Source organism: Allobosea sp. R86505, assembly GCF_042466375.1.
Lineage (GTDB): Bacteria > Pseudomonadota > Alphaproteobacteria > Rhizobiales > Beijerinckiaceae > Allobosea.
The window spans coordinates 2,289,451-2,513,674 of sequence record NZ_JAXHPY010000001.1 but is presented as its reverse complement, the minus strand read 5'-3'; the positions used below and the strand labels follow the sequence as shown (position 1 = coordinate 2,513,674).

Sequence of the window (224,224 nt, the reverse complement as noted above, 5' to 3'; positions counted from 1 at the left end):
CAGCCTGCTGCATGAGGGACTGCCCAATCCGGAAACCGGCGAGAGCGACACCCTGCAGGGCGCGACCTCGATGTTCCGGGCGGCCCAGCTCGTCGGTCGCGCCATCCGCCATGTCAGGGCCGAGGACGGCCCGGCGCTGAAGGAAGCCGGCGTGAAGTTCGACGTCTCGATGCTGTTCGGCGGGCAGATCCGGGGCCAGCCGATGCGTCTGTTCATGATCTATGGCGCCGGCAATTTCATCGAATGCGGCATGGACGCGCCCTTCCTGCAGATCGGCGAGCACAAATACGGCAAACCGATCCTCAACCGTGCCATCACCTTCAAGACCCATCTCTACGATGCGCTCAAGGTCGGGCTGATCTCGATGGACTCGACGATGCGCTCCAATCTCGGCGTCGGGCTGCCCATCGATCTGCTCGTGATGCGCCGCGACGCCGACGAACCGGAACTGACCCGCCGCATCGAGGCGGGAGAACCCTACTTCCATGATCTGCGCGAACGCTGGTCGGCGGCGCTTCGCGCGGCCCATACGGCGATCCCCAGACCGCCCTACGAGCCCGCGAAGGATTGAGAAAGACCCGCCGAGATAGCTCGACGATGCTCAGATGCGTCAACGGGATATCAAGACATCCCTGCGATGGTTCGGCTCAACTTGGCCGCTCCAGGACCTCTGATGTCGTCGCCTTCCGTCGGAAAATTGACCAACGCCGACGCATCCGCCCGGATGCTGAGGAGTTCGGTCGCGACATTGGGCTGCGCTTTCATCATGGTGATGGCGGCGGCCGTCGCCGTCGTCCTCGCGATCACCAGTGACGCAAACCGCCTCGAGGCCGAGCGGCAGCGCGACCGCATCGACGCCGCGATCGAGAGCCAGGTCCGCCTGCGCGAACTCCGCTTCCAGAGCCTGACAGCCGCAGGCGATCTGCAGGTGCCCTTTGCCGGCCATGATCCGCTGGGCGCGCTGCAGGCGACGCTGGGGCGCCTCGGCAGCCGCTTTCTGGAATTCGACGGCGCCTATGTCGTCGGCGCCTCTGGCATCGTCTTCGCCGGGATCGAGGGGGACAGTCCCTCGGGGCAGACCGGCTATGAGGGACTGAGACATTTCAGCCCGGCGCTTCCCGGAGGCTCGAAGATCGAGCCGGCGCTGCGCAAGCTGCCCGACCTGCGCGGCGGGCCGGGCATGACGTCCTGGTCTCTGACCCATGACGGCTTCGACACCATCAGCGTGATGATGATGGAGGTGCCCGCGCGTCCGGGTTCGCTTGCGCACCTGCTGGGCCCCATCCGGATCGTCGGCTATCGCCGGGTCACCAGCACCATGCTGGCCGAGCTGTCGCATCGCTATCGGGTTGCCAATATTCGCATCGTCAGCGAGATGCCGGCCGATCCTCTGTCCCGGCGCGCGATTCCGGCCCCCGATGGCGGCGTGCGGGCCTGGCTCAGCTGGACTCCCGAGCGGCCGGGCGACGCGATGCTGCGCCAGTTCGTCTGGGCTCTTTCGGGCGTCGGCATTCTCTTCGCCGGCATCTTCGCCTTCGTCGTGCAGAGGCTGCGCGGCGCGGCGCAGCAGATCGCCATCCGCGAAAGCCAGATCCAGCGCCTCGCCGGCCAGGACGAGCTGTCGCTCCTGCCCAACCGCCGCACCTTCGACCTCCGCCTGGACCAGGAACTCGCGCACAGCGCCCGCAGCGGCAAGGGCCTGGCGGTCATGCTGATCGACCTCGATCGCTTCAAGGCGGTGAACGACACTTATGGCCACACCGCCGGCGACGAGTTGATCCGGCAGGTCGCCCAGCGGCTCTCCCGGCTGGTCCGGAGCGGCGACACGGTCGCGCGCATCGGCGGCGACGAATTCGGCATCATCCAGACCCATGCCAACTTCCCCGCCGGCTGCGCCGCGCTCGGGGAGCGCATCCTGGAGGCCCTCACCGAGCCCTTCGTGATCATGGGCGTGGCGACGACGATCGGCTGCTCGATCGGCATCGCGCTCGCCCCCGAGGATGCGACGGATCGCGAGGTCCTGCTGCGGCTGGCCGACACCGCGCTCTACCAATCGAAGAACGGCGGCCGCAACCGCTACTCCTTCTTCGAGGCGCAGATGAACCGCACGCTGGCCCTCAAGCGCATGGTCGAGGAGGATCTGCGCCGCGCCATCGAGAACGACGAATTGCTGCTGCATTACCAGCCGCAGGTCTCCGTCGACGGCGCCACCATCGTCGGCGTCGAGGCGCTGGTGCGCTGGAACCATCCCGAGCACGGCATGGTGCCGCCCTCCGAGTTCATCGGCATCGCCGAGGAGCGGGGCCTGATCGTGCCGCTGAGCGAATGGGTGCTGCGCCAGGCCTGCAAGGAGGCGAAGCGCTGGGAGGGCATCCGCCTCGCCGTCAACGTCTCGCCGATCCAGTTCCGCCACAAGGACTTCGTCGCCAACGTCATCCGCGTCCTCGACGAGACGGGCTTCGATCCGAGCCGGCTCGAGCTCGAACTGACCGAAGGCGTGGTCGTCGACGATGCCGACGCCGCCGAGGCCGCGATGATGGATCTGCGCGCGCACGGAGTCTGCCTGGCGCTGGACGATTTCGGCACCGGCTATTCGAGCCTGATCTATCTGCGGCGCTTCGCCTTCGACAAGATCAAGATCGACCGCTCCTTCCTGGAATACATGGAGACGACGGGCGAATCCGCGATCCTCGTCCACTCGATCGCCCATCTCGGCCGCGCGCTCGGCCTGCGGGTCTGCGCCGAGGGCGTCGAGACCGCCGAGCAGCACCGCTTCCTGCAGGCCATCGGCTGCCACGAGCTGCAGGGCTTCCTGTTCTCGAAGGGCGTCCCGGCCGAGGAGATCGACGCCCTGCTTTCGCGCGAAAAGCCCTTCGCCACCGTTCTGGCCGCCGCCTGAGAACGACACCCGGCCCAGGCGCGACCGGGTTCAGAACAACAGCCCGTGGATCCCGCTGAAGATCGCATAGGCGAAGCCGGCACTCAGCACGAGCCCGACGGCACCGAACGCCGCACCCGCGATGATCAGCAGGCCGTCGCGCTCGACCAGGCCGAGCCCGACGAGGCAGACCGCGAGGCCGAGCGGGATCTGCCCGATGAAGGGGGCGGCGACGACGAGCCCGAGCGCCAGCACCAGGATCAGGAGCCCGATCACGGGGATGGCATAGCGGCTGCCGAGCACGGTCAGCCTCGGCCGCGAGATCCGCTCCAGCCGGACCAGCAGCGGCACCGCCCGGTCCACCGCCCGCGTCAGCACCGGCTTGCCGATGCTGCGTGACAGCAGCGCGGGCGGCAGCCAGGGAATGACGCGGCCCGTCAGCATCTGAATGGCGACGAAGATCAGGACGAGGCCGCAGACCAGCGGGATCGGCGGCGGCATCGGCAGACAGTTCGGCAGGCCGAGCAGCACGACGAGCAGAGCATAGGCGCGGTCCTTCAGCGCGGCGACGATCGAACCGATCGCGATGCGGTCCCCCGGCAGCGCCGCCAGCGCCGTCAGAATCCCGGAGGTGCGTAGGGGTGATGACAAGAGACCGGGCCGGGCCGTGGCAGGACCAGCGGCCTAGCACGCGGCGCGCGCCGTCAACAAGCGGGGCCGACGCGGGAGCTCAATGCAGGGTCAGCACGCCGTCGATGTTGACGATCTCGGCCGGGCGGATCAGCCGCGAATGTGCGACCGTCACCGAATGCAGCGGCCCCTCCAGTTCGCGTTCCCAGAAATCGAGGAAGTCGCGCAGCACCGGAAAGCGCGGCGCCAGATCGTAGTTCTGCCAGATATAACTCTGCAGCACATGGCGGTGATCCGGCATCCGGTACAGGATCGTCGCGGTCGTCAGACCATATCCCGCCAATTGGCGCATGAAGTCCGTCGTGATCATCTGCCTCTCCCCTCGTCGGTGAACGCTGAAAGCTGAGCCGGATCCGATCCCCAGGCTGCGCCCGCTTGGTTAATAAAAACTTGCAAGTCCAGGTTGCAGCTGTTGCAATCATCCCGGCGCCGCCTGGCGGGCCGCGCCCGTCCGGGATGTGCGTGCGTGGCGTATGCAGGGTCGATCGCGGGGAGCGCGATGCTGGCCGCCGTCCTGACGGCGGGGCTGGCCGGAGGCGCTGTCGCGCAGGAGGCCGAAACCGAGGGCGAGGCGGAGGAGCGCGCGGCTCTCTCCACCGTCCTGTTCGGCTCCCTCGAGGCCGGCCCGGCCAAGACCTTCGTTTCGCTCGGCATGAAGAAGGCGCTGACCGGCGCCCTCGCCGGCAGCGGTTTCCGCATGCTGCTCAAGGTCGGCGGCGCACAGGAGCAGGCGCAGCGGCAGCGCCCGCACGGCCTGGCCTACAAGAGCGAGTCGCAGGCGCTGATCGGCTATGAATGGCGCATCGGCGACAGCTTCCTGTCGCTCTATGCCGGCTCCGACTACGAGGGTGAGCAGCGTGAGGAGCCACGTGCCACCGTCACCACCCACCGTTATGGCGCGCGACTGCAGGGCGACCTCTGGATGACGCCGGTGCCGGGCATGATGCTGCACGCCAGCGCCTATGCCTCGACGCTCGACGGAAGGCTCTGGGGCCGCGCCGCGCCCGGCTGGCTGTTGCCGCGGGGATGGCTGTCGCAGGATGTCTATGCCGGACCGGAGGTCGAGGCCTACCGTGCCCGCGACTACACCAAGCTGAGACTCGGCCTGCACCTGACGGGCCTGCGCCTGTTCGGCGTCGTCTGGCGCCTCTCGGGTGGCTGGCAACGCACGAGCGACCGCCCGTCCGAAGCCTATGCCACGCTGGGCGTCCACTGGCTGCGCTGAAGCGCGCCCGCCCTACCCCTTTGTGCGCAGCGACGAGCGCCCGCCATCGACCCCGACGATCTGGCCGGTGATCCAGGAGGCCTCGTCGCTCACGAGCAGCGCGGCGAGCGGCGCGATATCCGCCGGCTCGCCCAGGCGCTGCAGCGGGTGCAGATCGGCGATCGCCTTCGCCATCGCCTCGTTGCCGGTGAGCGCGGCGGCGAGCGGCGTGCGGGTCAGCGAGGGCGCGATGCAGTTCACCCGGATGCGCGGCGCGAGTTCGGCCGCGAGCGCCAGCGTCAGCCCCTCGATCGCACCCTTCGCCATCGCGACCGAGGCATGGGCCGCGAAGCCCTGCGCGACCGCCACCGTCGAGAACAGCACGATGCCGGCCGTCCCCTCCGCCTGCTTCAGATGCGGCAGCGCCGCCTGAATCGCTTTCACAGCGCCGAGCGCGTTGACACTGAAATCCTTGAGGAAATCGGCTTCGGTCAGGCGCGCGACCGGCTTCAGGTTGATGGTGCCGACGGCATAGACCAGCCCCTTCAGCGCGCCGCCGCCGGAGGCTTCCTGAGTGGCCCGGGCAAAGGTCTCGGGTTCACCGACATCGCCCGCGGTGAAGCCCCCGCCGAGTTCCCCGGCCAGCGCCTCGAGCCGGGCGGCATCGCGCCCGACCAGATGCACGCCGAGCCCCTTGGCCCGGATAGCGCGCGCCACGGCGGAGCCGATGCCGCCGCTGCCGCCATAGATCAGGATCGTGTCGCTCATGCCGCTGCTCCAGAAAAGCCTGTCGACCGTATACGTCCGCACAGTCCCCTCTGGACCAGCGCAGCCGGAGCATCCCCACATGCCCAAGCCGATCCGCAAGGGCGACCTGCCCCAAAAGCCCTGTCAGGGCTGCGGCCGCCCCTTTGCCTGGCGCAAGAAATGGGCGCGGGTCTGGGACGAGGTGAAATACTGCTCCGAGCGCTGCCGACGGGAGCGGAGGCCGCAGCCGCGTCAGGACGCGATGGCTGGCGCGATGTCGGTGCGGCTGAAGTCATTTCCGACAAACAGCAGCGGACAATCATAGCGCTTGGCAACGGCGTAGGCGAAACAGTCCCCAAAGTTCAGATTGGCGGCATCACGGTCTCTTCCCCATCGCGCATGGGCTTGGGCGACGCGTCTGGCCTCGGCCGCGTCGACCGGGATGACCTCGAGATCAAGCTCCGTCAGCAGGTGATCCATGGCCTCGCCAAGACCGCGATGCTGGGCAACCAGCAAGGCTTCTGACAGCGTCCCGGCGGAAATGAGAACGCGGCCACCGGTTTCGAGGCACTCCTGGCAGCGATCGGAAGCCGCCTCCCCCAACAGGATCGCGAGCAAGGCTGAGGTGTCGATGACGATCAATGCGGCAGCCCATCCTCGCCATAGAGGAAGTCCTGGCTGCGGGCAGCGTCGGGACCGGGCAGTGCCGTCCGGCTCGCCATCGCTCGCGCTTCCTCGATGATCCGCCTTCGCTGCGCCGGCGCCAGAGTTTGGCGAATGGCGACAAGCCTGACCGCGGGCTGCCCGTGGCGGGTCAGAACCACATCCTCGCCCGCCTCGGCCCGCCTGACCAGTTCGGTCAGTTGCCCCTTCGCTTCGCTCACCGCGACATTGGTGGACATGACCCGACCTCCCTGAAGCATCCGCTACAAATTAGACCATCTATTGGTCCAATTCAAGCTGTCACTGCCCGATCGCCGCCAGCGCCTCGGGCGTGTCGATGTCGAGCGCGATAGCGGGGTCGTCCAGCGGCACCTCGACGATCTGCTCACCCGCCGCGTCGAGCAGGCGACGCGCTCCCTGGTCGCCGGTGAGCTGTGCCACCTCCGCAAACAAGGCACGCGCCAGCAGCACCGGGTTGCCGCGCTGGCCGAGTAGCGTCGGCACCACGGCCTTCGCCTCGCCTTGTTCGGCGAAAACCTGCGCCAGCCGGTCGATCACCTGCGGTGTCACGTTGGGCATGTCGCCGAGCGAGACCACGACGCCCGCCGCCGCCTCCGGCAGCGCAGCGAGACCGACGCGGACGGAGCTGGAGAGCCCGCTGGCGAAATCGGGATTGTGGACGAGCGTGACATCGAGCCCGGCGAGCGCGGCCGCGACCTCCTCCCGCTGATGCCCGGTGACGACGATCACCGGGCTGGCGACCGAAAGGAGCTGCGCCTCGACGGCGTGGCGCAGCATCGGCTGGCCGCGCACCGGCTCCAGCAGCTTGTTGCGCGCGCCCATCCGCGTCGAACGGCCCGCGGCCAGCACCAGTCCGGCGACCGGCGCGGCCTCCAGCAGGGCCGGCGCCCGCGGCTGCGGCCGCGAGACGATCTCCATCAGGAGGCCACCAACCCCCATGCGCTGGATGTCGGCGCGGCCGACGGGGATGCCGGCGAGGCAGCGCTGCAGCACCCAGTCGAAGCCGTTCTCCTTCGGCGAGCGCGCACAGCCCGGCGCGCCGATCACCGGCTTGCCGCCGATCTCGCCGATCAGCAGCAGATTACCGGGATCGACCGGCATGCCCAAATGCTCGATCCGGCCCCCCGCCGCCAGCAGGGCCTGCGGAATCACGTCGCGCCGGTCGGTGATCGCGGACGCCCCAAACACGACGACGAGGTCCGAGTCTTGCGCCTGCGCCGCGATCTCCTGCGCCAGCGGCGCCTCCAGATGCGGCACGCGCCGGTCGGCTGCGATCGTCGCCTGCGCGGGGGCGAGCCGCTCGGCCATCACCCGCAGCGTCTTGTCGACGACGGAGGGCTTCAGCCCCGGCAGCAGCGTCGAGATCACCGCCACGCGCAGCTTCTTGTAGGGCGCGACCGCCAGTGGCTTCAGACCCTCCAGCGCGGCGAGCGCCTGCTCGACCTGCACGGCGGGCAGGCCATAGGGAATGATCTTGACCGTTCCGACCATCTCGCCCGCGACGACCGCCTTCATCGCGGGGAGCGTCGCCAGCGTGATGGCCTCGTCGATCCGGTTGAGCCCGTCGATCGCAGCGGTATCGATGGTGAGCACGCCCGCCGCCGCGGCGAAGAGGTTGACCCGGCCGGTAAAGGCGGCCTCGGTCACGATGCCGCGTCCGGCGAGTGCGGTCGCCAGCCGCGTCGCGGCCTCGTTCTCGCCGATGTCGCCGGCCTCAAGCCGCACCGCGACGAGCTCGCCGAGCCCCGCCTCGGCAAGCCGGGCGACATCCTCAGCCGTCAGCGTCGCCCCCTTCCTCACGACGAGGCCGCCCGCGCGCACCGTGTGGGCAGCGATGCAGCCTTCCGCATCAGTGACGCGAACGGGGCCGAACTTCATGCCGACGCCCGGCGCGGTCCGCGCAGCGTCGAAACAATCTCGCCGAGGATGGCGAGCGCGATCTCGGCCGGCGAGACGGCCCCGATGTCGAGCCCGATCGGCGCATGGATGCGCTGCGTTGCGGCCGCGTCGAAACCCGCCGCCGCGAGGCGTTCGAGCCGGCGCCCATGCGTCTTCCGGCTTCCGAGCGCGCCGATATAGAAGCAGTCCGAGCGCAGCGCCGCCTCCAGCGCCGGGTCGTCGATCTTGGGATCATGCGTCAGCGCGACGAAGGCGGTGTAGCCGTCTAGCCCCAAGCTCGCCAGTGCCTCATCCGGCCAGTCGGTCAGCAGCCGCACGCCGGGGAAGCGCTCCGGCGTGGCGAAGGCCGTGCGCGGATCGACGATGACGAGGTCGAGATCGAGCAGCTGCGCCATCGGCGCCATCGCCTGCGAAATGTGGACCGCGCCGGTGACGATGACGCGCGGAGGCGGCGCCTGCACGGTGAGGAAGAACGACCTCCCCTCCGCCTCGATCATGGCGCTCTTGGCCATGCGCAGTTGCTTGTCGAGGGCCTCTGCAAGCCGATCGCCGGAGATGTCGGCAGCCTTGACCAGCCGCTGAGCCCCGGTGGCGACATCGGTAACCAGGATGGTCGCGCGCCGCGCCGCGCGCTCGGCGTTCAGCGTCGAAAGGGTCGCCAGATCCATCGCCTCAGCCCTTGTCCGTCGCGAGCTTCACGCCGAGCCCGATCATCAGCGAACCGCCGATCCAGCGGCCAAAGGCGAAACCGGCCTTGGTCTGCTTCATTCGCCTGACGACGGCGGACGCGCCCAGCACGGTGACGAAATCGGCCGAGGAGAAGGCGAAATTGACGATGGTGCCCAGGATCAGGAACTGCACCCAGACCGGGAAGGATGCGGCGGGATCGACGAATTGCGGCAGGAGCGCGATGAAGAACAGCGCGACCTTGGGGTTCAGCACCTCGACGATCAGCGAATCGATCAGGGCGCGCTTGACCGTCTTGGGCGGGACGACGGGCGCGTCGGCGGCCGCAAGCCGTGAGCGGATCATGCCGATGCCGAGCCAGACGAGATAGAAGGCGCCGGCCATCTTCACCGCGAAATAGAGCTCCGGCACGTGCTTGAACACGGCCGAGAGGCCGAAGGCGGCGGCGAAGACATGCAGGTAGCAGCCGAGATGGATGCCCAGCATCGCCATGAAGCCGGCCTTGCGGCCATGCGAGATCGTCTGCGCCGCCGTGTAGAGCAGCGCCGGTCCGGGGAAATAGGCGACGAGGATTGTCAGCGTCGCGAAGGCCAGCAGCGTATCCCAGGAGGCCATCAGTTCACCTTTTCGACATAGACCCGGATGCGCCCGCCACAGGAAAGCCCGACCTTCCAGGCCGTCTCGTCGGCGACACCGAATTCCAGCGTGCGCGGCTGGCCCTGCGCGATGACGTCGACCGCCTCATCGACCACGGCTCCCTCGACGCAGCCGCCGGAGACCGAGCCGAGGAAATTGCCCTCCCCGTCGATGACGAGATGCGAGCCGACCGGCCGCGGCGCCGAGCCCCAGGTCTCGATCACGGTGGCGAGCGCGACGGAGCGGCCGTCGCGCGCCCAGGCCTCGGCAGTGGCGAGGATGTCGGTGTCGGTGCTGATCATGGTTCTTGATCCCCATTCGGACATGGCGGTGAACAGCCGGACCGCGCCCTGTCTCATCCTAGCCGAAGCGGCCGCCGCAGGCGCGTCAACTTAAGCATGGCCGCCGCCGCTTGCGAGCCTGCGCCGCGCATGGCACCCGGGCCGTCTCAACCGCGCCACGCGCTCCCGCTATCCCTCAGACAGGGGGACAGACAAACGGCATGGACGGCATCATCTTTCTGCACGGCATCGCGCGCAGCGCCAGCTCTCTGGCGGTTCTCGAAAAGACGCTTCGCGCCGACGGCTATGCGACGCTCAACCTCGACTATCCGGCCCGCAGCCGCTGTATCGCCGACATCGTCGAGGCCATCCAGGCGGAGATTGCGCGCTTCGCGGAGAGCTGCCCCGGCCGGCTCCATTTCGTCACCCATTCGATGGGTGGCCTCGTCGCCCGTGCCTTCATCGCCCGCCATCGCCCGCAGCGGCTCGGCCATGTCGTGATGCTGGCCCCGCCCAATGAGGGCAGCGAGATCGCCGATCTGCTCGGCGGCAACCTGCTCTATCGCGCCTTCTTCGGCCCGGCCGGCGCGGAGCTGGTGACGAAGCGGTCGGAGGCGCTCTGCGAGGTCCTGGGCCGCGTCGATTATCCGCTCGGCGTCATCGCCGGCGACCGCTCGCTCGATCCGGTGGGCTGGCTGCTGCTGCCCGGCGCCAATGACGGGCGGGTCTCGGTCGAACGCACCCGCGTCGCCGGCATGGCCGACCACATCGTCATCCACGGCACCCATACGCTGATCATGAACAACCCCGAGGCGATCGCGCAGGTCCGGCATTTCCTGAAGCACGGGCGCTTCGCGCGTGCAGAGGGGGAATCCAAAGCAATTCGCAGTCAGGCCGAACATCGATCATCGGACCCGGCAACCGCGACCGATACCCCTCCCCCTTGTGGGGAGGGGAAGGGGTGGGGGTCGAAAAGCCAGGGCGATCCCTGAAACACAGGGCCCTATCGCGACTGCCGGGTCGGCTTTTCCATCCCCCGCTCGCCAAGCGGCAAGACCCCCACCCCTGCCCCTCCCCACAAGGGGGAGGGGTTTTCGTGGCGGCTCTCGCGCGTCCAGCTGAATCGGAAAAGCCCTTACCCTGCCTTCTTCAGCCACAACCGCGGATCGCTCGCCCGGTCCGCCTCCGGTGACAAGGCTGCGCAGAGATCGGCCATGGCCGCGAGATTGTGGATCGGCCGGAAGGAATCGACATGCGGCAGCATCGCCCGGATGCCGCTGGCGCGCGCCTCGAACCCGTCGAAGCGCAGGAGCGGGTTGAGCCAGACCAGTTGCCGGCAGGAGCGGTGCAGCCGGTCCATCTCGAAGGGCAGTTCGCCGTCGAGATGGCGCTCCAGCCCGTCGGTGAAGAGCAGGACGATCGCCCCGCCCCCGAGCACGCGGCGCGACCAGACCCGGTTGAAGGCGTGCAGCGCCGTCGAGATGCGCGTGCCGCCCTCCCAGTCCGGCGCGGCCTTCCCCGCCAGCGCCAGCGCCTCGTCGGGGTCGCGGGCGCGCAGCGAGCGGGTGATGTTGGTCAGCCGCGTGCCGAAGACGAAGGAATGCACGCGCCGTCGCTTCTCCGTCACCGCATGCAGGAAATGCAGGAAGATGCGCGAGTACTCCGCCATCGAACCGGAGATGTCGACCAGCGCCACGATCGGCGGATGCACCTGCGCCCGCTCCCGGAAGGCGAGCTCGATGCTGCCACCGCCGCCGCGCAGCGAGCGCCGGAAGGTCCGGCGCGGGTCGATCCGCGCCCCTCGCGCCGCCGGCTCGAACCGCCGCGTCGCGACGAGATCATCCGGCAGCCGCAGATCGGCGATCAGCTTCTTGGCGCGGGCGATCTCGGCCGCGCTCATCTGGGCGAAGTCGCGCGATTTCAGCGTCTCGCGGTCGGAGACCGTCAGCCGCGCCGTCAACTCGGTCAGCTCAACCGGTGCCTCCTCCTCCTCGCGCTTGGGCGGGGCGAAGGCCTCGGCCGCACGCAGCGCGCCCGCCTCCTCCTTCTGCGGCGCCGAGTCGGCACCGGGCGAGACCGGCGACATCTGCGCCATGATCTTCTCGATCAGGTTGCGCCGCCGCCAGAACAGCCGGAAGGCCTGGTCGTAGACGGCGCTGTCCTCGTGACGCTTCACGAAGATCGCATGCAGCGCCCAGTAGACGTCCTCGCGCCCGCCCAGCGCCCCCGCGCCCAGGGCCTCGACCGCCTCCACCACCGCGCCGGGCCCCACACGCAACCCCGCAATCCGCAGCGCGCGGGCGAAATAGGCGACGTTTTCCGGGAGTTTGCCGGTCATGGCTGGCGCGTTACCTCCCTCCAGACCTCATTCTGAGGAGCGGGCGAAAGCCCGCGTCTCGAAGGATGGTTCAGGAGGCTCGCGAACCATCTGGAGCATCCTTCGAGACGCCGCGTGCCGCGGCTCCTCAGGATGAGGGCCGGGATGACCCTCAAGGCCCCATCTCGGTCATGAACACCTTCTGGACGATCTGCCACTTGCTATCGACCTTCAGGAAGGAGAGCAGGTCGGTGAAATAGCGCGGCGGCATCTGGCATTTCACCTTCACCAGCGCCAGCGTCGGCCCGACGAGGTCGATTGTCAGGATATGGTCACCGCGCACCATGCCGGCCGCCTTGGGCGAGGGCCGCTCGCGCACGGCCTTCAGCCACTCGTCGCGCGGCACGATCTTGATCGTGCCGTCCTCCTGCGCCGTGGTCAGCGCCGAGGTCGGGTGGAAGGCATGCTCCAGCTTGGCGACGTCGCCCTCGTAGAGACCGTTCAGATAGGTCCAGGTGACGGCTTCGATCGCCCTGAGATCATTGTACATGGTCGCTCCTCCGGCTGCCGTATGGGACACTCGTTGTCTAGTCGCGCCGCCTTGCGCGATCCTTGATCTGCCGCAGGCGCAAGGCGCTCAGCCGCGGGCCTCGCTCTTGGCCTGGTCCAGCAGCTCCTTGACCTTAGAGCCCTGCATCGCCTGGATGTCGTCCTGATATTTGAGCAGGGCCCCGAGCGTGTCGGACACCAGAGCCGGGTCGAGCGCCACCGCATCGAGTTCGACGAGCGCGGTCGCCCAATCCAGCGTCTCGGCGACGCCGGGCGCCTTGAACAACTCCTCCTTGCGGATCGCCTGCACGAAGCTCACCACCTGCTTGGCGAGCTTCGCCGGGGCCTGGGGCGCGCGCGCCTTGAGGATGGCGAGTTCGCGGGCGGCGTCGGGATAGCCGACCCAGTGGTAGAGACAGCGGCGCTTGAGCGCGTCATGGATCTCGCGCGTGCGGTTGGACGTCAGGATCACGATCGGCGGCTCGGCCGCCTTCACGGTCCCGAGCTCGGGAATCGTCACCTGCGAATCCGCGAGCACCTCGAGCAGGAAGGCCTCGAAGGCCTCGTCGGTGCGATCCAATTCGTCGATCAGCAGGATCGGCGCGCCGCCCTCTTGCGGCTCCAGCGCCTGCAGCAGCGGCCGCTTGATCAGGTAACGCTCCGAGAAGATGTCGCCTTCAAGCCGCTCGCGGTCGCCACTCGCGCCGCCGGCTTCCGCGAGCCGGATCGCCATCATCTGGCCGGCATAGTTCCACTCATAGACGGCTGACGCCAGATCAAGCCCCTCATAGCATTGCAGCCGGATCAGCTTGCGCCCGAGCGCGGCCGAGAGAACCTTGGCGATCTCGGTCTTGCCGGTGCCGGCTTCGCCCTCCAGCAGCAGCGGGCGCTTCATCCGCAGCGCCAGGAACAGCACGGTCGCCAGCGCCCGGTCGGCGACATAGCCGCCGCCCTGCAGCAGCGCGAGGGTCTCGTCGATGGAGGTCGGGAGCGAGGCAGTCCGGCGATCGTTCATGTCAAATCCTGGCGCGCATCTCTGTCATCACCGCGCCGTGGCGGCCGATCCATTGTGGACCGACCCTATACCCCAAACCCGACAGGGAGACGATCGATGACGAACGCAGAAGCCATCACCGCCTTCGCCGACCTGCTCAAGCGCGGCGAGCATGAGGCCGCCGCCGAGCGTTTCAACGCCGCCGACATCGTCAGCATCGAGGCGATGGACGGCCCCATGGCGCGGGTCGAGGGCCGCGCTGCCGTCAAGGCCAAGAGCGACTGGTGGTATTCCGCTCACGAAGTCCATGCGGCCGAGGCCTTCGGCCCCTATCGCAACGGCGACCAGTTCGTCATGCGCTTTTCCATCGACGTGACGGTGAAGGAGACCGGCGAGCGCGTCCGGATGGACGAGGCCGGTCTCTATACGATGCGCGACGGGCTGATCGTCGAGGAGCGGTTCTTCTACTGAACCGCTCTCACTTGCCCGTCGCCTGCGCGACCGCCTGCTTCGCCATCACCCCGATCAGATGGGCGCGATAATCGGCGTCAGCATGCATGTCGGCATTGATGCCCTCGGCGGAGGCCTTCAGCCCGTCGAGGGACTTCGGCGCGAAGCGGGCCCCGAGCACCGCTTCCGCCTCCGGCCAGCGAAAGACGCCCCCCTCGCCAGCGCCCGTCACCGCGACGCGGATCTCGCTGCCGCGCTTGGCGACGAAGACGCCGACCAGCGCATAGCGCGAGGCCGGGTTGCGGAACTTGGCGTAGCCCGCCTTGGAGACGACCGGGAACACCACCTTGGTGATGATCTCGCCCTCTTCCAGCGCCGTCTCGTAGAGGCCGGTGAAGAAGTCGTCGGCCTCGATCTTGCGCTTGTTGGTCACGATCGTCGCGCCCAGCGCCAGGCAGGCGGCCGGGTAATCGGCGGCGGGATCATTGTTGGCGACGGAGCCGCCGATCGTGCCGCGATGGCGCACATGCGGATCACCGATATGCGAGGCGAGATAGGCCAGCCCCGGGATCGCCTCCTGCACGATGGCAGAAGCCGCGACCTCGGCATGGGTCGACATCGCGCCGACATGGAGCGTGCGGCCCTTGCGGACGATGCCCTTGAGGTCGCCGCAGCCGCCGAGATCGACGAGCGCGGCGGGTGAGGCCAGCCGCTGCTTCATCGTCGGCAGCAGCGTATGCCCGCCGGCGAGGATCTTGGCGTCCTCCTTCTTGGCGAGCAGGCCGGCGGCCTGACGGGCCGAGCCGGGGCGGTGATAGGTGAAGGCGTACATGGGTATGATCCCTTGCTGAAATCCGCGGGCGTCGTCCCGGCCGCATTGCTGCGGAGGACCGGGACGACGAAGATCGGTTACTCGGCTGCCATGCGCGTGATGCTCTTTTGCGCCGCGCGCCAGACCGCCTGGGGCGTCGCCGGCATGGCGATGTCCTCATGGCCGAGCGCGTCGGTGATGGCGTTGATGACGGCGGGCGGAGCGGCGATGGCGCCGGCCTCGCCGCAGCCCTTGATTCCCAGCGGGTTGGACGGGCAGGCCGTCACTGTCATGCCGACCTCGAAGGAGGGCAGATCGTCGGCGCGCGGCATGCAGTAGTCCATGAAGCTCGCGGTCACGAGCTGGCCGTCGCTGTTGTATTTCGCGCCTTCGAGCAGCGCCTGGCCGACGCCCTGGGCGATGCCGCCATGGACCTGGCCCTCGACGATCATCGGGTTGATGACGTTGCCGAAATCATCCACCGCCGCCCAGCGCTCGATCTTCGTGACGCCGGTCTGCGGGTCGATCTCGACCTCGCAGATATGGACGCCCGCCGGGAAGGTGAAGTTGGTCGGGTCGTAGAACGCCCCCTCCTTCAGCCCGGGCTCGAGATCCTGCCCGTTGAACTTGTGGGCGATATAGGCCTGCAGCGCGCAGGAGCCGAAATCGAGCTTGCGGTCGGTGCCCTTCACCGAGAAATGCCCGTCCGCGAAGTCGATATCGGCCTCGTCGGCCTCCAGCACATAGGCCGCGACCTTCTTGCCCTTGGCGATGACCTTGTCGACCGCCTTGAAGATCGCGGACATGCCGACCGCACCCGAGCGCGAGCCATAGGTGCCCATGCCCATCTGCACCTTGTCGGTGTCGCCATGGATGATCGAGACGTTCTCGATCGGGATGCCGAGCTTGCCGGAGACGAGCTGGGCGAAGGTCGTCTCATGACCCTGGCCATGGCTGTGCGAACCGGTCAGCACCTCGACGGTGCCGACGGGGTTGACCCGAACCTCCGCCGATTCCCACAGGCCAACGCCGGCGCCGAGCGAACCGACCGCCGCCGAGGGCGCGATGCCGCAGGCCTCGATATAGGAGGAGAAGCCGATGCCGCGCAGCTTGCCGTTGCGGGCGGATTCGCGCTTGCGCCTGCCGATGCCCTTGTAGTCGATGATCTCCAGCGCCTTCTTCAGCGCCGCGCCGTAATTGCCGGCGTCGTACATCATGATGACCGGCGTCTGGTGCGGGAACTTCTTGATGTAGTTCTGCATCCGGAACTTCGCCGGGTCCTTGCCGAGCTCGCGGGCCGCGACCTCGACCAGCCGCTCGACCACGAAGGTCGCCTCCGGCCGCCCCGCCCCGCGATAGGCGTCGACGGGTGCGGTATTGGTGTAGACGGCGTCGACCTCGGCATAGATCGCCGGGATGTCGTAGGAGCCCGAGAGCAGCGGCGCATAGAGATAGGTCGGCACCGAGGAGGAGAAGGTCGAGAGATAGGCGCCGAGATTGGCCGTGGTCTTGACCCGCAGCGCCGTGATCTTCCCGTCGGCATCGGTGGCGAGTTCGGCATGGGTGACGTGGTCGCGGCCATGCGCGTCCGAGAGGAAGGCTTCCGTGCGGTCGGAGTTCCACTTCACCGGCCGGCCGACCTTCTTCGCCGCCCAGACACAGACCGTCTCCTCGGCATAGATGAAGATCTTCGAGCCGAAGCCGCCGCCGACATCGGGAGCGACGACGCGCAGCTTGTTCTCCGGCGCGATGCCGATGAAGGCCGAGAGCACGAGCCGCGCCACATGCGGGTTCTGGCTGGTGGTGTAGAGGGTGAAGATGCCCTCTCCGTCATCGTAATCGCCGACGGCCGCACGCGGCTCCATCGGGTTCGGCACGAGCCGGTTGTTGACGATGTCGAGCTTCGTGACATGCTTGGCCGCGCGGAAGGCGGCCTCCGTCTCGTCCTTGTTGCCGAGATGCCAGTTGAACACGGTGTTGTCGGGTGCTTCCGCATGGACGACCGTTTGCGCCCCCGCCGCGCTGGCGGTGTCGACCACGGCTGGAAGCACCTCGTAATCGACCAGGATCGCCTCGGAGGCGTCGCGCGCCTGAGCCAGCGTCTCGGCAACGATCACGCAGACATGGTCGCCGACATAGCGGACCTTGCCCTGCGCGAGCGCGGGATGGGCGCCGGCGCGCATCGGCGAGCCGTCCTTGTTGTGGATCATCCAGCCACAGATCAGCCCGCCGACCTTGTCGGCGGCGAGATCGTCCCCGGTGAAGATGCCGAGCACGCCCGGCATTGCGGCCGCCGCCTTCGTGTCGACCGACTTGATCGTGGCATGGGCGTGCGGGGAGCGCAGGAAATAGGCATGGGCCTGGCCCGGCCGGTTGATGTCGTCGGTATAGCGGCCCTGGCCGGTGATGAAGCGGTGGTCTTCCTTGCGCCGCACCGAGGCGCCGATTCCGGTAGCCGTCATGGTGTTGTCCCTCCTCAGCGCGCCTCTGACGGGCACGTCTCGATCTCAGATGAAGGCCCGCGCGGAATGGCGCGAGCCCCGTCCTCTCACGCGTGATCCTTCACTCGGCGGCCTGGCGCGGCGGCTCCTTCTTGTCCATCCCCTGCCCGGCCATGGCCTCGGCGCCGGCCGCGACGGCCTTGACGATGTTGTGGTAGCCCGTGCAGCGGCAGATGTTGCCGTCGAGATCCTCGCGGATCGTCTTCTCGTCGAGTTCGTGGCCGCGGCGGTTCACGATGTCGACCGCGGACATGATCATGCCCGGCGTGCAGAACCCGCATTGCAGGCCATGATGCTCGCGGAAGGCCTCCTGCATCGGGTGCAGCCCGCCCTCGCCGGCCAGCCCCTCGATGGTGGTGATGCTGGCGCCCTCGAGCGAGACGGCGAGCACGGTGCAGGCCTTGGCCGCCTTGCCGTCGATATGGACGACGCAGGCGCCGCACTGGCTGGTGTCGCAGCCGACATGGGTGCCGGTCAGCCGCAGGTTCTCGCGCAGAAACTGCACCAGCAGCGTGCGCGGATCGATCGTCCCGGTGACCGGTTTCCCGTTCACCGTCATGGATACGCTCGCCATCGTCTTCCTCCTTCGCCCGGGTCTGGCGCCCGGCTGGTGATGTCAGCCGTTGCTGTCCGCAATGCAGCGCCCCGCACCAGCGAGGGCTTTTCCTTGGAACAGCTATAAACCGAGTGTGGACCCGGGTTTTTGCGCGGTCAAGCCGAAGCGCTCGTCGCAGGTGCCCGCGATTCGGATCGAAATCCCGCCGATTTGCCGGCTCACGCAACGGCAGCACGCACGACCACACCGCCGGGTGGCAGACCGTGCGAATTACGCGTTTTTTAATGATGGGCGACTAGCGTTTCAAAAAACAAGAGGAAACGCGCCGGTGCCGACAGCGTCCCCGCTCTCCACGGCCGATCAGATTCACAGCCGCCTGCGCGCCATCGGCTATGGCAAGCCGGAGCGGGCGCGCCTCGCGCGCTACACGGCGGCCGTGGAAAGGCTCGCGGGCCCAATCGTCGAGCAGGATTTCGACCGCGCTCTGGTCATTCGCCCGGATGTGGCGAAGACGCTGGGTCCCGTCGATGCGCAACTGCGCAAGCGAGAGAAGCACCATCTGCGGCTGCTCTTCGAGGGACGTTTCGACGAGGACTATGTCGCCTCGGCGGAGGCTCTCTGCCGCCTCGAGATCGAGGCCGGGATCGGCCCCAAGCCGCGGGTCTCGATCGGCATGGCGCTGCTGCAGCAGCTCGGCCGGATGCACCGATATCGCCAATTGTTCAGGTCGCGGCTGTTCGCGCAGGACCTGTTCGTGGTCGAGCGCGTGCTCGTCTTCGACATCACCACCGCCATCACCATCGGCGACGAGATCCGCGCCGGCGAGGCCAGCCTCCGGGCCGTGGCCCTCGACGAGGCCGCCGAGACGCTGCGGCACCGCATGGGCGGGCTCGAGGCCAGCATCGGCGGCGCCGTCGAGCAGTTCGTCGCCACCGCCAGCGAGACCGCTCGCGCGACCGGCTTCATCAAGGATGTGCTGGGCGACGTCGCCGGCGCCTCGATCCTCGTGCGCGAGAAATCGCTGCAGACCGCCGCCGCGACCGAGGAAATGTCCGCCAATATCGCCGAGATCGGCCAGCGCGCCCATACCAGCCTCGTCGTCGCCCAACGCGCCGTCTCCGATGCCGGGCAGATGAACGCGGCGGTGGCCCGGCTGCAGGAAGTGACCGCGAGCATCGGCACCGTGGTCGGGCTGATCGCCGACATCGCGGCGCAGACGAACCTGCTCGCCCTCAACGCCACCATCGAGGCGGCCCGCGCCGGCGAGGCCGGCCGCGGCTTCGCCGTCGTCGCCTCCGAGGTGAAATCGCTGGCGACGCAGACGGCCAACGCCACCGGCGACATCGCCGGCCAGATCGCCGAACTGGCCGCGAGCGCCGAAGCCTGCAGCACTCATGCGCTCTCGATCGCCGGGACCATCGGCGAGATCAGGCTGGATTCGCAGGCGATTTCCGAAGCGGTCTCGCAGCAGAGCGCGGTCACGGCTGCGATCGCACAGGATGCCGCGGCCGTGGCGCAGAGTTCGGACAACGCCATCGAGCGGGCCAACGCCGTCAGCCGGAGCCTGGACGAGACCGCCCGCGCGCTGGACCGGGCCAATGCCGCGGCGGCGGACATCGCGATGCAGGTCGGCGCGGCGGAGGCCACCGTCGGCGCCGCGCTCGTCTACCTGCGCAAGGTCTCCTGAGCGCAAGCCGCCCTTGCCGGCGCGGGCGCCGACGCGCGCTCAGCCCTCGCTGACCGCCTTGGCGAAATTGGCGAAGAACTCGTCGGCGAGCTTCTTGGAGACCGAATCGATCAGCCGCGAGCCGAGCTGCATCAGCTTGCCGCCGACCTGCGCCTCGACATCGTAGCGCAGCACGGTCTGGCCGCCCTCGGCGTCGCTCAGCGCGACCTTCGCCCCACCCTTGGCGAAGCCCGCGATGCCGCCCTCGCCCTCGCCCTGGATGCGGTAGCCGTTGGGCGGGTCGAGATCGACGAGCTCAACCTTGCCCTTGAAGCTCGCCTTCACCGGCCCGAGCTTGACCTTCACCACCGCCGAGAAGTGCGTGTCGTCATCCTTGTTGAGCTGCTCGCAGCCGGGAATGCAGGCCTTCAGCACCTCGGGATCGTTGAGTTTGGCCCAGACCACGTCCTTGCCGGCGGGCAACGTGACCTCGCCATTCATCGTCATCGCCATGGCGTTTCTCCCCCGGATCGTGCCGCGCTCTCTGCCGGCGGCTGTTGCAGCCTGGCATGCCCCAAGTCTACCCTGCCCCGCAATCGATCCAGGGCCGGCGCGCCTATCCATGAGCGAAAAGCGCCGGCCGGCACAAGGGCGACCTGTACGAGGGGATGACGTGTGACCACCGGACCCGACCGCTGCATGGCGCGCGCTTCACCATGACCGGCAGCCCCTCGGGCCTCTTCGGCGAACTCTTCGTCGATGGCGAGATGGCTTCGGCGATGAGCGATCGGGCGCTCCTGCATGGCATGCTTGGCTTCGAGGCCATGCTCGCGAGCGCGTTGGAAGCCGAATCGATCGCGCCGCCAGGCACGGCGGATCTCGTCACCGCGCAATGCGACCCCGACCTCTACGACATCGCCGAGATCGGGCGGGCCGCGACGCTGGCCGGCAATCCCGCGATCCCGTTGGTGAAGGCGCTGACCGCACGCGTTGCCGCGGTCGCCCCGGAACAGGCCAAATGGGTTCATTTCGGCGCGACCAGCCAGGATGTGATCGATTCCGGCCATGTCCACGTCCTCGGCTGCGGGTTGAGGCTCATCGATCTGCGGCTTGGTCGCTTGGTTCAGGCGATGCGGGCCTTGGCGGAGGCGCATCGCGCGACGCCCATGATCGGCCGCACCTTCCTGCAACAGGCGGTCCCGATCACCTTCGGCGTCAAGACCGCGCTGTGGCTGGACCCGTTGCTGGAGAGCCGGCACGTGCTGCACGACATGCTGGCCGCGCCGATCGTCCAGTTGGCCGGCGCCGCCGGCACACTGGCCGCGCTCGGCGACGACGGTGACCGCGTTCACGCGCGGTTTGTCGCGCTGACGCGCGGCGCAGAACCCTCGCTCACCCCCTGGCATGCGCAACGTCACCGCATCGCCCGCCTGGCGGCCGAACTGGGCATCCTCACCGGCAATCTCGGCAAGATCGCCCGCGATGTCGGATTGATGGCGCAGACCGAGATCGGCGAAGTCGCCGAGCCCGAAGCGCCCGGCAAGGGCGGCTCCTCCGCCATGCCGCACAAACGCAATCCGGTGCTCTGCACCCTGATCCTCGCAGCGGCCCAGCGCGCGCCCGGCCTCGTCGCCACCATGCTGTCGGCGCTGCCGCACGAGCATGAGCGCGCGCTCGGCGGCTGGCATGTCGAGTGGCCGACGCTTCCCGAGCTCTTCAAGGTCGCGGGGTCCGCGCTGGCCCGGACGATCACGTTGATCGAGGGACTTCAGGTCTTCCCGGAGCGCATGCGCGCCCATATCGACCTGACCCAGGGTCTCGTGATGTCGGAGCGGGTCTCGCTGGCGCTGGCCGCGACGCTGGGCAAGGCGCAGGCGCACCACCTCCTGGACGAGGCGAGCCGGGCCTGTGTCGCGCAGAATCGGCATCTGCGCGATGTGCTGGCCGCCATGCCGGCCGTCACCGAGCATCTGACCGCCGAGGCACTGGCCGCTCTGTTCGATCCCACGACCTATCGCGGCGCCAGCGACGCGATCATTGACCGCATCCTCGATCGTTACGAACGCGAGCACGAATTCATGGCCACCCATGCTTGAACTGACCCCGCAGCAGCGCGCCATCGCGGCCGGCACGGACGGCGCCGCCATGGCGCTGCGCATTGTCGCGGAGGCCGCCCGGCTGATGGGCGCGCCGCGGCTCATCCCGGTGGCGTCGGCCCATATCGACGGGGCGCTCTATCACGGCGATTCCGGCACGCTCTTCGCCGAGCGCCTGGTCGAGGGCGGCGCCCGGGTCGCCATCCGCGCGACCCTGAATGTCGGTGCGCTGGCACCCGCCGGCTGCGCCGCGATCCGGCTGCCGCCGCATGAGCGCGACATGGCCGCCCGCATGATGCGCGCCTATGAGGCGATGGGCTGCGAGCCGTCCTGGACCTGCGCGCCCTACCAGGCCGGCCACCGCCCGGCCAAGGGCACGGACGTCGCCTGGGGCGAGTCCAACGCGGTGGTCTTCTGCAACTCCGTGCTCGGCGCCCGCACCAACCGCTATGGCGATTTCCTCGACATCGCCTGCGCCATCGCCGGCGTCGCCCCCGATTACGGGCTGCACCGCCCAGAGAACCGCATCGCGACGCTGCTGATCGACGCCACCGGCCTGAGCCACGAATTACGCGCCTCGGATGTGTTCTACCCCGTGCTCGGCACCCTGCTCGGCCGCACCGCCGGCACCGCGATCGCCGTCATCGACGGCCTGCAGGGCTGCACCACGGAAGACCGGCTCAAGGCGCTCGGCGCAGCCTCCGCCTCGGCCGGCGGCGTCGGGCTGTTCCATGTCGCGGGCGTGACGCCGGAGGCGCCCGACGCCGCGACCGCGCTCGGCGGGCTGCCGCCGCGCGAGACGCTCGTCCTGACGCCCGCGATCGTGCAGAAGGCGCTGGCGGGCCTCTCGACGGCCGGCCAGACCGAGCGCATCGACGCGGTGGCGGTCGGTTCGCCGCATCTGTCGCTGCCGGAGATCGACGAGATCGAGCACAGGCTCGCCGGCCGAAGGCTCGCCGCCCCCCTCTACGCCAACACCGGCCGCCATGTGCTGAAGCCGCTGGAGGCGCAAGGCCGCCGCGCCGCGCTGGAGCAGGCCGGTGTGGTCTTCGTCGTCGACACCTGCGTCGTCGTCACGCCGATCCTGCCCGAGATCGACGGCGCCGTGCTGATGACGAATTCCGGCAAATTCGCCCATTACGCCCCGGGCACCACCGGCTATGCCGTCACCTATGGTTCGCTCGGCGAATGCGTCGAGAGCGCGGTGGCCGGCCGCCTCGTCAGGGAGGAACGGGCATGGGCCTGACCACGCAGATCCTGCTGCCGGGCCAGGCCACCGCCGGCCCCTGCCTCGCTCTGACCGCCCCGATCAGCTTCTGGGGCGGCGTCGATCCGCGCTCGGGCACGATCATCGACCAGCGCCATCCCCAGTGCGGGCTGAGCGTCGCGGGCACGATCCTGGCCCTGCCGGGCACGATCGGCTCCTCCTCCGCCTCGGCCGTGCTGCTCGAACTGGTCCATGCCGGCAAGGCGCCCGCCGCGATCCTGATGGACGCGCCTGACGCCATCCTGCTGCTCGGGCTCGTGGTCGCGCGCGAGATGGGCTGGACGACGCCGCCGGCCCTGCGCCTGGCCGCACCCGATCAGGTGCCACTCGCCGGCCGCAGCGTCGCCATCGCCGCCGACGGCACCATCTCCGTTCAGTAACCCCGCTCACGAGACCAGGGACACCATTCCGATGCCGATCGAAACCCTAGCGGGCGAACCCTTCAACATCCGCTTCGACGGGCCGGCCGACGCGCCCGTGCTGATGCTGTCGAATTCGCTCGGCACCAATCTCTCGATGTGGGACCCGCAGATTCCCGAGTGGTCGAAGCGCTTCCGCGTGCTGCGCTACGATTCGCGCGGGCATGGCCTTTCCGTCGCAACCGACACGTCCTTCGGGATCGACCGGCTGGGCCGCGACGCGCTTGCGATCCTCGACCATTTCGGCATCGAGCGGGCGCATTGGTGCGGCGTCTCGAAGGGCGGCATGGTCGGCCAATGGCTCGCGACGAATGCCCGCGAGCGGATGGGCCGCCTCGTGCTCGCCAACACCGCCGCCCATATGGGCCCGTCCTCGCTCTGGGACGACCGGATCGCGACAGCGCGCGGCCAGGGGATGGAGGCCCTGGTCGAGGGCGTGCTCGCACGCTGGTTCAGCCCGCGCTTCCGCGAGACCGAGGCCGCGACCGTCGCGCGGGTCGGCACGATGCTGACCACGACGCCGGCGATCGGCTACGCCACCTGCTGCGCCGCGATCCGCGACATGGACCAGCGCGAGACGATCCGAAGCGTCACCAATCCCGTCCTCGTCGTCATCGGCACGGTCGACCCGGCGACACCGCCGGCGGCCGGCCACCTGATCGCGCAGGCCATCCCCGGTGCCCGCACGGTTGAGCTCGACGCCGCGCATCTCTCCAATCTCGAACAGCCGGAAGCGTTCACAAAGGCCGTGCAGGATTTCCTGACGGGCTGACGCCCCCCTCAACGTTGTCAAAGGCGCACATCATCTGCGCCGTCATTCCGGAGCTCCGCTTCGCTCCGTCCGGAATGACGGCGCAGGATCGCAACCATCCTCGAACCCTGCCTCAAGGAGCCGCCCATGGACGACGAGACCCGCTACGCCGAGGGCATGACCACGCGCCGCGCCGTGCTCGGCGCGGCTTACGTCGACAAGGCCAGTTCCGGCCTGACCGACTTCAACGGCGAATGGCAGGAGTTCATCACCCGCACCGCTTGGAACGACATCTGGAACCGGCCGGGCCTGCCCCGGCGCGAGCGCTCGATCATCGTGCTGGCGATCGCCGCCTCGCTCGGCGCCTGGGGCGAGTTCCGCATCCATGTCCGCGGCGCGCTGAACAATGGGCTCACCCGTGACGACATCAAGGAGGTGCTGATGCAGACGGCGATCTATGCCGGCGTGCCGGCCGCCAACCACGCCTTCAAGGAAGCCGCAAGCGTCTTCGCCGAGATCGAGGCGGAGGCCGCGAAGGGGTGAGCGGCAGAGGCCACGGAGCCCCATCGTCATTGCGAGCGCAGCGAAGCAGTCCAGAGCCCCCGTGCTCGACGACCCCTGGATTGCTTCGCTGCGCTCGCAATGACGGGAAACAGACCCCAGAACTCTCGCGGCAGCGTTTCCCTCGGCGCTAGACCGCCTGAAAGCTGCGCTGCCGATAGATCAGGCTGCTGCCGGGCGCCGCCGCCGCGCCGCCCAAGCCCACCACCTCCCCGATCAGGATCCGATGCGTCGCGACATCCTGGATCGCGGTGAGCCGGCAGTCGAAGGCCGCCACCGCATCCGACAGGACCGGTGCACCGGTGACGAGCGCCCGCCAGTCGCGGCTGGCGAAGCGCGCCTCGCCCTCGATCCCGCGCCGGCTGGCGAAGATCTCGGCCAGGTCGAGCGCATCGCCCGGCAGGGTGTTGATGCAGAACAGTCCAGCGGCCTCGATCACGGCCAGCGTCCGGCTCGGCCGCGCGATGCAGACCAGCACCGTCGGCGGCGAATCCGAGACGGAGGCGACGGCGGTCGCGGTCAGCCCGGCACGGCCCTCCGGCCCCCGGGTCGTGACGACGTGGACGGCGCTGGCGACACGCGACATCGCATCGCGGAAAGATACGGCCTCGGGGATCGCCCGCGGCAAGGGATGGAGCGCTTCGGTCATCGGAATCCGGCAGGCCCTACACGGGCGGAACGCTCGACATGTAGAGCCTCGCGCCCGGGATTGCCAGTTTGGGCGGCCCGCGACGCGGGCGCGCAGGCGCGGCGGGCCGGCAGCGAAACATATATCAAGGGGTCTGCTGCGCCTTCGCTGGCTTTCAGTCGCGCTCGAGCGTCGCCAGCAGCCCGCTGCGCAGATGAGCCATCAGCGCGTCGCTCGCGACCATCGCCGCCGCCGGATCGGCCGTCGCCAGGGCCTGCGCGAAGGCGACATGGTGGCCCGCCGCCGGCAGCAGGTCGTCGCGCCGCTCGAAATGATACCACGCCCGCCGGATCAGGGCCTGCAGCGGCTCCACTGCGCGCGTCGCATAGGGGCTGCGGGCCGCGGCGGCAACCTCCGCGTCGAGCTCCTTGTCGAGCCGCATATAGGCGTTGGCGTCGCCCTCGAGCGCGGCGGCACGCATCGCCCTCGCCTTCTCGACGATGGCGATGCGCTCGCGGGGGCTGGCCCGCCGCGCCGCATCGCCGGCGATCAGACGCTCCAGCACCTCGCGCGCATCGAGCGCCGCCATGATGTCGATGGCGTTGATGCCGGCCACGACGACGCCCTTGCGCGGCAGGACCTCGACCAGCCCCTGCTGCGCCAGGCGGATCAGGGCCTCGCGCACCGGTGTGCGCCCGACGCCGACCATGTCGATCAGTTGCGCTTCGGTCAGGACCGCACCCGGCCGCAGGGAGAGGGTCACGATCGCCTCCTCCAGCCGCCGATAGGCGATCTCGGTCAGGCTGAGGGCCGGCTGGGGCGCGGCCACGTGATCGTCATAGGCATCGGCTTCCAAGACGGATCTCAGGCTCATCCGGCCTCTCCCAGCGCACCCATCCGGATTGACGCACCGCGAACCCTTGATATATCAATTGAGTCGCCGCGCATCAGTGCCACCATGCAATCTGCAGGCGAAACAGGCTCTCGCGCAAGTCGCATTCTGCCGAAAGGCGCCCCGCGGGCAAGGCGGCGCGCAAAGGCCCTCGACCTGCGCTGAAGACCGATGCAGAACGGAACCGTCAAGGGCGTGGCCGCGCCCGTCGAGGCCCCGGCCGCAGCGGAGAGTGTGATGGCCTTCACCTGCACGATTCCCGCCTCCCCGACGGTCCAGCAGGACGACGAGACCCTTCGCATCACCCGCTGGGATTTCGAGCCCGGCGCCGTCACCGGCTGGCACAGCCATGGCTGGCCGTATTTCGTCGTGATGCTGGTCGCCGGCACGCTGCGCATCCATGACGGCACCAAGACCACCGACGTTCCCCTCGCCGAAGGCCAGGCCTATATGCGCCCCGCCGGGATCGAACACGACGTCATGAATGCCTCGGACCACCCGATCGCCTTCGTCGAGATCGAGGTGAAGCGGCCGGGCGCGCTCGCGGAACTGTCGCTGCCATGACGAGCCAGCCATGAAGATCGCCATCGTCGGAGCCGGCATCGTCGGCTGCGCCATCGCCCACGCCCTACTGGATGAAGGGCATGAGGTCCTGATTCTCGACAAGGAGGGGGCGGGCTTCGGTCCCTCGCGCGGCAATGCCGGCTGGATGGCCCATACCGACATCCTGCCGATCGCCAGCCCCAGGATTCTGAGGCAGGTGCCCAAATTCCTGCTCGATCCGCTGGGGCCACTGGCGATCCGCCCCGCCTATTTCCCCAAGCTCCTGCCCTGGCTGCTGCGCTTCGTGCTCGCAGCGCGGCCGGAGGCCTATGAGAAGTCGATCCAGGGCATCGGCGCGCTGCAGCAGCGCGCGCTTCCGGCCTGGACGGCGCGGGCGAAACGGGCCGGGCTCGAGCCGCATATCCACCACAAGGGCGGTCTCTACGCCTTCACCGACCGAGGCGCTTTCGAGGAGGCGGCGGGAGTCGCCCGGCGCCAGGCGGAGTTCGGCATCCGGGTCGAGATGGTCGGCCCCGAGGAGCTGCGCCAGTTCGAGCCGGCCCTGAAGGACGCCTTCGTCGGTGCCGCTTTCCACCCCGACACCGCCCATATCAGAGATCCCCTCGCCCTGACGCTGGCGCTGTTCGAGACGGCCCTTGCGCGCGGCGCCACCTTCGAGAAGGCGCAGATCACCACCATCTCGACCGGCGAACGCCCCGCCCTGATCGGCGCCGACGGCTTCCAGCGCGTCGTCGACCGGGCGATCGTCGCCGCCGGGGCCTGGTCGAAGCCGCTGGCGACGGCGCTCGGCGACAAGGTGCCGCTCGACACCGAACGCGGCTACAATGTCAGCTTCCCGGGCGTGACCGGGCTGACGACGCGTCCGATCGGCTTCGAGGGCCACGGCTTCGTCATGACGCCGCTGGAGAGCGGCCTGCGCATCGGCGGCGCGGTCGAGTTCGGCGGGCTGGAGGCGGCCCCCAACCACGCGCGCACGAAAATCCTCTACGACAAGGCGAGCCGTTTCGTGGACGGCCTCCCGGCCTTCGAGACCGGCACGCTCTGGATGGGTTTCAGGCCCTCCATGCCCAACTCGCTGCCGGTGATCGGCGCCGCCAGCCGCAACCCGCATGTCGTCTATGCCTTCGGCCACGGCCATTACGGCATGACGCAGGCCACCGTCACCGCCGACTGCGTCGCCGCGCTGGTCGCAGGTCGCCAGACACCGCTCAACCTCGCCCCCTTCAGCCCGCGGCGCTTCTGAATCCATCCGCCAACCGACCGAGCCAAGCCGATGAGCACCCACACTTTTTTCTGTGTCGACGGCCACACCTGCGGCAACCCGGTGCGCATGGTCGCGGGCGGCGCCCCGCCGCTCAAGGGCGCCAACATGGTCGAGAAGCGGGCGCATTTCCTGGCGGAGTATGACTGGATCCGCACCGGCCTGATGTTCGAGCCGCGCGGCCACGACGTCATGTCGGGCTCGATCCTCTATCCGCCGACGCGCGACGACGCCGACATCGCCTTCCTCTTCATCGAGACCTCGGGCTGCCTGCCGATGTGCGGCCACGGCACCATCGGCACGGTGACGATGGCGCTGGAACGCGGGCTCGTCACACCACGCGAGGAGGGCGTGCTGAAGATCGACACCCCGGCCGGGCTGGTGACGGCGCGCTACACCCGCAATGGCGACTATGTCGACAATGTCCGCATCACCAACATCGCCTCCTATCTCCACGCCACCGGGCTCTCGGCCGAGATCGAGGAACTCGGCGAGGTCACGGTCGATGTCGCCTATGGCGGCAATTTCTACGCGATCATCGATCCGCAGGACGCCTTCCGCGACATTGCCGACATCAACCCGTCCGACATCCAGCGCTGGAGCCCGAAGCTGCGCGCCGCGCTGAACGCGAAGTACGAATTCGTCCACCCCGAGAACCCGGCGATCAACGGGCTCTCCCACATCCTCTGGACCGGCGCGCCGACCAAGCCCGAGGCCCATGCCCGCAACGCCGTGTTCTACGGCGACAAGGCGATCGACCGCTCGCCCTGCGGCACCGGCACCTCATCGCGCATGGCGCAATGGGCGGCGCAGGGAAAGCTCCAGGTCGGCGACGACTTCGTCCATGAGAGCATCATCGGCACGATGTTCCGCGGGCGGGTCGAAGCCACCGCGCAGGTCGGCCCCTTCGAGGGCATCATCCCCTCGATCGAGGGCTGGGCCCGCATGACCGGCTACAACACGATCTTCATCGACGATCGCGACCCGCTCGCCCACGGATTCCTGGTGACGGATCGCGCCTGACACGGCCGGGCGGCGCCTTTTGCCGCCCGCTTTTGATCCCGCGGCACGGGTCTCGGCGCCGGCTCAACGGCCGACGCCCGCACCACGGCGTTGCCCCAGACACAATCATCTTGCGTGAAATCCCCGCGCCGCCGCACAGGCTGCTGCCCAATTGCGAGGCATTCGGCCGCAGATTGCTTTTGACAGTTTTATGGCCGGGCGCGATTGTCCAAACTGCAAGGCGTTGGTAGCTCTGCATGGTGATCGCATCCCGCATGCGTCGGTGTCATGCCGACCCAAGAGAACGGGAGCGGATTCGAGGGGTATGCGTCGCCGATGGAAGTGTTCCTTCAGCAGCTCATCAATGGGCTGACCCTGGGGTCGATCTACGGCCTCATCGCCATCGGCTACACGATGGTCTTCGGTATCATCGGCATGGTGAACTTCGCCCATGGCGACATCTTCATGCTCTCGGCCTTCATCGCGCTGATCTTCTTCATGCTGATCGCCTCCTGGTTCGGGGCCGGACTGATCGTGGTCGCGCTGATCGTCGTGCTGGTGCTGGCGATGTTCTTCACCTCGCTCTGGAACTGGGCGATCGAGCGTGTCGCCTACCGCCCCTTGCGCGGCTCCTTCCGCCTCGCCCCGCTGATCTCGGCGATCGGCATGTCGATCTTCCTGATGAACTTCGTCCAGGTCGTGCAGGGCCCGCGCAACAAGTCGACGCCGCCGATGCTCAACAAGTCGATCACGCTGATCGAGAGCGCGACCTATTCGGTCCAGATCTCCTACAAGCAGATCGTCATCATCGTGACGACCGCGCTGCTGCTCGCCGCCTTCTGGTACATCGTGCAGAAGACGCCGCTCGGCCGCGCCCAGCGCGCCTGCGAGCAGGACCGCAAGATGGCCGCGCTGCTCGGCATCGACGTCGACCGCACGATCTCGATCACCTTCATCATGGGCGCGGCGCTCGCAGCCGTCGCAGGCGTGATGTATCTCGTCCTCTACGGCGTGGTCAGCTTCAATGACGGCTTCATCCCCGGGGTGAAGGCCTTCACCGCGGCCGTGCTCGGCGGCATCGGCTCCCTGCCGGGCGCCGTCATCGGCGGCCTGCTGATCGGGCTGATCGAGGTGATGTGGTCGGCCTATTTCACCATCGACTACAAGGACGTCGCCGCCTTCTGCATCCTGGCGATCGTGCTGGTCTTCATGCCCTCGGGCCTGCTCGGCCGTCCCGAAGTCGAGAAGGTCTGAAGCCATGGCCACGCCCGCGACCAAACCCGCAGCCCCCGCCGCGTCGCAGCGCGACTGGCACGCCGCCTTCAAGGAGGCCGGCTTCGCCGCCCTCGTCACCTTCGGACTGTGCATCCCGATCATCGCCTGGGGCACCCGCCAGAACATGGACAACGTCCTGGTTCTGGACCCGCGCTGGGACGCGGTCGCCTGGGCGGTCGCCATCGTCTTCGTCGGCCGCTTCGTCATCGCGCTGCGCCAGCAGACCAAGGCGAGCCGCCAGTCGCTGGTGCGCTTCCTGCCGCAGGGGACCGCCGCCTTCTTCCAGCGCCATTCGCGCAAGTTCTCGCTCTTCGGCCTGGGCTTCCTCGTCACCTTCCCGATCATCGCGATCAACCTGGCGGGCTGGGGCGGCGCGCTGAAGTGGATCGACAATTTCGGCATCCAGATCCTGATCTACGTCATGCTCGGCTGGGGGCTGAACATCGTCGTCGGCCTCGCCGGCCTGCTCGATCTCGGCTACGTCGCCTTCTATGCCGTCGGCGCCTATTCCTACGCCCTGCTGGCAAAGAATTTCGGCCTGTCCTTCTGGATCCTACTGCCGCTGTCGGGCATCCTTGCCGCCTTCTGGGGCATGCTGCTCGGCTTCCCCGTGCTGCGCCTGCGCGGCGACTATCTGGCGATCGTGACGCTCGCCTTCGGCGAGATCATCCGCCTCGTCCTCATCAACTGGGTCGATTTCTCCGGCGGCTATGCCGGCATCTCCGGCATCCCGCGTCCGACCTTCTTCGGCATCCCCTTCAACGCCAATGACGACGGCTTCGCCGCCGTGTTCGGGCTCGAATTCACCCCGCTCTACCGCACGATCTTCCTCTACTATCTGATCCTGGCGCTCGCTCTGCTGACCGCCTTCGTGACGCTGCGCCTGCGCCGCCTGCCGGTCGGCCGCGCCTGGGAGGCGCTGCGCGAGGACGAGATCGCCTGCCGTTCGCTCGGCATCAACACGACCTCGACCAAGCTCACCGCCTTCTCGATCGGCGCCATGTTCGGCGGCTTCGCCGGCGCCTTCTTCTCGGCTCGTCAGGGGTTCATCTCGCCGGAATCCTTCGTCTTCATGGAATCGGCGATCATCCTGGCGATCGTGGTGCTCGGCGGCATGGGCTCGCTCTGGGGCTGCGCCATCGCCGCGATCGCCATGATCGGCGGCACCGAACTGCTGCGCGAGCTGGACTGGCTGAAGGCGGTGTTCGGCAATGATTTCGACCCGACCAAGTACCGCATGCTGATCTTCGGCCTCGCCATGGTGCTGATCATGATCTGGAAGCCGCGCGGCCTGATCTCGACGCGCGAACCCACCGCCTTCCTGAAGGAGAAGAAGGCGATCTCCTCCGACATGGTCCAGGAGGGGCACGGCTGATGGCGACCGCTCCCGCCCCGACCGCGGCCCACGGCCGCCCGCTGCTCCAGGTCGAGCACGTCACCATGCGCTTCGGCGGCCTCACCGCCGTCAACGACCTCTCCTTCGAGGCGCGCAAGGGCGACATCACGGCACTGATCGGCCCCAACGGCGCCGGCAAGACCACCGTCTTCAACTGCATCACAGGCTTCTACAAGCCAACCGAAGGCATGATGACGCTCACCCAGGACTCCGGCGCGAGTTACCTGCTCGAGCGCATGCCGGACTTCCAGATCAGCTGGAAGGCCAAGGTCGCCCGCACCTTCCAGAACATCCGCCTCTTTGGCGGCATGACCGTGCTCGAGAACCTGCTGGTGGCGCAGCACAACCCCCTGATGATTGCCTCGGGCTATACCTTCCTCGGCGTGCTCGGCATCGGCGGCTACAAGGCCCGCGAGAACGAGGCGATCGAGAAGGCCAAGTTCTGGCTGGAGAAGATCAACCTGATCGACCGCGCCGACGACCCCGCCGCCGACCTGCCCTATGGCGACCAGCGCCGCCTCGAGATCGCGCGCGCCATGTGCACCGACCCGGTCCTGCTCTGCCTCGACGAGCCGGCGGCCGGCCTCAACCCGCGCGAGAGCCATGACCTCAACACGCTGCTGCTCTCGATCCGCCAGGACATCGGCACCGCGCTCCTGCTCATCGAACACGACATGTCGGTGGTGATGGAGATCTCGGACCATGTCGTGGTGCTCGACTACGGCACCAAGATCGCCGACGGCACCCCGACGGAGGTCCAGGCCGATCCAAAGGTGATCGCAGCCTATCTCGGCGTCGACGACGACGAGGTCGAGGCCGCCGAAGCGGAGGTCGGAATCGCGTGACCGAAGCCATCCTGCAGACCGAGAACCCCGCCGCTTTGGCTACGCAGCCACAAGGCCAGCCGCTGCTCAGCGTGCGCGGCGTGAAGACCTATTACGGCAAGATCATCGCCCTCAAGGGCGTGGACATGGACGTCCACCAGGGCGAGATCGTCACGCTGATCGGCGCCAACGGCGCCGGCAAGTCGACGCTGATGATGACGATCTTCGGCAACCCGCAGGCCCGCGAGGGCACGATCACCTATGAAGGCCGCGACATCACGAAGATGCCGAGCCATCTGATCGCGCGCCTGGGTATCGCTCAATCTCCCGAGGGAAGACGCATCTTCCCGCGCATGACCGTGTTCGAGAACCTCCAGATGGGGGCGGCACTGCGCGACCTCTCGCATTTCGATGAGGATCTGGAAAAGATCTGCACCCTCTTCCCGCGCATCCGCGAGCGCCTGCAGCAGCGCGGCGGCACGCTGTCGGGCGGCGAGCAGCAGATGGTGGCGATCGCCCGCGCCCTGATGGCCCGCCCGAAGCTGCTGCTGCTGGACGAGCCCTCGCTCGGCCTCGCCCCGCTGATCGTCAAGCAGATCTTCGAGGCGATCCGCGAACTCAACCGGACGCAGGGGCTGACCGTCTTCCTCGTCGAGCAGAATGCCTTCCACGCGCTCAAGCTCGCCCATCGCGGCTATGTCATGGTCAACGGCGTCGTCACCATGAGCGGTTCCGGCAAGGACCTGCTCGCCGATCCGCAGGTTCGCGCCGCCTATCTCGAAGGCGGGAGGCACTGACATGCAGGGCATCCTCTATGAAGAACCGACGGTCTGGCTCTTCCTGCTGGTCACGGTGGTCATGGGCGGCTGGCTCGCCTGGATGACCGGCCGCGCCCTGGCGCTGACCTGGAAGCCGACCTACCAGCTGGTGCTCTACGTCCTCGTGCTTGGACTGGTCGTGCGCTTCATCCACTTCGCCCTGTTCGAGGCGACGCTGCTGACGCTGCACTACTACTTCGTGGACACCGTCATCCTGATGGGCTTCGCGTTCGCCGGCTGGCGCTACCACCGCGCCAGGCAGATGACGACGCAGTATCGCTGGCTCTTCGAGCGCACCGGCCCCTTCGGCTGGAAGCCTCGGCCCGGCGTTGAAAACAAAGGCGAAATGGCCTGAAAAGGCGGCGAGCTTGACGCGTGACAGACCGTGGAAAACGCGCAAGACTGCGTGCCACGGTGACATCCGCGCCGAGACGGGCGAGCAATGACCGCCCGTTCATGACGACAATACAGGGGAGTCTCATCTCATGAAGAAACTGCTGTTGAGCAGCATCGCGCTCGGCGCGGTCCTCGCCTTCTCCGGCGTGGCAAACGCCCAGATCAAGCTCGGCGTCGCCGGCCCGATCACCGGCCCCAACGCCGCCTTCGGCGCCCAGCTCAAGAACGGGACGGAGCAGGCCGTCGAGGACATCAACGCCGCCGGCGGCATCCTCGGCCAGAAGCTCGTGCTCTCGGTCGGCGACGACGTCTCCGATCCCAAGCAGGGCGTCTCGGTCGCCAACAAGTTCGTCGGCGACGGCGTCAAATGGGTCGTCGGCCACTTCAACTCCGGCGTCGTCATGCCGGCGTCGGAAGTCTATGCCGAGAACGGCATCCTGATGATCTCGCCTTCGGCCACCAACCCGAAGATCACCGAGCGCGGCCTCTGGAACGTCTTCCGCACCTGCGGCCGCGACGACCAGCAGGGCGAGGTCGCGGCGGCCTACATCGCCAAGAACTTCAAGGACAAGAAGATCGCCGTCATCCACGACAAGACCACCTATGGCCAGGGCCTCGCCGACGAGACCCGCAAGGGCCTGACCAAGGCCGGCATCAAGGACGTGCTCTATGAAGGCGTGAACGCCGGTGAGAAGGACTTCTCGGCGCTGATCTCGAAGATCAAGTCGGTCGGCGCCGACTTCGTCTACTGGGGCGGCCTGCACACCGAAGGCGGCCTGATCGTGCGCCAGATGCGCGACCAGGGCGTCAAGGCGGTCATGATCTCCGGCGACGGCATCACCACCGACGAGTTCGCCACGATCGGCGGCCCCGGCGTCGAAGGCACGCTGATGACCTTCCCGCCCGATCCGCAGAAGCGCCCGGAAGCCGCCGCGGTGATCAAGAAGTTCGCGGCCAAGAACTTCAAGCCCGAGGCCTACACCCTGTACAGCTACGCCGCCGTGCAGATCATGGCCGAAGGCGCCAAGCGCGCGAACTCGGTCGATCCCAAGAAGGTCGCCGCGGCCCTGCGCGGCAGCGCCCCGGTCAAGACCGTCATCGGCGACATCGCCTTCGACAAGAAGGGCGACATCACCCGCCCCGACTACACCATGTACACCTGGAAGAAGGGCGCCGACGGCAAGATCACCTATGTCGAGAATTGATCTCGACGGCTGATCGCCCGACGGGCTGAAACGAGACCGCCCCGGTGAGAGCCGGGGCGGTTTTGTTTTGGGGGAAGGCCGCATCAAATCTCGGAAACACACCGTCATCCTGGACGGGCGGCGCAGCCGCGCAGATCCGGGATCCATCATAGGGCAACGACCAGCCCTGTGATGGATCCCGGTCTCCGCTTCGCTCCGCCCAGGATGACGGAGCGAACTTGGCAGCCCCTACCCCTGAATCGGTTTCTGCGGAACCGCCGTCAAGCTCCTGAGAAAGCCCGCGAAACGCAGCAGGCCGTCTGGCCAGGGGCCATGCCCGGAGTCGGTGTTGAGATGCCCGCTCTCGCCGGCATCGACGAACTCCGCGCCCCAGGCGTCAGCCAGTTCGCGCGCCTCCTCCGGCGTGCAATAGGGGTCGTTGCTGCTGGCGATCAGCACGCTGCGGAAGGGCAGCAGGGCGCGGCGGTGCGCGGCGAAGGCCGGCGTCATGCCCGGCAGCTCGCGCTTGGCGCGCTCGGCCGCGGGCGCCACCAGGAAGGCCCCGGTCACCTCGCCTGCGTGCAGATGTTCGGCCGCATGCGCGATCGCGCTGACGCCGCAGGAATGCCCGACCAGCACGACCGGCCGTGTCGCCGCCCGCACCGCCTGAACGATGCGCTCCGCCCAGAGCCGCGACGGCGCATCCCAGTCCTCCTGCTCGACCACCCGCGCGGTCGAGAGCTTGGCGACCCAGCGGCTCTGCCAGTGATCGGGCCCGGAGCCGGACCAGCCGGGGACGATGAGGATGTCGGTGTCGGAGGTTTTCATGTGTTTAGACGGCCCGGCCCGTCTCCGGCTCAGGGTGCTTCGCTGAAACTGACACAGGGGTCCGCTCTGGCACGAAGGTCGCGACAATTTTGCCGCGTCGCGACACGGCCATGGTCTCGCCGCGCTCCACCCGGTCGAGCAGTTCGCGCCAGCGCCTGCGTGCCTCCGTTACGGTCATTTGCATGGTCACAACTGTAAGGACCGCGCGCTCGGGACTCAATCAACCCTCCCCGAACACCCGGGCGAAGATCGTGTCGACATGCTTGAAATGGTAGCCCTCGTCGAACATCGCCTCGAGCTCGGCGGCTGACAGCCGGGCCGTGACCTCGGCGTCCTTCTTGAGGTTGGTGAGGAAATCCTCGCCGTGCTCCCAGGTCCGCATCGCGTTGCGCTGGACGAGCGAATAGCTCTCCTCGCGGCTGGCGCCGGCCTGCGTCAGCGCGAGCAGCACGCGCTGCGAATTGTGCAGGCCGCCGAGCTTGTCGAGGTTCTTGCGCATGTTCTGCGGATAGATCAGCAGCTTGTCGATCACACCGGTCAGCCGCGCCAGCGCGAAATCCAGCGTCACGGTGGCGTCGGGACCGATCATGCGCTCGACGCTAGAATGCGAGATGTCGCGCTCATGCCAGAGCGCGACGTTCTCCAGCGCGGGGACGACCATGCCGCGCACGAGACGGGCAAGGCCCGTCAGGTTCTCGGTCAGCACAGGGTTGCGCTTGTGCGGCATCGCCGAGGAACCCTTCTGCCCAGCTGAGAAGAACTCCTCCGCCTCATAGACCTCGGTGCGCTGCAGATGCCGGATCTCGGTCGCCAGCCGCTCGACGCTGGACGCGACGACGCCCAGCGTGGCGAAATACATCGCGTGCCGGTCGCGCGGGATCACCTGCGTCGAGACCGGCTCGACGGTGAGCCCCATCTTGTCGGCGACATAGGCTTCCACGCTCGGGTCGATATTGGCAAACGTGCCGACGGCCCCCGAAATCGCGCAGGTCGCGATCTCCGCACGCGCCGCCACGAGCCGGGCGCGGCAGCGGTCGAACTCGGCATAGGCTTGGGCGAGCTTGAGCCCGAAGGTCACCGGCTCGGCATGGATGCCGTGCGAGCGGCCGATCGTCGGAGTGAACTTGTGCTCGAAGGCGCGGCGCTTGATGGCGGCCAGCAGCGCATCGACATCGGCAATGAGGATGTCGGTGGCGCGCGCGAGCTGCACCGAGAGCGTCGTGTCGAGGATGTCCGAGGAGGTCATGCCCTGGTGGACGAAGCGCGCCTCGGGGCCGACGATCTCGGCCAGATGCGTCAGGAAGGCGATGACGTCATGCTTGGTGACGCGCTCGATCTCGTCGATGCGGGCGACGTCGAAGGTGGCGTCCTTGGCCTTGGCCCAGATCGTCGCGGCGGCCTCCTTCGGCACGACGCCGAGCTCGGCCAGCTTGTCGGTGGCATGCGCCTCGATCTCGAACCAGATCTTGAACCGGGTCTGCGGCTCCCAGATGGCGACCATCTCGGGGCGGGAATAGCGCGGGATCATCGTCTCGTCCTTGTCATCACACGAGCCCTCATCCTGAGGAGCGCTCAGCAGGAGCGCGTCTCGAAGGATGCTCCAGAAGGCGCCCCCTGGAGCATCCTTCGAGACGCCGCTGCGCGGCTCCTCAGGATGAGGGCAGACCTACAATCTCAAACCCACTCCCCGCGCGCAGCTTCGGCCGCCTTGCGGATCGCGGCGATATTGCCGGCATAGGCGGCCGGACCGCCCTTGAACACGGCCGAGCCCGCCACGAAGACGTCGGCCCCGGCCTTCGCCGCCAGCGGCGCGGTCTCGACCGTCGCCCCACCGTCGATCTCCAGCGAAATCGGCCGCTCGCCAATCAGCGCCCGGACCTGCGCGATCTTCGGCAGCACGGAATGGATGAAGCTCTGCCCACCGAAGCCGGGATTGACCGTCATCAGCAGGATCAGGTTGAGATCGTCCAGCAGCGGCTCGACCATGGCGGCCGGCGTGCCGGGATTGAGCACGATGCCCGCCTGCTTGCCCTGCGCCTTGATCGCCTGCAGCGTGCGGTGCGGATGCGGGCCGGCCTCAACATGAAACGAGATCAGGTCGGCGCCGGCCTTAGCGAAGGCTTCGACATAAGGATCGACCGGCGCGATCATCAGATGCACGTCGAAGAACTTGGTCGTGTGCGGGCGGATCGCCTTCAGCACATCGGGCCCGAAGGTGATGTTGGGCACGAAATGCCCGTCCATCACGTCGCAATGGATCCAGTCGGCGCCGGCAGCATCGATCGCACGCACCTCCTCGCCGAGCTTGGCGAAGTCGGCCGAGAGGATCGAGGGGGCGATGCGGATGGGGGCGCTCATGCCGCGCGGTTTAAAGCATGGACCCGGCGAAGGGAATTGCGGATTCGAGGCCCCGGCCCCGCGACGGCGGAAAGCTCAGCGCTGCGCGACGGGCACCGACAGCCGCCGATCGGCTTCCGCGATCTCGTCTGCCACCTGCGCGAAGGCCGGTCGCTCGCGCAGCCTCGAGAACCAGCCCGACAGGCCGGGATGCCCGGCGAAGGACGGCCCGCCCAGCCGCCGGCCGAAGAGCAGCCCCATGAACAGGGCGATGTCGGCGGCACAGAGCCTGGGCCCGAAGAACGCCCGCCCCGCCAGCCGCTCCTCCAGCCGCGCGTGATGACCGGCGAGCGTCTCTTCCGCGATCAGCGCATCCGCCTCCTGCGCCGCCCGCAGCGCCGGGTCGGCTGGGCGCGGGCCGGTGCGGTGCATCAGGGGCTTTAGCGCCTGCAGCAGGATCTCGTCGGCGAAGAGTTCGTCGAGCCGGCAGCGGGCGCGCTCGGCCGGGCTGCGCGGGTAGAGCGGGATCTCGGGATAGGCCTCGTCGAGATATTCGAGGATCACGGTCGAATCGTAGAGTACGAGCCCGGCATCGTTCAACACCGGCACCTGCCCCTTGGGATTGAGCGCCAGCACCTCCGGATGCTTCGGGTCATATCCGGTCGCCTGGTTGAAGGGGACCATCACCCGCTCGAAGGGCAGCCCCTTTTCGCGCAGCGCGATCTCGACCTTGCGGGCGAACAGGCTGAGCGGGCCGCTGTAGAGGGTGATCATGGGGCAACTCCGATGGAACGGAGAAACCCTCGCAAGGTCGCCCGTCAGGCCCCGTCAGCAGCCGCCTCCTCCCGGCGGATGCGCCCCGCGAAGCCGCTCAGCAGCCAGGGCATCAGATAGATCGGGAACTGCGCCAGCGCGAAGAACAGGAAGGTTGAGGGCGGCACGCCGGCCCCGAGCGCGGCGACGATCATGCCCATGTTGCGCTGGCCTGCGCCATAGCCGACCATGAAACGTTCCGAGCGGCGCAGGAAGCGCAAGGCGAGATAGCTGACGACCAGCCCGATGATCGAGACGGCGAAGGCGCAGGCGAGGAAGAAGCCGACGCGCGCCGGGTCATCGAAGGCCGCCTGCGTGACGCCGTCCATCGCCGCGATGGCGAAGGTGAAATACATCAGCACGCCGAAGCCATCGAGATTGGCCTTCATCGCCTTGATGCGGACCATGCCGAGCGCCCATCGCAGGATCGCGGCCGCCGCCATGCCGCCGCCGACGAAGAGCAGCAGCCGCAGCATCAGCGCCCAGCGGTTGAGCGGCACGGCGGCGCCCGCCAGCAGTTCCACCAGCATCGGCGCGACGACGGGGCTCGCCACCGTGGTGATGATGACGCCGGCGATGATCAGCGACGGCTCGAACCCGTAGATCAGTGCGACCGCGGGAGAGGACATGATCGGCGGCGCGGCGGCCAGGATGGCGAGCCCCAGCAGCAGGCCGGGGTCGATGGCGTCTCGCCCCACGATCAGGAAGGCCCCGCCGATGACAACGACGGGCGCCGCCACCATCCACAGGCAGGTCAGGGTGAGCTTGCCCGGGCTGCGCAGCAGCCCCGCGATGATCGCCACATCCGCGCGCATGAAGACGATGGTGGTGAAGCAGAAGATCGTCACCGGCAGCAGCGGGCGCGCGGCCGCCGAGAATTGCGGCAGCGCCAGCCCGAGAAAGATCGACAGTGCGAACCCTTGCGTGCCGTAGCGCCCGAGCCAGGCGAGGCCGGCGGCCAGTGAAGCGGCGGTGCGCATGAGCATGAGAGGCTTGAGACTCGAGAACGGCCGGAAGGACGCCGACACTGGCCGATCGAGGCGCCCGCGTCACCCGCCGCCGCGACAGCCCCGCCCTGCGCCGGCAGAAAATTGCGCCGCCGACCCACTTTGCCGGCTTTGGCCGGGACAGATGCAGGCGATGGCGCAAATCTTGCGAAACTTGCGGCGCAACCGCGCAAAAACCCACCGCGACGCTGACACCGCGTCACAAACGGCTATTTTCAAGCGGGTTGTGCGGTCAGGAGCGGGTCATGGCGACGGATACGATCGTTCTCGGGGCAGGCATCGTCGGGATTTCGGTGGCGCTGCACCTGCAGAAAGCGGGCCGCTCGGTCCTGCTCGTCGACAAGCGCGCGCCGGGCGAGGAAACGAGCTACGGCAATGCCGGCCTGATCCAGCGCGAGGGCGTCTACCCCTACGGCTTCCCGCATGATTTCGGCGCGCTGATCCGCTACGCGATGAACAACACCATCGACGCGCATTACCACTGGAGCGCCATCCCCAAGCTCGCGCCCTTCCTCTGGTCCTACTGGATGCACTCGCGCGCTTCCCAGCACGAGGCGATCGCGCAGAAATACGCCACCCTGATCGAGCATTGCGTCAGCGAGCACGACGCCCTCGCCCAGGAGGCTGGCGCGACCGGCCTGCTGCGCCGCAATGGCTGGATGAAGGTGTTCCGCACCACGGCCCAGCAGGATGAGCGCCTGGCCGAGGCGGCGCGCTGGAAGCGCGATTTCGGGTTGAACTACAGGCCGCTCGACATGGCGACGCTGAAAGCCGAGGAGCCCCATCTCGATCATGACAGCCTCATCGGCGGCCTGCACTGGACCGACCCGGTCACGGTGATCGACCCGCTCGGCCTGTCCAAGGCCTATGTCGCGCGCTTCGAGGCACTGGGCGGCAGGCTCGCGCTCGGCGATGCCGGCACGCTCGCCCAGGACGGCGCGGAGTGGACGGTGAAGCTGGCAGACGGCACCACGGCCAAGGCCCGCGACGTCGTCGTGGCGCTCGGCCCCTGGGCCGACGTGCTGTCGCGCAAGCTCGGCTACAACCTGCCGCTGGCGGTCAAGCGCGGCTACCACATGCACTACAAGCCGCAAGGCAACGCGGTGCTCAATCACCCGGTGCTCGACACCGAGCGCGGCTATTTCCTGGCGCCGATGCAGCAGGGCATCCGCCTGACGACCGGCGCCGAATTTGCCGACCGCGATGCCGCCCCGACCCCGGTCCAGCTCGCCCGCGCCGAGCCGATCGCCCGCACCCTGTTCCCACTGGGCGAGCGGATCGATCCCGAGCCCTGGCTCGGCCGCCGCCCCTGCACGCCCGACATGATGCCGATCATCGGCCCGGCGCCGAAGCACAAGGGCCTCTGGTTCTCCTTCGGCCATGCCCATCACGGCCTGACGCTGGCCGCCGTCACCGGCCGCATGATCGCGGAGATGGTCACGGGCCAGAAGGTCTTCGTCGATCCGACGCCGTTTGCTCCGGCGCGCTTCGCCTGAAGCGGGACGTCAGCTGACGAGCGGCATCGGCTCGATCAGCACCTCCGCGAGCCCGCGGCCGGCCAGCGCGATCCGCAGCGGGCCGGTGATGCCCGCGCCTGCGGTGAAGACCGCGACCGCCTCATGCCCGCCCGCCCGCTCGGCGGCGGCATCGGCCCCGAGCAACTGCCCGACGCGCCGCGCGATCGCCGGCGCCGGGTCGATCCACTCGACCGGCCAGGGCGCGACGCGCCGCATCGGCTCCAGCAGCAGCGGGTAATGCGTGCAGGACAGCGTCACCACATCGGTGCGGCGCCCGCCCCGCTCGACGAAGCAGGGCGCGATCTCGGCAGCGATGGCGTCGTCCGCCACCCGCTCGCCCTTCAAGGCGGCCTCAGCCAGCGCGGCGAGCCCCGTCGCGCCGACCAGCGTCACGTCGCAGCCGCCGGCATAGGTCGAAACCAGCCCGCGCGTGTAGTCACGCGCAACCGTGCCGGGCGTCGCCAGCACCGAGATCAGGCCCGAGCGCGTCGCGGCGGCGGCCGGCTTGATCGCCGGCACGGTGCCGACGAAGGGAATGGCGAAACGCGCCCGCAATGCCGGCAGCACCAGCGTCGAGGCCGTGTTGCAGGCGATCACCACGAGATCGGGGTGGTGCCGGTCGACCAGCCGCTCCATCACGGCCAGCACGCGGGCAACCAGCGCCCCCTCCTCCAGCCGGCCATAGGGAAAGCCGGCATCGTCGGCGGCATAGACGATGTCGGCGCCGCGGCAGGCCTCGGTCACGCGCGCCAGCACGGTCAGCCCGCCCAGCCCGGAATCGAAGACGAGGATGGTCGGCACCGGCCGCGCCAGCACGGCGGGACGATGCGTGGTTCCGGCCAGAAGATCGACCTGCATGCGCGAGCGGCCCGGGAGCGTGACGAAGGCGGCGATTCCGCCAGAGCCCGGTTAAGGGACCGTCAAGAAACCGGAAACGGCGCCCGACCAATTTAGTTGACTCAGTCCATCATCCTGAGCGTGATGGAGAGCGGAGGGCTGCCATGTCCGATCTCGCCCACGCCGTCTCGGCGCTGCGCCGCTTCAACCGCTTCCACACCCGCCTCGTCGGCGCGCTCGGCGGCAGCTTGCTCGGCTCGGGCTTCACCCTGACCGAAGCGCGCGTGCTCTATGAAATCGCCACGCGCGACGGCTGGCGCGCGGGCGACCTGGCGAAGGAACTCGGGCTCGACCCCGCCTATCTCTCCCGCATCCTGAAGCGTTTCGCGGCGGAAGGCTGGCTGCTGCGCGCGCGCTCGGCCTCGGACGGTCGCGCCCTGAGCTTGCACCTGAGCGCGGCCGGGCGCGCCGTCTTCGCACCCCTCGACGAGGCCTCGCAGGCCGAAGCCGCCGGGCGGCTGCGCGCGCTCGACGAAACGCAGCGCGCCCGTCTGGTGGCGGCGCTGACCGAGGCCGAGACGCTTCTCTCGGGCGCCTCGGCAGCGCAGGACCCGGCGCCCGTCATCCGCCCTCACCGCCCCGGCGACATCGGCTGGGTGATCGGCGCCCATGGCCGGATCTATGCGGAGGATTATGGCTGGGACATCCAATTCGAGGCCTTCGTCGCCGAGATCGCGGCGCGCTTCCTGCGCGAATTCCGCCCCGGCCTGGAACAGGGGCTGATCGCCGAGCGCGACGGGCAGATCCTCGGCTCGGCCTTCGTGATGCGCGAGAGCGACGAGACCGCGAAGCTGCGCATGGTCATCGTCGACCGGCCGGGGCGCGGCCTCGGCCTCGGCAAGGCGCTGGTGCGCGAGGCGATTCGCTTCGCACGGGCGGCCGGCTACCGGCGCATGCAGCTCTGGACCAACGACATCCTGCATGCGGCCCGCGCGATTTATGTCGCGGAAGGCTTCAAGCTGATCGCCGAAGAGAAGCATCACTCCTTCGGCCAGGACCTCGTCGGGCAGAACTGGGAGCTGGTGCTGTAATTCGCGGTTCACGGCCGTCACGCCCCGGCGTCATTGCGAGCGCAGCGAAGCAATCCAGAACCGTCTCGCTCGACGTCGCCCCTGGATTGCTTCGCTGCGCTCGCAATGACGGTGAGGATTGCCCCGCCTCAGGCCTTGATCCGCGCGACGGCCGCAGCGGCCGCGCGCCCCGCCAACGTCGCGCCACCGACGGTCATGGCACCGCCGCCGGCCGTGGCCTCGCCGGCAATGAAGAGGCGCCCGCCAATCGGCTCGGCCAGATGCTCGCGCGCTGCCTCCCGGCCCGGCAGGCAGACCGAATAGGAGCCGTGTGAGAACGGGTCGGTCCACCAGGCCGGGAAGGAGATGCCCGTCACCGCCTTGCGGATATCGGAGCCGATCATCGACGAGAGCAGCGTCGTCAGATGGTCGCGCGCTGCGGCGGGCCCCGCGGCGGAGAGTTCGCGCGCATGGTCGCCTCCGCAGAAGGCGACGATCAGATCCTTGCCTTCGGGAAACAGGTCGAAATTGATCAGCCGCTTCGGCGAGCCGGCCTCGAGAAAGCTTGTGCCCGGGGTTATGCCGAAGCGCTCGCCCTCGACCTTCAGCGCGATCTTGGTCAGCGCCCCCATGCCGATCCCGTCGAGCGCGTCGCGGGTGCGGGCCGGCAGTTCGGGCGTGAAGCGGATCGCGCCGGCCTTGAGCACGCCGACCGGCACAGTCACGATGCAGGCCTGCGCGCGCAGCGTGCCCGACGGCGTCGTCACGCTCACGCCCGGCCCGTCCCAGCGGATTTCGCTCACGGGCTGGTTCAGGCGGATATCCAGTCCGGCGCCATGTCGCGCGACGAGGTTGCCATAGCCCGAGGGCACGACGAGGTCCTCGCCCGCCCAGAGGCGCTGATAGTCACGCGCCGAGATGCGCTCCGATTCCTCGCCGATCGAGAGCAGTAGCCCCGACGAGGCGATCGGCGCCAGATCGGGGCCGAGATCGCCGAGCAGGTCGCGGATCGAGACGTCGCGTTTCGCGAGATCGACCGTCTCCAGCCGCCGGTCGATCTGGCCGAAGGCACCGCGCCGCCTCTGCCGGTCGGCATCGCCCATCGGCTGCCCGCCGGAAAAGACGCGAAATCCGCCGCCCCAGGATTCGCTGGGTGTTTCGACGCCGAGATCGCGGGCGATCTGGACCCAGGGGTTGCGCTCGGCCCAGTGGATGAACATGGCGCCGGCGTCATAGGCCGGCCCGAGCGAGGCGTCGGTGAAGGCCCGTCCGCCGACGCGGTCCCGCGCCTCGAGCACGATCGCCCGGCGGCCGGCCGCCTTGAGCTGATGCGCCGCCGCAATGCCGGCAGCCCCGGCCCCGATGACGATCACATCGGCCTCGGCCGCGTGGCCGCTCCCCAGCGGCAGCGCCAGCGACGCCGCCATCGCAGCAGATCCTGTCAACATGGTCCGGCGGTCGAGCATGGTGGGAGAGCGTTCCGGTTCAGGCGCTCATGTTGGGACCCTGCCGCTGCGTTGCAACAGGAACATGTCGGCTCCGGCCTCCGGAGTGTTCACGAGATCGGGAGCCCGCTGCGCGCCCCGCCGCCGGCACGCATCGCTTCTTTAGAACAATGTAAAAAGAAGGTTTCATTGGAGTGATTGCACGAATGTGTCTTCGCCGCATCGGGTTATGTTCTTTGCATGGCGAATGATTGACAGTCTTCGACTCCGTAAATAACCGATGAGAGCCTTATCGAGCGTATAAGGCCTTGTTTATATTCATTTTAAACTCTGTGACGCGGCGGCCTTCGGCCGTTTGCGGCAGCAAGGGCGGGTCAAGGCGATGGGGATGCATTCAGGCGGGCTGCGCGAGGGCGTGGCGCTGGGAACTCTGGTGGTGATGCTGCTGGCGACGCCGGCGCTGGCGCAGCAGCAAGCGCGCAGCCGCACCGCGCCGGTCGCCCCGACGGCGGAAGCGCCGGTCGTGCTCGACCAGATCACCGTCGAGGGCGCCGCGCCGGGCCAGACGCTCGTCGCCGGCCCGACCACGACGCGCACGACGCGTGAGCAGCTCGACCGCCAGCAGGTCCAGAGCCTGAGCGAACTCGCAACCCGCGTCGAGGCGGGCATCACCTTCAACCGACAGAACAACAGCCTCAACATCCGCGGCCTCGACGGGGCGCGCGTGCTGACGACGGTGGACGGCATCCGCCAACCCTTCCTGATCGACACGCGCCTGAACCGCGGCGGCACCACCGCCTTCGACTTCGACTCGCTCTCGACGCTCGATCTGCTGCGCGGCCCCAGCGGCGGCAGCACGATCGGCGCCGGCTCGCTCGGCGGCGTGCTGGCGGTGCGCACGCTCGATCCAGAGGACATCATCCGCAACGGCCGCAACGTCGGCGCGCTGGCCAAGACCGGGTTCGACAGCACCGACCGGGCCGTCTTCGGCAGCGCGGCGGGGGCCGCGCGCTGGAACAACACCTGGGCCCTGATCCAGGGCGGCTTCCGCAATGGTCACGAGACCGACAATGGCGGCAGCGTCAAGACGATCGGCGCCGCCCGCACCGAGCCCAATCCGCGCGATTTCGACCAGTACAGCTTCCTCGCCAAGATCTATCAGTATTCCAACGACCAGGCGCACCGCTTCGGCCTGACCGCCGAGACCTTCAAGCGCTCGGACCGGATTTCCAACCGCGACAACTCGGTCTCGCTCACCGGCAATTACCGCCCCGGCGCCTATCGCACCGGCGAGGACGTCCAGCGCGACCGCGTCTCGCTGAGCTACGACTACAAGCTGCCGGGCTCCTTCTTCGACGAGGCCCATGCCCTCGCCTACTGGCAGCGGCTGAAGCGCAACGACCTCACCACCGCTTATCGCTACACCAGCATCGTCGGCCCCTATGGCCGCAACAACGAGAACGAAGAGAACGCCTACGGCTTCAACGGCCACGTTATCAAGAGCTTCAAAACCGGCATGCTCTCGCACAAGGTGATCGCCGGCACCGAGCTGCGGATGTCGAGCCTGGAGCAGTACAGCGCCGGCTACGACGCCTGCCCGGCCCGTCCGGCGACCGGCCGCTACACGGGCGCCTTCACCACCTGCAACAACATCCCCACCAACCAGTCCGAACAGCCCAAGGTCGATGGGCGGCTCGCCGGCTTCTACATTCAGGACGAGATCGGCCTGCTCGACAACCGCCTGCGCATCACCCCCGGCCTGCGCTACGACTGGTACGAGGAGAAGCCGCAAGACACGCCGGCCTATACCAACAGCGCCTCGCGCCCGACCGGCCTGCCCGCCGCCTCGAGCAACTCGGCCTGGTCGCCGCGCATCCGGCTCGAATACGAGGTGCTGAAGAATACGCCCTGGTTCAAGGACGTCACCGTCTTCGCGCAATGGGCCAAGACCTTCCGCGCGCCGACCGCCAACGAGCTCTATGGCCGCTTCGGCTCGCCGACGACCTATCTGCGGACCGGCAACCCGAATCTGCGGCCCGAGATCGGCAACGGCATCGATGTCGGCCTGCGCTTCGGCGACAAGGCCTTCGGCGGCTCGCTGACCTATTTCCACACCAACTACCGCAACTTCATCGACACCTATCAGGTCCAGGCGGCCGGCGTCGGTGGGCTCTATTTCCAGGGCGGCATCACCGGTTACCGCAATGTCACGCGGGCCGAGATCCAGGGCGTCGAGGCCAACCTGCAATACGCCTTCGCGCCGAACTGGCTGGTGCGCGGCTCCTTCGCCTACACCCGCGGCCAGAACAAGGACGACAACACCTTCCTGAACTCGATCCCGCCGATGCAGGGCATCATTGCCGTTGCCTATGGAACCGACCGCTGGGGCGCCGAGGTCTCGACCAAGCTCGCCAGCAAGCGCGACGACGTGTCCACCTCGGGCACGGATACGGGCTTCAAGGCGCCGGGCTATGCGATCTTCAACGCGACCGCCTGGTGGAAGCCGCTGCCGCAGGTCGCCGACCTCGAGCTGCAGGTCGGCGTCTACAACATCTTCGACCGCAAGTACTGGGACGCGGTGAACGTGCCGCTCTCGCGGCCCCAGGCGCGCGACTACTACTCCGAGCCCGGCCGCACGGTGAAGGCGACGATGAAGTACCAGTTCTGACGCGCCTGCGGATTCGAGACCCCGGACACGTCGCCGGCCGGCCCTTCGGGGCCGGCCGTTGTCGTTTGGGGCTGCAAGATCGGCGGCTTACTCCCCCTCGCCCGGCTTCGGCGCACGCAGCCTTCGCGGCCCCTCGGTCAGCGACTTGAACACGCCGCGCAGCGTCCGCGCCTCCTGCTCGGTCATCGCCAGCCGATGCAGGATGTCGCGCAGATTGGCGGTCATGATCTGCTTCTTGCCGGGCGGGAAGAAGCCGCAGAGGTTGAGTTCGCCTTCGAGATAGTCGAACATCGACAAAACCGTCGCACGCGTCGCCGGCGGCGAGGCATTGCTCTCGCGGAAGGGCGGCTCGCCGCCGGTCGCCTTGAACCACTCATAGCCGACGAGCAGCACCGCCTGGGCGAGGTTGAGCGAGGCGAAGGCCGGGTTGACCGGAAAGGTCAGGATCGCGTCGGCAAAGGAGATCTCCTCATTCGTCAGCCCGATCCGCTCGCGCCCGAACAGGATGCCGACGCGCTCGTCCTGCGCGATCCGCCCTGCGATCGGCGGCATCGCCTCGGCCGGCGTCAGCACGCGCTTCATCTGGCCGCGCTCGCGCGCTGTCGTCGCCAGCACGAAGTTGAGATCGGCGATCGCCTCCGCCGCGGTCGGGAAGAGCCGGGCGTTCTCCAGGATATGCGTCGCGCCGGACGCCGCCGAGGTCGCGCCCTTCTTCAGGCCGCCGCCGCTCGGCCAGCCGTCGCGCGGCGCCACCAGCCGCATCTCGGAGAGGCCGAAATTCGCCATGGCGCGCGCGCACATGCCGATATTCTCGGCCATCTGCGGCTCGACCAGGATGATGACCGGGGCCGGAGCCGTGGCAGGGGGGCGCGTGCGGTCGGTGCCGGAACCGGTCATGCTCTGTCTCGTCGTCGCCCGCGGGGTGCAGGCCTTGACCGCGGCCATCGCGCCAAGCGGGCGCGCGGTCAAGCTCTGCCCGTCATGGTCGGGCTCGCACGAGCTCCCTCCCCCCGCTTGCGGTGGGGAGGGCCGGGGTGGGGGGCAGTGCCGCTCGGCGCGACGATCGAGGATAGAGGCCCGGCTTTGCGCCCCCCCATCCCTCACCCTTCCCCACCGCAAGCGGGGGGAAGGGGACGCGCCTTCCTGTTTATGGACGGGTTGCCGACGCAGCCCTCAGCCCGCCGCCGCCTCGACCGCCCGCAGCACTCGCAGCGTGTTGCCGCCGGCGAGCTTTTCGAGATCGGCTTCAGACCAGCCGCGCCGGATCAGCTCCGCCACCAGCGCCGGGAAGACGCTGGTATCCTCCAGCCCGTCGGGGTTGATCCAGCCGAAGAAATCCGAACCGATGCCGACATGGTCGTGGCCGATGCGCTGGCTAAGATAGTCGAGATGGTCGCAATATTGCGCCAGCGTCGCCTTCGGCTTGGGCCCCGCCTTGGCGGCGAGATCGGCCTCGACCTTGTTGTGGTCGACCCCTTCCGGCGACTTGCCGTACTGGTCCTTGGCGGGCTTGTGCCAGTCGCGCGAGGCCTGGCTGATGAAGTCCGGCACGAAGGTCGCCATCACCACCCCGCCATTGCCGGCGACCCGGTTGAGCACGTCGTCAGGCACGTTGCGGGGATGGTCGCAGAGCGAGAACGCGTTGGAATGCGACCAGACGACGGGCGCCCGCGTCACGTCGAGCGTGTCATGCATCACCTTGGGCGAGACATGGGCGAGGTCGACGACCATGCCGAGTGTGTTCATCCGGCCGATCACCTGCTTGCCGAAGGCGCTGAGCCCGTTGTTGCGGGGCGCGTCGGTGGCGGAATCGCACCAGTCATGGCTGTCATTGTGGCACAGCGTCATCAGCCGCACGCCGAGGTCGAAATAAGCGTCGAGCGCGTCGATCTCGCCGTCGAGCGCCGTGCCGTTCTCGATCGTCATGAACAGCGCGATCCGACCCTCCGCCTTGGCGGCGAGCACATCGGCGGCGCTGAGACCGGGGCGGAAGGCGTCGGCATGACGCTTGAGGATGTCGCGCATCAGCGCGATCTGCGCGAGCGCGAAGCCGGCCGGGTTGCGCTGCTTGGGCGGGACATAGGCCGCGAAGAACTGTGCCGCGAGCTTGCCCGCCTGCATGCGCGGGATGTCGGTGTCGCCCTTCTCATGGACCTTGGTCAGATCGTAGAGGCCGACATCGCCCTTCGCCGTGCGGTCGATCCGGATGACATAGGGCAGGTCGTTATGCCCGTCGATCAGCGGCGCGCGGTCGAGCAGCGCGAGCGCCGCGGCATAGGCATTGTCCTGGACGGGCGGTTTGGCGAGGGCCATGGCGGTACCTTCAGTCGGAATCGAACGGGCGCGATCGTGGCAGGTCGCAAGCCCCCGCGCGAGGCCGCCGCGCGCAGGGGCGTTATGTATGAGGATACGCGAGGCTGACACCACCCTCCCCGTCATCCTGGACTTCGCGCAGCGAAGGCCGGGATCCATCGAAGGGCGCCGAGGCCTCCGATGGATCCCGGTCGACCTGCGGTCGCCCAGGATGACGCGCGAGGGAGGCTGGGGGTGGCGGGAGGACAGCACCGCCCGCCCCTCCCGGTTTGACAAACGCCGCCGCAAATGGTTCTAAGCCGGCGTCGCGCGGGCCCAAAAGGCCCGCGTGGCTTTTTCCGCACCCGTGATCCGCTTTCTTCGGAAGCCGGATCTGTCGCTCCCGCCCCATGCGGGAGAGCAGGAGGGCGCGGTCCTCAACTCGCGAACTCACGAGGACACGCGATATGTCGAAGCGCCATGAGGCGAAATACAAGATTGACCGTCGCCTCGGTCAGAACATCTGGGGCCGCCCGAAGTCCCCGGTCAACCGTCGTGAATACGGCCCCGGCCAGCACGGCCAGCGCCGCAAGGGCAAGCCGTCCGACTTCGGCACGCAGCTGCGCGCCAAGCAGAAGCTGAAGGGCTATTACGGCTCGATCTCCGAGAAGCAGTTCCGCCGCTACTACGCCGAGGCGATCCGCCTGAAGGGCGACTCGGGCGAGAACCTGATCGGCCTGCTCGAGCGCCGCCTGGACGCCGTGATCTATCGCGCCAAGTTCGTCCCGACGGTCTTCGCCGCTCGTCAGTTCGTCAACCACGGCCACATCACGGTCAACGGCAAGCGCGTCAACATCGCTTCCTACCAGGTCAAGCCGGGTGACGTCGTCGCGGTCAAGGAGAGCTCCCGCCAGCTCGCCATCGTGCTCGAATTGGCCCAGCTCGCCGAGCGCGACGTGCCGGATTATCTCGACGTCGACCACGGCAAGTCGACCGCCACCTACACCCGCACGCCGACGCTGACGGACGTGCCCTATGCGGTGCAGATGGAACCGAACCTGGTCATCGAGTTCTACTCGCGCTGATCGAACGGAGGCGGGCCGCAGGGCCCGTTTGCCGGAGCATTTGGGGGGATGGCGAGCAATCGCCGTCCCCTTTTGCTTTTGCAGGCGGGCCTTCGGCACACTTTCGGCTTGGCTGCTGAGCCTTTGCTCCGGCCGTCATACGCTCCCGATGCACAGCTCTCGAAACTGCGTAGGCTACTGATCTCTAATCAGATGGCCTTGCCGTCCAATCGCTGGCGTTGGACGTGAGCGAGATGATTTTGATCATCGAAGCCTTGAAGCAGTTTGAGGCAGTAGAAGCGAAGCTCGCCAAATTCGACAACGATCTCGCCCCCCATTTTCCTGTCGTACCCTGTTGGTGAACCCGCACGACCGAGGTGTCGATCATTTGGTGGGTTCATCCTTCTTCGCTTTCTGGACACTCCCTGCAATTACTTCTGGAGAAACGGGAATGGTCAGTGGGAGACCTGCGATGTTATGGGCAACTCTCACTGCAATCTCTTCTTGGATGAGGTTGAGCATTTCGGGCGGTATCGGATCGTCTCCCGCAAAACCATAGCGAGCGCAAACGCGGTCTACGATCCGGCCAACAGCGCGCGCTCCTATGATGCGATAGTATGACTCCATCATCGCGACGGAGCGGCGACGGTATTCGTCGGTCTCGAAGCTCGGCACTGCCAGCCAATCCGCGTCCAGAAGACTTCCAACTTCATCTGGCTTGTCGGACCAGATTTTCGGATCAAGCGGATTGTTGGCGAGACTGACGGCTTTACAGGGGTGCGCCCTACCTTCCGCAAGCACGACCTGAAACCCAAGGAGGTTGTAGACGGTAAAGTGCCCTACGACCTTGCCACGCGCGTCGCTGGTTACACCGACGAAGTTAAACAGCGGACCGTACGCTTTTTCGACCTCGTCCGCGCGGGTTAACGGGCGGCTATCTAAAAAGGTTCTCGCACTCAGAAAATCCGCGCTTCCATTGCGGATGAAACTACGGACCTCATCATACTCCGGTTTCTGCGCCTCCTCATTCCCGAGCTTTCTTCCCCACAGCAGCAAGCAGGCTTTCGCAACCGCCCGCATGGCACCCTCGCCGCCCAATGAGTATTTGTGACTGATTATGCCGGGCCGATCCTGAGTATCGGTGAACTGAGCCCCGGCAAGTTGCTCGCGCAGTCTATCCTCCGCGATCCCCGTCTTTGCCACGATATGTGGGATGACTGCTTCTAGGTCGTGTGGACAAACGGGATTCCAAAATCAGCTGATGTCTGATTCAACGCTGCTCTTTGAGGAGGGCAGCGGTGCTTCGCGGGTTGATGAGCGACGCGGAATGGGCGTTCTTCGCGCCTTTCCTGATTGAGAACCGGACGCAGGGCGGGCGGCGGCCGCTGGACCATCGGCGGGTGCTCGACGGCGTATTATATGTGACGCGCACGGGTGTGCCATGGCGTGACTTGCCGCCCGAGTTCGGCAACTGGAACTCGGTCCACCGGCAGTATCGACGCTGGACCGAGGCTGGCGTCTGGGACGTGATGCTGGCGGCGCTATCCGACAGCGAAGCCTCTGACAACACGCTGCAAATGATCGATTCCACCATTGTCCGGGTGCATCAGCACGGCGCCGGCGGAAGGGGGGGATTCAGAGAAACTGTATTGGCCGTTCGCGCGGTGGGCTCACGACCAAGGTTCATACCAGAGCGAATGCGGAAGGGTTGGCGGTCGGCTTCCACGTGACGCCCGGCCAGGCCTCCGACATGACGGCCTACGACGATCTCATGGCGGAGGACGCGCCACTGCCAGAGGCGATGCTCGGCGACAAGGGCTATGACAGCGACGCTATCAGATCCGATCTCGAACGACGCGGCATCGACCCGGTGATCCCGACCAAGTCGAACCGAAGGGTGCAGCGGACGATCGACAAGGCGGCCTACGCCATGCGCAATCGCATCGAGCGCTTCTTCAACAAGATCAAGCACTCACGCCGCGTGGCGACCCGCTACGACAAGCTCGCGTCCAGCTTCCTCGGGTTCGTGCAACTCGCAACAATCCGATGCTGGATCAGGTTTGTCCACACGACCTAGTTCATCCAAGCTCTGGACGTTAATCGCCACACGGAACTGCCCCCCACCCAACTCCTCAACGGTGAATGGCCTTCCCGCCAACGTGACCCTGCCGTTGCCTAGCAGGTTGATCTTTCGGTTTCCTGCTTGGACTTTGTAGAGGGATGGGGCATCTCGGCCGTCTCCTGAGACCATCTCAAATAGGTTGCGGACTAAAGTGAACTGCTCGGCTAGTTCCCGGTCAATCGTGCCGCCAAGCTGATTGTTGCACGTCGCGCAGGACAGCGTTTTAGTCTTCGCTTTCCCGCCAAAGGCATTGAGCAGAATATGCTCCCAACTCTCCCGGCCCTGAAGGGGCTCTCGGCAGAAAATGCAGTGCAGGCTGTTTCTCACTAACGCCCCCTGCCAAGGAACATAAAAAGAACATTAGACCGGGCTGGAGTCAATACAGGTGACGGTGTCGATCACCGAGCGCAACTGTGTCCCGTATCAGCTCGCGGGGGGGGCAGGCCTGTTCAGCTCTTGAGGCTGCCCAACGACCTTCTGACGCTCCTCTGCCGCTGGACCTGCTACTAGCGGATCTGAAGAATCCGCGAGTGCTACTGACGCCCCATCCCTGTTGCAGCCCCCACCCCGCCAGTCCATGGTTGGAACAACTCCAACCTGAGGCGGTCCCCGCATGCTCCTGCTGATTCTCGGCCTCGTCCTGTTCCTCGGCATGCACGCCGTCACGATGAAGCGCGATCTCCGCGCGCGGCTGATCGAGCGGTTTGGCGCCGGCGGCTACAAGGGGCTGTATTCGGCCGTCTCGATCATCGGCTTTGGGCTGCTGATCTATGGCTACGGGCTGCAGCGTGCGGCCGGCTATACGGTCGTCTGGGAGCCGCCGGTCTGGACGCGGCATCTGGCGCTCCTGCTCAACCTGCCGATCTTCATCCTGCTCGCCATCGGCAAGCGGCCCTCCTGGCTGCTGTCGCGCGTCAAGCATCCGATGCTGCTGGCGGTGAAGATCTGGGCCACCGCGCATCTCCTCGCCAATGGCGATCTCGGCAGCATGCTGCTGTTCGGCGGCTTCCTCGCCTGGGCGGTGATGGCGCGCATCTCGGTCAAGCGTCGGCCGGAGGAGATCGCGCGCTTGGCGGCGATAGGCACGGTCGCCTTCGGCCGCCGCGACGTCATCGCGATCGCCGCGGGGCTCGTGCTCTATGTCGTCTTCGCGCTCTGGCTCCACCCGCTGCTGATCGGCGTGTCGGTCACCGGCCGCTGAGGCCAAAGGCCGCCGGGCACGGGCGCGGGCGCAGCCCGTGCCTCACAGATGCGAGCCGACCTCGTCGCGGAAATAATAGCAGCCGAGCCCCAGGCAGCCGATCAGGATCGACAGCGCATAGGGGCCGAAGAGGCTCGCGACGAAGACGAGGCCGATGAAGCCCCGCATTCCCCAGATCAACCATGGTGTCTTCATGGCCCAACCCTTGTTTCCGGATCACTGCCAAAACGTAAACGGAAACACATGAATCCAAGTTGAATGGATAGGGTAAATCGCCGTTTTGGCTTTGTTCCCAGCGCGTTAGGGGTTGAGGCGGATTTGCGGCGGGGCCCCAGAAAAGCCGCTTGCGGCCGTCTGCCGCAGGGGTAACCCTAGGCGTCCCACCCACGGGAATCAGCGACGATGACGAAGACCCTTCTGGCCGCTCTGGCCCTCATTTCCATGACCAGCTTCGCCCAGGCCCAGAGCTGCGCCGTCCAGGCCGGCGACAAGAAACTGGCCGGCGCCGCCAAGACCAGCTTCCTGACCAAATGCGAGAAGGACGCCACCGCCGCCTGCGACAAGCAGGCCGCCGACCGGAAGCTCGCCGGCGCGGCCAAGACGAGCTTCACCAAGAAATGCGTCACCGATTCGGTCGGCAGCTGAGCCCGGCGCCGGCCCATGAAAAAGGGGCGGCTCTCGCGAGCCGCCCCGGTTCTCTGCATCGCCGACCGGATCAGCCGCGGCGGTCACCGTGATCGCCACGCTCCCAGCGCGGCCCGCGCTCGCCGTCATGATGGCCGCGGCCACCGCGATGGCCCTCCATCCGGTCGTCCATGCCGCCATGCATGCGCTCATGCATCGCCCGCATCATGCCGCGGCCCTCGGCCATGGCCTCGCGCACGGCGCGGCGCGCCACGGTCTTCTGCTCGTCGCTGAGCGTCACCCAGAGCGGGCGCACGGCGTCGGCCAGTTCCTTGGAGCGGGTGGCGCGCTCGCCGGCGCGGCCGGACATCATGTCGAGCTTCTCCATCATGTCGGCATGGCGGAAGGTTTCGCGCTGCTCGCGCATCGCCGACCAGCCGGAGCGGCGCTCCTCGGCGCGCTTCTTGATCACGCCCTCGACCGTGTCGAACAGCGCGACCTGCTCGGGCTTGAGCTTCATGTCGGTGCGCAGCTTGGCCAAGCGCTCGTTCAGGCGCTCCTGCATCCGCTCGGCGCGCTGCTCGCGCCACTCGGCGCGGCGCTGCTCGCGGCTCTCATAGCGGTCGCTGCGCTCATGGCGCTCGCTGCGTTCCTGGCGCGGGCCGTCGCGCTCGCCGCCGGCGGGCGGAACCGGCTGCGGCTGGGCGACGGCAAGGCCCGCTGCCAGGGCCGCGATGGAGGAGGCTGCGATCAGGGCGAAAGGTTTCATGCGGTATCTCCCGAGTCGTGGGCGAAGGGAACAGTCGCTGAGCGGGTCTCGAAGCCGTGTCGCGATGAGGGTGACCATGGGCCGCTCGCGCTGTCCTTGCGATGGCGCAATCATGAACTCTCGGTAATGTAACGCTGCGGCCCCGCCGTCGTTCCCCGCTCCCGCCACCCTGCCGTCCGAGCCGCCGCCCATGCGCAATCTGATCACCGATGTCCGCGGCCTCCTCGTCGGCCAGGCGCATGATCCCGGCGCAGCCACCGGCGTCACGGTTGCTCTGTTCGAGCGACCGACGGTGGCCTCCGTCGCGATTCTCGGCGGGGCGCCGGGCGTCCGCGACACCGCTTTGCTCGAGCCGGAGATGACCGTCGAGCATGTCGACGCGATCGTGCTCTCGGGCGGCTCGGCCTGGGGGCTGGCGGCGGCCGACGGCGTGATGGCCCATCTCGCGAGCCAGGGCCGCGGTTTTCCCGTGGGAGCTTTGCGCGTGCCGATCGTGCCGCAGGCGATCCTGTTCGACCTCGCCAATGGCGGCGCGAAGCCCTGGGCGGCGGGCGACGGCGAGGCACCCTATCGCGAGCTTGGCCGGCGTGCGGCCGCCGATGCCGGCCTTGACATCGCGCTCGGCACCGCCGGTGCCGGCTTCGGCGCCACGACCAAGACGCTCAAGGGCGGGCTCGGTTCGGCCAGTGCGCGCGCGGCCACCGGCCATGTCGTCGGCGCGTTGGTCGCGGTCAATGCGGTCGGCTCGGCGACGATCGGCGACGGCCCCCATTTCTGGGCCGCGCCCTATGAGCAAGACGGCGAGTTCGGCGGGCTCGGCTTTCCGGCCGCGATCACGCCTGACGATCTGGTGCTGCGCTACAAGGGCGGCGCCGGGCGCAACACCACCATCGCGCTGGTCGCCACCGATGCCGTGCTGACAAAGGCCCAGTGCAAGCGGCTGGCGCTCGCCGCCCATGACGGGCTTGCCCGCGCCCTGCGGCCGAGCCATGGCGCGCTCGACGGCGACATCGTCTTCGCCGCAGCGACCGGCCACAGCGGCGCCCCCTCCGACGCCTTCGCCCTGACCGAGCTCTGCACGACGGCCGCCGACGTGCTGGCCCGCGCCGTGGCGCGCGGCGTCCATGCCGCCACCGCCCTGCCCTTTCAAGCGGCGAAACCCGCCTGGCGCGACCGTTTCAGCGGCTGACCGCGCCGGCAAGCCGTGCTAGAGCGCGGCCCATGTCGACCGATGATTTCCTCGCCCGCTTCGGCGCTGCCGGCCAGCGCCAGCCCGATCCCGTCGCCGCCGCCCAGAAGGCGATGCGCAACGCCCTGCCGAGCCGCTTCTACGAGCACGCCGCCGTGCTCGAGCGCGACGGGCTGTTCCATGTCGCGCTCGACGGCCGCACCGCCCGCACCCCGGCCCGCAACCCGCTGGCGGTGGCCTCCCGTCCCGTCGCGGACGCGCTCGCCGCCGAATGGGACGCACCGAGCGACAGGATCGATCCCGCCCGCATGCCGCTGACGCGGCTGGTCAATTCGGCGCTGGACGGTGTCGCCGACCAGCACGAGGCCGTGCGCGCCGAGATCGTCCGCTATGCCGGCTCCGACGCGCTCTGCTACCGTGCCGGCGAACCGCAGGAACTCGTCGCGCTGCAGGACAAGATCTGGGAGCCGATCCGCCACGCGGTGGAGGCGAAGATCGGCGCGCGCTTCATCCTGGCGCAGGGGATCGTCTTCGCAGAGCAGCCGCCGACCACGCTCGAGGCGGTGGCCCGCCATGTCGCCGCCATCCCCGCCCCCGTCGCGCTGGCGGGCGCCCACAACGTCATGACGCTGACCGGCTCGACCCTGCTGATGCTGGCGCTCCATTTCGGCCTGCGCGACGCCGACGCGATCTGGGCCGCCGCCCATTGCGACGAGGACTACCAGATCGGCATCTGGGGCCAGGACGAGGACGCCGCCGAGCGCCGCGCCATCCGGCGGACGGAGTATGACGCAGCGGTGCTGCTGCTGCGGCACGGCTGACCAAGCCATGCCGGACGCGGCCTTGGCGTGAAGCTTGCTCGCCCTGCGCGGCCGGACGAACCGGCGCGCCGGAGACCCTCGCCATGCTGCCAGTCCACCACATGATCGCGGGTGGTCCCCGTCCGGTCGCGCCCTTCTCCCATGCCGTCGAGGCCGATGGCTGGGTCTTCGTCACCGGGCAGATGCCGACCGATCCGGCCGCCCCCGACGCGGCCCTGCCCGAGGGCATTGCGGCGCAGACCCGCCGCGTGATGGACAATCTGGTCATCGTGCTGGAAGGGCTCGGCCTGGGTCTCGCCAATGTCACCATGGCGCGCGTCTACCTGACCGAGTTCCACCGCGATTATGCACAGATGAATGCAGCCTATGCCGCGTATTTCCCCGAAGACCAGCGCCCGGCCCGCACCTGCATCGGCGTCTCCGGGCTCGCCCTGCATGCACTCGTCGAGATCGATCTCGTCGCGCGGCGGCCCTGAGGCCGGCCCGCCGCCTTGGCCGAAAGCCGCAACCCGCCCTGATGGACTCGCGGGGCGCCGGCGCTTAATTCCTTGAGCACGACATCGTTCGTCGGCTGCGGGACGCATATCGCCATGAAAGACATTCTCGAACAGCTCGAAGACCGTCGCGAGGGTGCCCGCCACGGCGGCGGCGCCAAGCGCGTCGCGGCCCAGCACGGCAAGGGCAAGCTGACCGCCCGCGAGCGCATCGAGCTCCTGCTCGACAAGGACTCCTTCGAGGAGTTCGACATGTTCGTGCAGCATCGCTGCGTCGATTTCGGCATGGAGAAGGCCGAGAAGATCCCCGGCGACGGCGTCGTCACCGGCTGGGGCACGGTCAATGGCCGCACCGTCTTCGTCTTCTCCAAGGACTTCACCGTCTTCGGCGGCTCGCTCTCGGAGACCCACGCCCAGAAGATCGTCAAGATCCAGGACATGGCGCTGAAAATGCGCGCGCCCATCGTCGGACTGTTCGACGCCGGCGGCGCCCGCATCCAGGAGGGCGTGGCGGCGCTCGGCGGCTATGGCGAGGTCTTCAAGCGCAATGTCGCGGCATCCGGCGTCATCCCGCAGATCTCGGTGATCATGGGTCCCTGCGCCGGCGGCGACGTCTATTCCCCGGCGATGACCGACTTCATCTTCATGGTCCGCGACACCTCCTACATGTTCGTCACCGGCCCCGACGTGGTGAAGACCGTCACCAACGAGACCGTGACCTCCGAGGAACTCGGCGGCGCCAAGGTCCACACCTCGAAATCCTCGGTCGCCGACGGCGCCTTCGAGAACGATGTCGAGGCGCTGCTGCAGGTGCGCCGCCTGCTCGATTTCCTCCCCGCCAACAACACCGTCGGCGTGCCGGAATGGCCGAGCTTCGACGTGCCCGACCGGGTCGACATGAGCCTCGACACGCTGGTGCCGGACAACCCCAACAAGCCCTACGACATCAAGGAGCTGATCCTGAAGACGCTCGACGAGGGCGATTTCTTCGAGATCCAGGCGGCCTATGCCGGCAACATCGTCACCGGCTTCGGCCGCATCGAGGGCCGTACCGTCGGCGTCGTCGCCAATCAGCCGATGGTGCTGGCCGGCGTGCTCGATTCAGACGCCTCGCGCAAGGCCGCCCGCTTCGTGCGCTATTGCGATGCCTTCGAGATCCCGATCGTCACCTTCGTCGATGTGCCCGGCTTCCTGCCGGGCACCGCGCAGGAATATGGCGGCCTGATCAAGCACGGCGCCAAGCTGCTCTACGCCTACAGCGAATGCACCGTGCCGCTGGTCACCGTGATCACCCGCAAGGCGTTCGGCGGCGCCTATGACGTGATGGCATCCAAGCATATCGGCGCCGACGTCAACTACGCCTGGCCGACCGCCCAGATCGCCGTCATGGGCGCCAAGGGCGCCGTCGAGATCATCTTCCGCGGCATGGACGCGGATGGCATCGCCGCCAAGACGAAAGAGTATGAGGACCGCTTCATGTCCCCCTTCGTCGCGGCCGAGCGCGGCTATGTCGACGAAGTCATCCTGCCGCATTCGACGCGGCGGCGAATCGCGCGGGCGCTCGCCATGCTCAGGACGAAGAGCGTCGAGCGGCCCTGGCGGAAGCACGACAATATTCCGTTGTAGGAGGTTGGTCGGGGCCTCGTCAGCACCATGGCGCGGCTTCCCGCGCATGGTCGCGCCATCGACGGCGTATTGACGTTGTAGTTACACCCACTTAAACTGAAGAGATGTCGAAAGCCCGATCCAGTGCCGATGAGGCGGTCGATGTCGTGGTCGCGGACAGGGGTTCGCACCCTGATCCGAAGGGGAGCATCAATCTCCGGATCGAAGCGAAGACCCGCCAGTTGATCGACGACGCCGCGGCTGTCCTGGGCAAGACCCGGACGGAATTCATGATCGAGAGCGCGCGTCAGCAAGCGATCGACGTCCTCCTCGACCAGCGGCTGTTTCTGCTCGATGCGGAGCGTTACGCCGCTTTCATGGACGTGCTGGACAATCCGCCCGCACCGGGTCCGAAGCTGCGGTCCCTGCTGCGACGCGTGCCGGCATGGCGCAGCTAGACGACGCCGAGGGCCCGGCCGAGCCATCCCTGTCGGCGCCAGTCCCGCTGACCCGCGAGCATGACCTGTCCGATTTCGATTGCGGCGACCCTGCCCTCGACGACTGGCTGCAGCGTCGTGCTTTGCAGAACGAAAGCCGGTTCTCGCGCACCTACGTCGTCTGCGACGGCAACACAGTCGTCGCCTATGTCTGCATTTCGGCCGGAGCCGTCGAACGCGCCGCCGCTCCCGGCAAGGTCAGACGCAATGCGCCCGACACGATTCCGGTGTCGCTGATCGGCCGGCTGGCTGTCAGCCGCGCTTATGCCGGGAAAGGCCTCGGCGCAGATTTGCTTTCGGACGCACTGCGTCGGATCGCCATCGCGTCGCAAAGCATCGGGATCGGCGCCGTGATGGTCCATGCGAAGGATGATGCGGCCAAGGCATTCTATCTGCGCTGTGCGGAATTTCTCGCATATCCGGAAGACAGCCGGACGCTGTTCCTTCCGATCGAAACCGTGGTCGCGGCCTTTCCATCGGAACAGCCCCGGACATGACAGCCCCTTCATAATCGGTTAACCGGGCGCGTCCCTCCTTGCGCCCGGCCCGATGCTCTTCAATTCCTTCGCCTTCCTCCTCGCCTTCCTGCCGCTGGCGCTCGGCCTGCACTGGCTGGTCGAGCGTTTTGCGCCGGTTGGGCGGCTGCCGCTGCTGCTGGTGCTGTCGCTGGCCTTCTACGCCTATTGGGACTGGCGCTTCCTGCCGCTGCTGATGGCCTCGATCCTGGTCAACTGGCTGGTGGCGGAGGGCTTCCAGAAGACGCGCTCGGGCGCGCTGATCACGGCTGCCATCGTCGCCAACCTGCTCGTGCTGGCGCTGTTCAAATACTTCAACTTCTTCGGCGATCTCGCTGCGCTGATCCCGGGTCTGCCGGCGCCGAAGCTCGATCTGGCGCTGCCGCTGGGCATCTCCTTCTTCACCTTCCACCACGTCATGTACCTGACCGATCTGCGCCGCGGCCAGGCGCCGCGCTATGATCTCGTCCGCTACGGGCTCTACATCGCCTTCTTCCCGCAGGTGCTGGCGGGGCCGCTGGTGCGCTGGCGCGAGATCATGCACCAGTTCGACGAGCGCCCCTATCAGCGTCCCGACGCCGCCGAGCGCTTCGGCCGCGGGCTTTTGCTGCTCACCGCCGGCCTCGCCAAGAAGGTGCTGATCGGCGATCCGCTGGCCGAGTACGCCAATCCGGTCTTCGCCGCGGCGGCCGCCGGCAAGGTGGTCTCGGTGGTGGAGGCCTGGCAGGCGACGCTGGCCTTCACCTTCCAGATCTATTTCGACTTCTCCGGCTACACCGACATGGCGCTCGGCCTGGCCCTGCTGCTCGGCATCGTGCTCCCGCAGAATTTCGAGACGCCCTACCGCTCGACCAGCATCCAGGATTTCTGGCGGCGCTGGCACATGACGCTGTCGCGCTTCCTGCGCGACTATCTCTACATCGCGCTCGGCGGCTCGCGGCACGGCCTGCCCCGGCAGGTCTGGGCGCTGTTTGCGACGATGGCGCTGGGCGGGCTCTGGCACGGCGCCGGCCTGACCTTCGTCGCCTGGGGCGCCGCCCATGGGCTGGCGCTGACCGTCGCGCTGTTCTGGCGCCGCGCCGGCTGGCCGATGCCACCGCTGCTCGGCTGGCTGTTGACCTTCCTGTTCGTCGCACTCTGCTGGGTGCTGTTCCGCGCGACCAGCTTCGAGGCGGCGATGACGATCTACAAGGGGCTCTTCGGCTTCGCCCCGCTCGGCACCGGCTTCAAATGGCGGGCGCTGCTGCCGGCCGCCGCCTTTGCGATCATCGGGCCGACCGCCTGGGCGCTGGTCCACCGGCTCGCCCCGTCGCGCTGGCTTGCCGTGGCGGCGGGCGTGCTGTTCGTCCTCATCCTCTTCAAGATCGGCGAAGACGCCAATTATGAGTTCATCTACTTCCAGTTCTGAGCCGGCCGGCCGGACGGACGGCACGCAGGCCGCGAGCGAAGCCCGCTGGGCAGGTTTCGCGCGCGCCTTCGCCGTCACGGCGCTGGCGGCGCTGCTCGGCACACTGACGCTGGCGTGGATGCTAGACCCCTACGACACCGGCAACACGCCGCTCTCGCTGCGCGACGGCGTGCGCCCGCAAGGCCCCCGCACCGCCGCCGCCAGCCGCGGCCGCGATCCTGCCTTTCAGGGCGCGATCTTCGGCAATTCCCATGTCCAGCTGCTCTCGCCCGAGCGGCTTCAGGCGGCGACCGGCATCCCCTTCGTCTCGCTCATCGCACCGGCCTCGGGCCCCAAGGAGGGGCTGGTCCTGATCGACTGGTATCTGCGCCACCGCCGCGAGCCGGCGCGCGCCGTCATCGTCGGCATCGACGATCTCTGGTGCACGGCCGACCCGGCGATGCCCAACGCCAAGCCCTTCCCCTTCTGGCTCTACAGCCGCGACCGTGCCGAATATCTCGTCGGCCTGTTGCGCTTCGACGTGCTGGAGGAGTTCCAGCGCCGCATCGTCTATCTTGTCACCGGCCGCGGCGAGCGCGCCCGGCCGGACGGCTACTGGGACTACGAGCCCAATATTGGCATGGGCTACGACCGCGACCCGGCCAAGCGGATGGAACTGGAGCAGCCGGGTCCGAGCGGCGGCGGCAATGCGAGCGGCCCCTTTCCCGCCGTGCAGGCTCTGGAGGCCCTGATGCAGGCGGCGGCCGACACGCCGCTGATCCTCCTGCGCCCTCCGGTCTATCGCAGCCTGCTGCCGGTGCCCGGCAGCGCAGAGGCCGCCGCTGAGGCCGGCTGCCGCGGCGCCTTCGCTGCGCTCGCCGCGCGCAGGCCCCTCACCACGCTGATCGACTGGCGCCGCGACCGGCCGGAACTGCACGATCCGAATCAGTTCTTCGACCGCAGCCATTACCGCCAGCCGATCGCGCGTCTGATCGAGGTCGACATCGCCGCCGCCTTGAAGGCGATGCGCTGACGAGAGCGCCCCGCCAGCGGCTTCCGGCTCTCCGCAACGGCCGAAACCGCCCGGCCGGACCGCCAAAACCCGCCCCGCTGAAGAACGCGCGAGCGGCTCCCAATCCGATTGTGAGCGCCACCCGGCATCGCTATAAGGGCGCCAAATCGGCGGCCCTCCCACGGCAATGTCGGTGGGCGCCGGGGAACGACAACCAGAGAGTGCGCCTATGTCGAAGCAGATCATCCTCGACGCGGACTACAAGCCCAGCGACGACGAACCGTTCATGAACGACCGGCAGCGCGAGTATTTCCGGGGTAAGCTGCTCGCCTGGAAGGACGAGATCCTGAAGGAGGCGCGAGAGACCCTGGTGACGCTGCAGAGCGAGAGCGAGAACCACCCGGACATCGCCGACAGGGCCTCCTCGGAAACCGATCGCGCCATCGAGCTGCGCGCCCGTGACCGCCAGCGCAAGCTGATCGCCAAGATTGAAGCTGCGATCGCCCGCATCGACGACAACACCTATGGCTATTGTGAGGAGACCGGCGAGCCGATCTCGCTCAAGCGGCTCGAGGCCCGGCCGATCGCGACGCTCTCGCTGGAAGCCCAGGAGCGCCACGAGCGCAACGAGCGCGTCTTCCGCGACGATTGACGCGGCCGCTGCGCGACACCCGCGACCGAGCCCCGCCCGTCAGGAACGGGGCTTTTTCATGGATCGCACCGCGCCGGGACCGGGACCGGCTATCCTCGCCGCCCCGGCCCGGTCTATGATGCCTTTGGGGAAACGGCAGACGCAGCGATGCGTCGTTCCGGCGGCGGGGGATGAGCGTCATGTTGCGTCGATTCGTACGGTCAGGCCTGGCCGCAGTTCTGGCCGTCGGCCTCGGCGCCTGCGCCGGCGATGTCCGTGGCGTGCTCGTGCCGGTGACCAACCCCTCCGCCGATTCCAGCCGCGTCACCATGCTGGTCGCCACCACCCGCGCGCCAGACCCCGATGCCGGGCTGCTGTTCTCCGGCGAGCGCGGCACGCCGACCTTCGCCGAGATCACCGTCTCCCTGCCCGCCGAGGGGCGCCGCAAGGTCGGCGAGGTGCAGTGGCCAAAGGCCCTGCCCGGCAACCCGGAGACCGATTTCGTCACGCTCAAGGTCGAGAAGCTCAACCAGAAGGGCGCCGTCTCCCGCTTCAACAAGGCGGTGCAGAAAGTGCCCAAGCGCCGCGTCATGGTCTTCATCCACGGCTTCAACAACCGCTTCGAGGACGCCGTCTACCGCTTCGCCCAGATCGTCCACGACTCCAAGGCCCAGGTCGTCCCGATCCTGTTCACCTGGCCCTCGCGCGGCTCCGTCTTCGCCTATGGCTATGACCGCGAGAGCGGCAACTACTCCCGCCGCGCGCTGGAGAACCTGTTCCAGGCGCTGGCGCGCGATCCCGCCGTCGGCGAGGTCTCGGTGCTCGCCCATTCGATGGGCAACTGGGTGACGATGGAGGCCCTGCGCGAGATGTCGATCCGCAACGGCACGATCTCGCCCAAGATCGCCAATGTCATGCTCGCGGCGCCTGATGTCGATGTCGACGTCTTCCGCACCCAGATCGCCGACATGGAAGGCCGCCGCCCGAAATTCACCCTCTTCGTCTCGCAGGACGACCGGGCGCTGGCCGTCTCGCGCCGGGTCTGGGGCAGCACGGCGCGCCTGGGCGCGATCGATCCCGAAGCCGAGCCTTGGCGCTCGCAGCTCGAAAAGGCCGGTATGACCGTGCTGAACCTGACCTCGCTGCGTTCCGGCGACCGGCTCAACCACGGCAAGTTCGCCGAAAGCCCCGAGGTGGTGAAGCTCATCGGCACGCGGCTGATCGAAGGCCAGCCGATCACCGACACCCGCGTCGGGCTCGGCGAGAAGGTGATGCAGGTCACAGCCGGCACCGCCCATGCGGTCGGCTCCGTCGCCGGGCTGGCGATCTCGGCCCCGGTCGCGATCGTCGATCCCCACACCCGCCGCAACTTCGCCGACAAGACCGACGCCGTCGGCCAGGCCCTGCGCGACGTCGGCGAGCATGTGGCGAGCGAGTGAGGCTCAGCCGGCCGGCACCTCGCCGGAGCGGGGCTCGTGGATCGGGCAGCCATTCTGGCGCGACCGCAGATCCTTCGACATCGCATAGGTCTGCCGGCGCGCGCGGTTGATGCCGCCGAGCGGCTCATGCGCCGCCAGTGCGTGCCAGACCGAGAAGGACATCCCGTCGTCGATCGCCGCCGAACGCGCCTCGCTCCAGGAGTCCTGCGGCTCGACCGCGACCCGCGCGACGGTGACGAAGGGGCTCACCTCCTCCGGCCAGACCACCGAGGCATCCTCGATCGGCATGGTGTCGGCATCGGTGCGCAGCTGCACCCGTAACTCCCAGACGCCGCCCTGCGCATGGAAATGATCGATCAGGCTGTCGCGGATGCCGTTGGGGCGGCCGGTCACGTCGAGCGCGGCATCGGTCAGCCGCGCGAGTTCGTCAGAAGCCGGCGCCAGCGAGAACTTCGCGACATGGTCGCCAAAGCGGAAGGGCGTCTGCGCGTAATAGGTCTCGCCCAGCGGGTTCGTCATCGGATGCCCGCCCATCGACTTCAGCGTCGCGCTCTCGCCACCGACGGCTTCGATCACCTTCTCAATTCCGCGCGCCGCCGCCGAAAAGGTCTTCTTCAGCGCCGGCACGCGATCGGTGGTCTTGGCGAGCAGCGACAGGCTCCTGGCGAAGCTGGCCGGGTCCGGAGCCAGGAAGGCGGGGCCGTTGACCATGACGAAGTCCTGCGTCGGCGCCTCCTCGGGCGCCAGATGCGCGCCCTCGACCCCGATCACCTTCAGTGCCAGCCCGCGCGGCACCGTCACGCTGTCGTCGAGAATGTCGCCGGGATTGGTGGACAGGCGCAGGATCGCCTCATGGCGGCCGGGCGTCGCGAAGAGCCCCTGGGCATAGGGCCCGGGCAGCCCGTCCAGGACCGTGAACGTCCCGACCAGCAGCGCATGGCTCTTGGCGTGGACGGTCCGCAGGCCGTGGCCGCCATGGGCGAAGGTGGTCTCGCCGATCATCCGCAGCGACGCTTCGAGATCGCGGATTGTCTGCGCCTCGTCGGGCGCCGGCTGTTCCAGCTCGGGATGATAGGGAAGCGGTGCGAGGATCGGCTTCATCGGGCACTCCGAAAGGGCGGTGGTTCCTCAACCGCCTTTCGGGACGGCTTGTTCCCGCAGCCCCTCTCCGCCGGGGCCGCCGACACAGGGCTCGGCTCATGCAAACGGCCCCGCCCGGAGGGGCGGGGCCGCGAGAGCCGTGGACGGGGATTACGGCTTGGCCGGCGCGTTGGCCGCGCCACCGGCCGGCACGCGGTTGGACGGCGCGCCGACCTTGGTGCCATCGGCATTCGTCATCGCGCCCGGCTGGGTTGACGGGGGCACGGTCGCGCCGCCCGCCTTGGGCACGGGCGCAGGATTGCGGGTCCCGGTGTTGCTGGGGTTGTTCACCGGCGGCTGCGTCGACTGGGCGGCGACGACCATCGGAGCCAGGGCGAGAGCGCTGGCAAGCGTCAAGGTCTTGAGAATCATGGGCTTCATCTCCTTCTCTGCGGTTGTTGGGTGTCCCTTACCCAACCGCTGTCGGTCCGGAGAGTTCCCACAATTCCCGCCTGCCCCTGCGACCGTCTGACCCGCAGCGCGCCTGAGCGGCCCGCACCGCACGCCAAATCCCCGCTTGCGCAGGCACGCAGGCGCCATCAACGAGGGGCAGCGGAGCGCCGCGAGGCGCGTAACCTGAAATCCGCATCCGTTGAGCCAGGATGCGGCGCGGATGGATTGAGCCACCATCCGCACGCCCCGTGGCGCTCCGCTTGTCGGCGATTTCGGACCTCGGGCCGCGCTTATCGGGTCGAAGGCCAGCCTCTGCCGCGAGCCCTCGGGCGCCAGTTCCCCTCATCGGGTTGTCGCGCCGTCCGGCATGGGACGAAGGCGTGATGCCCAAGACCGTTCCAGCGAGTTCCTCGCACAGGGGCCGTAGTACCCCCAGGGCGGTGCCCCGAAGCCTCCCGAGTGCGGGGTGCAAACCCGCCCGCAGGCGCCGCGCTCCTCCCCACCAACGGCACACCTCCGGATGGCTGCCCCTCAGGGATGAGGTGGTGGCAGAGTAAGGGCGGTGTAGGAGACGGGGATAAGTTCGCTGGGAGCCGTGCCCCCGGTCGCGTTCATGTTGGGCACCCAAGTCGTCAACTTTCGCCCATTGCTGACATCAAGGACTTCCGCTTTCGGGCACGCACGACCTTTGGTTCAATCCATTGCGGCATTCGATGGCGAGGAACCTTGCAATTTACGGAGGGAGTCTAACGGAAATCGCGGAACTGCGCAGTCAGAAGGCGTACAGAGCGCCAAATGCTATGCTCGTCATTCCGAGCCATGTGGGTCATATGCATCAACGATATTGCTCATGTTCTTTTTTTGTTCTAGGATAAGCATAATGGCAGATACCTCTTCAATTGAATGGACGGACGCGACGTGGAACCCGATCTCGGGTTGCACGAAGATTACGGCCGGCTGCGATCTTTGCTACGCGGAACGCTTCGCGGAGCGTTTTCGCGGCGTGCCCGGGCATCCGTTTGAAAACGGCTTCGATTTGACGCTGAAGCCCGAACGCCTGCTGCAACCCTTCCAGTGGCGGCGTCCACGACGCATCTTTGTGAATTCGATGAGCGATCTCTTCCACAAGGAGATCCCGACCGCCTTCATCGACGCGGTGTTCGACACCATGGAGAAGGCGAACTGGCACACCTACCAAGTGCTGACGAAGCGCAGTTCGCTTCTCGTTCGCTATCTGCGCCTTCGCTACGGAGCTGGGAAGGCCCCTTCGCATATCTGGCTCGGTGTATCGGTCGAGGATGCGCAGAACACGGTGCGTCTGAAACACCTCAAAGCCGCACAAGCGAGCATCAAGTTCGTATCGTTCGAGCCCTTGCTAGCGTCGGTCGGTCTGGTGGACCTCACCGGCATCGATTGGGCGATCGTCGGCGGAGAAAGCGGACCGAAGGCGCGCCCCATGGACGAGGAATGGGCGCTTGAGATTCGCGACCAATGCCTTCGAGACGGAGTCGCGTTCTTCTTCAAACAATGGGGTGGCGTCCACTCGAAGGCGGGCGGGCGGCTACTGAAAGGGCGCGAGTGGAGCCAGTATCCTAAGGTTCCGACGCCCGTGCAGATCGAGGCGTGATCGATGACGGAGCCCGCGAATCCCTACCTCGATCGGGAGCAAACACGGGCCAAGCACTTTATCCTGAGACGCTATCTGCAAGCGCTCGCCCACAAGGTGCTGCACTTCTCGGACATCGCCTATATCGACGGCTTCTCCGGTCCCTGGCAGTCGGAAACGGCGGACTTCTCCGACACCTCCTTCATGATCGCGATCGATGTCCTCAAGGATGCCCAGCGGCGCGTCGAGGAAAACACGGGCCAGCGGCGAACGATCCGGTGCTACTTTTCCGAGACGGACCGCACGGCATTCTCAAAACTCCAGGCGGCGGTCGCGCCCCATCACAACCCGTCTCAGGGCTTTGAAATCCGGACCTTCCACGGCCCTTTCGAGGACGCGGTTAGCGACATCCGCGGCTTTATTGGTTCAGCTCTGCCGCTGGTGTTTATCGATCCGACCGGATGGACGGGATATCCCTTCGACAAGATCGCACCACTCTTCGACCGCCGGAAATGCGAGGTGGTCATCAATTTCATGTACAGCTTCGTGAGCCGGTTCATCGAACATCCCGATGAACGGATCATCGCCTCACTCGACCCTATCCGTGGCGGCCCCGGCTGGAAAGAGAGGCTCGATCCGACCTTGCTCAAGGGGCTCGCCGTCGAGAAGCTTTTTCGCGAGACGTTGCGCAGGATAGGGTCATTCGCCCATGTCGTCTCGACCTGCATCGACAAGAGCACGGAGGATCGGCCGCATTTCTTCTTGGCTTATGGGACCAAGGACCCAGCCGGCTTGAAGGTGTTCCGTGAGATCGAATGGCAGGCTTTGCGCGAGCATGCTCGGAACCGCGCTGCGGCGAAGGATCGCAAACGTGAGCTGAAGTCCGGCACGGCTGACTTGTTTGGCGATCATGATGCGGATGTCAGCGAGGCCAGCGTCGACGATCTGGTCAAGCTGCAGAAACTGCGCGCCAAAGAGCGCTTGATCGAGCTCCTCCGACTCAAAGGCCCCCAGCGCTTCGAGCAGCTCCTCGGTGTGCTTCTAGAAGAGTTTATGATTCGCGAGACAGATCTGAAGAACATCTGCTTGGATTTGGAAAAGGCCGGCCACATTGATCGTACTTGGGGTCCGGGCAATCGCAAGCCTGACGTGGGAACAGAGATCCGATTAAATCTAGCATAAGCACCATGCGGTCATGGCCTTATTACATCGAAAAGCCCTGATCGGCCATCGTGGCTTTTATCGCGAAGGCCTGCTGCCGGCTGCTCCTTAAGGGGCCGCCGCTGGCGCACTGAAGCCTCCCCCCCCCGCAAAAAACCCCGCCTCGGGAGAAGGCGGGGTTTTCTGTCGGCCGCTCGCCCTGAATGCCGGGGAGCGTGGCGGGACGGCCGGTGGGGTGGCGGCTCGGGAGAGACCGCCTGCCGGCGGGCGCGGGAAGATGCGGGGAGCGTTCCGCGCCGGCCGGGATGGGGAAACGGGTCGGTGAGATCCTTCGTGAGGGGCTTGGGACCGTCATCCCGGGCTTGCCCCGGGATCGGCGCTGCTTCGCAGCTTGTCCGGGATGACGGCGCGGTTTCGTTTCCAGGCGGCAGGCGCCCTAGAACGGCAGCAGGATGTCCATCACCTGCTGGCCGTAGCGCGGCTGCTGGACGTCGGTGATCTGGCCGCGGCCGCCATAGGCGATGCGGGCCTGAGCGATCTTGGTCGATTCGATCGTGTTGTCGCTCTCGATGTCCTCGGGCCGGATCACCCCGGCGACGATCAGCTCGCGCACCTCGAAATTCACCCTGATCTCCTGCTTGCCCTCGATCACCAGGTTGCCGTTGGGCAGCGTCTGCGTGACGACCGCGGCGACGTTGGTCGCCAGCGTCTCGGAGCGGTTGACCGAGCCCGCGCCCTCGCTCGAGGCGGCGGAATCGAGCTTGAGCAGCGAGCCGGCGCTGGCGCCGTCCGGCAGGAACTTGTCGAGCTTGTTCTCGAAGCCGAAGGCGTTGTCGGCGCCGACATCCTCGCCGTTCTTGCGGCTGCGCTTGGTCGTGTTGTTGAGCTGCGCCTTGTCGGTGACCTTGACCTTGACGGTGACGAGATCGCCGACGAGCCTCGCCCGCTGGTCCTTGAAGAAGGCGCGGGAACCCGTGCGCCAGAGCGAGTTCGGCGCGAAGGAGGCGTGCTCCATCGCCGGCATCGGCATCTGCACGGGCTTGTAGCCCTTCGTCGCCGTCGGGTCCTCGATCGGCGAGAGCGCGGGCGCGGCGCCGACATTGGCGAGCCGGTCGGCGGCGCCGCAGGCGCTGAGCGAGACGCCCAGCAGCAGCAGGCCGGCGAGGCGGGCCCCCGTGCGGAGTTTGGTGCGGGGGGTGGGGTTCGACAGGATGGTCATGGCACTCGTCCGGTTTCCGGAGAACATCAGGGGGCGCTGGCGACGCGGCCGGCGGAGGCGGCCTGGATCGAGATCCGGCCGGGCCCGCTCACCGTGCCGTGCAGCACGCGCTTGGACTGGGGGTTGGTGACGCTGACGACGTCGCCCATCGCGCCGGCCTCTCCGGCCCGGCCGCGCATGGTGATGGTCAGCCCGCGGGATTCGTAGACCAGCGTGACGAGATCGCCCTTGGCGACGATCTCCTCGCGGCGCAGATCGCCGCCCCGCAGCGGCGCGCCGGCCATCAGCGCCCGGGTCGCGACCTTGTCGATGGCGACGCGCGGGTCGCCGATCAGGTCGTTCATCTGGCCTTCGCGCGGGCGGCGCTCGACCAGGACATCGGCCTTGTCCAGCGTCTCGCCGCGGGCAATCGCGCGTCGCGGCACCACGACCTCGATGGTCTCGACGAGCTGGCCGGCAATGCGGATCGGCTTCAGGCGCAGCGCCATGCTGCCGGGGACTGAGACCCGCGCCTGAAGGCGCCGGGTGCGGGCATCATAGGCGAGATCGGTCACCACGGCCTCGCCCGTCAGTTCGGGCTCGACCGAAATCGACGGCGCGCCGCCGTCGATGGTCAGGGCAAAGGCGCGGGCATCGACGCCGTAGCGCTCCTGCAGCCCGGTCTTCACGGCCTCCTCGATGTCCGACGCCATGATCCGCCGCGCCGCGCGGGTGACGACGACCTGCGCCTGGCCGGCGCTCTCGAGCTCGGCGACGGAGGCGATGATGCCGGCCCCGCGCGCCGCCTCGACGATGCGCGCGACCTGAATCGTGCCGGTCTCGCCCAGCGCAGGCGCCCGGAAGGCGGGAATCGCGGCCGCCTCGGGGGGAAGCCCGGCGATCAGGTCGCCGAAGGAAACGAGATCACGCGACAAGGTGAGGTCGGAGCGCAGCTGCAGGCGGCGCGGCTGGACCGGCACCGCCGCGACGGGTGCCGGGCCGGAGCCGGTCGCCAGCGCGGCGACCGCGATTCCCGGACGGGCCGGAGACGGAGCCTGCGCGGCGGCGGACTGGGCGCCGATGAGCAGCGCGGCGGCGAGCGAGAGGTGGAGGGTGGTGCGGGTCATGAGCGTCAGCCTCCCGATCAGCCGCGGAACATCGAAGTCGTCGCCGACATCATCTGGTCGGCGGCGGTGATGACTTTGGAGTTCATCTCGTAGGCGCGCTGCGCCGCGATCAGCGAGGACAGTTCGGTGACCGCCTGGACGTTGCCCTCTTCGAGATAGTTCTGCTGCAGCGTGCCGAAGCCCTCGCCGCCGCCGAAGCCGTCGATCGGCTGGCCCGAGGCCGCCGTCTCGATGAACAGGTTGTCGCCGATCGATTCCAGGCCGACCTTGTTGACGAAGCGCACGAGCTGGATCTGGCCGATCTGCTGCGGCGCCGCCTGGCCCGGCAGCGACACCTCGACCGTGCCCTGCGCGTTGATGCTGACGCTGGTGGCGTTGTTGGGGACCGTGATGCCCGGCTCGACCTGGTAGCCGTCGCGGGTGACGAGCTGGCCCTGGGAATCGAGGTCGAAGGAGCCGTCGCGGGTGTAGGTCGTGCGGCCGTCGGGCATGCGGACGCGGAAGAAGCCCTCACCCCGGATGGCGAGATCGTACTGCTTCTCGGTCGAGGACAGGTTGCCCTGCGTCATCACGCGGCCGGTCGAGACCGTCTTGACGCCGGAGCCGACGAAGGTGCCGGCGGGAACCTGCGTGTTCTGGTCCGAGGTCGCCGTGCCGGCGCGCCGGAAGTTCTCGTAGAGCAGGTCCTGGAAATGGACGCGCTGGCGCTTGTAGCCGGTGGTGCGGACGTTGGCGATGTTGTTGGAGATGACCTGGACGTTGAGTTCCTGGGCCATCATGCCGGTGGCGGCGGTCTGAAGGGCGCGCATGGCTTAAGGTTCCTGTCCCTGATCAGGCCTGCTGGTCGGCCAGGCGCGAGATCGCCTTGCTGCGCAGCTCGTCGGCCTTCGACAGCATGTTGGCGACGTTCTGATAGGAGCGCTGGACCTCCATCAGGCGGGTCATCTCGATCACGGCCTTGACGTTCGAGCGCTCGACCGCGCCGGGCTCGAGCCGGGCCTCGGGCCCCGCCGGCAGCGGCGGCGTGGCCGAAGCGAACAGGTTGGCCCCTTCGCTGCTGAGCAGGCGGGCATCGGCGAAGCGCACCATGCGCAGCTTGCCGCTCTGGCCCTGGTCGGTGGAGACCGTGCCGTCGGGCGCGATCCGCGGGTTGCTGTCGGACGCGCCGAAGCTGATCGGCCCGCCATCGCCCAGGACCGGCTGGCCCGATTGCGTCACGAGCTGGCCCTGGGCGTTGATGTCGAGCGAGCCGGCGCGGGTGTAGCGGTCTCCGCCCGGCGTCTGCACGACCAGGAAGACATCGCCGCGCAGCGCCACGTCGAGCGGGTTGCCCGTGCGCTCGACCGCACCCTGCGACAGGTCGATCGGCGTGCCCTTGTCGACGACGAAGGACAAAGGCTTGTCGGCCGGCTTGAAGCTGTCGGCGCTGGCCTTGGGCATGACGAATTCGTTGAAACGCGCCGAGCGCGCCTTGAAGCCGTTCGTGCTGACATTCGCCATGTTGTTGGCGATGACATCCAGCTCTCGCCTCAGAGCCATCTGACGCGACAGGCCGACGAGAAGCGCGTTCTCCACGGCATGATCTCCCGATACTCGTTCCGCGGCCGTTTCGACGCTCCCCAGCGCAGCGGCCACACCATTGGTCCGCAAGCGCCATGCCAGCGTGGTTAATGGTGATAAAGCACTGTTTTTGCTGGCCATTCATGATGTCCGGCATCGCGTCCTACCGTGCAGACAGCGTCCGGCCGGCAAGATCGACCCGGCAGATTCTGCCCTCCTTAACGACGCGTTAACCGTGACTGTTCAGGGTGTTCCCTGAGGTCCGCACAGGCGTGCGGCCGTCGCGAATCCGGGGCAGGCAGGCGATGGCGAAGAAGCCCAAGACCGACGAGGACGGCGCGCCCGCCGAGGGCGCGGCCGAAGGCGGCGGCGGCAAGAGCAAGAAGAAGCTGATCATCATCGTCGCCGGCGTCTTGCTGCTGGCGGGCGCCGGTGGCGGCGGCTGGTTCTTCTTTCTGAAGAAGCCCTCGGCCGAGCAGATCGCCGCGGCCGAGGCGGCGAAGAACGCCAAGAAGCCGGTCGCCTTCATCGAGATGAAGGACATGATCATCGGCATCACCGGCGGCCCCCAGCAGGAGCGCCAGCCGATGATCAAGATCAAGGTCGTGCTCGAGACCGCAGACGCCAAGATCTCCGACGAGATCAAGCCGCTGCTGCCGCGGGTCGAGGACGCCTTCCAGGTCTTCATGCGCGAGTTGCGGCCCTCCGACCTCGAAGGCTCGGCCGGCATGTACCGCCTGAAGGAAGAACTGCTGCGCCGCGTCAACGTCACGGTCTTCCCGGCCAAGATCGACGCGGTGCTGTTCAAGGAACTGCTGATCCAGTGACCCGGCCGAGCCGGAGTCCAATGACGGAAGCGACGACAGTCCCATGAGCACGAGCGATCGCGACAACGCCGGCGCGCCCCCCAAGGACGAGCCCCTGAGCCCGGAGAGCATGGCGGCCGAATGGGCCACCATGCCCGAGCCGGTCGAGGAGGAAGGCGAGCCGGAAGGCGGTACCGACCGCCTGATGAGCCAAGAAGAAATCGACACGATGCTCGGTTTCTCGCTCGGCGACGACAAGAACGAGCGCAACGGCATTCAGGCGATCGTCGATTCCGGCTCGGTCTCCTATGAACGCCTGCCGATGCTCGAAATCATCTTCGAGCGTCTCGTCCGCCTGCTCACCACCAGCCTGCGCAACTTCTTCACGGACAACGTCGAGGTCACGCTGGAGAGCATCCGCTCGGTGCGCTTCGGCGACTATGTCAACTCGATCTCCCAGCCGGCGATGCTCTCGGTCTTCAAGGCCGAGGAATGGGACAATTTCGGTCTGGTCACGATCGAATCGGCCCTGATGTACTCGATCATGGACACGATGTTCGGCGGCAAGCGCGGCCAGCCGGCGCCGCGTGTCGACGGGCGGCCCTTCACCTCGATCGAGATCCGGCTGATCCGCCGCGTCATATCGCTGGTTCTCGGCGATGCCGAGGCGGCCTTCAAGCCGCTCTCGCCGGTGACCTTCACCATCGACCGCATCGAGTCGAACCCCCGCTTCGTCTCGATCTCGCGCCCCGCCAACGCCGCGATCCGCGTCGAGCTGAAGTTCGACATGGAAGGCCGCGGCGGCGCCCTCCACATCATCCTGCCCTATGCCACGATCGAGCCGATCCGCGATCTGCTGCTCGAAAGCTTCATGGGTGAGAAGCTCGGGCGCGATCCGATCTGGGAGAACCACCTCGCGACCGAGGTCTGGCAGACCGAGGTTCCGGTGACCTGCGTGCTGCACGAGGCGCAGATGCCGCTGAAGCGGATGATGAAGCTCGAGATCGGCGACACGCTGATGTTCGATGCCCGCCCCGATTCCTTCGTCTCGCTGCGTTGCGGCGACTTCGTCGTGACCGACGGTCGCATCGGCCGGGTCGACGACAAGATCGCGGTCCAGGTCGTCACCCCGCTGCGGCGCTCCAAGACGACCATCGCCGCCTTCGACTCCAACCAGCACGGCCAGAACTCCTGATAGGCGTATTCAGATGACGATCACCCTCATCGCCGACGTGCTGGTCGCCAGCCTTCTCGTCGCCACCATCATCACCTGCTACGTGCTGACAAAGCGCATCGAGCGCCTGAAGGCCGACGAAGCCGGCATGCGCCAGACGGTGGGCGCCCTGATCGCCGCCACCGACACCGCCGAACGCGCCATCGCCGGGCTCAAGAACACGCTCGGCGACTGCGACCGCACCCTGGCCGAGCGGCTGCAGACCGCCGAGCGCTATGCGGCCGATCTCGCCGCCCAGATCGAGGCAGGGCAGGACGTGATGGACCGCATCGGCCAGATCGTCAGCGCCGCGGCGCTGGTCGCGCCGAAGGCGCCCGAGGCCCCCGCCCCCGTCGAGCCGGCTCCGGTCGCGCGGCTGGCGAGCGCCGCCCAGTCCGCCGCCGCCATCCGCGCCCGCGCCGCGCGCCGGCTCGAGGGCCACGCCGCGTGATCGAACGGCCCCGCCTGCTTCCGGCCGTCATCCTCGGCGCCATGGGTCTCCTGGCGCTGAAGCTGCTTGCCTGGACGTCGGAGCCCTACCCCGGAAAGATCCCGGCCAGTTCCCCGTTTCTCGCCTCCGACACCACGGCCAAGCCCCCCGCCAAGCCTGCGGAGCGCGCCAAGCCCGAGGAGCCGGCCAAACCGGACAAGGAGGTCTGGGCCCTGGCCAAAGTCATCGCCCACGCCCATTCGCCCGACCTCCCCCTGCTCGACCCCGAGACGACGGGCTCGGTCGACAAGCCCGATGCCAAGAAGGACGCGGAAAAGGCCGAGGCCGAGGCCAAGGAGGAGGCCGCCCGCGCTGCCAACCCGCTGAACAAGGCCGGCATCATCAACGGCGTGGCAGCCCCGACCTCGCCGGCCGAGAAGGCATTGCTGGAGCGACTGGGCGCGCGCCGCGAGGAGATCGAGTCCCGCATGCGCGAGCTCGAGATGCGCGAGCGGCTGCTCGACACCGCCGAGAAGAAGCTCGACAGCCGTGTCGGCGATCTCAAGGACCTCGAGACCAAGGCCGGCCTCGGCGGAGCCCCCAAGCCCGCGGGCGAAGAGGCCAAGGCGATCAAGAACCTCGTGATCATGTACGAGGCGATGAAACCCAAGGATGCCGCCCGCGTCTTCGATCGTCTCGGTCTGGACGTGCTGGTGCCGGTCGTCCAGCAGATGAACCCGCGCAAGATGTCCGAGGTCCTGGCCGCGATGGCGCCCGACCGGGCCGAAAAGCTGACGGTGGCGCTCGCGACGATGGCCCGCACACCGGTCGCGGCCGGCCCGTCGCTGGACGCCGCCGCCCTCCCCGGCACCGAACTGCCGGCGATCGCTCCCGCTCCGCGGCGGCGCTGATCCGCCGCACCGGGCGCGCGCGCCTTTAACCCCGCATTATCCTTGACACGCTAGCGTCCGGCGATCGGGGCGGGCTGTCCGGCCGGCTCCGACCATGTCGTGTTGCGTGAGTGTCCGGCTTTGCGTCTCCCGCGTTCCCTCGCCTTCGGCATCGGCCTTACGGCCCTCGCCGCCGCCGCCGGCCTCGGCGCGCCGGCGCTCGCGGCGAACGCGACCCTGCGCGGCGACGTCATGCAGCCTGGCTTCGGCCGCCTGTCGCTGACCTTCGATGAACCGACGCCGACGCGCATTCGCGTTTCCAACGGCGTGCTGGTGGTGGCCTTCGGCACGAGCGTCAAAGTCGATGTAGCCCGGATCGCGCGCGAACTGCCGGCCTATGTCTCCATAGCCCGGGTCGATCCGGACGGGCGCGGCCTGCGGCTCGCCCTGACCCGGCCCTATCGCGCCAATCTGATCGAGGCGGGCGAGCGCGCCTTCATCGATCTGCTGCCCGAGAACTGGCAGGGCCTGATGCCCGGCCCGCCGCCCGAGGTCCTCGCGGAGATCAGCGAGCGGCTCCGCGTCGCCGAGGCCAAGGCCCGCGAGGCTGCCCGTGCCGCCCTGCAGTCGCGCAAGGCGCTCGGCCTGAGCAGCGCCAGCCTGCCGACGCTGGAGCGCCTGATCTTCGACGTGACGCCGGAGACGACTCTCAAGCCGGAGCTGGCCGACGGCGAGCTGAAGCTGACCTTCGACCGGCCGATGACGGTCGATCCTGCCGCCATCCGCAACGCCCTCCCCGACGGCGTCGGCCTGCGCAACCACGAGACGACCGCCGACGCCACGAAGCTCGCCCTGAAGGTGCCGAAGGACTGGAAGGTCCGCAGCTTCCGCGACGAGGACGGGCTGCTGCTCGATCTGCTGAAGCCCGCCCCGCCCCCGGCTGCGACGCTGGCCCAGCCTGCCGGCCCTGACCCCGAGCCGGCGCCGACGCCGACGCCGGCCGCGGCGGCTCCCGCACCGGTCGAGAATGCCCCTGCTCCGGCGCAGGCGGCTCCGGCTGCCCCCGCACCCGCCGCTGTCGTCGCGCCGCTGGTCGATCCCGAGCCTCAGCCGGTCAAGATCGTGGCCAACGGCACGAAGCTCGATTTCCGCTTCCCCCGCCGGACCGGTGCGGCCGGCTTCGTCGAGGGAGGCCTGGCGACACTGGCCTTCGACACGCGCGACACCATCGACCCCGCGGATCTGAAAGGCCTGCTGCCGCAGATCATCGAGGATGCGACGGTCACCCGCGAGGGCCGTGTCGTGCTGGTGCGGCTGCGCCTTGCCGGACAGCCCCTGACCCGGCTCTTCGACGACGCCACGACCTGGTCGCTCGCCTTCGGCGAACAGGGCGGCAAGCCGGCGGAGCCGCTGGCGCCGGCCCGGACGATTGACGACCAGGGCCACACCGTCGTCGCGGTGCCCCTGCGCGGCATGACCGGCGTCCACTGGCTGGAAGCCGGTCCCTCCGGGCTCCCGATGGCCGTGGCGACGGCGACCGGTCCTGTCCGGGTCACCGCGAAGCCCTACCAGTTCGTCGAGTTCGGCCTGGCGCCGACCGTTCACGGTGTCGTCGTCATCCCCCGGGCCGACGACGTTCTCGTGCGGGCCGGCACGGAGCAGGTTCGCATCGGGCGCAGCGGCGGCCTGACCGTCTCGCTGGACGTGGCCGCCCCAGACACCACCGCCGAGGCGAAGGCCGCGGAAGCTCGCACTCCTCTGCTCGACCCGGAGCAGTGGAACAAGCTGGTCGTCGGCACGGTGCGCGAGCAGGAGCGCGAGCTGATGCGCGAGATCGCGGGCGCGTCGCGCGCCCGCAAATCGGAAACGCGCCTGACACTGGCCCGCTTCTACGCCGCCAACGGCCTCCTGCCGGAAGCCAAGGGCCCGCTCCTCGCCGGCATGGCGGACGATCCCGCGCTGCGGACCAACCGCGAGGCCCTGTTCCTCAAGGGTCTCATCGCCGCCCGCATGCACCGCCATAAGGACGCCCTCGCCGCCTTCGACGCACCGGCGATCAAGGACGACCCCGAGACCGGGCTCTGGCGCGCGTTGGTCGATCAGAGGCGCGGTCTCCATGCTCCGGCCCTGGCCGGCTTCCGTCGCGGCGATGCGATACTCAATGACTATCCCGTCGACCTCCAGGCCGAGTTGCGGCTCGCCAAGGCGCGTTCCGCCCTGGCGTTGCAGGACATGGCCGTCGCCGAACGCGAGATCGGGCTCCTCGGGGCGTTGCCGCACGACGCGGTCGACCAGGAGGAACTCGCCCTGCTGCGGGCCATGCTGGACGATGCCGCGGGCCGGCCCGACAACGCGCTCGCCGGCTACAAGCCGCTCTTCGAGGCGCGCAGCCGGCCCGTCGCGGCGGAGGCGCAGCTTCGCGCGGTCAAGCTCGTCCAGGCGGAAAAGCGCGCCGATATCGGGCCCGACGAGATCCTGGCGCGGCTGGAGACGGTGTCGATCATCTGGCGGGGCGGCGAGCTCGAGATCGAATCCCTCGCCGAGCTCAGCCGGCTCTATGCCGATGGGCAGCGCTGGCGCGACGCGTTCCAGGTGGCACGGCGCGCGAGCGAAACCTTCCCGGATCATCCGCTCACGCGGCGCATGCAGGACGAGACGGCCCAGCGCTTCGCCGAGCTGTTCACCGGCTCCGGCCTCGACAAGCTGCCACGCATCGAGGCGCTGGCGCTGTTCTACGACTTCAAGGAGTTCCTGCCGATCGGCCGGCGCGGCGACGAGATCACGCGGCTTCTCGCCGACCGCCTGATCGGCCTCGACCTGCTCGACCAGGCCAGCGAGATCCTGCGCTACCAGATCGAGCGGCGCCTCAGCGGCGCGGCCCGCTCGACCGTCGCGGCGCGTCTGGCCATGGTCAGCCTGATGAACGGCAAGCCCGCCGACGCGATCCGCGCCATCAGCACGACACGCCTCGTCGAGCTGCCCGCCGACGTCAAGCGCGCCCGCCTCCTGCTCGAGGCCAAGGCCCTGTCGGATCTCTCGCGCACCGACCAGGCGCTCGATCTGCTGGAGGTCGAGCAGGGCCCAGAGATCGACCGTCTGCGCGCCGACATCTACTGGACCGGGCGGCGCTGGCGCGAGGCCGGTGAATCGCATGAGCGCATCCTCAGCGAGAGCTGGCGCGGCGAGACACCTCTGACCGACAGCCAGCGGGCCGATGTGATGCGGGCCGCCATCTCCTATGTCATGGCCGAAGAGGGACTTTCCCTCGACCGGCTGCGCAGCAAGTTCGCGACCAAGATGGCGCAGAGCACCGATGCGCGGACCTTCGCCTTCGTCACCGGGGCCAACCGCACCAAATCGGCCGACATTCGCGAAATGGCCCGCGCCGCCGCAGCCGCCGGCGCCGACACCCTGTCGGACTTCATGCAGGCCTATCGCGAGCGCTACCCGGCCTATTCCGCAGCGCCGCGCCAGAAGAAGCCGGAAGCCGCGGCCGAGCCGCCGGCGCCCGAGGCGCCGCCCGCGCCGACACCGGCTGCAGCGGGCGCGCCGCCCGCCGGAACGCCGCCGGCTCCCGGGCGGAGCTGAGACGGAGTCCGCCCCTCAGCCGCCGTAACTCTTCACGAGCGAGCCTGCGACCAGCCCCCAGCCGTCGACGAGCACGAAGAAGATCAGCTTGAACGGCAGCGCCACCGTCACCGGCGGCAGCATCATCATGCCCACCGACATCAGGATCGAGGCCACCACGAGGTCGATGATCAGGAAGGGTACGAACAGCAGGAAGCCGATCTCGAAGGCGCGCCGCAGCTCCGAGATCATGAAGGCCGGCACCAGCACGTGGATCTGCACCTCCTCCGGCGTCGCCGGCGGCGGTTCGCGCGACATCTCCATGAACAGCGCCAGATCCTTCTCGCGGACATGGCGCAGCATGAAGGTCTTGAAGGGGATGACGCCGCGGTTATAGGCCTCGGCCGGCTGGATCTGGCCCGCCACCAGCGGCGCCACCGCGGTGCTGTAGGCTTCACGCAGCGTCGGCGCCATGACGAAGCCGGTAAGGAACACCGCCAGCCCGATGATCACGGCGTTGGGTGGCGCCGTCTGCGTGCCCAGCGCCGAGCGCAGCAGCGACAGCACCACGACGATGCGCGTGAACGACGTCACCATGATCAGGATCGACGGCGCCAGCGAGAGCACCGTGATGACCGCGATGAGCTGCAGCGCGCGCTCGGCCACGCCCCCGCCCTGGCCGAGATCGAGCGAGAGTGTCTGCGCCAGCGCCGGCCCTGCGGGGACGGCCAGCAGCATCGCCCACAGGACGAGCCTGCCGGTCACGGCGCGCGGGCTCCGCACGCAGCGGCGCCATCTCGCAGAGAAGCAGATCATGGTCCCGCACACGGCCGTGGTTGCGCCCGAATCAACCCGTCGGGCTGCGCCACGCTAGAGCCGGCCTCGCCGCGCCAGCAACGGGCGCGGCGGCGTCAGAGTGCCGCGTGCGCGCGAAACCTGTTGATCGCGAGGCTCAGGACTTCGCCTTGGGATCGCGGCCCAGCAGCCGCGCGAACTCGGCCTCGATCGCATCGACCGAGAAGGGGTCGATCGTCTTGGGCTCGGCCTCGGGCGCCGGCTGGGACTCGGGCTGCGGCTTGGGCTCGGCCTCGGCAGCCGGCTCGGGCCTGGCCGGTGGCGCGACGGGCGCGCTCGCCTCGGCCCGCTCCTCGGGCGTCTCCGGCTCGTGCAGGTCGATCTCGGGGGCAGCCGCCGACGCGGGCTCGGGGGCCGGCGGGAGCGGACTGGCGGCGGGGGAGGCCGGCGGCGGTTTCGGCGGTTCGGCCGCCTTGGCGGGCTCGACGGGCTTGGGAGGCTCGACCGGCTTCGGGGCCTCGACCGGCTTCTGGGGCTCTGCCGCCTTGGGCGGCTCGGGCGGGGCGACCGCAGCGGCGGGCTTCGGCACGAGGCGCTCGGGCTTCAGGCCCAGCGCCATCTCCAGTTCCGCCTCGACATCGAGCGGCACAATCCGCGTCGACATCGGCGCGGATACGGGCTCCGGAGCCGGCACGACCACCGGCGGGGCCTCGCTCCTGACCGGTGCGGGCGCCGGCTCGGCCGGCTTCACCACGGGCTCCGGCGCGGGTGGCGAGATCGGAGGGGCGACCATGCTGGGTGATGGCCCCGGCCGCACCGCCGAGAACGGACGCTTCAGCGCCTCGTCGAGCTGGCGGGCCATGTCGTCGAGCTCGACCGCGCTGGCGACGGGGGCCGGCGCATGGTCGCGCGCGAAATTCGGCGGCTGCACCGAGGGTGCGGCCGCCATGGGCGCAGGGGCCGGAGGTTCAGACGCTCGCGGTTCGGACGAAGGCGCGGAGGACGTCGCCGCCTGCGCCAGCGCGGCCGCGCCGAGCACCGCGGCACCGCCCGCTGCGGCCGCGACCGCGGCTTCCGCCGCCGTCGGCGACAGGCGCGAGGGCACGCGCGGCGGCGGGTCAGGGAAGGCGGGCGCCTGCGCCACCGGGGCCGGCGGCGCAGCACGGCGCGGGTCCTCGGCCGGCTCGCGCGGCTCGGGCGGGATCAGCGTGTCGAAGGGCAGCGGCCGGTCGGGCAGGCCGAGATCCGGCTGGACCGGCATCGCCGCCCGGCCGCCGCTGCGCACGATGTTGGTTTCGACGACCACGTCGGAGGCGCCGCCGATCATCACCAGATGCTCGACATTGTCGCGGCGGATCAGCACGAGCTGGCGCTGGCGGTCGAGGTCGTGGATGTCGACCACGCCGAGCCGCGGCTGCCGGGCGCGTCCCCCGCCCTGCCCCTTGATGCGCAGCCGGCCGTCCTTGATCTGCCGCGCGAACAGGCCCAGCAGCACCAGCAGGACGAGAATGACGCCGAAGGCGATGACCCACTTCTGCGCGGTCGGGAGATCGAAGCCAAACAAGCTCTGCAAGGTCTGCCTCATAAGCGACGGCGGGGCCGGGTCCCGGTTGCCGGAATCCACCCGATGTTGAACACGCTGGCTATAGCATAGCGCCCGCGCTTTCAGGAAACATGGTGAATCCGTGGTTAACCGGTTGCTCGAAACCCGGGGTCTTTAACCGCTCGTTAACCATGCGCCCGGCAAGATTTACCCAGTGCAGCGGCCTCGTGCCGGCAATGGGAGGGCGACGGTCATGGCGAATTCGGCCCTGGGCACAGGCGGAAACCTGATGCAGGCGCTCAAGACGCGCATGCATTTCCACCAGTCGCGCCAGAAGGTGCTGGCCGAGAACGTCGCCAATGCCGACAGCCCCGGCTTCCGGCCGATGGACGTGAAGGCGCCGGTGATCAGCGCGGGTGGCGCCGGCGGCGTCTCCGGCGTCTCGCTGGCGCGCACCAGCGAGGGGCATATGGGGATCGGCGGCCGCAGCGACGGCTTCGACAGCGCCCGCGCCCGCCGCTTCGAGACGACGCCCAGCGGCAACGCGGTCAATCTCGAGGACGAAATGATGAAGGTCGCCCAGAACCAGTCGGACTACCAGTTCGCCGCCTCGCTCTACAGCAAGGGCCTCGGGCTGATGAAGATCGCGATCGGCAAGGGGCGCTGACGCCGTCGGGTCCCGCAAGGGCGCCCGCGTCGTGGACCAGGGAGAACGGACGACATGGATCTTCTCAAGAGCATCGCGGTGGCGACGTCGGGGCTGCGCAGCCAGTCCGGCCGCATGCGCGTCATCGCCGAGAACGTCGCCAACGCCGATTCCGGACCGGAGCGCGCCGGGGCCGACCCCTATCGCCGCAAGATCCCGACCTTCCAGCGCCGCTTCGATCGCGAACTCGAGGCGCAGGTGGTCGATATGGGTCGCGTCCAGCGCGACCAGAGCGCCTTTCGGGTCAAGTACGAGCCGGGCAACCCGACGGCCGACGCCGCCGGCAATGTCCGCATGCCCAACGTCAACTCGCTGATCGAGACGATGGACATGCGCGAGGCCCAGCGCAGCTACGAGGCCAACCTCAACCTGATCTCGTCGACGCGCCGGATGATCCAGCGCACCATCGACATCCTGCGCGCCTGAAGGAAAAGACCGTCATGGCCACGCCCAGTTTCGCCGCCGGTGCCTATGCCTCGATCCAGGGGATGGGCGCGGGCAATCTGCTCCGCAAGCCGCAGACCGCCTCGGGCTCCGAGAGCGGCAGCGCCGATTTCGCCTCCATGATCGGCAAGGCGCTCGAGGCCACCGCCGATGCCGGCCGGCGCTCGGACGCGCAGGCGGCCTCCGTCGCCGCCGGCCGCGCCGACGTGGTCGACGTCGTCACCGCCGTCGCCGAGAGCGAGGCCGCGATCGAGACGCTGGTCGCCGTGCGCGACCGCGTCATCGCGGCCTATGAAGAAATCATGCGGATGCCGGTCTGAGCCGGGCGATCAGGACGACATCAATGACATCCGGAGCCATTCTCGACGTCGCCCGCGACGGCATCATGGTCTTTCTCAAGGCCGGGGGACCGCTGATGATGGTGGCCCTCATCGTCGGCCTCGCCGTCTCGCTCATCCAGGCCCTGACGCAGATCCAGGAGCAGACGCTCGTCTACGTCCCGAAGATCCTGGCCGTCTTTGCCGCGCTGATGCTGTTTCTGCCGTTCATGGGCGACGCGCTGGCGGGTTATATGGGGCGGGTTGCCGTCCGAATCGCCACGGGCGAATGAGCCTGCCGCTGCCGTGCCTCGCCCTCCCCGGCGGCCCGGCCCCGCGGCGCCCCGACTGGCGACGAGGGCGAGGCGGCACGATGCAGATCGCGATCCTGCCCGAGATCAGCGCCGTCTTCGTGCTCGTCTTCGCGCGGGTGGGCACGCTGGTGATGCTGATGCCGGGCATCGGCGAGCGCTTCATCTTCTCGCGCGCGCGGCTCTCGCTGGCCTTCTTCATTGCCCTGATGATGGTGCCGATGGCCCGCCCTCAGCTCAACCTGCCGCCCGACATGCCCGGTGTCTTCGGCCTCCTGGTCGGCGAGATCCTGATCGGGCTCGTCATCGGCGTCTGCGCCCGCCTCGTCATGGCCGCCCTTCAGACGGCCGGCACGCTGGTGGCGCAGACCATGGGGCTGGGCTTCGCGATGACGGTCGATCCCACCGGCGGCACCCAGAACCCCTCGATCGGCAACCTGCTCACCATGCTCGGCATCACGCTGATCCTGACAAGCGACCTGCATCACCTCGCTATCGTCGCGATCCATGAGAGCTATCGCGTGTTGCCGCCGGGGGCCCTGCCGCCGGTCGACGACGTGATGACCCTGGCCGTGCGCGCTGCCGCGCAGGGCTTCGCGCTGGCGGTGCAGATCTCGGCGCCCTTCATCGTCTTCGGCCTGCTGTTCAATCTCGGGCTCGGCGTGCTCGCCCGCATGATGCCGCAGCTCCAGGTCTTCTTCCTCGCGGTCCCAGCCTCGATTCTCGGCGGCATGCTCGTCTTCTTCGCCGTGATCGGCGTGATGATGAGCGTCTTCCTGGGCGAACTCGGCGGCTTCCTGCGCCAGTTCACCGGGAGTTGAGCGCCGATGTCCGAGGAGGCCGACAAGGAAGACAGGACAGAGGAGCCGACCCAGCGAAAGCTGGAGCAGGCGGCCGAGAAGGGCGACATTCCCCGATCGCAGGAGATCGGCACCTTCTTCGTGCTCTGCGGCTTCACCCTGGCGCTGCTGGTCGGCGCCGGCTGGGCCGCCCAAGACAGCGCGCTCTCGCTGCGCGCCTTCCTGATGAACGCCCATCAGGTACCCTCCGACGGCTCGGCCTTCGCCAATGTGGCCAAGCAGGGCGTGATGACCGGCTTCGCCGCGCTCGGCCTGCCCTTCGCCTTCATCCTCGTCGCGGCGCTGGTGGGCGCGCTGGTCCAGCACAAGCCGCTTTGGACCCTCGACCCGCTGATGCCGAAATTCAGCCGGATCTCGCCCATGGCCGGCGCCAAGCGCATGTTCGGCAAGGAGGCCTGGGTCAATTTCGCCAAGGGCCTGGCCAAGACCGGGCTGGTCGGCGCCGTGCTCTGGATCACGCTCTGGAACGAGCACGACCGGCTCGAGGGTTTCGCGCAGATGAACGTCGCGGCGCTGCTGCCGGCAACGCTCGTGCTGGCGATCAAGCTGATGGCGGCGGCACTCGCGCTCTTCGCCGTCGTCGCGCTCGGCGACTTCGTCTGGCAGCGCTTCTCCTGGCACCAGCGCCAGAGGATGACCCGGCAGGAGCTCAAGGACGAATACAAGAACTCGGAAGGCAATCCCGAGGTCAAGGCCAAGCTGCGCCAGATCCGGATGCAGCGCGTCCGCAAGCGCATGATGGCGCAGGTGCCCAAGGCGACCGTGATCATCACCAACCCGACCCACTACGCCGTCGCGCTGCAATACGAGCCCGGCATGGCCGCCCCGCTCTGTCTCGCCAAGGGCGTCGATGCGCTGGCGCTGAAGATCCGCGAGGTCGCCGGCGAGCACGAGGTCCCGATCGTCGAGAACGTGCCCCTGGCGCGCGCGCTTTACGCCAGCGTCGACATCGACGAAGAAATTCCTGTCGAACACTACCAGGCGGTGGCGGAAGTCATCGGATACGTCTTGCGCCTGAAGCGCCGCCGCGCCTAACTCGCCGGGAAGCCTCGACGGTCGCCATCGGGCCGGCGCGTCGCCAAAGGGACGGACCACACCGCAATGGGCGGCACCACGACTGCGATCGATCGCTCCGACAAGCCGGGCCATATCGGCATCATCCTGCTGGTGGCGGGGCTGCTCGTCGGCTCGGCGATCGCGCTCGGCTTCATCGCCAACGAATGGGCGCAGCCGCTCATACTGGGGCTGCTCGCCTTGCTCTCGGTCGTCGGCGTCTTCGGCCTCTTCGCCTTCGCCATCGGGCTCGTGCAGTTCTCAGGCCGCGCCGCCCGCAACGACCTCACCAAGGCGATCGTCGACCGGGCCGACGAGGGCGTCGTCGTCACAGAGGGCGAGACGGCGATCGTCTACGCCAACGAGGCCTATCTGGCGCTGGCCGGCGCGCGCGGCGCCAGCGATCTGCGCCCGGTCGGCAGCCTCTTCACCGGGCGCGCCGAGGTCTCGGAGGCGATCTACCGCCTCGCCACCGCCGCGCGCGAGAGCCGCAAGCTCGTCGAGGAAGTCCGGCTCGAGCCGGCGCTGGGCGGCCGCGGCGCCGTCGGCTGGTACCGCATCAAGGTCTCGCCGCTGCGCCGCGACGGGCGGCCCGCCACGCTCTGGTCGGTCGCCGACGTCACGCCCGAGCGCGAGCGCCAGGAGAACGCCTTCCAGGAACTCCAGCACGCGATCGACTATCTCGACCATGCGCCGGCCGGCTTCGTCTCGATCGATGCCGACGGCGAGGTCTCCTATCTCAATGCGACGCTCTCCGGCTGGCTCGATTTCGACCTCGCCCGCTTCGGCTCGGGGGGCTTGCATCTCGACGACATCGCGACGCCGGCCGCCGCCGCGCTCGTCCAGGCCATCCGCGGCCATGCCGGCGACGTGCGCGTCGAGGTGCTCGACGTCGATCTCAAGCGCCGCAACGGCGCCCCCCTCCCCGTGCGCCTGCACCACCAGGTCGCCTTCGGCAGCGACGGTCGCGCCGGCCCCTCGCGCACGCTCGTCCTCAACCGCGCCCCGGGCGAGGCCGGCACCGACGGTGGCAGCGAGGCCGAGATCCGCTTCGCCCGCTTCTTCCACTCGACGCCGATGGCGATCGCCACCGTCGACCGCAACGGCGCGATCCTGCGCGCCAACGCCGCCTTCGCCCGCCTGACCCCGACCGGGCCGCAGCCCGCCACGATCCTCGATCTCGTCGCGCCGGGCGGCGGGCTCGACCGGGCGCTGACCGAGGCGATGGAGGGCCGTTCCGAAATCACCCCGCTCGACCTGACGCTCGCCGCCGACGAGACCCGCTCGGCGCGGCTCTATCTCTCCCCCGTCGCCGCGACCGAGGACGGTGACGGCGAGCGCGCCATCATCTACGCGCTGGAGACCACTGCCGAGCGCAAGCTCAAGGACAACATCGACCAGGCCCAGAAGATGCAGGCCGTCGGCCAGCTCGCCGGCGGCATCGCGCACGATTTCAACAACGTGCTGCAGGTCATCATCAACGCCTCGGAGTTCCTGCTGGCGAGCCACCGCCCGACGGACCCCTCCTTCCCCGACATCATGCAGATCAAGCAGAACGCCTACCGCGCCGCGGCGCTGGTGCGGCAGCTGCTCGCCTTCTCGCGCCGCCAGACGCTGCGCCCGCAGGTGCTGGAGCTCGGCGACGTGCTCTCCGACCTCTCGCTGATGCTGAAGCGCGTCGTCGCCGACAAGGTCACGCTCGATGTCCGCCAGGGCCGCGACCTCTGGCCGGTCAAGGCAGATCTCGGCCAGCTCGAGCAGGTCATCGTCAACCTCGCCGTCAACGCCCGCGACGCCATGGCCGATGGCGGCAAGCTCACCGTGCGCACCCGCAATGTCGAGCGCGCCGACTGCGCGACCTTCGCCCATGCCGCCCTGCCCGCGGACGACTACGTCCTGCTCGAGGTCGAGGACACCGGCACCGGCATCGCGCCCGAGCATCTCGACAAGATCTTCGAGCCCTTCTTCACCACCAAGGAGGTCGGCAAGGGCACGGGCCTGGGCCTCTCCATGGTCTATGGCATCGTCAAGCAGACCGGCGGCTTCGTCTTCTGCGACTCGGTCGTCGGGCGCGGCACGATCTTCCGCATCTTCCTGCCCCGTCATGTTCCCAGCGAGGAGGAGATCGCCGCCGAGGCCGCGGTCAAGGAGGCGCCCAAGAAGGTCGCCGCCGACCACACCGGCGCCGGCGTCATCCTGCTGGTCGAGGACGAGGACGCGGTCCGCGCGCTCAACGCCCGCATGCTGGTCTCGCGCGGCTACACCGTCCACGAGGCCGCCTCGGGCGTCGAGGCGCTCGACATCTTCCTCGCCCATGACGGCCAGATCGACCTCGTCGTCTCCGACGTGGTGATGCCCGAGATGGACGGCCCGACGCTGCTCGGCGAGCTGCGCCAGCGCAACCCCAACACCAAGGTCGTCTTCGTCTCCGGCTATGCCGAGGAAGCCTTCCGCAAGAACCTGCCCGAGGGCGAGGATTTCCAGTTCCTGCCGAAACCCTTCACGATGAAGCAGCTCGTGGAGACGGTGAAGGCGGCGATGGGCTAGCGCTCAGCCGAGCGCATCCGCCAGTGAGGGCCGGCTGTTGCCGTCCCGCCCGATGATCGCCGGCGCCGCCAGCATCGCGTTCAGCACCGCCTCCTGCGTCGCCTCGGCCGCGGCACGGAACGGTCCGTCGATCCGGCTTTCGTTGAGCATCGCCATCGGCAGGATGTCCGCCGCCTCGTGATGGGCGATGCGTCCCGCCGTGCTGAAGGCCACCGCGATGTCGCCGCTGCCATGGCCCCAGAAGGCGCCGAGCCGCGCCAGACCCGCGCCGCAGCGGCGCGCCACCCGGGTCAGCTGCCGTGACTCCAGCGGCAGGTCGGTCGCCAGCACGATGATGACCGAGCCGCGCTCGGGCGTGGAAGGCGTCGGCACCGGCGGCACGGGCCGGCGCCCGTCCGGCAGAACGAGATCGCCGGCCACGCCGAAATTCGCCAGCACGAGCACGCCCAGGGTAAAATCCCGGCCATCCAGCCGCATCAGGCGTGACGCCGTGCCGATGCCGCCCTTGAACCCGAAGGCGCTCATGCCCGAGCCGGCGCCGACCGACCCTTCGGCCACCGGCCCGCCCGCCCCGGCCTCGAGCGCCGCAAACGCATCGGCCTCGGTCAGGGCCCGCGCGCGGATATCCGACAGGAACCCGTCATTGCACTCCAGCACCAGCGGATTGACCGTGCCGGTCTCGCGTCCGATCTCGGGATTGGCGGCCAGCGCCCGGCTGACCAGCGCGTCGAGCCCGACACCGACCGAAAAGGTGTTGCCGAGCAGGATCGGCGTCTCGATCTGGCCGAGCTCGGCGAGCTGCACCAGCCCGGCGCTCTTGCCGAAGCCGTTGATGACGTCGCAGCCCGCGCGCAGCTTGTCGCGGAAGAGATCGCCCTCATGCGGCAGCACCGCCGTGAAGCCTGTGAGAACGTTTCCTTCGCGCAGGCTGCAATGGCCGACGCGCACGCCGGCGACATCGGTGATCGCGTTCAGCGGCCCCGGCGGCAGCGTGCCGCAGATCAGCCCGAAATCGCGTGCGCGCCTGCCCATGCCGACATTCCTCCGTCCTCGGAACCGCTGCCATCCGCGCCCCGCCGTCGCCAGCCATAACCCTTCCTGCCACCTCCTGTCAGCAGGCCCGTAATGAGAACAGAAAAAGAACTTGCGAACCAGAACAAACCATGACCATCCTACGCCATCGGCGCGGATTGAGATGTCCCCGCGCCCCTGCCATAAGGAGCGCGAGTCGTGAGTTCAGGCGAATCTGAAACTGGTGGAAGGGTCCTCGATGGACAAGGCCAAGGCGCTGGATGCGGCGCTCTCGCAGATCGAGCGCGCCTTCGGCAAGGGCTCGATCATGCGCCTGGGCAAGAACCAGCAGGCGATCGAGATCGAGACGATTTCGACCGGCTCGCTCGGGCTGGACATCGCGCTCGGCGTCGGCGGCCTGCCGCGCGGCCGCGTCATCGAGATCTACGGCCCGGAATCCTCCGGCAAGACCACGCTCGCTCTGCACACCATCGCCGAAGCCCAGAAGAAGGGCGGCGTCTGCGCCTTCGTCGACGCCGAGCACGCGCTCGATCCGGTCTATGCCCGCAAGCTCGGCGTCAATCTCGACGACCTGCTGATCTCCCAGCCCGACACCGGCGAGCAGGCGCTCGAGATCACCGACACCCTCGTCCGCTCCGGCGCGATCGACGTGCTGGTCGTCGATTCGGTCGCAGCCCTCACCCCGCGCGCCGAGATCGAGGGCGAGATGGGCGATGTCCAGCCCGGCCTGCAGGCCCGCCTGATGAGCCAGGCGCTGCGCAAGCTCACCGCGTCGATCTCGCGCTCGAACTGCATGGTCATCTTCATCAACCAGATCCGGATGAAGATCGGCGTGATGTACGGCTCCCCGGAGACGACGACCGGCGGCAACGCGCTGAAGTTCTACGCCTCCGTGCGCCTCGACATCCGCCGCGTCTCGACGCTGAAGGAGCGTGACGAGGCCACCGGCAACCAGGTCCGCGTCAAGGTCGTCAAGAACAAGGTCGCGCCGCCCTTCAAGCAGGTCGAGTTCGACATCATGTTCGGCGAGGGCATCTCCAAGGTCGGCGAACTCGTCGATCTCGGCGTCAAGGCCGGCATGGTCGAGAAGTCCGGCGCCTGGTTCTCCTTCGACAGCCAGCGCCTCGGCCAGGGCCGCGAGAACGCCAAGACCTTCCTCAAGGCCAATCCCGAGATGGCTGCCAAGATCGAGGCGACGATCCGCCAGAACTCCGGCCTCGTCGCCGAGCGTATCCTCGACCAAGCGACCCCGACGGCCGACGATCTCGACGAGGGCGAGGCCTGAGCGGACACTCTCACCAAGCGTCATGCTCGGGCTTGACCCGGGCATCTCCTGCCAAGAGATTCTCGGGTCAAGCCCGAGAATGACGGCGCAGGACAACGGGCGGCCCTCGGGCCGCCCGTTGTCGTTTGGGCTCAACGCCTTGCGCTCTTCACTCTCTCGACAGCGGCAAGCCGCCTCACTAGAACGCTTGAAACCGCCGGCCCTGCCCGGAGGGCAGCCCGATAGCCAAGAGTTCGAACAGCGATGAGCGGCGTCAACGAAATCCGGTCCACCTTCCTCGACTATTTCAAGGGCCAGGGCCATGAGGTGGTGGCGTCGAGCCCGCTCGTGCCGCGCAACGACCCGACGCTGATGTTCGCCAATTCGGGCATGGTGCAGTTCAAGAACGTCTTCACCGGCCAGGAGAAGCGTCCTTACGTTCGTGCCACCACCGCGCAGAAATGTGTCCGCGCCGGCGGCAAGCACAACGACCTCGACAATGTCGGCTACACGGCCCGCCACCACACCTTCTTCGAGATGCTGGGGAACTTCTCCTTCGGCGACTATTTCAAGGAACAGGCGATCGAACACGCCTGGACCCTGGTCACGCGCGAATACGGCCTGCCCAAGGAGAAGCTGACCGTCACGGTCTATTCCGAGGACGACGAGGCCCATGGCCTCTGGAAGAAGATCGCGGGCCTCTCCGACTCAAAGATCATCCGCATCCCGACCTCGGACAATTTCTGGCGCATGGGCGACACCGGCCCCTGCGGCCCCTGCTCCGAGATCTTCTACGATCATGGCGACCACATCCCCGGCGGCCCGCCCGGCTCGCCCGACGAGGACGGCGACCGCTTCATCGAGATCTGGAACCTCGTCTTCATGCAGTATGAGGAGGCGGCGGGCGGCGTCCGCACCGACCTGCCCCGACCCTCGATCGACACCGGCATGGGGCTGGAGCGCATCGCCGCCGTGCTCCAGGGCACGCATGACAACTATGCCATCGACCTCTTCGCGGCGCTGATCTCCGCCATCGCCGACCTCACCAACGTGCCCTCCGACGGGCCGATGAAGGCGAGCCACCGCGTCATTGCCGACCATCTGCGCTGCTCGGCCTTCCTGATCGCCGATGGCGTGCTGCCCTCGAACGAGGGCCGCGGCTATGTGCTGCGCCGGATCATGCGCCGAGGCATGCGCCATGCGCAGCTGCTCGGCGCGCGGGACCCGCTGCTGCACAAGCTCGTGCCGGTTCTGATACGCGAGATGGGCCGCGCCTATCCCGAATTGCTGCGCGCCGAGGCCCTGATCTCCGAGACGCTGCAGCTCGAGGAAACCCGCTTCCGCACCACGCTCGCCCGCGGCCTGACCCTGCTCGACGACGCCGCCAAGGACCTGACCGCCGGCCAGAGCCTGAAGGGCGAGGTCGCCTTCACGCTCTACGACACCTATGGCTTCCCGCTCGACCTGACGCAGGATGCGCTGCGGGCCCGCGGCGTCACCGTCGATACGGAGGGCTTCGACGCCGCCATGCAGCAGCAGAAGGCCAAGGCGCGCGCCGCCTGGGCCGGCACCGGCGAGGCCGCGACCGAGAAGCTCTGGTTCCCCCTGCGCGACAAGCTCGGCGCCACCGAATTCCTCGGCTACGACACCGAGACCGCCGAAGGCGTGATCACCGCGCTGATCCGGGACAATACCGAGGTCGAGACGCTCGCCGCCGGCGAGACCGGGCTGATGATCGTCAACCAGACCCCGTTCTATGCTGAATCCGGCGGCCAGGTCGGCGATGCCGGTACGGTCCGCGGCGCGGGCTTCCTCGCCACCGTCGGCGATGTCCAGAAAAAGCTCGGCGACGTCTTCGCCCATGCGGTGACCGTCAAGGATGGCGTGCTGAAGCGCGGCGCCGCCGTCGAGCTGACGGTCGACCATGCCCGCCGCACCGCGATCCGCGCCAATCACTCCGCCACCCATCTGCTGCACGAGGCGCTGCGTCTCGTGCTGGGCGATCATGTCGCGCAGAAGGGCTCGCTGGTCTCGCCCGATCGGCTGCGCTTCGATTTCTCGCATCCCAAGCCGATCTCGGATGAGGAACTGCGCGAGGTTGAGGAGATCGCCAACGCCATCGTGCTCAGGAACGAGCCGGTCTCGACGAGGCTGATGAGCGTCGACGAGGCCATCGCCTCGGGCGCCCGCGCGCTGTTCGGCGAGAAATACGGCGACGAGGTCCGCGTCGTCTCGATGGGCACCAACGCCACCGGCCGCGCCTATTCGGTCGAGCTCTGCGGCGGCACCCATGCCGGTCGCACCGGCGATATCGGCCTCGTCAGCGTGGTCGGCGAGAGCGCGGTCGCCGCCGGCGTGCGCCGTCTCGAGGCGATGACCGGCAACGGCGCCCGCCTGCGGCTCAACACCGAGTCGCGCCTGCTCGACGGGCTCGCCAGCCTGCTCAAGGTGCCCGCGCACGAGGCCGGGAACCGTCTCACCGCGTTGATCGAGGAGCGCCGCAAGCTCGAGCGCGAGCTGTCGGAGGCCCGCAAGAAGCTCGCCATGGGCGGCGGCGGCGAAGCGCAGGACCCGGTCCAGGAGATCGCCGGCACGAAGCTCTTGGCGCGCGCCATCAGCGGCGTCGAGATGAAGGATCTGAAGAGCCTCGCCGACGAGGCCAAGACCCGCATCGGCTCCGGCGTCGTCGCCATCGTCGGCGTCGCCGAGGACGGCAAGGCCGGCGTCGTCGTCGGCGTGACGCCGGACCTGACCGAGCGGTTCGACGCGGTCGCACTGGTGCGCGCGGCCTCCGAGGCGCTCGGCGGCAAGGGCGGCGGCGGACGCCGCGACATGGCCCAGGCCGGCGGCCCCGATGGCGACAAGGCGCAGGCCGCGCTCGACGCCGTCGCCGGCGCGATGGGCTGAAGCCGCCATGGACGCCGCCGCCTCTGCGATGGGATGGCGGCGCCGGGTGCATCTCTGGTTCGACCATGGCGCGGGGGACGACCCTGTCGCCACCGCGATCCATCGCGGGCTCATCCTGCTGATCTGCGCGAACGTCGCGGCGATCGTGCTGGAATCGGTCCCCGACATCGCGGCGCGCTTCGGCCCGGCTTTCGCGGCGCTGGAAGCGGTCTCGCTCGTCCTGTTCACGCTGGAATATGTCGCACGCCTCTGGGTCGCCCCCGAGCATATGCGCTACCGGACGCTGCCCGCGGCGAAGGCCCGGCTGGCCTATGCCCTGTCGCCGCCTGCGATCATAGACCTGCTGGCGACATTGCCGCTTCTCTTCGCGGTCTTCGGCTTCAGCCATCTGCGGGTCCTGCTGCTGCTGCGGCTGCTGCGCTTCTTCAAGCTCGGCCGCTATTCGCCGGGCATGGCCTCGCTCGCCGCCGCGCTCCACGCCGAGCGCAAGGCGCTCTTCGCCTGCTTCGTCGTGCTGATGGGCGTGATGCTGATGACGGCGAGCCTGATGCATCTCGTCGAGCACGAGGCCCAGCCCGACAAGCTCGGCACCATCCCCGACGCGATGTGGTGGGCGATCATCACGCTGACCACGGTGGGCTATGGCGACGTCTCGCCGATCACGGCGGCGGGCAAGGCGGTGGCCGCCGTCACGGCCGTGCTCGGCCTGGTCATGCTGGCGCTGCCGGTCGGCATCGTCGCCACCGCCTTCGCGCAGGAGATCCACCGCCGCGAATTCGTGGTGACCTGGAGCATGATCGCGCGCGTGCCATTATTCGGCCAACTCGATGCGGTCGAGATCGCGGAGGTGATGCAGTTCCTGCGCGCCCGCACCGTGCGCAACGGCGTCGTCGTCGCGCATGAGGGCGATCCGCTGCAGGCGCTCTATTTCGTCGCCAGCGGCGAGGTCGAGCTCGCCTTGCCGGAGGGAAAGACGATTCTGGACGAAGGCCATTTCTTCGGCGCGCTGACGCTGGACGACGTCGCGATCACCAGCCATGCCTCGGGCGTCAATGCCGCGGTCGCCACTGCGCCGACCAAGCTCCTCGTGCTCGACCAGATCGACTTCAAGGCGCTGACCGCGCGCAGCCCGAAACTCGCCGCCCATATCCGCAAGCTGGCGCGCGGCACATGAGCCCGCGCCGTCTCGTCCTGCTGGCGGCAGTCCTCCTGCCGCTGGCAGCCCTGTCGTCGGCCAGCGCCCAGTCGCAGGCCTCCCGCAAGCCGCCGCAACCCACCGGGCCCACCCTGTCCGCCTCGCAGCGGGTGATGGCCGGCTCACCGCTGACTGTCCTGACCACCCGTGCACCGGAGGGGTCGCGGCTCGCCATCGCCCGCCCGACCGACCCGCCCGCGACCGCCATCGTCGTGGTGCCGCTGCGCGCCCGCCCCTCGGCCAGCCTGCCCACGCCGGGCGAGGCCGGCGCCTATGAGCTGCGCCTGACCCGCGACCAGGATGGCGCCCCCGTCATCCTGCTGCGCCAGCCGCTCGTCACCACGCCGCCCGAGGCGACGCTGGCCGCACCGGCCCGCATCGGCCGCGGCCAGGCCCTGCCGGTGCGCGGCATCGGCCCCAATGGCGAGCGCGACCGCGTCGTGCTGGTCCCCGTCGGCGCCGCCCCCGCGGTGGAAGGCCCATCCTTCTTCCCGCAGGAAAACGTCGAGGCGACGCTGGACGGTCCCGACCAGCCCGGCACCTATGAGCTGCGCTATGTGATGGACGCCCCCGTCAGCGGCCTGCGCGTGTTGGCGACGCGGGCGGTCAGCGTGGAGTGAGGGCGGGGGCAGTCGCCCGTCATTGTCACCGCGCGAACCACCGCTTGTCATTCCGGGGCTTCGCGCCAGCGAAGAGCCCGGAACCCATGACCACCGCGCTTGACGATGAGCAGCGCGGTGTCGGCACCCGACCCATTGACCAGCGCTATCGCCGCGGGTGGCGGAGTCGGGACCTGACAGTCATATCAATGGCCCTCAATCCTGACCGACATGGAACCATTCGCGCATCCCGATGTGTGTGATGGTCGTGGGCTGTGCAACGATACGGGTCTAAGGCGTCGTGTGCGGGCGGCAAGGATGGGGCGGGCGCGGGACGAAAGATCTGTTCACACTAGTCTTATCTGTCGCGATGTTAATGCTGTCGGCCGCACGGATCTCCGCTCAGCCGTGGCCGACCTTGCCGGATGGAAGCCTGGTTCTGACCATCCAGGGCGATCGCGTGATCCTCCCTGCGCCGATGTTGCAGCATCCGAACCGTGTGACTTTCCACAAAATTCCAACCATCGCATTCAGCGCCGGAGGCACGAATCTGGCAACTGTGATCGCCAATCCCGATCGCTTCCGTCCCTTGCTCGATAACAACATCGGCGGAGTAAGCGTCAGTTTCAACATTGGGCAGTTGTGGGGGCGCGACCCGGATCAGGAAGCCGATGCCGACCTCATTCGTCAGCAGCTTTGGCTCGGCGCATTCGAGATTGGGACACAGTACGACACGCACGGTATGAGCCGGGAGATGTGGCAAAACCGGCGATGCGCGCGATCTTCGATTTGGGAGGGGTGGTACGAATTCCGAAACTTCTCACATGTTCTGCCAGAAGGCGCCCGCACCGGCAATGAACGGCGTATTTTCCAAATTTGTGCCGGTCAATTTATCATTTCCTACACTGTTCCAGTGCGCTGGTTTCCCCGCGAGCGCCTGCCGGAGCTGCATGATCGTCTCGTCGCCTTCTTCGCGGCGATGCTTCCAGATTCTCGGCTTGAGGTTTTCCCATGAGCGTCATTATCACAGACGCCGGCTGATAGTGCCGGCAACTGGCAGGCGCTGCGTCGGGAGATGGGCTGAGCATCCGCTAATGGTGGAACAGCTTCGAAGTGGGCGAACAAATGAGCGCGAGCAGGATCGGCGCATGCAGCACCTTGTGGAATGGCGGCTGACGCCGCCGGTCAGACGCACAGCGCGCCCGATCGATTGATCAGGGGCCGCTTTCGACCTCCAAGCTTCGAGCGGGCATAACCTCGCTCCCTTATCCCCGCAACACCGCCCACCCCTATCCTCCCCGCGCTGCACCCGACCAAGGGGGCTGTCGCGAGGCGTCGTGCGGCCGGGTGTGGTGGCGGGTTTCGGGAGGCGTCGCCGTCGCGGGCGGGGGCTCCCGGAGGTTGAGCGGCAGTAAGTCCCCTCGTCAGGGACGATCGGCCGTGACGCCCAAAATCCCCGCGCGCGGAGCCGGGCGGCGCGAGATCGGCGCTGCATCGACCTCGACATCGACATTCGACATCGGCACGCGGCTCTGGTCCGCGCGCCACCCGACTCCGCGCATCCCCTTTCGGGGGAATTGGTGCGAAACCCCGCGGCTTTCGGCCGGTCGGGGGGTTTGGTGCGCAGCGTCGATGATATTCCCCGGAACCACCCCCGTCGTACCCCTACGAGCTCGGCCGTCTTGAGGATTGATGCTTGGGGGTGAGAATGTGTCTGTATGGACGTCTATACAGGCACACCGATCAGTCGGCTTGAGATCGTTGAGCGGGGCGGTCGGCGGCGCTTCAGCGATGAAGCGAAACTGCGGATCGTTGAGGAGAGCTATTCGGGTCGGCGACTGGGCTCGGCGACGGCGCGCAAGTACGCGATCACGCGCTCGCAGTTGAACGATTGGCGCGATGCCGCACGTGCCGGTCGGCTTGGTCCCGCTTCAAGCGCTGGGTTCATTCCGGCTGTGATCGTGCCGGAGGTGACGGCGACGACCAGCCCGCTGCCGGTGGATGGCAGCCGGATCGAGATCGTGACGTCGAACGGGCGGCGTGTCGTCGTCGACGGAAGGGTTGATGTTGATACGCTGCTTCGTATCATACGCGGCCTGGAGACGCTGCGATGATCCCGGTCCCGCCGGGGGTGAGGGTCTGGCTTGCGACGGGTTACACCGACATGCGCCGTGGCTTTCCGGGCCTGTCGCTGCAGGTTCAGGAAGTGCTTAGCCGTGATCCGCTGAGCGGGCATCTGTTCTGTTTCCGAGGGCGCCGCGGCGATCTTTTGAAGGTGATCTGGCATGATGGCCAAGGGGCCTGCCTGTTCACCAAACGGCTGGAGCGGGGACGCTTTTTGTGGCCGAGTCCGGCGGATGGGGCAGTGACGATCTCTACGGCTCAGCTCGGCTATCTTTTGTCGGGAATCGATTGGCGTAGCCCCCAGGAAACTTGGCGTCCGACGCGGGTCGGCTAGGATTTGCCTTTGAAATCGCAGGCTAAATCTGATTCACTGGCTTCGTGATGGTGAAGCCGGACGATCTTCCTTCGGACCTCGCGAGTGCCTTGGCGGCGCTGCGGGCCGAACGCGAGGCGCGGTTGCAGGCCGAGGCGGTGGCCGCCAGCGCGCAGGCGAAACTCTCGGACACCGAGGCGTTGATCGCGCATCTGCAGCTGATGATCGAGAAGCTGAAGCGCGAGAAATACGGCCAGCGTTCCGAACGCACGGCACGGCTGATCGAGCAGATGGAGCTTCAGCTCGACGAACTCGTGACCGCGGCGAGCGAGGACGAGCTTATCGCCGCCGCCGCGGCGACGAAGAGCGGGACCGTGCGCGCCTTCACGCGCAAGCGGCCGGTGCGCAAACCTTGGCCCGAGGACATCGAGCGCGAGCGGATCATCATCGATCCACCCTCTGCCTGCGCCTGCTGCGGGGGATCGCGGCTGTCGAAGCTGGGCGAGGACGTGACGCAGACGCTGGAAGAAATCCCGCGCCGCTTCAAACTGATCGAGACGGTGCGCGAGAAGTTCAGCTGCCGGGATTGCGGGAAGGTCAGCCAGCCGCCGGCGCCGTTCCATGCGACGCCGCGCGGCTTCATCGGCCCGCAACTGCTGGCGACGATCCTCTTCGACAAGTTCGGCATGCACGCTCCGCTCAACCGTCAGAGCACGCGCTTCAAGGCCGAGGGGATCGACCTGCCGCTGTCGACGCTGGCCGACCAGGTCGGCCACGGCACCTTCGCCCTGAAGCCGGTCTTCGATCTGATCGAGGCCCATGTGCTGGCGGCCGAGCGCCTTCATGGCGACGACACGACGGTCCCGATCCTGGCGAAGGGCAAATGCGCGACCGGGCGGATCTGGACTTATGTCCGCGATGATGGCCCCTTCGCCGGACCTGCGCCGCCGGCGGCGGTGTATTACGCCTCAAGCGATCGCCGCGGCGAGCACCCTCAAAAGCATCTGGCCGGGTTCGCCGGCATCCTTCAGTGCGACTGTTACAATGGCTTCGAGCCGCTGTTCGACCCGCAGCGGAAGGAACAGCCGATCACGCCGGCCTTTTGCTTCGCCCATGCCCGGCGCGGCTTCTTCGAGCTGGCCGACATCGCGAAAAAGGCCCGCGATGGCGTGAAGGGAAAGCCGGTCTCCCCGGTCGCCCTGGCGGCGGTGAAACGCCTCGACGCGCTGTTCGAGATCGAGCGCGCGATCAACGGGCGCAGTGCCGAGGAGCGGCGGGCAGTGCGGCAGGAGAAGAGCAAGCCGCTTCTCGACGAGATGCATGCCTGGCTGCTGCATGAGCGAGAGACACTCTCGCGCTCCGCCGAGGTCCTGAAGCCGATCAACTACATGCTCAAGCGCTGGGCCGACTTCGCCCGCTTCCTCGACGACGGCAGGATCTGCCTCAGCAACAACGCGGCCGAAAGAGCGCTACGAGGCATCGCTCTGGGGCGGCGCAACTGGACCTTCGCCGGCAGCCAGCGCGGCGCCGACCGCGCCGCCGTCATGCTCACGCTCATCGCCACGGCTCGCCTCAACGACGTCGATCCGAAAGCCTGGCTCGCCGACGTCCTGGCGCGCATCGCCGATCTGCCCGTCTCATGTCTGCACGAACTGCTGCCGTGGCAGTGGCGCCTCCTGCGCGAAGCCGAAAAGCCCGCAGATCAGAAGGCCGCCTGAACTTCACGTGCCGCCATCATAGCCCCCGTGGCCCTCGCGCGAAGGCTTCCGTCATGCGGCCCTCCTCGTATGCGTACCCCCCGTCATCCTGGGCGGCCGCAGGCCGACCGGGATCCATCATAGGGCGCTGTCCAGCACTAGGATGGATCCCGGCCTGCGCCGCGTGCCGCGGCTTGGCCAGGATGACGGCGTGGAGGAAATGGGGTTATCCGCCCCAAGCGCGACATCGTCCCGGGCGCAGCGCAGCGGAGACCCGGGACCCATTCCGGAACCTCGATCGGAAAGGCTCCGGAATGGATCCCGGATCGGCGCGGCTACGCCGCTTGTCCGGGATGACACGCATGAGAGGGACACAGCCACCCCACAAAAAAGCCCGCCCGTCACCGGCCGGGCTCCTGTCGTCGCGAATGGCTCGCCCGCTCAGGCGGCCATGGCCTTCTTCATGTTCTCGCTGACCTTCTCGAGGAAGCCGGTGGTCGAGAGCCACTTCTGCTCGGCGCCGACCAGCAGGGCCAGATCCTTGGTCATGTCGCCGGCCTCGACCGTGTCGACGGTCACCTTCTCCAGCAGCGTCGCGAACTTCGCCAGCTCGGCATTGCCGTCGAGCTTGGCGCGGTGGGCGAGCCCGCGGGTCCAGGCGAAGATCGAGGCAATCGAGTTCGTCGAGGTCTCCTTGCCCTTCTGATGCTCGCGATAGTGGCGCGTCACCGTGCCATGCGCGGCCTCGGCCTCGACGGTCTTGCCGTCCGGCGTCATCAGCACCGAGGTCATCAGGCCGAGCGAGCCGAAGCCCTGCGCCACCGTGTCGGACTGCACGTCGCCATCATAGTTCTTGCAGGCCCAGACATAGCCGCCCGACCACTTCATCGCCGAGGCGACCATGTCGTCGATCAGGCGGTGCTCATAGGTGATGCCGGCAGCGTCGAACTGCGCCTTGAACTCGGCCTGGTAGATCTCCTCGAAGATGTCCTTGAAGCGCCCGTCATAGGTCTTGAGGATGGTGTTCTTGGTCGAGAGATAGACCGGGTATTTGCGGATCAGGCCGTAGTTCAGCGACGCCCGGGCAAAATCGCGGATCGACTCGTCGAGATTGTACATCGCCATGGCGACGCCGGCGTCCGGGGCCTTGAAGACCTCCTTCTCGATCACCGCGCCGTCCTCGCCGACGAACTTGATCGACAGCGTGCCCTTGCCGGGGAACTTGAAGTCGGTGGCGCGGTACTGGTCGCCATAGGCGTGACGGCCGATCACGATCGGCTGGGTCCAGCCGGGAACGAGGCGCGGCACGTTCTTGCAGATGATCGGCTCGCGGAAGATCACGCCGCCGAGGATGTTGCGGATCGTGCCGTTGGGGCTCTTCCACATCGACTTGAGGTTGAATTCCTTCACGCGGCCTTCATCGGGCGTGATCGTCGCGCATTTCACGGCGACGCCGTGCTTCTTGGTGGCGTTGGCGGCGTCGATCGTCACCTGGTCGTCGGTGGCGTCGCGGTTCTCGACCGAGAGGTCGTAATAGTCGAGCTCGAGGTCGAGATAGGGGAAGATCAGCGTGTCCTTGATCTTCTGCCAGATGATGCGGGTCATCTCGTCGCCGTCCATGTCGACGACCGGGTTGGCGACCTTGATCTTGCTCATGTGAAACGACCCCTGCTGCTGGCCAGACGTGAAGCTCTCCAGACTGCGGCATGGGCGCCGCAGGCGGTTGGCCGCTTCCTAGAACATCGGCCCGCAAAGGGAAATGCGGTTTTCGGCTAAGCCGGCGCAAAAGCGCGCCACTCCGGGCGGCGCCCATGTGGCAAGCGCGGCTTTCGCGCAACGCCGGGCAGCCGATCGCGAACCGCCCCATCCTCGCCGCAAAATCGTCCGGATCGGCCCCGAGCCTCGCGCGCTCGCCACCCCCGGAATCCGGAAGACCGCCTTGCCCATGCCTTCGCTCCCGTCACAGTCTGCTCTCGCCTCGCCCCCGCGCCCCCTCGCGCTGGCCGCGCTCCTGCTGCTGGCCACTTCGCCCGCAGCCCGGGCGCAGGCTCCCGCCGAGGAACCGGCGCAGATGCTGGACGCCGCCTTCGGAGAGGAGGCTGAGACGAGCCTGTTTGCGCCGATCCCGCGCTGGGAGGCGACGGCGCCGGAGCCTGCGCCGGAGGTCCCGGGCTATCTGACGCCCGGCTCGCCCCGCCGCAGCGCGGGCCGCAACCCGCTCGCCCGGCCGGAGATCGCCGCGACGCCGATCCGCCGCGGGCTGGCGCCGGGCGCAGGCCCGCTGCCGGCCGCGACCGAGCGCGCCGTCGGCATGAAGCTCGGCGCCGACCAGCTCTCGCTCTCGACCGAGATCGTCACCGGCCAGGGCGGCTGGCAGCGCCACGACACGCGGCTGGGTTGGAACGTGACCCGGGGGGCCGATGCCGACAGCGACATCGTCTGGAGCGCAGCCGCAGGCGGCAACCTGCCCGCGGCCGGCACCGTCGAGCAGACCGGCGAGGCCGTGCTCGGCTACCGTTTGCGCCCGCACGACATCGTCACGCTGACGACCGAGATCGCGCTCGCCGGCCGCTATACCTTCGCCGCGCAGAACGGCCTCGCCGGCAGCCTGACGCCGCGGGTGAAGGTCGTCGCCGACCTGACGCAGCCGTTGGCGACGCCCTGGCGCACCACGCTCAACCTCAGCCTCGGCCGGCAGGTACCGATGGTCGGCCGCGACCTGCAGACCAACGGCACCGCCCTGCTCAGGCTGGAACTGCCGACGCCCTGAAATGCAGGGCGGGCGCCCTTCCCGTCCAGCCGGCGCCCCGGTAGTCTCGGGCCCATGACAACCGACGCGCCTTCTTCCACACCCCGCTTCGCCCTCGTCACCGGCGGCACCCGCGGCATCGGCCAGGGTGCCGCGCTCGCGCTGGCGGCGGCCGGCTACGAGATCCTCGCCACCGGCCTGACCGAGGACGAGGTCGCGGCCGCACCGCCCCACCCCGCGATCCGCCATGCCCGGCTCGACGTCACCAGGGACGACGAGGTCGCCGCCCTCGTGGCCGCCTGCCCGCGGCTCGACGCGCTGGTGAATTGCGCCGGCATGATCCAGCGCGGCGGCAAGGAATTCGAGATCGAGGCCTTCCGCCTGACGGTCGAGGTCAACCTCACCGGCACGATGCGGATGTGCCTCGCGGCGAAGGACAAGCTCGCCGCGAGCCGCGGCGCGATCGTCAACATCGCCTCGATGCTGACCTTCCATGGCTCGGCCTATGCCCCGGGCTACTCGGCGTCCAAGGGCGCGATCGGCCAGCTCACCAAGTCGCTGGCCGCCGCTTGGGCGGGCGACGGCATCCGCGTCAACGCGGTCGCGCCGGGCTGGATCGCGACCGAGCTGACGCGGCCGCTGGTCGAGGACGCGGCCCGCTCGGCGCCGATCCTGGCGCGCACGCCGATGAACCGCTGGGGCCAGCCCGGCGATGTCGGCGGCGCCATCGCCTTCCTGCTCTCGGATGCGGCCGCCTTCATCACCGGCACGATCCTGCCGGTCGACGGCGGCTATCTGGCGGTCTGAACGGCGGCCAAAAAACGCAACCGGCACAAGACGATGCCGGGCACATCTGAATCGGTTCGGCAACGACGGTTCAGCCACCATCCAACGGGAGAAACGCGATGAACAAGGTCAGCCCCATTCCGGTCGCCGCCAGCGACGCCGAGCGCTGGACGCCCTATCGCCATCCGCAGCCGAAGGATTCCCCGCCCGAGCTGATCGTGCCCAACGTCATCCCGGAGGATGAGCGCGTCTGGGTGCCGGTCGACGACAATGTCTGGTTCCGACCCCTCTGCCTCAGCGTGACCCGCGGCTACTGGATGAACCTGCTGCGTGTGCGCCGCTCCGGCGTGCTCTCGCGCCACCGCCACCCCCAGCCGGTCCATGGCTATGTGCTGAAGGGCAAATGGCGCTACCTTGAGCATGACTGGGTCGCGACCGAAGGGTCTTACGTCTACGAGGCGCCGGGCGAAACGCATACGCTGGTGGTCGATCCCGACACCGAGGAGATGATCACCATGTTCCAGGTCAATGGCGCGATGATCTATGTCGACCCCGACGGCAAATGCCTCGGCTATGACGATGTCTTCACGCGGCTCGACAAATGCCGCGCGCATTACGCCAGCAACGGGCTCGGCGCGGAGTATGCGGATCAGTTCATAAGGTAGGCATCGCTCGCACGTCATTCTCGGGCGAAGCGAAGCGCAGACCCGAGAATCTCAGGACAAGAGGGCTCTGGTTTCCGAGATGGTCGGGGCAAGCCCGACCATGACGCCCTCGCCTACCGCCCGAGCTTGGCCAGTTCCACCGCGGCTCGCAATTCGATATGCGCCAGCACATCGTCGAGGCGCGGGTCGTCGGTCGCCTCGCGGCGTTGGGCGAGATTGGCCCGGATCTGCTCGAGTTCGGAGAGGTTGACGCGGCCTGAGAGCAGCGCCGCCTTGAGCCGGTCGAGCCCGTCGAGCAGGTCGTGGCCGCGTTTGGCCTGGCGCTTCTTGCGCTCCTGCGGCTCCTCATAGGCCTGGACCGCCAGCAGCGTGTCGAGCGGGCCCGACGCGGCGATCCCGGCGCTGCGGGCGCTGGCTGCGCCCTCCTTGGTCGGCAATGTGAAGGCGGCGCCGCCCGAGCGCCGCGCCGTCCCGGCCGGGCCGACATTGGAGATGGGTGCGCGCTGGTCGATCCGGATCATGGTCGCCTCGCGATATCGGTCATGCCAAAACCCTCGCGCCGGCATGGTTAACAACCGGTAAACCACCCGGCAGAAACTGCCGCCCCGGCAGGATCGGCCGGCATCCGTAGCGTGGCCTCACCCTGCGCCGAATTCCCAAACAACTGATAAATCAGTGTTTTCAATTTGTCGCGGTCTGGCATGGGGATCGCAGGGTCGAAGGCGACCGCTTTTCTCCAGCCGGTGAGACCATGTTTCGCAAAGCCGCCCTGACCTCCCTGGTGACGCCGCTCGCCGCGCTGCTGGCGCTCGGCCTCGCCATGGCCGCCAGCCCGGCCCACGCGCTCTCCCGGATCAAGGACCTCGCCTCGGTCGAGGGTGTCCGCTCCAACCAGATTCTCGGCTACGGCATCGTCGTCGGCCTCAACGGCACCGGCGACACGCTCAACAACGCCCCCTTCACCAAGCAGTCGCTGACGGCCATGCTGGAGCGGCTGGGCGTCAACACGCGCGGCGCCAACATGCGCACTGCCAACGTCGCCGCGGTGATGGTAACCGCCAACCTGCCGCCCTTCGCCACCCAGGGCACGCGCATCGACGTCACCGTCTCGGCGCTGGGCGACGCCAAGTCGCTGCAGGGCGGCACGCTGCTGGTGACGCCGCTGCTGGGCGCCGACGGCGAAGTCTATGCGGTCTCGCAGGGGCCGGTCGCGATCGCCGGCTTCTCGGCCGAGGGCGACGCCAGCAAGATCACCCGCGGCGTGCCCACTGTCGGCCGCATCGCCAATGGCGGCGTGGTCGAGCGCGAGATCGACTTCGCGCTGAACAAGCTCAAGACGCTGCGGCTGTCGCTGCGCAACCCCGACTTCACCACCGCGCGCCGCATGGCCGCCGCGATCAACGACTTCCTCGGCGGCGACGCAGCCGAGCCGACCGACCCCTCGACCGTGGTGCTGCAGATCCCGCCGCGCTTCCAGGGCAACATGATCCGGATGCTCACCGACATCGAGCAGCTGCGCATCGAGCCCGACCAGCTCGCCCGCATCGTGATCGACGAGCGCTCCGGCATCATCGTCATGGGCCGGGACGTGCGGGTGTCGACTGTGGCGGTGGCGCAGGGGAACCTGACCGTCACCATCACCGAACAGCCCCAGGTCAGCCAGCCCGGGCCTCTGGCCAATGGCGAGACGGTGGTCACGCCGCGCACCAATGTGAAGGTCGACACCGGCGGCGGCAACAAGCTCGCCCTCGTCCGCGAGAGCGTGACGCTGGCCGAGCTCGTCGACGGGCTGAACGCGCTCGGCATCGGGCCGCGCGACCTGATCTCCATTCTCCAGGCCATCAAGGCGTCCGGCGCCCTCCAGGCCGAAATCGAGGTGATGTGATGAGCCCGACCCTTGCCCTGCCTGCCGCCAAGCTCGGCCTCAACCTCGCCGGAAGCCTGGTCAACGGGCTTTCCAACGCCCTCGACCCGGCCAAGGCGAAGGCGAAGAAGCAGGCCGACGATTTCGAGACGATGTTCCTCGAGCAGGTGACGCAGCAGCTCACCGCAGCCCCATCCGGCAGCGAGGGCCCGCTCGGCGAGAACGGCATCGGCGGCGACGTCTACAAGTCGCAGCTCACCCAGGAATACGCCAAGCAGATCCAGAAGGCCGGCGGCATCGGCCTCTCCGACAGCATCCTGCGCGATCTCCTGCGCGTGCAGGAGCAATCCGGCGCGGCTCAGTCCTTCGGAGCCTGACGAATGTCGTTCGCCAGACGCGTTCTCGACGAACGGCCACGCATCGCGACGGCGCTGGAAGCCAGGGCGCTGGTCGAGAGCGTGCTCGAGGCGCTGGCGGCCCTGTCGCATCTGGTCGGCGAGGAAACCGAACTGGTCCGCGCCGGGCGGCTGCCCGAGGCGCTGACACGCGAGCCGCGCAAGACCGAACTGGCCGGCATCTACATGCGTGGCGTCGAGCAGGTGAAGCTCAATGCGGTGGCGCTGGCGCGTTTCGTGCCCGACCAGGTCCAGCGCCTCAAGGCGTCGCACGGCGCCTTCCAGACGCTGATCGAGACCAACCAGATCGTGCTCGCCACCGCGCGCGCCGTCTCGGAATCGATCATCCGCGACCTCGCCGCCGATGCGAACCGCCCGAACCGCGCGGCCGGCTATGGCCCCACCGCCACCGTCGGGGCCGGCGCCTTCGCGCGGCCCAATGCCGGGCCACTGATGGTCTCGCGCCGCCTCTGAGGCGGCTGCAACGGGACCTCTCAATATTTACCTAATTTCTTGACGTCGGATTCAAGTTTATCTGCCAGCGTGGGCAGGTTCGGACAGCTCTATGCGGTCCGGGCGAACGGTCGATGGCGGTCTGCGCCGCCACACCGCGACTCCAGAAGGAGTGGGCCATGGATTTCGGCAATGCGCCCCGCACGGCGCCCATCGGAGGCCTTCCCGTCGTCCCTCGCAACGAGGTGGTCGCGACGCAAGGCAGCGTCTCGGTCGATCTGCCGCCCGAGCGGACGGTCCAGTCCGCCCAGGCGGGCGAGGCCGTCAAGCTCGATCTGCGCGCCCAGGAGCAGAGCGCCCAGGACCGTGCCAGCCTGGCCCGCGACCAACAGACCCGCGCCGCCTTCGAGCGGCGCAGTGCCGACGGACAGCAGCGGGAACGCCAGGCCGAGCGGGATCTGGACACCGCCGTCGAGCGGCGCATCGTGATCGAGCCGCGCACCCGCGCCATCGTGATGCAGCAGCGCGACCGCGAGACCGGCGAAACGATCTCGCAGCTGCCCGACGAAACCATGCTGAAGCTGCGCATCTATTCCCGCGAGCTCGCCGACCGCGCCCGCGATACGGAGGAACAACCGGCGACCCCACAGGTCGAGCGCATCGCCTGACGGGGCCGGCTTCGGCCGCCCTCCCCGCCATCCTGACCAGACAGCAAAACGCCCGCCTCGCGCGGGCGTCTTGCTGTCTGGAGCCTGCCGGCGGCCGGCGCACGACCGGTAACGCCTCGTTCACCATGTTTTCGGGCCCGCCGCCGATACGCGGCATTGGACCGCCGAAATTTACCTCCTGTTACGGGGTGCCGCCCGATGGTCCACCCGTCGCGGCCAGAATGATCGCGACTGCCAGAAGGCACCAAACCAGAAGGGTTTATCACCATGGCCACTGCCATTTCGAACGGCGTTCGTTCCTCGCTCGCCTCGCTCCAGACCATCACCAGCCAGGCCGCCGCCGTTCAGAACCGTCTCGCCACCGGCAAGAAGGTCAACACGGCCGTCGACAATCCGGTCAACTTCTTCACCGCCCAGTCGCTGAACAACCGTTCGGACCAGCTCAAGGGTCTGCTCGACGGCATCTCCAACGGCATCCAGACGGTGCAGGCGGCGTCCAAGGGCATCGACGGCATCACCAAGCTGGTCGGTTCGCTTCAGTCCACCGTCAAGCAGGCGCAGGCCGACGCGGCTCAGAACCGCCCGACCGTCGTCGGCACGGGCACGACCCTGGCCACCGCCGGCGAAGCCGCGCTGACCAGCAAGAGCCTGAAGGATATCGCTCTCGACAAGCGCGTCGGCAGCGCCGGCGACACCACCGTCGCCACCGCCACCGCCAGCTCCGCGGGTGACCTCGGCGTCGACACCACCGCGACCCCGGCCCTGAACATCCAGATCGTCACCAACCCGGCCGCGGCGACCTCCACGACCAACATCTCGGTCGCCCTGACCGCCAACACGACCGTCCGTGACGTCGTGAACGCGATCAACACCTCGGGTGTCGCCACCGCCTTCGTCGACGAGAAGGGCCTGCTCAACGTCAAGGGCAACGGCTCGGAGCAGCTCGGCGTCGGTATCGGCGTCGGCGCTGACGCCGCTACGGCCACCACGGCCTCGGCGACCGGCACGTCGAACACCGCCTTCGGCCTCGCCGCCACCGACCGCACGACCGGTGTCGCCTCCTCCGGCATCACCTCGTCCACGCGTTCGAACCTGATCGAGCAGTACAACACGCTGCGCACGCAGATCGACTCGCTGGCCAAGGATGCGGGCTTCAACGGCGTCAACCTGCTGCAGGGCGACAAGGTCTCGATCGCCTTCAACGAAAAGGGCGGCGCCAACCAGACCAAGCTCGACATCCAGGGCACCAGCCTGACCGCCGACAACATCGGCATCCAGCAGGCCGGCAACGCCCAGGTCGCCGGGACGATCAACTTCCAGAACGACTCCGATCTGGAAAAGGCCACCACGGCCCTGACGAGCGCCCTCACCTCGCTGAAGTCGCTCTCCTCGACCTTCGGTGCCAACCTGTCGGTCGCCCAGACCCGCCAGGACTTCACCAAGGACCTGGCCGACGTCCTCTCAACCGGTGCCGCCAACCTGGTGAACGCCGACGCCAACGAGGAAGCCGCGAACCTGCTCTCGCTGCAGACCCGCCAGCAGCTGTCCCAGACCGCTCTGTCGCTGTCCTCGCAGTCCGACCAGGCCGTCCTGCGTCTGTTCTGATCCTTCGTCCGCAGAATGCGGGCAGCCCACAGGATGTGGGCCGAAGACAAGAAGGCGGCGGAGCCCAGGCTCCGCCGCCTTTTTCCGTTCGTGAACGTCGTCGGCGCCGCATTAACGGTTTGTTATCCTTAACGGGGAATTATCGGCCATCACCGCACGAGCGCAGAATCGCGCTTCAGGGGACCGAAGATGGCGAACACGATTCTTTCCAGTGGCGTGCGCAACAACCTGCTCACGCTCCAGAAGACGACGAGCGAACAGGCCGTCCTGCAGAACCGCCTCGCGACGGGCCGCAAGGTCAATTCGGCCATCGACAACCCGGTCAACTTCTTCACGGCCCAGTCGCTCAACGACCGCGGCAGCCAGCTGAGCGGCCTGCTCGACGGCATCTCGAACGGCATCCAGACGATTCAGGCAGCCTCCAAGGGCATCGACGGGATCACCAAGCTGGTCCAGTCGCTGCAGTCGACGGTCAAGCAGGCCCAGGCCGACGCGGCCCAGAACCGCCCGACGGTCATCGGCACCGGCACGGCGCTCGCCGGCCCGGCCGAAACCCAGGCGACCAACAAGAGCCTGAAGGACATCGCGCTCGACAAGCGCATCGGCAGCGCCGGCGACACCACGGTGACGGCGGCCACCGCCGGCGCGGCGGGCGACCTCGGCATCGACGTCACCGCGACGCCGGCCCTGAACATCCAGATCACCACCGGCCCGGTCGGCGCGCCGACCTCGACCACCAATATCGGCGTCACCCTGACCGCCAACACCACGGTCCGCGACGTCGTCAACGCGATCAACGCGTCGGGCGTCGCCACCGCCTTCGTCGACGAGAAGGGCCTGCTCAACGTCAAGGGCATCGGTTCCGAGACGCTCGGCGTCGGCATCGGCGCGGGCGCCGACGCGGCTGCGGCGACCACCGCCTCCTCCACCGGTGCCCAGAGCGCCGCCTTCGGCCTGAACGCCACCGACCGCACGACCGGCATCGCCTCCTCCGGCGTCACCTCGGCGGTGCGCTCGAACCTGATTCAGCAGTTCAACGATCTGCGCACGCAGATCGATCAGCTCGCCAAGGATTCGAGCTTCAACGGCATCAATCTCCTGGCCGGCGACCGTCTCTCGATTGCCTTCAACGAGAAGGCCGGCACGAACCAGACCAAGCTCGACATTCAGGGCACCAACCTGACCGCCGAGAATCTCGGCATCCCGCAGGCGATCAACACGCAGCTCGCCGGCTTCTTCAACTTCCAGAACGACCTCGACCTCGAAAAGGCCACCGGCTCGCTCTCGAATGCGCTGACCTCGCTGCGCTCGCTGGCCTCGACCTTCGGCTCGAACCTCTCGGTCGCGCAGACCCGGCAGGACTTCACCAAGGAGATGGTCAACACCCTGACCACCGGCGCTGACAACCTCGTGCTCGCCGACTCCAACGAGGAAGGCGCCAAGCTGCTCGCCCTCAACACCCGCCAGCAGCTCTCGCAGACCGCGCTCTCGCTCGCCTCGCAGGCCGACCAGAGCGTGCTGCGGCTCTTCAGCTAACCGTCCGGGGGCGAAAGCCCCCTCCTCTCCAGCCAGAAGGCAGGATCGTCATGGCCCTCAAGGTCGAACTCAAGCCCCGCGAGCGCATCATCATCGGCCAGGTGGTGATCCGCAACGACGAGCAGCGGACCCGCTTCTTCATCGAGGGCGACGCGCCGATCCTGCGCGAGAAGGACATTCTCACCCCCGCCACCGCCGACAGCCCGGCGAAGAAGATCTATCTCGCCATCCAGCTCATGTATCTGGCGCAGGACCCGATGTACCAGCACCAGGTCTATTTCGAGCTGGTGCGCGACTTCGTCCAGGCCGCGCCGAGCTCTCTGCCGCATATTCACGAGATCAATAACCGCATCTTAAGCAGCGACCTCTACAAAGCTCTCAAGGCAGCCAAGAAGCTGATCGCTTACGAAGCGGAACTCATTGAGAATGCAACACGGGTTTAGCGCTTACGCCTCCGCCTCGCGGGCCAACCAGGCCGTCGTTTCCCCTCGCGAACTCGAAGCCTCGCTCCTGATCAAGGCCGCCGTCCGCCTCCAGGCGATCCATGACGACTGGACGCTCGCCGACCGCGATCTCGATGACGCGCTCAACTACAATCGCAAGCTCTGGACGCTGCTGGTCTCGGCCGTCATCGCCGAGGACAACCCCCTGCCCGTCGGCATCAAGACCAACATCCTGAGCCTCGCGAACTTCATCTTCAACCAGACCTTCAAGGTCGCGGCGAACCCGACCCGCGAGGGCCTGCCCGTCCTGGTCAGCATCAACCGCGACATCGCCGCCGGGCTGCGCGGCCGCTGAGGCGCCGCTCCCGCAAGCCCCGAAACGCCGAAGGGCGCCACCGCGCAAAGGTGGCGCCCTTTCTCGTGTGGCGGCCGGTCAGAGATAGTTGGTCAGGGTCAGCTTGGAGAGGATCGCGGTCGTCTCGTAGCTCGCCTGGAGCTGCGTCTGCAGCGACAGGATCTGCACCGCCACCTCCTCCCGGGAGACCGTCTCGACGCTCGACAGCGTCGTGCCGAGATAGTTCTTGGTGCTTTCGTGGCGCTCTTTCGCCCGCGCCAGGGCGGTCTGGGCCGAGCCGAACTCGGTGATGATTTCCGCCGGCTTCTGGGCGCCGTTGCCGAAGGCCAGGCGGTCGCTGACGCGCGCCGTCATCGCCTCGTAGCGCGCCTGCGAGTTGGCGTCGGTGGCCGGGAAGCTCTCCACCGCCATGATCGCGAACTGCGCCAGCCCAATGCGGAAGGCCTCCTCATTGGCGCGCGCGCCGGTACCGACGATCTGGCCCTTGTCGACCTGCACCGAGGCGGTGCTGCGGGCCGGGTCGGTGCCGTCGTCGCCCTTGTACCAGATCACCGTATTGGTCGCGGTGCCGGCGGCAGGCGCGACCGTCGCCGTGTCGTAGGGCGGACCCGGCACCCGCAGCGGCGGGTTGGTCGCGGTGCCCGCGAAGAAATTGCGCGCCGCCACCTGCGAAGAGGCGGCCGAAAGCGTCGTCGCGGCCTCCTTGCCCAGCGCGGCGGTGATCGAGGCGCGCAGATTGGCGGCCGTCGCATTGACGTCGGCGCCGATCTCGAAGCCGTCGCTGGCCGGGCCGGTCGTGCCGGTGGCCCGCGCGGTCAGCACGATCTCCTCCGTCGTGCCGTCGGGCAGGGTGAGCTGGACGCGCAGCGTGTCGCCCGCTGTCGGCTGACTCGCGACGGTGACGGTGAGGTCGGCCGGCGGCCCCGCGGTGAAGGCCGGCGTCAGCGCGGCCGAGGAGCTGGTGGCCCCGGCCAGTTTGAAGCCGTAGCCATGGACCGGCGCCTCGTCGGCGATCGTCGCCGTCGCGGCGGCCCCGCCGGTGGTCAGGCGTCCGAGCCCGGCGACGCCGAGATCGGCCTGGCGGCGCTCGTCGATCAGCTGGCGCAGGCCCGCGCGGCCGGCGCCATCGCCCTCGATGATCTCGGTGTAGCCCAGCGTCGGCTCGACATCGGAGGTCTTGCCGGAGAACAGGTAGCGGCCATTGACCTGGGTGTTGAGCAGGTCGAGCGTCTGCTTGAACTTCTCCTCGGCCAGCACCTGCGGGGCCGAGCGGCCCGTCGAGCTCGGAATATAGGTGTTGGAGCGCGTGTCGTTGAGCGTCTCGTTGGTCAGCTTGGCGTAGTTCTCGACCGCCTTCGAGGAGAGCTGGAGGTTGACGTCGCTGCGCGTGATCCCTTCCAGCCAGGAATCGAGGGTGGTGATCTTGGCGTTGAGGTCGAGGCTGGTGCGCCGGTCCATGCCGAGATCGCCATAGCTCTCGGCGCGCTGCTGCGTTGCGAGCTGGCGCTCGAGATCGGTGAGTTCGGTGCGGGTCGAGACCAGGCGGTTCGGCGTCGCCGCGCGATAGGCCCCGGAGCCGTAGCTGGTGATGGTCATGGCGCGCTCACACTCTCATCAGCACGTCCATCATCTCCTTGACCGTGGAGATGATGCGGGCATTGGCGGCATAGGCGTTCTGCAGCTCGATCAGCGTCGCCATTTCCTGGTCGACGCTGACCTGCGCGGTCTCCTGGAAGCGGCTCTGCACGGCGGCGAGCGCGATCTGCTGCCCCTCGTCGAGGCGTTTGGAGGTTTCGACCGCCTGGCCCTGGGTCGAGACGACGCGCTGGACGAGGCCGGAGACGGTGACGCTCGTCGTCGCGGTCGAGCCGTCGATGCCGAGCCGGTTGGTGACGGCCCGCTGGCTGCTCGTGAGCCGGTCGAGCAGCAGCTTGGGCCGCGTCGTGTCGCCCTGGGCGGTCGTCGGCTCATAGGCGACGAGCCTGGAGCGGTCGGCCACCAGCGCCTGGTTGAGCTGGATGCGCCCGGCGAAGCCCAGCGTCTGCGAGCCGCTGTCATAGGAGCCGGTGAAGACGCCGCCACTGGCGCCGCTATCGACGAAGAAGGGCAGTTCCGCGCTGCCGCCGACGGAGGACAGCGTCGTGGCGGTCGGTCGGGCGGTCAGCGCCTTGACGTCGCGCGTTCCGGCTGCCCCGTCATCGACGATGCGCAGCACCGAGCCGGTGTTGGAGACGGTGAAGCCGCCGCCGAGCGCCGCCTGCATCTGCGCGGCGACGGACGCCGGACCGCCCGAATAGTCGATGCCGATCACGCGGTTGTTGGCATCGCCGCCGGCGGAAGCCGGCAGCGGCAGCGACGCCGCCGAGTCGACGCGCACGAAGGTGAAGCGCTGCGTCGCGCCACCCGGCGTCACCGCATAGTCGAGCGTCACCTTGTTGCCGGCCTGCAGCCCGGTGAGATCGACCTCGAAGCCGGTGGCGGCGCCGGCGGTGACGGCGGTGCCGGCGATCTCGCGGTCCGACAGCGCGCTGGCGAGCTGCGCGGCGATCTCGTCGAGCTGGGTCTGAGCCTGCACCAGCGTCGTGTCGCGCATCTCGATCAGCGCGGCGATCTCGCCGGAGCGGAAGGTCTTGTTGGCGATCGCGTCGAGCGAGCCGCCCGTCGTGTTCGACATGGTGATCGTGCCGACGCCGCGCAGCGCCGGATCGCTGCTCCACTGGTCGTCGGGCGTGAGCCCCGAACGGGCGTCGAAGCTGAACACGACGGAGGGGCGCCCGTCGAAGATCTGCGTGCCGCCGCTGGTGACGATGCTCGTCGACCCGCGGGCGTCCTCGCTCGTCTTGATGTCCATGTACTGCGACAGATCCGAGAGGATCAGGTCGCGCTGGTCCTTGAGATTGGCGAGCGCGGGGTCGTTCGGCGACCCGACGATCCGCGCGTTGACCGTCGTCAGCGCGCCGAGCAGGTCATTGATCTTGTTGACGCCGGCGGCGATGCCGCTCTCGGCCTGCGAGCGCAGGCTCTGCACGCCGTTGGACAGGGTGTTCAGCCGGCTGGCGAGCTGCGTCGCCGAATCCAGCACCGAGGTCCGCAGGCTGTAGGACGACGGGTCGTTCTGCAGGGCCTGCAGCGCCGAGGTGAAGCCGTTGTAGATCGTGTCGAGCGCCGTCGAACTGCCGGGCGCGCCATAGAGCTTGTCGACGCTGGCGAGCATGTCGGCGCGCGTCGAGGTGTAGGCGGCCCCCGCCGATTCCTGCCAGAGCTGGTGCTGGACGATCTTGTCGAGCAGCCGCTGGACCTGCGTGCTCTGGGTGCCGACGGTCTGGCCGCTCAGGCTGTCCGAGGTCGAGACGACGCGGCGCACATAGCCGGCCGTGCCCGCATTGGCGACGTTCTGCGAGACGACGCCGATGCCGACCTGGGTGGCGTTCAGCCCCGAGATCGCCGTGTTGAGGGAGGTGCTCAGACCCATCGTCGGCTCCTGTCGTGCCGCGCGGCCCTCCTGGACCGCGCCTCATCCGTCCCGAAAGCCGTCAGCGGATGATGCTGAAGACGTCGCGCAGCATCTCCTGCGCGGTGGTGATCACCTTGGTGTTGGCCGAATAGGCCTGCTGGGTGACGATCATCTTCGAGAATTCGTCGGCGATGTCGGTGTTCGACTGCTCGATATTGCCGCCGATGAGCTGCGAGGTACCCAGCCCGATGATCGGCGGGCCGGATTCGATCGTCTCCTCGAAGGCGCCGCCGTCGAGCCGCTTCAGCGCGTTGTCGGCGTTGAAGCGGGCGACCGAGAGCTGCGCCAGCGCCACGACCTGGCCGTTGCTGAAGGTGCCGATCACCTGCCCGTCGGCCGAGACCGAGGTGCGGTCGAGCGTGCCGGCGGTATAGCCGTCCTGCCGGATCGAGCGGGCGTCGATCTGGCCGCTGACGTCGCCATTCTGGGTCAGGCCGTTGCCGCCGGTGGTGACCTGGACGCCGGTGATCGTCGTCCCCGCGATCGTCATCGTCGGCAGGGTGATGTTGCCGGTCGCCGGCGCGGTGAGCTGGCCGGTCGGGCCGAAGGTGACGCTGATATTGGCGTTGCGATAGGCCGTCGCGCCACCCGTCGCGCCGGTGTTCTCGGCGACGAACAGATTCCAGGTGTCGACCGTCGGCGTGGTGGAGGCATTGATGGTCTTGGCCCAGCGCAGCTCGACGCTCGTCGCCTTGCCGAGCGAGTCGTAGACGGTGACGGAGCCGCCCGGGATCGACTGGTTGAGGAAGCTCGTGATCTCGCTGCCGATGACGATGCCGGTGCCGCCTTCGGTCGTCGACAGCGGGTTGCTGGTGAAGCCCGCAGGGTTCAGGAGCTCCGAGCCCGCCACCGTGGGGTTGGAATTGGCGTTGTTCGTGCCGGGTTTCGCGGGAATGTTCGCGCGATACTCGATCGAGGTCGTCGCCTTGGCCGGGAACTGCTCCTTGGTGATGCGCAGCACCTCCGGCTGGGTGCCGATGAGCTGACCGGTGACCGTGTCGATCTTCAGGCCCTTGAGATAGTAGCCGGCTCCGTTGACGAGATAGCCATTGGCGTCGAAATCGAAATCGCCACGGCGCGTATAGAGGTTGCTGTTGGAGAACTGGGTGTTGCTGCCGAGCCCGCTCAGGCGCTGGTCGACGACGAAGAAGCCGTCGCCGTTGATCGCGGCGTTGGTGTCGATGCGGGTCGCCGTCAGGTCGCCCTGGATCGAGTTCGTCGCCTGGCTGTAGGCCGTCACCGAGCCGGAGAGTTGGCGGTTCAGCGCCGAATCCGGCACCAGATCGGAGAAGGTCGTATCGACCCGCTTGAAGCCGGCGGTGCGGGAATTCGCAATGTTGCCGGAGATGTTCTCGAGCGCATAGGACTGCGCCTGCATCCCCGAAACCGCGGTCGTCAACGCACTGAAAACACCCATGGAACCCTCACCTCGACCGGCGCCCTCATCGGGCGGCCCTCAACTGTCGGGGCGATCACTGCACGCCATGTGCCACGGCGCGGGGCCTGATTTCTCAGGGACTTGGATGGTTTCGGGAGTGTTTCCGAGCGTTTTCAGCCGGGTCAAATCGGCCCTCGCCCGGCAGATTCTGCCGAGGCGAGCCGGCCGCGGTTGCCGCTCACGGCCTGCCCGGTTCCGCGGTGCCGCCCCAGGATCCGAGATCGCCGGCGACGTCGCCCAGCGTCGGCGGCGCGGCTTCCACGAAGGGCAGCGGCCGGCACACCGCCAGCGCGGCGAGACCGATGCGCGCCGTCAGCAAGCCGTTCAGGACGCCCTCGCCGAGCTTGGCCGAAAGCCGCGCCGCCAGCCCCTGCCCCACCACCTGCTGGATCACGGCGTCGCCCGCCGCGATGCCGCCGGTGACGACGAGATGGCCGAGCACCTGCCGGGCGAGCCGCAGCAGCCCGAGCGTGCCGGGCCGTCCGGCATAGATGCCGGCGATCGTCCGCAGCAGCCGCGCGCAGGCGACGAGCACGAAGACGATGTCGATCAGCGCGCGCGGGCTCACCGCCGTGACGAGCGAGACGCGCCGCGCCGCCTGGGCGATCTGCGCCTGTGCCAGCGCGTCGAGCGGCACCATCAGGCTGCGCTCGGCGACCGTCAGCACGTCGCGGGCGGCAAAGAGCTGCGGCAGGCTGTCGGCGAGCTGTGCGCGACCCTTGGCCGTCTCCGCCCGTGACCCGTAGAGCGCCGTGAGCTCGGCCGCAACGGCCCGGGCTTCGTCGACGTTGGCCTCCGTCAGCGCCGCGGTCGCCCGCAGCCGCAGCGCCTCGACCTTGCGCTCGCGCAGGATGTCGCGGATCACGCGCCCGAGCATGACGGCGAGCGCCAGCGCGGCCAGGCCGGCGCAGGCCAGCGCCGCATAGCCCAGCACCGGGCTCTGGCTCATCAGCCAGGCGATGGTCTGCTCGGCCCAGACCCCGAAGGCGAGCGCGAGAAAACCCGACAGCCCGGCGACGAAGAGCCCGCCCCAGGACCAGCGCCGCTTCACGGGCGCGACGGCAGCCGGCTCGACGACGTCGATCGGCTCGCTCTCGGGCAGGATGGCGACGTCGCCCCGGCTCACGACCGGGTCGAGGCCCCCTTCCGGTCTGGCAGGATCGAGACGGATCGCGCGGGGCGCCTTGCTCATGCCAGCCTGTCTCCGATCAGGAACTCCAGGGCGCGGTCGAGCCGGATCTGCGGCGGCGGCTTGGTGCGTCCGCCCGCATCGGGCGCGACCAGAGGCGGCCGGAAGCGCGGCGCCCGGATCTGCCAGCTCGCGGCGGGATCGAACACGGCCTCGGGCCGCTCCGGCAATTCGCCCGGAAAAATCGCCGCCTCGCTCAGGCCGTCGAAGACCTCGCCATCGACGCTCTCGCCCGCCTCCGGCACGCCGGCGATGGCCGGCAACTCCTCGCGCCCCTGCTTGATGCGGACCTCGCGCGTCGCCCGCACGGCGGCCAGCGCCATCGACTCGACCCGCGCGCCCGCGCCCTGGGCGCGCGAGGCCGCCCGCGCGACGAGATGGGACATCACCGCCGCCAGCCGGTCATGACTGCCGTGATGGACATGATCGGCCTTGGTCGCGGCAAAGAGCACGCGCTCGATGCGCGGCGCAAACAGGCTCGACAGCCAGGAATTGCGCCCGACCTGGAAGGCGGCGAGCGCCTGGCCGAGCGCGGTTTCGAGATCGGCCAGGGCCGGCGCCCCGGCATCGAGCGCGGCGAGCACGTCGACCAGCACGATCTGCCGGTCGAGCCTCGCGAAATGGTCGCGGAAGAACGGCGCCACGACGACGCGCTTATAGGCCTCGAACCGCTCCGCCATCAGTCCGGCCAGCGTGCCGGGTTGAGGCTCCGTGTCGGCGCCGAGATCGAGCGGCGCGAAGGTCAGGGCCGGCGAGCCCTCGAGGTCGCCCGGCATCAGGAAGCGCCCCGGCGGCGTCACCGCCACGGCCTCGGGATCGGCCCGCAGCCGCGCCAGATAGGCCTTGAACAGGTCGCTCGCGGCCTCCGCCGCCATCTCGTCGGGCGCACCCGACGGATCACGCCCCGGCAAATCGGCGAGCCAGGCCGCCGCCGCCTCGCGGCGATGCGCCTTGCGGGCGTCGCCCACGGCCTGGCGCGACCAGCTCTTGTAGTCCTGCCCGATCAGGGCGAGGTCGAGCAGCCATTCGCCGGGATAGTCGACGATGTCGAGCGTGAGCGTCGCCGGCCCCTTGAACCAGCCGGCGGCGCGCTCATAGTCGATCTCGACGCGCAGCTCCGAAATCCGCCGCGTCGAGTCCGGCCAGCGCCGCTCCGGCCCCGTAAGCGAGGCCCGGTGGGCCTCATAGGGGAAGCGCGGCACCTCCGGATCGGGCTGCGGCACCAGCCGCACGCGGGCGATGCGCCCCTCGCTCGCCGCCTTCAGCACCGGCAGAGCGGCGCCCTCGATCAGGTTCTGGATCAGCGCGGTGGTGAAGACGGTCTTGCCCGAGCGCGACAGCCCGGTGACGCCGAGCCGCAACCGCGGCTTCGCCATGCCGAGAAGGGAATCGCCGAAGGCCAGCGCCGCGTTGCGCGCCTCGTCGAGATAGGAGCGCTCGCTCACGATGCGGACCGGCTCACTCGTCCGGACCTTCGCCCAGCGAGGCCGGCGTCACGAAACGGTCGAGCCGTCCGCCGCGTGCCGCGACGTCGCGCCAGTCATCGACCGCGAAGTCGAGCACGGCGAGCCCGCAGGTCGGGTATTTCTGGCTCATGCGCGAAGCCGCATAGCGGTCGCCATGCCCGGTCAGCAGCGCCGCCAGTTCCTCGAAGCCGGGATTGTGGCCGATCATCAGCAGCGTCCGCACCACCGGCTCGGTTTCCTGCACCACCTCGAGCAGGCGCTGCGTCTCGGCCTCGTAGATGCGCGGCTCGTGCTGCACCGCCGGCTTCTCCGGCAGCATCGGCGCGACGAGCTGCCAGGTCTCCTGCGTCCGGCGCGCCGGCGAAACCAGCACGAGGTCCGGCAGCAGCAGCTCCTCGGCGAGATAGCGCCCCATCACGGGTGCGGCCTCGCGCCCCCGCGTGGCGAGCGGCCGCTCGCGATCGGCCACGCCTTCGGGCCAGTTGGACTTCGCATGGCGGAGGAGCATCAGGCGGCGCATGTCCGCCATCTAACCATCGTGGCCGCGATTTGCGAGAGCCGCGTCGGGCGCCAGCGCCGCGCCGAGCAGGCGCATCAGGCGCTGCGAGAACAGGTCGAGCATCGCCTCGCCCCCGTCCTCGCACACGAGAAAATCGAACTGGCCGTCGATCAGCAGCGTCGTGAAACCATGGGTCACCGACCAGGCCAGCAGGATTTCGGCGAAATCCGCCGCCTTGGCGGTCTCCGACGGCAGCGGGCCCGGCGGCGGCGCGGCCAGCCCGGCGCGATGGGCGCGCGTCTCCGCGACCAGGATGCCGAAGGCCCGCGCCCCGGCGCGCTGCATCTCGGGATCCTCCTTGTCGAGCTCCCGGCGCCCGAACACGACGCGGAAACGGCCCGGCCGGGCGAGCGCGGTCTCCAGATAGGCCCGGCAGATCGCCGCGAGCCGGCTGCCGCCCGCGGCGCTCGCCCGCGCCGCGGCTGCGTCCATCGCATCGGAGAGATCGTCGAAGCCGAGCGTCGCGACCGCCGTCAGGAGCCCGGCGAGATTGCCGAAATGATGCGCCGGCGCCGCCGCCGAGACACCCGCCCGCCGCGCGCATTCGCGCAGCGTGAAGCCGCCGACGCCCCGCTCGGCGAGCACGGCCTCGGCCGCGTCGATCATCGCCTGGCGCAGATCGCCATGGTGATAGCCGTCGCGCCCCGCCCCCCGCTTTTCCGCCATGCCGTCGGCCTCCTGCGGCCGCAGCCGCTTATCTTGACAGCATCAAGATACCGCCTTACGCCAGAGGAGCAACTTGACACTGTATAGATAGGAGATGGTGATGGGCCCGCTCGACCTCGATGCCGCCTTCTCCGCAGCCGGCGCGCTGGCGATGATGGGCTGGGCGAGCCTGATCCTGCTGCCGCGCTGGCGCGGCCTTTCCGTCCGGCTGGCCGGCCTCGTCATCCCCGCCATCCTGTCGCTCGGCTATGCCGTCCTCATCCTCATGCATTGGCAGGGGGCCAGCGGCGGCTTCGGCTCGCTCGATCAGGTCGCTGCGCTTTTCGGCTCCCGCCCCCTGCTGCTGGCCGGCTGGGTCCACTACCTCGCCTTCGACCTCCTCGTCGGGACCTGGGTGCTGCGGCGCTCGCAGGAGCAGGCCATCGCGCATGGCCTGATCGTGCCGGTCCTGCTGCTGACCTTCCTGTTCGGCCCGCTCGGCTGGCTCGCCTATCTCTGGCTGGAGGCGAGCATCCGCAGCGGCCGCGAGGACCGGATCGCACGGCTGCAGGCGCGCCTGCCGGCCTGGCTGCGGGCGCTGGAGATCGAGCCGCGCCTGGCCGCCGCCGCCTTCGCCATGCTCCTCCTGGCGCTGCCGCTGGCGCTGGCCTGGGCGCTCAACCCGCGCCTGTTCGAGGGCGTCAGCACCTGGATCAAGCCGCTCAAATTCGCGCTCTCGGCGGCGCTGTTCCTGCTGACGCTGGCACTGTTTTCGCCCCTCGCCGGCGAGCGCTTTCGCGCCAGCCTGGCCGGGCGCTACCTGATCTGGCCGGTGATCGTGCCGCTGATCGGCGAGGTGCTCTACATCGCCTGGCGGGCCTCGCGGGTCGAGGCCTCGCATTACAACACCGACAGCGCGCTCGGCGCCGCGCTCTACAGCCTGATGGCGGTGGGCGCGGTCATGTTCACGGCGGCGCCCGCCGTGCTGGCCTATGGGCTCGCCCGCCGCGACGCGGTGGCGATGCCCGAGGTGCTGCGCTGGTCGCTGGTCGGCGGGTTGGTGCTGACGGCGGTGCTCGGCATCGTCAGCGGCTTTGCCATGGGCGGCAGCCCCAGCGGGCATTATGTCGGGGCCGTGCCGCCGGACCATGCCACGCTTCCGTTCCTGGGCTGGTCGCTCGAGGTCGGCGATCTGCGCCTGCCGCATTTCCTCGGCCTGCACGCGCTGCAGTTCGTCCCGCTCTTCGGGCTGCTGGTCTGGCGACTGACGCCGGCGGCGCGACCCGGCCTGCTCGCCGTCGCAGCCTTCACGACCGTCTATGCGGCGGTGACGCTCACAGCGCTGGCCGCCGCGCTCGGCGGGCGGCCCCTTCTGGGCTGGGCCTGAAGCCTGCGCCCGAGCCTGCGACGGCTGCAGGCGCGAGGATCAGTCCTGCTTGAGGCTGCCGCGCAGGCCGCGGCTCTCCGGCATGAGCGAGGCGAAGCGCAGATCGAGCGCCTCTGGGCTGGCCGACGCCGTCTTCCGGGTCAGGCCGAGATCCATCGGCCGGCCGGGCGGCAGCGGCGCGGTCACGAGCACATTCGCCGCCAGGACAACCGGCTCGACGGCGGCCGGCGCCGGCACGAAGGCCAGCGGCGCGGCGGCAAACGAAGTCGGCACGGACGAAGCGCTCGTGGTGAGCGGCGTGGACACGGAGGCGAGCTGGTAGGTCGGCTCCTCGCTGCGGCGACGCTCGGGCCGCTCGCCCTTCACATAGAAGGCGTTGCCGCCGGCCACCGTGACGTAATGCATGTTGGCATAGGAGAAGCGCAGGCCGGCCATGTGGAAATGCTTGGCGTTCCCTACCGCCTCGTTGCGCTGGCCGGCGAGGATCGCCTCGGCGGCGGCCTCGACCCGCGGCAGGTCGCGGGCAGCCATGGAGCGGCTCAGCACGCCCGGCGCGAATTGCCGCGGGGCACCGACGACGCTGCAGATGGTGTCCGGATAGCGCGGCGACTCGACCCGGTTGAGAACGACGGTGCCGACGCCGAGCAGACCGCTGTCGCTCGAGCGGTTCGATTCGAAATACATCGCGCGGACGAGGCAGTCCCTCTCGCGCGGATCGGCCTTGGCCAGTTCGATCGCCTGCTTGCGCTTCTCGTGAGGCTTGGTGGCGGTCGTAGTCGGCTTCGTCGCGGCGGTTTCGACCGGCGAAACGCTGCAGGCGCCGAGCGCCGGGGCGGCCAGGACCATCAGCAGCGGGATCGCCTTGTGGCGGTAGCAGCGGAGAGAGCCCGCGGAGCGGACGGCTTCGGCAGCGATCATCTCGGCAGCAGTTTTGGCGCGCATCGAGCAGCGGCCTCCTGATTTCGGGCAACGGGCCACCGCAGCCGGCAGCCCCTCGTCACCGGCAAGGAACGCCCAACGTCTTAACAGAAAGTGAAGGACGGGAGGAAGAGGCAAGGGCGCGAGGCAGCGGACGGCGGTTCCATCGCGCCATCAACCGGCGTCGTCGACCTCGTCGGGTTCTTCGCCCGGCTCATAGCGAAGCAGGTCTCCCGGCTGGCATTGCAGCACGGAGCAGATGCGCGAGAGCGTGTCGAAACGCATGCCGCGCACCTTCCCAGACTTGAGCTGCGACACCTGCTGCTCGGTCAGCCCGATGCGCTGGGCGAGTTCCTTCGACCGCATCTTGCGGCGCGCGAGCATGATATCGAGTTCGACGATGACGGGCATCGGGCCGACTTACACGAAACTCTGATTCTCGTCCGACAGGCGGATCGCCTCCCGCAGCACATGGCCGAAGGCGATCAGCGCCGCGCCCGCGGCCATGGCGGCGAAGACACAGGGATCGAGCGTGATCGCCAGATGCTTCTGCCCCGGCGGGTTGTCGATGGTCATGGCGATGCTCTGCAGGGCCCGCACCACGGGGGTGGCGGCGCCGCAGGCCACCAGGAGCCAGCCTACGCGCAGCAGCGAAGCCGCATTCTCGTCGACGAGGACCCTGCCCTCGCCGAAGGCGCGAAACAGCGTCCCCAGCCGCAGCATCGCCAGAACGAAGAGCAGCGCGGGAATCCAGGCGAGACCGAACGCGGCCCAGTAGCCCCTCGGCGAAGGCGCGATCAGGGCGTCCCGTAGCCCGATCGTGCTGCGGGCATGCTGGAAGAGCGCATCGGCATCGGTCCAGAGCCAGATCAGGCCGAAGACCATCAGCGCCCCGGCGGCATAGCTGAAACCACGGGCCCAGAGACTGACCTTGCGCAGGCGCATGGCGGCATCGGGGGGAAACGTCGCAGCGGATTGAAACGGCATCGCCATAATGATTTCCTCGATTGACAAAATTAAAGTAAGAGGCGAATTATTTCTCGTCAATCACAAATCTGAAGAGCCCCCTTCGATGCGTCTCGCTCCTCTCGCCGGCCTCCTGCTCGCCAGCCTCGTAGCCGGCTGCGGCCATGTTCCACTGGCATCCCTGCCGAAGCTCTCGAAGATCGACATTCGCACGACGGAGTTGTCGCAGTTGCGCGCCGGGATCAGCCTGCCGGCCGACGTCCGCCCCCTGCCCGGCGGCGTCACCATGACCATCATCGCCATGTCCAAGGATGGTGGGCGCCATGAGCGCAAGGCCGTGCTGGAGGAGGTGCGCGACGCGGCGGAACTCGCATCCCTGCCGGTTCTCGTGAAGCCGGGACGACGCTTCACGCTGTTCAAGCTCAGCGCAGCCGATGTCGGCCGGCTGGGCGCGTTCCGTGAGGAGATGTTCGCCGGGCCGCACAATAACGGCAACCGCGGCAGCCTCTCGCTCGGCGCGGACAAGGCCTGCCGAACCGGAGACCTCTCCACCAGACCGATCACCATGACCGGCTATCTCAGAACGTCAGAAACGCAGGACTATGTCCTGCTGATGCGCGATTTCGACCTGACTGCGGCGGCCCGCGCGATCGATCCCAAGATCGACCTCGCGACCGCGATCCCGCCCTGCGAAGCTCTGCCGACCGGCGCCGTCACCGTCCCTCGCGCCGGGTCATGAAGGCCAGTTTCTCGAACAGGGAGACATCCTGCTCGTTCTTCAGCAGCGCGCCGTGCAGCGGCGGGATCAGCTTGCGGTGATCGCGCTCGCGCAGCATTTCCGGCGTCATCTCGTCGGCCACGAGGAGCTTCAGCCAGTCGAGCAGCTCCGAGGTCGAGGGCTTCTTCTTCAGGCCGGGCACCTCGCGCACCTCGAAGAACAGCTTCAGCGCCTCCTCCATCAGCCGCTTCTTGATGCCGGGGAAATGCACCTCGACGATGGCCTGCATCGTCTGCGCGTCGGGAAAGCGGATATAATGGAAGAAGCAGCGGCGCAGAAAGGCGTCGGGCAGCTCCTTCTCGTTGTTGGAGGTGATGATGATCACCGGCCGCTGCTCTGCCCGCACCGTTTCGCCGGTCTCGTAGACATGGAACTCCATGCGGTCGAGTTCGAGCAGGAGGTCGTTGGGGAACTCGATATCGGCCTTGTCGATCTCGTCGATCAGCAGCACCGGCCGCACCGGGGCGACGAAGGCCTCCCAGAGCTTGCCGCGCCGGATGTAGTGGGAGATGTCCGAGACGCGGGGGTCGCCGAGCTGGCTGTCGCGCAGGCGGCTGACCGCGTCGTACTCGTAGAGGCCCTGCTGCGCCTTGGTCGTCGACTTGACGTGCCAGGTGATCAGCGGCGCGCCGAGCGCAGCCGCGATCTCCTCGGCCAGCACGGTCTTGCCCGTGCCGGGCTCGCCCTTCACCAGAAGCGGCCGCTCCAGCCGGATCGCGGCATTGACGGCGACCGTCAGGTCCTCCGTGGCAACATAGTTCTCGGTGCCGGTGAAACGCATGGGCAGGCCTTCTTCAGCGGGGGCGCCGGACGCTAGCCCGGAAGCGCCCGGCAGGAAACCGCCTCGCATCGGCCCCGGGCAAGCCGGCCCTGCTAAGGTTCCAGCCGCAAAAGCAAATTGCGCCTCCATGCTGCGCCGCAGCGGTTGTGTCGGCGGAGCCGAAACCGCACAGTCCGCTCGTCCTCATTCCTCCCGCGAATCGCAAGGCGTTCCCCTTGGCCGCGACCGTCGACCCTTCCGTCTACAAGGACGCTGCCGTGGTGCTCGCGACGGCGGGCGTCATCGTGCCCTTCGCCAAGAGCTTCAAGATCAACTCGGTCGTCGCCTTCATGGCCTGCGGCGCGCTGCTCGGACCCTTCGGCCTCGGCGGCCTGGTCTCCTCGATCCCGCTGCTCAGCACGATCACCGTCTCGAGCCCGGAGGCGCTCGCCGGACCGGCCGAACTCGGCGTCGCCTTCCTCCTGTTCGTGATCGGGCTCGAGCTCTCCTTCGAACGCCTCAAGACCATGCGGCGCCTCGTCTTCGGGCTCGGCCTCGGACAGATCGCCCTCTCGGCGGCGGCGATCGGGGGCGTCGCCTTCGCGCTGGGACAGCCGACTACGGCGGCACTGATCATCGGCTTCGGCCTCGCCTTGTCCTCGACCGCTATGGTCGTGGAACTGCTCTCGTCCAAGAAGCGGATGACCTCCTCGGCCGGCCGCGCCAGCTTCGCCGTGCTGATCTGCCAGGACATCGCGGTCGTGCCCCTGCTCTTCCTGGTCAGCGTGCTCGGCGCGCAGGAGGGCGGCGGCTCGCTGCTGGCCGGCCTCGCCCAGGCGCTGATCCAGGCCTTCGCCGCCATCGCCGCGATCGTGCTCGTCGGTGGCCGCGCGTTGCGGCCGCTCTTCCGCCTGGTTGCCTCGACCGATTCCTCCGAAAGCTTCATGGCGGCGACGCTGCTGATCGCGCTCGGCACCGGGATGATCGCCGCCGCCGCCGGGCTCTCGATGGGGCTGGGTGCCTTCATCGCCGGCCTGCTGCTGGCGGAGACCGAGTACCGCCGCGCCATCGAGGTCACGATCGAGCCGTTCAAATCGCTGCTGATCGGCGTCTTTTTCCTCACCGTCGGCATGGGCGTGAACCCGGCCGAACTCGCCGCCCAACCCTTTGCCATCCTCGGCATCGCGGTGGGCCTCTTCGCTGCGAAGTCGCTGCTCGTCTTCGGCCTCGCCCGCTTCCTGAAGCTGTCGAAAGCGACCGCGCTCGAAACCGCGATCATGCTCGGGCCGGGTGGCGAATTCGCCTTCGTCCTGCTCAACGGCGCGGTCGCGGCGAAGCTGCTGGATCAGGCGCCCGCGAGTCTCGTTCTCGCCGGGGTCTCCCTGACCATGATCGCCCTGCCGCTGCTCGCCCGCCTGGCCCGCAGCCTGGCGCGGACGCTTGCCGTTCCGGTGGCCCTGCCGGACGAGGCCCAGATCCTGCCGCCCGATGACCATTCGGCCCGCGCCATCGTCGTCGGCGGCGGGCGCGTCGGCCAGCTCGTCGGCAGCATGCTGGAGGAGCACGGCAAGCCCTATATCGTCATCGATGCGGACCCGGGCCTGATCGCCGCGCAGCGCCGTGCCGGGCGGCCGGCCTTCTATGGCGACGCGACCCGGGCGGATTTCCTGCGCCTGTGCGGCATCGACGAGGCGACGGCGCTGATCGTCACGATCGACAATCCCCGCGCCGTCGACGCCACCGTCCTGGCGGCGCGCGAGCTGCGGCCGGACCTCGTCATCGTCGCGCGGGCCCGCGACGCCGATCATGCCCGCCATCTCTACAAGATCGGCGTCAACGACGCGGTGCCGGAGACGATCGAGGCCAGCCTCCAGCTCTCGGAAGCCGCCCTCGTCGGGATCGGCGTGCCCGTGGGGTTCGTGATCGCCTCGATCCACGAGCGGCGCGACGGCTTCCGCGCCCAGCTCAAGCCGTCAGACGGCGCGGCTCCCGGCCTTCCAAGGCACAAGCGTTCGCGAAGGCTTTGAGGTCGGGGGCGCCCTGAGGCCGCGCGACCCGGCGGATATGGCCGTAGAACTGCGCCGCACTCGCCTGCCAGCCATGGCGCGCCGCGAGATCGAGGCAGGTCTCGCGCGGGATGCGCAGCGCCTGCAGCGCCGCCGCCCGCAGATCCTCGTTGAGTACCGCCGCGCCGCTGCCGGCGAAAACGTCCATCGGCCCCTGCACGGGAAAGGCCGCGACCGGCAGGCCGCTGGCGACAGCCTCCAGCAGCACGATGCCGAACGTGTCGGTGAGGCTCGGGAACACGAACACGTCCGACGAGGCGTAGATCGCGGCCAGATCCTCGCCCTCGCGCGTGCCCAGGAAGGTCGCATCCGGATAGGCCCGCTGCAGATCCGCCCGTGCCGGCCCGTCGCCGACCACAACCTTGCTGCCCGGCAGCCGCAGCGACAGGAAGGCGTCGAGATTCTTCTCGACCGCGACCCGGCCGACGCTGAGGAAGATCGGACGCGGCAGATCGAGCACGCTCTGCGGCCGGGGATGGAACAGCGAAAGATCGACGCCGCGCCCCCAACGCACGATGTTCTCAAACCCATGCTGGCGCAGTTCGGCCTCGACCGTCGCTGTGGAGACCATCACCGCCGCGGCCGGGCCATGAAACCGCCGCAGGAAGCCGTAGCTCCAGCTTTCGGGGATCGGCCAGCGCGCCGCGACATATTGCGGGAAGCGCGTGTGATAGCTCGTGGTGAACTGCCGCTTCTGGGCCAGGCACACCGCCCGGGTCAGCCAGCCGATCGGCCCCTCGGTGGCGATGTGGATATGGTCGGGGCCGAAATCGGCGATGCGCTCGGCGATCGCCCGCTGCGTCGCCAGCGCGATGCGGATGTCGGGATAGCTCGGCAGGCCGATCTGGCGGAAGCCCTCCGGGGTCAGCATCCGCGCCGTCACGCCGAAATCGGGCGCCGCCTCCGCCATCCGCTCCAGCGAGCGGACCACGCCATTGATCTGCGGGCGCCAGGCGTCCGTCGCGATCATGACGCGCATCATCAGGCTGCCTCGACCAGCGCCGGTACGGTCTGCGGACGCGCCGGGACGACGACCGGGACGGCGGCCTGCCCCTTGAGGCGCCCCTGCGGCCAGCGGATCATCTCGAAGCGCCCGTCATGATGCTCGACCACCGCCGTGCAGCTTTCGACCCAGTCGCCCGTGTTGATGTAGGTCAGCCCCTCGATCTCGCGGAAGGCGGCGTGGTGGATATGCCCGCAGACCACGCCGTCGGCCTGGTGCCGGCGCGCCTCGGCGGCCAGGCAGACCTCGAACTCGCCGATGTAGTTGACCGCGTTCTTGACCTTGTTCTTGGCCCAGGCGGAGAGCGACCAGTGCGGCAGGTTGAGCAGCCGCCGCACCCGGTTGACCACCGCGTTCGAGGCCAGCGCCAGCGTGTAGGCCCAGTCCCCCAGCAGGGCGAGCCATTTGGCGTTGCGCACCACGAGGTCGAACAGGTCGCCATGGATGACGAGCAGGCGCTTGCCGTCGGCCGTCTCGTGGATGACCTCGTCGACCAGCGTGATGCCGCCGAACTGCAGCCCGGTGAAGTCACGCAGGAAGTCGTCATGGTTGCCCGTGACGTAGGTCAGCTTCGAGCCCTTGCGCACCTTGCGCAGCAGCTTCTGGATGACGTCGTTATGCGACTGCGGGAAATACCAGCCGCTCTTCAGCCGCCAGCCGTCGATGATGTCGCCCACCAGATAGATATGCGGCGCGTCATAAGCGCGGAGAAATTCGAGAACCAGATCTGCCTGCGCCCCGCGGGTGCCCAGGTGGAGATCCGAGATGAAGATGCTGCGAACCTGCTTCGCGTCGTCCTCGTCGCCCATGCCACCCGGCCCGTTCTGTTGCGATGCGTCCGGCATGTGTCTGATTTGCGTTGCGCTTTGATGACGGGCCCTCCGATCCGTGGTCTGTCTGCCGCTCGATGACAAAAGCCTCCGGAGGAATGCGATGGATCTGGGAATTTCGGGCCGTACGGCCATTGTCTGTGCCTCCAGCAAAGGGCTCGGCCGCGGCTGCGCCCAGGCGCTGGCCGAGGCCGGCTGCACCGTCGTCATCAATGGACGCGACGGCTCGACGCTCGAGGCGACGGCGAGCCAGATCCGCTCCAGCACCGGCGCGACCGTGATTCCCGTCGTCGCCGACGTCTCGACCCGCGCCGGGCAGGACGCACTGCTCGCCGCCGCCCCCGAACCCGACATTCTGATCAACAACAATGGCGGCCCTCCGCCGAAACCGTTTCGCGATGTGTCGCGCGAGGCGCTTCTCGAAGGCGTCGTCCAGAACATGGCGACGCCGCTCGAACTGGTGCAGCGCGTCGTCGATGGCATGATCGCCCGGCGTTTCGGCCGCATCGTCAACATCACCTCGGCGAGCGTTCTGACTCCGCTGCCGGGGCTCGACGTCTCCTCGGCGGCCCGCGCCGGGCTCACCGCCTTCCTCTCGGGCGTGGCGCGCGAGGTCGCTCATGCCAATGTCACGATCAACAACGTACTCCCGGGAATGTTCGACACCGACCGGCTGAAGGGCGGGCTGACCAAGATGGCGGCGATGAAGGGGGTCAGCATCGAGGAGATGGCGCAGGCCCGCCGCGCCGACGTGCCGGCCGGTCGGTTCGGCGAGGCCGACGAGTTCGGCCGGCTCTGCGCCTTCCTCGCCAGCGCCCATGCCGGCTACATCACCGGCCAGAACATCCTGATCGACGGCGGGGCGTTCCGGGGGAGCTTCTGAGGTCGGCGGCCTCAACCCTCAGCCCTCACCCTGAGGAGCCGCGAAGCGGCGTCTCGAAGGAAGCTCCAGTGGGCACCTCCTGAAACATCCTTCGAGACGCGCTCCTATGGAGCGCTCCTCATGATGAGGGCTGAGGGGAACCGAGGCAGAGGGGGCGGGAACACCCGCCCTCCCATGAACAGCCTGACGGGGTTGCAGGCTCGGCGCTTTGAAGCCCGGTCTGGACGTGGTCTAAACAGACGACTCGCGGCACCGCCGCCGCCACTTCTCCTCCCACCGCGCCGGTCCCTTGTCCCCGCTTCTCGGCATCAGCCTGAAACTGCTCTCGGCGCTGGCCTTCACGCTGATGTCGGCCGCCATCAAGCACATGTCGTCGCGCTACCCGACCGGGGAACTGGTCTTCTTCCGCTCCTTCTTCGCGCTGATTCCGCTGCTGATCTGGCTCGCCTGGCGCTCCGAACTGCCGGGTGCGCTGAAGACGCGCAATCTGCGCGGCCATCTCAAGCGCGGCGTCATCGGCTCGACCGGCATGTTCTGCGGCTTCGCGGCGCTGCAGTTCCTGCCGCTCTCGGATGCGGTCGCGCTCGGCTATGCCGCGCCGCTCGGCGTCGTCGTGCTGGCGGCGCTGGTGCTGAAGGAGCGCGTCCGGATCTATCGCTGGAGTGCAGTGACCGTTGGCTTCGTCGGCGTCCTGATCATGCTCTCGCCCCATCTCTCGGCCGGCGCGCTGAGCCAGGGCTTCCAGGCCGGCCCGGCGCTCGGCGCGGCGCTCGGCCTGGCCGGCGCGTTCTGCTCGGCCTTCGCCTCGATCGAGGTGCGCCTGCTGACCAAGACGGAAAGCACCGGCGCGATCGTCTTCTATTTCATGCTGCTGACCAGCGCGCTCGGCCTGATCACGCTCGCCTTCGGCTGGCGCATGCCGGACCTGACGGAAGCCGCCATGCTGGTGGCGATCGGCGTCCTCGGCGGCTTCGGCCAGATTCTCCTGGTCCAGGCCTATCGCTTCGGCGACGCCTCGCTGATCGCGCCCTTCGAATACTCGACCATGATCTGGGCCGTGCTGATCGGCTGGTTCGTCTTCGGCGAATGGCCGGTCTGGACCATCCTGGTCGGGGCGACGATCGTCATCGCCTCGGGAATCTACGTCATCCTGCGCGAGCAGCGGCTGGGCGTGCTCAAGCGCGAGCAGCGCGAGATCAGCTCAAGCCGCCCCACCTGAGCCGCGCGCCGGTTTCGCACCGCAGCAGCGGCTTGCCCCGCACGACCGCAGCGGGCATTGTCCGGTCAGACAAACATTTTCGTTCGATCGTGCAAACGATCCGACAGACAAGGCAGGCCGATCCTCATGGGTATCGAGACGAAAGAGCGTGGCGGACGCGAGTTCGAATCCGGGGCTCACGTCGTCTCGGGGCAACTCGGCAAGACGATCCAGCGCCTGCGCAAGGCCTATAACTTCTCGCTGTCGGAGCTCGCCGAGCAGTCCGGCGTCGCCAAGTCGATCATCAGCCAGATCGAACGCAATGAGACCAACCCGACGCTGGCGACGATCTGGCGGCTGTCCCAGGCGCTCGACATCTCGATCGAGCGCGTGCTTTCCAGCGGCGAGGAAGAGCCCTTCATCGAGAAGACCGCCCGCGCCGACACGCCGATCCTGGTCTCCGAGGACGGCAAGCTGAAGCTCGCCATCGTCGGCTGGATCAAGACCGTCGAATGGCTGCAATGGTACGATGTCCAGTCCGAGCCCGGCGGCGAACTCGATTCCGAAGGGCACCAGCGCGGCTCGATCGAGTCGCTCTCGGTCACCTCCGGCGAGTTCGAGGTCGAGGTCGGCGACATCATCCAGCGTGCCAAGGCCGGCGAAACCCTGCGCTACCGCTGCGACCGCCGCCACGTCGTGCGCTGCGTCGGCGACGGGCCCGGCACGGCGATGATGGTCTGCATCCTCAAGGCGGCGGTGATGGAATAGGCAAGGGTTTCGGTCAGCGATGGGAGTTCAGTTCCGACCGCACCGTGCCGCACCTTGTTGCCGCCCCAACCTGAGCGCATATTGATCACCGATTGATCAACCGTTGCAGGATTTGCGACATGACACTTGCCTTGGAGCTGACGGCGACGAGCTTCCGCGAGGCAGGAGAGCCTTATCTCTCGGCACGCCGCGTCTCGGAAAGGCTTGGGCTGCCGCTGACGGACATCGCCGCGATGACCGGGGTCGCGCGCACCACGCTCACAGCCAAATCGGGCCGGCGCCGTGTCGATGCCGCCCTGAGCCCACTGGTCCGGATCATCGCCATGGCCGCTGAAATGGCGGGAGACGAGGGCCGCGCCGCCATCTGGTTCAAGCATCAGCCCCTTCCCGGATGGGGCGGCAAAACCGCCTATGACCTCGTACGCGAGGGCAAGAGCGACCGGGTTCTCGACTATCTCGAATCGGTCCGCGCGGGTGTCTATTCCTGAGCCCGGCGCGGCGGCGGACTGGGTCCTGTGGCGGGCCTATGTGCCGCGCTGGTCCCATCTGCCGCTCTCGGGAGACGGAGCCGCGCGCTATGGCGGCCGCTGGAACGCCGTCGGACAGCCATGCCTCTATGCCGCCTGCGAGATGTCGACCGCCTGGGCGGAGTACAATCAGGGCCTGACCCAGCATCCGGCCCTGATCGCCATGCTGGAGGTTTTCGGCGCCCGTCTCTTCGATCTGACCCTGCCGGAAAACCTCGCGACCATCGGCCTGACAACGGCGATCCACCCGACCGCCTGGCGTCTTGAAAGCGACGCCGGACACGTGCCGCCCACTCACCGGCTCGCCGCGCGCCTGCAGGCCGCAACTTGGGACGGCGTCGTCTATCCGTCCTTCATGTCGCCGGGCGGGCGCTGTGTCGCGCTCTGGCGTTGGAACGAGGCAGACGCTCCCCGGGTACACGTGATCGACCCCGAGCAGCGACTCCCGAAAACGCCCGATTCATGGCCGCCGCGAGGATAACGCTCTCCCGCGTCACCCGCCCGTCTTCACCGGCCGCGGCGGGCCCTGCACCGCCGGCAGCGACTTCAGATACTCCGCCATCGCCTGGCGGTCGGCCTCGGGCAGTTGCGCCGTGTTGCGCACCACCGCCGCCATCGTGCCGCCGACACTGTCGAATTCGGGCGTGAAACCGCTCTTCAGCAATTCGGCGATCTCGCTTTTCGACCATTTGCCGAGCCCCTCAGGCGTCTGGGTGATGTTGGGAACGAAGCCGCGGCCCTCCGGATCCGGGCCGCCGGCGAAGCGGGTCGCCTGGACGATGGCGCCGAGCGCGTTGCGGTTGGAGTGGCACTCGGCGCAATGGCCCGGTCCGTTCACCAGATAGGCGCCCCGGTTCCACTCCTCGCTCTTCGTCGGGTCGGGCTGGAACGCCGCGCCTTCGAAGAACAGGAGCTTCCAGCCGCCGACGATGCGACGGATGTTGAAGGGGAACGGCAACTCATGGGCCGCCGCCCGGCCCTCGACGGCAGCGAGCGTCCGGATATAGGCGAAGAGATCGGCCAGCGCCTTGGGCGGCATCAGCCGGTAGGAGGTGTAGGGAAAGGCCGGATAGTAGTGCTGCCCCTGCGGCGAGACGCCGGCCGCCATCGCGTCGACGAAGTCCTGCACGCCCCAATTGCCGATGCCGTCCCGGGTATGGGGCGAGATGTTGGGGGCGTGGAACGTCCCGAAGGGCGATTCGAGCGCCAGCCCGCCACCGAGCCTCAGCTTGTCGTCCTGGTTCGGGGTGGCGTGGCAGGAAGCGCAGCCACCGGCCGCGAACAGGATGCGCCCGTTCTCGAGGTCGGGCACGCCCAGCGTGCCGATCTCGGGCGACGGCGAGACGACGCGGGGGTCGGTGAGCAGGTAGAAGCCGCCCAGTCCCACAGCCGCCAGCAGCACGAGCGTGACCAGCAGACGGCGAAGGCGCAGCATCTTGAAGCTCCATGGCAGACGACGGACCCGCACCGCAGCGGAGGCTGCGGCGCGCGCATGTCAGCACAACGTGCCGGAAGCCGGAAGGCTCCATCGGTCGGCCCGAGACTGAGGTCGACCGACCGCCGCCGGGACCGGCGTCACTTCTTGATGCGGTAGACCTCGTGGCAGCTGCCGCAGTTCTTGGTCGCGTTGCCGAAAGCCGTGCGGAAGGCGGCGACGTCGGCCGCCGTGCCGATGGCGGCGGCATCGGTCTCGAACTTGACGAAGGCCGCCTTGAAGCCGGCCTGGTCCTCCCAGATCTTCGGGGCCGCGGTGGTCTCGCCGCCGGTCTTCGATGAGACGGGATAGAGCCCCGGCATCTTCTTGGCCGAGTCGATATAGGCCTTGGCGATGGCCTGCGCCTTCGCCGCCTCGAAAGGCGCCTCGCCCTTGGCGATCGCCGCGCCGTCGCGGGTGGCCGCACCGACGGCCTTCATCGTATTGCGGCGTTCGGTGATCGGGTCGGACTGGGCGAGGACAGCGGTGACGCCCAGTCCCAGAACGGCAGCGACGGCGATGGTGCGGATCATGGTGCTTCCCTGAAGGCTTCGGTGGCCGGAATGGCGCCGATTGGAACCATTCCAGATCAACCGATCCCGCTGTCGGCGCCAAGTGCCATTCGCGTGAGCAGTCTTGCGCCAGCGCAAGCCTGCCCTTGCGTCAGAGCCGATACCCTGCTTCCTTCAGCGCGTTGAACACCTTCAGCGGCGTCGCCGGCATGTCGATGGCCTTGATGCCCGCGGCGCGGTCGAGCGCGTCGACCATCGCGTTCATCACCGCCGGGCACGCGCCGATCGCACCGGCCTCACCCGCCCCCTTCACGCCCAGCGCATTCGTGACGCAGCGGACATTGCGAGTCTCGAAATGGAAGTTGGGGATGTCGATCGCCCGCGGCAGCGCATAGTCCATGAAGGTCGCCGTCAGCATCTGGCCCGAGGAGTCGAAGCGGATCTCCTCCATCAGCGCCTGGCCGATGCCCTGCGCCGCGCCGCCATGGACCTGGCCCTGCAGCATGATCGGGTTCAGCGTCATGCCGAAATCGTCGACGACCACGTAGTTGACGATCTCGGTCGCGCCGGTCTGCGGGTCGATCTCGAGCTCGCAGACATGGGTGCCGTTCGGATAGGTCGCCTCCGGCGGCTGCCAGCTCTGATGCACCCGCAGCATCTCCGTGGTGGCGCCGGGCAGCGCCGCGATGGCCGCGAGGTCGAGTGCCTTGTCGGTACCGACGACGCGCACGGCCCCGTCGATGATCTCGAGATCGCCGATGCCGGCCTCGAGCTTCTCGGAGGCGAGCTGCTTCAGGTTGTCCGAGAGGATCGCGGTCGCCTTGTCGAGCGCCGCGCCGCCGACGGGGATCGAGCGCGAGCCGCCGGTGCCCGACCCGGTCTCGACCTTGTCGGTATCGCCCTGGATCACCCGGATGCGGTCCATCGGGATGTCGAGATGCTGCGAAACGAGCTGCGAATAGGCCGTCTCGTGCCCCTGCCCGTTCGACTGCGTGCCGATCAGCACGGTGACCATCCCGTCCTTCTCGAGGATCACGGTCGAGCTCTCGGGGCCGCCGCCGCCGCAGGCCTCGATATAGCTGGCCATGCCGATGCCGCGGATCTTGCCGGCCTTGTTGGCGGCGCGCAGCCGGGCCTTGAAGCCCTTCCAGTCCGCCACCTCCATGGCGCGGCGCATATGGCCCTCGAACTCGCCGGAATCATAGACCGGCCCGGTCTGGGTCTTGTGCGGCATCTCGCTCGGCTTGACGAAGTTGAGCGCGCGCACGGCATCGGGCGTCTTGCCCGTCTCGCGGGCGATCGCATCGACCAGCCGCTCGATCAGATAGGCGGCCTCGGGGCGCCCAGCGCCGCGATAGGCGTCGACCGCCATGGTGTTGGTCAGGATGCCGCGGAAGCGCACATGCACGGCCGGAATGCTGTAGCAACCCGGCGTCATCGTCGTGCCGACCCAGGGGATGAAGGGCCCGTATTGCGAGAGATAAGCGCCCATCTCGGCGGCGAGATCGACCTTCAGGGCGATGAACTTGCCGCGCTTGTCGAGCGCCATCGTCGCGGTGGCGAGATTGGCCCGGCCATGGGTGTCGGCGAGGAAATGCTCAGTGCGGTCGGCGACCCAGCGGACGGGGCGCTTGAGCGTCTCCGCCGCGACCATGGTCAGCGGGTATTCGCGATACATGAAGATCTTGGTGCCGAAGCCGCCGCCGACATCCGGCGTCACCACCCGGATGCGCGAGGGATCGACCTTGAGAATGCTCTTGGCCAGGATGTCGCGCGTGCCATGGCTGCCCTGGCTGCCGAGCGTCAGCGTCCAGCGCTTGGTCGCCTTGTCGTATTCGGCGATGCAGGCACGCGTCTCCATATAATTGGAGGCGAGCCGGTTGTTGACGATGGTGACGGCGACGGTGCGGTCCGCCTTGGCGAAGGCGGCATCCGTCTTGGCCTTGTCGCCCTGCTCCGCCTCGAAGGCGACATTGCCCGGCCGGTCGGGCCAGATCTGCGGCGCCTTGGGATCGAGCGCCTCCTCGATGCCCGTGACCGAGGGCAGGCTCTCCCATTCGATCTCGATCGCCTCGGCGGCGTCGCGCGCCTGGTCGAGCGTCTCGGCGACGATGAAGGCGACCGCCTCACCGACATGGCGGACGGTGTCGGTGGGCAGCACGGGCACGGGCAGCGGCGTCACCGGCTCGCCCGAGATCGTCTTGATCAGCCCCTTGCAGGGCAGATCGCCGAGATGGGCGACGTCCTCGCCCGTCAGGATCAGCTTGACGCCCTTCATGCGCCGCGCCGTCTCCTTGTCGCGGATCTTGAAGGTGGCATGGGCGTATTGCGAGCGCAGGACGAAGCCATGCAGCGCGCCCTCGACGGCAGTGTCGTCGGTGTAACGGCCGGCGCCCGTGGTCAGGCGCTGGTCCTCGACGCGGCGAACCGGCTGTCCGAATCCGAATTTCATGGGGCGCATGGTCGAAAGTCCCTCAGATTGGTCGAATGAAACACTGGCCCAGGACGGAGCTGACGTCAGCCCCGGCAAGGAGCGTGCCGCGATGCGCGGCGCGCAAGACGGCAGGTGCGCTCAGGTCGAGACCGGCTCGCCCCGCATCGCCCAGTCGCGGAAACCGCCGAGGTAATGGCTGTCGACGTCGAGCCCGGCCGACTGCGCGAATTCGAGCGCCCGCAGCGAGCGCACGCCGGCGGCGCAGGACAGCACCAGCCGCTTGCCCGGCTCGTTGGGCAAATCGGCGGGGTCGAACCGTGACAGCGGACGGGAAACCGAGCCGGGAATATGCCCGGCGGCGAATTCATGCGGCTCGCGGACGTCGACGAGGAGGATGGAGCCGTCGGCGAGGCCGGCCTTGATGTCGTCGATGTCGAGATCGTTCACGGTCACGGGCAGGCTCCGGCGCGGTCAATCCAGCAGCTTCACCAGATAGAGGCTGAGCGCCGGAAATGCCACCACCAAGCCCAGCCGCAGGACATCCGCCGCCACGAAGGGCAGCACGCCGCGATAGATCCGCGTCACCGGCACGTCGCGCGCCAGCGACGCCACGACGAACACGTTGAGGCCGATGGGCGGGCAGGTCATACCGATGCCGACGACGATCAGGACGAGGATGCCGAACCAGATCGCGACATCGTCGGCCGGCATGCCGAAATCCAGCGCCGTCACGATCGGAAAGAACACCGGCAGCGTCAGCAGGATCATTGCCAGCTCGTCCATCACCCCGCCGAGCACGATGTAGAACAAGAGCAGCCCGATCAGGACAGTGTAGGGAGCCCAGCCGGAGGCGGCGATCATCTCCGCCGCCGCCGTCGGCACCTGCGTCAGCGCCAGGAAGGCGTTGAAGACCTCCGCCCCGAGCAGAATCGCGAAGATCATCGCAGAGGTCTCCGCCGTCTGCAGGATGGCCTGGCGGACAGCGGTGGGCGTCAGGGTGCGACGCACGAGGCCGATGACCAGCATGACAAAGGCACCGACCGAGGCGCCCTCCGTCGGCGTGAACACGCCGCCATAGATGCCGCCGACGACGATGACCGCGACCAGCAGCGCCGGAATCACGCCGAGCAGCGGCCGCACCCGGTCGGCCCAGGCCACGCGCGGCTGCGCTGGCCCCCAGTCCGGATGGCGCCGCGTCATCAGGGCGATCGTCACGCAGTAGAAGGCGGCGGCCAGCAGGCCCGGGATCAGCGCCGCCTTGAACAGCTTGGCGATGTTCTGCTCGGTCGAGATCGCATAGACCACGAGGATGACCGAGGGCGGGATCAGGATGCCCAGCGTGCCGCCGACGGCGATCACCCCGCAGGAGAAGCCGGGATCGTAGCGGTAGCGCCGCAGTTCCGGCAGCGCCGCGCGCGAGAAGGTCGCGGTCGTCGCCACCGCCGAGCCGCAGATCGCCCCGAAGCCGGTGCAGGCGCCGATCACCGCCATGCCCAGCCCCCCGCGGCGATGGCCGACCACGGCCGACGCCGCCTTGAACAGGTCGCCCGCCAGCCCCGAGCGCTCGGCGAAAGCCCCCATCAGCACGAAGAGCGGGATCACCGAGAGCGTGTAGTTGGCGAAGATCTGGTAGGGCGTGGTGCGGATATAGTTCAGGAACGGGTCGAGCCCGTTGAGCTGGATGTAGCCGACGCCGCCGACGAGCATCATGGCCAGCCCGATCGGCAGCCGCAGCGCCATCAGCGCCAGCATCACCGAGAACCCCGTGACGGCCATCGCGAAGCCGCTCACGCAGGGGCCCTCGCGAGCCGCACGGCGCTGACGACCGCGCAGGCGGCCACCAGCGCCGCCAGCGCCGCACAGGCACCGATCGGCAGATAGCTCGGGATCTGCAGGACCATGGTGTTTTCGCCCGTCGCGAAGGCCGCGCGGGCGCCGACGGCGAGCCGCCAGGCGATCAGCGCCATCACCAGCGCGTAGACGAGGTCCCAGCCCGCATCGATGCGCCGCTGCCAGCGCTCGGGCAGCTTCAGCGTGAAGGTGTCGACGAAGATGTTGCCGCGGCGCAGCTGGCACCAGGGCAGGAAGCAGAAGGCGGCGAGCGCGGTGGCCATCTGCACCAGCTCAAAATCGCCCGGCACGCCCGCGCTGCCGACGAGGTCGGAGCGTAGCGTCACGCTGATCACCACCGTGACCGAAAGCGTGATCAGCAGCACCCCGCCCAGCAGCGCAACACTCTGCACCACGCGCTCGAACGCCGATGGCGCGGCCTCCCCCCGATCGCGCGCCATCGTCCCGGTCACGCCGCCTTGTCGTGCTTGGCGATCGCGGCCTTGGCGTCGGCGAGCAGCTTGTCGCCGTCGAGGCCCTTCTCCTTGGTCGACTTCAGCCACGCCTCGATCACGGGTTCCGTGGTCTTGCGCCAGCGCGCGGCCTCGGCCTCCTCGATCACCGTAATGGTGTTGCCACGCTTGCGCACCATGTCGGAGACGACGATGGCCTGCTCGTCCCAGACCTTGCCGGCCATGCCCGCCGCGGCCGCGCCGGAATTGCGGTCGATGATCGCCTTCAGATCGGGCGCCAGCGCCGCGTACTTCGCCTTGTTCATCGCGAGGATGAAGGTCGCGACATAGAAGGTCGGCGAGCCCGGGATCTCGGTGTGGAACTTCACCAGTTCCTGCACCTTGACCGAGGGCACCACCTCCCAGGGGATGACGGCGCCGTCGATGACGCGCTGCGCCAGCGATTCCGGCACCTGCGGCACCGGCATGCCGATGGCGTTGGCGCCGAGCGCCTTCAACGCCTCACCTGCCAGCCGCGTCGGGAAGCGCAGCTTCAGGCCCTTGAGGTCCTCCATCGTCTTGATCTGCTTGTTGGCGTGGATCAGGCCGTGATCATGCGTCCACAGGCAGATCGGGTGCACGTCCTTCAGCTCGGCGGCGAGGTTCTGCTGCGCGTACTCGGTCAGCGCGAGCGAGTTCACCAAGGCCCGCTTGTTGGCGACGAAGGGCAGCTCGAAGGCCTCGAGCCCAGTGAAGCGGCCCGGCGTATAGCCCGGCAGCGTCCAGACGAGGTCGGCCACGCCGTCGCGCGCCTGGTCGAAGAGCTGCGGCGGCGTGCCGCCGAGCTGCATCGACGGAAAAATGTCGATCTTGATGCGGCCGTTCGACTCCGCCGCGACCTTGTCGGCCCAGGGCTTGAGGAACTTGGCATGGCCGACGGCCACCGGCGGCAGGAAATGGTGCATCTTCAGCGTCACCTCCTGCGCATCGGCACGGGTGGCGCGCAGCACGGCCGGCGCGGCGACGGCCGTTCCGGCCCCTATCAGAAATCGGCGGCGATCGAACGTCATGACTTCCCTCCCGAGGATGTCGCCTGCTTCTCTGCGCCGCCCCGGCGGGACGGGCGCATGACAGTGTCTTCAACTTAGCACGACCGGCGGCGAGTCTGGGCCATCGGCCCGCGCGCTTCTGGATCGCGAGAGATCGTTGCCGACGCAACCAAATCCGTCAAGGTCCCGACCGGCCGCCAGGACCCGCGGGGCGTGAAAAAACCGCGCCCCGGAAGGCGCGGTCGTGACGAGACACTGCGGCGCACTCAGGCCTGCGGCGGGATCCGCAAAACCCAGCCGGGCTGGATCAGATCCGGATTCTTCACAGGCGGCGTATTCGCCTTGACGATGTCGTTGTATTTCGCGCCCTGGCCCTTGCCGTAATGCTCCTCGGCGATCTTCCAGAGCGTGTCGCCCTTCTTCACCGTGTAGAACACCGCCGCCGGCACCTCCTTGGTCACCGCGAGTTCGGATTCGACGGTGGCGATGCCGACGGTGTTGCCGAGCGCGAGGATGATCTTCTCGGCCTCCTCGGTCGACATCGCCTTGCCGGTGACCTTCACCTTGTCGCCGTCGACCGTGATCGCGACGTCGGAGGGCAGGCCGTGGCCGGCGAGTTCCTTCTGCAGCGCGTCGGGCGTCGCCGCCTTGGCCGAGCCGAAGATCTTGGCTCCGGCATCCTTGATGAAACTGAACAGGCCCATGCGTTTCCTCCATCCGTTGGGCCCCCATCAAGCCCAACTGCGGTGACATGTTCAAGGCGGCTGTGCCGCAGCCAGTGCTTTTCGCGGGGGATGCCGTAGCGGGAGCCCAGATCATCAGCGCAGAAGAATGCAGAAGGGGGCTTTCCCCGGCCCGCAGCGACTGTCACAAGCGCGCAAAACCGCCAACAGGAGCTTCCCGATGCTGACCCTCGCCCAGGCCCAGACGATCCTGGCCACCGCCCTTGCCCATGCCCAGGGCGCCGGCTTCAAGCCGCTGGCCATCGCCATCCTCGACGCCCGCGGTGCGCAGAAGCTCTTCGCCGCGCAGGACGGCACCAGCCTGAAGCGCGGCCAGATCGCGCTGGGCAAGGCCCATGGCGCCGTCGCCATGGGCGTCGGCTCGCGCGCTCTGCACAAGATGGCGCTTGAGCGCCCCTATTTCGTCGAGGCGGCGACCCACGCCGTCGGCGGCTCGCTCGTGCCGGTTCCAGGTGGCGTGCTGATTCGCGATGCGGGCGGAGCGCTGCTCGGCGCGATCGGCATCTCGGGCGACACCTCCGACAATGACGAGGCCGCGGCCTTGGCCGGCATCGCCGCCGCAGGCCTCGTCGGCGACACCGGCGCCTGAGAAGGCACCGACGCGGCCCGGATCAGTGGGCCAGCGCTGACGACACCGTCTCGCGGCCCGTCGGCGCCGCGGGGCCGAGCCTGAACGAGTCACGCACCTGCTGGGACGGGCCGGCGAGCATAGAAGGCAGCAGCGAGCCGCCATCGGCGACCAGCGGCTCGTCCTTCAACGGCGGCAGCGGCAGCAGATCCTCGCCCTCCTCCAAGGGGGCCGGGCTCACGCGCTCGCGCAGTTCGGCCAGTGCGCCTTCGAGCGGCCTGAAGCTGAACGTCACCTTGTGGCGCCCGGCCGGAACCTGGACGGCCCGGAACAGGACATTGGCCTTCAGGATGTCGGTCTCCACCCCGTCGATCTCGGCCCGCCACCAGGGATGCCAGATGTCGTTGAGCACGACGAAACCTGCGATGGGTGCCGTGACCTCGATCTCAACCTCCGTGTTCTCGTAGCGGCTCAGCCGGATCTCGGCCTTGGCCAGGGCCGGCCCCTCGGTCATGGGAAGCGGCGGCTCGGCGTCGAGCAGGACGGATTGCTGGGGTTCGACCTCCGGCCAGCGGCCGCTCTGCTTCATCGCCTCGAAATCCGCCATTTCCCAGCCGCCGACGAACTGCACCCTCGGCAGGGCGCGCGGGTTCTCGTAGACATAGCCTTCCCTCGTCCGCGCGATCAGCTTGAGGTCGCCGTCACGCAGAGCGTGGTCGACCTGCTCGATCGGCACCGGCGAGGCGATGTAGCGAAGCCCCAGCAGATTGGCGAGGCGGCAGCGATAGGAGGGAAACAGCGGCGTGAACTTGCGCTGGTCGGGCCCGGCGATGGTGTCGCGCGTGCCGACAGCCTCTGAGAAATCCGCCAGCCGCAGCGGGTTGTAGCCGAGCGTATGGTCGAAGCCATGGACCATGCCGGCATTGGGCCATTCGAAGCCCATGCCGAGCAGTTCCACCCGGTCGCGCCGCAGCGAGCCCGCCGGCTGGGCCGTCAGCCGCTTCAGCACCTGCACCGTCTCGTTACGGGTGTCGGGGCGCAGCACGTCATAGAGATCAGGCGCCAGGGCGGTCGATTCATTGGGCCCATTGTTGACCCCGAGATCGGCCGCCACGACGCCGGTGACCAGCATCGCCGCCGCCAGCGGGCCAAACCCGCTCCGCATGTGGCGCAGTCCATAAAGCAGAGCCAGCGCGGCTGCGAACCAGACCATCGCCAGCGCCACGGGTTTCAGCGCCTCGGCCAGCCGTCCTTGCTCCGCGGACAGCAGCAGCGCAGCGGCACCCAGGACGATGACGAGCCCGCCGCCCCAGAGCAGGTCGCGCTTCGTCAGCCCGAACTGCGGCTCGCTGAACAGCCGATGCAGCATATAGCCCGACAGGACCGCGCCGAGTGCGCCGATCAGGAAGGTGGCATCGGCCGGCCGGCGGAAGGCGTCGATGCCCGGCAGATAATGATAGAAAGCGGCGAAGGCGGGCGTGTAGCGGCCGAGCGCGAATAGCACCATCAAGCCGAACAGGATCGTGAGGCTGCGGATGCCCCGGTCCCAGAGCCAGCCGCGGCTCAGCCCCGGCACGATCAGCAGCAGCGCCGGCAGCGCCCCGAAATAGACCTGCCCCATGTTCTGCGACAGGAACAGTTCGTTGGCGTTCCAGTGCGGGCTGTAGGGGCCCCAGAAGTCGACCTTGCCGTCATGGGCGCCGAACAGATCCGCGACGAAGGCGGTCAGCAGCGAGGCCGGGTGCAGCGACCCCCGCCCTGCTTCGACCAGATCGACCGCGGGCCGCGTCGTCGCCTCGGCGAAGAGCCAGGTCCAGAGCAGCGGCAGCGCCACGACGCCGAGGCCGACCACCGCCGCCAGGGAACCCGGCAGGAGGCTGGCGCGCAGCGCCGGCCAGCCGCCGGACAGCCAGTGCGCCACCACCACGCCGATCAGGATATAGGCTCCCAGCAGCGCGACCTGGTCGGGCTCGACCATCATCAGCCCGGCGGCTAAGCCCGCCACCGCCCCGGCGACGAGCGAACCGCGCTGTAGCATCCGCAGGGTCAGCCACAGCGCGATCGCGAAGAAGGCGAGGCTGGCGATCTGCCCGACATGCTGCACCCGCCAGGCCGCCGAGGCACCGAAGGCGAAGACGAGCGCCGCTAGCAGGCCGCCGGCCGGGTGCCAGCTCCGGTCGCGGAAGATCATCATGACGGCCAGACCGCCGGCCAGCAGATGGGCGAGCACATAGGCATCGACGGCGCGGAAGCTCGGCGCCGGCGACAGCAGGGCCAGCAGGATCGCGGGGGAAAAGATCAGCGACTGGGGGTCGGCCACCTGAGGCGAGCCGCCGAAGACGTTGTGAGTCCAGAACGGAGACTGCCCCGAATGCAGCGCATTCGCGAGAAACTGAATCTGCGCCTGGAAATGCGCCTTGGCGTCGAACGGGATGGTGACCGCGCCCGACAGCCAGGGCCAGCACAGCACCACCCAGACACAGATGAAAGCCACAGCCGCCAGCCCGTAGCCGGCGAGCCTTTTCGAATGCGCGTCCAACGGACCCCCCGGTCCCATCTTCATGCCGGAGGCTCCCGGATCGGGAGCCAGAGCCCAGCCTGTCAGGGGCCGGACCATGCGCAGGAGCAGGTGAACCGAAACTGAATGACATCACGCAGCCGTGATCGCGGCTGCGCGCAGCGTCAGGAAAATCTTGCAGCGATCGTCGACTCAGCGCCCTCGCGCCAGCCATTGCGCCAGCACGCGCCGCTCTTCGGCCGTCATCCCCGAGAGGTTGTTGGGCGGCATCGCATGGGTCATCACCGCCTGGACGCGGATCGCTCGGGCATGGGCCGCGATCATCTCCGGCTCATGCAGGAGGACGCCCTTGGGCGGAATCTGGATGCCGGGCCAGGTGGGCTCGGGCGCATGGCACATGGCGCAGCGCCCGGTGACGATATTGGCGACGGCCTCCGGCGGCGGCTGCAGCCCAGCCAGCATCACCGGCTTCACGTCAGGCAGCGGTGCAAGACCGAGCCGCTCGCGCCCGCCGGGCGACGACGCCATCGCGACCCAGAAGGCGAGCCAGAGCGCCACCAGCGCCACCGCCCAGGTCCACCACGGCGATTTCGCATGGTCGGCATGGCGGATGTTGAAGAAATGCCGGATCAGCGCGCCCGCCACGATGATCAGCGCCACCAGCACCGGGATGACCGCCGAATTGGCATAGGTGACCGGATAGTGGTTCGACAGCATCAGGAACAGCACCGGCAGGGTGATGTAGTTGTTGTGCAGTGAGCGCTGCTTGGCCGCCTTGCCGTATTTCGGGGCCGGCTTCTCGCCGGCCGTCAGCGCCGCGATGACCTTCCGCTGGCCCGGCATGATGTTGAAGAAGACATTGGCGGTCATGATCGTCGCCATCAGCGCGCCGGTGTGGATCAGCGCGCCACGCCCGGAAAAGACCGAAGCAAACGCCCAGCTCGCCACGACCACATAGGAAAAGCCGAGCACCCCGAGCACGACGTCGTTGCGCCCGAGCGGCGAGCGGCACAGCCAGTCATAGAACAGCCAGCCGAAGACCAGGGCCAGGATGCCGATGGCACCCGCGGCCGGGGGCGAGAGCTGCATCACCGCCGGGTCGATCAGATAGAGCTCCGACTGCGCGTAATAGACCCAGACAAGCAGGAAGAAGCCCGAGATCCAGGTCCAGTAGGCCTGCCATTTGTGCCAGGTCAGCTCGGCCGGCATCACGGCGGGCGCGACCAGGTATTTCCGCATCTCGTAGAAGCCGCCGCCATGGACCTGCCACGCCCGGCCGCCCTCGCCCGGCGGAATGTCGGCCGCGGGACGCAAGGACGCGTCGAGGTGGATGAAGAAGAAGGACGAGCCGATCCAGGCGATCGCCGTGATCACATGCAGCCAGCGCAGCAGCATGCCGCCCCATTCCATCAGATAGGCGTCGAGCATCGCCGCGGTGGTCCCCTCATCAGGCGCGCAGGACGATGGACTTCGCCCGCGCCGAAGTTACGGTTGGCGCGAGGCGGCATGCAAGCGCGGCGCCGCGCGCGGCGAGATAGAAGGCGGGAAGGACGGCATGGCGGGACTGACGACCCATATCCTCGATACCCATGGTGGCGTCCCGGCCGCAGGCGTGGCGGTGACGCTTCGCCGCGTCACGGACGGCAAAGCCGAAACCCTGGCGACCACCGTGACCAATGCCGATGGCCGCACCGACGCACCGCTGCTGACGCCCGAGGCGACGCAGCCCGGCCTCTATGAGCTCGACTTCGCGATCGGCCCCTATTTCCGCGGCCGCGGCGTCGCCCTGCCCGACCCCGCCTTCCTCGAGACCGTGACGGTGCGCTTCGGCATCGCCGACACCAGCCGGCACTGGCATGTGCCGCTCAACTGCTCGCCCTATGGCTATACGACCTATCGCGGGAGCTGACGGCCGTCGTCATTGCGAGCGCAGCGAAGCAATCCAGAGCCAAAGGCCAGACGGCCCCTGGATGGCTTCGCTTCGCTCGCCATGACGGTACGCAACTTGCTTATCGATCAACAGCTTACGTTCCCAACCTGAATCACTTTGCGAGCGCCGTCCGCCATGACCGACACTGCCTATCCGCGCGACCTGAAGGGCTATGGCCGCACTCCGCCGCATCCGCGCTGGCCTCGCGGCGCCCGCATCGCCGTGCAGTTCGTGATCAATTACGAGGAGGGCGGCGAGAACAACATCCTGCATGGGGATGCGGCCTCCGAGGCCTTCCTGTCCGAGATCGTCGGCGCCGCGCCGTGGCCCGGCCAGCGCCACATGAACATGGAGTCGATCTACGAATACGGCTCGCGCGCCGGCTACTGGCGGCTCTGGCGGATGTTCACCGAGAGGAACATGCCGGTGACCGTGTTCGCCATCGCCAGCGCGCTCAAACGCTATCCCGAGATCGCGTCCTCGATGCAGGAGGCTGGCTGGGAGATCGCCACCCATGGCCTGAAATGGATCGACTACCGCGACGTGCCCGCCGAGAAGGAGCGCGCCGACATCCTCGAGGCCATCGCCATCCAGCGCGAGATCACCGGCGAGCGCCCGCTCGGCTTCTACCAGGGTCGTTCCTCGGAGCGCACGACGCCCCTGATGATGGACGAAGGCGGCTTCCTCTACACCGCCGACAGCTATGCCGACGAACTGCCCTACTGGCTCGAGGGCCCGAAGGGGCCGCAGCTCGCCGTGCCCTACACGCTCGACGCCAACGACATGCGCTTCGCCACGCCGCAGGGCTTCAACAGCGGCGACCAGTTCTTCGCCTATCTCAGGGACTCCTTCGACCTGCTCTATGCCGAGGGCGAGACGGCGCCGAAGATGATGTCGATCGGCCTGCATTGCCGCCTCGTCGGCCGGCCGGGCCGGGCGGCTGCACTGGCGCGCTTCCTCGATCATGTGCAGAGCCATGACGATGTCTGGGTCGCGACGCGGCTCGACATCGCCCGCCACTGGGTCCGCCACCACCCGCCGGCCGGTGGCTATCGCCCGTCCGCCGTGCCCAAAGCACTCTTCGTCGAGGTCTTCGGGCGGATCTGGGAGAATGCGCCCTGGATCGCCGAGGCCACATTCGACGCCGGGATCACGCCCGCCCATGACGATGCCGCAACCCTTCATGCGGCGATGGCGACGGTGATGCGCGCCGCCCCGCGCGACAAGCTGAAGGCGCTGCTGCTCGGCCACCCCGACCTCGCCGGCAAGCTCGCGGCGGCCGGCGAGATGACTGAAGAATCGATCGGCGAGCAGGCCTCCGCCGGGCTCGACCGCCTCACGCCCAGCGAGCGCGCCCGCTTCACGCAACTGAACGACGCCTACAAGGCGCGCTTCGGCATCCCCTTCATCATGGCGGTGGCCGGCGCCAGCAAGGACGCGATCCTGGCGGCCTTCGAGACGCGGCTGCAGAGCGCGCCGGAGGTCGAGTTCGAGACCGCGCTGGGGCAGGTCGAGCGCATCTCGCTGCTGCGGCTGAAGGAGATCATGCGGTAAGGCGCAAGCGCCTGGATACCCTTGAGCGGTCTGAATGAGAGCGCGTGGTCATCCCGGACCAGCGGCGAAGCCGCGCCGATCCGGGATCCATTCCTGAGCCTATCCGGAAATGGTCAGGCATGGATCCCGGGTCTTCGCTTCGCTGCGCCCGGGATGACGATGAGCGTGGGGCATCTCAACGCGCCCTCTACAACCCGCTCACCAGATGCCCACCATCGACGGCGACCACCGCCCCGGTCATGTGGCGCCCCGCCTCAGAACAGAGCAGCAGCAGCGGCCCATCGAGATCGGCGGGGTCGCCGATGCGACGGGTGGGGATGCGCTTGGTTAGCACCTGCCCGGCCTCGCTGTCGAAGAACTCGCGGTTGATGTCGGTGACGATGTAGCCCGGCGCCAGCGCGTTCACCCGGATGCCGTGGCGCGCCCATTCCAGCGCCAGTCCCTTGGTCATCTGGATCAGCCCGGCCTTGGAGACGGCATAGGGCACGACGCGAGTCATCACCCGCTCGCCCAGGATCGAGGCGATGTTGACGATCGCGCCGCCGCCCGGCTGCTTCATCATGACCTGCGCCGCCGCCTGGGCCGCGAAGAAGCAGCCCTTCAGGTTGACGTCGAGCTGCGCATCCCATTGCGCCTCGGTGACTGAGATCGCGGCTTCCGTCTCGCCAATGCCGGCATTGTTGATGAGCACGTCGAGCCCGCCGAGCAGCCGCGCCGCCTCCGCCACACCCGCCTGGATCGACGGCACCGAGGCGACGTCGAGGACGAGCGGCATCACCTGTCCCGGCAGCGCCGCGCAGTCCGCCGCCAGTTCCTCCAGCCGCTCGACCCGGCGCGCTGCTGCGACGACCTGCGCGCCCTGCCCGGCCAGAAGCCGCACGAAATGCGCGCCCAGCCCCGACGAGGCGCCGGTCACCAAGACACGCTTGCCCTTCAGATCCTCGCCCATTCGATCCTCGTCTCGTTTCCGCTGAGGGGACACCGGGAGGAGCACCGGGTCAATCGCTCAAGCGACTGACGCTCGGACGCGTCAGTGTCCCCACGCCGTCATCCCGGGCGACCGCAGGGAGACCCGGGATGACTCGCGGAAATTCGCAGCGGATGCCCGACGTCGCTCCGACCGCCTAAGCCGCCCTCATCTCCGGCACGAGCAACCCCACGCGGCCCAGATCGGCGCGGAAGCGGGCCGTCTCGCGCTCGCGCGCCTCCTCATCTGGCAGGCGCAGCAGATAGGAGGGGTGGACGGTCGCCAGCAGCGCCGTGCCGTCCTCCAGCACGAGATCGCGCTCGCGCATCGAGGCGAGCGAGCCGCTATGCCCGGTCAGGGCGTGCAGAGCAGTTGCGCCCAGCGCCACGACGAGCCGCGGCTTCACGTAGTCCCGCTCCAGTCCGAGCCAGAAGCGGCAGGCCGCGATCTCCCCGGCATTGGGCCGCTCATGGATGCGCCGTTTGCCGCGCACCGTGAATTTGAAGTGCTTCACCGCATTGGTGACATAGGCGCGGCTGCGGTCGAGCCCGGCCTCCCCCATCACACGGTCGAAGACCTGGCCGGCGGGGCCCACGAAGGGCGTCCCCGCCAGATCCTCCTGATCGCCCGGCTGCTCGCCGACGAACATCACCGGCGCCGCCAGCGGCCCCTCGCCGAACACGGTCTGCGTCGCATGCTGGCAAAGCCCGCAGCGCGAACAATCCTTCGCAGCTTGCCGCGCCTGCTCCCAGGAGGCGGGTGCCTCGGTCGAGCCCGGCGTGGCATCCCGAAGGCGTTGCATCTGCCGCAGATGCCGCTCCGGGGGCAGGGTCGGGGCCTTCTCCACCATCTCCTCCGCGCGCCGACCGGCCTGCGCGATCAGCGGCGCGATGAGTTCGGCCTCGGGGAGGTTCCGCCAGTATTTCTCCGGCATCTCCGCCTTCATGGCTTTGATCTTGAGGCGGGCGGGATTGAAGATGTTGGCGTAATAGGTCCGCCAGTAGGTCTCCATCGCGTCATCATCGGGCGCGTCAGCGCGCGAGGCGCCCTCCCCCAGATGCAGCGTCGCGCCATCCCAGTGGAGCGAGCGCAGCGGCGTCAGGATCGACCAGCGCATCGCCGCGAAGCGTTCGACGAAGAAGCGCGAGACCCGCTCGACGATATGGTGCTCCGGCTCGAACCAGGCGACAAAGGCCTCCCCGCCATCGGGGCCGACGACCTCGCGGAAACGGACGAAGGCAGTCATCTTGTGCAGGTCCCGCCGCACCGACTTGGCCATCGCCCGGGTGCGATGGACCTCGTCGTCGGTGACGACATGCAGCAATGTCGGCTCGCGCTGGAGCCGCAGCAGCAGCCGGTAGAGCAGATCGAAGCGGCCGCCGTCGCGGTGGCAGACGACCGCCTGCGCCAACTCGACGAACTCCCGCGGCACGCGCAGCTCCGCCCCGTTCGCCGTCACCGGCGGCGGCTCGGCCAACCCAGAAAAGAGCCCGGAGGCGTCGGCCCCGACCTGCCAGTCGATCTGCGCCGGCGCGACATCCGCCATAGCCAGAGCACGCGCCTGTCGCCGCCAGCCGTCGAAATCGGCCGGGTGGTCGATACGCGCCAGAATGCCGGCCTGCGCCATGGCGGGCCTCACAACAGCGCGAGCTGCTGGGGCTTGGGCGCCAGATGCTGCTTCAGCCGCTCGCTGTCGAGCACGGCGCCCGGCCGCCAGCCCTCGGCGACGATGAAATGGCGCAGGGTCGTCATCGAGCGCGCGATCTTGCCAACATCCTCCAGGCGTAGCCGCCGGAATCGCCGCGTCTCCAGAATGCGCCCCACGCTCTTGGTACCGAGCCCGGGCACGCGCAGCAGGGTCTCGCGGTCGGCCCGGTTGACGTCCACCGGAAAGCGCGCGCGGTGCCGCAGCGCCCAGGCGAGCTTGGGGTCGATGGCGAGATCGAGCATCCCGCCCGCGCCGTCGTCGAGGATTTCGCCGACCTCGAAGCCGTAGAACCGCGTCAGCCAGTCGGCCTGGTAGAGCCGGTGCTCGCGCAGCAACGGCGGCTCCGACAGCGGCAACTGGCGGCTGGCGTCGGGGATCGGGCTGAAGGCGGAGTAATAGACCCGTCGCAGCCCGAACGAGCCGTAAAGCTGGGCGCTGCGCTGCAGGATCGTGGCATCGCTCGCGCCGTCGGCGCCGACGATCATCTGCGTGCTCTGCCCGGCCGGGGAGAAGGCCGGCGCACGCCGCGACTTCGCGCGCTCCGCCTTGCCTTCGTCGATCCTGAGCTTCAGGCCGCCCATGGCGGCACTGATCTCGCGCGGCCGCTTCTCGGGAGCGAAGCGCTCCAGCGACACCTCGGTGGGCAATTCGACATTGATCGAGACGCGGTCGGCATAGAGCCCGGCCTGCGCCACGAGATCGGCATTGGCGCTGGGAATGAGCTTGAGATGGATATAGCCGCGAAAGCCATGGACCTCGCGCAGCGTCTGGGCGACCCGCACGAGTTCGCCCATCGTGTAGTCCGGCGAACGGATGATGCCCGAGGAGAGGAACAGCCCCTCGATATAGTTGCGCTTGTAGAAGTTCAGCGTGAGGTCGACGACCTCCTCCACCGTGAAGCGCGCGCGCCGGACATTGCTCGACGAGCGGTTGATGCAGAAGGCGCAATCATAGCTGCAGTAATTGGTCAGCAGGATCTTCAGAAGCGAGATGCAGCGGCCGTCCGGCGCGTAGGAATGGCAGATGCCCGACCCCGTGGTCGAGCCGAGCCCACCTTTCAGCGAGTTGCGCTTCGTCGTGCTGCTGGAGGCGCAGGAGGCGTCGTATTTCGCCGCGTCGCTCAGGATCTCGAGCTTCTCCATCACCGTCAGCTGTGCCACGCCCAAGCCTCTTTGTTCACTCTTCGTTCTAGATAGAGCGACGTTCGACGCGATGCCAGAGACCGATCGTCGCGGGCCGCCTTCGGAACAAGCGCTGAGACTGCGCGTTGGGGCGGCACCTCATTCCAAGGAGTCCCTGATGTTCCGGATCCTGCTTCTCGTCGCCGTCATCCTGATCGGCTACGATGCCATCGCCCATCAGGGCAGCTACACCCGCAGCGCCTGGGCGAGCGTCGTCGGCCTGACCGACTCCGCCGTGACCAGCGCCAAACAGCTGGGCCAGGAAACCCGGGAGGAGCCCGCCCCCATCCGCCCGTGAGGGCGAGCACGTCATGATGCGCTGCAACAGTTTCGTCTGGACTTGAGGGGGGCTTGCTCCGAAAGTCCCTTCAGTCCAACAGCAGGGATATCAGCGCTTGACCGAGACCGCCTCCACCGCCACCCGCCCTGCCGACGCTGACGGGCGGGTCGAGGCCCTCAAGGCCGAGATTCTCAGGAAGCTCACCTACTCGCTCGGCAAGAACGCCTCCGTCGCACAGCCGCATGACTGGCTGACCGCCGGAATCCTGGCGGCGCGGGACCAGATCGTCGATGTCTGGCACCGTTCGACGCGCGAGAGCTACGAGACCGGACGCAAGCGCGTCTATTATCTCTCGCTGGAGTTCCTGATCGGCCGCTCGCTCGGCGATGCGCTCAACAATCTCGGCCTCACCGGGGCGATGGCGCAGGCGATGGCAGAGCTCGGTGTCGATCTGTCGGCCATCGAGATGATCGAGCCCGACGCGGCGCTCGGCAATGGCGGCCTCGGCCGCCTCGCGGCCTGCTATCTCGAGGCCATGGCCTCGACCGGCGTCCCGGCGCTGGGCTACGGCATCCGCTACGACCATGGCCTGTTCAAGCAGCGCATCGACGGCGGCAAGCAGATCGAGGTGCCCGAGGATTGGCTCTCCTTCCGCAACCCCTGGGAATTCGAGCGCCGCGAGGCCTCCTACAAGATCGGCTTCGGCGGCTCGCTGACGGCAACGCAGAAGCCCGGCGAAGTGTTCTGGGAGCCGGAGGAAACTGTCTTCGCCGTCGCCTATGATACACCGGTCGTCGGCTGGCGCGGCCGGGACGCGACGACGCTGCGGCTCTGGCGCGCGCGCGCCATGCACCCGCTCTCGCTCGACGCCTTCAACCAGGGCGACATCGTCGGCGCGGTCGCCGAGCGCAACCGCGCCGAGGCGATCTCCAAGGTGCTCTACCCCAATGATTCCACGCCGGCGGGGCAGGAATTGCGGCTGCGGCAGGAGTTCTTCTTCACCTCAGCCTCGCTGCAGGATCTGGTGCGCCGGCATTACCGCCAGTTCGGGAAGCTCGACGATCTCGCCGACAAGGTCGCGATCCAGCTCAACGACACCCACCCCTCCCTCGCCGTCCCCGAACTGATGCGCCTGCTCGTCGACGAGCATGGTCTGCCCTGGGAAGAGGCCTGGACGATCACCTGCGCCACCATCTCCTACACCAACCACACGCTCCTGCCCGAGGCGCTGGAGACCTGGCCGGTGGCGCTGATGGAGCGGGTTCTGCCGCGCCACATGCAGATCATCTTCGGCATCAATGCCCGCTTCCTCGAGGAGGTCCGGCGCTCCAGCGGCGGCGAGAGCGTCGACCTCTCGGCGATCTCGCTGATCGACGAGCATCATGGCCGGCGGGTGCGCATGGCTCATCTCGCCTTCGTCGGCTCGCACACCGTCAACGGCGTCTCGGCCCTGCATTCCAAGCTGATGGAGCAGACCGTCTTCGCGCCGCTGAACGCGATCTTCCCCGGGCGCATCACCAACGTCACCAATGGCATCACGCCACGGCGCTGGCTCTTCGGCGCCAATCCCGGCCTGACCAGGCTGCTGCAGGAGGTCTGCGGCGACGATCTGACCGACCAGATCGGGAATATCCACCGCCTCGCCGCCCACACCGGCGACGCTGCGTTGCACCAGCGCCTCGCCGCGATCCGGCGCGAGAACAAGCTGAAGCTGGCGAAGATCATCCGGCAGGAGACCGGTGTGACGGTCGATCCCGATGCGCTCTTCGACGTCCAGATCAAGCGCATCCACGAATACAAGCGCCAGTTGCTCAACATCCTCGAGACGATCGCGCTCTACGACGCGATCCGCTCCGAGCCCTATCGCGACTGGGCGCCCCGGGTGAAGATCTTCGCCGGAAAGGCCGCTTCCAACTACGGCACCGCCAAGTCGATCATCAACCTGATCAACGACGTCGCCGTCGTCGTGAACAACGACATCACCACCCGTGACCGGCTCAAGGTGGTCTTCCTGCCGAACTACAATGTCAGCGCCGCCGAGCTGATTATCCCGGCCGCCGACGTCTCCGAGCAGATCTCGACCGCCGGCATGGAAGCGTCGGGCACCGGCAACATGAAGTTCGCCCTCAATGGCGCGATCACCATCGGCACGCTCGACGGCGCCAACATCGAGATCGGCGAGCGCGTCGGTGCCGACAACATCGTCATCTTCGGCATGACGGCCGAGGAGGTCGAGGCCGCCAAGCGCAATCCCCGCCCGACGAGCGAGGTCATCGCCGCCACGCCCCATCTCGAAGGCGTGCTCGATGCGGTGGCGTCAGGAGCCTATTCGCCGCGCGAGCGCGACCGCTATCTCGGCCTCGTCGAGGGCCTGCGCGCCAATGACTGGTTCATGGTGCTCAACGATTTCGAGAGCTACCGCCAGGCGCAGCGCCGCATCGATTCACTCTGGGCCGATCAGGACCAGTGGTGGCGCATGTCGGTGACCAACACCGCCCATTGCGGCTGGTTCAGCGCCGACCGCGCGATTGGCGAATATGCCCAGCGGATCTGGAACATCCCGACCGCGCCGGACACCGCGGCCGGAGGCTGAGGCTGGTGCCGATGCCAGCTCTGGTTGCCTGCCCGCTGCCCGCGCGCCTCGGCGCGGTCGCGGGCGAGCACGGCATCACCGTCGCTGTCTTCTCCCGCCATGCCGAGCGCATCGACCTCTGCCTCTTCGACGAGGCTGGCGAGGGCGAGGTCGCCCGCCTGCCCCTGCCCTGCCGCAGCGGCGACATTCATCACGGCGGGTTGCTTGGCGTGACGGCAGGGCTGCGCTACGGCCTGCGCGTCGAAGGCCCCTGGCAGCCCGAAAACGGCCACCGCTTCGATCCCTCGAAACTGCTGGTCGACCCCTATGCGACGCGGATCGACCGGCCCTTCCGCTGGGATCCAAGGCTGGCTGAGCGCGGCACCGACACCGCCGATCTCGTGCCGCGCGGCATCGTCGGCGGCGCACAGCCTGTCGCAGCGGGAGCGCCGGACCGGGCTCCCGCCTTCATCTACGAACTCGCGGTGAAGTCCTTCACGATGCGCCACCCGGCGGTGCCGGAACGCATCAGGGGCACGCTGGCCGCGCTCCGCGAGCCCGCCGTGATCGACCACATCCGCGGCCTCGGCGTCAGCCATGTCGAGCTGATGCCGGTCGCGGCCTGGATGGACGAGCGCCATTTGCCGCCGCTCGGCCTCGCCAATGCCTGGGGCTACAACCCCGTCAATTTTGTCGCGCTCGACCCGCGGCTCGCACCGGGCGGCGAGGCCGATTTCGCCCGTCTTTGCGCAACCTATGCCCAGGCCGGCATCGGCATCATCCTCGACATCGTCCTGAACCACACCGCCGAGAGCGACGAATTCGGCGCCACCATCTGCCTGCGCGGACTCGACAACGCCGTCTACTACCGCCACGCCACCGACGATCCCGGCCGGCTGATCAACGACACCGGCTGCGGCCATACGCTGGCGCTCGACCGGGCGCCGGTCGTCCGCATGGCGATGGACGCGCTGCGGCATTGGCGCCGCCTCGGTGTCGCCGGCTTCCGCTTCGATCTCGGCACGGTGATGGGCCGCTCGGATACGGGCTACTCGCTGGATGCGCCGCTCTTCGCAGCGATCGGGCAGGACCCCGACCTGTCGCGCGCCATCCTGATCGCCGAGCCCTGGGACATGGGGCCGGGCGGCTATCGTCTCGGCGAATTTCCCGCCCCCTTCGCCGAATGGAACGGCCGCTACCGCGACGATGTCCGCCGCTTCTGGCGCGGCGATCCCGCCCTGGCGGGGGCGCTGGCGACGCGGCTGGCCGGCTCGGCCGATCTCTATGCGCCGACCCATCGCGGGCCGCAGGCGAGCATCAACTTCATCGCCGCCCATGACGGCTTCACTTCGGCCGATCTCGTCGCCTACGAGGCCAAGCACAACGAGGCCAATGGCGAGGACAACCGCGACGGCGAGAACCAGAACCACAGCTGGAACAACGGCATCGAGGGGCCGACTGACGACGCGGCGATCCTGGCCGCGCGCTTGCGCGACAGCCGCGCCTTGCTGGCGACCTTGTTCCTGTCGCGCGGGGTGCCGATGCTGACCGCCGGCGACGAACTGGGCCGGACGCAACACGGCAACAACAACGCCTACTGCCAGGACAACGCGGCCTTCTGGCTCGACTGGGAGGGGGCGAATCACGACCTCGCCGCTTTCGTGGCAGAGCTGTCGGCATTGCGGGCGGAGCACCCGTTCCTGTCCGCTTCGACCTTCCTGACCGGAACCGGCGAGCCTCCCGATGCCCGCTGGCTGAAACCCGACGGGACGCCGATCGCCGACGACGAATGGGGCCGGCTGGACACGCTTTGCCTGATGTTGAACGGTGTTGGTGAATCCCTGCTGATCGCCATCAATCGCAGCCGGGCCGATGTCGCTATCGCCTTGCCCAACGGCTTGCCTCAGCCGTGGCAGCGACTGCTCTGCTCGGCAGCCGAGGACGGCGAAGGGGTCCTGCCCGCCCGCAGCGTCAGTCTCTTCGGCAGGCGATCCTGAGAGCGCGATAAGCCTTCAGCCGGTCTTCCGGCGCGCATCGACATAGCTCGCCAGCACGGCGCTGATCCGGCTCTGATAGCCCTTGCCGGTCGCCCGGAAATGGCTGAGCACCCGCCGCGGCAGCCGCAGCGTGATCTGCTCCGTCCCTTCCGGCTCGACGATCTCGGCGTCGTCCCAGAAGCCAGGCGGAACAAGGCCCGCATCGGGATCTTCGGCAGCCCGGCGCGCGATCTCCTCGTCGGTCATGGCCTTCAACTCCGCGGACAGGCGCGGAGCCTCAGGCAGATCGTCAAGGCTCTCGTAACGCACGAGCTTCTCGGGCCTGTTCGTATCGCTGTCGTTCACGTTGGCCTGCCTTCCACGCCGAGATGATGCGGATGTCGTCGCCCCGATCCGTCAGGACGACGCACAGGATTTCACCATCATACAGGCCCAGCGCCCGCTGCCGGATTTCCCCGTATTCGCGCCGCTGATCGACGGTGAGGACGACGAACCCGCGAAAGATCTGCGCCGCCTGCAGGAACGAGAGCCCGTGCTTGGCCTCATTGGCCTTGCTCTTCGCCTCGTCCCATTGGAAGCCCATGGACAATTGTAGCTACAGATGCAGCTACTCGCAATCGCTCACATCAGCACGATCAGCGAGCGTGGCGACAGGGTCAGTTCCGCATCCGCCTTGAGCCCCTTGCGGCCCTCGTCGGACCCCGGCCCCGTGTCGGTGTCGAGCACCACCGACCACGATCCCTTTTTCACCCGCGGCGGAATCTTGAAGGGAACGTCGCCGTCGAAGGCATTGAAAAGAATCAGGGCTTCGTCGCCGCCCTGCTCGACATCGGGCATGTGCATCAGGAGCCCGATGGCGCGCAGGCCCTCATCGTCCCAGTGCTCTTCCTGCTGGTCGCCGCCGGCCGGATTGACCCAGCGCAGCAGGCAGCCGTCGCGGAAGGAGGCGCGCCGGAAGATCGGGTGCTCCGCCCGCAGTTGCGTCACGCGCTGGACGAAGCGGGTCAAGGCGTGGTCGCGCTCGGTCAGTTCTTCCCAGCGCATCCAGGCGATCTCGTTGTCCTGGCAGTAGACGTTGTTGTTGCCGCGGTTGGAATGGCCGTGCTCGTCGCCCGCCAGCAGCATCGGCGTGCCATGCGAGAGCAGCAGCGTCGCCAGCAGGTTGCGCTTCTGGCGCTCGCGGGCCGCGAGAATGCCCTTGTCCTGCGTCGGCCCCTCGACCCCGAAATTGAAGGACAGGTTGTGGCCGTGGCCGTCCTTGTTGTCCTCGCCATTCGCCTGGTTGTGCTTCTCGTTGTAGGAGACGAGATCGGCCAGCGTGAAGCCGTCATGGGCGGTGAGGAAGTTGACGCCGGCCCAGGGCCGCCGCCCCCGCAGGTCGTAGATGTCGCCCGAGCCGGTGACCCGCGCGGCGAGGTCGCGCACGATGCCGGGCTCACCCACCCAGTAGGCGCGGGTGGTGTCGCGATACTTGTCGTTCCACTCGCCCCAGCCGGGCGGGAAGCCGCCGACCTGATAGCCGCCGGGCCCGATGTCCCAGGGCTCGCCGACGAGCTTCACCTTGCGCAGCACCGGGTCCTGGCCGATCGCGTCGAAGAAGCCGCCGCGCTGGTCGAAGCCGTGCGGCTCGCGTCCGAGGATAGTGCCGAGATCGAAGCGGAAGCCGTCCACCTCCATGACCTCGACCCAGTAGCGCAGCGAATCGAGGATCATCTGCAGCACGCGCGGATGGCTGGTGTTGACGGTGTTCCCGGTGCCGGTGTCGTTGATGTAGAAGCGCGGCTCGTCCGGCATCGTCCGGTAATAGGCGAAGTTGTCGATGCCCTTGAAGGAGAGCGTCGGCCCCATCTCGTTGCCTTCGGCGGTGTGGTTGTAGACCACGTCGAGGATGACCTCGAGCCCGGCATCATGGAACTTGCGCACCATGTCGCGGAAGGAGGAGAGCCGCGCCTTGCCCTCATAGCGCTGCATCGGCGCGAAGAAGCCGATCGTGTTGTAGCCCCAGTAATTGGTCAGGTTCTTGGCGGCGAGATGGTGGTCGTCGAGATAGGCATGGACCGGCAGAAGCTCGACCGCGGTGACGCCGAGGCTCTTGATGTAGTCGATGATCGCCGTCTCGCCGAGGCCGTCGAAGGTGCCGCGCAAATCCTGCGGCACCGCCGGATGCAGCTTGGTGAAGCCGCGGACATGGGTCTCGTAGAAAACCGTCCGGTCCCAGGGGATGTTGGGCCGCGCCGGCGGATGGGGGTCGGCGCGCCAGTCGCAGACGACGCATTTGGGCATGAAGGGCGCACTGTCGAGTTCGCTGAAGGTCAGATCCTTCTCGCCCTCGGCGCCGACCACATAGCCGTAATGGGCGTCGTTCCAGTCGACCGAGCCCGCATACTCCCTGGCATAGGGGTCGAGCAGCAGCTTGTTGGGATTGAAGCGGTGACCCTCCTCCGGCGCGAAGCGGCCATGGACGCGGTAGCCGTAGCGCTGCCCAGGCTTCACCCCCGGGAGATAGCCGTGCCAGATCTCGTTGGTGTACTCCGGCAACGTGATCCGCACGGTCTCGGTCTCGCCGCTCTCATCGAAGAGGCAGAGTTCGACACGGTCGGCGTGGGCGGAGAAGATCGCGAAATTGGTGCCTTCGCCGTCATGGACGGCTCCCAGATCGGTGCTGTCGCCCGCCTGGACGTCGAATTGGGTGGCCTTGCCGTCGGACATGAGATCCCCTGAGCGGATCAGGCCGGACAGCTGCCGGCGGCATCATGCCGCCCCACGAGCCGTCACATCTTCGTCGCCAACCTGCCGCAGACCGGTCAACGTGAGCGAGCCGGAGCGGTTCCGAAAGCCGGCCTCTAATTTGCATATAATTTTGGCAGTGCACCGGGAACCTTGCACCGCCGGAATCGTTGAGGATCACAGCTGCCTGGGGAACGCGACATGGCCGAGACGCTGAAGGAACCAGGGACCGACGGCCCCTCAACCTCGGGCCATGCGCTGACCTATGCGCCGGTCGTCAAGGACGGCCTGCCCGACGCCGCGGCCAAGCTCCCCGGCTCGACCAGGCTGCTCTTCGTCACTTCGGAAATGGGCGATTTCATCAAGGCCGGTGGCCTCGGCGAGGTCTCAACCGCCCTGCCGCGACAGCTGCGCACGCTTTGCGACGTCCGCGTCCTGCTCCCAGGCTTTCGCCAGGTGCGCGCCGCGCGCCCCGCCATGGACATCGTCCGCGAGATGCCGCGCACGGCCGGGCTGCCGCCCTGGTCGCTCGGCCGCTTTCGCACGGCCGACGGGCTGACGATCTATGCAGTGCTCTGCGACGAACTCTACGATCGCGAGGGCTCGCCATACGGGCCCTTCTCGGGCGGCGACTTCCCCGACAACGACATCCGCTTCGCGCGCCTGTCCCTGGCCGCGGCCGAGATCGCGGCCGGCGAGGCCGATCCGAACTGGAAGCCCGACGTCGTCCACGTCAACGACTGGCCCTCCGCGCTCGCGCCCGGCTACATGCGCTGGAAGGGGCTCGTCACGCCCTCGATCCTGACCATCCACAACCTCGCCTATCAGGGGCTCTACCAGCCCAGCCGCATGGCGGCGCTCGGGATCCCCGACCTCGCCTTCTCGATCAACGGCGCCGAATTCCACGGCAAGATCTCCTTCCTCAAGGGCGGAATCTACTACGCCTCGCACGTCACCACGGTCAGCGAGACCTACGCCCGCGAGATCACCACCGCCGAGCATGGCTGCGGCCTGGACGGCCTGCTCCGGCTGCGCATGGACGAGGGCCGCCTGACCGGCATCGTCAACGGCATCGACGACAGCTGGACGTCGCCGGTCGCCGACGCAGCGCGAGGCATCCGCCTGTGGAAGCGCCGCAGCGCCGCCGACATCCGCAAGAGCTTCGAGCTGCCGCCCTCGCGCGGGCCGCTCTTCTCGATCATTTCCCGCCTCGTCCACCAGAAGGGGATCGACCTCTCGATCGAGGCCGCAGAGACCATCATCGGCAATGGCGGCCAGCTCGTCGTGACGGGCCGGGGAGAACCTCGGCTGGAGGACGCCATCGAGCGCCTGGCGCGCCGACACCCGCAGGCCGTGGCGGCGCGGATCGGCTTCGACGACGCGGAAGCGCGGCGCATCTTCGCCGCCAGCGATTTCCTGCTGATGCCCTCGCGCTTCGAGCCCTGCGGGCTGAGCCAGATGTACGCCCAGCGCTCCGGCGCCCTGCCCATTGCCTACCGCACCGGCGGGCTGGTCGACACGATCGAGGACGGACAGTCGGGCTTCCTGTTCTCCTCGCTAACGGGGGCCGGCCTGTCCTCCGCCGTGACACGCGCCTTCGACGCCTTCCGCTCCAAGGCGGCCTTCCTGCAGATGCGCCAGCACGCCATGGCGAAGCGCTTCGACTGGAGCCGGCCGACGGATCGCTACGCGGATGTCTATGCGAGGGCGCTGGCGGCCTGATCCACTCGGGGCTGGTGCCGACCAGCCCGAATGCCCCGGACCGATGCCGTCTGTCCTCGACGCCGCTCCGTCGAAACCGCCTCGGAATGACGGCTCGGCTCCGCCAGACGGCAAAAGCCGGCGCGTCCAAGGACGGCCGGTCTGAAACCTGATGATGCCGATCCTACTTCTTCGACAGGGCGGGCTTCGCCTGCGTCGAGGCGGCCTTGGCTGGACTCTTCGCAGCAGGCTTGGCTCGTGCCGTTTCGCTCGTCTTGGCGGCTGCGGCCTTGCCCTTGGCGGGGGGCGCGGCCTTCGCGGCAACCTTGGCCGGCGGCTTCGCCTTGGCGCCAGGCTCATTGCCGCCGCTGGCGGCCACCCGCTCTTCCGCCATCCGCCAGTGCTGGGCGTCGCGGCCCTGCGGTTTGCCTTCCGCCTCCCAGATGGCGTAGGCCACGTCGCGGATGGTCTGCTCCCGGCTCATTCGGCATCCTCCCTCTGAACTGCCCGCATTGCAGTGCGACAACCATGCCGGCTGCCGATGGTTCCCTTGCCCTTGGAGGGCGGCGGGAATCGCCGGAGAATGCAGGCCGTGGCGCGGAACGCGGGCGGGCTTCGCTGCGTTGCATCATTAACGATTCCCCGCCGGCGGTGGAGTCGCTTTCGCGATGGAGCCTGACCGAATGACGCGCCCGATGCCGCCCAGACTGCCCAGCCTGCCCGGGCGCGTCATCGAGCAGCTGAAAGAGGGACGCCATCCCGATCCCTTCGCCATCCTTGGCCGCCATCGCGTCGAGGACATCGCCCTGGTGCGTGCCTTCCTGCCGGGCGCGAACTACGTCGAACTGGTGACCGGCGAGGGTGAGTCGCGGCGCGCCGTGCCGATGATCGACGCCGGCGGCGGCCTCCATGAGGCGCCCTGCCCCGACGACGGCCCCTATCGGATTCGCACCGCATGGCCGGGCGGCATCACCGAGACGGCCGACCCCTACAGCTTCGGCCTGCTGCTCTCCGACGACGATCTCCATCTCGCTGCAGAGGGGCGCCATTTCGATCTCGCGACGCGGCTGGGCGCCAATCTGCGCGAGATCGACGGGATTGCCGGCGTACTCTTCGCCGTCTGGGCGCCGAATGCAGCTCATGTTGCGGTCGTCGGCGACTTCAACGGCTGGAACGCGACCCGCCACCCCATGCGCAGCCGGTCCGGCGCCGGCATCTGGGAGCTGTTCATCCCCGGCGTCGAAGCCGGGGCGGTCTACAAATATGCGCTGGTTTCCGGCACGGGCGAGGCCCTGCCCTGGAAGGCCGACCCGCTGGCGAGGCGGACCGAACTGCCGCCGCGCACCGGCTCGGTCGTCGCCGAGGCGCCCGCCTTCGCCTGGACCGACGAGGACTGGCTGAAGGCCCGCGAGAGCGCCGATCCGATCACGGCACCGATGACCACCTACGAGGTCCATGTCGGCTCCTGGCTGCGGACCGAATGGGGGCAGATGGGCTCCTGGGACGAGGCGAGCGAGCGCCTGATCCCCTACCTCCAGCATATGGGCTTCAGCCATGTCGAGCTGATGCCGATCACCGAGCATCCCTTCGGCGGTTCCTGGGGCTACCAACCGCTCGCCCTCTTTGCCCCGACGGCGCGGCTGGGCCCTCCCGAGGCCTTCGCCCGCTTCGTCGACCGCTGCCACGGCGCCGGCATCGGCGTGATCCTCGACTGGGTGCCGGCGCATTTCCCCTCCGACGAGCACGGGCTCGCCCGCTTCGACGGCACGGCGCTCTATGAGCACGAGGATCCACGCCAGGGCTTCCACATCGACTGGAACACGCTGATCTACAATGTCGGGCGCAGCGAGGTGCGCGGTTTCCTGATCGCGTCCGCCCTGTTCTGGATCGAGACCTTCCATCTCGACGGCCTGCGCGTCGATGCCGTCGCCTCGATGCTCTACCGCGACTACAGCCGCAAGGCGGGCGAATGGGTTCCAAATCATCTCGGCGGCCGCGAGAACCTCGAGGCCGTCGGTTTCTTCCAGGAGCTCAACACGCTGGTCGGTGCGCGCGGCCGGGGGGCCGTCACCATCGCCGAGGAATCGACCGCCTGGCCGGGCGTGACGCGGCCGGTCCACCATGGCGGGCTCGGCTTCCACTTCAAATGGAACATGGGCTGGATGCACGACACGCTGCGCTACATCGCGCACGACCCCATCCATCGCGGCTATCACGGCGACGACGTCACCTTCGGCCTGATCTACGCCTTTTCGGAGAACTTCGTGCTGCCGATCTCCCATGACGAGGTCGTGCACGGGAAGGGCTCACTGATCTCGCGCATGCCGGGCGATGACTGGCAGCGCTTCGCCAATCTGCGGCTCTACCTCGCGATGATGTGGGCCCATCCGGGCAAGAAGCTGCTCTTCATGGGCTGCGAATTCGGCGCGCAGGACGAATGGTCAGTCGACGCCCCCTTCCCCTGGCCGCACCCCTTCGACGAGCGCCGACAGGGCGTCTCGCGGCTGGTGCGCGATCTCAACGCGCTCTACCGCGCCACGCCCGCCCTGCACCGGCTCGACCATGCTCCGGAGGGCTTCGCCTGGATCGTTGCCGACGACAGCACCAACGCCGTCTTCGCCTTCAGCCGGGCGAGCGCGCGCGGCTCCGCCGAGTTGCTGGTCGTTGCCAATATGACGCCGGTTCCGCGGGAAAATTACCGCATCGGCGTGCCCCGTGCCGGGCGCTGGCGCGAGCTCCTCAACAGCGATGCTCAGATCTATGGCGGCTCGAGGACCGGCAATGGCGGCGCGATCGAGACGCAAGGCCTTGCGGCCCATGGCAGCGCACAGAGCCTCTCCCTGACGCTGCCGCCGCTCGGCCTGCTTGTTCTGGAGCATGACGGGCAGACGGCCCAGCCCGGCCCGCGCCTGGGCGACGGCAGCGGATCATGACCCGCTGCCTTGCCGACACCCCGATCCGACCGACCAGCAAGCGGAGCCCCGCATGAGCGACGACATTCTCCGCCAACTCGCCGTCAAGGCCGGGATCGCCCCGCGCTGGACCGAGCAGAACGGGGCGGAGCGCGAGGTCTCAGCCCAGAGCCTGCGCTTCATCCTGCAGGCGCTCGGCCTGCCGGCCGGCACCGACGCGGACCTGCGCCAGTCACTCGCGACTGTGGAGGCGGGGGCGAACCTCTCCGCCCAGTCCCGCTTCACCACGGCCCGCACCGGGCAGACCGTCGTGCTGCCGATCGCGGCCCAGGCGGGAAGCCCGGTCGAACTGACGCTCGATGGCGGGACGCGCCGCACCGTGCGCTCCGAGGAGGGCTATGACGGCTCGCTGACCCTGCCGGCCTTCGACCGGCCCGGCTATCACACGGTCCATCGCGATGATGGTGATTTCATCATCGCGACGGCGCCCGAACGCTGCATCACCTTCGCCGATCTCAACGGCGGACAGGCTGGCTTCGGCCTCGCCGCCCAGATCTACTCCCTGCGCTCGCCGCAGGACGGCGGCATCGGCAACTTCGCCGGCGTCGCGGCGCTGGGACGAGCGGCCGCTGCGCGCGGGGCCGATGCGCTGGCGATCAGCCCGGTCCATGCGCTCTATGGCGCCTCGCCCGAGCATTTCAGCCCCTATTCGCCCTCGACCCGTCTCTTCTACAACCCGCTCCACGCCGATCCCGCCGCCTTGCTGCCCGAGGGGATGCTGCGCGAGGTGATCGCGCGCGAGGGTCTGGGCGAGGAGATGCACCGGCTCGCGACGCTCCAACAGATCGACTGGCCGGCCGCAACGGCACTGCGCCAGCGGCTGCTGCGCGCCCTGTTCGAGGCGCTGCGCGCCAAGGATGGCAGCGGCGGCGCGGCCCGCGCGGCACTGGACCGGGCGCTGACGGAGGCTTCGCCGCTGCTGCGCTCCCACGCCGTGTTCGAGGTGCTGCACACCGCCCAGTTGCAGCGAAACCCGCAGGCCTGGAGCTGGCGCTCCTGGGACGCGCCCTTCCGCGACCCCGACGGGCCGGCCGTCGCGGCCTTTGCGGCCGAGCACGCCGCGGAGGTCGACTACCAGATCTTCCTGCAATGGCTCACCGCCTCCTCCTATGGCGCCGCCCAGAGCGCCTGCCGCGAGGCGGGCATGAAGGTCGGACTGATCGCCGATCTCGCCATCGGCATGGACGCGTCGGGCAGCCATGCCTGGAGCCGCCAGCACGAGGTGCTCGGCGGCCTCAGCGTCGGTGCCCCGCCCGACTACTATGCCGCCGAGGGGCAGAGCTGGGGCCTGACCACCTTCTCGCCGCGAGGGCTGGCGGCGAGCGGCTTTTCGCCCTTCATCGAGACGCTGCGGGCGAGCCTGCGCCATGTCGGCGGCATCCGCATCGACCATGTCATGGGGCTCAGCCGGCTCTGGCTGGTGCCGGAGGGCGCATCCGCGCTGGACGGCGCCTATGTCGCCTTCCCCTCCGAGACGCTGTTCCGGCTCGTCGCGCTCGAAATCCTGGCGCCACGGCGCCATCGTCATCGGCGAGGATCTCGGCACCCTCCCCGACGGTTTCCGCGACGATCTGCGCCGGCAGGGTGTGGCGGGGCTGCGCGTGCTGCGCTTCGAGAGGACCGATCACGGCTACATTGCCCCCGAGCATTGGGACGCCGGCGCCGTCGCCCTCACCACAACCCATGACCTCGTCCCCACCGCCGGCTGGTGGGCCGGCAGCGATCTGGACCCGACCGAGGACGGTGTCGACCATGAGGGCATCCGCGCCTGGGACCGCGGCCTGCTCTGGGGCGCCTTCCAGCAGGCGGGCGTCGCCGAGGGCGAACGCCCGGCGCCGGAGGACACCGACCCGGTGGTCGATGCCGCGATCCGCTTCATCGCCCGCACGCCCTGTACGCTGAAGCTGCTGCCGATCGAGGATGCGCTCGGCATCCGCACGCAGCCGAACGTGCCGGGCACCACGACCGAAAAGCCGAACTGGCGCCACCGGCTCGACGGCGAGGCCGCTACGCTCTTGGACGACGATCGCGTCAGGCGGCGCCTCGCGGACCTCGGGCCGCCGCGTTCGAAGGGCTGAACGGCACCGTCATTGCGAGGAGCGCTGCGACGACGCAATCCAGGAGGACTGGGCAGACCGTTCGACCCAGTCCTCCTGGATTGCTTCGCTGCGCTCGCAATGACGGGGTCTAACCCCTTCCCTCGACGATGCCCGCGATCGCCTCGAGCATGCGCGTGTCGTCGCCAGCCAGCCCCTCCATCGCCGCCATGCGCGCGATCACCGTGCTGGCCACCGCCTCCTCCACCGTGTCCTCGGCATAGGCGTAGAAGATCGTCGCATGCTGGCCGTCACGGTGGCAGCGCCCCTCGATCTGCTGCAGCTGGATCGCGCTGTGGCGCATGTCGTGGATGACGAGCGAGCGCTCGCGCTCACCGCCCGGCATCTCGCCGCGATGCAGCGAGATCGACTCCGTGACGGTGAAGATCACGGCGTCGAGCTGCCCGGTCTGGAAAGACAGCCGTGTCTCTTCGTTCTGCAGGCCGCTGCGCTCACCGTTGATCTCGCCGACGCGCCAGCCACGCCCGCGCAGCGCATCGGCCAGCATCGCGCTGGTCTCCAGAAAGGCGACGGAGACCGCGACCTGTTCGTCATTGCCGAGCAGATCGTCGCAGAAATCGACCGTGCCTTGGATGCGCAGCAGGCTCGCCTTCTGGCGGAAGCGCAGATCGGCCGCCCAGCCCTGCGGCTTGCGCGTCGAGCCGCCGGCGAGCCCCAGCTCCCGACGGAACTCCCGCCAGGTCGCCTCGTAGAGCTTGCGCGCGGCGGCATCCAGCGCAACGGGGGCGAGCTCGCGCTGCACCTCGGGCCAGCCGGCGATCTCCTCCGGCCGCCGCCGAAGGCCGATCGCGCGGGGGCCGCGATAGAGCAGGCCCGCCATCCGTGCCCGGTCGGCCTCGTTGGGCTCCCAGCTCCAGTTCTTCCAGCGCCCCCTCGCCTTGCCCATTTTCAGCCGCTTCATCAGCTGGCGGAAGCCGTCGAGATCCGCGCTCGGCATGTCGGCCGCGCGCGCCAACAGCGGCCCGAGATAGGAGAGTTCGTGCGGCGACTGGCCGGCGGTTGCGCTCATAAAGATCGTGAAGGAGGCGGCAGCGGCCATCTGCCGGCAGACCAGCCCCTGCTGGGAATTAGGATTGCGGATGCGGTGCGCCTCGTCGATCACGAGCAGCGGCCAGATGCGTTTGGGGACGCCGAGCTTGGCCAGCTCGTTGTTCTTGGCCCGCACCGAGCGCTTCTTCGAATCCGGCGGCGGCGCCAGCAGCGATTTCGTCTTCTCGAAATTCATCAGCGTGACGCGCTTCGGCGGCAGGCCCGACAGCGCCATGGTGCGCCGCCATTGCGGGATCGCGCCCTTGGGGCAGATCACCAGGATCTCGTCCTCCGGCATGGCCGAGAGCGCCAGCCAGGCCGAGAGCGTCTTGCCGAGCCCCGTTAGGTCGCCGAGCAGGAAGCCGGGCGCGCCCGCCGAGCGCGCCGCCAGGATCGCCGCACAGGCGACACGCTGGTGATCATGGGGCACCATCAGCCGCTCCGCGTCCGTCATCGGGCGCACATCCGTCGCGCGCCATCGCCGGTGGCCAATTCCTGCATGGGCATGCCAGTATCAAGGCGTCGCGGTCCCGGCAACGGGACCGCCCTTGTCCAGCGGCCTTACAGACAGCGAGCTTCCATGACCCGCGCCCAAGCCATCGCGCATGCGCAAGACTATTTCGACTCCGGCGCCTTCAAGAGCGACCTTGCCCGCCTCATCGCGATACCGACCGAGAGCCAGAACCCGGACCGGGCGCCGGTCCTGACGGAGTATCTCGAGCGCGAGATGCGCCCGCTCTTCGAGGAGCTCGGCTTCGAGTGCCGGATCCTGCACCACCCCAAGGCCAAGGGCCCCTTCCTCTTCGCCCAGCGCATCGAGGATGAGAGCCTGCCGACGATCTTCGGCTACGGCCATGGCGATGTCATCCGCGGCCTCGACGCGCAGTGGAGCGAGGGCCTCTCGCCCTGGACGCTGACCGAGCGCGACGGCCGCTGGTATGGCCGCGGCGTCGTCGACAACAAGGGCCAGCATGTCATCAACATCAATGCCTTACGCGCCGTTCTTGAATCACGCGGCAAGCTCGGCTTCAACGCCAAATATCTGATCGAGATGGGCGAGGAATCCGGTTCGCCCGGCCTGCGCGAGCTCTGCGCCGACCAGACCGAGCTGTTCAAATCCGACGTGCTGATCGCCTCGGACGGACCGCGGCTCAATGCCGAGCGGCCGACCGTGTTCCTGGGCGCGCGCGGCGTCATCACCTTCGACCTCTCGATCGTCGCCCGCGACGGTGGCCATCACTCCGGCAACTGGGGCGGCATTCTCTCCGATCCCGCGATCCAGCTCGCCCACGCCATCGCCTCGATCACCTCCCCGACTGGCCAGATCCGCATCCACGAATGGGTGCCGCGCGAACTGCCGCCCGCCGTGCGCGAGGCGGTGGCCGACTGCGTCATCGATGGAGGCCCCGATGGCCCGGTGATCGACCCGGGCTGGGGCGAGCCCGATCTGTCGCCGGCCGAACAGGTCTTCGGCTGGTGCTCCTTCGACGTGCTGGCGATGAAGTCGGGCGTGCCGGAGACGCCAGTGAACGCCGTGCCCCCGAGCGCCTGGGCGCGCTGCGCGCTGCGCTTCGTCGTCGGCATCGACCCGACCGACGTGGTGCCGGCGCTGCGCCGCCATCTCGACCGCCACGGATTCAAGATGGTCGAGATCGTCATGCCGGGCGCCGAGCGCTTCGGGGCGACGCGGCTCGACCCCGAGGATGACTGGGTGCGCTTCACCATCGCCTCGATCGCGCGCAGCACCAACAAGAAGCCGGCGCTGCTGCCCAATCTCGGCGGCTCTCTGCCCAACGACATCTTCGCCGAAATCCTCGGCCTGAAGACGATTTGGGTGCCGCACTCCTATCCCGGCTGCTCGCAGCACGCGCCCGACGAGCATCTGCCCGTCGAACTCGCACGCGAAGCCCTTGGGCTGATGGCCGGGCTCTACTGGGACATCGGGTCGGGGCAAGCCCCGTCGGTGTAGGCCCTATTCCAGCGGCTGGCGCGGACCCCTGTCCGGCGGCATGTCGTAGGGTGTCGCCGGCGGCGCCTCGGGCGGGGCGTTCGGCGGCAGCTCCTGAGGGGGTTCGGTCGGAATGCCCTGCGGCGCCTCGTCGGGCGGCATCTCAACCGGCGGGGCCGGTGGCACCTCGTTCGGCGTCAGCGGCGGCGCCTCCGGTGGCGGGGTCGGAATGGCCGGCGTGCTGCCCGGATCGGCCTGTGCCTGAAAGAAATCGCTCATGCGTCGCTCCTCGCTTCGCGGGAACAACGCATCATCGCCAGCAAGGTTCGGCCGCGGCCCGATCATCCCCGAACGAAAACGACGCCGGCTCGCACCGGCGTCGTGTCCAGCAGTCGGTGGTTCGTGCCGCTTATTTGAATGATGGCGGCGCGTTGAGATCGAGACCGGGCAACCCGCCCCCCGTCCCCATTCCGGGGATCTGGATCGAGTCGAACTGCTTGTCGATCGCCTTCTGATCGAGCTGCACTGCGCTGCCCTTGTAGTGCATCACCATCTGCGGGAGGAACACGACCATCGCGACCATGATGCACTGGATCACCACGAAGGGCACGGCCCCCCAGTAGATTTCAGTCGTCTTGACCGGTTCCATGCGCTTGCTGGTGACCTTGTCGATATAGCTCTGCGCCGGCGCCACTGACCGTAAATAGAACAAGGCGAACCCGAAGGGCGGCGTCAGGAACGAGGTCTGCATGTTGACCGAGAGGATGACACCGAACCAGATCAGATCGATGCCCAGTTTCTCGGCGGCAGGCCCCATCAGCGGCACGATGATGAAGGCGAGTTCGAAGAAATCGAGGAAGAAGCCGAGAATGAAGACCGTCAGGTTGACGACGATCAGGAAGCCCGCCTGCCCGCCGGGCAGGGACGTCAGCAGGTGCTCGACCCAGATATGGCCATTGACGCCATAGAAGGTCAGCCCGAAGACGCGCGCCCCGACGAGGATCATCAGCACGAAGGCCGACAGCTTGGCCGTCGACTCGGTCGCCTGCTTGATGATGCCGAAGTTGAAGCGGCGCTTCTCCCCCGTCAGATACCGCTTCACGCCGGCCAGCAACAACGCGCCGGCCGCGCCCATCGCGCCGCCTTCCGTCGGGGTGGCGACGCCGATGAAGATCGTGCCGAGCACGAGGAAGATCAGCGCCAGCGGCGGAACCATCACGAAGGTCGTCTGTTCGGCGATGTTGGAGATCAGCCGTTTGCCGGTGAACCGCTCGACCAGGCTGACGAACAGCGCATAGACGCTGCCGAAGGCGATCGCCTCGGACACGACGGCCAGCACCGGATGCTCGGTCTCGCGCAGATAATACCAGCCGAACCCGAACACGCCCGTCGCGATCAGGGTCACATACCAGTACTTGGCGCCAAACCAGCAATTCAGCAGCGCGCACAGGAACGCGACCATGACGGTCACCGACATCGCCAGGATCATGAAGTCGGCCATGCCGGTGACGTTCGTCTGGCTCATGACGTGATAAGAGACCAGGGCGGAGAACAGGGTCAGGATGCCGAGCTGGACCACCCCACGCGAGCCGTCAGGCTCGCGAAAGCCGACATCCTCCTTCGGCAGCCCGGGGGCGACCGCCGGGTTGAACATCGAATAGATGAACACCCACACGGCATACATCAGGGTCAGCAGAATGCCGGGCAGGAAAGCGCCCTGATACATGTCGCCGACCGAGCGGCCGAGCTGGTCGGCCATGACGATCAGCACGAGCGAGGGCGGGATGATCTGCGCCAGCGTGCCGGAGGCGAGGATCACGCCGCTCGCGAGGCGCCGGTCATAGCCGTAACGCAGCATGATCGGCAGCGAGATCAGGCCCATCGAGATCACCGAGGCCGCGACGACGCCGGTGGTCGCGGCGAGCAGCGCGCCGACGAAGATCACGGCATAGGCCAGGCCGCCGCGGATGGTGCCGAACAGCTGGCCGATCGTGTCGAGCAGATCCTCCGCCATGCCGGAGCGTTCGAGAACCAGCCCCATGAAGGTGAAGAAGGGGATCGCCAGCAGCGTCTCGTTGTTCATGGTCCCGAAGACGCGCTCGGGCAGCGCCTGCAGGAAATTCGGCTGGAACAGGCCCAGTTCAATGCCGACCAGCGCGAACACCAGTCCATTGGCCGCCAGGGCGAAGGCAACCGGGTAGCCCAGCAGCAGGAAACCGACCAACGCCGCGAACATCACGGGCGCCATGTTGGTGCGCAGGAAGTCGCCGAGACCGGCGGCCTGGGCTTCGCCCGTGTGCAGGCCGAAAAAGGCGACGAGCGTCAGTGCGAGCAGCAGGCCGGCAAGACGGGACAGATGGATGACGGTCATGAGGGGGTTCCGGACGTCTCTCGAATGGCTCACGGAGCCACCCCTTGCTGCTTGGCCTGCTCGAGAAGACGGTGCGCCTCGGCTTCCGCGGCGGCGGCGTGCCCGCGCAGCGTCTCGTCATCTTCCAGATGCCCGCGCATGATCGCGATCTGCTTGATGATCTCGGAGATGCCCTGGATCGCCAGCATCACGAAGCCGATGATGACGAGGCCCTTGGCCGGCCATTGCGGCAGGCCGCCGGCCGAGAGCGACTGCTCGTTGACGGCATAGGAACGCGTGAAGAACGGCCAGGAATGGTAGATCATCAGCAGGCAGAACGGCATCAGGAACAGCATGTGGCCCAGCAGGTCGACCCAGCGCTGCACCGCTTTGGGGAACATGCTGCTGACGATATCGATGCGGATGTGCTCCTTCACCTTGAGCGTCCAGGCGGCGCACATCAGGAAGACCGCGCCGAACAGCATCCATTGCAGCTCCAGCCAGGCATTGGAGGAGACATTGAAGACCTTGCGGATAATCGCGTTGATCGCGGCCACCAGCACGGCGACCAGAATCAGCCAGGCGATCTTCTTGCCGATCTGCGTGTTGACCGCGTCGATGACACTGCTGATCCGGAGTAAACCCTTCACGTCGGTGCTCCCAGTTCCCGTGCGGCGCCTTGTTCTGCAAGCAGGCCCCGTCCGCGTTTCGGTTATAGGAAGGCCCTGCCGCGCACAAGCACTCACGCGGCTCGCGGGCGGAGCGACCTGCGCCGATTATCGGCAGTGTCCCACCTCATCTCTAGGCACGGCGCAAAGCTGCGGAACGCGCTTCAGCCGGAAGCGGTGGTGTCCAATAGCGTGGTTTAGCTGAGGGAATCGACCGAACATGAGCGCGACGAACGATGGACCCTTGGCATTCCCAAGCGGCACTTTCTGCAGCCAAGCCGATGGCGAGTTGCAGCCAACTGGGCCAAGATGCCGAGTGTCGATCAGCGGGATTCGTCCGCGACGCCAGCAGGGTAAGACACGGTGATGGAGGTTCGCTGGTTTGGTCGGCTTCTTAAACGAACCGTCGCTGTTCTGGCAGTCGTCGCGGTCGCCCTGATCACCCTCAGGATTTATGATTCCGAGCGCGGCGCCCCGCTCGAACCCTGGCACACCTACATCCCCACCGAGCTTTCGGTCGCCGAACTCGATCGTAGCGACTGGCGCGCCTATCTCGCCGCCGAGAATGCGGCCTTCGCCGCGATCCGCCGCGAGGTGACGCAGAAGCTCGATGCCGACGATCGCGTGCCGGTGAACCGCTATTTCGACGGCAGCCCGATCTACCCCGCCCGCTTCGCGCAGGACTGGAACCGCTCCTATGTGCTGCAGCCGGACGGGCCGCCGAAGGGTGCGGCCGTCTTCCTGCACGGGCTGACGGATTCCCCCTACAGCCTGCGCCATGTCGCGCGGCAGTACCGGGAGCGCGGCTTCGTCGCCGTGGCGCCTCGCCTGCCCGGCCACGGCACCGTCCCGGCGGGGCTGACCGAGATCGAGTGGCAGGACTGGCTGGCGGCGACCCGGCTGGCGGTGCGCGAGGCCCGCCGTCTCGCGGGCCCGACCGCGCCGCTGCATCTGGTCGGCTTTTCGAATGGCGGCGCTCTCGCCTTGATGCACGCGCTCGAGGCGCTGGAGGATAACAAGCTGCCGCGGGCGGACCGGCTCGTTCTGATCTCGCCGATGGTCGGAATCACCGCCTTTGCCCGCTTCGCGGGGCTCGCCGCCCTGCCCGCGATCCTGCCGGCCTTCGCCAAGGCGGCCTGGCTCAGCGTCCTGCCCGAGTTCAACCCGTTCAAGTACAACTCCTTTCCGGTCAACGGCGCGCGCCAGTCCCATCTGCTGACGGCGGCGCTGCAGCAGACGATCCTCAGGCAGTCGCGGGAAGGCCGGCTGAAGGATCTGCCGCCGCTGATCACCTTCCAGTCGGTGATGGACTTCACCGTCTCGACGCGCGCGATCATCACCTCGCTCTATGCCCATCTGCCGGCCAATGGCAGCGAACTCGTGCTGTTCGACCTCAACCGCAACGCCAAGTTCGGCCCGCTCTTGAACAGCTCCGCCGACACGCTGCTCGGCCGCATGCTGCCGCCGACGCCACGGAATTTCCGGCTCTCGGTCATCACCAATGCGAGCCCGGATGCGAGCGAGGTCGTCGAGCGCGTGACCGAGGCCGGCGCCAGCGAGGAGAGGGAACGGCCGCTGGGCCTTTCCTTCCCGCGCGACGTGTTCTCGCTATCGCATGTCGCGCTGCCGTTTCCGCTGACGGACGGGCTCTACGGCATGACGCCGGATCCGACTGACGATTTCGGCATCCAGCTCGGCTCGGTGGCGGCGCGCGGCGAGCGCGGCACGCTGATCGTCAATCTCGACGCGCTGCTGCGCATGTCGTCGAACCCGTTCTACCCCTACCTGCTCGCCCGCATCGACGAGCGGCTGGGAGGGCCGCTTGGGGCTGCGGCGGCGGAGAAGGCGCTGGAGTAACCTCCGTCGTCATTGCGAGCGCAGCGAAGCAATCCAGAGGGTTTCGCTCGACGTCCCCCTGGATTGCTTCGCTGCGCTCGCAATGACGTTGGGGCGGACACCGCCCCCTCAGAACCGCCAGATCAGCGGCACGTAGAACACCGCCATGACGAAGAACCAGATCATCAGCGGCAGGCCGAGCTTCCAGTAGTCGCCGAAGGCGTAGCCGCCCGGCCCCATCACCATCAGATTGGTCGAGGTCGCGATCGGCGTCATGAAGGAGGCCGAACCGGCGATGCACAGGCTCATCAGGATCGGCCGGGGCGAGACGCCCATGCTGGTGGCGGCCGCCATCGCGATCGGGATCACAAGCATGGTGGTCGCCGTGTTGCTCATGATCTGTCCGAGGCAGGCGGTGAGCAGGAACAGACCGGCGAGAAAGACCGTCGGCCCGCCACTGCCGGTCAGCGCCACGAGCTGGCGCGCAACGAGATCGGCCGCGCCCGACTGCACCATCGCGATCGAGAGCGGCATCATCGCGCCGATCAGGATGATCGTGGTCCAGTGAATGGCGCGATAGGCCTCCTCGACCGAGAGGATGCCGGCGCCGATCAGCGCGAGCGCGCAGATGAGCGCGGCGACCGCGGGCGGCACGAGGCCCGTCGCCAGCAGCAGGACCAGCGCGCCGAGCGCAGCCAGCGCGACGCCGGCGCCCGCCCCCATTGGCACGGCCTGGCGGCGGACGAGATCGGGCGAATCGACGACCAGCACGTCGGCATCCGCCAGCCGCAGGTCGAGCGCCTTCCAGCTGCCCTTGAGCAGCACCGTATCGCCGGCCCGCAGAAGCGGGTCCGCCGGATCGAGATCGACGCCGCCGCGCTGGACCGCGAGCACGATCAGGTCACCGCCCTCGGTCGTCATACCGGGATGCACCGCCTTGCCGATGAAGGCCGAGCGCGGCGGGATCACCACCTCGGCCAGCCCCGTTCTGCGGTTGAGCAGCGCACCGGCCGCGTCGCCGTCGTCAGTGTCGTCGCGCGGCGCGAGATGCGAGGCCGCGCAGAGCCGGGCGACCGCCCCTGCCTCGCCCTTGACCAGAAGGTAGTCGCCCTCGCGGATCGGCTGATCCCCGCGCGCGATGCCGGATGGTCCGGCCTGAACGCTGACGAGATCGATCGCGCCCTCCTGCTGGGACAGGGCCAGCGCGGCGGGGAGCTTGCCGATCAGATCCGAACTCGCCCGCACCCGCAGATGGAAGAAGCCGTCGGTGAGGCCGTAGTGCTCGACCAGGGTCTGCGCGTGCTGGCTGAAATCGGCGGGCAGTCGCGCATTGCCCTGCGCTGGCAGCAGGCGCTTGCCCAGGAGCAGGATGATCAGCATCGTTCCCGCCAGCAGCGGCAGGCCGACGAGCGCGAACTCGGCGAAGCCGAAGCCGGGCAGGCCGTTGTCCTCCAGCGCCTCGGAGACGAGGATGTTCTTGGGTGCGCCGGTCAGCAGGATGTTGGCGCCGGCATGGGCGGAGAAGGCGAGCGGCATCAAGAGCAGCGTCGGCGATTGCCGCAGCCGGATCGCCGCGAGCACCACGACCGGCATCAGCGCCGCGACCGCGCCGCCGCCGCTGATCAGCGCGGTGAGCGCGCCCGCCGCGGCCATGATGATCACGAGCAGGCGGTTCTTGCTCTCGCCGGCCTTCGCGATCAGGATCTGCCCGGCCCAGGCGGTGACGCCGGTCTTGTCGAGCGCCGCGCTGACGATGAACAGGCTGGCGACGAACATCACCGCGCGGTCGCCGAAGCCGGCCATCGCCTGTTCCAGCGTGACGCCCCCCAGCGCCCAGAGCGACAGCGCCGCCCCGATCGCGACCACGACCACCGGCAGCCGGTTCCAGGCGAAGAACGCGATCGTCACCGCAACGACGAGGGCTGTGCTTTCGATGGCGTTCACGAGGGCGCGTCCAGGGCTTTGCAGCGGGTGGCCGGTCGGCCGAGCATGAGTTATGCGGCCATCAGGAAGCCGCCGCCAAGCCAGATGACGAGTGCCAGCAGCACGAGCCCGGCCACGGGCCAGAGCCGCAGTTGCCCGTCGAGCCGTTCGATCGCGGCCGGCAGGCGGGCGAGACGCGGGGCCTGCCGCTCGGCCAGTACCAGAATGTCGCCCTCCGGGACGCGGCCAGCCAGTCCCGCGAAGCGTTTCGCGGCCATGAAGACCACCACGCCCAACATCATCGGCCAGACGAGCTTCCAGAGCGAAGGGAGGCTCCAGGCGCTGGCGAGCGTGCCGCCCGACAGGCTCGGGTAAAGCCACCAGGGGATGAGGAGCGATGCGGCGGCGATGGCAAGCCACGGCACGGTTTCGCCCGGCGGGGCGTTCGATGGCGGGTTGTCTGCCGTCTCGCTGACCATGACGGCGATGAAATGCAGCATCAGCAGCGTGCTGCCGGCGGCCGCGAGCGAGACTGCGATGCTGAGCAGGCCGTAGCCCAGCATCGGCTTGACCGCGAGCTTGGCGAGCGCGCCGCTGGTCAGGGGCAGGCCGGCGAGGCTGAGCGCCAGCAGCCCGGTCAGCAGCAGCACGGGAAGCCGGCGCGCTCCGCCGGTCGCGAAGGCGACGCCGACCGCGAGGAACAGCCCGCCCTTCACCAGCGTGTGATGCAGGCCGTAATAGGCAGCCAGACCCGGCGCAGACGCATCGCCCGCCGCCAGCCCGGCGCCGAGGATGGCCGCGACGAGGCCCATCTGGCTGACGGTCGAATAGGCCAGGATCGTCTTGGGGCGCCGCTGCACCACGCCGAGCGCCGCGCCGCCATAGGCCGTCAGGATGCCGGCGGTGGCGAGCACCGCGCCCCAGGCCGGCAGCGGGGCCTCGAACGGCAGGAAGCGGATCAACCCGATCACGCCGGCCTTGACCAGCACGCCGCTGAGCACCGCCGAGGCCGGCATCGGCGCGGCCGGATGGGCGAGCGGCAGCCAGACATGCAGCGGAATCAGCCCCATCTTGAGGGCGAAGCCCAGCATCAGCAGCGCGATGATTCCGTCGCGCATCGGCGAGCCCGGCAGCGCCGCCACCGCGTCGCGGATCAGCGGGTTGGGATCGGGCTGTCCGGCCGCCAGCATAACGAAGGCAAAGAGCAGGAAGGCCTCGCCCAGCAGCGCCAGCACCATGTAGACGAGGCCGGCCCGCCTCGCCGCGTCGGTCTGCTCATGCGCGACCAGCCCATAGGCCGAGAGGCTCGCCAGCGTGAACAACAGGTAGAAGCCGGCGATGTCGGCGACGATGAGGACACCGAGGCTGCCCGCCAGTGTCAGCAGCCACCAGAAGCAGAACCCCGTCAGCCCGGGCTTGCCGCGCAGATAGGAGGCGGCATAGGCCCCCGCCGTGCTCCAGAGCAGTGCCGCGCCACCGAGCAGGATCGCGCCGGGCTGGTCGAGCGCCAGCGCCATCCGGAACGGCACGGAGAAGGCGATGGCCGTGCCGGCCGGCAGGAGCCCCGCCGCCAGCAGCGCCGGCAGGGGCGCGAGCCAGAGCAGCCCCGGCACGCGGGCCCGGACGACGCGCGACAGGCAGGCGGCCGCCAGCGCCAGCGGTGCGATCAGCGCGGTGGCCAGCAGCAGCCCGGCGGCACTGGCTGCCGCACTCATGGCGACACCGCCAGCGCAATGTCGGGCCGGCCGATCTGCAGCAGGCCGAAGGGGGCGAGCGGCAGGAAGCCGAGCGCCACGGCCAGCACCGCCAGGACCAGCGGGACGAGCTCGAGCCGCAGCGGGATGGGCTTGCGCAGTTGCAGCGGTTCGGCCGGCGTCGCCAGAGCCCGGTCCATGACGCGGAAGACATAACCGCCGGCAAGCAGCCCGCCAGCGAGGATCGTCAGCGCCAGCCAGAGATGCCCGCCGATCGCGGCGGCCGTCAGCAGCAGGCATTTCGCAATGAAGCCGCCACTCGGCGGGATGCCCATCAGCGACAGCCCGGCGAGCCCGAAGGTCGTGGCGGTCAGCGGCAGGACGCGGCCGAAGCCGCCGAGATCGCGGATGCGGTCATGCCCGACGGCTTCGGCGACGATGCCCGCCGCCATGAACATCGCCGCCTTGGCGAGTGCATGCGAAGTCAGCTGCAGCGCCCCGCCGGTCCAGGCGATCGTTCCCCAGGGCGCGGTCCCGTCGCCAACGCCGGCCAGCGGAAAGACGATGAAGAGATAGCCGATCTGCGCCACGGTCGAATAGGCGATCATCAGCTTCAGCCGCTCCTGCCGCAGTGCCATGACGCTGCAGAACAGGATCGAGGCCGCGCCGAGAACCGCCAGCACCTGCCCCGCGACGGCGGCTGCGCCCGGTGGGGCGATGTCGGCGACGAGCCGCAGGATCAGGAAGACGGGCGCCTTGATCACCAGCGCCGAGAGCACCGCGCTGGCGGCGGCCGGCGCCCCGGCATGGGCGGGTGGCAGCCACAGATGCAGCGGAAACAGCGCCGCCTTGGCAAGCAGGCCGGGGATCATCAGCGCCAGCGCGATCCCCATCGCCGGGCCGTGATGGCTCGCGCTCGCGATCAGGCGGATGTCGAGCGTGCCATAGGCGCCGTACAGGAGCCCGGCGCCGAGCAGATAGAGCATCGAGCCGAGCAGCGCGAACATCAGGTAGCGCAGGGCAGCGGCCATCGTCTCGCCGCGGCCGTCCAGGCAGACCAGCGGCACGGCGGCGAAGGTCAGGAGTTCGAGCGCGACATAGAGGTTGAATAGATCCTGCGAGACGAAGACGAGGTTGAGCCCGCTCCACAGCCCCATCAGCAGCGTCCAGAAACTCGTCGCCAGGCGCCCGTCGGCTGTTGCGAGGTCGAGCCCGAAGAGTTCGCGCGCGAACAGCCCTGTCGCCGCCATGACGACCGCGGTGACGACCAGCATCATCACCGACAGCCCATCGGCGCGCAGCGCAATGCCGAGCGGCGGCTGCCAGTTGCCGAGCACATAGATCAGGGCGGCCTGGCTGCGGACCAGCTGGAGGCCGGCGGCAAGCGCCACGACGACGCCGAGCGCCAGCGCGATCAGCGCCACCACACGGGTGTGGCGCGGGCCGAGCACCAGCATCACCAGCGCGGCCGCAGCCGGCAGCATGACGGCCAGCACCAGCAGCAGGCCGCCCGATGTCGCCGCATAGGCCGGCGTCATGTGTCGCTCCGCGGCGGCGGCGTCGCCGGCGCCGCCGCGTCGAGCGTCGCGCTCCCGGTCAGCGACGCCAGGCGCCGCAGCAGCGCCACCGCCAGCGCGGTTGCCGCGAAGGCGACGACGATGCCGGTGATCACCATGGCCTGCGGCACCGGATCGCCCCCGAGCCCCATCGCCGCGCCGCGGCGCGCGACCGCGCCGAAGACGAGGAAGATGCCGGCGCCGAGGATGTTGAAGCCGATGATCCGGCGCAGCAGATCGGGATGGCTGACGATGCAAAACAGCCCGATGCCGACGAGCGCGGCGCCGCACAGGCCAAATAGCGACGCCGATGTCAGGGCCAGCGCACTCATGGTGCGGGCGCCTTGTCCGGCGGGCCGGCGACGAGCAGGGCGAGCGTGCCGGCGATCGACAGCGTCAGCGCCGCCTCGATACCGACGATCAGCGGCTTGGCGATGGCCTCCGGATAGGACAGGAACCCCTGCGCGACCGCGACGCCGAGGAAGCCGACCAGCACGAACAGCGCCGGCCCGCCCGCGAGCATGACCCGCAGCGCCCTCGCCTGCGTCGGTGGTGCCGGGTGCAGGCCGGCCAGCATCACGAGCAGCGCCATCGCGGCCAGGATGGTGCCGGCCTGGAACGTCCCGCCGGGAAGGTCGGCCCCGACCCAGACCTGATAGACCGCGATCAGCACACCGAAGGGCGGCAGCACCCGCGCCAGAAAAACCAGCGGCTCCGGGATGATCGCCGGGCGCAGCTGCGAGGCCCCGCCCCAGGCGTCGTCGCGGCTCAATGACCAGACACCGACGAGCGCGAGGATCAGCACGATCTTCTCCAGGAGCGTGTCGATGGCGCGGTAGGCCAGCAGCACGGCGGTGACGGGGTTGCCGAGCCCCGTCGTCTCCAAAGACGCGACCGCCTGATGCGCGAGGCTCGGCGCCGGCCGGGGAAAAGCGAGCACGACCGCAGCCAGCGCCAGGGTGACGAGGCCGCAGGCGATCGCCGGCGCGAGCCAGCGCCGCGGTTCGGCCCGGCCCCCCGCCTCGGGACGGATTTCGCGCGCGAGATGGGCGTGGGCGCGCAGCAGGAGCATGCCGGTCAGGCCGCCGCCGATCGCAGCCTCGGTCAGCGCGACATCGACGGAAGCGAGCCGCGCCCAGCCGATGCCGAGCAGCAGGCCGAAGGCGATGAAGGCGAGGATCGCGCCGCGGCCGTCGCGGGTGACGACGACATGCAGCGCCAGCGCGATCAACCCGGCGACCAGCGCGATGTCGAAGAGGAGGCTCATGCCTACGGCTTCCGGCGCGCGGCGATGCCGGCGATCAGCTGGCTCGCGGTCGCGGCCGAGAGCTGCGCCAGAAGCCAGATGCAGACGAGCTTGACCCCGCCCATCAGGCTCGCCTGCTGCGGCAGCAGTCCGAGCACGATCAGGCCGAGCCCGAGATTGTCGGCCTTGCTCAGCGCGTGCAGCCGGCTGAGCGTGTCGGGAAAGCGCAGCAGCCCGAGCGTTCCCGCCAGGAACAGGATGGCGCCGGCGACGACGCAGACCAGCGTGAAGGCCTCCGCCAGCCCCATCACGCGGGCTCGTCGGGTTTCGCGGCGTCTCTGGGGGGCTCGCCCTCCCCCAGCGTGAAGGCCGCACAGGAGAACGCCGACAGCAGGACCAGCAGCAGCGCGACATCGGCCAGCGCCGGCTGCGCGGTGGCCGCACCGAGCAGCAGCAGCGTGGCGGCGCCGCCGGTCCCCAGCAACTGTACCGCCATCAGCTTCTCGATCGCGATCGCGGAGCGCAGCACGATCGCCAGCCCTGCGGCGCTGGCCAGCAGGACGAAGAGCGCAATGAATGTCAGGCTCTCAGGCACCGGAGCGACCTCCCGGCAGGATGCGCAGGAACGCCGCCTCGTCGGCGGCGAGTTCGGCCGTGACGGGTCCCTCGCTGTCGAGGCAGTGCACCTGCATCTCGCCGCTCGCCACGCAGGACACCGGCAGCTTGCCCGGCTGGAGGCTCATCACCGCGCAGAGCGCGCCCTGCGCCATGCCCGGCCGCAGGCTGGCGCGGTAGGTCACGATGCCCGGCTTCATCGCGATGCGCCGGGCAAAGGCGCGCCGGGCGACGTCGAGCCCGGCCACCACCGCCTGCGGCAGGAAGCGCAGGACGAAGCGGACGAGCCCCATCGCCGACAGCCGGCTCTCCGGCGGCCAGAGCGGGATGCTGGCCCAGGTTGCGGCGGCCGCCGCGATGAGGCCGACCGGCCAATCCTTGGGGGCCGCGCCGATCAGGACGAGCCAGAGCCCAAAGAAGAGCAGGCCGCGTCCCAGCAGGCCGGGCCACGATTGGGCTTGGCGTGGTGATGCCGGCGCGGTCATGACGGGGAGAACCTGTCGGCCGGCGCGCAGCGCCGCGATTCAAGCCTGCGCGAACGGCGCGCCAAAGACGAAGCGCGAAGAAGACGAGCCGCTCCACTGCACGAAGACGATTTTTGTCTTTGCGTCTTCATGGAAAAACGCGATCTCTTGCTTGATTGCGCAGTATCATCTTGCAAATCGTTCTGCTGTCAGGCTAGCATCCGGGGTTCGGGCGGGCATCTGCCGCCTGTCTCAGTTCTGTGCCCGCCGTCCCATTTTCGGGTGGGCCTTTTCGGGTCGCATCGATGGTTGCTGAGCGTCGTCTGGAAGCGCCCGCCCTCTCGCCGGGCTGCAGCGCGGATCGTGCCGTGTCTCGCTTGACGGCGCCGCGCCGATGCTGATCGAACCGCGCGGCGGCGACGCCGAGGACGACGCCAGCAGCACCAAGACGCATTCGCTGCTCGCCATCGCCGGCACGCTTCTGGGCGAGATCAACCTGCCGAAGCTCGCCCTCGCCTGGATCATCCTGGCGCTGGTGCCCGGCATTCTGCTCGGCGTCGCGCCGCTGGTGGTGACCGCCTGGTATGACGATGTCGCCGACCGTATCCTGGCGCTGGCCGGCATCGGGCCGTTCCTCCTGCTGGGACTTGTCGCCGCGATCGGCTGGTTCGGCCTGCGGCCGCTGCTGCGCGCCGTCGAGCGCAGCTTCTGGTCGCTGATTTCGCTGGCTGTCCAGCCCGGCTATGTGCTCGCCCGCGAGGGGCTGCGCCATCTCGCCGAGCGCTTTCTCTCCGTGGATGCGAGCGAGGACAGCCGCGCGCGGTTGCGGGGGCTGACAGCCTTCGCCGCGGGTGCCGGTGCTGCGCTCGTCGCGTTGGCGATCACGGCGTCCGTCTGGCCGGCGACGCGCTGGTCCGGCGAGCTCGCCGATCTCGCCTACCCCTTGCGGCTGGTGCGGCCGGCGCTGGCCAACACCATCGCCGTGATGAGCGTCTATTTCGCCGGGGCCGCGCTACTCTGGGGCATTGCCGACGGAACGATGAGCCAGCCGCGCGGGATCGGGAAATTCGACGAGGCCGCCTCATCCGACAGGATCTGGCGGGTGGCGCATCTGTCGGACATCCATGTCGTCGGCGAGCGCTACGGCTTCCGCATCGAGAGCGGCCGCGCCGGGCCGCGCGGCAATGATCGCCTGCACCTCGCACTGGAGCGGCTGGCCGCAATCCATGCCACCACGCCGCTCGATCTCGTGCTGATCACCGGCGACATGACCGATGCCGGCCGCTCAGCCGAATGGGCTGAGTTCCTCGACGCGCTCGCCCGCCATCCCGACCTCGCCGCGCTGACGCTGATCCTGCCCGGCAATCACGACGTCAACATCGTCGACCGGGCCAATCCGGCGCGGCTCGAGCTGCCCGGCAGCCCGGGCAAGCGCCTGCGCCAGATGCGGACGCTCTCGGTGACGGAAGCCGTGCAGGGCGCGCGCGTCCATGTCGTCGACAAGACGGCGGGCCAGATCGGCCAGACGCTCTCGGAGCGGCTGGCGCCGCATCGCGCCGCGATCGCGGCCTTCGCCGATTCAGGGGGCTTGCGCCTGTCGCGGGGGCTGTCGGCGATCTGGGAGGCATCCTTCCCGATGGTGCTGCCGCCGATCGAGCCGGATGGCCTCGGCGTCGTGCTGCTGAATTCGAATGCGGAGACGCATTTCTCCTTCACCAACGCGCTCGGCCTCGTCGCGGAGGAGGACATGCAGGCGATGCTGGCGGCGCTGGCGCAGTATCCTCGCGCGCGCTTCATCATCGCGCTGCATCACCACCCGGTCGAGTATCCGCAACAGGCCAAGGCCTTCTCGGAGCGGATCGGCACGGCGCTGATCAATGGCAGCCGCTTCGTGCGCCTGCTGAAGCCGCAGGCGCACCGGCTCGTGGCGATGCATGGCCACCGCCATATCGACTGGATCGGCCGCTGCGGCCCGCTGCGCATCGTCTCGGCGCCCTCCCCGGTGATGGAAGCGACGAATGACCAGCCGACCGCCTTCTACATCCACCGGCTCGGCGCACGCGCGGATGGCGGGCTGGCGCTGATGGCACCGGAGCGGATCGAGATCGGGCCCGCCGCTGGCGCTTGAAGCGATCCCTTCGTCATTGCGAGCGCAGCGAAGCAATCCAGGGGACGTCGCGCGAGCCCTTCTGGATTGCTTCGCTGCGCTCGCAATGACGAGGGGGCTGAGCGTAGGCGTCCCTCAGACCTTGATGACGTCGTTGGCCGGGACCGGCTCGGCGGCGCCCGAGCCGAACAGCTCCGCGACCCAGAGGCTCGCCGGGTGCTGGGCGCAGAAGGTCAAGAGCGCGATGGTGACGGGCACGCCGATGAAGGCTCCGAACACGCCCCAGAGATAGGCCCAGAAGAACACCGCGAACAGCACCAGCGTCGGCGACATCGAAAGCGCGCTGCCGGCGACGCGGGGCTCGATATAGCTGCCGACGACAAACTGGATCAGGTTCAGGCAGGCGAAGACCGCGACCACCGCCTGCCAGGAGCCGAACTGCGTCATGGCGAACAGGGTCGGGAAGACGGTCGCGACCAGCGGCCCGAGGAAGGGGATGTAGTTCAGCGAGAAGGCGATGAAGCCCCACTCCGCCGCCAGTGGCAGCCCGACGGCCGTGGCGAAGCCCCAGACCAGCACGCCGGTGATCAGGCTCATCACGGTCCGCACCAGCATGTAGCGATGCAGCTTGGCGGCGGTCTCTATGCTGCCGCGCAGCAGCACGTCGCCGACGAGGCGGTTGCGCATGCCCTTGAGCTTGCGTCCGAAATCCTCGACCTCGAGCAGGCCGAGGATGACATAGACCAGCACCACCAGCCAGAAGCTCATCGTGGTGTTGAGCCGGCCGCTGATCGTCTGCGCCATGCGCAGCATCCAGGCGACGTTGAAATTCTCGGCCCAAAGCCCGGTCACGGCGATGCCATGGCCTTCGAGCCAGAGCGTCGCCTGGTCGTAGAGCTGCTGGAACCGCGTGGCATCGGCCGCGATCCAGCGCCCGACGCGGCCGAAGGCCCAGACGATCAGCGATCCGAAGGCGACGAAGGCCAGCACCATCACGACGATGCTGATCGCCAGCGCCAGCATGCGCGGCAGGAAGCCCTGCAGGCTGCGCTGCAGCGGCCAGACCAGCGCGATGATGAACAGGGCGAACGCGACGGGGGCGAAGACCGAACTGGCGACCGACAGGGCCGCGACCACGAGAATGATCGCGATCAGGACCTGCGCGCCCTGGTGAATCCTGCCACTCGTCATTCCGCTCACACGCCCTGCGTCAGTTCATCAAGGTCGAGCGTCGAGCGCTGGCCGATATCGTCCCTGTGCGCGCGGTAGAAGGCTTCAGCCGACTGCCGCCCCTCCGCCCGCAGCATGGTCAGGAACTCCCATTCCGCGTTGAGCTTCGAGGAGTAGCCGAGCTCCGCCATCCTGTCGCTGGTGACGCGGTGGAGCCGCATCCCGGCCCAGCGCGCGCCTTCGCGGTCCTTCGGATTGGCACTGTTGCGCAGCAGCGCCATCATCCTGAGTTCCTTCAGCAGGACGCTGTTGAACGAGACCTCGTTCAACCGGTTCAGGATGTCGCGCGCGGTGGTCGGCGTGCCCGGCCGCTCGACCGGGTTGATCTGGACGAGGATGGTGTCGAGCGCCTCGCTCTCCTGGATCAGCGGCGTCATCGTCGGGTTGCCGGAATAGCCGCCGTCCCAGTAGCCGTCCCCGTCGATCTCGATCGCCTGGAACAGGGTCGGCAGGCAGGCGGAGGCCAGCAGCACCTGCGGCGTGATCTCGGCGTTGCGGAAGACGCGGCCCCGGCCGGTGCGCACATTGGTGGCGGTGACGAAGAGCTTGATCGGGCCTGCCGCCAGCGCCTCGAAGTCGATCACCTCGGCCAGGATGTCGGCGAGCGGGTTCGCCCCGCCGGGATTGAGGCTGTAGGGCGAGACGACGCGGGACATCAGGTCCATCGCGACGAAGAGCGGCGAGTTGTCGAGCGTCCAGCGCCCGAGCAGGACATCGAGCGGGCTGCGCTGGAACGGGCTGAAGCGCGCCGCCTCCGAGGTCTTGCGCCAGAACCCCTCCAGCGCCTGCCGCGCGCCCTCGCGGCCGCCAGTGGCGAAGCCCGAGGCCAGGACGGCGGCGTTCATCGCGCCGGCCGAGGTGCCCGAAATCGCGCTGATCGTCAGCCAGTCTTCCTCGAGGATGCGGTCGAGCACGCCCCAGGTGAAGGCGCCATGCGCGCCGCCGCCCTGCAGCGCCAGGTCGATGATGAGCGGGGTGCGGCCATCGCTGCGCGCGACCGCGGCTGCCTTGCCCGGCGTCTTCGGAACCTTGCTCACTTGATACTCCAGCAGCGTTGCATCACGGCCCGATCATGTCGATTTCACCAGTCCGGAAAAACCGGCCACCGCCAGCAGGCTCAGCGCCCAGCCGACGATCGCCTGGACATAGAAATAGCTGATCGCGACCCGCCCGTGACGGCCGACCGGATTGGGCCGCCAGAAGGATTTCTGCCCGAGATCGAGCACGGGCAACAGCGTGTCGAGCGAATAGAACCACGGATTGAACTCGGGATAGCTCGAAGCCTCGCCCTGCTCGCGATAGCAGGCGAGTTGCGTCTGGCCCGGCGCGGCGCGCCCTGCCGCGGCCTGCGGCGGCGCGCCAAGGAGCCTTTGCTGGGTGCGCTCAACCCCGCAGAGCGTCCATTCCGGCGCGCGCAGTACGACGGCGCTGTTGGGCTTGAACCCACCGGCCCGCTCCGCCATCCCGAAGATGCCGACGCCGACGAGCCAGAACAGGATCAGCCAGACGAAGGCGAACAGCGGCTGGCGGCCATAGACCAGCGTGGCGGCGAGGAAGCCGTCCGTCACGGTCAGCGCCGCACGCCAGAGCGGGCTCTTCGCCCGCGCCCGCCGCGCCCGTCGCTGCAGCCGCTCCTTGACGATCAGAACGGCGCGCGCATCCTCGCCATGGCCCATCTCGCGAAAGACCGCGGCGAGCTGCTCATAGGGCTGCGGCCAGAAATCCTCGCCCCAGCGTTCCGGCGCCTGGCGGGAGAGCCAGTCGAGCCGGCTCGCCGCGTCGACCGGCGCGGCGATGAAGGCGCCATAGCGGCAGCGGTTGAGCAGCAGATCCCCGGGCGCGGGCCAGGATGAAACCTCGTCGTGGATGGTGCCGATCGAGGCGCCGGTCATCGACAGGGCTCCGGCGACGGAGGCGTCGCCCCGCAGGAAGAAGGCGCCCTTGATGGCACAGCGGCTGATGTCGAGCGCCATCGCGCCGGGATGGGCCAGCCTCGCGCCGCTGGCATCGAGGTCGCCGCCGATCACCGCTGCGACGAGCCTGACCTCGCCTGCGACCCCGGCCTTGCGCAGCACGACGCTGCCGCCGATCTCGACCTCCGTGCCATCCATCGCGAGGCTTTCGACGCCCTCGATCACCGCGCCCGAGCTATCGAGATCGGCAGCGATCCGCGCGCCGGCGATGGCGAGGCCGCCGCGCAGCGTCGCCCCTCGGAGCAAGAGGTTGCGCAGCTCGATCGCGCTGGCGTCGATCGCAGGGCCGCCGGCGACGCGAACCGTCGCGCCGTCGCATTCGAAGTTTCCGCCGAAGCGCGACTGCGCCACGTTGATCTCGCCCGTCACCTGCGCGCCGCGCAGATAGACCCCTCCACGCGCCTCCAGCCGTTCGGCCTCGAGACCAGGCAGCGAGGAGCCGTCCAGAAACAGCCGGTTGATGATCGCCGCGCGCAGGATCGGCGTCGCCTCGAAATGGCAGTCGATCAGGCCGATGTCGCGGAAGACATGACAGGCTTCGAGATCGAGCGTGTCGACGATCCAGGCGCCGGTGATGCGGATGCCCTTCTCATGCGGCCGACAACCCGGTTCGCCGCCGAGCATAAGGAACCGCAGGAAGGCGGCCCTGACGACGCGGCTCGGGTCCGGCGCGGTCGGCCGGCTGCCGTCGCCGAGCCGGTCATATGTGCCGCTGAGCAGGCGGGCGACGACCTCCTCCTCGGCCGGGAGCAGCGGCTGGAAGTCGGCGAGCCGGGCGGTCGCGAGCGCCCATTGCGCCCGCTCCGCCATGGGGCCGCCCACCCCGGGCGCGATCATGTCGTGGCCGGCGCTACCGTCTCGCCGGGGGCCGCGGCGGCGAGCGCCTCGCGCAGCGCCGCTTCCTTGGTCTCGTCGAAGGAGGTGCTCATCAGCGTGCCGCCGCTGCCGCGCAGATCCGCCAGCACCTTGTCGGTCGTCATCTTGCGGATCAGCAGGAACAGCCCGGCGGTATTGGGCTGCAGCGCAGCGGCCGCGTCCTTCATGAACTGGTCGTTGATGCCGACATCGGTCAACTTGCCGCCCAGCGCACCCGACGCCGCACCCAGCGCGGTGCCCAGCAGCGGCGCCATGAAGATGAAGCCGATCAGCGTGCCCCACAGCGCGCCCGAGGCCGCGCCGGTCGTGGTCAGGTTGATCAGCTGGTTGAGCTTGATCTGCCCGGCCTCGTCCTTGACCACGACGACGGCGTCGCCGAGCTCGATCAGATATTCGCGCTGCATCGCCAGGACCTTCTGGCGGACCTCCTCGGCCTTCTGCTCGGTCGGGAAGGCGATGAAGACCAGATCGCTCATGGGAGATGTCCTTGGGTTGAAAGGGGGTCGCCGCGCCGCCGGCGGTCGATATCAGCCCGGCGTCCTGGCGGCGGCGCTTGCCGCGCTGCGAGCGGCAGGCAATGGCGTGACGCGCTGGCCCGGATGCAGCGCCTGCACGCCGGCGGCGACGATCGTTTCGCCCGGCGCGAGGCCCTGCGACACGACGACGTGGTCGGGATCGAAGCGCAGGATGTCGATCGGCCGCAGGCTGACCGTCGAGGTCTTGGGATCGACGATCCAGACTGCAGCTCCGCGGCCGGAGGTCGTCAGCGCCTTCGCCGGGATCGACATGATCCGCGCCGATGTGGTCTCGACCGAGCCGACCACCGTCGAGCCCAGCCGCATCGCCTCGGGGGGATCCTGCAGCCCGACCCGGACCTGGAAGGTGCGGGTGACCGGATCGGCCTGTGGGGCGATCTCGCGGATGCGCCCGCTGGCGCTGATCCCCGGCGCCTCGGCGAGCACGACGCGGACGAGCGGATCGCCCGTCTTGCCCTCGAGCACCCGCGCCGGCACGGCGAAGACCGCATCGCGACCATCCTCGCGGGCGATCTGGAGGATCGGCTGCCCGGGCTGGACGACCTCGCCGGGCTCGGCGCTGCGCACCGTCACGACGCCGGCGACATCGGCGCGCAGATCGGTGAAGCCGAGCCGGTCGCGGGCCTGTTCGAGCTGCGCCTCGGCGTTCTCGAGCGCGGCTTGCGCGGTTTCCTGCGCCTTCTGCGCGGCATCGAAGCGCGGACGCGTGGTGAAGCCCTGCCCCATCAGCCGCTCCTGCCGCTCGAAGGTGCTGCGTGCGGTCACGACCTCGCCGCGCGCGGCCTCCAGCGCCGCCTCGGCGGCCGCGACGGCGTTGGTCTCGATCGTCCGGTCGAGCCTCGCGACAATCTGGCCGGGCGCGACGCGGTCCCCGACATTGACCGGCCGCTCGGCGATCCGGCCGGCGATCCGGAAGGCGAGCGACACCGTCTTCTCGGCCTGGATCTCGCCGGAGAGCTCGACCCCCGCGGTGAGCAGGCTCGCCTCGACCTTGACGACCTGAACGGGACGGCCGGCCTGGGGCGGCGCCTTTTCGGCACGGTCGCAGCCCGCGAGCGCGAGCAGCAGCGGCAGGCCGCAGAGCGGCAGGAGCGGCCGCGTGCGACGGAACAAGGCGCGTCTCGCTGACGGAGGACGGGTCATCGCGCAGCCGCTCCCACTGTGTCGGGCGCAGCGCCCTGCGCCGGTTCGGCGCCGGGCGATGGCCCCCTGAAGACGGTGACGTAGAGCACCGGCAGCAGGACGAGCGTCAGCACCGTCGCAACCAGGAGCCCGCCCATGATCGCGAAGGCCATCGGCCCCCAGAACACGGTCGGCGCGATCGGGATCATGCCCAGCACGGTCGAGACCGCGGTCAGCATGATCGGGCGGAAGCGCGTCGAGGCGGCGTCGAGCGCGGCCTGGGTGATGCTCTTGCCGGCCGCGCGCTCGGATTCGATCTGGCCGATCAGGATGACCGCGTTCTTGGTGATGATGCCGATCAGGGCGAGCACGCCGAGCAGGGCGACGAAGCCGAGCGGCTTGCCGGACAAAAGCAGCGCGCCGACCACGCCGATCATGCCCAGCGGCGCGATGCTGATGACGATGGCGAACAGCTTGAAGCTGCGCAGCTCCGCCATCAGCACCGTGAACATGATCAGCAGCATCACCGGCACCACGGCGATGACCGAGGCCTGCGATTTCGCGCTCTCCTCGACGGTACCGCCGGTGGCGATGTCGTAGGCGGGCGGCAGCGTCTTTCTGAGCGCCTCGACGCCGGGCTGCAGCGCGCTCACGACCGTCTCGGGCAGCACGCCGGGCTTGATGTCGGCGGCCACCGTCAGCGTCGGCACGCGGTCGCGGCGCCAGATCAGCGGCGCGTCGAGATCGTAGCTGAAGGTGACGAACTGCGAGAGCGGCACGGAGCGCCCGCCGGGCAGCGCCACCTGCATGGTGCGCAGCGTGTCGAGCGAGATGCGGTCTGACCCTTGCGCCCGCACGACGACGTCGACGAGGTAGATGTCGTCGCGCAGCTGGGTGACCACGGTTCCCGAGACGACCGTGTTCACGATCGCGGCGAGGGCCTGCGAGCTCAGGCCGAGGCGGCGCGCCTCGTCCTGATCGACCCGCAGCCGCAATTCGCGCGAAGGCTCGATCCAGTCGAAATTGACCTGGTCGGTGTGCGGATTGGCCGCCACGACCTGCGCCAGCTTCATCGCGATGCCGCGGACCTCGGCGATGTCGGGGCCCGTCACGCGGTACTGCACCGGCCAGCCGACCGGGGGACCGAGCTCGAGCGGATAGACCCGCGCGATCAGGTTCGGGAATTCGGTGGCCAGCCGCGCCTCCAGCTTCTTCTGCAGACGGTCGCGGGCGGCGACGTCCTTGGCGACGATCACCGCCTGGTTGAAGAAGTCGTTCGGCAGCTGCGCGTTCAGGGGCAGGTAGAAGCGGATCGCGCCGCGCCCGACATAGGTGCTCCAGCGCGCCACGTCGGGATCGTCCTTCAGCGCCGCGTCGAAGCGCTTCACCAGCGCCTCGCTGGCATAGATCGAGGCGTTCTGCGGCAGCGTCATGTCGACCAGCAGCTCGGTCCGGTCGGAGGCCGGGAAGAACTGCCGCGGCACCAGCGGCAGCGCCAGCATCGACGCCGCAAACAGGCCGATGGTGACGGCGATCGTCAGCCAGCGCACCCGGATCGCTCCCGAGAGCATGGCCCGGAAGCCCTGCTCGATCCGTCCGGGACCCGCCGCCTGCCCAGAGGATTTCGGCGCCACGAGCAGCGCCATGCCGAGCACGGGCGCGAAGATCACGGCGACGAACCAGGAGACGACGAGCGCGATGCTGACCACCGCGAAGAGCGAGAAGGTGTATTCGCCGGCCGAGCTGGCGGCGAAACCGATCGGCACGAAGCCGGCGATGGTCACCAGCGTGCCCGCGAACATCGCGACCGCGTATTTCTCGAAGGCGAAGGTCGCGGCCTTGGCTTTCTCGTCGCCGGCGGCGAGGCGCGTCACCATGGCGTCCGTCGTCGTCATGGCGTCGTCGACGAGCAGCGCGAGCGCGATGATCAGCGCGCCCAGCGAGATGCGCTGCATGTCGATGCCGATGACGTTCATCACCGCGAAGACGACGGCCAGCGTCAGCGGGATCGAGAGCGCCACCACCAGACCCGGCCGCACGCCGAGGCTGATGAAGCTGATCACGAGGATGATCGCCACCGCCTGCCAGAGCGAGCTCATGAAGTCGGCGATCGCCTCGTCGACCGTCACCGACTGGTCTGCGACCAGCCGCGGCTCGATGCCGACCGGCAGATCAGCCGTGATCTCCGCCATCGCCTTCTTGATGTTGGCGCCCAGCGCCAGGATGTCGCCGCCCTCGCGCATGGCGATGCCGAGGCCGATCGAAGCCTGACCGTTGACCCGGAACATCGGCTGCGGCGGGTCGGCAAAGCCGCGCTTGACGGTGGCGATGTCGGCCAGGCGCACCATGCGGTCGCCGACGGGAAAGTTGATCTCGAGCAGATCGGCTTCCGACTGGAAGGCGCCCGAGACGCGAATCGAGAACTTCTCGTCCTGCGTCTGGACCACGCCGGCCGGGCGCACGACGTTCTGGGCCTGCAGGGCGCCGAGCAGAGCCGAGCGCTCGATCCCGAGATTGGCGAGTTCGCGCACCGAGAACTCGATGAAAATGCGCTCGTCCTGCGCGCCGATGACCTCGATCTTCGAGACATCGGGGACGAGCAGCAGACGCGAGCGGGCCGCCTCGACATGGTCGCGCAACTCCCGGCCCGTGAACCCGTCGGCGGTGAAACCGTAGATGATGCCGAAGGTGTCGCCGAAGCGGTCGTTGAAGAAAGGGCCGATCGTGCCGGCCGGGAGGGTGTGGCGGACGTCGGCGACGAGGTTGCGGACCTTGAACCAGGTCTCCTGGACCGCATGGGCCGGGACGTCCTGCTTCAGATTGACGAAGATCGTCGTCCGACCCGGCGTGGTGAAGCTGCGGACGAAATCGAGCCCCGGCGTCTCCTCGATCTGGCGCTCGAGACGCTCGGTGACCTGGCTGAGCGTGTCCTCCATCGTCGCGCCCGGCCAGGCGGCGACGACCACCATCGACTTGATGACGAAGGCCGGATCCTCGTTGCGGCCGAGCTTGACGAAGGCGAAGACACCGGCGGCCACCGCCACGATCATGAGATAGATCACGACCGAGCGGCTCTTCAGGGCCCATTCGGAAAGATTGAAGCTCATCGTGCCTCGGTCCCGGACAGGCGCACGCGCTGCCCTTCCTTGAGGAGGTTGGCGCCCGCGGTGACGACGATGTCGCCGATCGCCAGCCCCTTGGCGACGATCGCGGTGGCGGGGTCGCGCGAGACCAGCTCGAGCTTGCGCAGCGAGACGGTCAGCGCCGTCGGATCGACGACCCAGACCCCGGTGGCCTGTTCGCGCTCGGTCAGCGCCGTCGCCGGGATGGCCACGCCCGAGGCCTCGCCGCCGCGGATCGAGCCCGACACCGTGGTGCCGAGCCGGAAGGCGGACGGCGGGTCCGTCAGGCCGACGCGGACACGGAAGGTCCGCGTGACCGGATCGGCCTGCGGCGCCACCTCGCGGACATGGCCCCGCACGCTGACGGAGGGGTCGCTGGCCAGCGCGACATGGACCGTGGCGTCGGCGGGGATGGCGCGGATCGAGTCCGCCGGTACCGCGAAGACGGCGTCGCGGCCGTCCCGCCGGGCGAGCTGGACGATCATGCGGCCGGCCGCGACGACCTCGGCCGGCTCGGCGCCGACCCGCGTGACGACGCCCGGCGCATCGGCCTTCAGGGTGGTGAAGGCGACGATGTCCTCCGCCGTCCGCACGCGGGCGCGGGCCGCCTCAACCTGGGCGCGCGCCGCGGTGCGCCCCTGCTCGGCCGCCTCGAAATCGGCCTGGGTGGTGATGCCGCGCGCCAGGAGATGCTCCTGCCGCTGATGCTGGTTCTCCGCCTTGCGCAGCGCGCCCTCGGCGGCCGTCAGCGCCGCCCGCGCCGCCCGCAGGTCATTGAGTTCGTTCTCCGGATCGAGCCGGGCGACGACCTGCCCCTCGGCCACCGTCGCCCCGACGCCGACGAGGCGCTCCGCCAGGCGCCCTCCGATGCGGAAGGAGAGCGACGCCTGATCCTGCGCCTCGACATGACCGCTGAAGCCGAGATCGGCCAGCTGGCGCGGCGCCTCGACGGTGGTGGTGCGCACCGTCCGGATCACCGGCCCGGGCGCGGTTTCCCCCTCGCGCTGGCAGCCCGCGGCCACGATAAGCAGAAGGACGACCGCAACGGCGCCGCCGCCTCGGCGGAGCTTGTCGTCACGACGTTCCGAGCCGTCTTGCCGGTGGGGCTTTCGCATCAGTCGTTCACTCGCATCGCGACTGTCCGTTGCACGCAGGAGACGAGGACTGCCTCCCAGGGCACCCGGCGAGCGCCATCGCGCCCCGTTTCCGAGCATTGGTTGGGAAGCTAGCAACACCATCACGGGGCCGGATCAGCCCAGAATCCCAAATCTGGGCTGTTCATCCCATTCTCCCCGCCGCGCTCGCAGTGGATACAGACCGGGCGCTCGGCGCGACGCGCGCCCTGGTGCGCAGGGCCGGGGCTGGTAACGTCCTGATCAGACGGTTGCGACCGTTCGCGCCACCGGCTCGGGCTGCAGCCATATTGCCGCCGGAAGGCGCGGCTGAAGGTGGAGTGGTCGCGAAAGCCGACGCGGCTGGCGATGGCGTGAACCGAGAGCGGCTCGCCGGGGGTGGTGAGATCGCGCCGCGCCTGCAGCAGGCGCTCGCGGTTGATGAAATGCGCGACACCGCCGTCCCCGTCGAGGAGGCGGTAGAGCTTCGAGCGTGACATCGCCAGCAGCCGGCCGAGCTGTGGCGGGCCGAACTCGGGCGAGCCCATATGGCGCTGCACGATCTGGCGCGCGCGTTCCACCGTGCCCGACGACGTCGATGGCGCGGTCGCCGCGAGGGACCGTCCGGCGGGCGCGATGCAGGCCTCGACAAGGGCGCGCACTGCGACGGCCAGGCTCCTTGCCTGGTCGTCGCCGAACGGGCGGGACTGGCCGGCGAGCTGGCGCATGAAGCCGGCCAGCAGCGCTCCGGGGCCGGCTTCGGTCTCGAGCGTCTGCACCGGGCCCGCGGCGCCGGCACCCTCCAGCCAACCTCTTGGCAGCAGCAGCAGGAGCCGTTCTTCGGCGCTGCCGAACCGGCGTGCCGACTGCTCCAGCGCGGCCAGGGCGAGACCGGCATGGGGTGAAACGAACAGCGTCTGAGAGACGTCGGCCGCCGCGCCGCCCAGCAGGGCGACGCAACCCTGGTGCTTGAACCGCGGGCCGCGCTGCGCGCCGGCCGAGGATGGGCCCATGGAGCGGACGTCGCGGATCAGGGTGGCATCGCCGAACCGCCATTCGCTCGCGGCGCGTGGCTCCGGGGACAACCAGGATGCCGGCTGCGCGGGAAGCGCGCCGGTGGCCGCCAGAATCCAGGTCCGCTGCTGCGGCGCGGCATCGCCCTGCGCAACCGTGATCGGCGAAAGGACGGGTCCCGCCGTGAAGGGGGGTCGAGGGCTTTTCGACAGGGCCATGGTCGCCTCCGTGAGTGCGGATTGTTGCGTGCGGCTTGTCTTCCGAGCGTCCCGTTCAGATCCTAGTCCGGGGTATCCTCCGTGTTTTGATGTCGCTCAATTGTCTCGACACGATTGGCCATGGTCAAGAAACCCTGCGTCACTCGCGGCGTGTCGTGGCGGCGTCGAAGACGCGGATTGGCGCGGTGATCAGGAGACCGGCAGCTGAGCCCACCGTCTCCAGCGCCGTTCCGGTACCCGTGACGTCCGAATCCGTGATGACCTGCCCCTCGATCAGGCGGTTGCCGATCAATCGCACGATCTCCGGGCTCGAGGCGTAGGTGTCGTGGTTGACCCGGTCGCCGGCCTTGATCGCACTGATGTCGATCACGGTGATGCCCTTGAGATCGCCCAGTTGCGACTGGTAGTCCTCTCGGGACAGGTCGATCGCTCCCAGCCGGGTCGCGCCGCGGGCCAGGAACTGCGAGAGCTGCAGCGCGCGGTCGTTCTGTGAGGCGAAGATCGTGATCTGCGGACGGCGCGGACCCATATCCTCGATCTGACGCCGGAAGACCCCGACATCGAGATCGGGCGACGCCAGGATGACGTTGTTGATCTTGGCCGGGATACCGCCGTTCTTCAGCGCGACCTGCTTGAGCGCCTCGACGGCCAGCCAGGCTCCCATCGAATGGGCCAGCACGACGACCTCGCCGACAGCGGGGCTCTTCGTCGCCATCATCAGGACCTCGGCGAGATCGGAGCGCGAATAGGACGCGTTGTCGAGGTCGAGCCGGTAGTCGAGCAGGCGCCCGCGCGACGGCCAGGAGAACAGGATCGGCGCGGCATTGGCGTCCGAATCATGGGCGAGCTGCGCGAAGCGGAAGACGGCCCGGTCGAAGGGCGTGTTGAAGCCGTGCACGAAGATGAAGGCGCGCCGCTTTTGACCGCCGGCCGAGGCGAACCAGCGCGGCAGATCGGATTTCTGCAGCGACGTCGACGCGCTGACGGTGAAGTCCGTCTCCGGATTGCCGGGCACCGTCCGCGGAACCTGGATCGTGCCGGGCTCCCGGTTCCGCGGGATCGAGACGACGATGTTGCTGAAGGAGACGCCCCTACCCCGCTCGCCGTCATAGAGCACGCCGGGCTCGTCCGAGACCGCCCGCGTCGTCGCGGTGAGCATGTCGAGCTTGTCGGTGTTCGGGATCGGAGCGACGGTCTGGAGCAGGCCGCGCGGTGCGGAGGCGCAGCCCGCCAGCAGCAGGCCGGTGGCGAGGATCGCGGCGATGCGTGCCGGTGCCGGGACGCTGCGTCGCGTCGTCGGTTGCTGTTCCGGCATGAGGCAAAACTCCGAACTCTTCGTCGACCGGGCGGAACGTCCCGCCGGACACGTCGCATGCGTCCGGAACGGTTCCGGCCGTGCTGACCGGGCTCGCAACCCGTTCATGACGCTGCGGTATTGAAGCGACGTAACGGTTGGAAGACAAGCCTCGCCGCCCTGCTTTCGTCACAAAGCGATCAGCCGGCCACAGTCTCGCCCGCTTCCCGCCATTTTGGGACAGCCGGCCCAAGCTTTGGGATTCTGGGCCGATGCCCTACCGGCTCATCCCACTAAGTTCGCCCTCTAGCCTTCGCGCGGGACTTTGTCCCGCCGAACGGGTCGTTGTCGCCGGGGCCACGCTCCGGCCCGGGAGGAAAGCCAAGATGGCGATCGAGAGCACCGCACCCAAGACCACGATGCAGCGCTTCCTCGACGGCGTCGAGAAGGTCGGCAACATGGTGCCGCACCCGGTGGTGATCTTCCTGATCCTGATCGGCATCGTCATCGTGCTCTCGGCCGTCTTCAGCCTGTTCGGCGCGCAGGTGTCCTATGAGCGGATCAATCCCGAGACCCACGAGATCGAGAAGGCGTCGACGGCGATCCGGAGCCTTCTCAATGCGGAGGGCATCCGGTTCATCTACTCCTCGCTGGTCCCGAACTTCATGGCCTTCACCGCCGTGGGCCTGATGATCGCCGCCATGATCGGCGCGGGCGTCGCGGAAGAATCGGGGCTTGTCACCGCGCTCATCCGCAAGCTGGTGATCATCTCGCCGCCGGCGGCGCTGACCTACATCCTGGCTTTCGTCGCGATCACCGCGAGCATCGCGGCCGATGCGGGCTATCTGGTGCTGATTCCGCTGGCCGGCATCGCCTATCTGGCCGTCGGTCGAAACCCGATGGCGGGTCTCGCGCTAGGCTTCGCGGGCGTGGCCGGCGCATTCACCGTCAACATGCTGATCAAGCCGCTCGACGCGGTGCTCGTCGAGTTCACCAACGACGCCGCCCGTCTCGTCGACCCCGCCCGCACCATCGGCCTGGCCTCGAACGTCTGGTTCTCGTTCGCGTCGGTCATCGTTCTGACGATGACCATCGCGTTCATCACGGACAAGGTCGTCGGCCCGAGGCTCGGCCCCTATGATCGCACGAAGGCGGCGGAGGGAACGACGACGGACCAGGCGGCGCTGTTGTCCGAAGCGGAATCGCGCGGCCTGCGCTTCGCCGGCTTCGGTCTGCTCGGGCTGATTGCCGTGTTCCTGCTGCTCACCGTTCCCGCGGGTGCGCCCCTGCGCAATCCGACGACCGGAGAACTGATCGGCAATTCACCGTTCATGAACGGGCTGATCGCCCTGATCATGCTGATCTTCCTGACCAGCGGCTGGTGCTACGGCATCGGGGCCGGGACGGTGCGCACGCTGACGGAGGTCATCGCGGCCATCGAGAAATCGATCAAGGGCCTCGGCGGCACGATCTTCCTGTTCTTCATTCTCAGCCAGTTCGTCGCCTACTTCACCTACACGAACATGGGCACGGTGATGGCGCTCAGCCTCGCCGGGGTGCTGCAGTCGGCCAATATCGGCGCGCTGCCGCTGCTGCTCGGCTTCATCGTCGTCGTCGCCATCATCGATCTGCTGCTGACCGGGGCCATCGCCAAATGGGCGATCTTCGCGCCCGTCTTCGTGCCGCTGCTGATGAAGCTGGGCGTCGAGCCCGAAGCGGTGCTCTCGGCCTACCGCATCGGCGACAGCCCGATGAACATGATCACGCCGCTCAACGCCTATTTCGCCATGGTCGTCGGCCTGATGCAGAAATACGACCGCAACGCCGGTGTCGGCACCGTGGTGGCGCTGATGCTGCCCTATCTGGCCGGCATGTTCCTGGTGTGGACCGCCCTCTTCGTGATCTGGAAAACGCTGGGATTGCCCTGGGGCCTGTGAGCCGTCGCGTCGAACCCTGAAAAACAAGCCAGGCCCGGTCGTCACAACGGGCCCTCAACTTGGATGGATGTCATGAGCACAGCCAGCATTCCCCTCGATGTCGAGGCGGCGATCGACCATCTGATGAACTTCCTCTCGGTCGAAGGCGTCACCGGAGAGGAGGCCGCGATCGCGGCCGCCGTCAGCGAGGCGCTGATCAAGATCGGCGTGCCGGCTTCCGCGATCCGCTATGACGACGTCAACAGCCGCATCCCGCTGCCGACACAGACCGGCAATCTGATCGTCGAATTGCCTGGCACGAAGCCGGGGCCCCGCCTGCTGTTCTCGACCCATCTCGACACCGTGCCCCTCTGCGCCGGTGCCAAGCCGCGGCGCGAGGGCGACCGCATCGTCTCCGATGGCACGACGGCACTCGGCGGCGACGCCCGCACCGGCGTCGCGCTGCTCGTCGTGGTGGCCGAGACGCTGCTCAAGAACAACCTGCCCCATCCGCCGATCACGCTGCTGTTCACCGTGCGCGAGGAGAGTGGCCTGCATGGCGCCCGCGAGCTGAACCCCGCGGACCTCAAGAGCCCGGCGATGTGCATCAATGTCGACGGCCAGCTCGCCTCCGAGCTGATCATCGGCGCCGTCGGCCAGGAGAACTGGGAGGTCGAGATCACCGGCCGTGCCTCCCATGCCGGCGTCGCGCCGGACAAGGGCATCTCGGCGACCATGGTCGGCGCCATCGGCCTGACGGAAGCCCGCGCCGCCGGCTGGTTCGGCAAGGTCGTCAAGGGCGAGGCCTTCGGCAGCAGCAATATCGGCATCTTCGGCGGCCGGGACGGCAAGCCTGCCGGTGACGCCACCAACGTCGTCACCGACTACGCCTTCCTCAAGGGCGAGGCGCGCAGTCCGGAACTCAGCTTCGCCACCCAGATCGTCGACGGATTCGAGGCCGCCTTCGCCAAGGCCAAGGCTGCGGTGACCGACCATGAGGGCGCGACTGCCGAAGTCGTCTTCAAGCGCGCGGCGGCCTACCCGCCCTTCCGTCTGGACCAGGATTCGCCGGTCGTGAAGCGCGCCACGCGTGCGCTCGGGATGCTCGGTATGGAGCCGACCTACATCTTCTCGAATGGCGGGCTCGACGCGAACTGGCTCGACAAGGCCGGGGTGCCGACCATCACCATCGGCGCCGGCCAGGCCGAGATCCACACGATCAAGGAGTTCGTGAGGCTCGACGAATACGAGAAGGGCTGCCGGCTCGGCATCCTGATGGCGACGCTCGAAGACTGAAGGACCGCTCGGGCGGTCGCCCGGTCGATGAAGGCCCAACGAGGAGCTGACGCGTGAGCCCCATTGCCTACACCGCCCTGATCATCGCCGCGGCCGTCATCCTGTTTGTCACGAACAGGGTTCCGGTCGTGCTGGTGGCGATGGGCACGGCACTCTCGCTCTGGGCGACGGGCGTCCTGACCCTTCCGCAAGCGTTGGGCGGGCTCGGCGACCCGGCGGTCATCTTCATCGCCGCGCTGTTCGTGGTGTCGTCCGGCCTCGAGGTTACCGGCGTCACCGCCTGGGCCGGGCAGCTGCTGATCAAGGGTGCGGGCGAGGAAAGCCGCACCCGCCTGCTCTTGCTCACTATGGGGCTCGTCTCGCTGCTCACGGCGCTGATCAGCGTCAACGGCGCGGTGGCGGCGCTTCTGCCGGTCGTCGTCGTCATCGCGGTGCGGCTCAAGCGCAACTCCTCTCAGCTGCTGATGCCGCTGGTCTTTGCCGCCCATGCCGGCTCGATGCTCGCGTTGACCGGCACGCCGGTGAACGTCCTTGTCTCGGAAGCCGCGTCGGATGCCGGCGTCGGCGGCTTCGGCTTCTTCGAGTTCGCGCTCGCCGGCATTCCGCTGCTCGCAGGCTCGATGGCGATCATGATCCTGTTTGGCCAGAAGCTCCTGCCGGAGCGCAATGGCGCGACCATGCCGGCCGATTTCAGCCGCCATGCCAAGACGCTGGTCGAGCAATACGGGCTGGCGACCGGCATCTACCAACTGCGCGTGCGCGCGACCTGCCCCTATGTCGGGCAGCCCGCGGCCTCGATCGACCTCACCGCCTTCCCCGGCCTCCAGCTCGTCGCCATCCAGGAAGGCGACAGCGCCGGCCCCTTACGTCGCAATGCCATCGCCGAGGGCGACCATGTCCTGCTGCGCGGCGATGCCGAGGCGGCGGCCACCTTTGCCGCGACGATGCATCTGGCCTTCCGCGACGAGAGCGCGACGACCGGCGAAGGCGAGGAGACGCTGTTCAACAAGCGCTCCGGACTTGCCGAGGTGGTCATCCCGCCACGCTCGGGCCTGATCGGACAGAGCGTGTTCCCGGGCATGGTGACCGAGAGCGGCGACCTGATCATCCTCGCGGTGCAGCGCTCGGGCAACGAGATCGCTGCCGGCAACGCGACCAGCGAGGCGGGCGGCGTGGTGCTGCAGGCCGGCGACACGATGCTGCTGCAAGGCACCTGGAAGGCGCTCGACACCCATCTCGACGACCCCGACGTGCTGGTCGTCAGCTCGCCGGAGCTGGTGCGGCGCCAGGCGGTGCCGATGGGACCGGGCGCCAAGCAGGCCGTCGTCATCCTGTTCGGCATGGTTCTGCTGCTGGCCACCGGCATCGTGCCGCCGGCCGTGGCGGGCCTGCTCGCCGCCGGCGCCATCATCCTGACCGGCATCATGACGGTGGAGCAGTCCTATCGCGCGATCAGCTGGACCACCGTGATCCTGGTCGGCGCGATGATGCCGCTCTCGACGGCGATGGTCGAGACGGGCGCGGCCAAGCTGCTGGCAGAGCGGCTCGTGTTGATGGTCGGCGATGCCGGGCCGATGGCATTGCTGGCGGGCCTCTTCATCCTGACGGCGGTGATGGGGCAGCTCATCAGCAACACCGCCACCGCGCTGATCGTGATCCCGATCGGCGTCGCGGCCGCCGCCAGCATGGGCATCTCGCCCAAGCCGGTGCTGATGAGCACGGCAGTCGCGGCGGCCGGCGCCTTCCTGACCCCGATCGCCACCCCGACCAATCTCATGGTCATGGGACCCGGCGGCTACGCCTTCAGCGACTACTGGAAGCTCGGCCTGCCCCTGCTGATCTGGTTCTTCATCGTGGCGGTCTTCATCGTGCCGCTGATCTGGCGGTTCTGAGGGGCGGGCCAACCTCTCCACCTCATGCAGGGAAGGACATGACGATGTGGGTTCGAGCGATCATTCTGGCCTCCGGGCTGGGCCTTGCTGCCCTCTGCGCACCCGGGGCCGCCGCGGCACCGGTCGCCTCGTCGCCAGGCCTCACCGCCGAGAGCGGAGCCGAACCGGCCAACTGGCATCGCCGCCGCTGCTGGTGGGAGACGCGGCGCTTCCGCGACCATCGCGGCCGCTGGCAGACGCGCCGGGTCCAGGTCTGCCGTCGCTGGTGAGCGGTCACCCAAGAGCGCTGGTGACAGGCGGGCTGCCGCCCGGGTGCAGGAGCCCGCTGCCGTAGAGGTCGCCGAATACTCGCACTTCCCGAACGCTGCGTCCGCGGGACAACGTAGCGCGTGTCGCTTCCATGCCCGCCATGTTACTCTTCGGCATTGAACGTGCCGGGGGGCCTCATGATTCCAGTCCGCTTCACGACGACGGACCTGCCCATTCGGGAGCAGTTCGATGCGTGGCAGGGCTGGTTCGACGGCGTCTTCGACATCGCCCTGAACGAGGCCGAGGCCGGATTCGCCGCGAGCAGCGTGGTCTGGACGCTGGACGAATTCGGCCTCAGCCACGTCAAGGCCCCTGCCCTCACCGCGATGCGCGGCACGGCCCTGCTGCGCGCGAACCCGATCGACCATTGGGTGATCACGCTCGGCCATCGCCGGACGGTGGGATCGGGCGGCGGCGGCCTCATCCTCGACGTGCCGGGGTCGGTGCCCTATGTCGCCTCGCTCGGCCGCGAACTCGTCAGCCAGAGATCGAGCGACGAGCGGCTTCAGCTGTACCTGCCGCGCGACAGCTTTCGCGAGCTCGCGCCACTGCTCGACGCGGCACAGGCACAGGCCCTCGACACGCCGCTGGGCCGGCTCCTGGGTGACTATATCAGCCTGCTCCAGCGCAGTTTCGGCGAGCTCGAGGCGGCGGACATGCCGCGCCTGACCAATGCGGTTCGCGCCATGGTACTGGCCTGTGCCGGCCCCTCTGCGGACCGGCTCGACCTTGCCTCCAGCCAGATCAATGTGACCCGGCGCGAAAAGGTCCGGCAGTTCATCGACCGGAACCTGCGTGAGCCGCGGCTCGACGCGACGATGCTCTGCCGCGAGGTCGGGATGTCGCGCACGCAACTTTACCGCCTCTTCCAGGACGATGGCGGTGTCGCCCGCTACATCAGGCACCGGCGCCTGTTGCGCGGTTATGCCGATCTCTCCGACAGCACCAACGGCGCCAGCATCAACGCCATCGCCGATGCGCTGTGCTTCGAGGATGCATCCAGCTTCAGCCGCGCCTTCAAGCAGGAGTTCGGCCTCAACCCGCGCGATGTCCGCGCGGCCGCGGTGGCGGGGCAGTCCATTGGGGTCAGGCGTGAGACGCCCATGGGGGACTCCCCGACCACACTGAAGGAGTGCCTTCTCCGTTTCTGATCGGTTCCGCGATCGCGACCACCATCGCCGGCGCCGGTGAAGGTGGTCTGCTGCGCAGACCGTCGATTGAGGCAACTCAATATCTTCCCCGTCAAGGGACGAGGGATTGGTTTTTCAGAGCCTCCGGTGGTCGGTCGACATCCCCTGCACACCACGTGCGTTGCGGACATACTTCGCAGGCACCAGAGGACTGCCTTTGGGATTCGTGGCTGGAGATCGAGGATGTGACGCTGCGGCTTATCTAGCCGAGCTGCGATCGAAGGCCGCGGTTGGCGCGCCTGAAGACAGTTTTCGTCGGGGATTGGGGCCTACGCGCTCCGAAAAATCTGAACATCTGTGGCCCAGATGTGACCTGGGGCCAATGTGACCCAGGATCGGCAGATTATCGAACGTCGTAAGTGCCCGATCTCATTAGGAGTTCGTGGTGGGTGATGTAGGGCTCGAACCTACGACCCGCTGATTAAGAGTCAGCTGCTCTACCAACTGAGCTAATCACCCATACGCCACGAAGCGCAAGCCGTTCTGCGGCCAAGGCCGCGTCAGGCAGGCCGGCGATGTAGCAAAGCCCCCCGCCCCTGTCCACCCGTCTGCGACAGAAATATGCGAGCTCCGCAGCGCAGCCGCCGCGGGCTCTGACGAAGCGGTTAACGCCCCTGCTCAGTCAGCCTTGCGGTTCAGCAGGTGATAGAGTGCGATCGCGCCGAAGGTCGCGGTGCCGATGCCACCGAGCTCGAAGCCGAAGATCGGCAGCTTGAGATCGCCCGCGCCCAGAATCAGTGCGGTCGCGACCGTCAGCAGGTTCTTCGGCTGCGCGAAATCGACCTTGCTCTCGACCCAGATGCGCCCCGCCGTGGCCGCGATCAGGCCGAAGACCACGACCGCGAGCCCGCCGAGCACGGCCACGGGGATCGTGCCGATGACGGCGCCGAACTTCGGCGAGAAGCCCAGCACCAGCGCGATGATGCCGGCAGCCACGAAGACCAGCGTCGAATAGACCCGCGTCACCGCCATGACGCCCATGTTCTCGGCATAGGTCGTCACGCCGGTGCCGCCGCCCGAGCCCGCGATCATGGTGGCGACGCCGTCGGCCATGAAGGCGCGGCCGATCAGCGGGTCGAGATTGCGCCCGGTCATCACCGCGATGCCCTTGATGTGCCCGAGATTCTCCGCGACCAGGATGATCGCGACCGGCGCGATCAGCCCGATCGCCCGACCGTCGAACACCGGCGCGACGAAATTGGGCAGGCCGAACCAGGCGGCCGCCGCGACACGGCCGAAATCGACCGGCGGCGCGCCGAAGCTCGCGGCCGTCAGCGCATAGACGACATAAGCCATCAGCCCGCCGATCAGGATCGGCAGGCGCTGGGCCAGCCCGCGGCTGTAGACCGCCACCACCGCGACGGTGACGACGGTGAACAGCGCGATCCATTTCGTATAGGCGCTGGCCGAGATCATGTTCATGGCCACGCCGGTGAGATTGAGACCGATCGCGGCCACCACCGCTCCCGTCACCACCGGCGGCAGCAGCTTCTCGATCCAGGCCGTGCCGACCGCCTGAACCAGCAGCCCGATCGCGGCATAGAGCGCGCCGCAAGCGATGATTCCCCCCAGCGCGACGCCGATGTTTGGGTTGGGACCGGAGCCGGCATAGCCCGTAGCGGCGATCACCACGCCGATGAAGGCGAAGGAGGAGCCGAGATAGCTCGGCAGCTGGCCGCGCGTCACGATGAAGAACAGGAGCGTCGCCACGCCCGAGAAGAAGATCGCCACATTCGGGTCGAACCCCATCAGGATCGGCGCCAGCGCGGTCGCGCCGAACATGGCGACGACATGCTGCAGGCCGGCGATGACGGTCTGGCCGACCGGCATCCGCTCGTCGGGCATGACGGCGCCGGAGGTCTTCAGGGTCCAGTTCGGGAAATAGCCCATGGCGATCGTCTCCAGCTGAGCGGCTCGGCACCGCATCGCCTGAAGCGATGACAGGCAAGGATCGCGCCCGCCAAGCCGGCCCCGAGGACGCATCCACAGGATTCGCAGATGGGCTCAGCCCGCGAGCCGCTGGGCCACCGAGGCCGCAAACGCGTTGACGCTGCGCGCCAGTTCGTCGGCGACATTGCCGACCGACGTGGAGCGGGCATTCATTTCCTCCACCGAGGCGCCGACCCGCTGAACGGCACTGAAGCTCTGCGCGACGATGTCCAGCGCCGTCTCGACCTCGCCGGAGGTGCTCTGGGCATCCTGTGCCATGGCCTCGGTGACGGCGAACTGCTCACCGAGCGCCCTCGCAATCGCGGAGGCGACGTCGGCCATGCCCGTGACGGAACCATCGATCCGGGCGATCGAGCCGACGCAGCGCTGCGTCGCCTCGCGGATCGCGTCGATGCGCGCCGCGATCGTGCCGGTGGCGCTCGTGGTCTGGGCCGAGAGGTCCTTGACCTCGCTGGCGACGATGGCGAAGCCGCGCCCGGCCTCGCCTGCGCGGGCGGCCTCGATCGTGGCGTTGAGGGCGAGCAGATTGGTCTGCGCCGCGATGTCGGAGATCAGGTTGACGACCGACCCGATCTCGCCGACGAGCCCGGCCAGGCTTTCGATGGTCTGCCGCGCCTCTGCGGCGGCTGTGACGGCCTGCTGCGCGATGTCGGCGCCCTCGCGCGTGCTGCGGTCGATCTCGCCGATCGATTGCCGGAGCTGTTCGGTCGCGACCACGGTCTGCAGGACGGCCTCGCGCACGCGCCCGAGACTCTCGCGGCTCTCCGTCATGCTGAGGCCGGCGCTGCGCGAGACATGGGCGCTGTCGGCCGCGACCTTGCTGAGCGTGCCCGACGCTTGCGTCGCGGCCTCGGACACCTCGCCGACCCGACTGCGAAAGCCCTCGGTCAGGGTCTCGATCTCGGCCCCGCGGCAGACCGCCTGAGCCTCCTGCTTCAGGTAGACGACCTCCATCGCGCAGACGAAATCCACCATCAGGAGTTCGACGACCCTCCTGCAATCATCGGCGGCGGCGCGCCCCGAAAAGCGGCGCCGCCGGCCGATCTCGGGGAAGGCTGCGCGCACGGCTGCCAGGATCATCACGGCATGGGCGCGGGCCCCGAACGGCGTACTGGCCTCGGCCGTCACGGCCTCGCCGAGAGACCTAAGATAGGCATCATCGAATACGGCATCGAATACAGCGGCGCCATGCGCCGCCAGGGCCGGCTCGAGCACATGCCGATACCGCACGGCGGCATCGCTCATGCGGTGATGCTGAGCCAGCCGGTCGAAATGCAGCCCGACGCCCGGCGCCAGCCTCGGCTTGACCACGGGACTGAGGCTGCGCATCAGCCGCAGCGTCGCCTCGTCGATTCCCATCACCGGGAAGCGCGACTGGGGCGACCCTGACCGCAACGCAGCTGCCGGATCCGGCGGTTTGTCGTCGGTCGAACTCATGGCCGCGACGGTAGGCCAGTATGGTTAACGTATCGTCAGCGACACGCACCGCCGCCACGGCCGTGCCAGCGTCTCACCCCGCCGCGGCCTGGGCATGCAGGCGCGAGCCCTTGGCCATCAGCTTGTTGAGCGCGACGAGATAGGCCTTGGCGGAGGAGACCAGCGTGTCGGGATCGGCGCCGCGGCCGGTCACCGACGAGCCATCATGGGTCAGCCGGACGGTCACCTCGGCCTGCGCGTCGGTGCCCTGCGTGACGGCATGGACGTCGTAGAGTTCCAGCGTCGCCTCATGCGGCACGATGGCCTTGATCGCATTGAAGATCGCGTCGACCGGCCCGTTCCCCTCGACCTCCTCGGTGACGAAGCGGCCCTCGACGTCGAGCTTCATCGTCGCGCGCTGCGGCCCGCGCGTGCCGGCCATCACCGTCAGCGAGACCAGCTTCACCCGGTCATGGGCGGAGGCGAGGTTCTCGTCGACCAGCGCCTCGATATCCTCGTCATAGACGTGCTTCTTGCGGTCGGCGAGCGCCTTGAAGCGGGTGAAGGCGTCCTCCATCTGGTTCTCGCCCAGATCGTAGCCCATGTCCTTGAGCTTCGAGCGGAAGGCGGCGCGGCCGGAATGCTTGCCCATCACCAGCGAGGTCTTGGTCACCCCGACCGAGGCCGGGGTCATGATCTCGTAGGTGGTCTGGTTCTTCAGCATGCCGTCCTGGTGGATGCCGCTCTCATGGGCGAAGGCGTTCCGCCCGACGATCGCCTTGTTGTACTGCACCGGGAAGGCGCAGGCGCTGGAGACGGCGCGCGACGCCTTCATCAGCAGCGTCGAGTCGATGCCGGTGTCATAGGGCAGCACATCGCCGCGCACGCGCAGCGCCATCACCAGCTCTTCCAGCGCGGCATTGCCGGCGCGCTCGCCGATGCCGTTGATCGTGCATTCGACCTGGCGCGCACCGCCCTCGATGCCGGCGATCGAGTTGGCGACAGCCAGCCCCAGATCATTGTGGCAATGCACCGAGAAGATCGCCTTGTCGGCATTGGGCACGCGCTCGCGCACCTGGCGGAACATCGCGCGGTATTCGTCCGGCGTGGCGTAGCCGACCGTGTCGGGCAGGTTGATCGTGGTGGCGCCGGCACGGATCGCGGCCTCGGTGGCGCGGCAGAGATAGTCGATCGGGGTGCGGGTGGCGTCCATCGCCGACCACTCGACATCCTCGACCAGGTTGCGCGCCTGGGCGACGGTCTTCGTGATGATCTCCAGCACCTCCTCCTGCGACTTGCGCATCTGGTGCTCGAGATGGATCGGCGAGGTCGAGACGAAGGTGTGGATGCGCGGCTTGCCCGCATGGCGCACCGCCTCGCCGGCCCGCGCGATGTCGCCGGAGATGGCGCGGGCCAAGCCTGCGATGGTCGAGCGCTTGCTGCGCCGCGCGATCTCGGAGACCGCCTCGAAATCACCGTCGGAGGCGATCGGGAAGCCGGCCTCGATGATGTCGACGCCCATCGCGTCCAGCATCTCGGCGACCTCGAGCTTTTCCTCGAAGGTCATGGTGGCGCCGGGGCACTGCTCGCCGTCGCGCAGCGTGGTGTCGAAGATCAGCACGCGGTCTTTGGTGGAAGCTGGCGTCGAAGAGCCGTTGCCGTTGGTCGTTTCGGTCATGGTCGTGGTCCTGAAAGAGCTGGCGCCGCTCTCGTCGGATGCAGGCGCCTCAGATCGGGAAGGTCGTTCTCGTCACTCCCCTGAGCGCCCAGGCATGCATGCCCGGCCGGCCCTCAGGGGCGGCTAAGGAGAAGAAGCAGGCCGAGGCAGGAGACGGGACGCGCGCGCAGGCCTGCGATCCGCGCAGCGGCGCGGCCGGAAGGCGAAGCGGGGGCGAACGTCTGGACCAAGCGGAATCCTCGAAGACCGTGGAACGATGTAGCCGAAAACGGGAGCCGCGCGCAAGCATATGTCGCCGGCGCCGGCGAGATTGGGAGCCCGGCACGGGTGCCCCTATCATCAGGACCGGGCGCGTGGGCCGGCGAGTCGGCGCGGCGGGGGATGCGGGCGATGATGACCTATAACCGCTGGGCGATCGGCCTGGCCTTCTGCCTGTCGGGGCTCGCCGGCTATATCGACACGATCGGCTTCATCAGCCTCGGCGGCTTCTTCGTCTCCTTCATGAGCGGCAACACCACGAGGCTCGGCATCGAGCTTGCCGGGCTGCACACAGGCGGCATCGCCACGGCCGCGCTGATCCTCGTCCTCTTCGTCCTCGGCGTGATCTGCGGCTCGGTCGCCGGCCATTTCGGCGGCCGGCGGCGCAAGTCGGCCGTGCTCTGGGTGGTGGCGCTGGCGCTCGCCGTCGCCGCGAGCCTCGACCAGATCGGCCTCAGCTTCGCCGGCGCCGCCATGCTCGCCTTCGCCATGGGCGCGGAGAACGGCGTCTTCCAGCGCGACGGCGAGGTCACCATCGCGCTGACCTACATGACCGGGACGCTGGTGAAGATGGGCCAGCGCCTGGCGGGCGCCCTGCTCGGCGGACCGAAACTCGCCTGGGTCCGCCATTTCGTGCTCTGGATCGGCCTGCTGACCGGCTGCATCAACGGCGCCATCGCGCATTACCTCGTCGGCCAAGGCGCGGTCTGGCTGGCCGCGCTGGCAGCTGCGATCTTCGCGGTCGCCCTGCCCTTCCTGCCGCTGGACGATTGAGCGCACCGCAGGGCCTCAGCTCAGCCCTCATCCTGAGGAGCCGCGAACGCGGCGTCTCGAAGGATGCTCCAGAGGATGCCGGAGCCTCATGGACCATCCTTCGAGACGCGATCTTCTGGATCGCTCCTCAGGATGAGGGCTGTGGGGACCGATAGCCGACGCCGAGCCCACCGCTTTGCCCGCCCGCGGGAATCGGTCATTCTCGCGCTCACCCGATGCCGGAGCCCGCCATGCGCGCCTTTGTTCTGCCCCTCGCCGCCCTCGCCTTCGGTCTCGCCGCCTGCCAGACGCCCGCGCCGAGCACGCCACCGGCCCCCTCGCCCGAGCAGGCGGCCACTGGCGTCACGCCCAACACCTTCCGCATGCCCACGGGCACGGGCTGCTCCGGCGAGGTCGAGCGCTTCCAGGCTGTGATGGACAACGATCTTGCCACCGGCCACACCACCAAGGGCGTGCATACGCGAGTGTCGGCCGAGATTTCGACGGCCCGCTCAACCTGCGCCGCCGGCAACGAGGGCGGCGCGATCAGCCAGATCCGCGCGACGAAGGCGCGGTTCGGCTATCCTGGATAACAGGTTCGCTGCAGAACCTCCGCGTCATCCCGGACAAGCCGCGAAGCGGCGCCGCTCCGGGATCCATCGGAGAGTGGGACATCGCCCTATGATGGATCCCGGGACGACCTGCGGTCGCCCGGGATGACGGCGCGTGTCCTCGCGCGGCCGGAGAGGCCCTACGCCGCCAGCCCCCGCTTCTCCAGCAGCGCATCCGGCGTCGGCAGCCTGCCGCGGAACAGCCTGTAGGCCTCCGCCGCGTCGCGCGTGTCGCCGGCGGAATAGATGTAGCGCTTCAGCTTGCCCGCCAGCTCCGGAGAAAACACGTCGCCGGTCTCCAGGAAGGCGTTGAAGGCGTCGGCGTCCATCACCTCCGACCAGAGATAGCTGTAATAGCCGGCCGAATAGCCGTCGCCCGAGAAGACATGGGTGAAATGCGGCGTGCGGTGGCGCATCACCATGCCCTCGGGCATGCCGAGCCTTGCAAGCTCGGCCTTCTCGAAGGCCAGCGCATCGATCTCGCCGGGATTCTCCAGCGAATGGAAGGCGAGGTCGACCAGCGCGGATGAGGTGTATTCCACCGTGGCGCAGCCCTGGTTGAAGGTCTGGGCGCGCTTGATCGTCTCGATCAGCGCCTCGGGAATCGGCTCAGCCGTTTCGGCGTGCAGGCAATAGCTCTGCATCACCTCCTTGGTCAGGAACCAGTGCTCGTAGAGCTGCGAGGGCAGTTCGACGAAATCGCGCGACACCGAAGTGCCGGCCAGGGACCCGTAGGTGACATCCGACAGCAGCCCGTGCAGCGCATGGCCGAATTCGTGGAAGAGCGTGCGCGCATCGTCGATCGAGAGCAGCGCGGGCTTGCCCTCCGCCGGCTTGGCGAAGTTGCAGACATTGACGATGATCGGGCGAACCTCGCCGCCGAGCCGGCGCTGGCCGCGGAAGGCGCTCATCCAGGCGCCCGAGCGCTTCGAGGCGCGCGCGAAATAGTCGCCGATGAACAGGCCGATATGCCGGCCGGTCGCGCTCTCCGTCACCTCCCAGATCCGGACATCGGGGTGATAACCCGCCAGATCGGCTCGCGCCGCGAAGGACAGGCCGAACAGCCGGCCGGCGACGTCGAAGGCGGCCGCGATGATCCGGTCGAGCTGGAGATAGGGCTTCAGCACGGCTTCATCGAGCGCATAGGTCTGCTGGCGCACCTTCTCGGAATAGTAACGCCAGTCGGAGGGGCGGATCGCGCCGTTTTCGCCTTCCGCCTGCGCCAGCGCGGCGAGATCGGCGGCCTCCTGCGCCGCGCGCGCCTTGGCCGGCGTCCAGACCAGCTCGAGCAGCTCGCGGACATTCTCCGGCGTCTTGGCCATGGTGTCGTCGAGCTTGAAATGCGCGAAGGTGGCATAGCCGAGGAGCTTCGCCTTTTCGGCCCGCAGCTTGACCATCTCGGCCACGATCGCGCGATTGTCGCTGTCATTGCCGTTCTCGCCGCGCCTGCCCCAGGCGGCGAAGGCCTGCTCGCGCAGGTCACGCCGCGTCGAGAAGGTCAGGAAGGGTTCGATCACCGAGCGCGACAGCGTCACCGCATGCTGGCCGGGATAGCCGCGATCCGCCGCCGACCGCGCCATCGCGGCGAGCAGGAAGGGCGGCAGGCCGTCGAGCCCCGCCTCGTCTTCGATCATCAGGGCGTAGGAGGATTCGTCCTTCAGCACGTTCTGGCTGAACTGGGTGCCCAAGCCCGCCAGCCGCTCATTGATCGCCGCCAGCCGCGCCTTGTCCTCAGGCCCGAGCTGCGCGCCCGAGCGGATGAAGCCGCGATGCGTGCGCTCCAGCAGCCGCATCTGTTCGGAATCGAGGCCGAGCGTCTCGCGCTTCTTGAACACCTCATCGACCCGCGCGAACAGCGCGGGGTCCATCATGATCGCCGACCAGTGCCGCGAGGTCAGCGGCGAGAGCGCGCGCTCGATCGCCTGCAGCGCCTCGTTCGTGTCGGCCCCCGCCAGATTGTAGAACACGCCGCCGACGCGAGAGAGGGCGCGGCCGGCGCGCTCCAGCGCCTCGATCGTGTTGGCGAAGTCCGGCGCCGCCGGATCGGCCACGATTGCGGCCATCTCGTCCTTGTGCTTGGCGAGCGCCGCCTCGAAGGCCGGCTGGATATGCTCGGGCCTGATCGCCGTGAAGGGCGGCAGGCCGAAGGGCGTGTCCCAGCGCGCGGCGAAGGGGTTGTCGGCCGGGAGCGGCAGCGCCTCGGGCACAGAGGCTTCGGACGAAACGGAGGCGGGCGCGGTCATGGCATCGCTTTCGGCTGACGGAGGCGGAGGGATCGGAGGCCCGATCAGTCCTGCGCGAAGATATGGCTGAGATAGGGCTTCATGAAGAGCGCCATCTTGTGGCGGTCGCAATCAGCGGCGTTGCGCAGGATCACGATGTCGTCGAGTTCCTGCTCCGCAAGGCGTTCCATCCGCGACAGCATCAGCGCGCGCGCCGCCTCGGCCGGCAGGTCGATGGTGAGCGGGCGCATGAAAGCGACGCGGCCGGGCGAGAACACGGCATGCCAGCCCTCCCCGACCCGCACCTCGGCCTCCGTCAGCCCAGTCTCCTCGGCCAGTTCGCGCAGCACGCTGCCAGCGAGATCGACGGTACCGTCGGCGCGCACATCGCTGCAATCCGGCGTGCCGGCAGCGAAATAAACCATGCCGCCATTGGCGGTGTGCCCCCCCATCCGCCCGCAGAGGAAGGCGCCGTCGGCGGCCCGCAGTGCGCCCATGGCGAAGCCGTTGCGCAGCGCCGGCCCCGGATGGCCGGCATCGCGCCAGGTCATGAAGGAGGCATAATCGGTCTCGAAATAGCGCGCCTGGAACACGTCGTTAATGATCGCCGCGCGGTGCTGCAGCAGGATTCGGCCGTTGAACATGGCGGGCTTGTCGGCGCTGATCCTGGCCCAATGCGCCGCGATCTGCGCCTCGTTCTCGCGGGCGAAGGCCCAGTCATAGGGCTCGATCCGGGCTTCGATCCGGTCCAGCGCGGCGATGTGCCCGTCCGGAAAGCGTTCGATGTCGTTGGTCTCCAGACTCGCGGCGTCGGTCACAGCAGCACGCCCTCGCTGATGACGACGGCCGAGCCACCAATCCGCGCAGAGACCAGCGCGCCACCCGCCACCGTCAGCTCCAGCGTGATCTGCGAGGGCCGGCCCATCTCGTAGCCCTGCTCGATGACGAAGCGGTGCTCGCCATCCCCGGGCTTGTCGAAGGCCATGATGGCGCCCGCGAAGGCCGCCGAAGCGCCGCCCGTCGCCGGATCCTCGACGATGCCCGCCCCCGGCCAGAACATGCGGGCGTGATAATGATGCCCCGCCGCCACCGTCTCCCGACAATAGACCAAGGCGTTCGGATGGGCGGCGGGCGTCATCACGGCGTCCCAGCGTCCGAGATCGAGCGCGATCGCGCCGATCGCGGCGAGATCGGCCACCGGCACCATGGTGAAGGGCACGCCGGCGGAGAACACGGCCGGGCGGTGGCCGGGCAGGCCGATGCGGGCGGGCTCGAGCCCGAGCACCGCGGCGATCTCGGCGGCGGCGGGCGCGGCCTCGCCCTCCTGCGGCAGGCGCGGCAGGGTGAAGGTCGCCTGCCCCGCGCGCTCTCCACTCACCGAGACGGCGCAGGGCACGCGGCCGATCGGCTCCTCCAGCACCAGGATGTCGGCGCCGCGGCCCTCGGCCTTGTCGCGCAGCGCCAGCAGCACGGCGGTGCCGACGGTCGGGTGCCCGGCGAAGGGCAGTTCACGGCCTGGCGTGAAGATGCGCAGAGCGGCGCGGTGTCCGGCCTCCGCGGGCGGCTGCACGAACACCGTCTCCGACAGGTTGAACTCACGCGCGATCGCCTGCATCGCCGCCGTGTCGAGCCCGTCCGCGTCGAGCACCACCGCCAGCGGGTTGCCGGCATGGGGCGTAGCGGTGAAGACGTCGAGCGTGACGAAGCGGCGGGCCATGGCTGTCAGTTCCTCGGAATGGTCAGGTCGATCGTCAGAGGACAGTGGTCAGAGGCCTTGGGCCGGTCCCAGCCGACGCGCGGATAGCGGTCGGCCGCGGTCGCCAGCCGCGCCATCGAGCGGTCGGGCTCGCGCGGATCGAGCGGCACGCGATAGGGCAGACCGCGCCGGATCATCTGCAGCGCCGGATGCGGATTGGCCGCAGCCAGCGCCGGCGAGAGCAGGATATGGTCGAGCGGCATATGCGTCTCGACCAGCTGCTCGCGCGCCTCCGACCAGTAGCGGCGGAAATGCGTCCAGCGCTCATGCGCGGGCAGCGTCTCCATCGGGTCGATGGCGAAGTTGTCGAGCAGCGGCTCGATGCCGCTCTCGCCCTCGTCGATCCGCTCGGCCAGCGGCCCCAGCCCGTAGCGATAGGCGTTGAGGTCGCCCAGCACGATCCAGTTGGCCTCGCGCCAGCCCTCGCCGAAGCGCTGCTTGATCAGCCCTTTCACCGCCCGCGCCTCGGCCCGGCGCACCGGCAGCGTCGCCACCCGCCCGTCGTCGCGGCCATTGCTCATCGATTTGAAGTGGCAGCCGAACAAAGCGAGGCTGCGGTCGCCGAAGTCGAGCTCGACCTGCAGGCAGTCGCGCGCGAAGACCTTGCCGTCGGGTCCGATCCCGAGCGCGGCGAGATCGCGGTCATGCACGCCAGCCGCCGCAAAGCTGAGATCCTTGTAGGAGCGCACGCTCACCCGCTGCGGCGCCAGCAGATCGCGCCGCGCCGCGAAGCCGATGTCGATATTGCGGCGGTCGTTGCCGTCCAGCAGCGTGAAATGGCCGTAGCGGTGGTCGGCGATGCGGTGGACGTAGTTGGCGAAAAAGGCCTGCAGGCTCGCCAGCGAATCGACCTCCTGCAGCATCCAGAGATCGGCCTTCGCCTCCGCCAAAGCGAGCGCCGTCATCTGGCGCTTGTCGTCCTCCAGCGCCACCGCCAGCGAACGCTCGACCGCGTTGCGCTCGTCGACGCGGGGGAAATGGAACAGCGACATGGCGGGCGCCGTGTCGCCGCGTTCGCCTGAGGAAAAGCGATGGCGCGTCAGCAGGTTCTCGACATTGAAGGTGCCGACGCGCAGTTTCATGGCGTCAAACTCTGACGGTCGCGCGAGGACCCACACCGTCATCCCGGATCAGCGGCGAAGCCGCGCCACTCCGGGATCCATCATAGAGCTCCGGAGCCCTCCGATGGATCCCGGGGCAAGCCCGGGATGACGCCAAGGTTCCGAGCAAGATCGGCATGCTCTACAGCTTCTCGGGCACGAACTGGTGCGTCGGCGTGACGAACTCGTCCTGCGCCGCCACCGTCAGAATCTCGCGCGAACCTGCTTCCTTCGTGCGCTTGAGCAGGCCGTAGACCGAGCCCGCGGCCCTGGCCAGCGCGGCGGCGGCCGAATCCTCACGCAGGTAGTGCACGAAGAACAGCGCCGCGATCGCGTCCCCCGCGCCGTTGACGCTGACGTCGAGCTTGGGCGTGCGGACGCGGAAGGCGCCCTTCGCATCGGCCGCCATCAGGTCGATCGAGTTGGCCGGCGTCTCGTCGGTGACGAGCGAGGTGACGAGCACGACCTTCGGCCCGGCATCGCGCAGCGCCTCGACCGCGCGATGCGCATCCGCGATCGTGCGGATCTCGATATCGGTCAGCAGTTCGAGCTCGAACTGGTTGGGCGTGACGATGTCGGCCGCCGGCACCGCCTGCTCGCGCATGAACTCAGGGATGCCCGGCCGCACGAAGACGCCGCGCCCGACATCGCCCATCACCGGGTCGCAGCAATAGACCGCCTTCGGATTGGCCGCCCGGACGCGCTCCACCGCCGAGAGGATGGCATGGCCGATATCGGCCGAGCCCATATAACCCGAGAGCAGGCCGGTGCAGGATGGCAGCACGCCGCGCTCGGCGATGCCCTCCATCACCTCGTCGATCATCCCGCCGTCGAAGACGCGGCCCTTCCAGGCGCCGTAGCCGGTGTGGTTGGAGAACTGCACGGTATGGATCGGCCAGACCTCGACGCCCAGTCGCTGCATGGGGAAGACGGCGGAGGCGTTGCCGACATGTCCATAGGCGACATGCGACTGGATCGAGAGGATGTTCATGAGCGTCTCGGCAGTGTCTGGGGGCGCAAGCTCTAGCCGCTCGCGCGGCCGGACCGCAAATCGAAAGCGGTCATGGCCGCCATCACCAAAGCTCAGGCCGCACTCAGCCTCGCGACGCCGGCCGTGTCGGCGAACTGCGTCACGCTGGCGATCTTGCCCTCGGTGATGGTGAAAATGTCGACGATCTCGAACGGGGCGCTGCGGCCGCTCGGCTTGCAGGCGACATCGGCCCGCCAGTGCAGGATCGCCCGGTCGCCATCGACGGTGAGGCCGAGTTCCTCGACATTGCTGAAGACATAGGTCGCGATCAGCCCAGCCATCTGCTCGCGCACGGCCTCGAGGCCGTCGGGCTGGCGGAAGGCCTCGGCGGCGGCGGGCCCGCCGACGAGCCGATAGCAGCATTGCGGGTGGAAGAAAGCCATCAGCGCGTCGAGATCGCCGCGGTGGCGCGCGGCATAGGCATCGCGGATCAGGGCCTTGCTGGCGTGTTCGTCGGCCATGCCACCTCTCCCAGCATCAGGAGCCGCACTGTCGCGCCGGGGGCCTCGCAAGTCCAGCGCGGAAACGCGCCGACCCCGGCCCGCGACGACGGGCTGGAGCCGGCAACAGGCGATCCAGGCGGTCGGTCAGCTGCCGACGGCCGCCTTCTTCGCGAACGTGTCGATGAAGGTCTTGCTCAGATCGACATTCGATTTCGCCATTTCGGGATCGAGCAGCTTGAGCGCGTCATACATGCTCTTCATGGCAGCCGGTGTCGCGATGCCGGTGCGCGAATAGCTCTCGAGCGAGTTCTTGACCGAACGCAGATAGAGCGGCTTGTCGCCGAGATGGTATTCCGCCGGCACAAGATCAGCGACATCCTCGGGCTTGGCGGTCTCCAGCCATTTCAGCGCCTTGACTAAGGCGTTGACCAGCTTCTGCGTCGTGACCGGGTTCTTCTCGGCGAAATCGCCCTTGAGATAGAGCACGGCCGCCGGATTCGAGCCGCCGAACAGGGCCTTGGTGCCGGCCTCGGTGCGGGTGTCGATCAGCGCGACGACATCGCCATCGGCCTCGAGCTTCGAGGTCACGGGGTCGAGATGGGAGATGATGTCGACCTGCTTCTGCTTCATCGCCGCCACCGCGCTGGCGCCGGCGCCGACGCCGATGATCGGCGCGTCGCTGGCCTTCAGCCCGGCCTTGACCATGGCGTATTGCGCCGTCAGCGCCGTCGAGGAGCCCGGCGCGGTGACGCCGATCTTCAGCCCCTTGAAATCGGCCGCCGACTTGACCTTGTCCGCGAGGTCCTTGCGGACCGAGATGGTGATGCCGGGGAAACGCCCGAGCTCGACCACGGCGCGTACGTCCTGCCCCTTCGCCTGCATGCGGATGGTGTGCTCATAGGCGCCGGTGACGACGTCGACCGAGCCGCCGATCAGGGCCTGCAGCGACTTCGCGCCACCCCCGAAATCGTTGATCGTGACGTTGAGCCCCTGCTCCTTGAAGAAGCCCTTCCGCTCGGCGACCGTCAGCGGCAGGTAGTACAGCAGCGCCTTGCCGCCCACGCCCAAGGTGACATCGGGCTTCTCGGCTGCCTGCGCGAAGGCGCCCTGAGGGGCGAGGCCGAGTGCAGTGGACAGGGCGAACGCAGCCAGCGCCGCGCGGCGTGAAATCGTCATGGGTGTTCCTCCGGTTGACCTGATGGGCGCCTCTCGCGGGCGCGTTGGGATCGAAGATAGGCGAGGTCCGTGCAAACGGGCAAGAACCGCGTCATTGCCGCTGTGGCGGTCGCTTCAGCCTCACGTCGTCGTCGTCGAACTCTGCCCCGGCCGCCAGACCAGGAGCCGCTTCTCGACCATGGTGACGAGGGAATCGATCGCGATCACGAAGATCGTCAGGATCAGCATGCCCGAGAACACGCCGGTGACATCGAAGACGCTCTCGGCCTCGTGAATCTTGTAGCCGAGCCCCGCGGAGGAGCCGAGATACTCGCCGACGACCGCGCCGATCAGCGCGAAGCCGACCGAAGTGTGCAGGGACGAGAACATCCAGGTCAGCGCCGACGGCCAATAGACGTGGCGGAAGAGCTGGCGTTCGTTCATGCCGAGCATGCGGGCATTCGCCAGCACCGTCGGCGAGACCTCGCGCACGCCCTGGTAGACGTTGAAGAAGACAATGAAGAACACCAGCGTAAAGCCGAGCGCGACCTTCGACCAGATGCCCAGCCCGAACCAGAGCGCGAAGATCGGCGCCAGCACGACACGCGGCAGTGCGTTGGCGGCCTTGATATAGGGGTCGAACACCGCCGCCAGCAGTTGCTGCCGCGCGAAGACGAAGCCGAAAAAGATGCCGGCCGCCGAGCCGATGACGAAGGCCAGCACCGTCTCGGTCAGCGTGATGCCGATATGCCAGTAGATCTCGGTCCCCGTCAGCTGGGTCCAGGTCCGGCCGATGACGGCCGCGGGCGTCGAGAAGAAGAACTGGATCGTCTTGACCTCGCCCATGATCGGATAGGCGGTGACGACATGCCAGATCAGCAGCGCGACGACCATCACCATCGCCTGCAGGAACAGAAGCTTGGCGCGCTTCATGGCGTCGCTCCTTCGAGCAGTTCCCTGCCTTCGCCCATCGCATAAGCTTTCTGCACCTCGACGCGCAGAGAGGCCCAGATGTCGCGGTGGATCTCGTGGAAGGCCTTCTCCAGCCGGATCTCGGCGATGTCGCGCGGGCGCGGCAGGGGCACGCGATAATCGGCGACGATGCCCGCCGCCGGCCCCGCCGACATCACCACGACGCGGTCCGAGAGCGCGATCGCCTCCTCCAGATCATGCGTGACGAAGATCAGCGCCTTGCGGTCGCGCGACCAGAGATCGAGCAGGAGGTTGCCCATGATCTGCCGCGTCTGCGCATCGAGCGGCCCGAAGGGCTCGTCCATCAGCAGGATCTCGGGATTGCGGATCAGGACCTGCGCCAGCGCCACGCGCTTGCGCTGCCCGCCCGACAGCATGTGCGGGTAGCGATCGACGAAGGCCCGCAGGCCCACTCGCACCAGCCAGTCCCGGGCGCGCTTGTCGGCCTCGGCGTCCGACACGCCCATCGGCTCGAGCGCGACCTTGACGTTGTCGAGTGCGGTCTTCCACGGCATCAGCGCATCGGCCTGGAACAGATAGCCGGCCCGGCGGTTCAGGCCCGACAGGGACTCGCCGAAGATCTCGACCGTGCCGGCGGAGGGTGTCAGCAGCCCCGCCGCCGCGTTCAGCAGGGTCGATTTTCCGCAGCCCGTCGGGCCGACCACCGAGACGAACTCGCCCGCGGCCACGGAGAGGTCGATTCCCGTCACCGCCTGATAGCGGTGGCCGCCTTCGAGATGGAAGGTGATGTCGAGACCGCCCAGCGCGACGGCCGGCGCCGCGGCGGTCTGAGACAATGCGGATGCGCCCGCCGATTCATGCGGGTGGTTTGGCAACGCCATGAAGTCCGTTTCCTCGTCGACGCCGGGCGCTCTTCTCGGCGCCGCGCCAGCGCGTGAGCCCTGTTCGACGGACAGATTAGGCGAAGGCCTCGCGAAGGCAAACCCCGCCGACGCCCCCACAGCGACGAAGCGTTTGACCAAGGCCGAAAAGCGGTTGCGCTGCCGCGGCGTCGCAGCGATAAGCCGCGGGCCCTCAACCCGCATCCCGGAACGGACATGGCCCAACTCGAACTGTGGATGGCGGCGCTCGTCGAATTCATGCGCGCCAATCAGGAATGGGCGATCCCGATCGTCTTCCTGATCGCGTTCTGCGAATGCGTCGCGCTTCTGTCCTGGCTCGTGCCCGCGACGGTGTTCTTCACCGCCTTCGGGGCCGTCGCAGGCGCGTCGGGCCTCAATTTGGGCCCAATCGCACTCGCGGCCGCCGCGGGCGCCGGTTTCGGCTTCTGGCTTTCCTACTGGGCAGGCCAGATCCTGGGACCGCGTGTCGACGACTACTGGCCCTTCCGCAACAATCCGCAGATGCTGGAGCGCGGCCACGTCTTCTTCGAGAAATGGGGCGTCGCCAGCATCCTGATCGGCCATTTCTTCGGGCCGCTGCGAGCGGTGGTCGCGATCGTCGCCGGCATCGTCAAGATGCCGTTCTGGCCGTTCCAGATCGCCAACTGGCTGGCCTCGCTCGCCTGGGGCTTCAGCCTGATCTATGGCGGCGGCACCCTCGCCGAAATGGCCAAGCAGGGCAGCCTGTTCTGGCGTTGAGCGCAGACCTCTTCAGGCCATCCCCAGAACCACCGCCAGCAAGAGAGCCATGCACAGAAGCAGCCCGATCCTGGCGGCAATCGGGCTGTGAAGAACCTTGGACATCGTCATCGCGACCTCCCGTTCCGGCGTCCGGAGCTGTCGGCGCCTCGTGCAGTTCTCACAACCCTGCCAGAGCGTGCCGCCTCAGGCGATCCACTCGACCGCGAACCAGGCGACCACCGCCAGCACCAGGCCACCGATCAGCACCATCAGGACGGGCGCGCCGAGAAAGCCCTGGCGTCCCTCGACCGGCGTTTCGACGGCCGGACTGGCATTGCTGTGGTCGTCGGCGCGCATGGGCGGCACGGCATCGCCACCGGAGAGATCTGCGCCCTGCGCCTTGGCGCGTTGTTCCACATCGCTGCTCATATCGCTCTCCTCGAAGGCGTCGGTTCAGCCCGGGATCAGGGCGATGAAGGTGTTGAACAGGAGCGCCAGCGCGGAGCCGCCGATCACGGCCGTCAGGATGAGTCCGTCCTCGGCCGGCTCGCGCGACGCGGCCCGCGCCTCGGGCTGATGGCTACGCTCGTGGGGGAGCCCTCGCTCGGCGCCGTTCCTGTCCAGTCCCATCGCTCGCTCTCCCATTGATCCGTCGCAGAGGCAACGCACGCCTGCCCCCCCGGTTCCGGGGAGCATCGAGGACGAGGGCGGAGGTATGAGAAAAGGCGGGAGCATCGCTGCGCCCGCCTCCTGTCCCGGCAAGCCGAAACGCTTTGAGTTCAGCGGCTTGCTGCAAGAACCTGAATCGGTCTGGCAGCCCCCTGAATCGGATCGGGAAGCGCCCTCTCGCGAGGGCGCAGACCGAACCGGATCAGTTCTTGGTCTTGTCGACCAGCGCCTTGGCCTTGATCCAGGGCATCATGTCGCGGAGCTTGGCGCCGACCTCCTCGATGGGATGAGCGGCGTAGCGGGCGCGCGTCGCCTTGAACGAGGTCTGGTTGACCTTGTTCTCCAGCATCCAGTCGCGGGTGAACTTGCCCGACTGGATGTCGGTCAGCACGCGCTTCATCTCAGCCTTGGTCTCGGGCGTGATGATCCGCGGGCCGGTGACGTACTCGCCATATTCGGCCGTGTTCGAGATCGAGTAGTTCATGTTCGCGATGCCGCCCTCATAGATCAGGTCGACGATCAGCTTCACTTCGTGGAGGCACTCGAAATAGGCCATCTCGGGAGCGTAGCCCGCTTCCGTCAGCGTCTCGTAGCCGGCCTTGATCAGCTCGACGAGGCCGCCGCAGAGGACGACCTGCTCGCCGAACAGGTCGGTCTCGCACTCTTCCTTGAAGGTGGTCTCGATGATGCCGGCGCGGCCGCCGCCATTGGCGCTGGCATAGGACAGGCCGAGGTCATGGGCGTTGCCGGTGGCGTCCTGATGGATCGCGATCAGGGTCGGCACGCCGCCGCCGCGCTGATACTCGGAGCGCACGGTGTGGCCGGGGCCCTTGGGGGCGACCATCAGCACGTCGAGGTCCTTGCGCGGCTCGATCAGGTTGAAATGCACGTTGAGGCCGTGCGCGAACAGGAGGGCTGCGCCCTGCTTCATGTTGGCGTGCAGCTCGTCGCGATAGATGTCGCCCTGCAACTCGTCGGGGGTCAGCATCATCATGATGTCGGAGACCTTGGCGGCCTCGGACGGGGTCATCACCGTGAAGCCGGCCTCCTCGGCCTTCTTGCGGGTGGCGGAGCCGGCCTTCAGCGCGATGACGACGTCCTTGACGCCGGAATCGCGCAGGTTCAGCGCATGGGCATGGCCCTGGGAGCCGTAGCCGACGATGCAGACCTTCTTGCCCTTGATCAGGTTGATGTCGGCATCACGATCGTAATAGACGCGCATGTGAGTGGTCCTTCCTTGGGTGGTCTGGGTGGTTTCTTCAGGCTCGCCGGGCGGTTGTCGGCCGTCCGTAAAGGGTGAGGAACTGGTCGGTCGCCCGGGTGGCGTCGCGCGCGATCTCGTCTTGGGCGAAGGTCAGGCCGTCGCCGAGCAGCAGGCGAATCTGCACGTCCCGGCCGACGAGGCCGAAAAAGGTGCGAAACGCCGTCTCCGAATCGTCAAAGGCCAAAAGTCCCGCCTCGCGGCCAGCCTCCAGCACCGGCCGCAGCCGCTCGCCGATGGCGAAGCGGCCATTCGCCAGCACGATTCCGCCGAGATTGCTCTTGCGCGAGGCCGCATGGCCGATCGCCAGCCGATTGAGCGCGATCGAGGTGGGGCTCGAAATCACGGTGAGCCAGGTTTCGGCGAAGCCCTTCAGGCTGTCGCGCAGCGTCGCGATGTCGAGCGTCGGGCGGTCATAGCGGCCGGCTCGCACCCGCGCCGCCTGCCAGCGCACGGTCGCGGCCAGAAGCCCGTCGCGGTCGCCGAACCACTTGTAGAGCGTCTCCTTCGAGCAGCTCGCCCGGCGGGCCACCGCCGTCATGGTGAGCTGGTCCCCCTCCTCCACCATCAGCGACAGCACGGCGTCGAGCACGGCCTGCTGCCGGGCCGTGGGCTCGTCCGTCTCTGTCAGGGGAGGCGTCGTCGTCATGCGTTCTGAGAGACCGGCGAAAGAGTACCGTACGTTACGGTTCGGCTCTCTAGCGCGACCTCGCGGCCGGCGCAAGCAGCTTCGTTCTGCTCAGCAACGGCGGTGCGGCCTAGCCTCCACCCGCCTGCTGGGTCGCGATGCGCTGCAGGAAGATCGCGGCGACCGTCAGCACGAATCCCGCCCACCAGAGCGGCGAGCGCAGACTGGACCCGCTGCCCCGGGCCTCCGCCGGCGCGGCCCCCCGCAGGCGCTGCAGGATCGGCCAGGCGAAACAGGCGAAGCCCGCGATGCCGAGGCCGAGCGCGATCTGTTCGAGGGTCATGATTGCGATGTTTCGGTCACGGGGATGATGTTCATATACGCTGCGACGCGATGTCTGACACGCAGAGTCACCGCTTCGGGGAGCCTGCCGACAAGGCGCAGCTTGCGAAAATCACGATCGATCATGCGGGCCTGATCGGTCAGCACGAAACCGTGCACGACGCAGCCCGCCGGGATTTCGACTTTCGTCGGCCAAGGCTGAGAGTTGGATGTAATGGGGCAGATCAGGATGCGTGACGAGAACTGGTGGAGCGAGTCGTCGGACAAGACGATGACGGGTCGCCGACCAGCCTGCTCCGAACCGAGGACAGGATCGAGATCGACCCAGTAGACCTCGCCAGGCTCAGGATGCCCGCTTGCGCGGATTGTAGTCGTCATAGATCACCTCGGAGCCCACATCGGGTCCCCAATCCACGTCGTCGCGAGGCGCATTCTCGATACCGCCGAGACGTCGGGCTTCCTCGATCATCCATTCCAGCGTCACCGGGAAAGGTTCAGGCCGACCCGGCGGATACGCTGTCTCGCCGGTGCCATCGAGAGGCACCAGCTTGAGCTTGCCATCCTCCACCGACACATCGACCGTCATCCCCGGCTTCAGGCCGAGTTGCTCCACCACGGCCTTGGGCAACCGCACCGCGGTGCTGTTGCCCCATTTGGCGACCTGGACTTTCATGGCCCGCCTCCCTGCCCGGATATCCGTAACACCGCGCCTGGATATCCGCAAAGGCTACATCGCCTCGGGGCCGCGGCTCATCGCGGCGATGCCGGTACGCGAAACCTCCGTCAGCCCCACCGCCGTCATAAGCTTGATGAAGCGCTCGATTTCCTCGGTCGTGCCGGTCAGTTCGAAGACGAAGGAGGTCAGCGAGGCGTCGAGCGTGCGCGCCCCGAAGGCCGCCGCCAGTCGCATCGCCTCGACGCGGTGGTCGCCCTTGCCGACGACCTTGACCAGGGCGAGTTCGCGCTCCAGCGCCTCGCCCTGCAGCGTCAGGTCGACGACGCGATGGACGGGCACGAGCCGGTTGAGATGGGCCTTGATCTGGTCGATCACGGCCGCGGTCCCGGAGGTCACGACGGTGATGCGCGAGAGATGCTTCTCGTGCTCGGTCTCAGAGACGGTGAGGCTCTCGATGTTGTAGCCGCGGCCGGAGAAGAGGCCGGCGATGCGTGCCAGCACGCCCGGCTCGTTGTCGACGATCACGGCCAGGGTGTGCCGGGCGACCGGCTGGGCGACGGGAGCGTTGGGATAATGCGACGACGTGTTCATGGAGAGACCCGACTGCGGCTGAGAAAGGAACGGTGATCGGTGAGGACCGGCTCGTTTGCCTCGTCCTCGGCGATGATCCAGGGCTCGGCGAAGGCGGCCATCCGCCAGGAAGTGTAGCCCTTGGTGGCCTGCACGGCGTCGCAATAGGCGCCGCAGACGTCGTCCAGCCGGATACCGTAGCCGGTGAAGCGAGCCGTGACCGGCGCGAACATGGCGTCAGCCGCCGAAAACGCGCCGAACAGGAAAGGCCCACCGGCGCCGAAACGCGCCCGCGCCTCGTTCCAGATCGCGGCGATGCGGGCCACGTCGGCGGCGACCTTCGGGCCGCGATCGCGCCGCGGGTGGACCCAGGCGAGGTTCATCGGGCAGGCGCCGCGCAGGGCCTGGAAACCGGCATGCATCTCCGCCGCGATCGAGCGCGCCATCGCCTTCGCCGCCGGGTCGCGCGGCCAGATCGCGAGATCGGGGCGCGTATCGGCGACATGGTCCATGATCGCCAGCGATTCCCAGACCCGGATATCGCCGTCGATCAGCGCCGGCACCTTGCCCGCCGGGGTGAAGGCGGAGATCGCCCGCTTCCATTCGGGATCGTCGAAGGTCTGGCCGAACGGGATCAGCACCTCCTCGAAGGGAATGCCGAACTCGGTCAGCAGCAGCCAGGGCCGCAGCGACCAGGAGGAGTGGTTCTTGTTGGCGATGACGAGTTTCATGCCGCCTGGCTTTCTGCCGCCAGGGCGAAGTCGAGCGCGGCCTCGACATGGAGCGCGGTGGTGTCGAACACCGGCAGGGCGAGATCCTCCTGCCCGATCAAGAGCCCGATCTCGGTGCAGCCGAGGATCACGCCATCGGCGCCCTGCGCCGCCGCCTCCGCGATGATCGCGAGATAGCGCGCCTTGGAAGCCGGCTCGATGCGCCCGCGGCAGAGCTCCTCATAGATGACACGGTGGATCTCGGTCCGTTGCGCATCCTCGGGCACCATCGCCTCGATCCCGAAGGCGGCGAGCCGCCCGAGATAGAAACGCTGCTCC

Annotated in this window: 214 protein-coding genes, 1 tRNA gene and 3 pseudogenes (2 of these 218 running past the window's edge); 100 read left to right on the top strand and 118 right to left on the bottom strand. The window is 68.3% G+C overall.

Annotated elements, in window-relative coordinates; all coding sequences use genetic code 11:
* Both SJY11_RS12140 and SJY11_RS12135 read left to right on the top strand, forming a co-directional pair.
* Window positions 1-571: the 3' portion of a proteasome-type protease gene (locus SJY11_RS12140; RefSeq protein WP_376989314.1), read on the top strand. The gene continues 179 nt to the left of window position 1, outside the view; 571 of the gene's 750 nt are visible here — the last part of the coding sequence; its start codon lies off the left edge, out of view; the stop codon is at window positions 569-571.
* 102 nt (window positions 572-673) lie between these two features.
* Window positions 674-2,899, top strand: a complete 2,226-nt coding sequence (locus SJY11_RS12135; RefSeq protein WP_376986878.1) for a putative bifunctional diguanylate cyclase/phosphodiesterase — start codon at window positions 674-676, stop codon at window positions 2,897-2,899.
* A gap of 30 nt (window positions 2,900-2,929) precedes the next feature.
* Here SJY11_RS12135 and SJY11_RS12130 read toward each other — a convergent pair whose 3' ends face one another.
* Both SJY11_RS12130 and SJY11_RS12125 read right to left on the bottom strand, forming a co-directional pair.
* A complete protein-coding gene (locus SJY11_RS12130; protein WP_326909438.1) occupies window positions 2,930-3,529 on the bottom strand; it encodes an exopolysaccharide biosynthesis protein in 600 nt (199 codons plus the stop codon).
* Window positions 3,530-3,608: 79 nt separating this feature from the next.
* Entirely contained in the window at window positions 3,609-3,878 is a 270-nt protein-coding gene (locus tag SJY11_RS12125; protein WP_376986877.1) for an usg protein, read from the bottom strand.
* A gap of 156 nt (window positions 3,879-4,034) precedes the next feature.
* On the opposite strand from SJY11_RS12125, the gene bcsS reads away from it, so the two are divergent.
* Window positions 4,035-4,793, top strand: a complete 759-nt coding sequence (bcsS, locus tag SJY11_RS12120; RefSeq protein WP_376986876.1) for a cellulose biosynthesis protein BcsS — start codon at window positions 4,035-4,037, stop codon at window positions 4,791-4,793.
* Between the two features lie 12 nt (window positions 4,794-4,805).
* Here bcsS and SJY11_RS12115 read toward each other — a convergent pair whose 3' ends face one another.
* The gene (locus tag SJY11_RS12115) at window positions 4,806-5,540 is read right to left on the bottom strand and encodes an SDR family NAD(P)-dependent oxidoreductase (RefSeq protein ID WP_376986875.1); all 735 of its coding nucleotides are present in this window, start codon (window positions 5,538-5,540) and stop codon (window positions 4,806-4,808) included.
* Between the two features lie 79 nt (window positions 5,541-5,619).
* Here SJY11_RS12115 and SJY11_RS12110 point away from each other — a divergent pair.
* Window positions 5,620-5,760: pseudogene (locus tag SJY11_RS12110) on the top strand (DUF2256 domain-containing protein); the annotation flags it as partial.
* An 11-nt stretch (window positions 5,761-5,771) separates the two neighbouring features.
* Here the strand turns inward: SJY11_RS12110 and SJY11_RS12105 are convergent.
* From SJY11_RS12105 to SJY11_RS12080, 6 genes are all read right to left on the bottom strand, one after another.
* The gene (locus SJY11_RS12105; protein WP_376986873.1) at window positions 5,772-6,161 is read right to left on the bottom strand and encodes a type II toxin-antitoxin system VapC family toxin; all 390 of its coding nucleotides are present in this window, start codon (window positions 6,159-6,161) and stop codon (window positions 5,772-5,774) included.
* Complete coding sequence (locus tag SJY11_RS12100) at window positions 6,158-6,421, bottom strand: type II toxin-antitoxin system Phd/YefM family antitoxin (protein WP_376986872.1); 264 nt, start codon at window positions 6,419-6,421, stop codon at window positions 6,158-6,160. Before SJY11_RS12100 ends, SJY11_RS12105 begins: the two co-directional genes overlap by 4 nt.
* A 61-nt stretch (window positions 6,422-6,482) precedes the next feature.
* Complete coding sequence (locus SJY11_RS12095) at window positions 6,483-8,081, bottom strand: NTP transferase domain-containing protein (protein ID WP_376986870.1); 1,599 nt, start codon at window positions 8,079-8,081, stop codon at window positions 6,483-6,485.
* A complete protein-coding gene (locus tag SJY11_RS12090; RefSeq protein ID WP_376986869.1) occupies window positions 8,078-8,770 on the bottom strand; it encodes an XdhC family protein in 693 nt (230 codons plus the stop codon). Before SJY11_RS12090 ends, SJY11_RS12095 begins: the two co-directional genes overlap by 4 nt.
* Window positions 8,771-8,774: 4 nt before the next feature.
* Complete coding sequence (locus SJY11_RS12085) at window positions 8,775-9,404, bottom strand: LysE family translocator (protein WP_376986867.1); 630 nt, start codon at window positions 9,402-9,404, stop codon at window positions 8,775-8,777.
* Window positions 9,404-9,727 (bottom strand): XdhC family protein, encoded by a 324-nt coding sequence (locus SJY11_RS12080; protein WP_376986865.1) that lies wholly within the window; start codon window positions 9,725-9,727, stop codon window positions 9,404-9,406. The genes SJY11_RS12085 and SJY11_RS12080 overlap by 1 nt, the downstream gene beginning before the upstream one ends.
* A 200-nt stretch (window positions 9,728-9,927) precedes the next feature.
* Between SJY11_RS12080 and SJY11_RS12075 the strand changes: the two genes are divergently transcribed.
* Window positions 9,928-10,698, top strand: coding sequence for an esterase/lipase family protein (locus SJY11_RS12075; RefSeq protein WP_376986863.1), 771 nt, complete (start codon window positions 9,928-9,930; stop codon window positions 10,696-10,698).
* A 143-nt stretch (window positions 10,699-10,841) separates the two neighbouring features.
* On the opposite strand, the gene SJY11_RS12070 is transcribed toward SJY11_RS12075, so the two are convergent.
* From SJY11_RS12070 to SJY11_RS12060, 3 genes are all read right to left on the bottom strand, one after another.
* On the bottom strand, window positions 10,842-12,044 hold the full coding sequence (locus SJY11_RS12070) for a vWA domain-containing protein (RefSeq protein ID WP_376986862.1): 1,203 nt from the start codon (window positions 12,042-12,044) through the stop codon (window positions 10,842-10,844).
* 151 nt (window positions 12,045-12,195) lie between these two features.
* Window positions 12,196-12,573 carry a nuclear transport factor 2 family protein gene (locus tag SJY11_RS12065; RefSeq protein ID WP_066735249.1) on the bottom strand — a complete coding sequence of 126 codons (378 nt, stop codon included), beginning with the start codon at window positions 12,571-12,573 and terminating at the stop codon, window positions 12,196-12,198.
* Window positions 12,574-12,660: 87 nt separating this feature from the next.
* On the bottom strand, window positions 12,661-13,587 hold the full coding sequence (locus SJY11_RS12060; protein ID WP_376986861.1) for an AAA family ATPase: 927 nt from the start codon (window positions 13,585-13,587) through the stop codon (window positions 12,661-12,663).
* 96 nt (window positions 13,588-13,683) lie between these two features.
* On the opposite strand from SJY11_RS12060, the gene SJY11_RS12055 reads away from it, so the two are divergent.
* Complete coding sequence (locus tag SJY11_RS12055) at window positions 13,684-14,037, top strand: SnoaL-like domain-containing protein (RefSeq protein WP_376986860.1); 354 nt, start codon at window positions 13,684-13,686, stop codon at window positions 14,035-14,037.
* 7 nt (window positions 14,038-14,044) lie between these two features.
* Here SJY11_RS12055 and SJY11_RS12050 read toward each other — a convergent pair whose 3' ends face one another.
* The 3 genes from SJY11_RS12050 to SJY11_RS12040 form a co-directional block, all read right to left on the bottom strand.
* Entirely contained in the window at window positions 14,045-14,848 is an 804-nt protein-coding gene (locus tag SJY11_RS12050) for an FAD binding domain-containing protein (RefSeq protein WP_376986858.1), read from the bottom strand.
* Between the two features lie 77 nt (window positions 14,849-14,925).
* On the bottom strand, window positions 14,926-17,289 hold the full coding sequence (locus SJY11_RS12045; protein WP_376986856.1) for a xanthine dehydrogenase family protein molybdopterin-binding subunit: 2,364 nt from the start codon (window positions 17,287-17,289) through the stop codon (window positions 14,926-14,928).
* 100 nt (window positions 17,290-17,389) lie between these two features.
* The gene (locus tag SJY11_RS12040; RefSeq protein ID WP_376986855.1) at window positions 17,390-17,902 is read right to left on the bottom strand and encodes a (2Fe-2S)-binding protein; all 513 of its coding nucleotides are present in this window, start codon (window positions 17,900-17,902) and stop codon (window positions 17,390-17,392) included.
* Between the two features lie 310 nt (window positions 17,903-18,212).
* Between SJY11_RS12040 and SJY11_RS12035 the strand changes: the two genes are divergently transcribed.
* Window positions 18,213-19,571: a methyl-accepting chemotaxis protein gene (locus SJY11_RS12035; protein WP_376986854.1), complete on the top strand. Its 1,359-nt coding sequence runs from the start codon at window positions 18,213-18,215 to the stop codon at window positions 19,569-19,571.
* A gap of 39 nt (window positions 19,572-19,610) precedes the next feature.
* Here SJY11_RS12035 and SJY11_RS12030 read toward each other — a convergent pair whose 3' ends face one another.
* A complete protein-coding gene (locus SJY11_RS12030; RefSeq protein ID WP_376986852.1) occupies window positions 19,611-20,063 on the bottom strand; it encodes a CoxG family protein in 453 nt (150 codons plus the stop codon).
* A gap of 155 nt (window positions 20,064-20,218) precedes the next feature.
* On the opposite strand from SJY11_RS12030, the gene pcaB reads away from it, so the two are divergent.
* From pcaB to pcaC, 5 genes are all read left to right on the top strand, one after another.
* Window positions 20,219-21,646 carry a 3-carboxy-cis,cis-muconate cycloisomerase gene (gene pcaB / locus SJY11_RS12025; protein WP_376986851.1) on the top strand — a complete coding sequence of 476 codons (1,428 nt, stop codon included), beginning with the start codon at window positions 20,219-20,221 and terminating at the stop codon, window positions 21,644-21,646.
* Complete coding sequence (locus SJY11_RS12020) at window positions 21,639-22,892, top strand: aconitase X (RefSeq protein ID WP_376986850.1); 1,254 nt, start codon at window positions 21,639-21,641, stop codon at window positions 22,890-22,892. Before pcaB ends, SJY11_RS12020 begins: the two co-directional genes overlap by 8 nt.
* Complete coding sequence (locus SJY11_RS12015) at window positions 22,883-23,293, top strand: aconitase X swivel domain-containing protein (protein ID WP_376986849.1); 411 nt, start codon at window positions 22,883-22,885, stop codon at window positions 23,291-23,293. The genes SJY11_RS12020 and SJY11_RS12015 overlap by 10 nt, the downstream gene beginning before the upstream one ends.
* Window positions 23,294-23,324: 31 nt before the next feature.
* Window positions 23,325-24,104 carry a 3-oxoadipate enol-lactonase gene (pcaD, locus tag SJY11_RS12010; RefSeq protein ID WP_376986848.1) on the top strand — a complete coding sequence of 260 codons (780 nt, stop codon included), beginning with the start codon at window positions 23,325-23,327 and terminating at the stop codon, window positions 24,102-24,104.
* 126 nt (window positions 24,105-24,230) lie between these two features.
* Window positions 24,231-24,626 (top strand): 4-carboxymuconolactone decarboxylase, encoded by a 396-nt coding sequence (gene pcaC, locus SJY11_RS12005; protein WP_376986847.1) that lies wholly within the window; start codon window positions 24,231-24,233, stop codon window positions 24,624-24,626.
* A 148-nt stretch (window positions 24,627-24,774) separates the two neighbouring features.
* On the opposite strand, the gene SJY11_RS12000 is transcribed toward pcaC, so the two are convergent.
* Entirely contained in the window at window positions 24,775-25,293 is a 519-nt protein-coding gene (locus tag SJY11_RS12000) for a flavin reductase family protein (protein WP_376986846.1), read from the bottom strand.
* A 154-nt stretch (window positions 25,294-25,447) separates the two neighbouring features.
* Complete coding sequence (locus tag SJY11_RS11995; protein WP_326909481.1) at window positions 25,448-26,146, bottom strand: GntR family transcriptional regulator; 699 nt, start codon at window positions 26,144-26,146, stop codon at window positions 25,448-25,450.
* Window positions 26,147-26,401: 255 nt separating this feature from the next.
* Here SJY11_RS11995 and SJY11_RS11990 point away from each other — a divergent pair, with 255 nt between their 5' ends.
* The 9 genes and pseudogenes from SJY11_RS11990 to SJY11_RS11950 all read left to right on the top strand — a co-directional run bounded on the left by SJY11_RS11990 (window position 26,402) and on the right by SJY11_RS11950 (window position 34,905).
* On the top strand, window positions 26,402-26,728 hold the full coding sequence (locus SJY11_RS11990) for a cupin domain-containing protein (RefSeq protein ID WP_326909545.1): 327 nt from the start codon (window positions 26,402-26,404) through the stop codon (window positions 26,726-26,728).
* A gap of 10 nt (window positions 26,729-26,738) precedes the next feature.
* Window positions 26,739-27,971, top strand: a complete 1,233-nt coding sequence (locus tag SJY11_RS11985; RefSeq protein ID WP_376986843.1) for an NAD(P)/FAD-dependent oxidoreductase — start codon at window positions 26,739-26,741, stop codon at window positions 27,969-27,971.
* A gap of 30 nt (window positions 27,972-28,001) precedes the next feature.
* Entirely contained in the window at window positions 28,002-29,012 is a 1,011-nt protein-coding gene (locus SJY11_RS11980; protein ID WP_376986842.1) for a 4-hydroxyproline epimerase, read from the top strand.
* Between the two features lie 315 nt (window positions 29,013-29,327).
* Window positions 29,328-30,245, top strand: coding sequence for a branched-chain amino acid ABC transporter permease (locus tag SJY11_RS11975; protein ID WP_376986841.1), 918 nt, complete (start codon window positions 29,328-29,330; stop codon window positions 30,243-30,245).
* Window positions 30,246-30,249: 4 nt separating this feature from the next.
* Entirely contained in the window at window positions 30,250-31,641 is a 1,392-nt protein-coding gene (livM, locus tag SJY11_RS11970) for a high-affinity branched-chain amino acid ABC transporter permease LivM (RefSeq protein ID WP_376986840.1), read from the top strand.
* Window positions 31,641-32,474 (top strand): annotated as a pseudogene (locus SJY11_RS11965) (ABC transporter ATP-binding protein); the annotation flags it as partial. The gene livM and the pseudogene SJY11_RS11965, both read left to right, overlap by 1 nt.
* Window positions 32,475-32,515: 41 nt before the next feature.
* Window positions 32,516-33,283 carry an ABC transporter ATP-binding protein gene (locus SJY11_RS11960; RefSeq protein WP_376989313.1) on the top strand — a complete coding sequence of 256 codons (768 nt, stop codon included), beginning with the start codon at window positions 32,516-32,518 and terminating at the stop codon, window positions 33,281-33,283.
* 1 nt (window position 33,284) lies between these two features.
* Window positions 33,285-33,659, top strand: a complete 375-nt coding sequence (locus SJY11_RS11955) for a DUF6867 family protein (RefSeq protein ID WP_376986839.1) — start codon at window positions 33,285-33,287, stop codon at window positions 33,657-33,659.
* A 130-nt stretch (window positions 33,660-33,789) separates the two neighbouring features.
* Window positions 33,790-34,905, top strand: a complete 1,116-nt coding sequence (locus SJY11_RS11950) for a branched-chain amino acid ABC transporter substrate-binding protein (protein WP_376986837.1) — start codon at window positions 33,790-33,792, stop codon at window positions 34,903-34,905.
* 228 nt (window positions 34,906-35,133) lie between these two features.
* On the opposite strand, the gene SJY11_RS11945 is transcribed toward SJY11_RS11950, so the two are convergent.
* From SJY11_RS11945 to SJY11_RS11920, 6 genes are all read right to left on the bottom strand, one after another.
* The gene (locus SJY11_RS11945) at window positions 35,134-35,712 is read right to left on the bottom strand and encodes an RBBP9/YdeN family alpha/beta hydrolase (RefSeq protein WP_376986835.1); all 579 of its coding nucleotides are present in this window, start codon (window positions 35,710-35,712) and stop codon (window positions 35,134-35,136) included.
* 4 nt (window positions 35,713-35,716) lie between these two features.
* Window positions 35,717-35,890, bottom strand: a complete 174-nt coding sequence (locus tag SJY11_RS11940) for a type II toxin-antitoxin system Phd/YefM family antitoxin (RefSeq protein ID WP_376986834.1) — start codon at window positions 35,888-35,890, stop codon at window positions 35,717-35,719.
* Between the two features lie 42 nt (window positions 35,891-35,932).
* A complete protein-coding gene (gene purB / locus SJY11_RS11935) occupies window positions 35,933-37,240 on the bottom strand; it encodes an adenylosuccinate lyase (protein ID WP_376986833.1) in 1,308 nt (435 codons plus the stop codon).
* A 146-nt stretch (window positions 37,241-37,386) separates the two neighbouring features.
* Window positions 37,387-38,070, bottom strand: coding sequence for a ribulose-phosphate 3-epimerase (gene rpe / locus SJY11_RS11930; protein ID WP_376986832.1), 684 nt, complete (start codon window positions 38,068-38,070; stop codon window positions 37,387-37,389).
* Window positions 38,071-38,145: 75 nt separating this feature from the next.
* Window positions 38,146-38,823, bottom strand: a complete 678-nt coding sequence (locus tag SJY11_RS11925) for a glutathione S-transferase family protein (RefSeq protein ID WP_376986830.1) — start codon at window positions 38,821-38,823, stop codon at window positions 38,146-38,148.
* Window positions 38,824-38,867: 44 nt separating this feature from the next.
* Complete coding sequence (locus SJY11_RS11920) at window positions 38,868-39,848, bottom strand: hypothetical protein (RefSeq protein WP_376986829.1); 981 nt, start codon at window positions 39,846-39,848, stop codon at window positions 38,868-38,870.
* Between the two features lie 266 nt (window positions 39,849-40,114).
* On the opposite strand from SJY11_RS11920, the gene SJY11_RS11915 reads away from it, so the two are divergent.
* Complete coding sequence (locus tag SJY11_RS11915; protein WP_376986828.1) at window positions 40,115-41,365, top strand: NAD(P)/FAD-dependent oxidoreductase; 1,251 nt, start codon at window positions 40,115-40,117, stop codon at window positions 41,363-41,365.
* 9 nt (window positions 41,366-41,374) lie between these two features.
* Here the strand turns inward: SJY11_RS11915 and murI are convergent, their stop codons facing one another.
* On the bottom strand, window positions 41,375-42,244 hold the full coding sequence (gene murI / locus SJY11_RS11910; protein ID WP_376986826.1) for a glutamate racemase: 870 nt from the start codon (window positions 42,242-42,244) through the stop codon (window positions 41,375-41,377).
* 143 nt (window positions 42,245-42,387) lie between these two features.
* Between murI and SJY11_RS11905 the strand changes: the two genes are divergently transcribed.
* The gene (locus SJY11_RS11905) at window positions 42,388-43,314 is read left to right on the top strand and encodes a bifunctional helix-turn-helix transcriptional regulator/GNAT family N-acetyltransferase (protein ID WP_376986825.1); all 927 of its coding nucleotides are present in this window, start codon (window positions 42,388-42,390) and stop codon (window positions 43,312-43,314) included.
* Window positions 43,315-43,442: 128 nt separating this feature from the next.
* Here SJY11_RS11905 and SJY11_RS11900 read toward each other — a convergent pair whose 3' ends face one another.
* A complete protein-coding gene (locus SJY11_RS11900; protein WP_376986823.1) occupies window positions 43,443-44,720 on the bottom strand; it encodes a flavin monoamine oxidase family protein in 1,278 nt (425 codons plus the stop codon).
* A 400-nt stretch (window positions 44,721-45,120) separates the two neighbouring features.
* Here SJY11_RS11900 and SJY11_RS11895 point away from each other — a divergent pair, with 400 nt between their 5' ends.
* Window positions 45,121-47,406 carry a TonB-dependent hemoglobin/transferrin/lactoferrin family receptor gene (locus tag SJY11_RS11895; protein WP_376986821.1) on the top strand — a complete coding sequence of 762 codons (2,286 nt, stop codon included), beginning with the start codon at window positions 45,121-45,123 and terminating at the stop codon, window positions 47,404-47,406.
* Between the two features lie 87 nt (window positions 47,407-47,493).
* Here the strand turns inward: SJY11_RS11895 and SJY11_RS11890 are convergent, their stop codons facing one another.
* Both SJY11_RS11890 and SJY11_RS11885 read right to left on the bottom strand, forming a co-directional pair.
* Window positions 47,494-48,303, bottom strand: a complete 810-nt coding sequence (locus SJY11_RS11890) for an RNA methyltransferase (protein ID WP_376986820.1) — start codon at window positions 48,301-48,303, stop codon at window positions 47,494-47,496.
* Between the two features lie 276 nt (window positions 48,304-48,579).
* A complete protein-coding gene (locus SJY11_RS11885; protein ID WP_376986819.1) occupies window positions 48,580-49,719 on the bottom strand; it encodes a dipeptidase in 1,140 nt (379 codons plus the stop codon).
* A 446-nt stretch (window positions 49,720-50,165) separates the two neighbouring features.
* On the opposite strand from SJY11_RS11885, the gene rpsD reads away from it, so the two are divergent.
* Window positions 50,166-50,783 carry a 30S ribosomal protein S4 gene (gene rpsD / locus SJY11_RS11880; RefSeq protein ID WP_376986818.1) on the top strand — a complete coding sequence of 206 codons (618 nt, stop codon included), beginning with the start codon at window positions 50,166-50,168 and terminating at the stop codon, window positions 50,781-50,783.
* Between the two features lie 188 nt (window positions 50,784-50,971).
* On the opposite strand, the gene SJY11_RS11875 is transcribed toward rpsD, so the two are convergent.
* Complete coding sequence (locus SJY11_RS11875) at window positions 50,972-51,100, bottom strand: hypothetical protein (protein ID WP_376986817.1); 129 nt, start codon at window positions 51,098-51,100, stop codon at window positions 50,972-50,974.
* A 46-nt stretch (window positions 51,101-51,146) separates the two neighbouring features.
* A complete protein-coding gene (locus SJY11_RS11870) occupies window positions 51,147-51,965 on the bottom strand; it encodes a hypothetical protein (RefSeq protein WP_376986816.1) in 819 nt (272 codons plus the stop codon).
* A 110-nt stretch (window positions 51,966-52,075) separates the two neighbouring features.
* Between SJY11_RS11870 and SJY11_RS11865 the strand changes: the two genes are divergently transcribed.
* Window positions 52,076-52,839 (top strand): IS5 family transposase gene (locus SJY11_RS11865; RefSeq protein WP_376989265.1). Its coding sequence is split into 2 segments (ribosomal slippage): window positions 52,076-52,385 and window positions 52,385-52,839, totalling 765 coding nucleotides; the frame shifts between segments, so codons are not numbered across the junction.
* On the opposite strand, the gene SJY11_RS11860 is transcribed toward SJY11_RS11865, so the two are convergent.
* Window positions 52,735-53,211, bottom strand: a complete 477-nt coding sequence (locus SJY11_RS11860; RefSeq protein WP_376986815.1) for an HNH endonuclease — start codon at window positions 53,209-53,211, stop codon at window positions 52,735-52,737. The two genes, SJY11_RS11865 and SJY11_RS11860, sit on opposite strands and share 105 nt — an antisense overlap.
* A 286-nt stretch (window positions 53,212-53,497) precedes the next feature.
* On the opposite strand from SJY11_RS11860, the gene SJY11_RS11855 reads away from it, so the two are divergent.
* The gene (locus tag SJY11_RS11855) at window positions 53,498-54,085 is read left to right on the top strand and encodes an NnrU family protein (protein WP_376986814.1); all 588 of its coding nucleotides are present in this window, start codon (window positions 53,498-53,500) and stop codon (window positions 54,083-54,085) included.
* A 42-nt stretch (window positions 54,086-54,127) separates the two neighbouring features.
* On the opposite strand, the gene SJY11_RS11850 is transcribed toward SJY11_RS11855, so the two are convergent.
* Entirely contained in the window at window positions 54,128-54,280 is a 153-nt protein-coding gene (locus SJY11_RS11850; protein ID WP_305682344.1) for a hypothetical protein, read from the bottom strand.
* Window positions 54,281-54,487: 207 nt separating this feature from the next.
* On the opposite strand from SJY11_RS11850, the gene SJY11_RS11845 reads away from it, so the two are divergent.
* A complete protein-coding gene (locus tag SJY11_RS11845) occupies window positions 54,488-54,730 on the top strand; it encodes a hypothetical protein (RefSeq protein ID WP_376986811.1) in 243 nt (80 codons plus the stop codon).
* Between the two features lie 70 nt (window positions 54,731-54,800).
* On the opposite strand, the gene SJY11_RS11840 is transcribed toward SJY11_RS11845, so the two are convergent.
* Window positions 54,801-55,478: a Spy/CpxP family protein refolding chaperone gene (locus SJY11_RS11840; protein ID WP_376986809.1), complete on the bottom strand. Its 678-nt coding sequence runs from the start codon at window positions 55,476-55,478 to the stop codon at window positions 54,801-54,803.
* Between the two features lie 190 nt (window positions 55,479-55,668).
* On the opposite strand from SJY11_RS11840, the gene SJY11_RS11835 reads away from it, so the two are divergent.
* From SJY11_RS11835 to SJY11_RS11790, 10 genes are all read left to right on the top strand, one after another.
* A complete protein-coding gene (locus tag SJY11_RS11835; protein ID WP_376986808.1) occupies window positions 55,669-56,667 on the top strand; it encodes a P1 family peptidase in 999 nt (332 codons plus the stop codon).
* 32 nt (window positions 56,668-56,699) lie between these two features.
* Window positions 56,700-57,488, top strand: a complete 789-nt coding sequence (locus SJY11_RS11830; RefSeq protein ID WP_376986806.1) for an ATP12 family chaperone protein — start codon at window positions 56,700-56,702, stop codon at window positions 57,486-57,488.
* Between the two features lie 83 nt (window positions 57,489-57,571).
* Window positions 57,572-57,964, top strand: coding sequence for a RidA family protein (locus tag SJY11_RS11825; protein ID WP_376986805.1), 393 nt, complete (start codon window positions 57,572-57,574; stop codon window positions 57,962-57,964).
* A gap of 114 nt (window positions 57,965-58,078) precedes the next feature.
* Window positions 58,079-59,608, top strand: coding sequence for an acyl-CoA carboxylase subunit beta (locus SJY11_RS11820; protein WP_376986803.1), 1,530 nt, complete (start codon window positions 58,079-58,081; stop codon window positions 59,606-59,608).
* A gap of 104 nt (window positions 59,609-59,712) precedes the next feature.
* On the top strand, window positions 59,713-60,045 hold the full coding sequence (locus SJY11_RS11815; RefSeq protein WP_376986801.1) for a type II toxin-antitoxin system TacA family antitoxin: 333 nt from the start codon (window positions 59,713-59,715) through the stop codon (window positions 60,043-60,045).
* The gene (locus tag SJY11_RS11810) at window positions 60,033-60,581 is read left to right on the top strand and encodes a GNAT family N-acetyltransferase (protein WP_376986800.1); all 549 of its coding nucleotides are present in this window, start codon (window positions 60,033-60,035) and stop codon (window positions 60,579-60,581) included. The genes SJY11_RS11815 and SJY11_RS11810 overlap by 13 nt, the downstream gene beginning before the upstream one ends.
* A 52-nt stretch (window positions 60,582-60,633) precedes the next feature.
* Window positions 60,634-62,007: an MBOAT family O-acyltransferase gene (locus tag SJY11_RS11805; RefSeq protein ID WP_376986799.1), complete on the top strand. Its 1,374-nt coding sequence runs from the start codon at window positions 60,634-60,636 to the stop codon at window positions 62,005-62,007.
* Complete coding sequence (locus SJY11_RS11800) at window positions 61,982-63,019, top strand: hypothetical protein (RefSeq protein WP_376986798.1); 1,038 nt, start codon at window positions 61,982-61,984, stop codon at window positions 63,017-63,019. Before SJY11_RS11805 ends, SJY11_RS11800 begins: the two co-directional genes overlap by 26 nt.
* Before the next feature lie 208 nt (window positions 63,020-63,227).
* Complete coding sequence (gene dksA / locus SJY11_RS11795) at window positions 63,228-63,650, top strand: RNA polymerase-binding protein DksA (protein WP_192640905.1); 423 nt, start codon at window positions 63,228-63,230, stop codon at window positions 63,648-63,650.
* A 179-nt stretch (window positions 63,651-63,829) separates the two neighbouring features.
* Window positions 63,830-65,068 (top strand): alpha/beta hydrolase, encoded by a 1,239-nt coding sequence (locus SJY11_RS11790; RefSeq protein ID WP_376986797.1) that lies wholly within the window; start codon window positions 63,830-63,832, stop codon window positions 65,066-65,068.
* Between the two features lie 3 nt (window positions 65,069-65,071).
* Here the strand turns inward: SJY11_RS11790 and SJY11_RS11785 are convergent, their stop codons facing one another.
* Window positions 65,072-66,169, bottom strand: a complete 1,098-nt coding sequence (locus SJY11_RS11785; protein WP_376986795.1) for a catalase family protein — start codon at window positions 66,167-66,169, stop codon at window positions 65,072-65,074.
* A gap of 150 nt (window positions 66,170-66,319) precedes the next feature.
* On the bottom strand, window positions 66,320-66,580 hold the full coding sequence (locus tag SJY11_RS11780) for a hypothetical protein (protein WP_376986794.1): 261 nt from the start codon (window positions 66,578-66,580) through the stop codon (window positions 66,320-66,322).
* 901 nt (window positions 66,581-67,481) lie between these two features.
* Between SJY11_RS11780 and SJY11_RS11775 the strand changes: the two genes are divergently transcribed.
* Window positions 67,482-68,228: a DUF5131 family protein gene (locus SJY11_RS11775; RefSeq protein ID WP_376986793.1), complete on the top strand. Its 747-nt coding sequence runs from the start codon at window positions 67,482-67,484 to the stop codon at window positions 68,226-68,228.
* Window positions 68,229-68,231: 3 nt separating this feature from the next.
* Complete coding sequence (gene tcmP / locus SJY11_RS11770) at window positions 68,232-69,389, top strand: three-Cys-motif partner protein TcmP (protein WP_376986792.1); 1,158 nt, start codon at window positions 68,232-68,234, stop codon at window positions 69,387-69,389.
* A gap of 415 nt (window positions 69,390-69,804) precedes the next feature.
* Here the strand turns inward: tcmP and flgH are convergent, their stop codons facing one another.
* From flgH to flgF, 4 genes are read right to left on the bottom strand one after another with little or no spacing between them, the layout of a single operon-like run.
* Complete coding sequence (gene flgH, locus SJY11_RS11765; RefSeq protein ID WP_376986791.1) at window positions 69,805-70,587, bottom strand: flagellar basal body L-ring protein FlgH; 783 nt, start codon at window positions 70,585-70,587, stop codon at window positions 69,805-69,807.
* A gap of 26 nt (window positions 70,588-70,613) precedes the next feature.
* Window positions 70,614-71,693, bottom strand: a complete 1,080-nt coding sequence (gene flgA, locus SJY11_RS11760) for a flagellar basal body P-ring formation chaperone FlgA (RefSeq protein ID WP_376986790.1) — start codon at window positions 71,691-71,693, stop codon at window positions 70,614-70,616.
* A gap of 17 nt (window positions 71,694-71,710) precedes the next feature.
* The gene (flgG, locus tag SJY11_RS11755; protein ID WP_326906473.1) at window positions 71,711-72,502 is read right to left on the bottom strand and encodes a flagellar basal-body rod protein FlgG; all 792 of its coding nucleotides are present in this window, start codon (window positions 72,500-72,502) and stop codon (window positions 71,711-71,713) included.
* Window positions 72,503-72,524: 22 nt separating this feature from the next.
* A complete protein-coding gene (flgF, locus tag SJY11_RS11750; RefSeq protein ID WP_376986789.1) occupies window positions 72,525-73,268 on the bottom strand; it encodes a flagellar basal-body rod protein FlgF in 744 nt (247 codons plus the stop codon).
* A 290-nt stretch (window positions 73,269-73,558) separates the two neighbouring features.
* Here flgF and fliL point away from each other — a divergent pair, with 290 nt between their 5' ends.
* The 5 genes from fliL (at window position 73,559) to SJY11_RS11725 (ending at window position 80,180) form a co-directional block, all read left to right on the top strand.
* Window positions 73,559-74,080 carry a flagellar basal body-associated protein FliL gene (gene fliL / locus SJY11_RS11745; RefSeq protein WP_326906471.1) on the top strand — a complete coding sequence of 174 codons (522 nt, stop codon included), beginning with the start codon at window positions 73,559-73,561 and terminating at the stop codon, window positions 74,078-74,080.
* 43 nt (window positions 74,081-74,123) lie between these two features.
* The gene (fliM, locus tag SJY11_RS11740; protein ID WP_326906470.1) at window positions 74,124-75,254 is read left to right on the top strand and encodes a flagellar motor switch protein FliM; all 1,131 of its coding nucleotides are present in this window, start codon (window positions 74,124-74,126) and stop codon (window positions 75,252-75,254) included.
* Between the two features lie 13 nt (window positions 75,255-75,267).
* A complete protein-coding gene (locus SJY11_RS11735; RefSeq protein WP_326906469.1) occupies window positions 75,268-75,723 on the top strand; it encodes a DUF6468 domain-containing protein in 456 nt (151 codons plus the stop codon).
* Window positions 75,720-76,613, top strand: coding sequence for a MotE family protein (locus tag SJY11_RS11730; protein WP_376986788.1), 894 nt, complete (start codon window positions 75,720-75,722; stop codon window positions 76,611-76,613). Before SJY11_RS11735 ends, SJY11_RS11730 begins: the two co-directional genes overlap by 4 nt.
* Before the next feature lie 120 nt (window positions 76,614-76,733).
* Window positions 76,734-80,180, top strand: a complete 3,447-nt coding sequence (locus SJY11_RS11725) for a hypothetical protein (RefSeq protein WP_376986787.1) — start codon at window positions 76,734-76,736, stop codon at window positions 80,178-80,180.
* A 15-nt stretch (window positions 80,181-80,195) separates the two neighbouring features.
* Here SJY11_RS11725 and fliP read toward each other — a convergent pair whose 3' ends face one another.
* The gene (fliP, locus tag SJY11_RS11720; RefSeq protein WP_326906520.1) at window positions 80,196-80,897 is read right to left on the bottom strand and encodes a flagellar type III secretion system pore protein FliP; all 702 of its coding nucleotides are present in this window, start codon (window positions 80,895-80,897) and stop codon (window positions 80,196-80,198) included.
* Between the two features lie 214 nt (window positions 80,898-81,111).
* Entirely contained in the window at window positions 81,112-82,527 is a 1,416-nt protein-coding gene (locus SJY11_RS11715) for a hypothetical protein (protein ID WP_376986785.1), read from the bottom strand.
* Window positions 82,528-82,750: 223 nt separating this feature from the next.
* Here SJY11_RS11715 and flgB point away from each other — a divergent pair, with 223 nt between their 5' ends.
* The 7 genes from flgB (at window position 82,751) to cckA (ending at window position 88,735) form a co-directional block, all read left to right on the top strand.
* The gene (flgB, locus tag SJY11_RS11710) at window positions 82,751-83,164 is read left to right on the top strand and encodes a flagellar basal body rod protein FlgB (protein WP_376986784.1); all 414 of its coding nucleotides are present in this window, start codon (window positions 82,751-82,753) and stop codon (window positions 83,162-83,164) included.
* Between the two features lie 54 nt (window positions 83,165-83,218).
* Window positions 83,219-83,629 carry a flagellar basal body rod protein FlgC gene (flgC, locus tag SJY11_RS11705; protein ID WP_376986783.1) on the top strand — a complete coding sequence of 137 codons (411 nt, stop codon included), beginning with the start codon at window positions 83,219-83,221 and terminating at the stop codon, window positions 83,627-83,629.
* Between the two features lie 14 nt (window positions 83,630-83,643).
* On the top strand, window positions 83,644-83,967 hold the full coding sequence (fliE, locus tag SJY11_RS11700) for a flagellar hook-basal body complex protein FliE (RefSeq protein ID WP_326906463.1): 324 nt from the start codon (window positions 83,644-83,646) through the stop codon (window positions 83,965-83,967).
* Window positions 83,968-83,990: 23 nt separating this feature from the next.
* Entirely contained in the window at window positions 83,991-84,257 is a 267-nt protein-coding gene (fliQ, locus tag SJY11_RS11695) for a flagellar biosynthesis protein FliQ (protein WP_305690670.1), read from the top strand.
* A gap of 80 nt (window positions 84,258-84,337) precedes the next feature.
* Window positions 84,338-85,096: a flagellar biosynthetic protein FliR gene (fliR, locus tag SJY11_RS11690; protein ID WP_376986781.1), complete on the top strand. Its 759-nt coding sequence runs from the start codon at window positions 84,338-84,340 to the stop codon at window positions 85,094-85,096.
* Window positions 85,097-85,102: 6 nt separating this feature from the next.
* On the top strand, window positions 85,103-86,170 hold the full coding sequence (gene flhB, locus SJY11_RS11685; RefSeq protein WP_376986780.1) for a flagellar biosynthesis protein FlhB: 1,068 nt from the start codon (window positions 85,103-85,105) through the stop codon (window positions 86,168-86,170).
* A gap of 66 nt (window positions 86,171-86,236) precedes the next feature.
* A complete protein-coding gene (cckA, locus tag SJY11_RS11680) occupies window positions 86,237-88,735 on the top strand; it encodes a cell cycle histidine kinase CckA (RefSeq protein WP_376986779.1) in 2,499 nt (832 codons plus the stop codon).
* 3 nt (window positions 88,736-88,738) lie between these two features.
* Here the strand turns inward: cckA and SJY11_RS11675 are convergent, their stop codons facing one another.
* Window positions 88,739-89,767 (bottom strand): DmpA family aminopeptidase, encoded by a 1,029-nt coding sequence (locus SJY11_RS11675; protein WP_376986778.1) that lies wholly within the window; start codon window positions 89,765-89,767, stop codon window positions 88,739-88,741.
* A gap of 238 nt (window positions 89,768-90,005) precedes the next feature.
* Here SJY11_RS11675 and recA point away from each other — a divergent pair, with 238 nt between their 5' ends.
* From recA to tnpC, 8 genes are all read left to right on the top strand, one after another.
* The gene (gene recA / locus SJY11_RS11670) at window positions 90,006-91,052 is read left to right on the top strand and encodes a recombinase RecA (RefSeq protein WP_192642763.1); all 1,047 of its coding nucleotides are present in this window, start codon (window positions 90,006-90,008) and stop codon (window positions 91,050-91,052) included.
* A gap of 243 nt (window positions 91,053-91,295) precedes the next feature.
* Window positions 91,296-93,938 carry an alanine--tRNA ligase gene (alaS, locus tag SJY11_RS11665; RefSeq protein ID WP_376986777.1) on the top strand — a complete coding sequence of 881 codons (2,643 nt, stop codon included), beginning with the start codon at window positions 91,296-91,298 and terminating at the stop codon, window positions 93,936-93,938.
* A 7-nt stretch (window positions 93,939-93,945) separates the two neighbouring features.
* On the top strand, window positions 93,946-95,112 hold the full coding sequence (locus SJY11_RS11660; protein ID WP_376986776.1) for a cyclic nucleotide-gated ion channel: 1,167 nt from the start codon (window positions 93,946-93,948) through the stop codon (window positions 95,110-95,112).
* On the top strand, window positions 95,109-95,753 hold the full coding sequence (locus SJY11_RS11655) for a hypothetical protein (RefSeq protein ID WP_376986775.1): 645 nt from the start codon (window positions 95,109-95,111) through the stop codon (window positions 95,751-95,753). The genes SJY11_RS11660 and SJY11_RS11655 overlap by 4 nt, the downstream gene beginning before the upstream one ends.
* Before the next feature lie 355 nt (window positions 95,754-96,108).
* Window positions 96,109-96,747: a hypothetical protein gene (locus SJY11_RS11650; RefSeq protein WP_376986774.1), complete on the top strand. Its 639-nt coding sequence runs from the start codon at window positions 96,109-96,111 to the stop codon at window positions 96,745-96,747.
* A 703-nt stretch (window positions 96,748-97,450) separates the two neighbouring features.
* Window positions 97,451-97,846: an IS66-like element accessory protein TnpA gene (tnpA, locus tag SJY11_RS11645; RefSeq protein ID WP_376986773.1), complete on the top strand. Its 396-nt coding sequence runs from the start codon at window positions 97,451-97,453 to the stop codon at window positions 97,844-97,846.
* Window positions 97,843-98,190: an IS66 family insertion sequence element accessory protein TnpB gene (gene tnpB, locus SJY11_RS11640; protein ID WP_376986771.1), complete on the top strand. Its 348-nt coding sequence runs from the start codon at window positions 97,843-97,845 to the stop codon at window positions 98,188-98,190. The genes tnpA and tnpB overlap by 4 nt, the downstream gene beginning before the upstream one ends.
* A gap of 47 nt (window positions 98,191-98,237) precedes the next feature.
* Window positions 98,238-99,887: an IS66 family transposase gene (tnpC, locus tag SJY11_RS11635; RefSeq protein WP_376986770.1), complete on the top strand. Its 1,650-nt coding sequence runs from the start codon at window positions 98,238-98,240 to the stop codon at window positions 99,885-99,887.
* 420 nt (window positions 99,888-100,307) lie between these two features.
* Here tnpC and SJY11_RS11630 read toward each other — a convergent pair whose 3' ends face one another.
* The gene (locus tag SJY11_RS11630; RefSeq protein ID WP_376986769.1) at window positions 100,308-101,522 is read right to left on the bottom strand and encodes an NADP-dependent isocitrate dehydrogenase; all 1,215 of its coding nucleotides are present in this window, start codon (window positions 101,520-101,522) and stop codon (window positions 100,308-100,310) included.
* 289 nt (window positions 101,523-101,811) lie between these two features.
* Between SJY11_RS11630 and SJY11_RS11625 the strand changes: the two genes are divergently transcribed.
* The 3 genes from SJY11_RS11625 to SJY11_RS11615 all read left to right on the top strand — a co-directional run bounded on the left by SJY11_RS11625 (window position 101,812) and on the right by SJY11_RS11615 (window position 104,066).
* A complete protein-coding gene (locus tag SJY11_RS11625; RefSeq protein ID WP_376986768.1) occupies window positions 101,812-102,636 on the top strand; it encodes a hypothetical protein in 825 nt (274 codons plus the stop codon).
* A gap of 54 nt (window positions 102,637-102,690) precedes the next feature.
* Window positions 102,691-103,422, top strand: a complete 732-nt coding sequence (locus tag SJY11_RS11620; RefSeq protein ID WP_376986767.1) for an SDR family NAD(P)-dependent oxidoreductase — start codon at window positions 102,691-102,693, stop codon at window positions 103,420-103,422.
* A gap of 98 nt (window positions 103,423-103,520) precedes the next feature.
* On the top strand, window positions 103,521-104,066 hold the full coding sequence (locus SJY11_RS11615; protein ID WP_376986766.1) for a 2,4'-dihydroxyacetophenone dioxygenase family protein: 546 nt from the start codon (window positions 103,521-103,523) through the stop codon (window positions 104,064-104,066).
* A 113-nt stretch (window positions 104,067-104,179) separates the two neighbouring features.
* Here the strand turns inward: SJY11_RS11615 and SJY11_RS11610 are convergent, their stop codons facing one another.
* Window positions 104,180-104,587: a flagellar assembly protein FliX gene (locus tag SJY11_RS11610; RefSeq protein ID WP_376986765.1), complete on the bottom strand. Its 408-nt coding sequence runs from the start codon at window positions 104,585-104,587 to the stop codon at window positions 104,180-104,182.
* Between the two features lie 299 nt (window positions 104,588-104,886).
* On the opposite strand from SJY11_RS11610, the gene SJY11_RS11605 reads away from it, so the two are divergent.
* From SJY11_RS11605 to flaF, 8 genes are all read left to right on the top strand, one after another.
* The gene (locus tag SJY11_RS11605; RefSeq protein ID WP_376989312.1) at window positions 104,887-105,951 is read left to right on the top strand and encodes a flagellar basal body P-ring protein FlgI; all 1,065 of its coding nucleotides are present in this window, start codon (window positions 104,887-104,889) and stop codon (window positions 105,949-105,951) included.
* Entirely contained in the window at window positions 105,951-106,307 is a 357-nt protein-coding gene (locus tag SJY11_RS11600) for a rod-binding protein (protein ID WP_376986764.1), read from the top strand. The genes SJY11_RS11605 and SJY11_RS11600 overlap by 1 nt, the downstream gene beginning before the upstream one ends.
* Window positions 106,308-106,310: 3 nt before the next feature.
* Complete coding sequence (locus SJY11_RS11595) at window positions 106,311-106,799, top strand: hypothetical protein (protein WP_376986763.1); 489 nt, start codon at window positions 106,311-106,313, stop codon at window positions 106,797-106,799.
* Between the two features lie 158 nt (window positions 106,800-106,957).
* A complete protein-coding gene (locus tag SJY11_RS11590) occupies window positions 106,958-107,446 on the top strand; it encodes a hypothetical protein (protein ID WP_376986762.1) in 489 nt (162 codons plus the stop codon).
* Between the two features lie 267 nt (window positions 107,447-107,713).
* Window positions 107,714-109,051: a flagellin N-terminal helical domain-containing protein gene (locus SJY11_RS11585; RefSeq protein WP_376986760.1), complete on the top strand. Its 1,338-nt coding sequence runs from the start codon at window positions 107,714-107,716 to the stop codon at window positions 109,049-109,051.
* Between the two features lie 189 nt (window positions 109,052-109,240).
* On the top strand, window positions 109,241-110,587 hold the full coding sequence (locus tag SJY11_RS11580) for a flagellin N-terminal helical domain-containing protein (protein WP_376986759.1): 1,347 nt from the start codon (window positions 109,241-109,243) through the stop codon (window positions 110,585-110,587).
* A gap of 50 nt (window positions 110,588-110,637) precedes the next feature.
* Entirely contained in the window at window positions 110,638-111,030 is a 393-nt protein-coding gene (flbT, locus tag SJY11_RS11575) for a flagellar biosynthesis repressor FlbT (RefSeq protein WP_066718744.1), read from the top strand.
* Window positions 111,014-111,385 (top strand): flagellar biosynthesis regulator FlaF, encoded by a 372-nt coding sequence (flaF, locus tag SJY11_RS11570; RefSeq protein WP_326906443.1) that lies wholly within the window; start codon window positions 111,014-111,016, stop codon window positions 111,383-111,385. The genes flbT and flaF overlap by 17 nt, the downstream gene beginning before the upstream one ends.
* A 78-nt stretch (window positions 111,386-111,463) precedes the next feature.
* Here flaF and SJY11_RS11565 read toward each other — a convergent pair whose 3' ends face one another.
* The 7 genes from SJY11_RS11565 to SJY11_RS11535 form a co-directional block, all read right to left on the bottom strand.
* Complete coding sequence (locus tag SJY11_RS11565; RefSeq protein WP_376986758.1) at window positions 111,464-112,981, bottom strand: hypothetical protein; 1,518 nt, start codon at window positions 112,979-112,981, stop codon at window positions 111,464-111,466.
* A 7-nt stretch (window positions 112,982-112,988) separates the two neighbouring features.
* Window positions 112,989-114,857, bottom strand: coding sequence for a flagellar hook-associated protein FlgK (gene flgK, locus SJY11_RS11560; RefSeq protein ID WP_376986757.1), 1,869 nt, complete (start codon window positions 114,855-114,857; stop codon window positions 112,989-112,991).
* 61 nt (window positions 114,858-114,918) lie between these two features.
* Window positions 114,919-116,316 carry a flagellar hook protein FlgE gene (locus SJY11_RS11555; RefSeq protein ID WP_376986755.1) on the bottom strand — a complete coding sequence of 466 codons (1,398 nt, stop codon included), beginning with the start codon at window positions 116,314-116,316 and terminating at the stop codon, window positions 114,919-114,921.
* A 199-nt stretch (window positions 116,317-116,515) separates the two neighbouring features.
* Window positions 116,516-117,529, bottom strand: a complete 1,014-nt coding sequence (locus tag SJY11_RS11550; protein WP_376986754.1) for a YcjF family protein — start codon at window positions 117,527-117,529, stop codon at window positions 116,516-116,518.
* Window positions 117,526-118,974 carry a YcjX family GTP-binding protein gene (locus tag SJY11_RS11545; RefSeq protein WP_376989311.1) on the bottom strand — a complete coding sequence of 483 codons (1,449 nt, stop codon included), beginning with the start codon at window positions 118,972-118,974 and terminating at the stop codon, window positions 117,526-117,528. The genes SJY11_RS11550 and SJY11_RS11545 overlap by 4 nt, the downstream gene beginning before the upstream one ends.
* 10 nt (window positions 118,975-118,984) lie before the next feature.
* Window positions 118,985-119,512: a SixA phosphatase family protein gene (locus SJY11_RS11540; RefSeq protein ID WP_376989310.1), complete on the bottom strand. Its 528-nt coding sequence runs from the start codon at window positions 119,510-119,512 to the stop codon at window positions 118,985-118,987.
* A 9-nt stretch (window positions 119,513-119,521) separates the two neighbouring features.
* Complete coding sequence (locus SJY11_RS11535; RefSeq protein WP_376986752.1) at window positions 119,522-120,217, bottom strand: TetR/AcrR family transcriptional regulator; 696 nt, start codon at window positions 120,215-120,217, stop codon at window positions 119,522-119,524.
* A gap of 100 nt (window positions 120,218-120,317) precedes the next feature.
* On the opposite strand from SJY11_RS11535, the gene SJY11_RS11530 reads away from it, so the two are divergent.
* On the top strand, window positions 120,318-121,583 hold the full coding sequence (locus SJY11_RS11530; RefSeq protein ID WP_376986750.1) for an ABA4-like family protein: 1,266 nt from the start codon (window positions 120,318-120,320) through the stop codon (window positions 121,581-121,583).
* A gap of 39 nt (window positions 121,584-121,622) precedes the next feature.
* Here SJY11_RS11530 and SJY11_RS11525 read toward each other — a convergent pair whose 3' ends face one another.
* From SJY11_RS11525 to SJY11_RS11515, 3 genes are all read right to left on the bottom strand, one after another.
* Window positions 121,623-122,525, bottom strand: a complete 903-nt coding sequence (locus SJY11_RS11525; protein ID WP_376986748.1) for a cell wall hydrolase — start codon at window positions 122,523-122,525, stop codon at window positions 121,623-121,625.
* Between the two features lie 150 nt (window positions 122,526-122,675).
* Entirely contained in the window at window positions 122,676-122,912 is a 237-nt protein-coding gene (locus SJY11_RS11520) for a helix-turn-helix domain-containing protein (protein ID WP_376986747.1), read from the bottom strand.
* A 9-nt stretch (window positions 122,913-122,921) separates the two neighbouring features.
* Window positions 122,922-123,488: a DUF2975 domain-containing protein gene (locus SJY11_RS11515; protein WP_376986746.1), complete on the bottom strand. Its 567-nt coding sequence runs from the start codon at window positions 123,486-123,488 to the stop codon at window positions 122,922-122,924.
* A gap of 85 nt (window positions 123,489-123,573) precedes the next feature.
* Between SJY11_RS11515 and SJY11_RS11510 the strand changes: the two genes are divergently transcribed.
* Window positions 123,574-124,206, top strand: a complete 633-nt coding sequence (locus tag SJY11_RS11510) for a hypothetical protein (RefSeq protein ID WP_376986745.1) — start codon at window positions 123,574-123,576, stop codon at window positions 124,204-124,206.
* Here SJY11_RS11510 and SJY11_RS11505 read toward each other — a convergent pair.
* Window positions 124,181-125,026, bottom strand: a complete 846-nt coding sequence (locus SJY11_RS11505) for an AAA family ATPase (RefSeq protein ID WP_376986743.1) — start codon at window positions 125,024-125,026, stop codon at window positions 124,181-124,183. The two genes, SJY11_RS11510 and SJY11_RS11505, sit on opposite strands and share 26 nt — an antisense overlap.
* Window positions 125,027-125,241: 215 nt before the next feature.
* Between SJY11_RS11505 and SJY11_RS11500 the strand changes: the two genes are divergently transcribed.
* A complete protein-coding gene (locus SJY11_RS11500) occupies window positions 125,242-127,032 on the top strand; it encodes a cation:proton antiporter domain-containing protein (protein WP_376986742.1) in 1,791 nt (596 codons plus the stop codon).
* Here the strand turns inward: SJY11_RS11500 and SJY11_RS11495 are convergent.
* Together SJY11_RS11495 and SJY11_RS11490 are read right to left on the bottom strand one after the other, a co-directional pair.
* Window positions 126,971-128,050 carry a glycosyltransferase family 4 protein gene (locus SJY11_RS11495; RefSeq protein WP_376989309.1) on the bottom strand — a complete coding sequence of 360 codons (1,080 nt, stop codon included), beginning with the start codon at window positions 128,048-128,050 and terminating at the stop codon, window positions 126,971-126,973. The two genes, SJY11_RS11500 and SJY11_RS11495, sit on opposite strands and share 62 nt — an antisense overlap.
* Before the next feature lie 2 nt (window positions 128,051-128,052).
* Window positions 128,053-128,883, bottom strand: a complete 831-nt coding sequence (locus tag SJY11_RS11490) for a UDP-2,3-diacylglucosamine diphosphatase (RefSeq protein ID WP_376989308.1) — start codon at window positions 128,881-128,883, stop codon at window positions 128,053-128,055.
* 124 nt (window positions 128,884-129,007) lie between these two features.
* On the opposite strand from SJY11_RS11490, the gene SJY11_RS11485 reads away from it, so the two are divergent.
* From SJY11_RS11485 to SJY11_RS11465, 5 genes are all read left to right on the top strand, one after another.
* Complete coding sequence (locus SJY11_RS11485) at window positions 129,008-129,787, top strand: SDR family oxidoreductase (protein ID WP_376986740.1); 780 nt, start codon at window positions 129,008-129,010, stop codon at window positions 129,785-129,787.
* Window positions 129,788-130,076: 289 nt separating this feature from the next.
* Window positions 130,077-131,006 carry a DMT family transporter gene (locus tag SJY11_RS11480; RefSeq protein ID WP_376986738.1) on the top strand — a complete coding sequence of 310 codons (930 nt, stop codon included), beginning with the start codon at window positions 130,077-130,079 and terminating at the stop codon, window positions 131,004-131,006.
* A gap of 126 nt (window positions 131,007-131,132) precedes the next feature.
* On the top strand, window positions 131,133-131,753 hold the full coding sequence (locus SJY11_RS11475) for a helix-turn-helix domain-containing protein (RefSeq protein WP_376986737.1): 621 nt from the start codon (window positions 131,133-131,135) through the stop codon (window positions 131,751-131,753).
* A gap of 119 nt (window positions 131,754-131,872) precedes the next feature.
* On the top strand, window positions 131,873-132,241 hold the full coding sequence (locus SJY11_RS11470) for an antitoxin Xre/MbcA/ParS toxin-binding domain-containing protein (RefSeq protein WP_376986736.1): 369 nt from the start codon (window positions 131,873-131,875) through the stop codon (window positions 132,239-132,241).
* A complete protein-coding gene (locus SJY11_RS11465; protein WP_376989307.1) occupies window positions 132,234-132,761 on the top strand; it encodes an RES family NAD+ phosphorylase in 528 nt (175 codons plus the stop codon). The genes SJY11_RS11470 and SJY11_RS11465 overlap by 8 nt, the downstream gene beginning before the upstream one ends.
* 12 nt (window positions 132,762-132,773) lie before the next feature.
* Here the strand turns inward: SJY11_RS11465 and SJY11_RS11460 are convergent, their stop codons facing one another.
* The 8 genes from SJY11_RS11460 to lysM form a co-directional block, all read right to left on the bottom strand.
* Complete coding sequence (locus tag SJY11_RS11460; protein WP_376986734.1) at window positions 132,774-133,715, bottom strand: c-type cytochrome; 942 nt, start codon at window positions 133,713-133,715, stop codon at window positions 132,774-132,776.
* Window positions 133,716-133,855: 140 nt separating this feature from the next.
* Window positions 133,856-134,287, bottom strand: coding sequence for a c-type cytochrome (locus tag SJY11_RS11455; protein ID WP_376986733.1), 432 nt, complete (start codon window positions 134,285-134,287; stop codon window positions 133,856-133,858).
* A gap of 130 nt (window positions 134,288-134,417) precedes the next feature.
* Entirely contained in the window at window positions 134,418-136,727 is a 2,310-nt protein-coding gene (locus SJY11_RS11450) for a xanthine dehydrogenase family protein molybdopterin-binding subunit (protein ID WP_376986732.1), read from the bottom strand.
* A 111-nt stretch (window positions 136,728-136,838) separates the two neighbouring features.
* Window positions 136,839-137,153 carry a rhodanese-like domain-containing protein gene (locus SJY11_RS11445; RefSeq protein WP_326906424.1) on the bottom strand — a complete coding sequence of 105 codons (315 nt, stop codon included), beginning with the start codon at window positions 137,151-137,153 and terminating at the stop codon, window positions 136,839-136,841.
* An 18-nt stretch (window positions 137,154-137,171) separates the two neighbouring features.
* A complete protein-coding gene (locus SJY11_RS11440) occupies window positions 137,172-138,491 on the bottom strand; it encodes a TRAP transporter large permease (RefSeq protein WP_376986731.1) in 1,320 nt (439 codons plus the stop codon).
* Window positions 138,488-138,991 (bottom strand): TRAP transporter small permease, encoded by a 504-nt coding sequence (locus tag SJY11_RS11435; protein ID WP_376986730.1) that lies wholly within the window; start codon window positions 138,989-138,991, stop codon window positions 138,488-138,490. Before SJY11_RS11435 ends, SJY11_RS11440 begins: the two co-directional genes overlap by 4 nt.
* An 8-nt stretch (window positions 138,992-138,999) precedes the next feature.
* Window positions 139,000-140,052 carry a TRAP transporter substrate-binding protein gene (locus SJY11_RS11430; protein ID WP_376986729.1) on the bottom strand — a complete coding sequence of 351 codons (1,053 nt, stop codon included), beginning with the start codon at window positions 140,050-140,052 and terminating at the stop codon, window positions 139,000-139,002.
* Window positions 140,053-140,297: 245 nt separating this feature from the next.
* Entirely contained in the window at window positions 140,298-140,735 is a 438-nt protein-coding gene (gene lysM / locus SJY11_RS11425; protein ID WP_376986728.1) for a peptidoglycan-binding protein LysM, read from the bottom strand.
* Between the two features lie 199 nt (window positions 140,736-140,934).
* Here lysM and SJY11_RS11420 point away from each other — a divergent pair, with 199 nt between their 5' ends.
* Window positions 140,935-141,363: a GlcG/HbpS family heme-binding protein gene (locus tag SJY11_RS11420; RefSeq protein ID WP_376986727.1), complete on the top strand. Its 429-nt coding sequence runs from the start codon at window positions 140,935-140,937 to the stop codon at window positions 141,361-141,363.
* Window positions 141,364-141,385: 22 nt separating this feature from the next.
* Here SJY11_RS11420 and SJY11_RS11415 read toward each other — a convergent pair whose 3' ends face one another.
* Window positions 141,386-143,905 carry a hypothetical protein gene (locus SJY11_RS11415; RefSeq protein WP_376986726.1) on the bottom strand — a complete coding sequence of 840 codons (2,520 nt, stop codon included), beginning with the start codon at window positions 143,903-143,905 and terminating at the stop codon, window positions 141,386-141,388.
* 147 nt (window positions 143,906-144,052) lie between these two features.
* Window positions 144,053-145,288, bottom strand: coding sequence for a urate hydroxylase PuuD (locus tag SJY11_RS11410; RefSeq protein WP_376986725.1), 1,236 nt, complete (start codon window positions 145,286-145,288; stop codon window positions 144,053-144,055).
* Window positions 145,289-145,415: 127 nt separating this feature from the next.
* On the opposite strand from SJY11_RS11410, the gene uraH reads away from it, so the two are divergent.
* Window positions 145,416-145,769: a hydroxyisourate hydrolase gene (uraH, locus tag SJY11_RS11405; RefSeq protein WP_376986724.1), complete on the top strand. Its 354-nt coding sequence runs from the start codon at window positions 145,416-145,418 to the stop codon at window positions 145,767-145,769.
* Window positions 145,770-145,925: 156 nt separating this feature from the next.
* On the top strand, window positions 145,926-147,344 hold the full coding sequence (gene puuE / locus SJY11_RS11400; protein WP_376986723.1) for an allantoinase PuuE: 1,419 nt from the start codon (window positions 145,926-145,928) through the stop codon (window positions 147,342-147,344).
* 187 nt (window positions 147,345-147,531) lie between these two features.
* Here puuE and SJY11_RS11395 read toward each other — a convergent pair whose 3' ends face one another.
* The 3 genes from SJY11_RS11395 to SJY11_RS11385 all read right to left on the bottom strand — a co-directional run bounded on the left by SJY11_RS11395 (window position 147,532) and on the right by SJY11_RS11385 (window position 151,161).
* The gene (locus SJY11_RS11395) at window positions 147,532-148,293 is read right to left on the bottom strand and encodes an SDR family NAD(P)-dependent oxidoreductase (RefSeq protein ID WP_376986722.1); all 762 of its coding nucleotides are present in this window, start codon (window positions 148,291-148,293) and stop codon (window positions 147,532-147,534) included.
* Between the two features lie 175 nt (window positions 148,294-148,468).
* The gene (locus tag SJY11_RS11390; protein ID WP_376986719.1) at window positions 148,469-149,938 is read right to left on the bottom strand and encodes a UdgX family uracil-DNA binding protein; all 1,470 of its coding nucleotides are present in this window, start codon (window positions 149,936-149,938) and stop codon (window positions 148,469-148,471) included.
* Window positions 149,939-149,946: 8 nt separating this feature from the next.
* Complete coding sequence (locus SJY11_RS11385; RefSeq protein WP_376989306.1) at window positions 149,947-151,161, bottom strand: putative DNA modification/repair radical SAM protein; 1,215 nt, start codon at window positions 151,159-151,161, stop codon at window positions 149,947-149,949.
* Between the two features lie 157 nt (window positions 151,162-151,318).
* On the opposite strand from SJY11_RS11385, the gene SJY11_RS11380 reads away from it, so the two are divergent.
* From SJY11_RS11380 to glgX (SJY11_RS11370), 3 genes are all read left to right on the top strand, one after another.
* Complete coding sequence (locus SJY11_RS11380) at window positions 151,319-151,498, top strand: hypothetical protein (protein ID WP_376986717.1); 180 nt, start codon at window positions 151,319-151,321, stop codon at window positions 151,496-151,498.
* Window positions 151,499-151,595: 97 nt separating this feature from the next.
* A complete protein-coding gene (locus tag SJY11_RS11375) occupies window positions 151,596-154,073 on the top strand; it encodes a glycogen/starch/alpha-glucan phosphorylase (protein ID WP_376986715.1) in 2,478 nt (825 codons plus the stop codon).
* An 11-nt stretch (window positions 154,074-154,084) separates the two neighbouring features.
* Window positions 154,085-156,049 (top strand): glycogen debranching protein GlgX, encoded by a 1,965-nt coding sequence (gene glgX / locus SJY11_RS11370; RefSeq protein WP_376986714.1) that lies wholly within the window; start codon window positions 154,085-154,087, stop codon window positions 156,047-156,049.
* A gap of 15 nt (window positions 156,050-156,064) precedes the next feature.
* Here glgX (SJY11_RS11370) and SJY11_RS11365 read toward each other — a convergent pair whose 3' ends face one another.
* Genes SJY11_RS11365 through glgX (SJY11_RS11355) form a run of 3 tightly spaced genes read right to left on the bottom strand, consistent with a single transcriptional unit; the run spans window position 156,065 to window position 158,758 of the window.
* Window positions 156,065-156,295, bottom strand: coding sequence for a BrnA antitoxin family protein (locus tag SJY11_RS11365; RefSeq protein ID WP_376986713.1), 231 nt, complete (start codon window positions 156,293-156,295; stop codon window positions 156,065-156,067).
* Between the two features lie 43 nt (window positions 156,296-156,338).
* A complete protein-coding gene (locus tag SJY11_RS11360; protein WP_376986712.1) occupies window positions 156,339-156,632 on the bottom strand; it encodes a BrnT family toxin in 294 nt (97 codons plus the stop codon).
* A 38-nt stretch (window positions 156,633-156,670) separates the two neighbouring features.
* Window positions 156,671-158,758 carry a glycogen debranching protein GlgX gene (glgX, locus tag SJY11_RS11355; RefSeq protein WP_376986711.1) on the bottom strand — a complete coding sequence of 696 codons (2,088 nt, stop codon included), beginning with the start codon at window positions 158,756-158,758 and terminating at the stop codon, window positions 156,671-156,673.
* A 219-nt stretch (window positions 158,759-158,977) separates the two neighbouring features.
* Between glgX (SJY11_RS11355) and glgA the strand changes: the two genes are divergently transcribed.
* Window positions 158,978-160,498, top strand: coding sequence for a glycogen synthase GlgA (glgA, locus tag SJY11_RS11350; RefSeq protein ID WP_376986709.1), 1,521 nt, complete (start codon window positions 158,978-158,980; stop codon window positions 160,496-160,498).
* 163 nt (window positions 160,499-160,661) lie between these two features.
* Here glgA and SJY11_RS11345 read toward each other — a convergent pair whose 3' ends face one another.
* Window positions 160,662-160,961, bottom strand: coding sequence for a DUF2934 domain-containing protein (locus SJY11_RS11345; RefSeq protein ID WP_376986708.1), 300 nt, complete (start codon window positions 160,959-160,961; stop codon window positions 160,662-160,664).
* A 199-nt stretch (window positions 160,962-161,160) separates the two neighbouring features.
* On the opposite strand from SJY11_RS11345, the gene glgB reads away from it, so the two are divergent.
* The 3 genes and pseudogenes from glgB to SJY11_RS11330 all read left to right on the top strand — a co-directional run bounded on the left by glgB (window position 161,161) and on the right by SJY11_RS11330 (window position 165,527).
* Window positions 161,161-163,410: a 1,4-alpha-glucan branching protein GlgB gene (glgB, locus tag SJY11_RS11340; RefSeq protein ID WP_376986707.1), complete on the top strand. Its 2,250-nt coding sequence runs from the start codon at window positions 161,161-161,163 to the stop codon at window positions 163,408-163,410.
* Window positions 163,355-164,941, top strand: a pseudogene (gene malQ / locus SJY11_RS11335) (4-alpha-glucanotransferase); the annotation flags it as partial. The gene glgB and the pseudogene malQ, both read left to right, overlap by 56 nt.
* The gene (locus SJY11_RS11330; protein WP_465247436.1) at window positions 164,841-165,527 is read left to right on the top strand and encodes a 4-alpha-glucanotransferase; all 687 of its coding nucleotides are present in this window, start codon (window positions 164,841-164,843) and stop codon (window positions 165,525-165,527) included. The pseudogene malQ and the gene SJY11_RS11330, both read left to right, overlap by 101 nt.
* A gap of 109 nt (window positions 165,528-165,636) precedes the next feature.
* On the opposite strand, the gene SJY11_RS11325 is transcribed toward SJY11_RS11330, so the two are convergent.
* Window positions 165,637-167,049 (bottom strand): SNF2-related protein, encoded by a 1,413-nt coding sequence (locus SJY11_RS11325; protein ID WP_376986705.1) that lies wholly within the window; start codon window positions 167,047-167,049, stop codon window positions 165,637-165,639.
* 126 nt (window positions 167,050-167,175) lie between these two features.
* Between SJY11_RS11325 and SJY11_RS11320 the strand changes: the two genes are divergently transcribed.
* Complete coding sequence (locus tag SJY11_RS11320) at window positions 167,176-168,564, top strand: M20 family metallopeptidase (RefSeq protein ID WP_376986704.1); 1,389 nt, start codon at window positions 167,176-167,178, stop codon at window positions 168,562-168,564.
* A gap of 3 nt (window positions 168,565-168,567) precedes the next feature.
* Here the strand turns inward: SJY11_RS11320 and SJY11_RS11315 are convergent, their stop codons facing one another.
* From SJY11_RS11315 to SJY11_RS11305, 3 genes are all read right to left on the bottom strand, one after another.
* The gene (locus tag SJY11_RS11315) at window positions 168,568-168,822 is read right to left on the bottom strand and encodes a hypothetical protein (RefSeq protein WP_326906402.1); all 255 of its coding nucleotides are present in this window, start codon (window positions 168,820-168,822) and stop codon (window positions 168,568-168,570) included.
* Window positions 168,823-168,952: 130 nt separating this feature from the next.
* Window positions 168,953-170,791: a TRAP transporter large permease gene (locus SJY11_RS11310; RefSeq protein ID WP_376989304.1), complete on the bottom strand. Its 1,839-nt coding sequence runs from the start codon at window positions 170,789-170,791 to the stop codon at window positions 168,953-168,955.
* 152 nt (window positions 170,792-170,943) lie between these two features.
* Window positions 170,944-171,543, bottom strand: coding sequence for a TRAP transporter small permease subunit (locus tag SJY11_RS11305; protein ID WP_376986703.1), 600 nt, complete (start codon window positions 171,541-171,543; stop codon window positions 170,944-170,946).
* A gap of 384 nt (window positions 171,544-171,927) precedes the next feature.
* Here SJY11_RS11305 and SJY11_RS11300 point away from each other — a divergent pair, with 384 nt between their 5' ends.
* Window positions 171,928-173,418 (top strand): alpha/beta hydrolase, encoded by a 1,491-nt coding sequence (locus SJY11_RS11300; protein WP_376986702.1) that lies wholly within the window; start codon window positions 171,928-171,930, stop codon window positions 173,416-173,418.
* 108 nt (window positions 173,419-173,526) lie between these two features.
* On the opposite strand, the gene SJY11_RS11295 is transcribed toward SJY11_RS11300, so the two are convergent.
* The 8 genes from SJY11_RS11295 to SJY11_RS11260 are packed head-to-tail and all read right to left on the bottom strand — an operon-like array spanning window position 173,527 to window position 180,916.
* Window positions 173,527-175,341 (bottom strand): SLC13 family permease, encoded by a 1,815-nt coding sequence (locus SJY11_RS11295; protein WP_376986701.1) that lies wholly within the window; start codon window positions 175,339-175,341, stop codon window positions 173,527-173,529.
* 50 nt (window positions 175,342-175,391) lie between these two features.
* The gene (locus SJY11_RS11290; RefSeq protein WP_376986699.1) at window positions 175,392-177,035 is read right to left on the bottom strand and encodes a complex I subunit 5 family protein; all 1,644 of its coding nucleotides are present in this window, start codon (window positions 177,033-177,035) and stop codon (window positions 175,392-175,394) included.
* On the bottom strand, window positions 177,032-178,552 hold the full coding sequence (locus SJY11_RS11285) for a complex I subunit 5 family protein (RefSeq protein ID WP_376986698.1): 1,521 nt from the start codon (window positions 178,550-178,552) through the stop codon (window positions 177,032-177,034). The genes SJY11_RS11290 and SJY11_RS11285 overlap by 4 nt, the downstream gene beginning before the upstream one ends.
* Window positions 178,549-178,902 (bottom strand): NADH-quinone oxidoreductase subunit K, encoded by a 354-nt coding sequence (locus tag SJY11_RS11280; protein WP_376986697.1) that lies wholly within the window; start codon window positions 178,900-178,902, stop codon window positions 178,549-178,551. The genes SJY11_RS11285 and SJY11_RS11280 overlap by 4 nt, the downstream gene beginning before the upstream one ends.
* Window positions 178,899-179,837 carry a hydrogenase subunit MbhD domain-containing protein gene (locus SJY11_RS11275; protein WP_376986696.1) on the bottom strand — a complete coding sequence of 313 codons (939 nt, stop codon included), beginning with the start codon at window positions 179,835-179,837 and terminating at the stop codon, window positions 178,899-178,901. Before SJY11_RS11275 ends, SJY11_RS11280 begins: the two co-directional genes overlap by 4 nt.
* Window positions 179,838-179,839: 2 nt before the next feature.
* Window positions 179,840-180,124 (bottom strand): cation:proton antiporter, encoded by a 285-nt coding sequence (locus tag SJY11_RS11270; RefSeq protein ID WP_376986695.1) that lies wholly within the window; start codon window positions 180,122-180,124, stop codon window positions 179,840-179,842.
* On the bottom strand, window positions 180,124-180,411 hold the full coding sequence (locus SJY11_RS11265) for a monovalent cation/H+ antiporter complex subunit F (protein ID WP_376986694.1): 288 nt from the start codon (window positions 180,409-180,411) through the stop codon (window positions 180,124-180,126). The genes SJY11_RS11270 and SJY11_RS11265 overlap by 1 nt, the downstream gene beginning before the upstream one ends.
* Complete coding sequence (locus SJY11_RS11260) at window positions 180,404-180,916, bottom strand: Na+/H+ antiporter subunit E (RefSeq protein ID WP_376986693.1); 513 nt, start codon at window positions 180,914-180,916, stop codon at window positions 180,404-180,406. Before SJY11_RS11260 ends, SJY11_RS11265 begins: the two co-directional genes overlap by 8 nt.
* Before the next feature lie 373 nt (window positions 180,917-181,289).
* Between SJY11_RS11260 and SJY11_RS11255 the strand changes: the two genes are divergently transcribed.
* Window positions 181,290-183,023 (top strand): metallophosphoesterase family protein, encoded by a 1,734-nt coding sequence (locus SJY11_RS11255; protein ID WP_376986692.1) that lies wholly within the window; start codon window positions 181,290-181,292, stop codon window positions 183,021-183,023.
* A gap of 114 nt (window positions 183,024-183,137) precedes the next feature.
* Here the strand turns inward: SJY11_RS11255 and SJY11_RS11250 are convergent, their stop codons facing one another.
* The 9 genes from SJY11_RS11250 to SJY11_RS11210 form a co-directional block, all read right to left on the bottom strand.
* The gene (locus SJY11_RS11250; RefSeq protein WP_376986690.1) at window positions 183,138-184,193 is read right to left on the bottom strand and encodes an AI-2E family transporter; all 1,056 of its coding nucleotides are present in this window, start codon (window positions 184,191-184,193) and stop codon (window positions 183,138-183,140) included.
* A 5-nt stretch (window positions 184,194-184,198) separates the two neighbouring features.
* Window positions 184,199-185,269, bottom strand: coding sequence for a patatin-like phospholipase family protein (locus tag SJY11_RS11245; RefSeq protein WP_376986689.1), 1,071 nt, complete (start codon window positions 185,267-185,269; stop codon window positions 184,199-184,201).
* Window positions 185,270-185,302: 33 nt separating this feature from the next.
* Window positions 185,303-187,042: a hypothetical protein gene (locus SJY11_RS11240; RefSeq protein ID WP_376986688.1), complete on the bottom strand. Its 1,740-nt coding sequence runs from the start codon at window positions 187,040-187,042 to the stop codon at window positions 185,303-185,305.
* Window positions 187,039-187,557 (bottom strand): DUF1269 domain-containing protein, encoded by a 519-nt coding sequence (locus SJY11_RS11235; protein WP_376986687.1) that lies wholly within the window; start codon window positions 187,555-187,557, stop codon window positions 187,039-187,041. The genes SJY11_RS11240 and SJY11_RS11235 overlap by 4 nt, the downstream gene beginning before the upstream one ends.
* A 51-nt stretch (window positions 187,558-187,608) precedes the next feature.
* Entirely contained in the window at window positions 187,609-188,730 is a 1,122-nt protein-coding gene (locus SJY11_RS11230; protein ID WP_376986686.1) for an efflux RND transporter periplasmic adaptor subunit, read from the bottom strand.
* 26 nt (window positions 188,731-188,756) lie between these two features.
* Complete coding sequence (locus tag SJY11_RS11225; RefSeq protein ID WP_376986685.1) at window positions 188,757-191,846, bottom strand: efflux RND transporter permease subunit; 3,090 nt, start codon at window positions 191,844-191,846, stop codon at window positions 188,757-188,759.
* Window positions 191,843-192,976, bottom strand: coding sequence for an efflux RND transporter periplasmic adaptor subunit (locus SJY11_RS11220; RefSeq protein ID WP_376986684.1), 1,134 nt, complete (start codon window positions 192,974-192,976; stop codon window positions 191,843-191,845). Before SJY11_RS11220 ends, SJY11_RS11225 begins: the two co-directional genes overlap by 4 nt.
* Window positions 192,977-193,098: 122 nt before the next feature.
* On the bottom strand, window positions 193,099-194,205 hold the full coding sequence (locus SJY11_RS11215; protein WP_376986683.1) for a helix-turn-helix transcriptional regulator: 1,107 nt from the start codon (window positions 194,203-194,205) through the stop codon (window positions 193,099-193,101).
* Between the two features lie 139 nt (window positions 194,206-194,344).
* Entirely contained in the window at window positions 194,345-195,520 is a 1,176-nt protein-coding gene (locus SJY11_RS11210; protein ID WP_376986681.1) for an alpha/beta hydrolase, read from the bottom strand.
* Between the two features lie 365 nt (window positions 195,521-195,885).
* Between SJY11_RS11210 and SJY11_RS11205 the strand changes: the two genes are divergently transcribed.
* The 5 genes from SJY11_RS11205 (at window position 195,886) to SJY11_RS11185 (ending at window position 202,063) form a co-directional block, all read left to right on the top strand.
* Window positions 195,886-197,436: an AbgT family transporter gene (locus SJY11_RS11205; protein ID WP_376986680.1), complete on the top strand. Its 1,551-nt coding sequence runs from the start codon at window positions 195,886-195,888 to the stop codon at window positions 197,434-197,436.
* 72 nt (window positions 197,437-197,508) lie between these two features.
* Window positions 197,509-198,711, top strand: a complete 1,203-nt coding sequence (locus tag SJY11_RS11200) for a M20/M25/M40 family metallo-hydrolase (RefSeq protein WP_376986678.1) — start codon at window positions 197,509-197,511, stop codon at window positions 198,709-198,711.
* A gap of 53 nt (window positions 198,712-198,764) precedes the next feature.
* Window positions 198,765-200,603: an SLC13 family permease gene (locus SJY11_RS11195; protein ID WP_376986677.1), complete on the top strand. Its 1,839-nt coding sequence runs from the start codon at window positions 198,765-198,767 to the stop codon at window positions 200,601-200,603.
* Window positions 200,604-200,641: 38 nt separating this feature from the next.
* Window positions 200,642-200,872: a hypothetical protein gene (locus SJY11_RS11190; RefSeq protein WP_376986676.1), complete on the top strand. Its 231-nt coding sequence runs from the start codon at window positions 200,642-200,644 to the stop codon at window positions 200,870-200,872.
* Between the two features lie 177 nt (window positions 200,873-201,049).
* Window positions 201,050-202,063 carry a helix-turn-helix domain-containing protein gene (locus SJY11_RS11185; RefSeq protein WP_376986675.1) on the top strand — a complete coding sequence of 338 codons (1,014 nt, stop codon included), beginning with the start codon at window positions 201,050-201,052 and terminating at the stop codon, window positions 202,061-202,063.
* Window positions 202,064-202,485: 422 nt separating this feature from the next.
* Here SJY11_RS11185 and SJY11_RS11180 read toward each other — a convergent pair.
* The 4 genes from SJY11_RS11180 to SJY11_RS11165 form a co-directional block, all read right to left on the bottom strand.
* A tRNA-Lys gene (locus tag SJY11_RS11180) sits at window positions 202,486-202,561 on the bottom strand.
* Window positions 202,562-202,720: 159 nt separating this feature from the next.
* The gene (locus SJY11_RS11175; protein WP_376986673.1) at window positions 202,721-203,992 is read right to left on the bottom strand and encodes a solute carrier family 23 protein; all 1,272 of its coding nucleotides are present in this window, start codon (window positions 203,990-203,992) and stop codon (window positions 202,721-202,723) included.
* Between the two features lie 114 nt (window positions 203,993-204,106).
* Entirely contained in the window at window positions 204,107-205,447 is a 1,341-nt protein-coding gene (locus tag SJY11_RS11170; protein WP_376986672.1) for a methyl-accepting chemotaxis protein, read from the bottom strand.
* A 115-nt stretch (window positions 205,448-205,562) separates the two neighbouring features.
* Window positions 205,563-207,146, bottom strand: coding sequence for a 2-isopropylmalate synthase (locus tag SJY11_RS11165; protein WP_376986671.1), 1,584 nt, complete (start codon window positions 207,144-207,146; stop codon window positions 205,563-205,565).
* Between the two features lie 390 nt (window positions 207,147-207,536).
* Here SJY11_RS11165 and SJY11_RS11160 point away from each other — a divergent pair, with 390 nt between their 5' ends.
* Both SJY11_RS11160 and SJY11_RS11155 read left to right on the top strand, forming a co-directional pair.
* Window positions 207,537-208,178, top strand: coding sequence for a YoaK family protein (locus tag SJY11_RS11160; protein ID WP_376986670.1), 642 nt, complete (start codon window positions 207,537-207,539; stop codon window positions 208,176-208,178).
* A gap of 230 nt (window positions 208,179-208,408) precedes the next feature.
* The gene (locus SJY11_RS11155; RefSeq protein ID WP_376986669.1) at window positions 208,409-208,750 is read left to right on the top strand and encodes a hypothetical protein; all 342 of its coding nucleotides are present in this window, start codon (window positions 208,409-208,411) and stop codon (window positions 208,748-208,750) included.
* A gap of 158 nt (window positions 208,751-208,908) precedes the next feature.
* Here SJY11_RS11155 and SJY11_RS11150 read toward each other — a convergent pair whose 3' ends face one another.
* From SJY11_RS11150 to SJY11_RS11110, 9 genes are all read right to left on the bottom strand, one after another.
* Window positions 208,909-211,011: a M3 family metallopeptidase gene (locus SJY11_RS11150; RefSeq protein ID WP_376986668.1), complete on the bottom strand. Its 2,103-nt coding sequence runs from the start codon at window positions 211,009-211,011 to the stop codon at window positions 208,909-208,911.
* Window positions 211,012-211,055: 44 nt separating this feature from the next.
* Window positions 211,056-211,808 carry an NUDIX hydrolase gene (locus SJY11_RS11145; protein ID WP_376986667.1) on the bottom strand — a complete coding sequence of 251 codons (753 nt, stop codon included), beginning with the start codon at window positions 211,806-211,808 and terminating at the stop codon, window positions 211,056-211,058.
* Complete coding sequence (locus SJY11_RS11140) at window positions 211,805-212,707, bottom strand: PhzF family phenazine biosynthesis protein (RefSeq protein ID WP_376986666.1); 903 nt, start codon at window positions 212,705-212,707, stop codon at window positions 211,805-211,807. The genes SJY11_RS11145 and SJY11_RS11140 overlap by 4 nt, the downstream gene beginning before the upstream one ends.
* 5 nt (window positions 212,708-212,712) lie before the next feature.
* Window positions 212,713-213,828 (bottom strand): endonuclease/exonuclease/phosphatase family protein, encoded by a 1,116-nt coding sequence (locus tag SJY11_RS11135; protein WP_376986665.1) that lies wholly within the window; start codon window positions 213,826-213,828, stop codon window positions 212,713-212,715.
* Window positions 213,829-213,988: 160 nt separating this feature from the next.
* Window positions 213,989-214,837 (bottom strand): pyridoxal kinase PdxY, encoded by an 849-nt coding sequence (gene pdxY / locus SJY11_RS11130; RefSeq protein WP_376986664.1) that lies wholly within the window; start codon window positions 214,835-214,837, stop codon window positions 213,989-213,991.
* 92 nt (window positions 214,838-214,929) lie between these two features.
* Entirely contained in the window at window positions 214,930-215,337 is a 408-nt protein-coding gene (locus tag SJY11_RS11125; RefSeq protein WP_376986663.1) for a nuclear transport factor 2 family protein, read from the bottom strand.
* Between the two features lie 126 nt (window positions 215,338-215,463).
* Window positions 215,464-216,489, bottom strand: a complete 1,026-nt coding sequence (locus SJY11_RS11120) for an ABC transporter substrate-binding protein (RefSeq protein ID WP_376989303.1) — start codon at window positions 216,487-216,489, stop codon at window positions 215,464-215,466.
* Between the two features lie 126 nt (window positions 216,490-216,615).
* Window positions 216,616-217,407: an ABC transporter permease gene (locus tag SJY11_RS11115; RefSeq protein ID WP_376986662.1), complete on the bottom strand. Its 792-nt coding sequence runs from the start codon at window positions 217,405-217,407 to the stop codon at window positions 216,616-216,618.
* Window positions 217,404-218,288: an ABC transporter ATP-binding protein gene (locus tag SJY11_RS11110; protein WP_376986661.1), complete on the bottom strand. Its 885-nt coding sequence runs from the start codon at window positions 218,286-218,288 to the stop codon at window positions 217,404-217,406. The genes SJY11_RS11115 and SJY11_RS11110 overlap by 4 nt, the downstream gene beginning before the upstream one ends.
* Window positions 218,289-218,504: 216 nt before the next feature.
* On the opposite strand from SJY11_RS11110, the gene SJY11_RS11105 reads away from it, so the two are divergent.
* Complete coding sequence (locus tag SJY11_RS11105; RefSeq protein ID WP_376986660.1) at window positions 218,505-219,047, top strand: DedA family protein; 543 nt, start codon at window positions 218,505-218,507, stop codon at window positions 219,045-219,047.
* Window positions 219,048-219,233: 186 nt separating this feature from the next.
* On the opposite strand, the gene SJY11_RS11100 is transcribed toward SJY11_RS11105, so the two are convergent.
* From SJY11_RS11100 to SJY11_RS11055, 10 genes are all read right to left on the bottom strand, one after another.
* The gene (locus SJY11_RS11100) at window positions 219,234-219,458 is read right to left on the bottom strand and encodes a hypothetical protein (RefSeq protein WP_376986659.1); all 225 of its coding nucleotides are present in this window, start codon (window positions 219,456-219,458) and stop codon (window positions 219,234-219,236) included.
* 24 nt (window positions 219,459-219,482) lie between these two features.
* Complete coding sequence (locus tag SJY11_RS11095; RefSeq protein WP_376986658.1) at window positions 219,483-219,659, bottom strand: hypothetical protein; 177 nt, start codon at window positions 219,657-219,659, stop codon at window positions 219,483-219,485.
* Window positions 219,660-219,900: 241 nt separating this feature from the next.
* Window positions 219,901-220,920, bottom strand: a complete 1,020-nt coding sequence (gene ilvC / locus SJY11_RS11090) for a ketol-acid reductoisomerase (RefSeq protein ID WP_376986657.1) — start codon at window positions 220,918-220,920, stop codon at window positions 219,901-219,903.
* A gap of 37 nt (window positions 220,921-220,957) precedes the next feature.
* Complete coding sequence (locus SJY11_RS11085; RefSeq protein WP_376986656.1) at window positions 220,958-221,608, bottom strand: TetR/AcrR family transcriptional regulator C-terminal domain-containing protein; 651 nt, start codon at window positions 221,606-221,608, stop codon at window positions 220,958-220,960.
* Between the two features lie 109 nt (window positions 221,609-221,717).
* Window positions 221,718-221,930: a hypothetical protein gene (locus SJY11_RS11080; protein WP_376986654.1), complete on the bottom strand. Its 213-nt coding sequence runs from the start codon at window positions 221,928-221,930 to the stop codon at window positions 221,718-221,720.
* On the bottom strand, window positions 221,927-222,307 hold the full coding sequence (locus SJY11_RS11075; protein WP_376986653.1) for a type II toxin-antitoxin system PemK/MazF family toxin: 381 nt from the start codon (window positions 222,305-222,307) through the stop codon (window positions 221,927-221,929). The genes SJY11_RS11080 and SJY11_RS11075 overlap by 4 nt, the downstream gene beginning before the upstream one ends.
* Window positions 222,273-222,602, bottom strand: a complete 330-nt coding sequence (locus SJY11_RS11070; RefSeq protein WP_376986652.1) for an AbrB/MazE/SpoVT family DNA-binding domain-containing protein — start codon at window positions 222,600-222,602, stop codon at window positions 222,273-222,275. Before SJY11_RS11070 ends, SJY11_RS11075 begins: the two co-directional genes overlap by 35 nt.
* A gap of 54 nt (window positions 222,603-222,656) precedes the next feature.
* Entirely contained in the window at window positions 222,657-223,196 is a 540-nt protein-coding gene (ilvN, locus tag SJY11_RS11065) for an acetolactate synthase small subunit (protein WP_376986651.1), read from the bottom strand.
* Complete coding sequence (locus SJY11_RS11060; RefSeq protein ID WP_376986649.1) at window positions 223,193-223,906, bottom strand: glutathione S-transferase family protein; 714 nt, start codon at window positions 223,904-223,906, stop codon at window positions 223,193-223,195. The genes ilvN and SJY11_RS11060 overlap by 4 nt, the downstream gene beginning before the upstream one ends.
* On the bottom strand, window positions 223,903-224,224 hold the 3' end of the coding sequence (locus SJY11_RS11055) for an aspartate/glutamate racemase family protein (protein ID WP_376986648.1). It continues 386 nt past the right edge of the window; only the last 322 of its 708 coding nucleotides appear in the window; its start codon lies beyond the right edge, outside the window — the gene reads right to left on this strand; its stop codon occupies window positions 223,903-223,905. The genes SJY11_RS11060 and SJY11_RS11055 overlap by 4 nt, the downstream gene beginning before the upstream one ends.

Excerpts from the sequence above, each read along its gene's own strand:
- tnpC (WP_376986770.1), top strand. The coding sequence starts at position 98,238 with ATGGTGAAGCCGGACGATCTTCCTTCGGACCTCGCGAGTGCCTTGGCG.
- SJY11_RS11270 (WP_376986695.1), bottom strand. The coding sequence starts at position 180,124 with ATGGGGCTGGCGGAGGCCTTCACGCTGGTCTGCGTCGTCGCCGGCGCC.
- lysM (WP_376986728.1), bottom strand. The coding sequence starts at position 140,735 with ATGGGCCTGTTCAGTTTCATCAAGGATGCCGGAGCCAAGATCTTCGGC.
- SJY11_RS12100 (WP_376986872.1), bottom strand. The coding sequence starts at position 6,421 with ATGTCCACCAATGTCGCGGTGAGCGAAGCGAAGGGGCAACTGACCGAA.
- puuE (WP_376986723.1), top strand. The coding sequence starts at position 145,926 with ATGACCGACACTGCCTATCCGCGCGACCTGAAGGGCTATGGCCGCACT.
- SJY11_RS11990 (WP_326909545.1), top strand. The coding sequence starts at position 26,402 with ATGGCCTTCACCTGCACGATTCCCGCCTCCCCGACGGTCCAGCAGGAC.
- SJY11_RS11450 (WP_376986732.1), bottom strand. The coding sequence starts at position 136,727 with ATGCGCCCCATGAAATTCGGATTCGGACAGCCGGTTCGCCGCGTCGAG.
- SJY11_RS11625 (WP_376986768.1), top strand. The coding sequence starts at position 101,812 with ATGCCTTCGCTCCCGTCACAGTCTGCTCTCGCCTCGCCCCCGCGCCCC.
- SJY11_RS11525 (WP_376986748.1), bottom strand. The coding sequence starts at position 122,525 with ATGCGCGCCAAAACTGCTGCCGAGATGATCGCTGCCGAAGCCGTCCGC.
- SJY11_RS12055 (WP_376986860.1), top strand. The coding sequence starts at position 13,684 with ATGACGAACGCAGAAGCCATCACCGCCTTCGCCGACCTGCTCAAGCGC.
- SJY11_RS11515 (WP_376986746.1), bottom strand. The coding sequence starts at position 123,488 with ATGCCGTTTCAATCCGCTGCGACGTTTCCCCCCGATGCCGCCATGCGC.
- SJY11_RS11735 (WP_326906469.1), top strand. The coding sequence starts at position 75,268 with ATGACGATCACCCTCATCGCCGACGTGCTGGTCGCCAGCCTTCTCGTC.
- glgB (WP_376986707.1), top strand. The coding sequence starts at position 161,161 with ATGACGCGCCCGATGCCGCCCAGACTGCCCAGCCTGCCCGGGCGCGTC.
- dksA (WP_192640905.1), top strand. The coding sequence starts at position 63,228 with ATGTCGAAGCAGATCATCCTCGACGCGGACTACAAGCCCAGCGACGAC.
- SJY11_RS11945 (WP_376986835.1), bottom strand. The coding sequence starts at position 35,712 with ATGAAAACCTCCGACACCGACATCCTCATCGTCCCCGGCTGGTCCGGC.
- SJY11_RS11260 (WP_376986693.1), bottom strand. The coding sequence starts at position 180,916 with ATGACCGCGCCGGCATCACCACGCCAAGCCCAATCGTGGCCCGGCCTG.
- SJY11_RS12080 (WP_376986865.1), bottom strand. The coding sequence starts at position 9,727 with ATGATCAGCACCGACACCGACATCCTCGCCACTGCCGAGGCCTGGGCG.
- SJY11_RS11415 (WP_376986726.1), bottom strand. The coding sequence starts at position 143,905 with ATGAAGATGGGACCGGGGGGTCCGTTGGACGCGCATTCGAAAAGGCTC.
- SJY11_RS11800 (WP_376986798.1), top strand. The coding sequence starts at position 61,982 with ATGAGTTCATCTACTTCCAGTTCTGAGCCGGCCGGCCGGACGGACGGC.
- fliE (WP_326906463.1), top strand. The coding sequence starts at position 83,644 with ATGGCCACGCCCAGTTTCGCCGCCGGTGCCTATGCCTCGATCCAGGGG.
- SJY11_RS11855 (WP_376986814.1), top strand. The coding sequence starts at position 53,498 with ATGCTCCTGCTGATTCTCGGCCTCGTCCTGTTCCTCGGCATGCACGCC.
- SJY11_RS11215 (WP_376986683.1), bottom strand. The coding sequence starts at position 194,205 with ATGGCCCTGTCGAAAAGCCCTCGACCCCCCTTCACGGCGGGACCCGTC.
- SJY11_RS11805 (WP_376986799.1), top strand. The coding sequence starts at position 60,634 with ATGCTCTTCAATTCCTTCGCCTTCCTCCTCGCCTTCCTGCCGCTGGCG.
- SJY11_RS11205 (WP_376986680.1), top strand. The coding sequence starts at position 195,886 with ATGGCGATCGAGAGCACCGCACCCAAGACCACGATGCAGCGCTTCCTC.
- SJY11_RS11940 (WP_376986834.1), bottom strand. The coding sequence starts at position 35,890 with ATGACCGTAACGGAGGCACGCAGGCGCTGGCGCGAACTGCTCGACCGG.
- SJY11_RS11250 (WP_376986690.1), bottom strand. The coding sequence starts at position 184,193 with ATGACGAGTGGCAGGATTCACCAGGGCGCGCAGGTCCTGATCGCGATC.
- murI (WP_376986826.1), bottom strand. The coding sequence starts at position 42,244 with ATGCAGGTCGATCTTCTGGCCGGAACCACGCATCGTCCCGCCGTGCTG.
- livM (WP_376986840.1), top strand. The coding sequence starts at position 30,250 with ATGGCCACGCCCGCGACCAAACCCGCAGCCCCCGCCGCGTCGCAGCGC.
- fliP (WP_326906520.1), bottom strand. The coding sequence starts at position 80,897 with ATGCTGCTGGCCGTCCCCGCAGGGCCGGCGCTGGCGCAGACACTCTCG.
- SJY11_RS11995 (WP_326909481.1), bottom strand. The coding sequence starts at position 26,146 with ATGAGCCTGAGATCCGTCTTGGAAGCCGATGCCTATGACGATCACGTG.
- SJY11_RS12050 (WP_376986858.1), bottom strand. The coding sequence starts at position 14,848 with ATGTACGCCTTCACCTATCACCGCCCCGGCTCGGCCCGTCAGGCCGCC.
- SJY11_RS11610 (WP_376986765.1), bottom strand. The coding sequence starts at position 104,587 with ATGATCCGGATCGACCAGCGCGCACCCATCTCCAATGTCGGCCCGGCC.
- SJY11_RS11975 (WP_376986841.1), top strand. The coding sequence starts at position 29,328 with ATGGAAGTGTTCCTTCAGCAGCTCATCAATGGGCTGACCCTGGGGTCG.
- SJY11_RS11915 (WP_376986828.1), top strand. The coding sequence starts at position 40,115 with ATGGCGACGGATACGATCGTTCTCGGGGCAGGCATCGTCGGGATTTCG.
- SJY11_RS11830 (WP_376986806.1), top strand. The coding sequence starts at position 56,700 with ATGTCGACCGATGATTTCCTCGCCCGCTTCGGCGCTGCCGGCCAGCGC.
- SJY11_RS11410 (WP_376986725.1), bottom strand. The coding sequence starts at position 145,288 with ATGCTCGACGCCTATCTGATGGAATGGGGCGGCATGCTGCTGCGCTGG.
- SJY11_RS11900 (WP_376986823.1), bottom strand. The coding sequence starts at position 44,720 with ATGGCGGCGTCGCTGGCGCTGCCGCTGGGGAGCGGCCACGCGGCCGAG.
- SJY11_RS11980 (WP_376986842.1), top strand. The coding sequence starts at position 28,002 with ATGAGCACCCACACTTTTTTCTGTGTCGACGGCCACACCTGCGGCAAC.
- ilvN (WP_376986651.1), bottom strand. The coding sequence starts at position 223,196 with ATGAACACGTCGTCGCATTATCCCAACGCTCCCGTCGCCCAGCCGGTC.
- recA (WP_192642763.1), top strand. The coding sequence starts at position 90,006 with ATGGACAAGGCCAAGGCGCTGGATGCGGCGCTCTCGCAGATCGAGCGC.
- SJY11_RS11225 (WP_376986685.1), bottom strand. The coding sequence starts at position 191,846 with ATGAGCTTCAATCTTTCCGAATGGGCCCTGAAGAGCCGCTCGGTCGTG.
- SJY11_RS11650 (WP_376986774.1), top strand. The coding sequence starts at position 96,109 with ATGCTGTCGGCCGCACGGATCTCCGCTCAGCCGTGGCCGACCTTGCCG.
- SJY11_RS11950 (WP_376986837.1), top strand. The coding sequence starts at position 33,790 with ATGAAGAAACTGCTGTTGAGCAGCATCGCGCTCGGCGCGGTCCTCGCC.
- SJY11_RS11320 (WP_376986704.1), top strand. The coding sequence starts at position 167,176 with ATGACCCGCGCCCAAGCCATCGCGCATGCGCAAGACTATTTCGACTCC.
- SJY11_RS11360 (WP_376986712.1), bottom strand. The coding sequence starts at position 156,632 with ATGGGCTTCCAATGGGACGAGGCGAAGAGCAAGGCCAATGAGGCCAAG.
- SJY11_RS11580 (WP_376986759.1), top strand. The coding sequence starts at position 109,241 with ATGGCGAACACGATTCTTTCCAGTGGCGTGCGCAACAACCTGCTCACG.
- pcaD (WP_376986848.1), top strand. The coding sequence starts at position 23,325 with ATGCCGATCGAAACCCTAGCGGGCGAACCCTTCAACATCCGCTTCGAC.
- flbT (WP_066718744.1), top strand. The coding sequence starts at position 110,638 with ATGGCCCTCAAGGTCGAACTCAAGCCCCGCGAGCGCATCATCATCGGC.
- SJY11_RS12045 (WP_376986856.1), bottom strand. The coding sequence starts at position 17,289 with ATGACGGCTACCGGAATCGGCGCCTCGGTGCGGCGCAAGGAAGACCAC.
- SJY11_RS11985 (WP_376986843.1), top strand. The coding sequence starts at position 26,739 with ATGAAGATCGCCATCGTCGGAGCCGGCATCGTCGGCTGCGCCATCGCC.
- SJY11_RS11060 (WP_376986649.1), bottom strand. The coding sequence starts at position 223,906 with ATGAAACTCGTCATCGCCAACAAGAACCACTCCTCCTGGTCGCTGCGG.
- glgX (WP_376986714.1), top strand. The coding sequence starts at position 154,085 with ATGCCAGCTCTGGTTGCCTGCCCGCTGCCCGCGCGCCTCGGCGCGGTC.
- SJY11_RS11495 (WP_376989309.1), bottom strand. The coding sequence starts at position 128,050 with ATGCGCGTCATGATCGCGACGGACGCCTGGCGCCCGCAGATCAATGGC.
- SJY11_RS11850 (WP_305682344.1), bottom strand. The coding sequence starts at position 54,280 with ATGAAGACACCATGGTTGATCTGGGGAATGCGGGGCTTCATCGGCCTC.
- SJY11_RS11820 (WP_376986803.1), top strand. The coding sequence starts at position 58,079 with ATGAAAGACATTCTCGAACAGCTCGAAGACCGTCGCGAGGGTGCCCGC.
- flgK (WP_376986757.1), bottom strand. The coding sequence starts at position 114,857 with ATGGGTCTGAGCACCTCCCTCAACACGGCGATCTCGGGGCTGAACGCC.
- SJY11_RS11125 (WP_376986663.1), bottom strand. The coding sequence starts at position 215,337 with ATGGCCGACGAACACGCCAGCAAGGCCCTGATCCGCGATGCCTATGCC.
- cckA (WP_376986779.1), top strand. The coding sequence starts at position 86,237 with ATGGGCGGCACCACGACTGCGATCGATCGCTCCGACAAGCCGGGCCAT.
- SJY11_RS11555 (WP_376986755.1), bottom strand. The coding sequence starts at position 116,316 with ATGGGTGTTTTCAGTGCGTTGACGACCGCGGTTTCGGGGATGCAGGCG.
- SJY11_RS12040 (WP_376986855.1), bottom strand. The coding sequence starts at position 17,902 with ATGGCGAGCGTATCCATGACGGTGAACGGGAAACCGGTCACCGGGACG.
- pcaB (WP_376986851.1), top strand. The coding sequence starts at position 20,219 with ATGACGTGTGACCACCGGACCCGACCGCTGCATGGCGCGCGCTTCACC.
- SJY11_RS11435 (WP_376986730.1), bottom strand. The coding sequence starts at position 138,991 with ATGGCGCGCGATCGGGGGGAGGCCGCGCCATCGGCGTTCGAGCGCGTG.
- SJY11_RS12000 (WP_376986846.1), bottom strand. The coding sequence starts at position 25,293 with ATGACCGAAGCGCTCCATCCCTTGCCGCGGGCGATCCCCGAGGCCGTA.
- SJY11_RS11785 (WP_376986795.1), bottom strand. The coding sequence starts at position 66,169 with ATGAAGCCGATCCTCGCACCGCTTCCCTATCATCCCGAGCTGGAACAG.
- purB (WP_376986833.1), bottom strand. The coding sequence starts at position 37,240 with ATGATCCCGCGCTATTCCCGCCCCGAGATGGTCGCCATCTGGGAGCCG.
- SJY11_RS11280 (WP_376986697.1), bottom strand. The coding sequence starts at position 178,902 with ATGAGTGCGCTGGCCCTGACATCGGCGTCGCTATTTGGCCTGTGCGGC.
- pcaC (WP_376986847.1), top strand. The coding sequence starts at position 24,231 with ATGGACGACGAGACCCGCTACGCCGAGGGCATGACCACGCGCCGCGCC.
- SJY11_RS11790 (WP_376986797.1), top strand. The coding sequence starts at position 63,830 with ATGTTGCGTCGATTCGTACGGTCAGGCCTGGCCGCAGTTCTGGCCGTC.
- SJY11_RS12125 (WP_376986877.1), bottom strand. The coding sequence starts at position 3,878 with ATGATCACGACGGACTTCATGCGCCAATTGGCGGGATATGGTCTGACG.
- flgB (WP_376986784.1), top strand. The coding sequence starts at position 82,751 with ATGGCGAATTCGGCCCTGGGCACAGGCGGAAACCTGATGCAGGCGCTC.
- SJY11_RS11840 (WP_376986809.1), bottom strand. The coding sequence starts at position 55,478 with ATGAAACCTTTCGCCCTGATCGCAGCCTCCTCCATCGCGGCCCTGGCA.
- SJY11_RS11455 (WP_376986733.1), bottom strand. The coding sequence starts at position 134,287 with ATGATCCGCACCATCGCCGTCGCTGCCGTTCTGGGACTGGGCGTCACC.
- flaF (WP_326906443.1), top strand. The coding sequence starts at position 111,014 with ATGCAACACGGGTTTAGCGCTTACGCCTCCGCCTCGCGGGCCAACCAG.
- SJY11_RS11540 (WP_376989310.1), bottom strand. The coding sequence starts at position 119,512 with ATGCGCCGCCTGATGCTCCTCCGCCATGCGAAGTCCAACTGGCCCGAA.
- SJY11_RS11315 (WP_326906402.1), bottom strand. The coding sequence starts at position 168,822 with ATGAGCGATTTCTTTCAGGCACAGGCCGATCCGGGCAGCACGCCGGCC.
- SJY11_RS11660 (WP_376986776.1), top strand. The coding sequence starts at position 93,946 with ATGGACGCCGCCGCCTCTGCGATGGGATGGCGGCGCCGGGTGCATCTC.
- SJY11_RS11535 (WP_376986752.1), bottom strand. The coding sequence starts at position 120,217 with ATGGCGGAAAAGCGGGGGGCGGGGCGCGACGGCTATCACCATGGCGAT.
- SJY11_RS11290 (WP_376986699.1), bottom strand. The coding sequence starts at position 177,035 with ATGAGTGCGGCAGCCAGTGCCGCCGGGCTGCTGCTGGCCACCGCGCTG.
- SJY11_RS12070 (WP_376986862.1), bottom strand. The coding sequence starts at position 12,044 with ATGACCGGCAAACTCCCGGAAAACGTCGCCTATTTCGCCCGCGCGCTG.
- SJY11_RS11155 (WP_376986669.1), top strand. The coding sequence starts at position 208,409 with ATGCGCGCCTTTGTTCTGCCCCTCGCCGCCCTCGCCTTCGGTCTCGCC.
- SJY11_RS11505 (WP_376986743.1), bottom strand. The coding sequence starts at position 125,026 with ATGCGTTTCACCGGCACCGAGAACTATGTTGCCACGGAGGACCTGACG.
- SJY11_RS11110 (WP_376986661.1), bottom strand. The coding sequence starts at position 218,288 with ATGGCGTTGCCAAACCACCCGCATGAATCGGCGGGCGCATCCGCATTG.
- SJY11_RS11620 (WP_376986767.1), top strand. The coding sequence starts at position 102,691 with ATGACAACCGACGCGCCTTCTTCCACACCCCGCTTCGCCCTCGTCACC.
- flgH (WP_376986791.1), bottom strand. The coding sequence starts at position 70,587 with ATGACCATCCTGTCGAACCCCACCCCCCGCACCAAACTCCGCACGGGG.
- SJY11_RS11100 (WP_376986659.1), bottom strand. The coding sequence starts at position 219,458 with ATGAGCAGCGATGTGGAACAACGCGCCAAGGCGCAGGGCGCAGATCTC.
- SJY11_RS11190 (WP_376986676.1), top strand. The coding sequence starts at position 200,642 with ATGACGATGTGGGTTCGAGCGATCATTCTGGCCTCCGGGCTGGGCCTT.
- glgA (WP_376986709.1), top strand. The coding sequence starts at position 158,978 with ATGGCCGAGACGCTGAAGGAACCAGGGACCGACGGCCCCTCAACCTCG.
- SJY11_RS11595 (WP_376986763.1), top strand. The coding sequence starts at position 106,311 with ATGTCGTTCGCCAGACGCGTTCTCGACGAACGGCCACGCATCGCGACG.
- SJY11_RS11630 (WP_376986769.1), bottom strand. The coding sequence starts at position 101,522 with ATGAGCAAGATCAAGGTCGCCAACCCGGTCGTCGACATGGACGGCGAC.
- SJY11_RS11175 (WP_376986673.1), bottom strand. The coding sequence starts at position 203,992 with ATGGGCTATTTCCCGAACTGGACCCTGAAGACCTCCGGCGCCGTCATG.
- SJY11_RS11385 (WP_376989306.1), bottom strand. The coding sequence starts at position 151,161 with ATGGAGAAGCTCGAGATCCTGAGCGACGCGGCGAAATACGACGCCTCC.
- SJY11_RS11600 (WP_376986764.1), top strand. The coding sequence starts at position 105,951 with ATGAGCCCGACCCTTGCCCTGCCTGCCGCCAAGCTCGGCCTCAACCTC.
- SJY11_RS11185 (WP_376986675.1), top strand. The coding sequence starts at position 201,050 with ATGATTCCAGTCCGCTTCACGACGACGGACCTGCCCATTCGGGAGCAG.
- SJY11_RS12030 (WP_376986852.1), bottom strand. The coding sequence starts at position 20,063 with ATGGCGATGACGATGAATGGCGAGGTCACGTTGCCCGCCGGCAAGGAC.
- SJY11_RS11070 (WP_376986652.1), bottom strand. The coding sequence starts at position 222,602 with ATGAAAGTCCAGGTCGCCAAATGGGGCAACAGCACCGCGGTGCGGTTG.
- SJY11_RS11345 (WP_376986708.1), bottom strand. The coding sequence starts at position 160,961 with ATGAGCCGGGAGCAGACCATCCGCGACGTGGCCTACGCCATCTGGGAG.
- SJY11_RS11890 (WP_376986820.1), bottom strand. The coding sequence starts at position 48,303 with ATGACCGGTTCCGGCACCGACCGCACGCGCCCCCCTGCCACGGCTCCG.
- SJY11_RS11140 (WP_376986666.1), bottom strand. The coding sequence starts at position 212,707 with ATGGCCCGCCGCTTCGTCACGCTCGACGTCTTCACCGCTACGCCCCAT.
- SJY11_RS11275 (WP_376986696.1), bottom strand. The coding sequence starts at position 179,837 with ATGAGCCTCCTCTTCGACATCGCGCTGGTCGCCGGGTTGATCGCGCTG.
- SJY11_RS11135 (WP_376986665.1), bottom strand. The coding sequence starts at position 213,828 with ATGAAACTGCGCGTCGGCACCTTCAATGTCGAGAACCTGCTGACGCGC.
- SJY11_RS11835 (WP_376986808.1), top strand. The coding sequence starts at position 55,669 with ATGCGCAATCTGATCACCGATGTCCGCGGCCTCCTCGTCGGCCAGGCG.
- SJY11_RS11395 (WP_376986722.1), bottom strand. The coding sequence starts at position 148,293 with ATGGGCGAGGATCTGAAGGGCAAGCGTGTCTTGGTGACCGGCGCCTCG.
- SJY11_RS11220 (WP_376986684.1), bottom strand. The coding sequence starts at position 192,976 with ATGCGAAAGCCCCACCGGCAAGACGGCTCGGAACGTCGTGACGACAAG.
- SJY11_RS12095 (WP_376986870.1), bottom strand. The coding sequence starts at position 8,081 with ATGAAGTTCGGCCCCGTTCGCGTCACTGATGCGGAAGGCTGCATCGCT.
- SJY11_RS11210 (WP_376986681.1), bottom strand. The coding sequence starts at position 195,520 with ATGCCGGAACAGCAACCGACGACGCGACGCAGCGTCCCGGCACCGGCA.
- SJY11_RS11300 (WP_376986702.1), top strand. The coding sequence starts at position 171,928 with ATGGAGGTTCGCTGGTTTGGTCGGCTTCTTAAACGAACCGTCGCTGTT.
- tcmP (WP_376986792.1), top strand. The coding sequence starts at position 68,232 with ATGACGGAGCCCGCGAATCCCTACCTCGATCGGGAGCAAACACGGGCC.
- SJY11_RS11810 (WP_376986800.1), top strand. The coding sequence starts at position 60,033 with ATGGCGCAGCTAGACGACGCCGAGGGCCCGGCCGAGCCATCCCTGTCG.
- SJY11_RS11095 (WP_376986658.1), bottom strand. The coding sequence starts at position 219,659 with ATGGGACTGGACAGGAACGGCGCCGAGCGAGGGCTCCCCCACGAGCGT.
- SJY11_RS12090 (WP_376986869.1), bottom strand. The coding sequence starts at position 8,770 with ATGGATCTGGCGACCCTTTCGACGCTGAACGCCGAGCGCGCGGCGCGG.
- SJY11_RS11420 (WP_376986727.1), top strand. The coding sequence starts at position 140,935 with ATGCTGACCCTCGCCCAGGCCCAGACGATCCTGGCCACCGCCCTTGCC.
- tnpA (WP_376986773.1), top strand. The coding sequence starts at position 97,451 with ATGGACGTCTATACAGGCACACCGATCAGTCGGCTTGAGATCGTTGAG.
- SJY11_RS11510 (WP_376986745.1), top strand. The coding sequence starts at position 123,574 with ATGCGTCTCGCTCCTCTCGCCGGCCTCCTGCTCGCCAGCCTCGTAGCC.
- SJY11_RS11605 (WP_376989312.1), top strand. The coding sequence starts at position 104,887 with ATGGCCGCCAGCCCGGCCCACGCGCTCTCCCGGATCAAGGACCTCGCC.
- SJY11_RS11380 (WP_376986717.1), top strand. The coding sequence starts at position 151,319 with ATGTTCCGGATCCTGCTTCTCGTCGCCGTCATCCTGATCGGCTACGAT.
- glgX (WP_376986711.1), bottom strand. The coding sequence starts at position 158,758 with ATGTCCGACGGCAAGGCCACCCAATTCGACGTCCAGGCGGGCGACAGC.
- SJY11_RS11825 (WP_376986805.1), top strand. The coding sequence starts at position 57,572 with ATGCTGCCAGTCCACCACATGATCGCGGGTGGTCCCCGTCCGGTCGCG.
- SJY11_RS11775 (WP_376986793.1), top strand. The coding sequence starts at position 67,482 with ATGGCAGATACCTCTTCAATTGAATGGACGGACGCGACGTGGAACCCG.
- SJY11_RS11925 (WP_376986830.1), bottom strand. The coding sequence starts at position 38,823 with ATGATCACCCTCTACAGCGGCCCGCTCAGCCTGTTCGCCCGCAAGGTC.
- SJY11_RS11075 (WP_376986653.1), bottom strand. The coding sequence starts at position 222,307 with ATGACGACTACAATCCGCGCAAGCGGGCATCCTGAGCCTGGCGAGGTC.
- flgA (WP_376986790.1), bottom strand. The coding sequence starts at position 71,693 with ATGACCCGCACCACCCTCCACCTCTCGCTCGCCGCCGCGCTGCTCATC.
- SJY11_RS11845 (WP_376986811.1), top strand. The coding sequence starts at position 54,488 with ATGACGAAGACCCTTCTGGCCGCTCTGGCCCTCATTTCCATGACCAGC.
- SJY11_RS11615 (WP_376986766.1), top strand. The coding sequence starts at position 103,521 with ATGAACAAGGTCAGCCCCATTCCGGTCGCCGCCAGCGACGCCGAGCGC.
- SJY11_RS11325 (WP_376986705.1), bottom strand. The coding sequence starts at position 167,049 with ATGACGGACGCGGAGCGGCTGATGGTGCCCCATGATCACCAGCGTGTC.
- fliM (WP_326906470.1), top strand. The coding sequence starts at position 74,124 with ATGAGCACGAGCGATCGCGACAACGCCGGCGCGCCCCCCAAGGACGAG.
- SJY11_RS11470 (WP_376986736.1), top strand. The coding sequence starts at position 131,873 with ATGACACTTGCCTTGGAGCTGACGGCGACGAGCTTCCGCGAGGCAGGA.
- SJY11_RS12085 (WP_376986867.1), bottom strand. The coding sequence starts at position 9,404 with ATGGCCTCCTGGGATACGCTGCTGGCCTTCGCGACGCTGACAATCCTC.
- SJY11_RS11330 (WP_465247436.1), top strand. The coding sequence starts at position 164,841 with ATGTCATGGGGCTCAGCCGGCTCTGGCTGGTGCCGGAGGGCGCATCCG.
- SJY11_RS11585 (WP_376986760.1), top strand. The coding sequence starts at position 107,714 with ATGGCCACTGCCATTTCGAACGGCGTTCGTTCCTCGCTCGCCTCGCTC.
- SJY11_RS12115 (WP_376986875.1), bottom strand. The coding sequence starts at position 5,540 with ATGAGCGACACGATCCTGATCTATGGCGGCAGCGGCGGCATCGGCTCC.
- SJY11_RS12060 (WP_376986861.1), bottom strand. The coding sequence starts at position 13,587 with ATGAACGATCGCCGGACTGCCTCGCTCCCGACCTCCATCGACGAGACC.
- SJY11_RS12135 (WP_376986878.1), top strand. The coding sequence starts at position 674 with ATGTCGTCGCCTTCCGTCGGAAAATTGACCAACGCCGACGCATCCGCC.
- SJY11_RS11430 (WP_376986729.1), bottom strand. The coding sequence starts at position 140,052 with ATGACGTTCGATCGCCGCCGATTTCTGATAGGGGCCGGAACGGCCGTC.
- rpe (WP_376986832.1), bottom strand. The coding sequence starts at position 38,070 with ATGAGCGCCCCCATCCGCATCGCCCCCTCGATCCTCTCGGCCGACTTC.
- pdxY (WP_376986664.1), bottom strand. The coding sequence starts at position 214,837 with ATGAACATCCTCTCGATCCAGTCGCATGTCGCCTATGGACATGTCGGC.
- SJY11_RS11920 (WP_376986829.1), bottom strand. The coding sequence starts at position 39,848 with ATGCTCATGCGCACCGCCGCTTCACTGGCCGCCGGCCTCGCCTGGCTC.
- fliL (WP_326906471.1), top strand. The coding sequence starts at position 73,559 with ATGGCGAAGAAGCCCAAGACCGACGAGGACGGCGCGCCCGCCGAGGGC.
- SJY11_RS11675 (WP_376986778.1), bottom strand. The coding sequence starts at position 89,767 with ATGGGCAGGCGCGCACGCGATTTCGGGCTGATCTGCGGCACGCTGCCG.
- SJY11_RS11550 (WP_376986754.1), bottom strand. The coding sequence starts at position 117,529 with ATGAGCAAGGCGCCCCGCGCGATCCGTCTCGATCCTGCCAGACCGGAA.
- SJY11_RS11165 (WP_376986671.1), bottom strand. The coding sequence starts at position 207,146 with ATGACCGAAACGACCAACGGCAACGGCTCTTCGACGCCAGCTTCCACC.
- SJY11_RS11365 (WP_376986713.1), bottom strand. The coding sequence starts at position 156,295 with ATGACCGACGAGGAGATCGCGCGCCGGGCTGCCGAAGATCCCGATGCG.
- SJY11_RS11780 (WP_376986794.1), bottom strand. The coding sequence starts at position 66,580 with ATGATTCTCAAGACCTTGACGCTTGCCAGCGCTCTCGCCCTGGCTCCG.
- SJY11_RS12020 (WP_376986850.1), top strand. The coding sequence starts at position 21,639 with ATGCTTGAACTGACCCCGCAGCAGCGCGCCATCGCGGCCGGCACGGAC.
- SJY11_RS11085 (WP_376986656.1), bottom strand. The coding sequence starts at position 221,608 with ATGACGACGACGCCTCCCCTGACAGAGACGGACGAGCCCACGGCCCGG.
- SJY11_RS11115 (WP_376986662.1), bottom strand. The coding sequence starts at position 217,407 with ATGAAGCGCGCCAAGCTTCTGTTCCTGCAGGCGATGGTGATGGTCGTC.
- SJY11_RS12075 (WP_376986863.1), top strand. The coding sequence starts at position 9,928 with ATGGACGGCATCATCTTTCTGCACGGCATCGCGCGCAGCGCCAGCTCT.
- alaS (WP_376986777.1), top strand. The coding sequence starts at position 91,296 with ATGAGCGGCGTCAACGAAATCCGGTCCACCTTCCTCGACTATTTCAAG.
- SJY11_RS11105 (WP_376986660.1), top strand. The coding sequence starts at position 218,505 with ATGGCCCAACTCGAACTGTGGATGGCGGCGCTCGTCGAATTCATGCGC.
- SJY11_RS11590 (WP_376986762.1), top strand. The coding sequence starts at position 106,958 with ATGGATTTCGGCAATGCGCCCCGCACGGCGCCCATCGGAGGCCTTCCC.
- SJY11_RS11815 (WP_376986801.1), top strand. The coding sequence starts at position 59,713 with ATGTCGAAAGCCCGATCCAGTGCCGATGAGGCGGTCGATGTCGTGGTC.
- flgG (WP_326906473.1), bottom strand. The coding sequence starts at position 72,502 with ATGCGCGCCCTTCAGACCGCCGCCACCGGCATGATGGCCCAGGAACTC.
- SJY11_RS11475 (WP_376986737.1), top strand. The coding sequence starts at position 131,133 with ATGGGTATCGAGACGAAAGAGCGTGGCGGACGCGAGTTCGAATCCGGG.
- SJY11_RS11285 (WP_376986698.1), bottom strand. The coding sequence starts at position 178,552 with ATGACGCCGGCCTATGCGGCGACATCGGGCGGCCTGCTGCTGGTGCTG.
- SJY11_RS11520 (WP_376986747.1), bottom strand. The coding sequence starts at position 122,912 with ATGCCCGTCATCGTCGAACTCGATATCATGCTCGCGCGCCGCAAGATG.
- SJY11_RS11655 (WP_376986775.1), top strand. The coding sequence starts at position 95,109 with ATGAGCCCGCGCCGTCTCGTCCTGCTGGCGGCAGTCCTCCTGCCGCTG.
- SJY11_RS11150 (WP_376986668.1), bottom strand. The coding sequence starts at position 211,011 with ATGACCGCGCCCGCCTCCGTTTCGTCCGAAGCCTCTGTGCCCGAGGCG.
- SJY11_RS11955 (WP_376986839.1), top strand. The coding sequence starts at position 33,285 with ATGCAGGGCATCCTCTATGAAGAACCGACGGTCTGGCTCTTCCTGCTG.
- uraH (WP_376986724.1), top strand. The coding sequence starts at position 145,416 with ATGGCGGGACTGACGACCCATATCCTCGATACCCATGGTGGCGTCCCG.
- SJY11_RS12065 (WP_066735249.1), bottom strand. The coding sequence starts at position 12,573 with ATGTACAATGATCTCAGGGCGATCGAAGCCGTCACCTGGACCTATCTG.
- SJY11_RS11240 (WP_376986688.1), bottom strand. The coding sequence starts at position 187,042 with ATGATCGCGCCCGGGGTGGGCGGCCCCATGGCGGAGCGGGCGCAATGG.
- SJY11_RS11200 (WP_376986678.1), top strand. The coding sequence starts at position 197,509 with ATGAGCACAGCCAGCATTCCCCTCGATGTCGAGGCGGCGATCGACCAT.
- flhB (WP_376986780.1), top strand. The coding sequence starts at position 85,103 with ATGTCCGAGGAGGCCGACAAGGAAGACAGGACAGAGGAGCCGACCCAG.
- SJY11_RS11160 (WP_376986670.1), top strand. The coding sequence starts at position 207,537 with ATGATGACCTATAACCGCTGGGCGATCGGCCTGGCCTTCTGCCTGTCG.
- SJY11_RS11530 (WP_376986750.1), top strand. The coding sequence starts at position 120,318 with ATGGGCCCGCTCGACCTCGATGCCGCCTTCTCCGCAGCCGGCGCGCTG.
- ilvC (WP_376986657.1), bottom strand. The coding sequence starts at position 220,920 with ATGCGCGTCTATTACGATCGTGATGCCGACATCAACCTGATCAAGGGC.
- SJY11_RS11390 (WP_376986719.1), bottom strand. The coding sequence starts at position 149,938 with ATGGCGCAGGCCGGCATTCTGGCGCGTATCGACCACCCGGCCGATTTC.
- SJY11_RS11235 (WP_376986687.1), bottom strand. The coding sequence starts at position 187,557 with ATGAGCGATCTGGTCTTCATCGCCTTCCCGACCGAGCAGAAGGCCGAG.
- SJY11_RS11565 (WP_376986758.1), bottom strand. The coding sequence starts at position 112,981 with ATGACCATCACCAGCTACGGCTCCGGGGCCTATCGCGCGGCGACGCCG.
- SJY11_RS11885 (WP_376986819.1), bottom strand. The coding sequence starts at position 49,719 with ATGGCCCTCGCCAAACCGCCCGTCCAGGACAATGCCTATGCCGCGGCG.
- SJY11_RS11895 (WP_376986821.1), top strand. The coding sequence starts at position 45,121 with ATGGGGATGCATTCAGGCGGGCTGCGCGAGGGCGTGGCGCTGGGAACT.
- flgC (WP_376986783.1), top strand. The coding sequence starts at position 83,219 with ATGGATCTTCTCAAGAGCATCGCGGTGGCGACGTCGGGGCTGCGCAGC.
- SJY11_RS11875 (WP_376986817.1), bottom strand. The coding sequence starts at position 51,100 with ATGGGGGGCGAGATCGTTGTCGAATTTGGCGAGCTTCGCTTCTACTGC.
- SJY11_RS11255 (WP_376986692.1), top strand. The coding sequence starts at position 181,290 with ATGCTGATCGAACCGCGCGGCGGCGACGCCGAGGACGACGCCAGCAGC.
- SJY11_RS11080 (WP_376986654.1), bottom strand. The coding sequence starts at position 221,930 with ATGACCCTCGAACAGATCGCGCTCGGCCTCGGCATCGCGGGCTTCGCC.
- tnpB (WP_376986771.1), top strand. The coding sequence starts at position 97,843 with ATGATCCCGGTCCCGCCGGGGGTGAGGGTCTGGCTTGCGACGGGTTAC.
- rpsD (WP_376986818.1), top strand. The coding sequence starts at position 50,166 with ATGTCGAAGCGCCATGAGGCGAAATACAAGATTGACCGTCGCCTCGGT.
- fliR (WP_376986781.1), top strand. The coding sequence starts at position 84,338 with ATGCAGATCGCGATCCTGCCCGAGATCAGCGCCGTCTTCGTGCTCGTC.
- SJY11_RS11310 (WP_376989304.1), bottom strand. The coding sequence starts at position 170,791 with ATGGCGCCCGTGATGTTCGCGGCGTTGGTCGGTTTCCTGCTGCTGGGC.
- SJY11_RS11490 (WP_376989308.1), bottom strand. The coding sequence starts at position 128,883 with ATGGGCGACGAGGACGACGCGAAGCAGGTTCGCAGCATCTTCATCTCG.
- SJY11_RS11485 (WP_376986740.1), top strand. The coding sequence starts at position 129,008 with ATGGATCTGGGAATTTCGGGCCGTACGGCCATTGTCTGTGCCTCCAGC.
- fliQ (WP_305690670.1), top strand. The coding sequence starts at position 83,991 with ATGACATCCGGAGCCATTCTCGACGTCGCCCGCGACGGCATCATGGTC.
- SJY11_RS12015 (WP_376986849.1), top strand. The coding sequence starts at position 22,883 with ATGGGCCTGACCACGCAGATCCTGCTGCCGGGCCAGGCCACCGCCGGC.
- SJY11_RS11460 (WP_376986734.1), bottom strand. The coding sequence starts at position 133,715 with ATGCTGCGCCTTCGCCGTCTGCTGGTCACGCTCGTGCTGCTGGCGGCT.
- SJY11_RS11905 (WP_376986825.1), top strand. The coding sequence starts at position 42,388 with ATGTCCGATCTCGCCCACGCCGTCTCGGCGCTGCGCCGCTTCAACCGC.